The 230,686-nt window shown below is 52.2% G+C and carries 208 protein-coding genes, 1 tRNA gene, 9 pseudogenes and 1 other annotated feature (2 of these 219 cut by a window edge); of the genes and pseudogenes, 102 read left to right on the forward strand and 116 right to left on the reverse strand.

Annotation, left to right across the window (positions count from 1 at the left end):
* Positions 1-290: the 3' portion of a recombinase family protein gene (locus GF617_RS00550; RefSeq protein ID WP_064164826.1), read on the forward strand. The gene continues 283 nt to the left of window position 1, outside the view; only the last 290 of its 573 coding nucleotides appear in the window; its start codon lies beyond the left edge, outside the window; the stop codon is at positions 288-290.
* A 304-nt stretch (positions 291-594) separates the two neighbouring features.
* Here GF617_RS00550 and GF617_RS00555 read toward each other — a convergent pair whose 3' ends face one another.
* The 3 genes from GF617_RS00555 to GF617_RS00565 all read right to left on the reverse strand — a co-directional run bounded on the left by GF617_RS00555 (position 595) and on the right by GF617_RS00565 (position 3,901).
* Positions 595-852, reverse strand: coding sequence for a hypothetical protein (locus GF617_RS00555; RefSeq protein ID WP_074183016.1), 258 nt, complete (start codon positions 850-852; stop codon positions 595-597).
* A gap of 913 nt (positions 853-1,765) precedes the next feature.
* The gene (locus tag GF617_RS00560; RefSeq protein ID WP_064164827.1) at positions 1,766-3,184 is read right to left on the reverse strand and encodes a DEAD/DEAH box helicase family protein; all 1,419 of its coding nucleotides are present in this window, start codon (positions 3,182-3,184) and stop codon (positions 1,766-1,768) included.
* A gap of 543 nt (positions 3,185-3,727) precedes the next feature.
* Entirely contained in the window at positions 3,728-3,901 is a 174-nt protein-coding gene (locus GF617_RS00565; RefSeq protein ID WP_177943479.1) for a hypothetical protein, read from the reverse strand.
* A gap of 877 nt (positions 3,902-4,778) precedes the next feature.
* On the opposite strand from GF617_RS00565, the gene GF617_RS00570 reads away from it, so the two are divergent.
* Positions 4,779-5,030 (forward strand): hypothetical protein, encoded by a 252-nt coding sequence (locus GF617_RS00570; RefSeq protein ID WP_181622478.1) that lies wholly within the window; start codon positions 4,779-4,781, stop codon positions 5,028-5,030.
* The gene (locus tag GF617_RS00575; protein ID WP_014069144.1) at positions 5,027-5,242 is read left to right on the forward strand and encodes a hypothetical protein; all 216 of its coding nucleotides are present in this window, start codon (positions 5,027-5,029) and stop codon (positions 5,240-5,242) included. The genes GF617_RS00570 and GF617_RS00575 overlap by 4 nt, the downstream gene beginning before the upstream one ends.
* A gap of 144 nt (positions 5,243-5,386) precedes the next feature.
* Here GF617_RS00575 and GF617_RS00580 read toward each other — a convergent pair whose 3' ends face one another.
* Positions 5,387-6,808, reverse strand: a complete 1,422-nt coding sequence (locus GF617_RS00580) for a PLP-dependent aminotransferase family protein (protein WP_203450835.1) — start codon at positions 6,806-6,808, stop codon at positions 5,387-5,389.
* A gap of 85 nt (positions 6,809-6,893) precedes the next feature.
* Between GF617_RS00580 and GF617_RS00585 the strand changes: the two genes are divergently transcribed.
* The 3 genes from GF617_RS00585 to GF617_RS00595 all read left to right on the forward strand — a co-directional run bounded on the left by GF617_RS00585 (position 6,894) and on the right by GF617_RS00595 (position 11,844).
* Positions 6,894-7,505, forward strand: a complete 612-nt coding sequence (locus GF617_RS00585) for a YitT family protein (protein WP_203450836.1) — start codon at positions 6,894-6,896, stop codon at positions 7,503-7,505.
* Positions 7,506-7,583: 78 nt separating this feature from the next.
* The gene (locus GF617_RS00590; RefSeq protein WP_203450837.1) at positions 7,584-8,654 is read left to right on the forward strand and encodes a LacI family DNA-binding transcriptional regulator; all 1,071 of its coding nucleotides are present in this window, start codon (positions 7,584-7,586) and stop codon (positions 8,652-8,654) included.
* Positions 8,655-8,757: 103 nt separating this feature from the next.
* Positions 8,758-11,844 carry a beta-galactosidase gene (locus GF617_RS00595; protein WP_203450838.1) on the forward strand — a complete coding sequence of 1,029 codons (3,087 nt, stop codon included), beginning with the start codon at positions 8,758-8,760 and terminating at the stop codon, positions 11,842-11,844.
* Between the two features lie 45 nt (positions 11,845-11,889).
* Here the strand turns inward: GF617_RS00595 and GF617_RS00600 are convergent, their stop codons facing one another.
* Positions 11,890-12,693 carry a nickel/cobalt efflux protein RcnA gene (locus GF617_RS00600; RefSeq protein ID WP_203450839.1) on the reverse strand — a complete coding sequence of 268 codons (804 nt, stop codon included), beginning with the start codon at positions 12,691-12,693 and terminating at the stop codon, positions 11,890-11,892.
* A 156-nt stretch (positions 12,694-12,849) separates the two neighbouring features.
* Between GF617_RS00600 and GF617_RS00605 the strand changes: the two genes are divergently transcribed.
* Positions 12,850-13,122, forward strand: a complete 273-nt coding sequence (locus GF617_RS00605; RefSeq protein WP_181622484.1) for a metal/formaldehyde-sensitive transcriptional repressor — start codon at positions 12,850-12,852, stop codon at positions 13,120-13,122.
* Between the two features lie 10 nt (positions 13,123-13,132).
* Here the strand turns inward: GF617_RS00605 and GF617_RS00610 are convergent.
* Positions 13,133-14,692: pseudogene (locus tag GF617_RS00610) on the reverse strand (EAL domain-containing protein).
* A gap of 231 nt (positions 14,693-14,923) precedes the next feature.
* On the opposite strand from GF617_RS00610, the gene GF617_RS00615 reads away from it, so the two are divergent.
* A complete protein-coding gene (locus GF617_RS00615) occupies positions 14,924-15,184 on the forward strand; it encodes a type B 50S ribosomal protein L31 (RefSeq protein WP_181622486.1) in 261 nt (86 codons plus the stop codon).
* Positions 15,185-15,186: 2 nt separating this feature from the next.
* Entirely contained in the window at positions 15,187-15,327 is a 141-nt protein-coding gene (gene ykgO, locus GF617_RS00620) for a type B 50S ribosomal protein L36 (protein ID WP_003859006.1), read from the forward strand.
* Here ykgO and GF617_RS00625 read toward each other — a convergent pair.
* The gene (locus GF617_RS00625; protein WP_203450840.1) at positions 15,324-16,034 is read right to left on the reverse strand and encodes a GNAT family N-acetyltransferase; all 711 of its coding nucleotides are present in this window, start codon (positions 16,032-16,034) and stop codon (positions 15,324-15,326) included. The two genes, ykgO and GF617_RS00625, sit on opposite strands and share 4 nt — an antisense overlap.
* Before the next feature lie 100 nt (positions 16,035-16,134).
* Here GF617_RS00625 and GF617_RS00630 point away from each other — a divergent pair, with 100 nt between their 5' ends.
* Positions 16,135-17,595 carry a PLP-dependent aminotransferase family protein gene (locus GF617_RS00630; RefSeq protein ID WP_203450841.1) on the forward strand — a complete coding sequence of 487 codons (1,461 nt, stop codon included), beginning with the start codon at positions 16,135-16,137 and terminating at the stop codon, positions 17,593-17,595.
* Here GF617_RS00630 and GF617_RS00635 read toward each other — a convergent pair.
* From GF617_RS00635 to acrA, 6 genes are all read right to left on the reverse strand, one after another.
* Positions 17,567-18,034 carry a YlaC family protein gene (locus GF617_RS00635; RefSeq protein ID WP_203450842.1) on the reverse strand — a complete coding sequence of 156 codons (468 nt, stop codon included), beginning with the start codon at positions 18,032-18,034 and terminating at the stop codon, positions 17,567-17,569. The genes GF617_RS00630 and GF617_RS00635 overlap by 29 nt on opposite strands.
* Before the next feature lie 120 nt (positions 18,035-18,154).
* Complete coding sequence (maa, locus tag GF617_RS00640) at positions 18,155-18,706, reverse strand: maltose O-acetyltransferase (RefSeq protein WP_203450843.1); 552 nt, start codon at positions 18,704-18,706, stop codon at positions 18,155-18,157.
* Positions 18,707-18,917: 211 nt separating this feature from the next.
* A complete protein-coding gene (locus GF617_RS00645; protein ID WP_181622491.1) occupies positions 18,918-19,136 on the reverse strand; it encodes an HHA domain-containing protein in 219 nt (72 codons plus the stop codon).
* A gap of 27 nt (positions 19,137-19,163) precedes the next feature.
* The gene (gene tomB / locus GF617_RS00650; protein ID WP_181622492.1) at positions 19,164-19,538 is read right to left on the reverse strand and encodes an Hha toxicity modulator TomB; all 375 of its coding nucleotides are present in this window, start codon (positions 19,536-19,538) and stop codon (positions 19,164-19,166) included.
* A gap of 515 nt (positions 19,539-20,053) precedes the next feature.
* Positions 20,054-23,203: a multidrug efflux RND transporter permease subunit AcrB gene (gene acrB, locus GF617_RS00655; protein WP_203450844.1), complete on the reverse strand. Its 3,150-nt coding sequence runs from the start codon at positions 23,201-23,203 to the stop codon at positions 20,054-20,056.
* Positions 23,204-23,225: 22 nt separating this feature from the next.
* On the reverse strand, positions 23,226-24,419 hold the full coding sequence (acrA, locus tag GF617_RS00660) for a multidrug efflux RND transporter periplasmic adaptor subunit AcrA (RefSeq protein ID WP_181622494.1): 1,194 nt from the start codon (positions 24,417-24,419) through the stop codon (positions 23,226-23,228).
* A 142-nt stretch (positions 24,420-24,561) separates the two neighbouring features.
* On the opposite strand from acrA, the gene acrR reads away from it, so the two are divergent.
* Both acrR and mscK read left to right on the forward strand, forming a co-directional pair.
* On the forward strand, positions 24,562-25,215 hold the full coding sequence (gene acrR / locus GF617_RS00665; RefSeq protein WP_181622495.1) for a multidrug efflux transporter transcriptional repressor AcrR: 654 nt from the start codon (positions 24,562-24,564) through the stop codon (positions 25,213-25,215).
* Positions 25,216-25,329: 114 nt separating this feature from the next.
* Positions 25,330-28,686, forward strand: a complete 3,357-nt coding sequence (gene mscK / locus GF617_RS00670; RefSeq protein WP_181622496.1) for a mechanosensitive channel MscK — start codon at positions 25,330-25,332, stop codon at positions 28,684-28,686.
* A 51-nt stretch (positions 28,687-28,737) separates the two neighbouring features.
* Here mscK and rsmS read toward each other — a convergent pair whose 3' ends face one another.
* Positions 28,738-28,893 carry a pleiotropic regulatory protein RsmS gene (gene rsmS / locus GF617_RS00675; protein WP_181622497.1) on the reverse strand — a complete coding sequence of 52 codons (156 nt, stop codon included), beginning with the start codon at positions 28,891-28,893 and terminating at the stop codon, positions 28,738-28,740.
* Positions 28,894-28,904: 11 nt separating this feature from the next.
* Complete coding sequence (gene priC, locus GF617_RS00680; RefSeq protein ID WP_181622498.1) at positions 28,905-29,432, reverse strand: primosomal replication protein N''; 528 nt, start codon at positions 29,430-29,432, stop codon at positions 28,905-28,907.
* Between the two features lie 50 nt (positions 29,433-29,482).
* On the opposite strand from priC, the gene GF617_RS00685 reads away from it, so the two are divergent.
* From GF617_RS00685 to GF617_RS00725, 9 genes are all read left to right on the forward strand, one after another.
* The gene (locus GF617_RS00685) at positions 29,483-29,860 is read left to right on the forward strand and encodes a DUF454 family protein (RefSeq protein WP_181622499.1); all 378 of its coding nucleotides are present in this window, start codon (positions 29,483-29,485) and stop codon (positions 29,858-29,860) included.
* A gap of 154 nt (positions 29,861-30,014) precedes the next feature.
* On the forward strand, positions 30,015-30,566 hold the full coding sequence (gene apt, locus GF617_RS00690; RefSeq protein ID WP_000127359.1) for an adenine phosphoribosyltransferase: 552 nt from the start codon (positions 30,015-30,017) through the stop codon (positions 30,564-30,566).
* An 88-nt stretch (positions 30,567-30,654) separates the two neighbouring features.
* A complete protein-coding gene (dnaX, locus tag GF617_RS00695; protein WP_203450845.1) occupies positions 30,655-32,586 on the forward strand; it encodes a DNA polymerase III subunit gamma/tau in 1,932 nt (643 codons plus the stop codon).
* Positions 31,916-31,980: a sequence feature (DnaX frameshifting element), on the forward strand. (Overlaps the previous gene by 65 nt.)
* 54 nt (positions 32,587-32,640) lie before the next feature.
* The gene (locus tag GF617_RS00700; protein WP_003858972.1) at positions 32,641-32,973 is read left to right on the forward strand and encodes a YbaB/EbfC family nucleoid-associated protein; all 333 of its coding nucleotides are present in this window, start codon (positions 32,641-32,643) and stop codon (positions 32,971-32,973) included.
* Positions 32,973-33,578: a recombination mediator RecR gene (gene recR / locus GF617_RS00705; protein WP_181622501.1), complete on the forward strand. Its 606-nt coding sequence runs from the start codon at positions 32,973-32,975 to the stop codon at positions 33,576-33,578. The genes GF617_RS00700 and recR overlap by 1 nt, the downstream gene beginning before the upstream one ends.
* A 111-nt stretch (positions 33,579-33,689) precedes the next feature.
* Positions 33,690-35,564 carry a molecular chaperone HtpG gene (htpG, locus tag GF617_RS00710; protein ID WP_181622502.1) on the forward strand — a complete coding sequence of 625 codons (1,875 nt, stop codon included), beginning with the start codon at positions 33,690-33,692 and terminating at the stop codon, positions 35,562-35,564.
* A 228-nt stretch (positions 35,565-35,792) separates the two neighbouring features.
* On the forward strand, positions 35,793-36,437 hold the full coding sequence (adk, locus tag GF617_RS00715; RefSeq protein ID WP_181622503.1) for an adenylate kinase: 645 nt from the start codon (positions 35,793-35,795) through the stop codon (positions 36,435-36,437).
* Positions 36,438-36,562: 125 nt separating this feature from the next.
* Positions 36,563-37,525 (forward strand): ferrochelatase, encoded by a 963-nt coding sequence (gene hemH, locus GF617_RS00720; RefSeq protein WP_203450846.1) that lies wholly within the window; start codon positions 36,563-36,565, stop codon positions 37,523-37,525.
* A gap of 62 nt (positions 37,526-37,587) precedes the next feature.
* A complete protein-coding gene (locus tag GF617_RS00725) occupies positions 37,588-38,892 on the forward strand; it encodes an inosine/guanosine kinase (RefSeq protein ID WP_203450929.1) in 1,305 nt (434 codons plus the stop codon).
* A 60-nt stretch (positions 38,893-38,952) separates the two neighbouring features.
* Here the strand turns inward: GF617_RS00725 and ybaL are convergent, their stop codons facing one another.
* Positions 38,953-40,629, reverse strand: a complete 1,677-nt coding sequence (gene ybaL / locus GF617_RS00730) for a YbaL family putative K(+) efflux transporter (RefSeq protein ID WP_203450847.1) — start codon at positions 40,627-40,629, stop codon at positions 38,953-38,955.
* Between the two features lie 232 nt (positions 40,630-40,861).
* The gene (locus tag GF617_RS00735; RefSeq protein WP_203450848.1) at positions 40,862-42,082 is read right to left on the reverse strand and encodes an MFS transporter; all 1,221 of its coding nucleotides are present in this window, start codon (positions 42,080-42,082) and stop codon (positions 40,862-40,864) included.
* A 164-nt stretch (positions 42,083-42,246) separates the two neighbouring features.
* Here GF617_RS00735 and ushA point away from each other — a divergent pair, with 164 nt between their 5' ends.
* The gene (gene ushA / locus GF617_RS00740; protein ID WP_203450849.1) at positions 42,247-43,899 is read left to right on the forward strand and encodes a bifunctional UDP-sugar hydrolase/5'-nucleotidase UshA; all 1,653 of its coding nucleotides are present in this window, start codon (positions 42,247-42,249) and stop codon (positions 43,897-43,899) included.
* Positions 43,900-44,012: 113 nt separating this feature from the next.
* On the opposite strand, the gene ybaK is transcribed toward ushA, so the two are convergent.
* The 3 genes from ybaK to copA form a co-directional block, all read right to left on the reverse strand.
* Complete coding sequence (gene ybaK, locus GF617_RS00745) at positions 44,013-44,492, reverse strand: Cys-tRNA(Pro)/Cys-tRNA(Cys) deacylase YbaK (protein WP_181622509.1); 480 nt, start codon at positions 44,490-44,492, stop codon at positions 44,013-44,015.
* A 199-nt stretch (positions 44,493-44,691) separates the two neighbouring features.
* Positions 44,692-45,486 carry a TraB/GumN family protein gene (locus GF617_RS00750; protein WP_203450850.1) on the reverse strand — a complete coding sequence of 265 codons (795 nt, stop codon included), beginning with the start codon at positions 45,484-45,486 and terminating at the stop codon, positions 44,692-44,694.
* Positions 45,487-45,536: 50 nt separating this feature from the next.
* Positions 45,537-48,035, reverse strand: a complete 2,499-nt coding sequence (copA, locus tag GF617_RS00755) for a copper-exporting P-type ATPase CopA (protein ID WP_203450851.1) — start codon at positions 48,033-48,035, stop codon at positions 45,537-45,539.
* Between the two features lie 108 nt (positions 48,036-48,143).
* On the opposite strand from copA, the gene cueR reads away from it, so the two are divergent.
* The gene (gene cueR, locus GF617_RS00760; RefSeq protein ID WP_181622512.1) at positions 48,144-48,554 is read left to right on the forward strand and encodes a Cu(I)-responsive transcriptional regulator; all 411 of its coding nucleotides are present in this window, start codon (positions 48,144-48,146) and stop codon (positions 48,552-48,554) included.
* Here the strand turns inward: cueR and GF617_RS00765 are convergent.
* From GF617_RS00765 to GF617_RS00775, 3 genes are all read right to left on the reverse strand, one after another.
* Positions 48,551-49,003, reverse strand: coding sequence for an NfeD family protein (locus tag GF617_RS00765; RefSeq protein ID WP_181622513.1), 453 nt, complete (start codon positions 49,001-49,003; stop codon positions 48,551-48,553). The two genes, cueR and GF617_RS00765, sit on opposite strands and share 4 nt — an antisense overlap.
* The gene (locus tag GF617_RS00770) at positions 49,000-49,914 is read right to left on the reverse strand and encodes an SPFH domain-containing protein (protein WP_181622514.1); all 915 of its coding nucleotides are present in this window, start codon (positions 49,912-49,914) and stop codon (positions 49,000-49,002) included. The genes GF617_RS00765 and GF617_RS00770 overlap by 4 nt, the downstream gene beginning before the upstream one ends.
* Positions 49,915-50,047: 133 nt before the next feature.
* Positions 50,048-50,902 (reverse strand): hypothetical protein, encoded by an 855-nt coding sequence (locus GF617_RS00775; RefSeq protein WP_203450852.1) that lies wholly within the window; start codon positions 50,900-50,902, stop codon positions 50,048-50,050.
* A gap of 307 nt (positions 50,903-51,209) precedes the next feature.
* Here GF617_RS00775 and fetA point away from each other — a divergent pair, with 307 nt between their 5' ends.
* Positions 51,210-51,881, forward strand: a complete 672-nt coding sequence (gene fetA, locus GF617_RS00780; protein ID WP_181622516.1) for an iron efflux ABC transporter ATP-binding subunit FetA — start codon at positions 51,210-51,212, stop codon at positions 51,879-51,881.
* Positions 51,874-52,656: an iron efflux ABC transporter permease subunit FetB gene (gene fetB / locus GF617_RS00785; RefSeq protein ID WP_181622517.1), complete on the forward strand. Its 783-nt coding sequence runs from the start codon at positions 51,874-51,876 to the stop codon at positions 52,654-52,656. Before fetA ends, fetB begins: the two co-directional genes overlap by 8 nt.
* Before the next feature lie 48 nt (positions 52,657-52,704).
* Here the strand turns inward: fetB and GF617_RS00790 are convergent, their stop codons facing one another.
* The 3 genes from GF617_RS00790 to tesA are packed head-to-tail and all read right to left on the reverse strand — an operon-like array spanning position 52,705 to position 55,040.
* On the reverse strand, positions 52,705-53,559 hold the full coding sequence (locus tag GF617_RS00790; protein WP_203450853.1) for a co-chaperone YbbN: 855 nt from the start codon (positions 53,557-53,559) through the stop codon (positions 52,705-52,707).
* 58 nt (positions 53,560-53,617) lie between these two features.
* On the reverse strand, positions 53,618-54,427 hold the full coding sequence (locus GF617_RS00795; RefSeq protein ID WP_375289182.1) for an SDR family oxidoreductase: 810 nt from the start codon (positions 54,425-54,427) through the stop codon (positions 53,618-53,620).
* Positions 54,417-55,040, reverse strand: coding sequence for a multifunctional acyl-CoA thioesterase I/protease I/lysophospholipase L1 (gene tesA / locus GF617_RS00800; RefSeq protein ID WP_181622520.1), 624 nt, complete (start codon positions 55,038-55,040; stop codon positions 54,417-54,419). The genes GF617_RS00795 and tesA overlap by 11 nt, the downstream gene beginning before the upstream one ends.
* Here tesA and ybbA point away from each other — a divergent pair.
* The 6 genes and pseudogenes from ybbA to GF617_RS00830 all read left to right on the forward strand — a co-directional run bounded on the left by ybbA (position 55,011) and on the right by GF617_RS00830 (position 62,270).
* A complete protein-coding gene (gene ybbA, locus GF617_RS00805; protein ID WP_203450855.1) occupies positions 55,011-55,697 on the forward strand; it encodes a putative ABC transporter ATP-binding protein YbbA in 687 nt (228 codons plus the stop codon). The two genes, tesA and ybbA, sit on opposite strands and share 30 nt — an antisense overlap.
* Positions 55,694-58,108 (forward strand): annotated as a pseudogene (gene ybbP, locus GF617_RS00810) (putative ABC transporter permease subunit YbbP). The gene ybbA and the pseudogene ybbP overlap by 4 nt, the downstream one beginning before the upstream one ends.
* A 182-nt stretch (positions 58,109-58,290) precedes the next feature.
* Positions 58,291-59,436, forward strand: coding sequence for a porin (locus GF617_RS00815; protein WP_203450856.1), 1,146 nt, complete (start codon positions 58,291-58,293; stop codon positions 59,434-59,436).
* Between the two features lie 276 nt (positions 59,437-59,712).
* Positions 59,713-60,540, forward strand: coding sequence for a MetQ/NlpA family ABC transporter substrate-binding protein (locus GF617_RS00820; RefSeq protein ID WP_181622524.1), 828 nt, complete (start codon positions 59,713-59,715; stop codon positions 60,538-60,540).
* 61 nt (positions 60,541-60,601) lie between these two features.
* A complete protein-coding gene (gene sfbB / locus GF617_RS00825; protein WP_181622525.1) occupies positions 60,602-61,618 on the forward strand; it encodes a virulence-associated ABC transporter ATP-binding protein SfbB in 1,017 nt (338 codons plus the stop codon).
* Positions 61,611-62,270 (forward strand): methionine ABC transporter permease, encoded by a 660-nt coding sequence (locus tag GF617_RS00830; RefSeq protein ID WP_181622526.1) that lies wholly within the window; start codon positions 61,611-61,613, stop codon positions 62,268-62,270. The genes sfbB and GF617_RS00830 overlap by 8 nt, the downstream gene beginning before the upstream one ends.
* A 3-nt stretch (positions 62,271-62,273) precedes the next feature.
* Here the strand turns inward: GF617_RS00830 and mnmH are convergent, their stop codons facing one another.
* The 7 genes from mnmH to ppiB all read right to left on the reverse strand — a co-directional run bounded on the left by mnmH (position 62,274) and on the right by ppiB (position 67,123).
* Entirely contained in the window at positions 62,274-63,344 is a 1,071-nt protein-coding gene (gene mnmH, locus GF617_RS00835) for a tRNA 2-selenouridine(34) synthase MnmH (protein WP_203450857.1), read from the reverse strand.
* A gap of 195 nt (positions 63,345-63,539) precedes the next feature.
* Positions 63,540-64,607 (reverse strand): 5-(carboxyamino)imidazole ribonucleotide synthase, encoded by a 1,068-nt coding sequence (gene purK / locus GF617_RS00840; protein WP_203450858.1) that lies wholly within the window; start codon positions 64,605-64,607, stop codon positions 63,540-63,542.
* The gene (purE, locus tag GF617_RS00845; RefSeq protein ID WP_181622529.1) at positions 64,604-65,113 is read right to left on the reverse strand and encodes a 5-(carboxyamino)imidazole ribonucleotide mutase; all 510 of its coding nucleotides are present in this window, start codon (positions 65,111-65,113) and stop codon (positions 64,604-64,606) included. The genes purK and purE overlap by 4 nt, the downstream gene beginning before the upstream one ends.
* A 172-nt stretch (positions 65,114-65,285) precedes the next feature.
* Complete coding sequence (locus GF617_RS00850; RefSeq protein WP_181622530.1) at positions 65,286-65,471, reverse strand: hypothetical protein; 186 nt, start codon at positions 65,469-65,471, stop codon at positions 65,286-65,288.
* Positions 65,472-65,541: 70 nt separating this feature from the next.
* Positions 65,542-65,751: a YdgH/BhsA/McbA-like domain containing protein gene (locus GF617_RS00855; RefSeq protein WP_181622531.1), complete on the reverse strand. Its 210-nt coding sequence runs from the start codon at positions 65,749-65,751 to the stop codon at positions 65,542-65,544.
* 151 nt (positions 65,752-65,902) lie between these two features.
* Positions 65,903-66,625 (reverse strand): UDP-2,3-diacylglucosamine diphosphatase, encoded by a 723-nt coding sequence (gene lpxH, locus GF617_RS00860; RefSeq protein ID WP_203450859.1) that lies wholly within the window; start codon positions 66,623-66,625, stop codon positions 65,903-65,905.
* 3 nt (positions 66,626-66,628) lie between these two features.
* Positions 66,629-67,123 carry a peptidylprolyl isomerase B gene (gene ppiB / locus GF617_RS00865; RefSeq protein WP_181622533.1) on the reverse strand — a complete coding sequence of 165 codons (495 nt, stop codon included), beginning with the start codon at positions 67,121-67,123 and terminating at the stop codon, positions 66,629-66,631.
* A 174-nt stretch (positions 67,124-67,297) separates the two neighbouring features.
* Between ppiB and cysS the strand changes: the two genes are divergently transcribed.
* Positions 67,298-68,683 carry a cysteine--tRNA ligase gene (gene cysS / locus GF617_RS00870; RefSeq protein WP_181622534.1) on the forward strand — a complete coding sequence of 462 codons (1,386 nt, stop codon included), beginning with the start codon at positions 67,298-67,300 and terminating at the stop codon, positions 68,681-68,683.
* 79 nt (positions 68,684-68,762) lie between these two features.
* On the opposite strand, the gene GF617_RS00875 is transcribed toward cysS, so the two are convergent.
* The 5 genes from GF617_RS00875 to folD all read right to left on the reverse strand — a co-directional run bounded on the left by GF617_RS00875 (position 68,763) and on the right by folD (position 73,348).
* Positions 68,763-69,284 carry a metal-dependent hydrolase gene (locus GF617_RS00875; protein WP_181622535.1) on the reverse strand — a complete coding sequence of 174 codons (522 nt, stop codon included), beginning with the start codon at positions 69,282-69,284 and terminating at the stop codon, positions 68,763-68,765.
* A 72-nt stretch (positions 69,285-69,356) separates the two neighbouring features.
* Positions 69,357-70,373 (reverse strand): Mal regulon transcriptional regulator MalI, encoded by a 1,017-nt coding sequence (malI, locus tag GF617_RS00880; protein ID WP_203450860.1) that lies wholly within the window; start codon positions 70,371-70,373, stop codon positions 69,357-69,359.
* Positions 70,374-70,457: 84 nt separating this feature from the next.
* Positions 70,458-71,957, reverse strand: coding sequence for a PTS transporter subunit EIIC (locus GF617_RS00885; RefSeq protein ID WP_181622537.1), 1,500 nt, complete (start codon positions 71,955-71,957; stop codon positions 70,458-70,460).
* A gap of 310 nt (positions 71,958-72,267) precedes the next feature.
* Positions 72,268-72,480, reverse strand: a complete 213-nt coding sequence (ybcJ, locus tag GF617_RS00890) for a ribosome-associated protein YbcJ (RefSeq protein ID WP_181622538.1) — start codon at positions 72,478-72,480, stop codon at positions 72,268-72,270.
* Position 72,481: 1 nt separating this feature from the next.
* Positions 72,482-73,348 carry a bifunctional methylenetetrahydrofolate dehydrogenase/methenyltetrahydrofolate cyclohydrolase FolD gene (gene folD / locus GF617_RS00895; protein ID WP_181622539.1) on the reverse strand — a complete coding sequence of 289 codons (867 nt, stop codon included), beginning with the start codon at positions 73,346-73,348 and terminating at the stop codon, positions 72,482-72,484.
* Positions 73,349-73,667: 319 nt separating this feature from the next.
* Between folD and fimA the strand changes: the two genes are divergently transcribed.
* From fimA to sfmF, 6 genes are all read left to right on the forward strand, one after another.
* A complete protein-coding gene (gene fimA / locus GF617_RS00900) occupies positions 73,668-74,231 on the forward strand; it encodes a type 1 fimbrial major subunit FimA (RefSeq protein ID WP_181622540.1) in 564 nt (187 codons plus the stop codon).
* A gap of 69 nt (positions 74,232-74,300) precedes the next feature.
* On the forward strand, positions 74,301-74,840 hold the full coding sequence (gene fimI / locus GF617_RS00905; protein ID WP_181622541.1) for a type 1 fimbrial protein subunit FimI: 540 nt from the start codon (positions 74,301-74,303) through the stop codon (positions 74,838-74,840).
* A 43-nt stretch (positions 74,841-74,883) separates the two neighbouring features.
* The gene (fimC, locus tag GF617_RS00910; protein ID WP_275943327.1) at positions 74,884-75,576 is read left to right on the forward strand and encodes a type 1 fimbria chaperone FimC; all 693 of its coding nucleotides are present in this window, start codon (positions 74,884-74,886) and stop codon (positions 75,574-75,576) included.
* A 13-nt stretch (positions 75,577-75,589) separates the two neighbouring features.
* Complete coding sequence (locus tag GF617_RS00915) at positions 75,590-78,151, forward strand: fimbrial biogenesis usher protein (RefSeq protein WP_203450861.1); 2,562 nt, start codon at positions 75,590-75,592, stop codon at positions 78,149-78,151.
* The gene (gene fimH, locus GF617_RS00920; protein WP_181622543.1) at positions 78,144-79,151 is read left to right on the forward strand and encodes a type 1 fimbria D-mannose specific adhesin FimH; all 1,008 of its coding nucleotides are present in this window, start codon (positions 78,144-78,146) and stop codon (positions 79,149-79,151) included. The genes GF617_RS00915 and fimH overlap by 8 nt, the downstream gene beginning before the upstream one ends.
* A 9-nt stretch (positions 79,152-79,160) precedes the next feature.
* Positions 79,161-79,682, forward strand: a complete 522-nt coding sequence (sfmF, locus tag GF617_RS00925) for a fimbria assembly protein (protein ID WP_203450862.1) — start codon at positions 79,161-79,163, stop codon at positions 79,680-79,682.
* Between the two features lie 51 nt (positions 79,683-79,733).
* On the opposite strand, the gene fimZ is transcribed toward sfmF, so the two are convergent.
* The 3 genes from fimZ to GF617_RS00940 form a co-directional block, all read right to left on the reverse strand.
* The gene (fimZ, locus tag GF617_RS00930) at positions 79,734-80,366 is read right to left on the reverse strand and encodes a fimbria biosynthesis transcriptional regulator FimZ (protein ID WP_203450863.1); all 633 of its coding nucleotides are present in this window, start codon (positions 80,364-80,366) and stop codon (positions 79,734-79,736) included.
* Between the two features lie 811 nt (positions 80,367-81,177).
* Positions 81,178-81,891 (reverse strand): LuxR C-terminal-related transcriptional regulator, encoded by a 714-nt coding sequence (locus GF617_RS00935; RefSeq protein ID WP_203450864.1) that lies wholly within the window; start codon positions 81,889-81,891, stop codon positions 81,178-81,180.
* A gap of 30 nt (positions 81,892-81,921) precedes the next feature.
* Positions 81,922-82,635, reverse strand: a complete 714-nt coding sequence (locus GF617_RS00940) for an EAL domain-containing protein (RefSeq protein WP_203450865.1) — start codon at positions 82,633-82,635, stop codon at positions 81,922-81,924.
* A gap of 298 nt (positions 82,636-82,933) precedes the next feature.
* On the opposite strand from GF617_RS00940, the gene GF617_RS00945 reads away from it, so the two are divergent.
* Positions 82,934-83,010, forward strand: a tRNA-Arg gene (locus GF617_RS00945).
* A gap of 164 nt (positions 83,011-83,174) precedes the next feature.
* On the opposite strand, the pseudogene GF617_RS00950 reads toward GF617_RS00945, so the two are convergent.
* A pseudogene (locus tag GF617_RS00950) lies at positions 83,175-83,456 on the reverse strand (integrase core domain-containing protein); the annotation flags it as partial.
* A gap of 31 nt (positions 83,457-83,487) precedes the next feature.
* A pseudogene (locus tag GF617_RS27005) lies at positions 83,488-84,072 on the reverse strand (POTRA domain-containing protein); the annotation flags it as partial.
* Positions 84,073-84,877: 805 nt separating this feature from the next.
* On the opposite strand from GF617_RS27005, the gene GF617_RS00960 reads away from it, so the two are divergent.
* The 4 genes and pseudogenes from GF617_RS00960 (at position 84,878) to GF617_RS00975 (ending at position 88,915) form a co-directional block, all read left to right on the forward strand.
* Complete coding sequence (locus GF617_RS00960; protein WP_181622550.1) at positions 84,878-85,894, forward strand: iron ABC transporter substrate-binding protein; 1,017 nt, start codon at positions 84,878-84,880, stop codon at positions 85,892-85,894.
* 24 nt (positions 85,895-85,918) lie between these two features.
* Positions 85,919-87,493 (forward strand): annotated as a pseudogene (locus tag GF617_RS00965) (ABC transporter permease).
* A gap of 1 nt (position 87,494) precedes the next feature.
* Positions 87,495-88,517: an ABC transporter ATP-binding protein gene (locus tag GF617_RS00970; protein WP_203450866.1), complete on the forward strand. Its 1,023-nt coding sequence runs from the start codon at positions 87,495-87,497 to the stop codon at positions 88,515-88,517.
* A gap of 167 nt (positions 88,518-88,684) precedes the next feature.
* The gene (locus GF617_RS00975) at positions 88,685-88,915 is read left to right on the forward strand and encodes a DUF1272 domain-containing protein (RefSeq protein WP_181622553.1); all 231 of its coding nucleotides are present in this window, start codon (positions 88,685-88,687) and stop codon (positions 88,913-88,915) included.
* Here GF617_RS00975 and GF617_RS00980 read toward each other — a convergent pair.
* The 3 genes from GF617_RS00980 to GF617_RS00990 all read right to left on the reverse strand — a co-directional run bounded on the left by GF617_RS00980 (position 88,912) and on the right by GF617_RS00990 (position 92,362).
* Positions 88,912-89,778: an EAL domain-containing protein gene (locus GF617_RS00980; RefSeq protein ID WP_181622554.1), complete on the reverse strand. Its 867-nt coding sequence runs from the start codon at positions 89,776-89,778 to the stop codon at positions 88,912-88,914. The genes GF617_RS00975 and GF617_RS00980 overlap by 4 nt on opposite strands.
* Before the next feature lie 61 nt (positions 89,779-89,839).
* Positions 89,840-91,777 carry a methyl-accepting chemotaxis protein gene (locus GF617_RS00985; RefSeq protein WP_203450867.1) on the reverse strand — a complete coding sequence of 646 codons (1,938 nt, stop codon included), beginning with the start codon at positions 91,775-91,777 and terminating at the stop codon, positions 89,840-89,842.
* A gap of 174 nt (positions 91,778-91,951) precedes the next feature.
* On the reverse strand, positions 91,952-92,362 hold the full coding sequence (locus GF617_RS00990) for a winged helix-turn-helix domain-containing protein (protein ID WP_239006273.1): 411 nt from the start codon (positions 92,360-92,362) through the stop codon (positions 91,952-91,954).
* A 573-nt stretch (positions 92,363-92,935) separates the two neighbouring features.
* Between GF617_RS00990 and GF617_RS00995 the strand changes: the two genes are divergently transcribed.
* The 9 genes and pseudogenes from GF617_RS00995 to GF617_RS01035 all read left to right on the forward strand — a co-directional run bounded on the left by GF617_RS00995 (position 92,936) and on the right by GF617_RS01035 (position 103,979).
* Positions 92,936-93,730 carry a winged helix-turn-helix domain-containing protein gene (locus GF617_RS00995; RefSeq protein WP_203450868.1) on the forward strand — a complete coding sequence of 265 codons (795 nt, stop codon included), beginning with the start codon at positions 92,936-92,938 and terminating at the stop codon, positions 93,728-93,730.
* Positions 93,717-94,181, forward strand: coding sequence for a hypothetical protein (locus GF617_RS01000; protein WP_181622557.1), 465 nt, complete (start codon positions 93,717-93,719; stop codon positions 94,179-94,181). The genes GF617_RS00995 and GF617_RS01000 overlap by 14 nt, the downstream gene beginning before the upstream one ends.
* A gap of 286 nt (positions 94,182-94,467) precedes the next feature.
* Positions 94,468-95,553, forward strand: a complete 1,086-nt coding sequence (locus GF617_RS01005) for a hypothetical protein (RefSeq protein WP_181622558.1) — start codon at positions 94,468-94,470, stop codon at positions 95,551-95,553.
* Between the two features lie 53 nt (positions 95,554-95,606).
* Entirely contained in the window at positions 95,607-97,796 is a 2,190-nt protein-coding gene (locus tag GF617_RS01010; RefSeq protein WP_203450869.1) for a TonB-dependent siderophore receptor, read from the forward strand.
* A 117-nt stretch (positions 97,797-97,913) separates the two neighbouring features.
* The gene (pheP, locus tag GF617_RS01015) at positions 97,914-99,299 is read left to right on the forward strand and encodes a phenylalanine transporter (RefSeq protein WP_181622560.1); all 1,386 of its coding nucleotides are present in this window, start codon (positions 97,914-97,916) and stop codon (positions 99,297-99,299) included.
* Positions 99,300-99,528: 229 nt separating this feature from the next.
* Positions 99,529-100,753 (forward strand): annotated as a pseudogene (locus GF617_RS01020) (MFS transporter).
* 15 nt (positions 100,754-100,768) lie between these two features.
* Positions 100,769-101,794, forward strand: coding sequence for a sugar phosphate isomerase/epimerase (locus GF617_RS01025; RefSeq protein ID WP_181622562.1), 1,026 nt, complete (start codon positions 100,769-100,771; stop codon positions 101,792-101,794).
* Positions 101,787-102,929 (forward strand): Gfo/Idh/MocA family protein, encoded by a 1,143-nt coding sequence (locus GF617_RS01030; protein ID WP_203450870.1) that lies wholly within the window; start codon positions 101,787-101,789, stop codon positions 102,927-102,929. The genes GF617_RS01025 and GF617_RS01030 overlap by 8 nt, the downstream gene beginning before the upstream one ends.
* A gap of 75 nt (positions 102,930-103,004) precedes the next feature.
* Positions 103,005-103,979, forward strand: a complete 975-nt coding sequence (locus GF617_RS01035; protein WP_203450871.1) for a LacI family DNA-binding transcriptional regulator — start codon at positions 103,005-103,007, stop codon at positions 103,977-103,979.
* A 1-nt stretch (position 103,980) separates the two neighbouring features.
* On the opposite strand, the gene GF617_RS01040 is transcribed toward GF617_RS01035, so the two are convergent.
* Together GF617_RS01040 and GF617_RS01045 are read right to left on the reverse strand one after the other, a co-directional pair.
* Complete coding sequence (locus GF617_RS01040) at positions 103,981-105,225, reverse strand: mechanosensitive ion channel family protein (RefSeq protein WP_181622565.1); 1,245 nt, start codon at positions 105,223-105,225, stop codon at positions 103,981-103,983.
* Positions 105,226-105,292: 67 nt separating this feature from the next.
* Positions 105,293-106,729 carry an MFS transporter gene (locus tag GF617_RS01045; protein ID WP_203450872.1) on the reverse strand — a complete coding sequence of 479 codons (1,437 nt, stop codon included), beginning with the start codon at positions 106,727-106,729 and terminating at the stop codon, positions 105,293-105,295.
* A 107-nt stretch (positions 106,730-106,836) separates the two neighbouring features.
* Here GF617_RS01045 and GF617_RS01050 point away from each other — a divergent pair, with 107 nt between their 5' ends.
* Together GF617_RS01050 and GF617_RS01055 are read left to right on the forward strand one after the other, a co-directional pair.
* Positions 106,837-107,715, forward strand: coding sequence for a helix-turn-helix transcriptional regulator (locus GF617_RS01050; RefSeq protein ID WP_203450873.1), 879 nt, complete (start codon positions 106,837-106,839; stop codon positions 107,713-107,715).
* A 24-nt stretch (positions 107,716-107,739) separates the two neighbouring features.
* On the forward strand, positions 107,740-108,774 hold the full coding sequence (locus GF617_RS01055; protein ID WP_203450874.1) for a DUF2157 domain-containing protein: 1,035 nt from the start codon (positions 107,740-107,742) through the stop codon (positions 108,772-108,774).
* A 401-nt stretch (positions 108,775-109,175) separates the two neighbouring features.
* Here the strand turns inward: GF617_RS01055 and nfsB are convergent, their stop codons facing one another.
* From nfsB to GF617_RS01070, 3 genes are all read right to left on the reverse strand, one after another.
* Positions 109,176-109,829, reverse strand: coding sequence for an oxygen-insensitive NAD(P)H nitroreductase (gene nfsB, locus GF617_RS01060; protein WP_181622569.1), 654 nt, complete (start codon positions 109,827-109,829; stop codon positions 109,176-109,178).
* A 121-nt stretch (positions 109,830-109,950) separates the two neighbouring features.
* Positions 109,951-110,319 (reverse strand): MmcQ/YjbR family DNA-binding protein, encoded by a 369-nt coding sequence (locus GF617_RS01065; RefSeq protein WP_181622570.1) that lies wholly within the window; start codon positions 110,317-110,319, stop codon positions 109,951-109,953.
* Positions 110,309-110,899 carry a TetR/AcrR family transcriptional regulator gene (locus GF617_RS01070; RefSeq protein ID WP_181622571.1) on the reverse strand — a complete coding sequence of 197 codons (591 nt, stop codon included), beginning with the start codon at positions 110,897-110,899 and terminating at the stop codon, positions 110,309-110,311. Before GF617_RS01070 ends, GF617_RS01065 begins: the two co-directional genes overlap by 11 nt.
* Before the next feature lie 190 nt (positions 110,900-111,089).
* Here GF617_RS01070 and GF617_RS01075 point away from each other — a divergent pair, with 190 nt between their 5' ends.
* Positions 111,090-112,193: an MBL fold metallo-hydrolase gene (locus GF617_RS01075; protein ID WP_203450875.1), complete on the forward strand. Its 1,104-nt coding sequence runs from the start codon at positions 111,090-111,092 to the stop codon at positions 112,191-112,193.
* Between the two features lie 36 nt (positions 112,194-112,229).
* Positions 112,230-112,571: a RamA family antibiotic efflux transcriptional regulator gene (locus GF617_RS01080; RefSeq protein WP_020885132.1), complete on the forward strand. Its 342-nt coding sequence runs from the start codon at positions 112,230-112,232 to the stop codon at positions 112,569-112,571.
* A 50-nt stretch (positions 112,572-112,621) separates the two neighbouring features.
* Here the strand turns inward: GF617_RS01080 and GF617_RS01085 are convergent, their stop codons facing one another.
* Positions 112,622-114,766 (reverse strand): TonB-dependent siderophore receptor, encoded by a 2,145-nt coding sequence (locus tag GF617_RS01085; protein WP_181622573.1) that lies wholly within the window; start codon positions 114,764-114,766, stop codon positions 112,622-112,624.
* Between the two features lie 122 nt (positions 114,767-114,888).
* On the opposite strand from GF617_RS01085, the gene GF617_RS01090 reads away from it, so the two are divergent.
* Positions 114,889-116,457 (forward strand): alpha/beta hydrolase-fold protein, encoded by a 1,569-nt coding sequence (locus tag GF617_RS01090; RefSeq protein WP_203450876.1) that lies wholly within the window; start codon positions 114,889-114,891, stop codon positions 116,455-116,457.
* Here the strand turns inward: GF617_RS01090 and GF617_RS01095 are convergent.
* Positions 116,443-116,691, reverse strand: coding sequence for a DUF1158 domain-containing protein (locus GF617_RS01095; RefSeq protein ID WP_203450877.1), 249 nt, complete (start codon positions 116,689-116,691; stop codon positions 116,443-116,445). The two genes, GF617_RS01090 and GF617_RS01095, sit on opposite strands and share 15 nt — an antisense overlap.
* A gap of 500 nt (positions 116,692-117,191) precedes the next feature.
* Between GF617_RS01095 and GF617_RS01100 the strand changes: the two genes are divergently transcribed.
* The 3 genes from GF617_RS01100 (at position 117,192) to GF617_RS01110 (ending at position 124,212) form a co-directional block, all read left to right on the forward strand.
* Positions 117,192-119,912 (forward strand): cation-transporting P-type ATPase, encoded by a 2,721-nt coding sequence (locus GF617_RS01100; RefSeq protein ID WP_203450878.1) that lies wholly within the window; start codon positions 117,192-117,194, stop codon positions 119,910-119,912.
* Positions 119,913-120,030: 118 nt separating this feature from the next.
* Positions 120,031-121,107 carry an efflux RND transporter periplasmic adaptor subunit gene (locus GF617_RS01105; RefSeq protein WP_181622577.1) on the forward strand — a complete coding sequence of 359 codons (1,077 nt, stop codon included), beginning with the start codon at positions 120,031-120,033 and terminating at the stop codon, positions 121,105-121,107.
* 9 nt (positions 121,108-121,116) lie between these two features.
* A complete protein-coding gene (locus GF617_RS01110; RefSeq protein WP_181622578.1) occupies positions 121,117-124,212 on the forward strand; it encodes an efflux RND transporter permease subunit in 3,096 nt (1,031 codons plus the stop codon).
* Here the strand turns inward: GF617_RS01110 and GF617_RS01115 are convergent.
* The 4 genes from GF617_RS01115 to GF617_RS01130 all read right to left on the reverse strand — a co-directional run bounded on the left by GF617_RS01115 (position 124,202) and on the right by GF617_RS01130 (position 127,469).
* Positions 124,202-125,323, reverse strand: a complete 1,122-nt coding sequence (locus GF617_RS01115) for a YbdK family carboxylate-amine ligase (protein WP_203450879.1) — start codon at positions 125,321-125,323, stop codon at positions 124,202-124,204. The genes GF617_RS01110 and GF617_RS01115 overlap by 11 nt on opposite strands.
* A gap of 262 nt (positions 125,324-125,585) precedes the next feature.
* Positions 125,586-126,221, reverse strand: coding sequence for a DUF421 domain-containing protein (locus GF617_RS01120; RefSeq protein ID WP_203450880.1), 636 nt, complete (start codon positions 126,219-126,221; stop codon positions 125,586-125,588).
* Positions 126,222-126,230: 9 nt separating this feature from the next.
* Positions 126,231-126,677 (reverse strand): DUF3290 domain-containing protein, encoded by a 447-nt coding sequence (locus tag GF617_RS01125; protein WP_203450881.1) that lies wholly within the window; start codon positions 126,675-126,677, stop codon positions 126,231-126,233.
* 303 nt (positions 126,678-126,980) lie between these two features.
* On the reverse strand, positions 126,981-127,469 hold the full coding sequence (locus GF617_RS01130; protein WP_203450931.1) for a DinB family protein: 489 nt from the start codon (positions 127,467-127,469) through the stop codon (positions 126,981-126,983).
* A gap of 486 nt (positions 127,470-127,955) precedes the next feature.
* On the opposite strand from GF617_RS01130, the gene GF617_RS01135 reads away from it, so the two are divergent.
* Positions 127,956-128,429: a cold-shock protein gene (locus GF617_RS01135; RefSeq protein WP_181622582.1), complete on the forward strand. Its 474-nt coding sequence runs from the start codon at positions 127,956-127,958 to the stop codon at positions 128,427-128,429.
* 45 nt (positions 128,430-128,474) lie between these two features.
* Here GF617_RS01135 and GF617_RS01140 read toward each other — a convergent pair whose 3' ends face one another.
* From GF617_RS01140 to GF617_RS01165, 6 genes are all read right to left on the reverse strand, one after another.
* Positions 128,475-128,930: a hypothetical protein gene (locus GF617_RS01140; protein WP_203450882.1), complete on the reverse strand. Its 456-nt coding sequence runs from the start codon at positions 128,928-128,930 to the stop codon at positions 128,475-128,477.
* 409 nt (positions 128,931-129,339) lie between these two features.
* Positions 129,340-130,044, reverse strand: coding sequence for an ABC transporter ATP-binding protein (locus GF617_RS01145; RefSeq protein ID WP_203450883.1), 705 nt, complete (start codon positions 130,042-130,044; stop codon positions 129,340-129,342).
* On the reverse strand, positions 130,031-130,867 hold the full coding sequence (locus GF617_RS01150; RefSeq protein ID WP_203450884.1) for an ABC transporter ATP-binding protein: 837 nt from the start codon (positions 130,865-130,867) through the stop codon (positions 130,031-130,033). The genes GF617_RS01145 and GF617_RS01150 overlap by 14 nt, the downstream gene beginning before the upstream one ends.
* Positions 130,860-131,693, reverse strand: coding sequence for an ABC transporter permease (locus GF617_RS01155; protein WP_203450885.1), 834 nt, complete (start codon positions 131,691-131,693; stop codon positions 130,860-130,862). The genes GF617_RS01150 and GF617_RS01155 overlap by 8 nt, the downstream gene beginning before the upstream one ends.
* Positions 131,693-132,715 carry an ABC transporter permease gene (locus tag GF617_RS01160; RefSeq protein WP_181622587.1) on the reverse strand — a complete coding sequence of 341 codons (1,023 nt, stop codon included), beginning with the start codon at positions 132,713-132,715 and terminating at the stop codon, positions 131,693-131,695. The genes GF617_RS01155 and GF617_RS01160 overlap by 1 nt, the downstream gene beginning before the upstream one ends.
* Positions 132,716-132,783: 68 nt before the next feature.
* The gene (locus GF617_RS01165) at positions 132,784-134,352 is read right to left on the reverse strand and encodes an ABC transporter substrate-binding protein (RefSeq protein ID WP_181622588.1); all 1,569 of its coding nucleotides are present in this window, start codon (positions 134,350-134,352) and stop codon (positions 132,784-132,786) included.
* 199 nt (positions 134,353-134,551) lie between these two features.
* On the opposite strand from GF617_RS01165, the gene GF617_RS01170 reads away from it, so the two are divergent.
* Positions 134,552-135,250 carry a GNAT family N-acetyltransferase gene (locus tag GF617_RS01170; RefSeq protein ID WP_203450886.1) on the forward strand — a complete coding sequence of 233 codons (699 nt, stop codon included), beginning with the start codon at positions 134,552-134,554 and terminating at the stop codon, positions 135,248-135,250.
* Positions 135,251-135,317: 67 nt separating this feature from the next.
* Here the strand turns inward: GF617_RS01170 and GF617_RS01175 are convergent, their stop codons facing one another.
* The 3 genes and pseudogenes from GF617_RS01175 to GF617_RS27425 form a co-directional block, all read right to left on the reverse strand.
* Positions 135,318-135,809: a type VI secretion system tube protein TssD gene (locus GF617_RS01175; RefSeq protein ID WP_181622590.1), complete on the reverse strand. Its 492-nt coding sequence runs from the start codon at positions 135,807-135,809 to the stop codon at positions 135,318-135,320.
* Positions 135,809-136,165 carry a putative T6SS immunity periplasmic lipoprotein gene (locus GF617_RS01180; protein ID WP_203450887.1) on the reverse strand — a complete coding sequence of 119 codons (357 nt, stop codon included), beginning with the start codon at positions 136,163-136,165 and terminating at the stop codon, positions 135,809-135,811. The genes GF617_RS01175 and GF617_RS01180 overlap by 1 nt, the downstream gene beginning before the upstream one ends.
* A pseudogene (locus GF617_RS27425) lies at positions 136,162-136,722 on the reverse strand (type IV secretion protein Rhs). The gene GF617_RS01180 and the pseudogene GF617_RS27425 overlap by 4 nt, the downstream one beginning before the upstream one ends.
* A 262-nt stretch (positions 136,723-136,984) precedes the next feature.
* Between GF617_RS27425 and GF617_RS01190 the strand changes: the two are divergent.
* The 4 genes from GF617_RS01190 to sitD are packed head-to-tail and all read left to right on the forward strand — an operon-like array spanning position 136,985 to position 140,365.
* The gene (locus tag GF617_RS01190) at positions 136,985-137,848 is read left to right on the forward strand and encodes a metal ABC transporter substrate-binding protein (protein WP_375289271.1); all 864 of its coding nucleotides are present in this window, start codon (positions 136,985-136,987) and stop codon (positions 137,846-137,848) included.
* 2 nt (positions 137,849-137,850) lie between these two features.
* Complete coding sequence (locus GF617_RS01195) at positions 137,851-138,672, forward strand: manganese/iron ABC transporter ATP-binding protein (RefSeq protein WP_203450889.1); 822 nt, start codon at positions 137,851-137,853, stop codon at positions 138,670-138,672.
* The gene (gene sitC / locus GF617_RS01200; RefSeq protein ID WP_181622595.1) at positions 138,669-139,526 is read left to right on the forward strand and encodes an iron/manganese ABC transporter permease subunit SitC; all 858 of its coding nucleotides are present in this window, start codon (positions 138,669-138,671) and stop codon (positions 139,524-139,526) included. The genes GF617_RS01195 and sitC overlap by 4 nt, the downstream gene beginning before the upstream one ends.
* Positions 139,523-140,365 (forward strand): iron/manganese ABC transporter permease subunit SitD, encoded by an 843-nt coding sequence (sitD, locus tag GF617_RS01205; protein WP_181622596.1) that lies wholly within the window; start codon positions 139,523-139,525, stop codon positions 140,363-140,365. The genes sitC and sitD overlap by 4 nt, the downstream gene beginning before the upstream one ends.
* A gap of 78 nt (positions 140,366-140,443) precedes the next feature.
* Here sitD and GF617_RS01210 read toward each other — a convergent pair whose 3' ends face one another.
* Genes GF617_RS01210 through GF617_RS01225 form a run of 4 tightly spaced genes read right to left on the reverse strand, consistent with a single transcriptional unit; the run spans position 140,444 to position 145,183 of the window.
* Positions 140,444-141,943 carry an FGGY family carbohydrate kinase gene (locus tag GF617_RS01210; protein WP_181622597.1) on the reverse strand — a complete coding sequence of 500 codons (1,500 nt, stop codon included), beginning with the start codon at positions 141,941-141,943 and terminating at the stop codon, positions 140,444-140,446.
* A gap of 14 nt (positions 141,944-141,957) precedes the next feature.
* The gene (locus GF617_RS01215; RefSeq protein WP_181622598.1) at positions 141,958-143,376 is read right to left on the reverse strand and encodes an L-fucose/L-arabinose isomerase family protein; all 1,419 of its coding nucleotides are present in this window, start codon (positions 143,374-143,376) and stop codon (positions 141,958-141,960) included.
* 33 nt (positions 143,377-143,409) lie between these two features.
* Positions 143,410-144,360: a transketolase family protein gene (locus GF617_RS01220; protein ID WP_181622599.1), complete on the reverse strand. Its 951-nt coding sequence runs from the start codon at positions 144,358-144,360 to the stop codon at positions 143,410-143,412.
* Complete coding sequence (locus GF617_RS01225; RefSeq protein WP_203450890.1) at positions 144,353-145,183, reverse strand: transketolase; 831 nt, start codon at positions 145,181-145,183, stop codon at positions 144,353-144,355. Before GF617_RS01225 ends, GF617_RS01220 begins: the two co-directional genes overlap by 8 nt.
* 285 nt (positions 145,184-145,468) lie before the next feature.
* Between GF617_RS01225 and GF617_RS01230 the strand changes: the two genes are divergently transcribed.
* Positions 145,469-146,419 carry a sugar-binding transcriptional regulator gene (locus tag GF617_RS01230; RefSeq protein WP_203450891.1) on the forward strand — a complete coding sequence of 317 codons (951 nt, stop codon included), beginning with the start codon at positions 145,469-145,471 and terminating at the stop codon, positions 146,417-146,419.
* A gap of 128 nt (positions 146,420-146,547) precedes the next feature.
* Here the strand turns inward: GF617_RS01230 and GF617_RS01235 are convergent, their stop codons facing one another.
* From GF617_RS01235 to GF617_RS01270, 8 genes and pseudogenes are all read right to left on the reverse strand, one after another.
* Complete coding sequence (locus GF617_RS01235) at positions 146,548-148,005, reverse strand: hypothetical protein (protein ID WP_181622602.1); 1,458 nt, start codon at positions 148,003-148,005, stop codon at positions 146,548-146,550.
* 212 nt (positions 148,006-148,217) lie between these two features.
* Positions 148,218-149,519, reverse strand: a complete 1,302-nt coding sequence (locus tag GF617_RS01240; RefSeq protein WP_203450892.1) for a tol-pal system YbgF family protein — start codon at positions 149,517-149,519, stop codon at positions 148,218-148,220.
* 182 nt (positions 149,520-149,701) lie between these two features.
* Positions 149,702-150,790 (reverse strand): ABC transporter permease, encoded by a 1,089-nt coding sequence (locus GF617_RS01245; protein ID WP_181622604.1) that lies wholly within the window; start codon positions 150,788-150,790, stop codon positions 149,702-149,704.
* A gap of 1 nt (position 150,791) precedes the next feature.
* Entirely contained in the window at positions 150,792-152,318 is a 1,527-nt protein-coding gene (locus tag GF617_RS01250; protein WP_181623701.1) for a sugar ABC transporter ATP-binding protein, read from the reverse strand.
* Entirely contained in the window at positions 152,318-152,926 is a 609-nt protein-coding gene (locus tag GF617_RS01255) for a DUF2291 family protein (protein ID WP_203450893.1), read from the reverse strand. The genes GF617_RS01250 and GF617_RS01255 overlap by 1 nt, the downstream gene beginning before the upstream one ends.
* Positions 152,927-152,937: 11 nt before the next feature.
* The gene (locus tag GF617_RS01260; RefSeq protein ID WP_181622606.1) at positions 152,938-153,879 is read right to left on the reverse strand and encodes a D-ribose ABC transporter substrate-binding protein; all 942 of its coding nucleotides are present in this window, start codon (positions 153,877-153,879) and stop codon (positions 152,938-152,940) included.
* 135 nt (positions 153,880-154,014) lie between these two features.
* A complete protein-coding gene (entD, locus tag GF617_RS01265) occupies positions 154,015-154,674 on the reverse strand; it encodes an enterobactin synthase subunit EntD (RefSeq protein WP_203450894.1) in 660 nt (219 codons plus the stop codon).
* Positions 154,675-154,751: 77 nt separating this feature from the next.
* Positions 154,752-157,003: pseudogene (locus tag GF617_RS01270) on the reverse strand (TonB-dependent siderophore receptor).
* Between the two features lie 249 nt (positions 157,004-157,252).
* On the opposite strand from GF617_RS01270, the gene fes reads away from it, so the two are divergent.
* From fes to entF, 3 genes are read left to right on the forward strand one after another with little or no spacing between them, the layout of a single operon-like run.
* Positions 157,253-158,464 (forward strand): enterochelin esterase, encoded by a 1,212-nt coding sequence (fes, locus tag GF617_RS01275; protein WP_309228227.1) that lies wholly within the window; start codon positions 157,253-157,255, stop codon positions 158,462-158,464.
* Between the two features lie 11 nt (positions 158,465-158,475).
* Positions 158,476-158,688, forward strand: coding sequence for an MbtH family NRPS accessory protein (locus GF617_RS01280; RefSeq protein WP_203450896.1), 213 nt, complete (start codon positions 158,476-158,478; stop codon positions 158,686-158,688).
* Positions 158,685-162,545 (forward strand): enterobactin non-ribosomal peptide synthetase EntF, encoded by a 3,861-nt coding sequence (entF, locus tag GF617_RS01285; RefSeq protein WP_203450897.1) that lies wholly within the window; start codon positions 158,685-158,687, stop codon positions 162,543-162,545. The genes GF617_RS01280 and entF overlap by 4 nt, the downstream gene beginning before the upstream one ends.
* 65 nt (positions 162,546-162,610) lie before the next feature.
* Here entF and fepC read toward each other — a convergent pair whose 3' ends face one another.
* Genes fepC through fepD form a run of 3 tightly spaced genes read right to left on the reverse strand, consistent with a single transcriptional unit; the run spans position 162,611 to position 165,401 of the window.
* Positions 162,611-163,411 (reverse strand): iron-enterobactin ABC transporter ATP-binding protein, encoded by an 801-nt coding sequence (fepC, locus tag GF617_RS01290; protein WP_181622612.1) that lies wholly within the window; start codon positions 163,409-163,411, stop codon positions 162,611-162,613.
* Entirely contained in the window at positions 163,408-164,397 is a 990-nt protein-coding gene (fepG, locus tag GF617_RS01295; RefSeq protein WP_203450932.1) for an iron-enterobactin ABC transporter permease, read from the reverse strand. Before fepG ends, fepC begins: the two co-directional genes overlap by 4 nt.
* Positions 164,397-165,401, reverse strand: a complete 1,005-nt coding sequence (gene fepD, locus GF617_RS01300) for a Fe(3+)-siderophore ABC transporter permease (RefSeq protein WP_203450898.1) — start codon at positions 165,399-165,401, stop codon at positions 164,397-164,399. The genes fepG and fepD overlap by 1 nt, the downstream gene beginning before the upstream one ends.
* Positions 165,402-165,513: 112 nt before the next feature.
* Between fepD and entS the strand changes: the two genes are divergently transcribed.
* Entirely contained in the window at positions 165,514-166,761 is a 1,248-nt protein-coding gene (gene entS / locus GF617_RS01305; protein WP_181622614.1) for an enterobactin transporter EntS, read from the forward strand.
* A gap of 47 nt (positions 166,762-166,808) precedes the next feature.
* Here entS and fepB read toward each other — a convergent pair whose 3' ends face one another.
* Positions 166,809-167,768 carry a Fe2+-enterobactin ABC transporter substrate-binding protein gene (fepB, locus tag GF617_RS01310; RefSeq protein ID WP_203450899.1) on the reverse strand — a complete coding sequence of 320 codons (960 nt, stop codon included), beginning with the start codon at positions 167,766-167,768 and terminating at the stop codon, positions 166,809-166,811.
* A gap of 188 nt (positions 167,769-167,956) precedes the next feature.
* Here fepB and entC point away from each other — a divergent pair, with 188 nt between their 5' ends.
* The 7 genes from entC (at position 167,957) to GF617_RS01345 (ending at position 175,297) form a co-directional block, all read left to right on the forward strand.
* On the forward strand, positions 167,957-169,132 hold the full coding sequence (entC, locus tag GF617_RS01315; protein WP_181622616.1) for an isochorismate synthase EntC: 1,176 nt from the start codon (positions 167,957-167,959) through the stop codon (positions 169,130-169,132).
* 9 nt (positions 169,133-169,141) lie between these two features.
* Entirely contained in the window at positions 169,142-170,752 is a 1,611-nt protein-coding gene (entE, locus tag GF617_RS01320; RefSeq protein ID WP_203450900.1) for a (2,3-dihydroxybenzoyl)adenylate synthase EntE, read from the forward strand.
* An 11-nt stretch (positions 170,753-170,763) separates the two neighbouring features.
* A complete protein-coding gene (locus GF617_RS01325) occupies positions 170,764-171,618 on the forward strand; it encodes an isochorismatase (protein WP_181622618.1) in 855 nt (284 codons plus the stop codon).
* A complete protein-coding gene (gene entA, locus GF617_RS01330; RefSeq protein WP_203450901.1) occupies positions 171,618-172,373 on the forward strand; it encodes a 2,3-dihydro-2,3-dihydroxybenzoate dehydrogenase EntA in 756 nt (251 codons plus the stop codon). The genes GF617_RS01325 and entA overlap by 1 nt, the downstream gene beginning before the upstream one ends.
* On the forward strand, positions 172,374-172,787 hold the full coding sequence (entH, locus tag GF617_RS01335; protein WP_181622620.1) for a proofreading thioesterase EntH: 414 nt from the start codon (positions 172,374-172,376) through the stop codon (positions 172,785-172,787). It begins immediately after the preceding gene.
* Between the two features lie 150 nt (positions 172,788-172,937).
* Entirely contained in the window at positions 172,938-175,043 is a 2,106-nt protein-coding gene (gene cstA, locus GF617_RS01340) for a pyruvate/proton symporter CstA (RefSeq protein ID WP_203450902.1), read from the forward strand.
* Between the two features lie 56 nt (positions 175,044-175,099).
* On the forward strand, positions 175,100-175,297 hold the full coding sequence (locus GF617_RS01345) for a YbdD/YjiX family protein (protein ID WP_006809671.1): 198 nt from the start codon (positions 175,100-175,102) through the stop codon (positions 175,295-175,297).
* On the opposite strand, the pseudogene GF617_RS01350 reads toward GF617_RS01345, so the two are convergent.
* The 3 genes and pseudogenes from GF617_RS01350 to GF617_RS01360 all read right to left on the reverse strand — a co-directional run.
* Positions 175,294-175,394, reverse strand: a pseudogene (locus GF617_RS01350) (transcriptional regulator); the annotation flags it as partial. The gene GF617_RS01345 and the pseudogene GF617_RS01350 overlap by 4 nt on opposite strands.
* 128 nt (positions 175,395-175,522) lie before the next feature.
* Entirely contained in the window at positions 175,523-176,266 is a 744-nt protein-coding gene (locus GF617_RS01355) for an SDR family NAD(P)-dependent oxidoreductase (protein WP_181622622.1), read from the reverse strand.
* 57 nt (positions 176,267-176,323) lie between these two features.
* Positions 176,324-177,412, reverse strand: a complete 1,089-nt coding sequence (locus GF617_RS01360) for an oxidoreductase (protein ID WP_181622623.1) — start codon at positions 177,410-177,412, stop codon at positions 176,324-176,326.
* 160 nt (positions 177,413-177,572) lie between these two features.
* Here GF617_RS01360 and GF617_RS01365 point away from each other — a divergent pair, with 160 nt between their 5' ends.
* From GF617_RS01365 to GF617_RS01380, 4 genes are read left to right on the forward strand one after another with little or no spacing between them, the layout of a single operon-like run.
* Positions 177,573-179,075 (forward strand): sugar ABC transporter ATP-binding protein, encoded by a 1,503-nt coding sequence (locus GF617_RS01365; protein WP_181622624.1) that lies wholly within the window; start codon positions 177,573-177,575, stop codon positions 179,073-179,075.
* Positions 179,072-180,067, forward strand: a complete 996-nt coding sequence (locus GF617_RS01370; protein WP_203450903.1) for an ABC transporter permease — start codon at positions 179,072-179,074, stop codon at positions 180,065-180,067. Before GF617_RS01365 ends, GF617_RS01370 begins: the two co-directional genes overlap by 4 nt.
* A 30-nt stretch (positions 180,068-180,097) precedes the next feature.
* Positions 180,098-181,162, forward strand: a complete 1,065-nt coding sequence (locus GF617_RS01375) for a sugar ABC transporter substrate-binding protein (protein WP_181622626.1) — start codon at positions 180,098-180,100, stop codon at positions 181,160-181,162.
* Positions 181,159-182,400, forward strand: a complete 1,242-nt coding sequence (locus GF617_RS01380; protein ID WP_203450904.1) for an LVIVD repeat-containing protein — start codon at positions 181,159-181,161, stop codon at positions 182,398-182,400. The genes GF617_RS01375 and GF617_RS01380 overlap by 4 nt, the downstream gene beginning before the upstream one ends.
* 51 nt (positions 182,401-182,451) lie before the next feature.
* On the opposite strand, the gene mtnK is transcribed toward GF617_RS01380, so the two are convergent.
* On the reverse strand, positions 182,452-183,651 hold the full coding sequence (gene mtnK, locus GF617_RS01385) for an S-methyl-5-thioribose kinase (protein WP_203450933.1): 1,200 nt from the start codon (positions 183,649-183,651) through the stop codon (positions 182,452-182,454).
* A gap of 105 nt (positions 183,652-183,756) precedes the next feature.
* Between mtnK and mtnA the strand changes: the two genes are divergently transcribed.
* Positions 183,757-184,773 carry an S-methyl-5-thioribose-1-phosphate isomerase gene (gene mtnA / locus GF617_RS01390; RefSeq protein WP_203450905.1) on the forward strand — a complete coding sequence of 339 codons (1,017 nt, stop codon included), beginning with the start codon at positions 183,757-183,759 and terminating at the stop codon, positions 184,771-184,773.
* Between the two features lie 42 nt (positions 184,774-184,815).
* Positions 184,816-185,286, forward strand: coding sequence for an SRPBCC family protein (locus GF617_RS01395; RefSeq protein WP_203450906.1), 471 nt, complete (start codon positions 184,816-184,818; stop codon positions 185,284-185,286).
* Positions 185,287-185,338: 52 nt separating this feature from the next.
* On the opposite strand, the gene GF617_RS01400 is transcribed toward GF617_RS01395, so the two are convergent.
* Complete coding sequence (locus GF617_RS01400) at positions 185,339-185,611, reverse strand: helix-turn-helix transcriptional regulator (protein WP_203450907.1); 273 nt, start codon at positions 185,609-185,611, stop codon at positions 185,339-185,341.
* Between the two features lie 105 nt (positions 185,612-185,716).
* Between GF617_RS01400 and GF617_RS01405 the strand changes: the two genes are divergently transcribed.
* The 3 genes from GF617_RS01405 (at position 185,717) to GF617_RS01415 (ending at position 189,040) form a co-directional block, all read left to right on the forward strand.
* The gene (locus GF617_RS01405; protein WP_203450908.1) at positions 185,717-185,944 is read left to right on the forward strand and encodes a helix-turn-helix transcriptional regulator; all 228 of its coding nucleotides are present in this window, start codon (positions 185,717-185,719) and stop codon (positions 185,942-185,944) included.
* Between the two features lie 77 nt (positions 185,945-186,021).
* Positions 186,022-187,653: a VPA1262 family N-terminal domain-containing protein gene (locus GF617_RS01410; protein ID WP_203450909.1), complete on the forward strand. Its 1,632-nt coding sequence runs from the start codon at positions 186,022-186,024 to the stop codon at positions 187,651-187,653.
* On the forward strand, positions 187,640-189,040 hold the full coding sequence (locus GF617_RS01415; RefSeq protein WP_203450910.1) for a hypothetical protein: 1,401 nt from the start codon (positions 187,640-187,642) through the stop codon (positions 189,038-189,040). The genes GF617_RS01410 and GF617_RS01415 overlap by 14 nt, the downstream gene beginning before the upstream one ends.
* A gap of 90 nt (positions 189,041-189,130) precedes the next feature.
* On the opposite strand, the gene GF617_RS01420 is transcribed toward GF617_RS01415, so the two are convergent.
* From GF617_RS01420 to GF617_RS01430, 3 genes are read right to left on the reverse strand one after another with little or no spacing between them, the layout of a single operon-like run.
* A complete protein-coding gene (locus GF617_RS01420; RefSeq protein ID WP_203450911.1) occupies positions 189,131-189,673 on the reverse strand; it encodes an acireductone dioxygenase in 543 nt (180 codons plus the stop codon).
* Complete coding sequence (mtnC, locus tag GF617_RS01425; protein WP_181622630.1) at positions 189,670-190,359, reverse strand: acireductone synthase; 690 nt, start codon at positions 190,357-190,359, stop codon at positions 189,670-189,672. Before mtnC ends, GF617_RS01420 begins: the two co-directional genes overlap by 4 nt.
* Positions 190,356-190,970 carry a methylthioribulose 1-phosphate dehydratase gene (locus tag GF617_RS01430; RefSeq protein WP_181622631.1) on the reverse strand — a complete coding sequence of 205 codons (615 nt, stop codon included), beginning with the start codon at positions 190,968-190,970 and terminating at the stop codon, positions 190,356-190,358. The genes mtnC and GF617_RS01430 overlap by 4 nt, the downstream gene beginning before the upstream one ends.
* A gap of 125 nt (positions 190,971-191,095) precedes the next feature.
* Here GF617_RS01430 and GF617_RS01435 point away from each other — a divergent pair, with 125 nt between their 5' ends.
* A complete protein-coding gene (locus tag GF617_RS01435) occupies positions 191,096-192,256 on the forward strand; it encodes a pyridoxal phosphate-dependent aminotransferase (RefSeq protein ID WP_181622632.1) in 1,161 nt (386 codons plus the stop codon).
* On the opposite strand, the gene GF617_RS01440 is transcribed toward GF617_RS01435, so the two are convergent.
* The 3 genes from GF617_RS01440 to GF617_RS01450 all read right to left on the reverse strand — a co-directional run bounded on the left by GF617_RS01440 (position 192,257) and on the right by GF617_RS01450 (position 195,158).
* Positions 192,257-192,883 carry a ParB/RepB/Spo0J family partition protein gene (locus GF617_RS01440; protein WP_203450912.1) on the reverse strand — a complete coding sequence of 209 codons (627 nt, stop codon included), beginning with the start codon at positions 192,881-192,883 and terminating at the stop codon, positions 192,257-192,259.
* Positions 192,868-194,091 carry a phosphoadenosine phosphosulfate reductase gene (locus GF617_RS01445; RefSeq protein ID WP_181622634.1) on the reverse strand — a complete coding sequence of 408 codons (1,224 nt, stop codon included), beginning with the start codon at positions 194,089-194,091 and terminating at the stop codon, positions 192,868-192,870. Before GF617_RS01445 ends, GF617_RS01440 begins: the two co-directional genes overlap by 16 nt.
* A 167-nt stretch (positions 194,092-194,258) precedes the next feature.
* Positions 194,259-195,158 (reverse strand): LysR family transcriptional regulator, encoded by a 900-nt coding sequence (locus GF617_RS01450; protein WP_181622635.1) that lies wholly within the window; start codon positions 195,156-195,158, stop codon positions 194,259-194,261.
* A gap of 657 nt (positions 195,159-195,815) precedes the next feature.
* Between GF617_RS01450 and ahpC the strand changes: the two genes are divergently transcribed.
* Positions 195,816-196,379 (forward strand): alkyl hydroperoxide reductase subunit C, encoded by a 564-nt coding sequence (ahpC, locus tag GF617_RS01455; RefSeq protein WP_181622636.1) that lies wholly within the window; start codon positions 195,816-195,818, stop codon positions 196,377-196,379.
* A gap of 175 nt (positions 196,380-196,554) precedes the next feature.
* On the forward strand, positions 196,555-198,120 hold the full coding sequence (ahpF, locus tag GF617_RS01460; RefSeq protein WP_181622637.1) for an alkyl hydroperoxide reductase subunit F: 1,566 nt from the start codon (positions 196,555-196,557) through the stop codon (positions 198,118-198,120).
* Positions 198,121-198,181: 61 nt separating this feature from the next.
* On the opposite strand, the gene uspG is transcribed toward ahpF, so the two are convergent.
* The 3 genes from uspG to rnk all read right to left on the reverse strand — a co-directional run bounded on the left by uspG (position 198,182) and on the right by rnk (position 199,376).
* Positions 198,182-198,610 (reverse strand): universal stress protein UspG, encoded by a 429-nt coding sequence (gene uspG, locus GF617_RS01465; RefSeq protein WP_181622638.1) that lies wholly within the window; start codon positions 198,608-198,610, stop codon positions 198,182-198,184.
* Positions 198,611-198,737: 127 nt separating this feature from the next.
* Positions 198,738-198,827 (reverse strand): small membrane protein YldA, encoded by a 90-nt coding sequence (gene yldA / locus GF617_RS27400; RefSeq protein ID WP_275943328.1) that lies wholly within the window; start codon positions 198,825-198,827, stop codon positions 198,738-198,740.
* Between the two features lie 138 nt (positions 198,828-198,965).
* The gene (gene rnk / locus GF617_RS01470) at positions 198,966-199,376 is read right to left on the reverse strand and encodes a nucleoside diphosphate kinase regulator (RefSeq protein ID WP_181622639.1); all 411 of its coding nucleotides are present in this window, start codon (positions 199,374-199,376) and stop codon (positions 198,966-198,968) included.
* Between the two features lie 255 nt (positions 199,377-199,631).
* Here rnk and GF617_RS01475 point away from each other — a divergent pair, with 255 nt between their 5' ends.
* Together GF617_RS01475 and GF617_RS01480 are read left to right on the forward strand one after the other, a co-directional pair.
* On the forward strand, positions 199,632-200,462 hold the full coding sequence (locus GF617_RS01475; RefSeq protein WP_181622640.1) for an alpha/beta fold hydrolase: 831 nt from the start codon (positions 199,632-199,634) through the stop codon (positions 200,460-200,462).
* 89 nt (positions 200,463-200,551) lie between these two features.
* Positions 200,552-201,163 carry a flavin reductase family protein gene (locus GF617_RS01480; protein ID WP_181622641.1) on the forward strand — a complete coding sequence of 204 codons (612 nt, stop codon included), beginning with the start codon at positions 200,552-200,554 and terminating at the stop codon, positions 201,161-201,163.
* Here GF617_RS01480 and rna read toward each other — a convergent pair.
* Both rna and dcuC read right to left on the reverse strand, forming a co-directional pair.
* Positions 201,160-201,969 carry a ribonuclease I gene (rna, locus tag GF617_RS01485; protein WP_203450913.1) on the reverse strand — a complete coding sequence of 270 codons (810 nt, stop codon included), beginning with the start codon at positions 201,967-201,969 and terminating at the stop codon, positions 201,160-201,162. The two genes, GF617_RS01480 and rna, sit on opposite strands and share 4 nt — an antisense overlap.
* A 91-nt stretch (positions 201,970-202,060) precedes the next feature.
* Entirely contained in the window at positions 202,061-203,434 is a 1,374-nt protein-coding gene (gene dcuC / locus GF617_RS01490; RefSeq protein ID WP_181622643.1) for an anaerobic C4-dicarboxylate transporter DcuC, read from the reverse strand.
* 343 nt (positions 203,435-203,777) lie between these two features.
* Here dcuC and GF617_RS01495 point away from each other — a divergent pair, with 343 nt between their 5' ends.
* The 7 genes from GF617_RS01495 to cspE all read left to right on the forward strand — a co-directional run bounded on the left by GF617_RS01495 (position 203,778) and on the right by cspE (position 211,268).
* Entirely contained in the window at positions 203,778-204,179 is a 402-nt protein-coding gene (locus GF617_RS01495; protein WP_181622644.1) for a hypothetical protein, read from the forward strand.
* A 54-nt stretch (positions 204,180-204,233) separates the two neighbouring features.
* The gene (locus tag GF617_RS01500; protein WP_181622645.1) at positions 204,234-204,548 is read left to right on the forward strand and encodes a copper-binding protein; all 315 of its coding nucleotides are present in this window, start codon (positions 204,234-204,236) and stop codon (positions 204,546-204,548) included.
* Between the two features lie 11 nt (positions 204,549-204,559).
* Positions 204,560-205,816: a TolC family protein gene (locus GF617_RS01505; protein WP_203450914.1), complete on the forward strand. Its 1,257-nt coding sequence runs from the start codon at positions 204,560-204,562 to the stop codon at positions 205,814-205,816.
* On the forward strand, positions 205,813-207,018 hold the full coding sequence (locus tag GF617_RS01510) for an efflux RND transporter periplasmic adaptor subunit (RefSeq protein ID WP_203450915.1): 1,206 nt from the start codon (positions 205,813-205,815) through the stop codon (positions 207,016-207,018). The genes GF617_RS01505 and GF617_RS01510 overlap by 4 nt, the downstream gene beginning before the upstream one ends.
* The gene (locus GF617_RS01515; protein ID WP_203450916.1) at positions 207,015-210,131 is read left to right on the forward strand and encodes an efflux RND transporter permease subunit; all 3,117 of its coding nucleotides are present in this window, start codon (positions 207,015-207,017) and stop codon (positions 210,129-210,131) included. The genes GF617_RS01510 and GF617_RS01515 overlap by 4 nt, the downstream gene beginning before the upstream one ends.
* Positions 210,132-210,251: 120 nt before the next feature.
* Positions 210,252-210,869 (forward strand): lipid IV(A) palmitoyltransferase PagP, encoded by a 618-nt coding sequence (gene pagP, locus GF617_RS01520; RefSeq protein ID WP_375289243.1) that lies wholly within the window; start codon positions 210,252-210,254, stop codon positions 210,867-210,869.
* Positions 210,870-211,058: 189 nt separating this feature from the next.
* Positions 211,059-211,268, forward strand: a complete 210-nt coding sequence (gene cspE / locus GF617_RS01525; protein ID WP_000034825.1) for a transcription antiterminator/RNA stability regulator CspE — start codon at positions 211,059-211,061, stop codon at positions 211,266-211,268.
* 219 nt (positions 211,269-211,487) lie between these two features.
* On the opposite strand, the gene crcB is transcribed toward cspE, so the two are convergent.
* Positions 211,488-211,871, reverse strand: coding sequence for a fluoride efflux transporter CrcB (gene crcB / locus GF617_RS01530; protein ID WP_181622649.1), 384 nt, complete (start codon positions 211,869-211,871; stop codon positions 211,488-211,490).
* 67 nt (positions 211,872-211,938) lie between these two features.
* Here crcB and GF617_RS01535 point away from each other — a divergent pair, with 67 nt between their 5' ends.
* Both GF617_RS01535 and tatE read left to right on the forward strand, forming a co-directional pair.
* Positions 211,939-212,727, forward strand: a complete 789-nt coding sequence (locus GF617_RS01535; protein WP_203450917.1) for a deaminated glutathione amidase — start codon at positions 211,939-211,941, stop codon at positions 212,725-212,727.
* A gap of 126 nt (positions 212,728-212,853) precedes the next feature.
* The gene (gene tatE / locus GF617_RS01540; RefSeq protein WP_014069320.1) at positions 212,854-213,057 is read left to right on the forward strand and encodes a twin-arginine translocase subunit TatE; all 204 of its coding nucleotides are present in this window, start codon (positions 212,854-212,856) and stop codon (positions 213,055-213,057) included.
* Positions 213,058-213,141: 84 nt separating this feature from the next.
* Here tatE and lipA read toward each other — a convergent pair whose 3' ends face one another.
* From lipA to leuS, 14 genes are all read right to left on the reverse strand, one after another.
* Positions 213,142-214,107 (reverse strand): lipoyl synthase, encoded by a 966-nt coding sequence (gene lipA, locus GF617_RS01545; protein WP_181622651.1) that lies wholly within the window; start codon positions 214,105-214,107, stop codon positions 213,142-213,144.
* Positions 214,108-214,314: 207 nt separating this feature from the next.
* Entirely contained in the window at positions 214,315-215,268 is a 954-nt protein-coding gene (locus GF617_RS01550; protein WP_181622652.1) for a YbeF family transcriptional regulator, read from the reverse strand.
* A 301-nt stretch (positions 215,269-215,569) separates the two neighbouring features.
* Complete coding sequence (gene lipB, locus GF617_RS01555) at positions 215,570-216,211, reverse strand: lipoyl(octanoyl) transferase LipB (RefSeq protein ID WP_181622653.1); 642 nt, start codon at positions 216,209-216,211, stop codon at positions 215,570-215,572.
* A 94-nt stretch (positions 216,212-216,305) separates the two neighbouring features.
* Positions 216,306-216,569 (reverse strand): DUF493 family protein YbeD, encoded by a 264-nt coding sequence (gene ybeD / locus GF617_RS01560; RefSeq protein ID WP_003022706.1) that lies wholly within the window; start codon positions 216,567-216,569, stop codon positions 216,306-216,308.
* A 106-nt stretch (positions 216,570-216,675) separates the two neighbouring features.
* Entirely contained in the window at positions 216,676-217,887 is a 1,212-nt protein-coding gene (dacA, locus tag GF617_RS01565; protein ID WP_181622654.1) for a D-alanyl-D-alanine carboxypeptidase DacA, read from the reverse strand.
* Between the two features lie 139 nt (positions 217,888-218,026).
* Positions 218,027-219,145 carry an endolytic peptidoglycan transglycosylase RlpA gene (rlpA, locus tag GF617_RS01570; RefSeq protein ID WP_203450918.1) on the reverse strand — a complete coding sequence of 373 codons (1,119 nt, stop codon included), beginning with the start codon at positions 219,143-219,145 and terminating at the stop codon, positions 218,027-218,029.
* A 16-nt stretch (positions 219,146-219,161) separates the two neighbouring features.
* A complete protein-coding gene (gene mrdB / locus GF617_RS01575) occupies positions 219,162-220,274 on the reverse strand; it encodes a peptidoglycan glycosyltransferase MrdB (protein ID WP_014069325.1) in 1,113 nt (370 codons plus the stop codon).
* A gap of 2 nt (positions 220,275-220,276) precedes the next feature.
* A complete protein-coding gene (gene mrdA / locus GF617_RS01580; RefSeq protein WP_181622656.1) occupies positions 220,277-222,178 on the reverse strand; it encodes a peptidoglycan DD-transpeptidase MrdA in 1,902 nt (633 codons plus the stop codon).
* A 28-nt stretch (positions 222,179-222,206) separates the two neighbouring features.
* Positions 222,207-222,674, reverse strand: coding sequence for a 23S rRNA (pseudouridine(1915)-N(3))-methyltransferase RlmH (rlmH, locus tag GF617_RS01585; RefSeq protein ID WP_038159501.1), 468 nt, complete (start codon positions 222,672-222,674; stop codon positions 222,207-222,209).
* A gap of 3 nt (positions 222,675-222,677) precedes the next feature.
* Complete coding sequence (gene rsfS, locus GF617_RS01590; protein ID WP_181622657.1) at positions 222,678-222,995, reverse strand: ribosome silencing factor; 318 nt, start codon at positions 222,993-222,995, stop codon at positions 222,678-222,680.
* 263 nt (positions 222,996-223,258) lie between these two features.
* Positions 223,259-223,930, reverse strand: a complete 672-nt coding sequence (gene nadD, locus GF617_RS01595; RefSeq protein ID WP_181622658.1) for a nicotinate-nucleotide adenylyltransferase — start codon at positions 223,928-223,930, stop codon at positions 223,259-223,261.
* On the reverse strand, positions 223,923-224,954 hold the full coding sequence (gene holA, locus GF617_RS01600) for a DNA polymerase III subunit delta (protein WP_181622659.1): 1,032 nt from the start codon (positions 224,952-224,954) through the stop codon (positions 223,923-223,925). Before holA ends, nadD begins: the two co-directional genes overlap by 8 nt.
* Positions 224,954-225,520, reverse strand: coding sequence for an LPS assembly lipoprotein LptE (gene lptE / locus GF617_RS01605; protein ID WP_181622660.1), 567 nt, complete (start codon positions 225,518-225,520; stop codon positions 224,954-224,956). The genes holA and lptE overlap by 1 nt, the downstream gene beginning before the upstream one ends.
* A gap of 14 nt (positions 225,521-225,534) precedes the next feature.
* Positions 225,535-228,117, reverse strand: coding sequence for a leucine--tRNA ligase (leuS, locus tag GF617_RS01610; protein ID WP_203450919.1), 2,583 nt, complete (start codon positions 228,115-228,117; stop codon positions 225,535-225,537).
* A gap of 214 nt (positions 228,118-228,331) precedes the next feature.
* On the opposite strand from leuS, the gene GF617_RS01615 reads away from it, so the two are divergent.
* A complete protein-coding gene (locus GF617_RS01615; RefSeq protein WP_181622662.1) occupies positions 228,332-228,814 on the forward strand; it encodes a zinc ribbon-containing protein in 483 nt (160 codons plus the stop codon).
* Positions 228,815-228,899: 85 nt separating this feature from the next.
* On the opposite strand, the gene rihA is transcribed toward GF617_RS01615, so the two are convergent.
* The 3 genes from rihA to gltK all read right to left on the reverse strand — a co-directional run.
* Complete coding sequence (gene rihA / locus GF617_RS01620) at positions 228,900-229,835, reverse strand: pyrimidine-specific ribonucleoside hydrolase RihA (protein ID WP_203450920.1); 936 nt, start codon at positions 229,833-229,835, stop codon at positions 228,900-228,902.
* A 120-nt stretch (positions 229,836-229,955) separates the two neighbouring features.
* A complete protein-coding gene (locus GF617_RS01625) occupies positions 229,956-230,681 on the reverse strand; it encodes an amino acid ABC transporter ATP-binding protein (RefSeq protein WP_181622664.1) in 726 nt (241 codons plus the stop codon).
* Positions 230,681-230,686, reverse strand: partial view of a glutamate/aspartate ABC transporter permease GltK gene (gltK, locus tag GF617_RS01630; RefSeq protein ID WP_181622665.1) — the 3' end only. 669 nt of this gene lie beyond the right edge of the window; only the last 6 of its 675 coding nucleotides appear in the window; its start codon lies off the right edge, out of view; the stop codon is at positions 230,681-230,683. The genes GF617_RS01625 and gltK overlap by 1 nt, the downstream gene beginning before the upstream one ends.

Below are 230,686 nucleotides of genomic sequence, written 5' to 3' on the forward strand. Positions count from 1 at the left end.
TCGTTAAGTCCCTGGACCTAGACGGTGTAGATCTCACCAGTTCTGCTGGTCGTTTTCAGATGAGCGTACTTGCGGCCGTCGCGAACTTTGAAAAGGACCGCATCCGTGAACGGACCCAAGAAGGACTTGCAAAAGCAAAGGCTCAAGGGAAGAAGCTAGGCCGTCCTAACGCTACCAGTACTGATCGTATCCTGGCATGTAAAGAAAATGGGCTGTCCCAGTCCATGACGGCAAAAGAACTTGGTGTCTCCATCGCTACCGTAAAGAGGTACTGGAACTTTGCCCAATAACGAATTTTCTGTCCTTCATGAAGGACGAAGCGACTTCTGGCATTTTGTCGAAAAGTACAATCAAGATGAAGACAGCATATTACTGTACGGTGTACTCGTTTGTGAGTTCGATACCGCAGTACTTATGAAAATATCTAGAAGTTTTTTCCCACCAGTTTTTTCATTGAGCCAACACTGATGTCCTGTCAGTTATTGTCGTAAATGTTATTTGCAGATATAGGAGGATAACTCTGCATTTTTATTCATATCAAATTATCCCACCAGGATCAGTACTCTCACTAAGCGTAATGGCGTATCAGGACCTTTATAGTGAAATGACTTCAACACTAATGCCTCCACGCTCATATCTTAATAGAAACTGGTAAACATTATCGCATGTGACTTTTGAGGTTGTTGTGGAGAACCAGTCGGTTTTTGTTTCTATTCTGTCAACCCTCGCACATTCATAGCCCGCACGATGTATTGCTATCTGTAGCAAATCCACGTCTGCTGTTGAAGCATCATCAGCGGCCGAAACAGAGCATGTAGTCAAAGCCACACATAACACTACGATTTTATTCATGAAAAACCACCTTTTTCCTGTAAGCCAGCTATCCATGACCGAATAGTTCACCCCTCAATCAATAGATAAAAACGATCAATTACTTATATATCGATCGATTAAAACAATCAAGTTGATTACTAGTAGTTTCCGATGAAATTCCATCAAATCGACGAGGGAGGGGGCGAATGGTGGTGCTGGCAAGGTTTAGAAGGAAAAGGACTTCAGGCAGGCTTTAGGAAGATGCAGTACTGACATGGGGGATTCGGCTAGTTCAGTTAAAATCCAAACCACTAACATGAGGGGGTAAGGGTAGGTAGGGGAAAAACTCCGAGAAATAGCCATACAGTCTTATTGGGGTTTTTTCGGAGTTTTTTAATAACTAGTGATTACTTGAGTACTTGTCTTTTTTTTTACTGATGGAAGGAAAGAAAGGAATGAATGAAAAGAAGAAGAAAAACGAAACGAAGTGAAGTATTTCTTCTTCGATCATTCATGACAGACCGAACAAGAGCGAAGCGAGTGTTTGTGTCTCAAATCTATAATGAATCTATTATGTATTCAAAGGAATAGGCAGTATCTCCACTTCGTTACGATACTACCTAAAACCTACAAATTGCCCTGTTCGCTCACTCGCGTTCGCTTCACTACGGGGCAATTGGTATATTTTTTTATTGGATCTGGAATTAATTACTTGAGTAATTGTCTTGTTTTTATTGATTGTTTACTGATGAATAACTGTTAAAGTTTATTCCAACTCCGCTTGGCTCCGTCATTCGGGAGTACTGACGCCCTTACACTTCACTCGCTTCGCTCACTACGTCCGGTTGCCCGCTCGTGTTGAACTCGCCCAATTACTACCAGTATTTAAAGTACTACCCCTCCAGGTCCCCTACGAGTACTGCCAGTGCCCTGGACAATAAAAAAGGAAGCATTAAGCTCCCTTTATCAGTCGATCCAGTAGTAGTTTTTTCTGTCCCTCATCGAGAGAATACTTAAACGCCATTTTGTTCACGTAGTTTGTGATATCAATGAGGGTACGCACTTTGTCCCGTATCCATTTACGGGATGCGTCACGTACTCGTTCAGGCAACGCAGAAACAGGCCGCCCGACATGTTTCGGTACTGCATCTACTCCAACATCAATATACTCATAGCTCCCTGCACCCACAATGCTATGAGCCTGATTCTCATCAAACACGTACAACGTCACTTTAGTACTGGATTGGTAATTGCGTAGGTTAGTACGGTACAGGAACTGATTGATAGCCTCATACTCCTGCTGATGAATGATATCCTCATAGGTATGGCCCAGTACTGCCTCTATGTGATGCGAGAGTGCAGAATCAATCTTCAACGAAACCATACAAGCCGCGACTGTATGATGTTGAAGATGGTTCATGCCACGTTGACACGGTGTAAGGTATTCCCCACTAATAGCCCATTGTTTTTTATACGCTTCGTTGCAGGTCCAGAGTACTGGCAAATTCTCATTTGCATTGATGTACTCACCGACACGGGACATCATGTTATTAGTTTTATCTCGCTCTGCTTTAAGGCGAGTACTACTGAGCGAATTATTTTTCGCAAAGTACTTAACGATTAAACGCTGGTTGTTAGTAGAGTTCTGTACCAGGTTATGTTGGTACTCTTCGAACAAATGGCAGTACTTTTTGTAAATGAGCGTATTTTCAAAATCATTCGCAAAGTACACAATTTCCACATCATTTTTCACATAGCGTTCAAGGTCATAGTAGCCAATAATGAATATGCGTTTGCAACATTCATCCGTAAATACAGAACTGTTGACAACGATCTGGTGGTAGTAGTGGAATTGATCGTATTGTTTTTGAATCCCAGTCAATACATCTGAGCGAGCATCTCCATTCAATGTGACATTCACATAATCACCATGATCATCGGCTATACCTGTGATATTGAAAACTTCGCCGTATAGCTCCCCTGGTGACATTTTTTTGAACAATTCATCTTCATGTTCAATATTGTCACTTTTGTGACCAAAATAATCCACACAATCATCTATGAACACGGTCCACTTTTTTAAAAGCGAAGGATCGAGACGGTAGAACATTTTATTGGTAATGAAGAGTATTCGTTCATTCTCTGCAATGAGTTCCTCACTGATGGACTCAAGCAGGCTCGCATGTGTTTCATGGTTTATGATTAACCCGTACCCGAGACTATTATAGTACTGGTACTGTAGCTGTTTTGATGGTACTACCACCAAGTAGTATTTTTTTAGATTAGCATTGATAGTTTTGATTATCAGTTGTGTTTTCCCTCCACCACATTGTACAGAAACGTAGTGAAGTTTGTTTTCATAAATACTCATGGTTAATTCCCTTTATTGATTGATTAAAGCCAGTATCCGACTGGTGGTATAATGGCAGCACTGAATTAATGTTTCAGTACTGTTATATGTAGAGCCTGAGTACTCCATGTACTTCAGGCTTTTTTATTTTCAGCACTTAGTTTAAAATCATGCTCTGATTTATTAAGTACTGTATTGCCGCACCAGGACCAGGTTTCAATTCTTTAGTACTGATAAGTCGTGCAAGTTCTTCAACCTGTGAAGTACTCAGCCTGACAGTTACGACAGTAGTTTTCTTTTGTTTATTTTCTTTCATATTGGATTACTTTTTTGGGTAAATTCGGCATAAAAAAAGATCACATTGCTGTGATGCTTTTATTATACCCTTGGATTCATTTTAGCTTCATTTTTTCACCTTGAACATTATGACAATTGTCTCTTTGCTTTTTTATGAAAATGAAGGGTTGGTGTAAGGCATTGTAATTAAGTTGATTTCTTATGCCAAAGGGAGGGTAATGTACAAAAATATTTGTGCTATAGAGAGAAAAAATACTGAAATGATTTTTAGTTTCTATGTTGATTTGATTTTGTTTTGTGTATGTTTGCCATTGCATGATCATAGGTTGCCTGATCTGCGAATAGTACAGTCCCAAAAACAGGATGGTTTTCTATGTAAATTGCTCCAGCAGCAATTTCTTGTTCGATGATGCGACTTATTAGTTCAGCGATTGACATCATTAAGTTCCTTTTGGTGTTAATATTATGGATTAGGCATAAGAGAATCATTCGTGATAGTTACAGTTAGAAAAAACTTTCACCTTTCTTCCTACCTAATATTTATTGAAAATTACTTATATAAGGATGTTTAAATTGTACCACTCTTTTTAAAAAATTTTCACGAAAGTGCCATTTTTCTTGCTTTTTGCTCTGATACAAGATTACAAGCAAAACTATGCCAATGGTATAAGGATAAATTTTGAGCTTTGTTTGGCATAGACTGCTGAGAGGATTATCATTTGGAGCATTTCTACAAGGCCCCTAACCGCAGTCACAGTACTGCATCCCTTGCCCCCGCGTTGTTCCATTCTGCGTCATGCACAGTGCCCTTCATAATGCAGTACTGAACCCTATTTCATGGCCCTGTAAAGACTCCTGAAGTCTACTGTCCCGATTGAACACAGCAATGCCCTTCAGAAGAGATACGATGCCCTTCACGCTATCAGTACTGATCCAATACTGGACAACATTTTTCAGGGTGCTACATTACGTTTGTTGCACCAAAACGTAATCTCATGATAACCCAACACAATTCAGTACTACTGGCTGATGGCAGGGCCCCCACCCATTTGTGCTCTCCTTGACGTTTCCTACGCTTCGTACGACCTGTACCTCTCTACGCCAACGACCTTATTCCACAGTAATCAAAAGGTAATAAGCGTGATATGTAATATATCATTCATCCAGATGAAATATTTTTGTCATAAACCTGTAATAATAGACTGGCATTTTATTATTGGGCATTTTCTCCTTGTTATAAGTAAAAAATATATATCTGGATTACAATGTTAACTTCGTGTATTAAATAAAGAACTTATTCCGAAGGGATGTGACGATCATGGTTACTGCGGTATTAAACGTTAAAATTGATGAAGCGCTAAAAGAAAGACTTCGCCATTACGCAGAAGTGAATAATGAGAATTTAAGCGTAACCACCGAGAAATTGCTGCTGTTGGCATTTGAAACAGTAGAAGAGGCGGGAGTATCGGAAGAGGATATTGATAATCAGCATACGGAAGAAGAGAGCGTAACTCCTTTTACTCCTAAAGAAATCAAAGCTCTACGTAAACTTCTGAAGAAGAGAAAATGAAACAACAACTGTCGACCGCCAACGACTACAAAGAGGCCTGCGATCTGCTTCGTTCGGGCTATGTGAAACATGTACGTCTTGGCTGGAATGTAGGAAGTGATGAGTTCTTTCGTATTGCGTCTGACTGGTGTGATACCGGTGCAAAAATAAAGAAAGAAGGTGAAAATTTCGTTATTTCACTTAAGGGTTTTCCCATACCTCCTCAGCACTAAGCACTGACCTGTGAAAACTGCTGACTGCATGCATTACAGTCAGCAGTTTTTATTGTTTTTTTTCGCGAAATTATATGTGATTTTTATCACAATCATTATGCAAGTAATTAATATTGCAGCTTCTGATTTTTAATCTCCTGCCCATTACACCAGACTCTTTTTTACTGCCGGTGTGTTTTTATTTAGCGCGGCCCATAAGGGTTTGATTCTCATCAGTGCCCTTTCAAGCTCATCGGGCTCCAGTGAAAAGGGCATGCGTAAATAGCGGTCAAACGCCCCCGACAAACCAAAACGAGTGCCTGTGCCAAGATTGATCCCCAGCGTCTCAGCCCTGGCCGCAAGCTGTGTTGCCACCATTCCGGGCAATTCAACCCAGAACGACAGTCCACCTTCCGGCTCCCTGAACGCCCATTCCGGGAAATGTTCATGCAAAAGCTCACTGCAACGGTGACGGCGTTCACTCAGCATGTTCCGGCGCGCGGGCAGAAAATCGTGGCTATTCTCGATAAGCCAGCGTGTTGCCAGTTGTTCCAGAAGAGGAGAGCCAAGATCGAGGGTGTCGCGCGTTTGAGCCAGCGTGGCAATGGTTCTTGATGAAGCGCGGATCCAGCCAAGACGCAGCCCGCCCCAGAAGCTTTTCCCTGCGGAACCTAACGTGATGACGGTAGCTTCGGGATTGAACGATGCCAGTGGCGGTGGCGGTGGGGAATCAAACCAGAGATCGACCATGGTTTCATCCACCACCAGCGTGGTACGGGTTTGAGCGGCGATGTCGGCTATTGTTTTACGGGTCTCACTCTCCATACAACGTCCCGTGGGGTTATGGAAATCTGGCATCAGATAGGCCAGACGCGGTGCGGTTTGTGCGAGCGTTGCGGCAAAACCATCTGTGTCCCAGCCCGTCTCGGGAAGTGCGACCCCCACTGGGCGACATAGCGCCCCCTGAATGGCGGCAATCGCCAATGGATAGGTTGGATGATCGACGACGACGCGATCGCCGGGGCCGGTCATCATTCGCAAAACCAGTGCAAAACCACTCACTGCGCCATTCACTACCATGACTTCATCTGCCCTGGTGGGAAGCCCGCGTGCGGTATAACGTGCGGCAATCGCTTCACGCAGCGCGAGCAAACCCAGTTGGTCGTACCCGGTCAGGGAAAGATGCGGCGTGATTGCCGTCAGGGCATGAGTATACGCCTGGTGAATTTCAGGCCCGGCGTTGAGCGCGGCAGTAGAGAGATCCAGTGCCGCGCTGGCTGCTGAGAGTGTTGGGACGGCACGGGCATCGGGCAGTATCACGCGTGACCCGCTGCCGTGGCGGCTCTCCAGATACCCTTCTTCACGCAGGTGAGTCAGAGCCGTGCTGATGGTGGTCCGGCTCAGGTCCAGAGCTGAAGCCAGTTCCCGCTCTCCAGGCAAGCGCGTATCAAGTGCCAGTCTGCCGTCAAGAATTAACAGACGTACCGCATCTGCCAGTTGACGCCAGAGTGGCGTTCGGGATGGCGTTTGCTGCCAGTGACCTAATAAACGAACCAATGACTGACTACCAAAACGACGTGATGACATATGCAGTCCACTATTTAGAAACTGGACATTAATCATAAGACCATTTTCACCGAAGATGAAAGCCTGGATAACAGGAGAATAAAAAATGCTACGTCGCTTATTACAGCTTTACATCGGGTTGGTGCTCTATGGCCTTTCGACCGCCATGTTCGTTCGGGCGGATCTGGGGGCCGATCCGTGGAATGTGTTTCATCTGGGGGTAGCGAAACTGCTGGCCATGGATATTGGCACGGTCATGATTTTGACCGGGGCAGTGGTCCTTCTGTTCTGGATCCCGCTGCGTCAGCGTCCAGGGCTTGGGACGATCAGTAACGTGATTGTGCTGGGGTTGGCTGCGGATGCCTCGCTGGCGCTGATCCCTGAACTCACTTCCTTACCGGTACGTATTGCGCTGTTGATATCGGCTGTAATGGTGAATGCTATTGCGACGGGGATGTATATCGGGGCTGGGTTTGGCGCGGGCCCGCGAGATGGCCTGATGACGGGTATTCATGCGCGAATGGGGTGGTCGGTACGAAGTGTACGCACAGCAATTGAGGTCTCTGTGTTGCTGATCGGCTGTGTTCTGGGCGGAACATTCGGAGTAGGGACTGTGTTGTATGCGCTGACTATCGGGCCGCTAATTCAGCTCTGCTTACCGTGGTTTCGTCAAAAACCGCAGGTCATTGACGTTCCAGAGCCTGAGCGTGTTGTTTAATTCCGCGAAGCGCTCACATGTATTCGTATGCTGTCTGTGCCAGAATAAGGGAAATCCCCCTTTGCGATGCCCGAAAGCATGAAAGCTATCACTCTTTATGACGTAGCCCTCCTCGCGGGGGTCTCTTACCAGACCGTTTCGCGCGTGATTAACGATGCGGAGCATGTCTCTGCTCGTACACGGGAAAAGGTGCAGAAAGCGATGGCGGAACTGCACTATGTTCCTAACCGTGGTGCACAACAGCTGGCAGGAAAACGCACCCGAACGCTGGGGTTGATGGCAACCGATCTGGCCTTGCATGCCCCTTCGCAAATCGTCTCTGCGGTTAAATCCCGCGCGGTAGAAAAAGGGGCGAGCGTATTAATCTCCATGGTGGAGAATGCCTGGCAGTGTCAGGCTGCTTTGCAGGAGCTGCTTGCCCAGCGTGTTGAGGCGTTGCTGGTGAATGTTCCACTTGACGATGCGCATGCAGAGCAGTTGCAGGCGCTGGCATCACCTGTTCCGATCTTGTTCCTGGACGTTTCTCCTGGTGCACAGGTGCACAGTCTGGTTTTCAGCGCGGAACAAGGCGCAGCACTGGGGGCGGAGCATTTGCTCTCTCTGGGGCATCAGCGTATTGCGTTACTCTGTGGGCCTGAAAGTTCGGTGTCCGCCCGTGCGCGGTTGGCGGGGTGGCAGGAGACACTCGCCCAGGCTGGACTTGAGCCTGTCGCGGTAGTGAAAGGCGACTGGAGCGCCGCGTCCGGGTATGAAAAAGGTCATCAGATTTTATCGGGTGCAGTGCAGCCAGATGCCATTCTGGTCGCGAACGACCAAATGGCACTGGGTGTGATGCGGGCCTGCGCGGAAAAGGGGATTGCAATACCTGGGCAGATATCAATTGTCGGTTTTGATGACACGGCGGACAGCGCCTGGTTTACGCCCCCTCTCACAACGATTCGGCAGGCATTTCGTGAGGCTGGCGAGCAAAGTGTTGAGTGGCTGTTAGCCCCTGTAAGCGCCGGTGAACTCTGGCAGAAGCAGCTTCCCGTTACCCTGATTACACGACATTCCAGTGCACGCCATATTCCCCGTCAGGCTGACCGTGAGGATCTTGCCCGGCAGTTGAGAGCGCTGGCATTGCTGGCGGAACAGTTGGCGCAAGAATAATACTTTTGTGATCTGACTCGCTTCGCGGTAATCAGACGCTTTACCACAAGGTTTTGCCAGGGCATGTTGATTTAAATTGTGAGCGCTTCGCAAAGAGGTTGAAATGTCTGCCACTCCCCCGCTGATCCTCAGCACACTGTTAGCCCGTCGGGACTGGGAAAATCCCGGTGTGACACAATGGAATCGTCTGGCCGCCCATGCACCATTTCACAGCTGGCGCGATGAAGCGTCCGCAAGAGAGGATGTACCTTCGCAAAGCAGGCGGTCGCTTAACGGGGACTGGCTTTTCAGCTTCTTTTCTGCACCAGAGCACGTTCCGCAGGCATGGACTGAAGAGGATTGCTCCGACGCGATCCCTATGCCTGTCCCGTCGAACTGGCAGATGCAGGGTTTTGATACCCCAATCTATACCAACGTCACTTATCCAATTGCTGTGAACCCACCGTATGTTCCGGCAGAAAATCCAACGGGTTGTTACTCGCTCACATTTGAGATGGACGATTCGTGGCTGGAGAGTGGGCAAACCCGTATTGTGTTTGACGGGGTGAACTCTGCTTTTTATCTGTGGTGTAACGGTCAGTGGATGGGATATTCCCAGGACAGTCGCCTGCCTGCCGAGTTTGATCTTAGTGCGGTGCTACGGCCGGGCCAGAACCGCCTGGCCATCATGGTATTGCGCTGGTGTGACGGCAGCTATCTTGAAGATCAGGATATGTGGCGCATGAGCGGTATATTCCGTGATGTGACGCTGCTGCATAAACCTGAGACACAAATTACGGATTATCACGTTGTAACAGAACTGAATGCTGAGCTGGATCGTGCGACGCTGAAGGTTGATGTGGCGCTTGCGGGCTCTGATTATGCCGGATGCGAGGTGGCACTGACTTTGTGGCGTAACGGTGAGAAATGCGCCAGTGCCAGTGAGCGGCCGGGATCGGTCATTATCGATGAGCGTGGTCGCTGGGCCGAGCGCTTAACGGTATCAATGCCGGTTACTGCGCCCGAATTGTGGAGTGCCGAAACGCCCGCTTTGTACCGGCTGACAATCGCGCTAATCAACGAGCAGGGTTGCGTACTGGAATATGAAGCTTGCGATGTGGGATTCCGGCGTGTGGAGATCCGTAATGGCTTGCTGAAGCTCAATGGTAAGCCGTTACTGATCCGGGGAGTGAACCGTCATGAGCATCATCCTGAAAATGGACAGGTGATGGATGAAGTCACAATGCGCCGCGATATTGAACTGATGAAGCAGCATAACTTTAACGCTGTGCGTTGTTCGCATTATCCGAACCATCCTCTGTGGTACACCCTGTGCGATCGCTATGGGGTGTATGTCGTGGATGAGGCCAATATCGAGACTCACGGTATGGTTCCAATGAGCCGTCTGGCGGACGACCCTCGTTGGTTGCCTGCCATGAGTGAGCGCGTTACCCGTATGGTGCAACGCGACCGCAATCATCCCTCCATTATCATCTGGTCACTAGGGAATGAATCTGGCCACGGTGCGAACCACGATGCCCTTTATCGCTGGCTGAAAACGACCGACCCGACCCGGCCTGTACAGTATGAAGGTGGCGGGGCAAATACCGCAGCCACTGATATTGTTTGCCCGATGTACGCCCGTGTCGATCAGGACCAGCCGTTCCCGGCAGTACCAAAATGGTCAATTAAGAAATGGATTGGTTTGCCTGATGAGACGCGACCGCTGATTTTATGTGAATACGCTCATGCTATGGGCAACAGCTTTGGCGGGTTCGCGAAGTACTGGGATGCATTTCGTAGCCATCCCCGTTTGCAGGGTGGGTTTGTCTGGGACTGGGTGGATCAGGCGCTGACGAAGAAAGATGAAAATGGCAATACATTTTGGGCGTATGGCGGTGATTTTGGCGATAAACCGAACGACCGCCAGTTTTGCCTGAATGGGCTGGTTTTCCCCGATCGAACTCCGCATCCGGCTTTATTCGAGGCACAGCGCGCTCAGCAATTCTTTACCTTCGCGCTGGTGAGCACGTCGCCGCTGGTCATTGACGTTCAGAGTGATTTTCTGTTCCGTCATACTGACAATGAGCATCTCAACTGGTCGATTTCGCGGGACGGAACGTTACTGGCAAGCGGAAATGTCGCGCTCTCAATTGCGCCGCAAGACAGGCAACGTCTTGAGATTGCTGCGCCAGAGCTGACAGCAGAACCTGGAGAGATTTGGCTCAATGTGGAGATACTCCAGCCGCAGGCGACACCGTGGTCATCCGTAAACCATCGCTGCGCATGGGATCAATGGCCACTTCCAGCACCGTTATTTGTTGCTCCTGTGGTATCTGCTGGCATCGCGCCGGTGCTGGCCGGGCATGATCATACTCTGGAGATCAGCCATCAGAATCAGCGCTGGCAGTTCGATCGTGCGTCAGGAAACCTGGTGCAATGGTGGAAGGATGGCGCTGAAACGCTACTCTCGCCGCTGACGGATAACCTCACGCGTGCGCCACTGGATAATGATATCGGCGTAAGTGAGTCGACACGCATCGACCCGAATGCGTGGGTTGAACGCTGGAAAGCGGCTGGAATGTATGATGTGTCCTCACGGATGCTGTTGTGCGAAGGGGAGCAACATGCCAGTGAAGTGGTTGTGACGACACTGCATGCCTGGGAACACCAGGGTAGGGTGCTGTTTCTGAGCCGTAAAGCCTGGCGGGTTGACAGCAATGGCGTATTGCATGGAGAGGTACAGGTTGAGATTGCTTCAGATATCCCGGAGCCAGCGCGTATTGGCTTAAGCTGTCAGCTCGCGCAAGTGCCAGATGCTGTGCACTGGCTTGGTTTAGGGCCGCATGAAAACTATCCGGACAGAAAACTTGCAGCCCAGCAGGGGCGATGGACGTTACCGCTGGAGGCGATGCATACTCCGTACATCTTCCCAACGGAAAACGGCCTGCGCTGCGATACCCGGGAGCTTGCGTTTGGTGCTCATCAGTTGCAGGGGCATTTCCATTTCTCCCTGAGCCGCTATAGCCAACAGCAGTTGCGTGATACCACTCACCGCCATTTGCTGCGCGAAGAGCCGGGTTGTTGGCTCAATCTTGATGCGTTCCATATGGGCGTGGGCGGGGATGATTCCTGGAGCCCGAGTGTGTCGCCAGAATTTATCCTGCAGACCCGGCAGCTACGCTATGCATTCAGTTGGTCGCAGAATTAAATTCCTTTCCTGTAACAGAGGCGGCCACGCAGGTGGCCGCACTGATTAACGTGTAATTCCTGTCAAACCGTGCAAGCTCATATAAATTCCTACCAGCGTGATTAACGCAACGGAGATCCACGGTGCTTTTCGCGAAAACTCACTGAACCCTGGCCAGCGTTTCGTTGCATGTTTGAGGCTCAGTGCGGCAATCGCGCCGGAGGCAACCAACGTTAATGCCAGCCCGATACTGAAGCTGAACACCAGTGTTGCGCCGAGTGCGAAGTGTTTCAGTTGCAGGCAGATCAGCAATACCGTGATGGATGCCGGGCAGGGGATAAGTCCTCCGGTCAGGCCGAACATGGCGATCTGCCCGGTTGTTACGTTTTGTCCGCTGAATCGGTGGTTAATGTCCTGAGCATGCGCGCGCTGGTGGGCGTCCTGCCACTCTTCTTCGACGAGTGGGTGTGCATGATCGTGCTGGTGATCATGGTGGTGATCATGGTCATGTTCATGATGATCGTGTGGTTGGCTCTCTTTCCAGGTCCGCCATGCCATCCATAGGGCGATCACAATAATCAACACCCCGGATATAAGCTGGAACCAGGGTTCAGAGGTGTTTGCATCCCATCCCCGACCAAACCACAAACCCGCCATGGCAATGATCCACACCACTGCGGTGTGAGAAAAGGTGGCTGCCAGCCCGAGAAGGATCGCTTGCCTGAGCGTGCCGCGAATAGCCACGATAAACGCTGCCATCATGGTTTTTGAATGGCCAGGCTCAAGGCCATGTAGTGCGCCGAGCAGGATTGCGCTGGGCACAAACAGCCATGCGTTGCCTTGTTGCAGGAGAGAAGTGAAATCGGTCATTGGACGTTCCAGGGAAGGAAAAAGTGCATCGATACTACTCCCCCCCAGTAGTTTAATACTACCCCCCAGTAGTTTAATACTACCCCCCAGTAGAAAAATACTCAGGGGGAGTAGAGCATGGTATGCTTCAGAAGCAAAAATAAGAGGAATACTGAGATGTCACATACGGTTCGCCACAAGAAGATGTTATTGACTCGGCTGAAGAAAATTCAGGGGCAGAGCACTGCGCTTGAAAAAATGCTCAATAGCGATCATGAGTGTGCGGATGTACTGCAGCAACTGGCGGCGATCCGCGGTGCGGTTAACGGGATGATGATGCAGGTGATCGAAGGGCATTTAACCGATCATGTGGTAAAAGAACCCGAAGAAGATCAGCGCGAAGCCGATCTTGGCGTGGTATTGCAGGTGATCAAATCCTATCTCAAGTAAGGCGCAAACCTTACTCTGGATCGAGGTTGTGTTCGGCCCACAGAATGAATTCTACTTTTGGCAGCGCCTTGCTGAAAAACCAGCCTTGTCCGTACTGCACACCATGACGGCGCAGCCAGGTGAGCTGGCCTTCTGTTTCAATCCCCTCAGCAACCATCGCCAGATTCAGTGATTTCGCCATTTCGATAATATGCGGGGTCACATTCTTGTACTCCAGCGCATCTACAAAGGATTTATCAATCTTCAGCGTGTCGACATCTAAATCCTGAAGATAACTCAGGCTGGAATAACCCGTACCGAAATCGTCGATGTAAATGGCGTGGCCTGAACGACGAAACGCGGCAATCGCTGGCGCACTGACTTTGGGATCGGCAAAACCCCGTTCCGTTAATTCCAGCGCGATTTGCTGAGGAGAGATTTGCCAGCGATTCAGCAGTTGGCTCAGTAGTGGGGGAAGCTTGCCGGAAGTCAGATCGTCTGGCGAAAGGTTAATGGAAATATGGTGCTCAGGATGAAGATGCAACCAGTTACCCATATCCTCAAAGACTTTTTCAATCACCAACTGGGTGAGTTGTGACGTTAACCCCGACTGTTCTGCCAGTGGCACAAAAATATCGGGTGACAAGTTACTGCCATCTGGCTGTGGCCAACGCGCCAAAGCTTCTGCCCCTACCACTCTCCCACTGTTCAGGGCCAGGATTGGCTGATAATGCACGACGATATCACGGTTGTTAATCGCATCGAGCAGGCGGTTACGCGGAGACTGTATGTGGCGCAATATCCTCAATACAAAGATCGCAGCAAGCAGGCTGATCAGTGTGCCAAACGGAAGCCAGAAGAGAAGTTGCTGATGCCAGTCTTTATCCAGAGGTTGTAATGTTGCCCAGGCGACTACGGTAAAGCCCAGGTCGGGAACGGACCTTGTAATATACATTGAGCCGTTATATTGCAGACGCGAGACGTCCCTGTTTTTCAGGAGATTGAGGACATTCGGATCAAGCGCTGTACTGCTGGCGAAAACGAGATTATTGGTGTGACCAATCAGGGCTGCATCAACAGGCAGTGCGCCAAATGGTATCACGTCTACCAGAGACGCGGGATCAATCATGACCAGGTAATGCCCCCGGCCCAGTGCGGTCATATAGTGATTAAAGCCGATATCATTTTGCGGGGTAAGCCAGGCGCTGTAGCCATCTTTGGTGATGCGCATTGCTGGCGGAAAAGGGGGGGCATGGCTGGTTTGTTCCAGCGAAGAACAAACAGGTTTCAGGTTGTCGACATAGATAACTTCCTAGACATAACGCCATGAGAACGCTACCCGGCGCATTTCCCGCAAATGATCATGACTACAAGGAATGGCCTTGTAAGCCTGTAATTGCGCCAGTGCCTCTTTTGCCTGCTGAACAACTCTGTCGGTGCGGATCAACACACGAGATGAATAGTTATCTAGCGCATCAATAAATTTTTCTTCCGCCTGGCGATGCGCTAACCACACACTGAGACAAATCGGTATTAGTACTGCAAAGATCAATATTCCGGTAATCAGGCTGACTAAATGTCGGGTTCTCATGCCACTGTTTCCTTTCTCAAATGCCTGCTCCAGGGCACGGAGTCAACTCGCCGGAGTCAAAATATTTAATTGTGGAATGATACAGTTATAGCATGTGGCACGCGTTGATCTGATTCCGGTTACGGTGAATAAGAAAAAACGCCAGCACGCACTCCAGTTAGCGGGGGTTGTTTTTGCCGGATGACTCAGATATTATTTTGTTATGTTATAACAAAACACAAAGAGTCTGCGATGAAACCTGATATCCACCCAGCCTATCGCACGGTTGTCTTCCATGACACCAGTGCAAATGAATACTTTAAAGTCGGCTCAACCATTAAGACCGACCGGGAGATCGAACTCGATGGTGAGACGTATCCGTATATCACCATTGAAGTGTCGTCAAAATCACATCCGTACTATACCGGTAAGCAGAAAACCTTCTCGACAGAAGGCAGTGCTGCACGTTTCCGCCAGCGTTTTGGTGGCTTTATTAACGCGAAACGGAGCTAACCATGCAGGTTCTTAACTCACTGCGCAGTGCAAAACAGCGTCACCCGGATTGCCAGATAGTCAAACGCAAGGGACGCCTGTACGTCATTTGTAAATCTAACCCGCGTTTTAAAGCGGTGCAGGGACGCAAGAAAAGACGTTAATTAATTACTTCACGCCAACTTTCCAGGGATCTTATCTGCTTGCCGTCGGCGGTAAAATTGTCGGGGGCAAGCCAGTTCTGAAAGGCATATTCTAATGTTTGCCACTCGCTATCAATGATTGAAAACCAGTCGGTATCCCGGTTATGCCCTTTAATGACCAGTGCCTGACGAAAACGCCCTTCATACTGAAAGCCCAGACGCAGCGCTGCGCGACGCGAAGGCTCGTTCAGGCTATTGCATTTCCATTCATAGCGACGGTAACCCAATGTTTCGAACACATATCGCATCAGCAGATATTGTGCCTCTGTCGACATTGGCGTCCGGCTCAGTAACGTCGAAAAATGCACATGGCCAACCTCAACAACCCCGTTTTTAGGATCGATACGCATCAATGCGAGTGACCCCACCGGGGAGTCAGTCTGATTGTCGATCACGGCAAAATGAATGGGGTCGGATAAGTGGCAAACGCTTTCGACCCATTTCGTGAATTCACTGACTGTGGTATCGGGTTCACGTAACAACCATGTCCAGCTTCGCGTATCTTCTGCCTGTTGGTAGGCCGAAAACAGCGCTTCAGCATGTTCCACGCGCAATGGCTCAAGGCGACAATAATGACCATCGAGTTCCACACGAGAAGGGTGTGGTCGTGTCTGCCAGTCGTTAAGTGCTTTCCCTACGGGCTGACCAAACTGATTGAATGTGTTCATGTTAATTTCCGTGATGGTGTGAAGAATTTCAGAGTAGGGAAGAAGTGGTTCCTTAAAAAGAACCACTAAGGTATGTTTTTGTAGTACCACGGAGGAAAGCATGAACATACCCGGTGATGCGCTTTTTGCATTGATTGGCAGCGCGCTACAAAACCGCGGCGAAGAGACTCGCCAGCGTGCACTCTATCTTGCTCTGCGAGAAGCCATTCTGCATGGACGGTTGCAGGCAGACTGCCGATTACCGGGATCACGCGTACTTGCACAGCAGTTATCTCTCTCCCGCAACACCGTGAATGCAGCCCTGGAGCAACTCACGCTTGAGGGATATTTATTACGCAGTCGACAGGGCACACGGGTAGCGCAGTTGGCGCATCAAAACATCGCGCAGAATTTACTGGAGCCTGTGGTGACACTGGCAAAACGGGTGGCGACACTGCCAGCACCGACCCCACGTGGAACACCCGTTCCGGCCTTCACGCCAGGCACGCCTGCCATCAACTATTTCCCTTTGCCGCTCTGGCGGCGTTTGTACGATCGCGTTCTGCGGGAGGAGGGAAGCGCATTGTTAGGCTATGGTGACCCCGCAGGGGAATACACATTACGTGAAGCTATTGCTCGTCATCTGGCGCTATCACGCGGCATCGACTGTGATGCCAGCCAGATCGTGATTACGGAAGGTGCGCTGGAGGGGGTGAAACTGTGTACTCAACTGCTGAGTGAGCCAGGGGATGTTGCCTGGATTGAAGACCCAGGTTATGCCGGCGCTAAAAGTGCTTTTTCGCAATCCGGCCTGACGATGCTGGGAATGCCTGTTGATGATGAGGGAATGTGCTGGGACGAGAAAAATGTGGCATCTCCGGCACTTATTTTTACTTCTCCATCCCACCAGTTTCCGTATGGAAGCGTACTCAGCGCTCGCCGGAGGCTGGGATTACTGGAGGTAGCCCAGCAGAATAAAGCCTGGATAATTGAAGATGACTACGACAGTGAATTTCGTTACAGCGGTGAGCCGGTTCCCGCCATGCTGGGGATGATAAAGAATGCGCCGGTGGTTTATCTGGGGACATTCAGCAAAACGTTGTTTCCGTCACTGCGCATCGGTTTCATGGTATTCCCGCCCGCGCTGGCGAAGGCCGTACAGCCGGCCATTGGCTCACTGCTTCGCGGAGGGCACAGGGCTGAACAGCGGACGCTGGCGCTGTTTATTGAAGAGGGGCACTATGCGCGGCATCTTGCTGCTATGCGTCGGTTGTATCGTAAACGCTATCGGCAACTGCGTGAGATTCTCAGCTATGAGCTCAGGATTGCTCATCGTGTTTTGGCGGGAGAAGGCGGGATGCATTTGACAGTTGCCATCGAAGGAATTGATGACAAAGCCGTTGTGCAACATGCAAAGGCATTTCAACTCGCACCCGCTGCACTGAGCAGGTACTACTTTGATGAGAAGCAACGGCAAACCGGCCTGGTATTGGGGTACGGTAATACCTCTGCCTCTCAGTTCGCCCCAGGGATAAGGCGATTGCAAGCCATTATTACGCAGCTACTGGGCGGGAAAGCGTAAAGACATCGTAAAACGATAACTCCCCTTTGGTTGACACCATTTTCTGCAATTTCTCTTTTTGCCCGTCGTCAACCGAGGGTGAATGCATAATGCTGTCGATAAGGTCAGATGGCACATAACGGGTGTTATACCATTCGCCGTTATAGCAAACGCGAAAATCAAGTACGTCGATATCTTCGTAACGGTAGCGCGGATGCACGTCGAAAAAGAAAAAGGCATTAAAGACGACAAACAGCACAACAAGTAGCCAGACGGAGTCGACCAGCGTTTCGGATTGCAGCATCACGACCAGTGTTGCAAGCCAGGCGGCGTACATCGCAACAAACAGCCCAGGATGTTTGCGGATAAAGCTAATGCTAAAGCGCGGGCGATTGTCGCGCTTTTCGCGGGTGTTAAGATCATCGATGGTTGCGGTGAGCAGGCGCTGTATCTCTGTCATTTTATGCCTTCATGAATTTTGCAAAATACAGGGGGGATCTGCCTATTTTAAGAAACTGGGTCGGGTGAAAAAAGTAACAGTTACGCGTGGAAAGATCATAACAGTTACTGATCTCATCTTTTACAGTGTTTTGATGATCTTAGCCGGATTGCCGCCCACCACCACATCCGATGGCACATCTTTGGTGACAACCGCGCCAGAAGCGACAACAACGTTATCTCCGATGGTAACGCCAGGGTTGATCACTGCGCGTCCGCCAATCCAGACATTATTCCCGATGGTGACCGGTTTGCCAAACTCAACGCCGCTATTACGTTCAGCTGCATCCAGGGGATGTGTGGCGGTATAGATATGAACGCCTGGTGCGAGCATACAGTTATCACCAATATGAATAGGACACACATCAAGCATTACGCAGTCAAAGTTAGCGTAGAATTCTTTTCCGAGAAAGATGTTATAGCCGTAATCGCAACGAAAGCTCGGTTCTATATAAGCACCTTCGCTTTGTCCCAGAAGTTCAGCCAGTAATAGCTGGCGTTCTTTTTTACCGTCCGGAGCGGTATGGTTATAGCGGTGAATCAAATGGCGGGCGCGTAAACGCTCTGCCCGTAACGTCTCATCACCGGGGCGGTAATGTTCACCTGCAATCATCTTTTGCTTTTCTTCACTCATGGCAACCTCACTGGTTCGGTTTATGACCTCAGAGTAAAGTGCTCCTGTCAAAAAGGGAACGTTCCCAAATTGCTGATGTGATTACTGTCACAACATTGTTGCTTAAGGGTTCATTTAACTCGGGGACCTGTCTGTCACACAGGGAGTGTAATGCGAAAGGTGAATTCAGCTTAGAAACTGCAGCACAGCCATTACAATCAATCCTCACGGATTAACGAACAAATTTCCACACAGAAGAAGGGATTTTGTCATAAAGCTTATTCATTGTTAACTCGGCAAGACGGTGGTCAGCTGCTGAATAAAATACCGCCAGTTCGTTATCGGACAGCTCGTATTTATTTTTTTCAATAACACGTTCGAGCGTGTCAATTGACTGACAACGTCTTAAGCGCATCAAATAATCGATCTTGGTTAATGGTTTATCAGACATAAATTCACCTTAGTCATTGTAATAATTTTAACAGGAGAGGCTAACAGGGTTAGCTCTACTCACGTTGACGAAACAGCGGAATAGCCGGTTTCCCGATTTACGCCATTTTTGCAAATCCTGCGCGTTAATGCCGTAGCTGCTGAACAACATAAAAGTGTCATCCAGGTATTCGTCAATTTGCTCAATCAGTTTATTATCTTCATTGTACTTAATTTTATAATTAAGTGCGAAGGTTGCTATATGCTCTATCAGCTCATTCAGCTGTAAATTGATGGCAGACGTCGGGTCATTAACCCAGCCATGGTTGCTTTCATCAAGATTGGCAAGGCAGTCATGGTACAAGGTTTCGCAGAGAAATTTCAACTGCGCGATATCATGCCTTTTTGGCGAGTACTCGTCCATAGCGCATCCCCTTTTGAGTGATTTCTTACTCACCGAGCATCAATGTCGGGATGGATACAACATACTTAGCCGCAACGGGTGCTGTTTTCCTGATATCTCTAACTATAAGCCACTCTGATCAAGATTTCACCGCGCTATTACGAAAAATTACAATTAAAAAGCCACGTTGCGAATTGTTACGCAATTATCTGTCAAAAGTATGGCGATGTTATCTTAATCCACCCTTATTTTTTACCGTGTCCTTACGATTCATTGAGTTAGCCATAACCTTCAAATGAAGTGTAGATTCAGGTCTTCAGGTCTCATATCAAAATAACTAGGAATATTCCTAATAACTTATGGGGGGAAATGAAATTAAAAAAACCATAAGTTCGTCGATTGAGTTAACGGATAAATATGGTATGTCTTATTACAATGGCAGAAAATAAATAAACCGACAATAAGCGTATTTTATGATTTTTACAGTGGAATGAAAAAGGCCGCTAATGCGGCCTTTTTATAGGGTGAAACCGGTATCAGTGGTGTTCTACTGAGTGATTATGCTCAACATCTTCACTTTTCCGGCTGAAGCGGCGGCGGACCACCACGAAGAACACCGGAACAAAGAAGATAGCGAGTACAGTCGCGGTAACCATCCCACCCATTACGCCTGTACCAACGGCATTCTGTGCACCGGAGCCTGCGCCAGAGCTGATTACCAGCGGCAGAACCCCAAGGATGAACGCCAGCGACGTCATCAGGATAGGGCGCAGACGCATACGAACAGCTTCCAGCGTCGCTTCAATCAGGCCCTTGCCTTCTTTGTCCATCAGATCTTTGGCGAATTCAACGATAAGTATCGCGTTCTTCGCCGACAAGCCAATGGTTGTCAGCAGGCCCACCTGGAAGTAGACGTCGTTCGTCAGACCACGGAACGTTGCTGCAAGCAGCGCACCGATAACCCCTAACGGAACAACCAGCATAACCGAGAACGGAATTGACCAGCTCTCATACAATGCTGCCAGACACAGGAAGACCACAATCAGCGAGATCGCATACAGGGCTGGGGCCTGGTTACCAGATAAACGTTCCTGGTAAGACATTCCCGTCCAGTCATAGCCGATCCCGGCAGGCAGTTTGCTTGCCAGCTCTTCCATCAGGTTCATGGCTTCACCGGTACTTCTGCCTGGTGCTGCCTGACCGAGGATTTCCATCGATGGCAGGCCGTTATAGCGTTCCAGACGAGGTGAACCGTATTCCCAATGAGAAGTCGAGAAGGCGGCGAACGGAACCATCTGACCATTACTGCCACGCACGTACCAGTTATTGATGTCGTTCGGCAACATACGGTATTGGGCTTCGGACATCACGTATACTTTCTTCACGCGACCGCGGTCGATGAAGTCGTTGACGTAACTACCGCCCCAGGCAGCGCCCAGCGTGGTATTGATATCACTAATGGAAACGCCCAATGCCTGCGCTTTTTCCTGATCGATATCGATCTTGTATTGCGGGGTATCTTCCAGACCGTTTGGACGAACACTGACCAGCAGGTCAGGGTGTTTTGCCACTTCGCCAAATAGTTGGTTACGCGCTTGCGTCAGTTTTTCGTGACCCAGACCCGCCTGGTCGATCAGTTGGAAGTCAAAACCGGTTGCTGTACCCAGTTCAACAATCGCTGGCAGGTTAAAGGCGAACACCATCGCATCTTTAATCTGCGAGAAGGTTCCCATTGCACGACCAGTGATCGCTTCGACTTTGTTCTCTGAGCCTGGGCGTTCGCTCCAGTCTTTCAGGGAGACGAAGGCAATACCGGTGTTCTGACCACGACCTGCAAAACCAAAGCCGTTAACCGCAAACACGGATTCAACGTTAGCTTTTTCTTTCGTCAGGTAGTAATTGGTCACTTCATCCAGCACTTTCTGGGTACGTTCTTGCGATGCACCCGCCGGAAGCTGCGCCATGGTCAGGAATACGCCCTGGTCTTCATCTGGCAGGAATGAACTTGGCAGACGAACGAACAGATAAGCCATGCCGACCACGATGATGATGTAGAGCAGCAGATAACGACCGGTGCTGCGCAGGATATTGCCTACGCTGTCGGTGTAATGGTGCGTGCTCTTATCAAACATGCGGTTAAACCAGCCGAAGAAGCCTTTCTTACCTTCACCATGATCGCCTTTCGCGATCGGTTTCAGCATGGTGGCACACAGCGCTGGGGTCAGAATTAACGCAACCAGTACGGACAGTGCCATTGCCGACACGATGGTAATGGAGAACTGACGGTAAATCGCACCGGTTGACCCCCCAAAGAAGGCCATCGGGATGAATACCGCAGACAGCACCATCGCAATACCCACCAATGCGCCCTGGATCTGGCCCATTGATTTACGCGTGGCTTCTTTCGGCGGTAGCCCTTCTTCTGACATGACACGCTCGACGTTTTCCACCACCACGATGGCGTCATCGACGAGCAAGCCTATCGCCAGGACCATCCCGAACATCGTCAGGGTGTTTATCGAGAAGCCAAAGGCCGCCAGAATGGCAAATGTCCCCAGCAAGACAACCGGAACCGCGATGGTTGGAATCAACGTCGCGCGGAAGTTTTGCAGGAACAGATACATGACCAGGAAGACCAGGATGATCGCTTCTGCCAGCGTTTTCACCACTTCGTGAATAGAGATTTTCACGAACGGTGTGGTGTCGTATGGATAAACGATTTTCAGGCCGGACGGGAAGAAAGGTTCCATTTTCTTCAATTCAGCACGAATAGCGGTCGCCGTATCCAGGGCGTTTGCACCCGTCGCCAGTTTAATACCCAGACCGGATGCTGGTTTACCGTTAAACTTCGCAATGATGTCGTAGTTTTCGCCACCCAGTTCCACTTTCGCGACGTCACGCAGGCGAACCTGTGAACCATCCTGATTCACTTTCAGCAGAATTTTACTGAATTCATCCGCTGAGGTCAGACGCGTTTGCGCGATAATCGAGGCGTTAAGTTGCTGGCCTTTCACCGGCGGCGTACCGCCTAACTGACCGGCTGCAACCTGGGCGTTCTGCGCTTTAATTGCGCTGATCACGTCAACAGGCGTTAACTGGAAGTTATTAAGCTTATTCGGGTCCATCCAGATACGCATAGCGTACTGAGAACCAAACAGCTGAACGTCACCTACACCAGAAGTACGACTAATGGCGTCCTTCATGTTTGCGCCGACGTAGTCAGAAATATCTTCCTGCGTCATTGTGCCGTTGGTGTTGATAACGCCGACAACCATCAGGAAGCTACTGGACGATTTCTCGACGCTCACACCCTGCTGTTGTACTTCCTGCGGCAGCAATGGCATAGCCAGCTGCAGTTTGTTCTGCACCTGTACCTGCGCGATATCCGCATCTGTACCTGACTGGAAGGTCAGGGTGATTTGGACTGTACCGGTTGAGTCACTGTTTGAGGACATGTACATCAGGTTATCGATACCGTTCATGTTCTGTTCGATAACCTGAGTAACGGTATCCTGCACCGTTTTAGCATCCGCCCCAGGGTAGGTTGCGGTGATCGAAACAGCCGGAGGCGCAATCGTCGGATATTGCGCTACGGGCAGTTTCAGGATCGCCAGACCCCCTGCGAGCATGATGATAATGGCAATCACCCACGCAAATATGGGGCGATCGATAAAGAAATTAGGCATGTCTTAACGGCTCCTGTTTAAGTTAAGACTTGGTTTGTTCTGACTGGCCATCAGCTGCGGCTTGTTGTTTATTGTCAGAAGCGACTTCCTGTGCTTTTACCTGCGCGCCAGGACGTACTTTTTGCAAACCAGTAACAATCACGCGATCGCCATCTTTCAGACCTTCCGTCACCAGCCACTTATCGCCAATCGCCTGCGATGCAGTGATATTACGTGTTTCGACTTTGTCATCAGCACCCACAACCAGCGCACTCGCATCGCCACGCGGCGTACGGGTTACACCCTGTTGAGGAACCAAAAGTGCGGTTGGGTTAGTCCCTTCTTCCAGGCGTGCGCGAACAAACATACCTGGCAACAACGTGTGGTCAGGGTTAGGGAAAATCGCACGTAAGGTGATGGAACCCGTGGTCTGATCGACAGTAACGTCAGAAAACTCCAGCGTGCCTGACTGCGGGAACTTGATACCGTCATTGGTAACGAGTTCCACTTTGGCTTTACCGTTTTCTTGTTTCAGCGTGCCATTCGCCAGCTCTTGTTTCAGACGCAGGAAATCGTTGCTGGATTGGGTTACGTCAACGTAGATCGGGTCAAGCTGCTGCACGGTTGCCAGCGCAGTGGCTTGTCCGTTCTGGACTAACGCGCCTTCAGTTACCGCAGATTTACCAATACGGCCGCTGATAGGCGAGGTCACTTTGGTATAAGCCAGGTTAATTCGAGCAGTTTCAACCGCAGCTTTCGCAGCGACGACGGCAGCATTGGCCTGTTGTGCATCAGCCACTGCAGTGTCGTAATCCTGTTGGCTGATATACTGCGTGCCCAGCAGTTTTTTGTAGCGATTGAGCGTCAGTTGCGAAATTTTGGCTGCAGCTTCTGCTTTCGCCAGATCGCCCTTAGCACTCTCATAAGCGGCCTGATAGGTTGCTGGATCAATCTGATACAGAGAAACACCCGCCTGAATATCACCACCCTCGGTGAAGTTACGTTTCAGGATAATGCCACTGACCTGAGGACGAACTTCAGCAACGCGGTAAGCACTTGTACGGCCTGGTAATTCTGTTGTTATCTGGAGAGGTTCGGTTTTGAGCGTCACGACACCAACTTCTGGCATCTGCTGCGCTCCTTGTTGAGCCTGTTTCTCATCACATCCTGTAAGCGCTAAGCCGCCTGAGAGCATCAGAACGATCGCCAGAGGCGTTAACCCTCTGTTTTTGTTCATATGTAAACCTCGAGTGTCCGATTTCAAATTGATCAATGGATCAAATGTCCAAAAACCCATTGCTGCGTTTATATTATCGTCATGCTATGGTACATACATTCATAAATGTATGTAAATCTGACTCCTGTAAAATCACTGACGTATGGCACGAAAAACCAAACAACAAGCGCTTGAAACCCGGCAACACATACTCGATGTGGCTATGCGTTTGTTCTCTCAGCAGGGCGTCTCATCAACCTCGTTGGCACAGATTGCTCAGGCCGCAGGCGTCACGCGGGGAGCGATTTACTGGCATTTCAAAGACAAGTCAGACTTATTTAGTGAAATTTGGGAGCTTTCAGAGTCCAGTATTGGTGATCTAGAGACTGAGTATCGGGCAAAATTCCCCGACGATCCACTCTCAGTTCTAAGAGAAATATTAGTATATATCCTTGAAGCTACAGTTGTTGAAGAGCGTCGCCGCCTGATGATGGAAATCATTTTCCATAAATGCGAGTTTGTCGGAGAAATGGCAGTGGTACAGCAGGCACAACGAAGCCTCTGTCTGGAAAGCTATGACCGTATCGAGTTGACGCTTAACCAGTGTATTCAGGCAAAAATGTTACCGGCAAATCTTCTGACACGGAGAACCGCAATCCTGATGCGTAGCTACATTTCGGGTCTGATGGAGAACTGGCTATTTGCCCCGCAGTCGTTCGACCTGAAGCAGGAAGCACGCAATTATGTCGAGATTTTGCTCGAAATGTGTCAGTTTTGCCCAACTTTGCGCAGTGGGCCGACGCCTCTTCCTGCTTAAACCTGGCCAGGAATTATCCAGGACGTTTCTGTTCACGCTATTCTGCTCAGGGCTGACATGATATTCTTCGCGCACGACTATTCTCGGTCATCTTCTCACATCACATTCATGAATATGCAGCACTACACTCGATCGCAACACATTGTTTTTGCATTTCTTTTCTCCATGCTGTTTTTCTTTGCTACAGCGTCTGTTTCCTATGCTCGCGCGGATAATGCCAATGATATTCCAACGCGGGCTGACGTTCAGTCGCAGCTTGATGCCCTGAATAAACAGAAAAATTTGTCGGCTCAGGAAAAACTGATTCAGCAGGATTTGACAGAAACGCTTGAAACGCTAGATAAAATTGACCGGGTGAAAGCCGAAACGGCTCAGCTTCGTCAGAAAGTCACTCAAGCGCCAGACACTATGCGCAAGGCGATGGATGCGCTCAGTGGGCTGAGCGACGTTGATAATGATGATGAAACCCGCAAAACGCTGGCGACACTCTCGTTGCGCCAACTGGAGTCACGAGTCACCCAATCACTCGACGATTTGCAGACGGCTCAGGCCGATCTGGCAACCTACAACAGCCAGCTCGTGTCACTGCAAACCCAGCCTGAGCGTGTGCAAAACGCGATGTATGCTGCGTCTCAGCAATTACAGCAAATCCGTAATCGTCTGAATGGTACGAGCGTGGGAGAAGGGGCTTTACGTCCCACTCAGCAGACATTGTTGCAGATCCAGCAAACGTTGCTTAACGCACAAATAGAACAGCAACGTAAGAGCCTGGAAGGCAATACGGTGTTGCAGGATACGTTGCAAAAACAGCGTGATTACGTCACGGCTAACATTAATCGCCTTGAGCACCAGCTTCAGCTGTTGCAGGAGGCGGTAAACAGTAAACGTCTTACGCTGACGGAAAAAACGGCTCAGGAAGCCGTGTCGCCGGACGAGACAGCGCGTATTCAGGCTAATCCACTGGTTAAGCAGGAGCTTGATGTTAACCATCAACTCAGCCAGCGCCTGATTCAGGCAACAGAAAGCGGTAACACGCTGGTCCAGCAAAATATCAAAGTGAAAAACTGGCTGGATCGCGCGCTACAGGCTGAACGTAACATTAAAGAGCAGATTGCCGTCCTGAAAGGCAGTCTCCTGCTGTCACGTATTCTCTACCAGCAACAACAGACGCTGCCATCCGCGGATGAGCTGGAAGATATGACCAATCGTATTGCCGATTTACGTCTGGAACAATTTGACGTAAACCAGCAACGTGACACGCTTTTCCAGAGTGATACCTTTGTGGCCAAACTGGAAGAAGGCCACTCCAGCGAAGTGAACAGCGAAGTTCACGATGCATTGTTGCAGGTGGTCGATATGCGCCGTGAGCTGCTCGACCAGCTCAACAAACAGCTTGGCAACCAGCTGATGATGGCGATTAACCTGCAGATCAATCAGCAGCAGTTAGTCAGTGTGTCTAAAAACCTGCAAGAGATCCTGACTCAGCAAATCTTCTGGGTGAACAGTAACAAACCTATGGACTGGGACTGGATTAAATCTTTCCCGGAAACCCTGAAATCCCAGATCAAGAGTATGAAAATTACCGTGAACTGGGAGAAAGCCTGGCCTGCGGTCATGATCGCTTTCCTTGCTGGTTTACCGCTCCTGCTGATTGCCGGGTTAATCCGCTGGCGACTTGGTTGGCTGAAGCAATACCAGGCGAAGCTGGCCCATGACGTGGGACAACTGCGTAACGACAGCCAGCTCCATACGCCGAAAGCGATTTTAATCGACCTGATTCGCGCATTGCCGGTATGTCTGATTATTTTGGCTGTTGGCCTGATTCTGCTGACGATGCAACTCAACATCAGCGATCTGTTATGGGCATTCAGCAAAAAACTGGCGCTGTTCTGGCTGGTGTTCGGCCTGTGCTGGAAGGTACTGGAAAAAGATGGCGTGGCGGTACGGCATTTCAACATGCCAGAACAGCTGACCAGCCACTGGCGTCGCCAGATTGTGCGCATCAGCCTGGCGCTGCTGCCGTTGCATTTCTGGTCTGTGGTGGCAGAACTCTCCCCTCTGCATCTGATGGACGATGTGTTGGGACAACTGGTTATCCTGCTTAACCTGCTGCTTATTGCCGTCCTGATGTGGCCAATGTGCCGCGATAGCTGGCGCGATAAAGAGTCGCACAATATTCGTCTGATCACCGTTACCGTACTGGCGATTATTCCGCTGGCGCTGATGGTGCTTACCGCAACCGGTTATTTCTACACAACGCTGCGCTTGTCCGGTCGCTGGATTGAAACCGTCTATCTGGTGATCATCTGGAATCTGTTGTATCAGACCGTGCTCCGTGGCTTGAGTGTGGCTGCTCGCCGTATTGCCTATCGCCGAGCCCTGGCTCGTCGCCAGAATATGGTGAAAGAGGGGGCTGAAGGCGCAGAACCTCAGGAAGAGCCGACGATCGCGCTTGAGCAGGTTAACCAGCAAACGTTGCGTATTACCATGCTGGTGATGGTGGCGTTGTTCGGTGTGATGTTCTGGGCAATCTGGTCGGATTTAATTACCGTTTTCGCCTATCTTGACAGCATTACTCTGTGGCAATACAGCGGCACTGAAGCGGGGGCGGCTGTGATGAAAAGCGTCACAATGGGCAGTTTGCTCTTTGCGCTTGTTTCATCGATGGTCGCCTGGGCTTTGATTCGCAACTTGCCGGGCTTGCTGGAAGTGCTGGTGCTTTCTCGCCTGAATATGCGCCAGGGCTCGTCTTATGCGATCACGACTATCCTGAACTATGTGATTCTGGTCGCCGGCGCCATGACGGTCTTCGGTTCGCTGGGCGTATCCTGGGACAAACTGCAGTGGCTGGCCGCCGCGCTCTCTGTTGGTCTCGGTTTTGGTTTGCAGGAAATCTTCGGGAACTTCGTCTCCGGCCTGATTATTCTGTTCGAACGCCCGGTGCGTATCGGCGATACGGTCACCATCGGGACATTCTCTGGCACGGTCAGTAAGATCCGTATTCGTGCCACGACTATTACCGATTTTGACCGCAAAGAGGTCATCATTCCGAACAAAGCATTCGTCACCGAACGTCTGATCAACTGGTCGTTGTCTGATACCGTGACCCGCGTGGTGATCCGCCTGGGGGTGGCCTATGGATCGGATCTGGATAAAGTGAAAGAGGTCTTACTGCAGGCGGCGCAAGAGCACCCGAAAGTGATGCACGATCCTGCGCCATCGGTCTTCTTCACCACGTTTGGTGCAAGTACGCTGGATCATGAGTTACGGCTGTACGTGCGTGAACTGCGCGATCGCAGTTATGCGGTGGACGAACTTAACCGGACGATTGATCGCCTGTGTCGCGAAAATAACATCAACATCGCCTTCAACCAGCTCGAAGTACACCTGCGTAATGAGAAGGGTGATGAGCATACAGAAGTGAAACGCGACATTAAGGGTGATGACCCTCAGCCTAACGCTCTCTCATAAAGGGAGATGAGGAGCGTCAGGTGCGGGCTGGAGCGACTTTCTCCCTCTCCCTTAGGGAGAGAGGGGGGGAGGGCGTTTCCCTTCGAAATCCCGCTTCACAATTTCCAGCGCTTTTAGCACCGTTTCAACCGGGATTTCATGCTGCTCCAGCAGCATGATCAAATCAACGGCCAGTTTGACTTCATCTGGGGCATTTTCCAGCGACATCTGTGCTCCTTTTAGCGGGTCAGGCGTTCTATCACGCGTTCTATCTCATCCAGGGCCTGGCGGCAACGGGTGAGGCGTCCTTCCAGCGCGGCAATTTCCCGCATTAATAACTGCTGTTCTTCCAGTGTTTCAGCGGCATTGAGCCGTTTTTCGCGCTCACGTTTCATGTCAAAAAGACGGCGTTCAAACTCCTGGTTTTCAAGACGTTTACGCTGCCATTTTCGCACGCCTGGTGATGCATTATCCCAGGTACGTAGCGGCCAGGCGCTCATTTCGCGATGCAGGGCCGTCATCTGCTGGATAAGATGGTCTGCCAGCCAGGCGACCTGTTCCTGCTGTGCATTGGCGACGGCATGACGCAGCTCTTCAAGATTACCCTGCGTTTCATCAAGATAATCTTTTATCCGCGTACTGCGGGTTCGAAACAACTGGCGGTCAAAGCGCGGTTTCAGCGTCGCATGCGCCATCAGCGGTGTTGCCTGTTCGCGCAGCGCAGTTAGCTGATTTTGCAGGGTCTCTAAAAGCAAGGCTGTTTTCAATGCGCTCTCCAGTGGTAAAGTAGCCGTTCAGTTTGATAACGATTCGCATTATGCAGCGTATTATTTTAATCATCATTGGCTGGCTTGCGGTAGTGCTCGGCACGCTGGGTGTGGTTTTGCCATTACTGCCTACGACGCCCTTTATTTTGCTGGCGGCGTGGTGCTTTGCTCGCTCATCTCCGCGATTTCACCACTGGCTCATGTATCGCTCATGGTTTGGTGGGTATCTGCGCCATTGGCAACAATACCGGGCGATGCCGCCAGGCGCAAAGCCACGCGCTATTGGCGTGATACTGATTACCTTTGCGATCTCGCTCTGGCTGGTGAAAATGATGTGGGTTCGAATCCTGCTGCTGGTCATTTTAACCTGCCTGCTTATCTTTATGTGGCGGATCCCCGTCGTTGATGAAAAGCAACAAAAGCACTGAAGCATCATGAAGGCTGTTGCAATTCTTGCGCGCAGCCAGTAAATTCGACCGTTTTCGAGCACAGGTGCGCCTGGTTAAAGGTTAATCAATTGTTACCTTTGGCCGACTCTATATGCGCGCTGTGAGTCACACTGTTTCATTTAGGCACAAACCGATGACCGCAACTGCACAGCAGCTTGAATATCTTAAAAACAGCATCAAAAGCATCCAGGATTATCCGAAGCCTGGCATTCTTTTCCGTGATGTCACCAGCTTGCTGGAAGACCCAAAAGCGTACGCGCTCAGCATTGAACTGCTGGTTGAGCGTTATAAAAACGCCGGGATCACCAAAGTAGTAGGTACGGAAGCGCGTGGCTTCCTGTTTGGCGCACCGGTGGCGCTGGCGATGGGCGTGGGTTTTGTACCAGTACGTAAACCGCGCAAACTGCCACGTGAAACGATTGCCGAAAGCTACGAGCTGGAATACGGTACCGATCAGCTTGAAATTCACGTTGATGCGATCAAACCAGGCGATAAAGTGCTGGTGGTTGACGATCTGCTGGCAACTGGCGGTACGATTGAAGCGACGGTTAAGCTGATCCGTCGTCTGGGTGGTGAAGTGACCGACGCGGCATTCATCATCAATCTGTTTGATCTGGGTGGCGAGCAGCGCCTGGAAAAACAGGGCATTACCAGCTACAGCCTGGTGCCATTCCCGGGACACTAATCCCGGTTTTCACAACCTCGCTCAATGGGTGAGGTTGTGATAGCATTCCCCTCCATAAATTCACCTTCCAGCGTTGCAGAGCCTGCCCATGAGTTATCAGGTGTTAGCCCGTAAATGGCGACCACAAACCTTTGCTGACGTTGTCGGTCAGGAACATGTGCTGACTGCCCTGGCGAACGGCTTGTCGCTAGGACGCATCCATCACGCCTATCTTTTTTCCGGCACTCGCGGCGTCGGTAAGACCTCTATTGCCCGTTTGCTGGCAAAGGGACTGAATTGCGAAACCGGGATCACGGCCACCCCCTGTGGTGTCTGTGATAACTGCCGTGAAATCGAGCAGGGGCGGTTTGTCGATCTGATTGAAATCGATGCCGCCTCGCGGACAAAAGTCGAAGATACGCGCGATCTGCTGGATAACGTGCAGTACGCGCCAGCGCGTGGTCGCTTTAAGGTCTATCTGATCGATGAAGTGCACATGCTATCGCGTCACAGCTTCAATGCCCTGCTGAAAACGCTGGAAGAGCCGCCTGCGCATGTGAAATTCCTGCTGGCGACAACCGATCCGCAAAAGCTGCCGGTCACTATTCTGTCACGCTGCCTGCAGTTCCATCTCAAGGCGTTAGACGTAGAACAGATCCGCGCGCAGCTGGAACATATTCTGGATGAAGAGAAGATTGTTCATGAGCCGCGTGCGCTGCAGTTACTGGCACGTGCAGCCGATGGCAGTCTTCGTGATGCATTAAGCCTCACCGACCAGGCTATCGCCAGTGGCGACGGTAAGCTCTCAACGGAAGCGGTCAGCACCATGCTGGGCACGCTGGATGATGACCAGGCTCTGTCATTAATCGAAGCGGTCATTGAGGCTAACGGCGAGCGGGTGATGTCGCTGGTCAATGCGGCGGCGGCACGTGGCGTTGAGTGGGAAGCGCTGCTGGTGGAAATGCTCAGTCTGCTGCACCGTGTAGCGATGCTGCAGCTTTCTCCTTCGGCGATTGGCGCTGATATGGTGGCGATTGAGCAACGGATGCGCGAACTTGCCCGCATCGTTCCACCGACTGACGTACAGCTTTACTACCAAACCTTGTTGATTGGCCGCAAAGAACTTCCGTATGCGCCCGATCGCCGGATGGGGGTTGAAATGACCCTGCTGCGCGCCCTGGCGTTCCATCCGCGCATGCCGTTGCCAGAGCCTGAAGCCCCGCAGCACGCGTTTGTCCCCACTGCGCCACAGGCCGTGATGACATCAGCACCGGTTCCGCCGCCACAATCTTCGCCGCCGCCGCGGCAGGACGTACCGCTGTCGGATGCCACCAGTTCGGTGCTTGCCGCACGAAGCCAGTTGCAACGTGCGCAGGGAGCAACCAAACCAAAAAAGAGTGAACCGGCAGCGCCAGGAAGAGCGCGGCCGGTAAATAACGCCGCGCTTGAACGACTGGCATCGGTTACGGAGCGCGTACAGTCGCGTCCTGCACCGTCCGCGCTTGAGCAAAAAGCCCCGGCGAAGAAAGAGGCATATCGCTGGAAAGCAACCACCATTACCGAAGAGGTAAAGGAAGAGGTCGCTACGCCAAAAGCGTTAAAAAAAGCGCTGGAGCATGAAAAAACGCCTGAGCTGGCGGCAAAGCTCGCGGAAGAATCGATTGAGCGTGATGCCTGGGCCGCTGAAGTCAGCAAACTGCAGTTACCGAAGCTGGTGGAGCAAGTTGCGCTCAATGCCTGGAAAGAGCAGGAAGGGGAGCAGATCCGCCTGCATTTGCGATCGAGCCAGCGCCACCTTAATTCCCCTGGTGCGCAAAAAGTCCTCTCTGAGGCGCTCGCCACATTACAGGGTTCACCGGTTGAATTGACTATCATTGAAGATGATAATCCAGCGGTGCGTACGCCACTGGAATGGCGTCAGGCCATTTATGAAGAGAAGCTCGCGCAGGCGCGTGAGTCGATTATCGCGGATAACAACATCCAGACATTACGTCGGTTTTTCGATGCTGATTTGGATGAAGAGAGTATCCGGCCCATTTGACCGTGAGTCTGACTGACGGTTGTAATCATTAAACGTGAAAGAAGAGAGAAGCCTATGTTCGGTGGTAAAGGCGGTCTGGGTGGCCTGATGAAGCAGGCTCAGCAGATGCAAGAAAAAATGCAGAAAATGCAGGAAGAAATCGCTCAGCTGGAAGTGACTGGCGAATCCGGTGCGGGTCTGGTGAAAGTGACCATCAACGGTGCGCATAACTGCCGTCGCGTAGAGATCGATCCAAGCCTGCTCGAAGATGACAAAGAGATGCTGGAAGATCTGGTTGCGGCTGCATTTAACGATGCTGCGCGCCGTATCGACGAAACGCAGAAAGAGAAAATGGCCTCTGTTTCCAGCGGTATGCAACTGCCGCCGGGCTTCAAGATGCCATTCTGATGCAAACCAGTCCGCTGCTCACGCAGTTAATGGAAGCGCTGCGCTGCTTGCCGGGTGTTGGCCCGAAGTCGGCGCAACGCATGGCGTTTACGCTATTGCAGCGCGACCGCAGCGGTGGGATGCGCCTGGCGCAGGCATTGACCCGCGCCATGTCAGAAATTGGCCACTGTGCGGATTGCCGTACGTTTACCGAGCAGGATGTGTGTAACATTTGCTCGAATCCGCGCCGCCAGGAAAACGGTCAGATTTGCGTGGTAGAGAGTCCTGCGGATATCTACGCCATCGAACAGACCGGGCAGTTTTCAGGGCGTTACTTCGTGCTGATGGGCCACCTCTCTCCGCTGGATGGGATTGGTCCCGCTGACATCGGTCTTGATCGCCTTGAACAGCGCCTTGAGTCCGAGTCACTCACGGAAGTGATCCTTGCCACTAACCCAACGGTGGAAGGCGAAGCGACGGCGAACTATATTGCTGAGCTTTGCGGGCAATATGGTGTCGAAGCGAGTCGTATCGCCCACGGCGTGCCAGTCGGTGGTGAGCTGGAGATGGTCGACGGTACTACGCTGTCGCACTCTTTGGCTGGGCGTCACAAGATTATTTTCTGACCAAACGGAGGCTGCATTCGCGGCCTCCGCTTGAAATTCTCAACGTTTATCCCCATCTCTCCCTCAACGTTTTAAAACCCCATTAAATGGCATTGTTGAGGTCGACTTAAGATGAAAGGACAAGAAACCCGTGGTTTCCAGTCAGAAGTAAAACAGCTTCTGCACCTGATGATCCATTCCCTGTATTCCAATAAAGAAATTTTCCTGCGTGAGCTGATTTCCAACGCCTCCGATGCGGCGGACAAGCTGCGTTTCCGCGCGCTGTCCAACCCGGATCTGTACGAAGGTGACGGCGAGTTGCGTGTGCGCGTCTCTTTTAATAAAGAGAACCGTACCCTGACCATCGCCGATAACGGTATCGGTATGAATCGCGATGAAGTGATCGATCACCTCGGTACGATTGCAAAATCGGGAACCAAATCGTTCCTCGAATCCATGGGGTCCGATCAGGCAAAAGACAGCCAGCTTATCGGTCAGTTCGGTGTTGGCTTCTATTCCGCGTTTATCGTGGCAGATAAAGTTACCGTTCGTACCCGTGCGGCAGGCGATAGCGCTGAAAATGGCGTGTTCTGGGAATCTCACGGTGAAGGCGAATATACCGTTGATGATATTACCAAAGCCGATCGCGGAACCGAGATCACCCTGCACCTGCGTGAAGGCGAAGACGATTTCCTGAATGACTGGCGTGTTCGCTCCATCATCAGCAAATATTCTGACCACATTGCGCTGCCGGTTGAGATCGAAAAACAGGAAGAGAAAGACGGCGAAACCGTGGTCTCCTGGGAGAAGATCAATAAGGCTCAGGCCCTGTGGACGCGCAACAAGTCTGAAATCAAAGACGATGAATATAACGAATTCTACAAGCATATTGCTCACGACTTTACCGACCCGCTGACCTGGAGCCACAACCGTGTGGAAGGTAAGCAGGAGTACACCAGCCTGTTGTACATCCCGGCACAAGCGCCATGGGACATGTGGAACCGCGATCATAAACACGGCCTGAAGCTGTATGTGCAACGTGTGTTCATCATGGATGATGCTGAGCAGTTCATGCCGAACTACCTGCGCTTCACCCGCGGTCTGATCGACTCTAACGATCTGCCGCTGAACGTTTCTCGTGAAATTTTGCAGGACAGCTCCGTTACCCGCAATCTGCGAAACGCACTGACCAAACGTACCCTGCAGATGCTGGAAAAACTGGCAAAAGACGATGCGGAAAAATACCAGACCTTCTGGAAACAGTTCGGCCTGGTGCTGAAAGAAGGTCCGGCAGAAGACACTGCGAACGTTGAAGCCATTGCGAAACTGTTGCGCTTTGCCTCTACGCATACGGACTCTTCCGAGCAGACGGTGTCGCTGGAAGAGTATGTCTCCCGCATGAAAGAAGGGCAGGAGAAGATCTACTACATCACTGCAGACAGCTATGCTGCAGCGAAGAGCAGCCCGCATCTGGAACTGTTGCGCAAGAAAGGCATCGAAGTCCTGCTGCTGTCTGACCGCATCGACGAGTGGATGATGAACTACCTGACCGAGTTCGACGGTAAGGCGTTCCAGTCTGTGGCAAAAGCCGACGAATCCATCGACAAGCTGGCCGATGAAGTGGATGAAAGCGCGAAAGAAGCCGAGAAGGCGCTGGAGCCGTTCGTTGAGCGTGTGAAAACCTTGCTGGGCGATCGTGTGAAAGAAGTGCGTTTCACGCACCGTTTGACCGACACGCCGGCTATTGTGACCACTGACGCGGACGAAATGGGTACGCAGATGGCGAAACTGTTTGCCGCTGCAGGCCAGGCAATGCCGGAAGTGAAATACATTTTCGAGCTGAACCCGGATCACCCGCTGGTGAAACGTGCGGCTGATACGCAGGATGAAAGCCGCTTTGCCGAGTGGGTTGAGCTGCTGCTGGATCAGTCTCTGCTGGCCGAGCGTGGCACGCTGGAAGATCCTAACCTGTTTATTAAACGTGTGAATGCGCTGCTGCTGGCGTAATTAAACATCTCCCCCCACCTCAAGCCCTCTCCCTTACAGGGAGAGGGTGTCTGGGTTCCTTCTCTCCACAGGAGAGAAGGGCAGGGTGAGGGGAAAACTCTGCACTATCCCAAATAATCTCCCTCGTTAACCGTTTCAGCCGTCCCGCCTTCCTTGAGCCAGATCCGTTCTGGTGGTATTGTTTAGCGCTTTTGAAAAATTGAACCAACTTTTGAGGGGATTTTCGCAATGCGTATTATTCTGCTTGGCGCTCCGGGCGCGGGTAAAGGAACTCAGGCTCAGTTCATCATGGAGAAATACGGTATTCCGCAAATCTCTACCGGTGACATGCTGCGTGCCGCTGTTAAATCTGGCTCCGAGCTGGGCAAACAAGCAAAAGACATCATGGACGCGGGCAAACTGGTGACTGACGAACTGGTTATCGCACTGGTAAAAGAACGCATCACTCAGGAAGATTGCCGCAACGGTTTCCTGCTGGATGGCTTCCCGCGTACTATTCCGCAGGCTGATGCCATGAAAGAAGCCGGTATCAACGTGGATTACGTACTGGAATTCGATGTACCGGACGAACTGATCGTTGACCGCATCATCGGTCGTCGCGTGCACGCCGCATCTGGCCGCGTTTACCACATCAAATTCAACCCACCTAAGGTTGAAGGCAAAGACGATGTGACCGGCGAAGAGCTGACCACCCGTAAAGACGATCAGGAAGAGACTGTGCGTAAGCGCCTGGTGGAATATCATCAGATGACTGCTCCGCTGATCGGCTATTACTCGAAAGAAGCGCAGGCGGGTAACACCCGTTATGCGAAAGTTGACGGCACTAAACCTGTCGCTGACGTACGTGCAGAGCTGGAAAAAATTCTCGGCTAATTGCACCTCTCTCACCCAGGTCCTCTGGGTGAGAGGAATTCTCATCTCACCTATCACAACAATGGGTTTCGTTTAAACGCATTTCCGCTACAATTGACAACCATTCAAATGGTTAAGAGGCGTGAATGAGTCAGGCGAAAACCGGTATCTTGCTTGCCAATCTGGGTACTCCAGAAGCACCTACTCCTGCGGCAGTAAAACGTTACCTGCGACAATTTTTAAGCGACCCACGCGTCGTGGATACACCAAGAGCGTTATGGTGGCCGTTACTGCGCGGTGTCATTCTGCCTGTTCGTTCCCCGCGAGTTGCTAAGCTGTATCAGTCTGTCTGGATGGAAGAGGGCTCTCCGCTGATGGTTTACAGCCGTCGCCAGGAAAAAGCCCTGGCTGCCCGGCTGCCTGATATGCCGGTTGCATTAGGGATGAGCTACGGTACGCCGTCGCTGGAAAGTGCGGTCGAAGAGTTGCTGGCACAGAACGTCGATCACATTGTGGTGCTGGCGCTTTATCCGCAATACTCTTGCTCCACGGTGGCTGCCGTCTGGGATGAACTGGCGCGCATTCTCGCCACTCGTCGCCGTATTCCGGGCGTGACCTTTATTCGTGACTACGCCGATAACGACATGTACATCAAAGCGCTCGCCAGCAGCGTTCGCGCCTCGTTTGAAAAACATGGTGAGCCGGATCTGCTGCTGCTCTCTTATCACGGTATTCCGCAGCGTTACGCTGATGAAGGTGATGACTATCCGCAGCGCTGCCGTGATACCACCCGTGAGCTTGTCTCCGTGCTGGGGCTACCGCCCGAAAAGGTGATGATGACCTTCCAGTCACGTTTTGGCCGTGAACCCTGGCTGACGCCGTATACTGATGAAACGCTAAAAATGTTGGGCGAGAAGGGCGTTAAGCATGTTCAGGTGATGTCGCCGGGCTTTTCTGCGGACTGTCTGGAAACGCTGGAAGAGATCGCTGTGCAGAACCGGGAGTTCTTCATTGAGGCGGGGGGGGTGAAATACGAATACATTCCGGCGCTTAATGATAATCCTGAACATATCGATATGATGGTGTCGCTGGTCAAAAACAGCCACTGATCGCGCTAAAGGCCGGGTTTGTGCTACCATTTCCGGCCCATCATTCATTCATAGCCCAGACCATGAAATTTCCCGGTAAACGCAAATCTAAACACTACTTTCCCGTCAACGCCCGCGATCCGCTGTTGCAACAAATCCAGCCTGAAAACGAAACCAGTGCTGCATGGGTGGTTGGTATTGATCAGACTCTGGTGGATATTGAAGCCAAAGTGGACGATGCGTTTGTTGCGCGTTACGGTCTGAGCGCCGGGCACTCGCTGGTGATTGAAGACGATGTCGCAGAAGCCTTATATCAGGAACTGGTTCGTGAAAATCTGATCACCCACCAGTTTGCCGGCGGTACTATCGGCAATACCATGCATAACTACTCGGTGCTGGCCGATGACCGTTCCGTACTGCTCGGCGTGATGTGCAGCAATATTGAGATTGGTGGCTATGCTTACCGTTATCTGTGTAACACCTCCAGCCGTACCGATCTGAACTATCTTCAGGGGGTCGACGGGCCGATTGGCCGCTGCTTTACGCTAATCAGTGATTCCGGCGAGCGCACCTTTGCTATCAGCCCTGGGCACATGAATAAGCTGCGCGCGGACAGCATTCCGGAAGAGGTGATCGCAGGTGCTTCTGCGCTGGTACTGACCTCGTATCTGGTGCGTTGTAAACCGGGTGAACCGATGCCTGAAGCCACCATGAAAGCCATTGAGTACGCGAAGAAGTACAATGTGCCGGTGGTGCTGACGCTGGGGACGAAATTCGTGATTGCCGATAACCCTGAGTGGTGGCAGTCCTTCCTGAAAGAACATGTTTCTATTCTGGCGATGAACGAAGAAGAAGCCGAAGCACTTACCGGTGAAAGCGATCCGCTGTTGGCCTCTGACAAAGCGCTTGATTGGGTTGATCTGGTACTGTGCACCGCAGGCCCGGTGGGGCTCTACATGGCGGGCTTTACGGAAGAAGAGAGCAAACGTAAAACGCAGCATCCGCTGCTGCCTGGTGCGATTGCTGAATTCAACCAGTATGAGTTCAGCCGCGCCATGCGTCACAAGGACTGCATCAACCCGCTGCGTATTTTCTCCCACATTGCGCCCTACATGGGAGGGCCGGAGAAGATCATGAATACCAACGGCGCGGGGGACGGAGCGCTGGCGGCGTTACTGCACGATATTACAGCGAATGCCTACCACAAAAGTAATGTTCCGAACTCCAGCAAGCATAAGTTCAGTTGGCTGACTTACTCGTCTCTGGCGCAGGTATGCAAATACGCGAACCGCGTGAGTTACCAGGTGCTGAATCAGCATTCACCGCGTTTGACGCGTGGCTTGCCTGAAAGAGAAGACAGCCTGGAAGAGTCGTACTGGGATCGTTAATCGTTAAAAAAACCTCTCGGCCCCTCCCCATAAGGGGCCGAGAGGCTCAGACCGCTTGTATTAACCTGTCACCACCTCTGCAACTGGCGGCTTCTCCAGCAACGCCAGCATAGTATTTGCAATTTCGCGCTCGCCCATGACCACCTGATTAGCACCACGTTCGGTAATGTACTCCACCTCATCGTCATAGTGCGCGCGTGCGATGATTTCGATATGTGGGTATTTTTCTCGAGCCGTGGCGACAATTTCTCCGGCTTCGTAGCCGTTCGGAATAGTCAGCAGCAGCCAGCGGGCACAGTCCAGGTGAGCCAGATTCATAATTTCTTCGTTTGCAGCATTACCCAGGACTGCACGGATCCCGCGCTCACGCAGTTCATCGACACGGGTACGTGAGGTTTCAATCACCACCAGGGGAATGCCCTGCGCCATTAACTTCTCACCAAGCAAGCTGCCCACGCGACCAAAACCGACCAGCAGTGCGTGGTTGCAAATATCCACCGGGATCTGTTTCTCTTCTTCGATGGCTTCTTCCAGCGTCTGCTCTTCCAGCGTTTCGGTTTTATCGAGGTATTTTTCCAGCAAGGCAAACAGCACCGGGTTCAGCATAATCGAGAGGATCGCCCCTGCCAGCACCAGGTTCTGCCCGGCCTGAGGCAGCAGGTTCAGGGCCATACCCAGGCCTGCCAGGATAAAGGCGAATTCACCAATCTGTGCCAGACTGGCCGCAATGGTAAGCGCGGTACGCGGCGAGTGCCCAAACAGACGGACCAGGAAGAAGGCGGCAACCGACTTACCAAAGATGATAATCGCCAGTGTGCCCAGAACAGCCAGCGGCTGCTCAATCAAAATCAACGGGTCGAACAGCATGCCAACGGAGACAAAGAACAGTACCGCAAATGCATCCCGCAGCGGCAAAGTGTCGTGCGCGGCACGGTGGCTCAGCTCAGACTCGTTAAGCACCATCCCGGCGAAGAATGCGCCAAGGGCGAAGGAGACGTCGAACAGTTCCACTGCACCAAATGCGATACCCAGCGCCAGCGCCAGGACGGAAAGCGTAAACAGCTCGCGTGAACCCGTTGCCGCACTGCGGGACATGATCCACGGAACCAGACGGCGTCCTACCAGCATCATGATGGCGATAAAGGCCACCACTTTACCGATGGTGATACTCATATCCAGCGCCAGAGAGGCAAAACCAACGTTATCTTTTTCAATCATTCCGGCGACGGCAGGAAGCAGTACCAGCGTCAGCACCATCACCAGATCTTCAACAATCAACCAGCCAATCGCGATTTGCCCGCGCTGGCTGTCGATGAGCTGTCTCTCCTCAAGCGCGCGCAGTAGCACCACGGTACTGGCGGTTGAGAGACAGAGACCAAAGACGATACCGGTCATAATTGACCATCCAAGCAGTGCGGAAAGCGCCATCCCCAGTAACGTCGCCACCCCTATCTGGGCGATCGCGCCTGGTATGGCGATAGACTTTACCGCCATCAGATCCTTTAAGGAAAAATGCAGGCCCACGCCAAACATCAGCAGAATCACGCCTAATTCCGCCAGCTCCGGAGCCAGTTTGGTATCCGCCACAAAACCTGGCGTAAAAGGACCCGCCAGCACACCCGCTAATAAATAGCCCACAAGAGGAGAAATACGCAGTTTATTGGCAATCATGCCGAGGATAAAAGCGAGCACAAGTCCACCAACAATGGTGGTGATAAGCGGTGTGGCGTGATGCATTCCGTCTCCTTTCGTAGTGGGGTGTTCCATTTTTGGCGAAAAACCAAAAAGCCGAGTAATAGTTTATGACAATTTTCACCATTATGTTTATGAATAATTGTTGAAGTTTGAATAAAACAGCAATATGCGTGAAAAAAAGCAATTTTTGACAAGTTCATAAGAAAGAGTGAGAGCAAACCCTTATGGCATCAGGGGGGAAGGTCGCCAAAGTTTTACTTTGGCGACCGATAAATCACGCTTTATGACGATTGTCAGGCAGGAATATGGTCAACATACCAAGGAGAGGAAGGAAAGCGCAGATTTTGTAGACCAGGAAGATACTGGTGTGATCCGCAACCATCCCTAACACCGCTGCACCAAGGCCGCCCATGCCGAAGGCAAACCCGAAAAAGAGCCCGGAAACCATACCGATACGCCCAGGGAGTAGCTCCTGGGCATAGACCAGAATGGCGGAAAAGGCCGATGCAAGGATAAAACCAATGATCACGGTTAAAATGCCCGTCCATTCAAGGCTTGCGTACGGCAAAATGAGCGTAAAAGGGGCAACACCGAGGATAGAGCCCCAAATAACATATTTACGCCCTATCTTATCGCCAACAGGCCCACCAATCACAGTACCTGCGGCGACAGCAAACAAGAAAGCAAACAGATGAATTTGAGCATTTTGTACCGATAATCCGAATTTTTGCATCAGATAAAAGGTGTAATAGCTACTGATGCTCGCCATATAGAAGTATTTTGAGAAAATCAGTACCAGCAGCACGGATACCGCCAGGATAACCTTCTTTCGCGGCAGGGGATTGATAATCTTCGCTTTAGGTTTGCCCTTATTCACACGATGTTGAGCAGCATACCAGCGGCTGATTTGCGCCAGTACGACAATCGCCAGCAGCGCAGCGAGCACAAACCACGCGACATTTCCCTTACCATACGGCGCGATGATCACCACAGCCAGCAACGGGCCGAGCGAGCTACCAAAATTGCCCCCAACCTGGAACAAAGATTGCGCCAGTCCGTGGCGTCCACCTGACGCCATTCGCGCCACGCGGGAGGATTCCGGGTGGAACACCGAAGAGCCTGTACCGACCAGCGCAGCGGCGACCAGCACGGCCTCAAAGCTTCCCGCCATTGCCAGCAGTACCAGCCCACTTAAGGTAAAGCACATGCCAATAGGCAGTGACCACGGCATTGGGTATTTGTCTGTCCAGTAGCCGACGACCGGTTGCAGCAGCGAAGAGGCCAGCTGGAAGGTCAGGGTGATCATCCCGATTTGCACGAAGGTTAATGAAAATTCGGACTGCAGCAGCGGATAGATAGCCAGGATTAATGACTGGATCATGTCGTTGAGCAGATGGGAAAGACTGATTGCACCTAACACTTTAAATGAAGTGCGCGGTTTCGGCGGCGACGCCGGAGCGCCCTGAACGGGCTGGGTTGATTCACTGATTGCCATAAATACCACGTCGTTTTGTTATTAGAAATGCAGGGTGTAATTATTATCCAACTAACATACCTGTCCGTGAGATTTGAAGAAAGTCGCGATTCTGAAAACATATTTGTCTATTCTTGTGAGTCACTGTAATTTTTGCGTTTGTCTATGGGTCAGGGAGAGAAGAGATGAAGTTAATGAAGCGTGGCGTCGCGCTGGCGCTAATTGCTGCGTGGGGGCTGACAAGCCTGCCTGCACAGGCGTATGAAAAAGATAAAACCTACGAAATCACCATTCTGCATACTAACGATCATCATGGTCATTTCTGGCGCAGCGAATACGGTGAATACGGTCTTTCAGCACAAAAAACGCTGGTGGATGGTATTCGCAAAGAGGTGGCTGCAGAAGGCGGTAGCGTGCTGCTGTTATCCGGTGGGGATATCAATACGGGTGTACCTGAATCAGATTTGCAGGATGCTGAACCCGACTTTCGTGGCATGAATTTAATTGGCTACGACGCGATGGCCGTCGGTAACCATGAGTTTGATAACCCACTGACCGTTTTGCGTCAGCAGGAAAAATGGGCCAAATTCCCGCTATTGTCCGCCAATATTTACCAAAAAAGCACAGGTGAACGTCTGTTTAAACCCTGGGCATTGTTTAAGCGCCAGGATCTGAAAATCGCCGTGATCGGTTTAACCACGGACGATACGGCAAAAATTGGTAATCCGGAATATTTTACCGATATCGAATTCCGTAAACCGGCAGATGAAGCGAAGCTGGTGATTCAGGAACTGAATCAAAACGAAAAACCGGATGTCATTATCGCCGCTACCCATATGGGCCACTACGATAACGGCGAACATGGCTCCAATGCGCCGGGGGATGTGGAGATGGCTCGCAGCCTGCCTGCGGGCTCTCTGGCAATGATTGTGGGTGGTCACTCACAAGATCCGGTCTGTATGGCATCAGAGAATAAAAAGCAGGTGGATTACGTTCCGGGTACGCCGTGTGCGCCAGACCGTCAGAATGGGATCTGGATTGTCCAGGCCCACGAATGGGGTAAATATGTGGGGCGCGCAGACTTTGAATTTCGCAACGGCGAGATGAAACTGGTGCATTACCAGCTGATCCCGGTCAACCTGAAGAAGAAAGTGACTTACGCAGATGGAAAAAGTGAGCGCGTACTTTATACCCCAGAAATTGCGGAAAACCAGCAGATGCTCTCCTTGCTGACGCCATTCCAGAACAAGGGCAAAGCGCAACTGGATGTGAAAATCGGCACACTGAATGGCCGCCTTGAAGGCGATCGCAGTAAAGTTCGTTTTGTGCAGACCAATATGGGTCACCTGGTGTTGGCGGCACAAATGGCGCGAACCAGTGCGGACTTTGCGGTGATGAGCGGTGGGGGCATTCGTGACTCGATTGAAGGCGGGAATATCACCTATAAAGATGTGCTGAAGGTACAGCCGTTTGGCAACGTGGTGGTCTATGTCGATATGAACGGGAAAGACGTTACCGACTATCTGACCGCTGTGGCACAAATGAAGCCGGACTCCGGGGCCTATCCGCAGTTCGCGAACGTCAGTTTTACGGCGAAGGACGGCAAGCTCAACGACCTGAAAATTAAAGGTGAGCCGGTGGATCCTGCTAAAACCTACCGTATGGCGACGCTGAGCTTTAACGCCACGGGCGGTGATGGATATCCGCACATCGACACCAAACCGGGGTATGTGAATACCGGATTTATTGATGCGGAGGTGCTGAAGCAGTTTATTCAGCAGAATTCACCGATTGACGTGAATGCTTATGAGCCGAAAGGTGAGGTGAGCTGGCAATAACCACGCTATTTTGTTCGCGGACAGTGCCCGGAATTTTCACGTACTCTGTGTACGCTCCGGTTCCTGTCCGCGTCCAGACTGTCTTCACTAATAACGCGCTCTCCGGGAAATAACTAATCCCTACGCGCGATATCGGCAAATTTGGCATCGAGTATTTTGGCGAGATCGCTTGCTGCCAGTTCGATATCCAGCCCACGCTTTCCACCAGAAATATAGATGGTGGCAAATTCCTGAGAAGGCGCGTCAATCAGTGTCGGCAGACGTTTTTTCTGCCCCAGAGGACTGATCCCACCTACCAGGTAGCCTGTCGTGCGTTGCGCAACCATCGGGTCGGCCATATCGACCTTTTTTGCGCCAAGTGCTTTAGCGACTTTCTTCAGATCGAGTTGTCCGGCAACGGGCGTGACGGCAACAGCGAGGTGTTTCATATCCCCGTTTACCGCAACCAGCAGCGTTTTGTAGACCTGATCGGCATTCAGCCCCAGTTTGCGCACCACCTCGTCACCAAAGTTTGTCTCGTTTGGATCGTGATCGTAGGTGTGAATGTGGAAGGAAATGTTGTTTTTTTCGAGTAATTTAACGGCGGGAGTCATAGCTATCCTTCTTACGACAGACAATTAATGTGCAGAGCATACGCCTGACGTTTGTCTAAAAAATAGCACCATCTTGCGCAATAGTATTGGCAGTGATGGTCACTTTGAGCGACAATCGGCTCAACCGAAGGTCTCCTTCGGCATAATAATAACGATGAAATTCCTCTTTGACGGGCCAATAGAAATATTGGCCATTTTTTTACATCAACAGTGACGGCAAATTCCCTTCTCCGTACAAATGCAGTGCGCCAACCGCAACAACATAATTCCCCGCAGGCAGGGCATGAAGCGTGTGTCGCCAGGCCAGGTTGCGTTCGTTCATCAGGACATCATACAACGACTGGCTGAAGGTTGCGGGTAATTCTGGCTTACCGTTTGTTGGGGGCGTATCAAGCCACCAACTCACCATGACCTGCAATAAACGTGCGTTAGTGTGCCAGTGGGTCAGGGTGTCATCCAGCAGCGGCAGGCCGTCTTCCGGCAACTGACGCAATAGCGCGACCTGGCTCTGCGCCCCTTCCAGTTCAATGATTGGCAGGTTGCGCGCCCGGGCGGCATTCAGCAACTGATAATCAACCCCGTATTCGCCCCGCAACCCCAGCCGTTGCGCTTGTGTCGCCTGAAGCACCATAGCGATTTGCCACAAAGGCTGTGTTTCCAGCATGGAGATCGATAGTCCCAGTTCATCAGCGACGCGTTCCAGTTCAACACGCTGTGTATCGTTCAGGCGCTCACTCAGCGGTGGGGGAAGATCCAGGTCCGCAAACGGTGATTCACTGCCGGAGATATCGGCTTCGACAACCAGGGCGTCGGCTTTGCGCAACAATTTGAGCAAGGGAGGCGGCAGCGGCGACATATCACGAGTCCCCATATGAATGCTGCCCACCAGATGCAGATGTTGCCCGCCAGGCAGGTTAATATCCATTCCAGGCCAGGCGTAACGACGCGGGAATCGTGCGCGAAACGATGCTTTTATACGTTGAAACAGACTCATACGCGCTCCATGAATGGAAAAATTCATGCTAGCGCGTAGGAGAAGAAGGTTCAATCTTTCGGTTTAAACCGCAGTAAACGGTTTGCGTTACTGACCACGGTGATAGAGGAGAGCGCCATTGCCGCGCCAGCGACGACCGGATTGAGCAATGTCCCGGTCAGAGGCCACAGGATCCCTGCGGCAATCGGGATGCCAAGCGAGTTATAGACAAAGGCGCCCAACAAGTTTTGCTTCATGTTACGTAACGTTGCTTTGGAAATAGCCAGTGCATCTGCAACCCCCATCAGGCTGTGACGCATCAGAGTAATGGCAGCCGTTTCAATGGCCACATCGCTGCCACCGCCCATGGCGATGCCGACGTCAGCCTGTGCCAGCGCTGGAGCGTCATTGATGCCATCACCGACCATCGCCACCTGGTGACCCTGGCGTTGCAATGACTTAATGGCGTCGGCTTTACCATCGGGCAACACGCCTGCAATCACCTCATCAATGCCCGCTTCTTTGGCAATGGCATTGGCCGTGGTTGGATTATCACCCGTCAGCATCACCAGACGGTAGCCTGCGCGGTGCAAACGCTTCAGAGCTTTCACGCTGTCCTGGCGTAACGGATCGCGAATGGCGAACAGGGCTGCCGCCTTACCATTAACCGCCAGCAAAACGGGAGTCGCACCCTGCGCAGCCTGATTTTTGAGGACATCGTCCAGGGCCGCGGTATCAATGCCATTTTCATTCAGCAACGCCTGATTACCCAGCAGCAGTGTGTATCCTTCGGCTTCCCCACTAACGCCCAATCCGCGCAGGGTACGGAAGTTGCTTACCTGTGGAAGGTTAGACTCGTTCGCTTTATCGAGAATGGCGCGGGCCAGTGGATGGCTGGAACCTTGCTCCAGAGCAGCCGCAAGACGCAATGCCTCTGCTTCAGAAAGATCAATCGTGTTGACGGCCACAACCTGCGGTTTGCCTTCTGTCAGTGTGCCGGTTTTATCAAAAACGACGGTATCAAGCGTACTGGCGCGTTGCAGGGCGTCCGCATCACGAACCAGAACGCCAAACTCGGCGGCACGCCCGACGCCGGAGATAATCGACATTGGCGTGGCCAGCCCTAACGCGCAAGGGCAGGCGATAATCAGTACCGTGGTTGCAATTACCAGCGTGTAGACAATCTGCGGCGCAGGGCCGAAGACATACCAGATGGCCGCACTCAGCAGCGCAATGCCCACCACGACAGGGACAAAAATAGCGGAAATCTTATCGGCAAGCTGGCCGATCTCCGGCTTACTGCTTTGTGCCTGACGAACCATACGAATAATGCGCGACAGCGTGGTGTGGCTGCCCACGGCACTGGCGCGAAACAGCACGCTGCCGTCCTGCATAACCGTACCGGCGTGGACCGCATCCCCTTGTGTTTTTTGCTGTGGGATGGGCTCCCCGGTCAGCATGGCTTCATCAAGCCAGGCTTCGCCCTGGGTGATTTCACCGTCGACGGGGACGCGATCTCCCGTGGTCAGACGCAGCGTCATGCCGGGCTGAACCTCTGCCAGCGGCACGGTTTTCTCACCGTCTTCAGTTACGACACGGGCAGACGGTGGGGTTAAGTCGAGCAGGCGTTCCAGCGCTTTTGATGAGCGCTGGCGTGCGCGGGCTTCAAGCATATGGCCCAGGTTAATCAGGCCGATGATCATCGCGCTGGCTTCATAATAAAGGTGACGTGCTTCCATCGGGAACCACTGCGGCCAGACGTTAACGCTCATCGAGTATAACCATGCAGCACCCGTTCCCAGTGCGACCAGTGTATCCATGGTGGCGGTGCGATTTTTCAGGCTCTTCCAGGCACTGGCATAGAAGTGACCGCCGGCGAAAACCATCACGCCAAGAGTCATCAAACCAATCACCAGCCACAGCGTGCGGTTGTGCTCGGTGACCATCATGTTGTCACCCATCATCCCCCACACCATCACCGGAATACCGACCAGCAGTGCGACAATCGCCTGCCAGCGGAAGCGTTTCATGGTGGCGACGGCTGTTTCCTGCTGACGTTCGCGGCGTTTGAGGTCATCTTCGATAGCCTCTGCGCCATAGCCTGCTTTTTCGACCGCCTGAACTAAATCTGCTGCAGAGGCACTGCCCATCACAAGCGCAGTACGCTCCGCAAGATTGACCCGTGCCTGTGCGACGCCGGGTACGGCCTGCAATGCATTCTGTACCCTGGAGACACAGCTGGCGCAGCTCATGCCGTTGATCAACAACTGTTGGCTGTCATCAATATCATCAGCTACCGGAAGCTCAGAAGGGGCCGCTGTCAGTGCTTCCGACGGGAGTGATGACTCTGCCAGCGGTTTAGCCTTTGGGTGGCTCAGCTCCGCTCCATAACCGGCTTGCTTGATGGTGTCGATAAGTGCATCGGCACTGGCGCTACCGGTAATTGCAGCGTGATCGATAGTGACATCTGCGCTCTCCACATCAGGGCGCTGTTCCAGGCTTTCTTTGACACGTTTGACACAGTGGCCGCAGGAGAGGCCATCCAGTGTCAGATCAATAGTGTGAGACATAACAAAACTCCCGTATAATGCGTTGGTCAGTTATTGACCGACATAATGTTTTTACCTGACAGTTATGAAGGTTAAACCTTCCATCAAGGGGAAGGTCAAGGGGGAAATGTGAATATCAGCGACGTTGCGAAAAAAACAGGGTTAACCAGCAAAGCGATTCGCTTTTATGAAGAAAAAGGGTTGGTGACGCCGCCACTGCGTAGCGAAAATGGCTACCGTAGCTATACGCAACTGCATCTTGATGAACTGACGTTACTCCGTCAGGCAAGGCAGGTGGGGTTCAATCTTGAAGAGTGCGGTGAGCTGGTTCATCTGTTCAACGATCCAAAACGCCATAGCGCTGACGTGAAAAAACGCACGCTGGAGAAGGTGGCAGAGATCGAACGCCATATCACAGAGTTGCAGGCTATGCGTGAACAACTGCTGGGGCTGGCAGATTCATGCCCTGGAGATGACAGCGCCGATTGCCCGATAATCGACAATCTTTCCGGCTGCTGCCATCGTAAGGCAAATGCTTAGCAGGCTTTGACCCGCAGCGTAATGCCTTCTACGGCAATGACCTCGACGTGTGTGCCTGCGCTGAGGTCATCATCGGCCACCACTGGCCATGAACTATCACCTACGCGCATATGCCCACGCCCGTTAACCAGTGCTGTGTCCAGCGTAAAACGTTTGCCGATGATCTGCTGTCCACGCTGGTTGAGTCTGGCGTCTGCGGGTTTTTGCTCTTTCACCTGCCGATTCAGCCAGCGCCACCATAACCAGGCCGCTGCCAGGGTGAGTACGGCGAACAATGCGCCTTGCCATTCCCAGCCAAACGGCAACAGCCAGACTAAAAGCCCGGTGATCACCGCAGCCACACCGCTCCAGAGCAGGTAACCATTCCCCCCCAACATTTCAGCTGCCAGCAGAAGCCCCCCGAGGCTCAGCCAGAATGCATGCGGATGTGCGACAATCAGCTCGATCATTTTTTACGCTCGTTTCCACTGTCTTTGATCAGTTCAGCGATCCCGGCAATAGACCCCATCAGGCTGCTGGCATCCAGCGGCATCATCACCACTTTGCTGTTATTCGCAGAGCCAATCTCTTTCAGGGCATCAGTATATTTTTGCGCGACAAAGTAGTTAACCGCCTGGATATCGCCCGCAGCAATAGCCTCGGAAACCATTTGGGTAGCACGCGCTTCGGCTTCAGCAGAACGTTCACGCGCTTCAGCCTGTAAGAATGCCGACTGACGATCGCCTTCAGCTTTCAGTATCTGCGACTGTTTTTCCCCTTCAGCTTTCAGGATCTCAGCCTGGCGCACCCCTTCGGCTTCAAGGATATAGGCGCGTTTGGTTCGTTCGGCTTTCATCTGCGCGTTCATGGAGGCGATAAGTTCTGCGGGTGGACGCACATCGCGGATCTCAATACGGGTGACTTTAATACCCCACGGATTGGTCGCTTCGTCGACAATATGCAGCAGGCGGGTGTTGATGCTGTCGCGTTGAGAGAGCATTTCGTCCAGCTCCATAGAACCGAGAACGGTACGGATATTCGTCATTGTCAGGTTGACGATAGCCAGTTCCAGATTGCTCACTTCATACGCCGCTTTAGGGGCGTCGATGACCTGGATAAAGCAGACAGCATCAATGGTAACGTTGGCGTTATCCTTGGAGATGATTTCCTGGGATGGAATATCCAGCACCTGTTCCATCATATTGATCTTTCGGCCTATTCTGTCCATGAAGGGGACAATAATACTTAAGCCCGGCTGCAAGGTATTGGTGTAACGGCCAAAGCGTTCAACGGTCCATTGATAACCTTGCGGGACGATTTTGACACCTGCACCAACAATCACCAGCGCAACGAAAATAAGGACGGGAATAACAATGAGCATAAAAACCTCCTGTTTTGCATGCCGTGAGAAGATAAATATTGTGTGTGTTGTATGTCAGTATATCGGCTAATGGCTGGAAATTCGCCCCTGTAAAGAGGGGGGCGATAGGCCATGTTGTCCTTATTCTGATGATTCAGCGTTCAGGAGGAGTATAAGAAAAGTCAGTGATAAACGACTCGTCTGCCTCGGCGATCGCCCGGGATAAACCCTGATAATATTTTTCGAGTCCCAGGGCCTCAATTTGTCGGATCTGCTCGCGAATGGGGGCGCAAAACAGTAGCGCATTTCCCGCTTCCACGCGTTTGTTATTTGGCGGCAAATCGCCTGCGATGGCTTTAAACCAGGTTCTGATCCCTTGTTTTAACGCTTGTGGCGCTTTGGCTAGATTATTGATGCCTGTGAGTACCTGTAAGGTTGGGAACTGGTCGGCAAAAACCGCCTCTTTCATGCGTTCAAAGAATTGACGGAACAGTTCAAATGAACCCAGATCGACAATTTTGGGCTTGGTGGTTTTGCCCTTCTTATTGCCGAGATTGCTGGTCGTTGCAGGGACCGCTGGTACAACCCCCGTTTTATGTAGATCCAGTCCAAACAGTAAGTTGCAATGTGCGCGGCGCTCTTTAAGTGGAAAGGACATTAAGACATCAACAAATTCTGTGGCGTGAACGTCGGCGAGTTTATGGTTAATGAGCCACTGAGAACGTGCAAACTCGGCAGGGGAAACGAACCAATCCGGAACGTCGCTAAAACGCCTTGATTTTCCTTTACTGTCAAATTCAATAAAATGTGCGCCGTTATCAAAGGCAAACCGGCAATTCTTAAAGCTGCTAATGGTGGTATTAACGATCAACGCTTTTTTGACGAAATCGACAACCTCTGCACCTATGACAAAACGCGTGAGTTCCGAAGAATTGATGACTTCCATTAATGTTTCTACAGTAGGAACACCAGGTTTAAGTGAAGAGAACTCATAAAAAATATGTGTCATGCTGGATACTTCCTGTAGGGATAGGAATGACTATTTATCTGCGAAAATACTAACATTACTCATTGTCGGAGGCTATTCGCGCCACACCATATCGCTGTGGTACGATCACAAATAATGAATTTCATGTCAGTATGTTCAGGTGTGATAGATGTTTTACTGGCCGTTTTCCATAAGGGCACTGGGCTATCTCTTTCCTGAATCATTGCATTAACGTTACTTAAGTGAGACTGCCTGATGGATATGAAAAGGAAAATGGCGTTTAAGTCTTGAATAAGTCTTTGTGGCAGGTGTGGGTACTGGAAAAAATATGAACGACAAACAGGTCATTTTGCATATCAAGGATGTTGGATATCGTGTGGGCAAAAACACGATCCTGCAGCACGTCGATTTTTGCCTTTCACCGGGTGAATTTAAACTGATAACCGGCCCTTCGGGGTGCGGAAAAAGCACACTTCTTAAGATCATCGCCTCTTTGCTCAGCCCAACTGAGGGAACAATTCTCTTTGAAGGGAAAGATATTGCCACGCTTTCCCCGGAAAATTACCGCCAGCAGGTCTCCTATTGCGTGCAAACACCTTCTCTGTTTGGTGAGACGGTTTATGACAATCTGATCTTCCCATGGCAACTGCGCGCTAAATCGCCCGAGCCAGAAAGACTGATTGCCGATCTGGAGCGATTTGGCTTGCCGTCGGACACATTGACGAAGTCTGTTACTGAGTTGTCTGGCGGGGAAAAACAGCGCGTCTCATTAATTCGCAACCTGCAGTTTTTACCGAAGGTGCTGCTGCTGGACGAAATCACCAGTGCATTGGATGACAACAATAAGCGCAATGTAAATGACATCATCCACCGCTACGCCCGTGAGCAAAACATCGCTGTGCTCTGGGTGACGCACGATTCAAACGAAATTACCCATGCGGATGATGTAATTACACTTCAGCCGCAGGGCGGGAAAATGCAGGAGGCGAACCGTGGGTGAGCATAATATAACCAACGAATCTCTGGCGCTGTCGATGGTGCTGGTGTTGGTGGCGATTGTGGTGAGTCATCGTGAGAAGCTGGGGCTGGAAAAAGACATTTTGTGGAGTATCTGCCGGGCGGTGATTCAGCTCATCATCGTTGGTTACGTGCTGAAGTACATATTCAACGTCAATCACGCGGTACTGACGCTGCTGATGGTGCTCTTTATTTGCTTTAATGCGGCCTGGAATGCGCAGAAGCGCAGCAAGTATATCGATAAAGCATTTATCTCTTCATTTATCGCCATCACCACAGGAACCGCGCTGACACTGGCCGTGTTGGTACTGTCCGGCTCAATTGAGTTTACCCCCATGCAGGTGATCCCCATCTCCGGGATGATTGCCGGTAACGCGATGGTCGCGGTGGGGTTGTGCTACAACAATCTGGGGCAACGTTTCAGCAGTGAGCAGCAGCAACTCCAGGAGAAGCTAAGCCTGGGGGCGACACCCAAAGTGGCTTCAGCACGGCTTATCCGCGACAGCATTCGTTCCTCGCTGATCCCAACGGTGGATTCGGCGAAAACGGTTGGTCTGGTGAGTTTACCGGGAATGATGTCGGGGCTGATTTTTGCCGGGATCGATCCGGTAAAAGCGATTAAGTATCAGATTATGGTGACGTTTATGCTGCTCTCTACGGCCAGCCTGTCGACCATTATTGCCTGCTACTTAACCTATCGGAAGTTCTATAACTCGCGGCATCAACTGGTGGTGACGCAGTTGAAAAAAACAGACTGATCGTCGGTTTTTAACGCCCGGTAGCGTAGCGCCGCCGGGCTTTTTTTATCAATAGAGCAGGGCGTACAGTTGACGACGGTATGTCGACGCCAGTGCATCGCCTGTACCAAGCGCAGCCAGGATCTCCTGGAACATCTTACGAGCCTGACCATCGGCTGCCGCCAAATCTTTCTTCAGGTGGCTGAACAACAACTCCAGCGCCTCTTCGTTGCGACCAACCTGATGCAGTTGCAGCGCCAGTTGGCTCGCCAGTGCAGCGTCATCCGGCTTGTCAGCAACCTGTTGCTGCAAAAGCTGAATTTCCGGTGTATCCGCGGCCTGTTTCAACAGCTCAATTTGCGCTACCAGTCCCTGATAACGCGTATCCTGATCCTGCATTGGGATCGTCTTCAGCACAGCTTCGGCATCGTCAGAACGGTGCAGCGCAATCTGCGTTTCCGCGAGCAACAGGCCAATCTGGCTATCCTGGTTCGACAACTGCCAGGCGTCTTTCAGCAGCGGCAGCGCTTCGTCGTGTTTGCCTTCCTGCATCAGTGCGAGTGCCTGCTGTGCTTTCAGCTCCTCTTCGCGCGGCAGTACTTTGTCCAGCAGGGCGCGGATCGCTTCTTCAGGTTGTGGGCCCTGGAAGCCATCAACAGGCTGACCATTCTGGAACAAATAAACGGTTGGAATGGCTCGCAGACCAAACTGTGAAGCCACCATCTGCTCGGCATCACAGTCCAGTTTTGCCAGGATGAATTGACCATTGTACTGAGCGGCAAGACGTTCCAGCACGGGTGTCAGCTCCAGACAGTGCTGGCTACGTTCAGACCAGAAATAGAACAGCACGGGTTTTGTCATCGACTGTTCAAGCGTCTGATGCAGGTTCGCTTCGGTAATGTTGACAATATTCTGTACGGACATACGGCATTCTCAGTTATCAGTTTGATAAGTACATGGGGGTAAGGCGTGACGCTTCAACTCACCCGCGTAAAATTTTATCCATCATGCGGCTGGGTAACAGGCGCTTTAACAGGCTGACGGCATGGGTCACCAGTGTGACCGGATAACGCAATTTTGGACGTTCACTCTCAAAAGCATGGCGTACTTTGGCGACAACCGCCTCTGGCCCCAGGGTAAAACGTGCCGCAATGCCGGGATTTTCTACCGGGTTATCGGACTGAGTCTGGTTGACGTTGTCCGTAAAGCGCGTGCGGATAGGGCCTGGCTCTATCAGGCTCACTTTGATACCGCTATGGCGTAACTCCATGCGTAATGCATCAGACCAGGCTTCCAGCGCATATTTACTGGCGGCGTAAGCGCCACGACCCGGCGTTGAAATTAATCCCATCACGGAGGAGGTCATCACGATACGTCCTTCACCGTGCGGCAGCATGGCGGGCAGCAGGCGCATAGTGAGCTGATGCACGCCAAAGAAGTTGGCGGAAAACTGTTGCTCCAGTTGTTCACGGGAGATGGTCTGAAGTGGGCCGTACACGCCGAAACCGGCATTATTGAACAGGCCGAACAAACAGTTGTTGGTCAGCGCTATCACTTCATCGGCGGCACGTTCAATGCTTTCCGGGGAATCCAGATCCAGTAATACGCCCGTAAAACCCATGCCGTTCATGCGGTCGACGTCTTCGGGTTTACGGCAAGCGGCCAGTACCCAAAATCCCTGGCGTTTTAATTCAAGGGCGCTTTCAAGGCCAATTCCGCTGGAACATCCTGTTATTAAGACCGATTTTTGCATAACTTTACCTGTCAGGATCTCCACTGGATTAAGAGTCATGTTTAACTAAGGGAGCCAGTCGTGTCGCCATCCAGTCGGCAATAAACGGCTGAGCATCGCGATTGGGGTGAATACCATCGTCTTGCATCCATTGGGGTTTCAGATAGACCTCTTCCATGAAAAATGGCAGCAGCGGAATATCAAACTCTTTGGCAAGCTTAGGGTAGATCGCGCTAAAGGCTTCATTATACCGACGACCATAGTTGGCGGGCAGACGAATTTGCATGAGCAGCGGTTTTGCATTCGCCGCCTTAATATCCTGCAATATGGTGCGTAGCGTTTGTTCCGTTTGTTGTGGCTGGAAGCCGCGTAGCCCATCGTTACCACCTAACTCGACCAGCACCCAGCGCGGTTGATGTTGTTTGAGTAATGCAGGCAGACGTGACAACCCCTGTTGCGAGGTATCGCCGCTAATACTGCCGTTGACGACCGGTGTTTTTGCCTGCCATTTATCATTCAGCAGTGCAGGCCACGCCGCGTTGGCGGCCATCCGATAGCCCGCACTCAGGCTGTCGCCCAGAACGAGAATTGTGTCCGCAGCCGCCGCGCGGAAAGTCATCAGAATCAAAAACAGGAAGGGCAAATGCCAGCGGAAAACATTGTTGAAGTTCATCGTCTTAAGAAGTCCGTCGGTCAGGGTGAACACCAGCTTTCCATCCTCACCGGAGTTGAACTCGTTGTCAAACGCGCTGAAACCATCGCGCTGATAGGCGAATCCGGTTCCGGGAAATCCACCCTGCTGGCGATTCTGGCCGGTCTGGATGACGGCAGTAGCGGAGAGGTCAACCTGGTCGGCCAGCCGCTGCACTCGCTTGATGAAGAGGCGCGTGCCGCACTGCGTGCCAGACATATTGGGTTTGTCTTTCAGTCATTTATGCTGATCCCTACTCTCAACGCGCTGGAAAACGTAGAGTTGCCGGGCCTGCTACGCGGTGAAAATACCCGCCAGAGCCGCGATCACGCCAAAGCATTGCTGGAACAACTGGGTCTGGGAAAACGTCTTGACCATCTTCCGGCGCAGCTTTCCGGCGGTGAGCAACAGCGCGTCGCGCTGGCGCGGGCCTTCAATGGCCGCCCTGAGGTGCTGTTTGCCGATGAGCCAACCGGCAATCTTGACCGTCAGACGGGAGATAAAATTGCCGATCTGCTCTTTTCACTGAACCGTGAGCACGGCACAACGCTGATTCTGGTGACTCACGATCCACAACTGGCGGCGCGTTGCGATCGCCGTCTGCGGCTGGTGAACGGTCTTTTGCAAGAGGAAGCATGATCGCCCGCTGGTTCTGGCGCGAATGGCGCTCACCCTCGCTGCTGATTGTCTGGCTGGCGTTGAGCCTGGCGGTGGCATGCGTGCTGGCGCTTGGTAGCGTCAGCGATCGCATGGAGAAGGGCTTAAGCCAGCAAAGTCGTGAGTTTATGGCGGGAGATCGGGCGCTGCAAAGCTCGCGGGAAGTGCCGCAAGCTTGGATAACCGAGGCCAGCAAGCAGGGACTGAAAGTGAGCGAGCAGCTCAGTTTCCAGACCATGACATTTGCGGGTGATATGCCACAACTGGCCAGCGTTAAAGCTGTCGATAATATCTACCCGATGTATGGCGAACTGCAAACCAGCCCGCCGGGTCTAAAACCTGAACCCGGCACGGTGCTGCTGGCTCCCCGCTTGATGGCCTTACTGAACCTGAAAACGGGCGATAACATTGACGTCGGCGATGCCACGCTGAAAATTGCCGGTGAAGTGGTTCAGGAGCCCGACTCTGGTTTTAATCCGTTCCAGCTTGCGCCGCGTTTGCTGATGAACACGGCTGACGTTGCGAAAACCAATGCGGTACAGCCAGGAAGCCGCGTGACCTGGCGCTATAAATTTGGCGGTACGCCTGCACAGCTTGAATCTTATGAAAAATGGCTGTTGCCGCAGCTTAAACCGGAACACCGCTGGTACGGGCTGGAACAGGATGAGGGCGCGCTCGGCAAATCGCTTGAACGTTCTCAGCAGTTCCTGCTGCTCTCGGCACTGTTAACACTGCTGCTGGCGGTGGCCGCGGTGGCCGTTGCTATGGGACACTATTGCCGCAGCCGCTATGACCTGGTGGCAATCCTCAAAACGCTCGGTGCGGGCAGGGTGCAGCTACGTAAGCTGATTGTCGGCCAGTGGTTGATGGTGCTGGCGCTCTCGGCGGTTACTGGTGGGGCGATGGGGCTGTTGTTCGAAAATGTGCTAATGGTGTTGCTTAAACCCGTTTTGCCTGCGGCTCTCCCCCCGGCCAGCCTGTGGCCGTGGCTCTGGGCCATTGGAGCAATGGTGGTGATTTCACTGTTGGTGGGGTTGCGTCCTTATCGCCTGCTCCTGGCGACACAACCTCTGCGTGTTCTCCGCCGTGATGTGGTGGCGAACGTCTGGCCGCTGAAGTTTTATCTGCCCATTATTGTGGCTGTTTCGGTAGGGCTTCTGGCCTGGTTGATGGGCGGCAGCACGCTGCTGTGGGCTGTTCTGGCGGGCGCTGTCGTGCTGGCGCTGCTGTGTGGCGTGCTGGGCTGGATGCTGCTTAATGTGCTGAAAGGGCTGACGGTGAAATCGCTGCCTGTGCGTCTGGCAATCAATCGTTTATTGCGTCAGCCCTGGTCAACCCTGAGCCAGCTTTCGGCATTTTCCCTGTAGTTTATGCTGCTGGCACTGTTGCTGGTATTGTGGGGGGATTTGCTGGAGCGCTGGCAACAGCAACTCCCACCGGAGAGCCCGAACTACTTTCTGATCAACATTGCGCCCGAGCAGGTGACACCGCTGAAGGCGTTTCTCTCTGAGCACCAGATTGTGCCGGAGTCGTTCTATCCGATTGTTCGCGCGCGTCTGACGCAAATCAACGGCCAGACAACGAAGGGAAATCAGGATGAATCGCTCAACCGTGAGCTGAACCTGACCTGGCAGAGCCAGCGTCCGGATCATAACCCGATTACCGCCGGAACCTGGCCGCCAAAAGCAGGGGAGGTCTCGATGGAAGAGGGGCTGGCGAAGCGGCTGAATGTCGGGCTGGGCGACAAGGTGACGTTCACCGGAGATACGCAAGACTTTAGCGCCACAGTCACGAGCCTGCGTAAGGTCGACTGGGAAAGTTTACGTCCGAACTTCTTCTTTATTTTCCCGGAAGGGGCGCTGGACGGGCAACCTCAGAGCTGGCTTACCAGTTTCCGTTGGGAGAACGGCAATGGCATGTTGACGCAGCTTAACCGTGAATTCCCGACGGTGAGTTTGCTCGATATTGGGGCGATCCTGAAACAGGTAGGACAGGTGCTGGATCAGGTGAGTCGCGCCCTGGAGGTGATGGTTGTTCTGGTGACGATTTGCGGGGTGCTATTACTGTTGGCGCAGGTTCAGGTCGGGATGCGTCAGCGCCATCAGGAACTGGTGGTGTATCGCACACTGGGTGCGGGTAAACGCCTGCTGCGCGCCACCTTGTGGTGTGAATTCGCCCTGTTGGGACTGGTGGCAGGTCTGGTCGCGGCCATTGGCGCAGAAACGGCGCTGGCAGTACTGCAAACCAGAGTGTTTGACTTCCCGTGGGAGCCTGACTGGCGGCTCTGGTTTACCTTGCCAATCTGTGGTGCGGTGTTGTTGTCGCTGTGCGGCGGCTGGCTTGGCATCCGGCTCTTAAAAGGCAAGGCGCTGTTCCGCCAGTTTGTGAGTTAATTCCCATCCGTGATGATTGCGCGCCGGTTTATATACTGGTGCGTAATCATTTAGTAGCACAAATAGGTAATACCTCTACTTTTAGTAGCACAAATCATTAAAAACCCGCCCACACAGCCATATTATTTCCAGTTAATATTCACCTGCTAAATATTTAGCAGCGTGTCTATCAAGGAAATATAATGACTATAAAAAAAACAGCGCTGGCGACAACGATCGGCGCAGCAGTGGCATTGACGTCTTTCGCATCCCAGGCGGAACTCACTGTTCTTAAACAAGATCCCCAGGCAGGTAACCCGCTGAGCCGTCTGAACTTCACCGTTGGCGGCAGTATTCGTCCTCAGTTCAACATGATGACGGGCGATGGCGACAAAGGCTCCTACAAACGTAACGGTTTCGACGGCGGTACGCGTTTCCGTTTCGCAGCAGATTACTATCTGTTTGATGACATCAGCTGGGTAAGCTACTACGAGCTGGGTGTGAACATTCCTGCGCTGTTCGACTGGGATAACCACTATGCAGAAGGCGCAAACAACACTTCCCGTCGTATGCTGTACACCGGTCTGAAAAGCGATACCTGGGGTATGCTGACCTTCGGTCAACAGAACAGCGTTTACTACGATGTGGTGGGTGCGAAAACTGATATCTGGGACTACGACATGATTGGCCAGGCATCAGCTAACGGTATCAACGGCGACTACGACGGGACTTACCGTTCACGCCAGATGCTGAAATATAAGAAAACGGTAGGCGATGCAGACATCTATGCATCCTATCTGTTTGAAGACAGCGAATACCTGCCAGGCAATGGCCTGCGTTACAAACGTAAAGGCGGTGGTTCACTGGGTCTGGATTATCACCTGACCGATGATCTGACCTGGGGCGCAGCATGGAACTACACCCGCGCAGACATGCGTAATCCTGAAAACGGCGACAGCAAAACCTATGATCAGAACATCGTAGGTACTGCGTTGAGCTGGACACCAGATAACTGGACCTTCTCTGCTGGCGGCGGCTGGTATCAGAACTTCATGACCACCAAAAAAGTCTCAACGAATAACTACTTTGCTGGTGACGCATGGGGTATTGAATACTTCGCAGGTTACAAATTCCCAATCGGTCAGTATGCGGTTAAATCCATCCAGCCTTACTTCATGGGTGACCGTATCGAATATGCGAACGGTCGTAACTACCAGCGCATCGATAACGGCGTAGGTATCAGCTTCCAGCTGGATTACGGTTTCCGTGTGGATTACGAACACGTATTCACCTCCAGCACCGACGATCTGGGCGATATGAACCTGGTCCGTCTGCGTTACGACTTCTGATCCTGACCTTCTCCCTAAAAGGGAGAGGAAAGTCCTGCAGGCCGGATAAGCGTGAGCGCTTTCCGGCCTTTTTTATGTGCGATCGCCTTTCCCGAAGTATTGCTCTCTATTCCTGAAATTCGCATATCCCTTCTTCAGTACATTCAAAGACATATTCAGCAATATCATGAAATAATTTCAAGGACAGAGGTGTGCGATCTGTGTCATGTTAATGAATAACTGCGTCGCATCGTACGGCGCACCGCACACGCAACACAGCTTTGAAAGGGAGATGTTATGGGATTGCGCCACACACTTCGCGCCGCAGCCGCTGCGCTTTTACTGGTCTGCGGTTTGCAGGCTGCCCACGCTAACAGCGATCCACACACCATCGTGTTTGGTGTCGCACCAGGCCCGTATGGAGACATGGTCAAGCAGGCGATTGCGCCGTCTCTCAAAGAGAAAGGGTACAAGGTTGTGGTACGTGAGTTTAGCGACTACGTACAGCCAAATATGGCGCTGTCTAACGGCAGTATTGATGCCAACCTGTTCCAGCATTCACTCTATTTCGATAAATTTACCGCGGATAAAGGGCTGAAGCTGACGAAATTGCTGAGCGTACCGACAGCAGGAATGGGTTTCTACTCTCGCCAGATCAAAAGCCTGGATGAGTTGAAAAAGGGCGACATAATCACACTCTCAAATGATCCGACTAATCTGGCTCGCGGTCTGCGTTTCCTGCAGTCGCTGGGTCTTATCACCATCAAAGACAATATTGACCCAACGAAAGCCTCTGAGCGTGATATTGCCAGCAACCCGAAAGGTCTGGTCTTTAAGCCACTTGAAGCCGCGCAATTACCGCGTACGCTGGATGGCGTAACCGCTTCGCTGGTAAACGGTAACTTTGCGATCGCCGCAGGGCTGAAACTCTCCAGCGCGATTGCACAGGAACATCTCGACGAAAATCTGAAAAATATCATTGCAGTACGCAGCGAAGATGCGGATAAGCCTTTCGCGAAAGATATTGTCGAGGTCGTGAAGTCTCCGGCTTATCGCGCGGTCATCGACGATCCTAATAACGTGTACAACGCATTCCAGAAACCAGACTGGATGACGGCAAAGTAAGTATCACGCCGGTGTATAACAGGGCAGCAACGGCTGCCCTTTTGGCATTTCTGAGGTAGTCATGATTGAGTTAGACAAGGTGTGCGTCGATTTCCAGACAGGACGTGGGCCTTCCACCCGCGCGGTATCAGACGTCAGTCTGCGTATTGCCGCAGGGGAAATTTTCGGTATTGTTGGCACGAGCGGGGCAGGCAAAAGCACATTGCTGAGAACCCTGAATGCGCTTCAGCGTCCATGTTCTGGCAGCGTCAGTATCAACGGTGTGGAAATCTCTGCGCTGGATGGCGCTAACCTGCGCAAAGCGCGCCAGCGTATCGGGATGATTTTCCAGCATTTCAACCTGATGCATACCCGTACCGTGGCGCAGAACGTTGCGTTTAGCCTGAAGGCGGCGGGATGGGAATCCAGCAACATCGCGCCGCGCGTGGCGGAGATCCTGGCTCTTGTGGGGCTAAGCGATAAAGCCAGCCGCTATCCGGCACAACTGAGCGGCGGGCAAAAACAGCGCGTGGGAATTGCGCGCGCGATCGCGAATCATCCGGATGTCTTACTGTGTGACGAACCAACCTCGGCGCTGGATCTCGAAACCTCTGCCACCATTCTGGCGTTGCTGAAGCAGATCAACCAGCAGATGGGGATCACGATCGTACTGATCACCCATGAAATGAATGTGATTAAATCGATTTGCGATCGTGTGGCGGTCATGTCCGGCGGTGAAGTTGTGGAACTGGGAGATGTTTTCGACGTCTTCGCACACCCGCAGCACCCGTTTACACAGCAGCTGGTATCACACACCCTGAACCTGACCTTGCCGGAGCGTTTGCAGCAGCATCTGCCGGGTCAGTTGCTCAAGATTCTGTTTATTGGCGATTCAGCCGAGCAGCCGGTTTTGTCTGAGGTGGCGGTGAAATTTGGTGTGGCGGTGAATATCCTGCACGGCAAAATTGAATATATTGGCGAGCGTGCGCTGGGCATTCTGGTGGTGCAACTGACTGCGCCGCACAATCCGCCAGCCGTGGACGCGGCTGTCGAGCATATCCGCATTCGTACCGCGCAGGTGGAGGTGATCCGTGGATGATTTACTGGCCGATCTGGGTCTGGCGTTTAACGAAACCTTCCAGATGCTGAGCATCTCAACGGTGCTGGCGATTGTTGGCGGGTTGCCACTGGGCTTTCTGATCTTCGTTACCGACAGAAACCTGTTCTGGCAAAACCGGGCGGTCTATCTGGTGAGTTCGGTGCTGGTGAACATCATTCGCTCTGTGCCATTTGTGATTTTACTGGTGCTGTTGCTGCCGTTAACGCAGTTCCTGCTGGGGAATACCATTGGGCCGATTGCGGCATCCGTTCCCCTTTCTGTCGCCGCTATCGCCTTTTATGCCCGGCTGGTGGACAGCGCCTTGCGGGAGGTTGATAAAGGGATTATTGAAGCCGCAGAAGCATTCGGTGCAAGCCCGATGCGAATCATCTGCACGGTACTCTTGCCTGAAGCGAGTGCCGGATTGCTGCGCGGATTAACCATTACGCTGGTGAGCCTGATTGGTTATTCCGCGATGGCAGGGATTGTCGGCGGGGGGGGCGTCGGGGATCTGGCGATCCGCTACGGCTATTACCGGTATGAAACCCAGGTGATGGTGGTGACGGTTATCGCGCTGATTGTGTTGGTACAGATTGTTCAGATGGTTGGCGACTGGCTGGCGAAACGCGCCGACAAGCGCGACAGGCACTGAATATCAGGCCGCCAGCCAGGCGGCCACGTCGTTAAACGATCCCCGAAAAACAATGTTGTTGGTTTTTTTCTCAAGCTGATAACGGTACATCGGGTCGTAATAGTCATTGAGCAGTGGCGCAAGCCAGGCATAGTGCGCCTCGGTACGGCCTGTGCGCTGCTGCTCGATGAGTGCGTCGTCTAGACGTGCGCTCAGGTCAGCAAAACGCTGTAGCCCCAGGCGGCGGCGAATGGCAAACAGGCCGTGATGCAGGTAGTCGCTATACGCTGTCCAGCCTGCCTCTTCGCCATATGCGGAGGAAAATGCCTGCCACATGCGTTCGAAATACTCTTCACGCAGGCGTTCAAGGCGGATGTCGAACGGGTCTTCCACCACGACGATTGATGACTGCACCATGCGATCGCGCAAACACTCTGGCAGATGGTTAGAACCAATCATCCGGCCTTCATCTTCCAGCACCCAGCGTGCAGCATCTTTTTTTAACAGCGCCACTGCCAGCTGGTTTTCAAAACTCGCCTGCGACAGTTGCGGTGTCAGCGTGCGGCCAAACGACGAGCCCCGGTGATGGGCCAGCCCTTCCAGATCGATGCCGTCAACATGTTGCTTCACCAGCAGGGTTTTACCGCTACCGGTACAACCGCCAATCAGCACCATGGGTTTTTGCGCTTGCTCCTGCGTTACCCGAATGGCGGCCTGACGCAGGGCCTTATAACCTCCTGCAATCAGCGGGTAATGCACACCGGCTTCTTTCAGCCATGCCTGGGTAATATGCGAACGCTGACCGCCCCGTGCGCAGCAGAGATATCCGTCAGGATTCGCCAGACAGGCATCGCGCCAGGCGCTGATTCTGCTCTCACGGAGTTCCCCCTGAACCAGACTGTGGCCGAGAGCGAGGGCTGCTTCTGGTCCCTGGCGTTTATAGCATGTACCCACGGCGGCACGCTCGTCGTCGTTCATTAAGGGCAGATTGATTGCAGCGGGCATCGCACCCTGCGTAAATTCGATCGGCGCGCGAACGTCGATTAAAGGGGTATCGGATGCGAGGATCGCGCGATAGTCCGTTCCATCGTTCATGGTTCTTCCAGAAGAAAACTGAGCAACAATGGGCGGGAATTTTACGCCGGGGAAGGGGAAGATCAACTTACCCGTCATAATTCACGTTTCAAATGCGTTGGCTGCGCTCGTTCACCCCAGTCACGTATTTATTACGTTCCTGGGGAGCCACTCGCTTGTCGCCTTACTGAAACGCGAATTATGAGGGTAAGCGAACTATTTAAGCTTTGATTGAGCCCAGACAATACCGCTGGCGTACTCTGGCGGCAGCAGCGGGATAATGGCTTCCAGCGTAGCGCTCAGACGACCCGTGTCGATATCGTTCAGATTAAGGTGACCCACTTTCCGGCCTGGACGTACCTCTTTGTCGTACCAGTGCAGGTGTACCAGCGGTAACTTGAGCCAGTCATAATTCAGATCGGTTCCAATCAGGTTAATCATCACTGAGGGGCTATTCACCACCGGCTGTGGCAGCGGCAGGTCAGTAATGGCGCGCAGATGCAGCTCAAACTGACTGATGGATGCGCCATTTTGCGTCCAGTGGCCGCTGTTGTGTACACGTGGCGCCAGTTCGTTGATCAGCAGACCGGCGGGAGTGATAAAGCACTCCATTGCCATGACACCGACGTAACCCAGCTCATGCATGATGGCAGAGAGCATCTCTTCTGCCTGCGTTTGCTGTGCCGCATTGGCTTGCGGGAAGGCAACGCTGGTGCGCAGAATACCGTCCTGATGCAGGTTATGGGTCAGCGGATAGAACACGGTGCTGCCATCGTGGGCGCGCGCGCCTACCAGAGACACCTCGCCGCTAAAGTTGATGCCTTGCTCAACGATGCACTCGCCGTAGCAGTCGTCCGGGAGTTCGGCGGTTTCGTTCTCGCGTAAACGCCATTGACCGCGACCGTCATAGCCACCGACACGGCGCTTTACGATCGCCAGCTTGCCCAGCATGGCAAAAACGTCATTCCAGTCACTTTTTTCAGCCAGCAATTGCCACGGTGCGGTTGCCAGGCCTAATTTGTCGAACAGCTGCTTTTGCGTCAAACGGTCGGCAATGATTGGGAAGACATCGCGGTTAACGAAGGCATTGTGGCGTGCCAGTTCACGCGTCAGGGCGGTTTCCGGCCAGCGCTCGATCTCGGCGGTGATCACGCTTTGCTGAAAGGGAACGGCTTCGGGTTCGGCATCCAGTCCGACAGGCCAGACGGTAATGCCCAGTGGTTCACCGGCCTGACGTAACATACGGCCGAGCTGGCCGTTACCGAGGACGCAAACCTGTTTCATGCCGCACCTCGTGGATCCGGGTTATCCAGCACGTCATCGGTCTGGGCTTTACGCCAGTCCAGCAGACGCTGATGCAATGCTTTGTCGCGCGTGGCGAGGATTTGGGCCGCCAGTAGGGCGGAGTTTGCCGCACCCGCTTTACCAATGGCCAGCGTACCAACCGGGATCCCGCGTGGCATCTGAACGATGGAGTAAAGGCTATCAACACCGCTTAATGCAGCGCTTTGCACGGGAACACCCAATACCGGAACCAGTGTTTTGGCGGCAATCATGCCTGGCAGGTGTGCTGCACCGCCAGCACCGGCAATGATCACTTCGTAGCCGTTCGCTTCTGCACTTTCGGCAAAGCTGAACAGCTTGTCAGGTGTACGGTGTGCGGAAACCACTTCAACGTGGTGAGGAACATCCAGGATTTCGAAGATTTCGGCGGCGAACTGCATGGTAGCCCAGTCGCTTTTGGACCCCATCACGATGGCGACACGCGCCGGATTATTGCGGGAAGACATGCGTCTTAAAACTCCTGTGGTGCGAAACACACTGCGTTGAGGGCACAGAGAATAGCATGTAATACAGGCAAGGAAAACGGTTGCGCGGTGAATGTTAGGGCGAAGTTGTCTTCTTTCCAATATAAAACTGACCGCAGTTGGGCGGTCAGTTCGGCTTGGGCTTATGCGGTTTTTACAGGAGATTGCCTGCAGTCAGGCTCTCTTTTTCGAAGGCGCGACTGACATCAATATGGTTCTGCACTGTGGTGTCAATATTCGAGCCTGCTTCAGGGGTAGAGAAGCGATGCTCTGCCGCTATCGCGCCAGTGGACAGGACTGCGGTCAGAAGCAGGGTGCTCACGATGCTGATGTTTTTCATTTTCCGTTCCTTACTCATCGTATTGTCGCTGTCGCGGGTCTGTTTACTGGCGGCACGGCAATCAGGCGTCTTATTTAGTCAGTTCTGCAGTCATGTGAACACGGTTGTTGAACTGGGCACTGGTGATTTTGTAAGACGCACCTTGTTCAGCAGCCTGGGCCGCAATTTTCGCTTCTGCACGGTCAAGCGTTGAGCCAGTCGCGCTGACGCTTTGAGCGAAAGAACCGAAAGAGATCAGAGAAAGAGTGGCAACTGCAACGAAAGTTTTGATGGATTTCATGGTCGTATTCCTTAAGTGTTTTGTCTGTGTTAGGGCCGTATTGCCCTGATGTGATAAATAATAAGCCGACCACGGGGTGATTAAAATCGAAACAATTTGCGGATGTTATTCAGAAAAATAGAATGATTATTGACGGGGATGTGAAGCCGGTTTAGAACGGAAAGGCGATCAACTCAACGCCGTCTGGCGAGACTTTTACCATCGAGCCTTCGTTGTGCCAGGCACCTAACACGACACGGTGGGCTGGTTCGCCATTCGTTGTCAGAGTGTGTACATCTGGTCGATGGGTATGGCCGTGGATCAGCCACTGAACATGGTGTTTTTCCATTACGTCGACAACGGCCTGAGCATTCACATCCATTATCGCCATCGATTTGCTGCTGTTGGAGGCTTTGCTGCCTGCGCGCATTTTGGCGGCGATACGGTTACGAATAAACAGCGGCAGGGCCAGGAACAGCGTTTGGATCCACGGGGTATGGACTTTGGCGCGAAACGCCTGGTAGCCGGTATCGTCGGTGCAGAGTGTATCACCATGCATGATCAGTACCTTGCGGCCATAGAGGTCGAGCACCTGCTCTTCCGGCAGTAATGTCATACCGCTTTCACGGGCGTAGCGTGTGCCGATCAGAAAATCACGGTTACCGTGAATGAAGTAGCAAGGGACACCGGAATCGACCAGTGCTTTGATGGCGGCAGCCATTTCACGGTGGAGAGGATTGGGATCATCGTCGCCGATCCAGGCTTCAAACAGGTCGCCCAGAATATAGAGTGCGTCGGCGGTTTGCGCTTTACCGCGCAAAAAACGCAGAAAACCGGCGGTGATCGCCGGTTCTTCTGTTTGCAGATGCAAATCTGCAATAAAGAGTGTCGCCACGAATTACTCGCTGACGGTCACGCTTGTAATCACAACGTCTTCTTTAGGAACGTCCTGGTGCATACCGCTGCGGCCAGTAGAAACGCTTTTGATCTTATCAACAACGTCCATACCTTCAACCACTTCTGCGAATACGCAATAGCCCCAACCCTGCAGGCTTTCGCCAGAGAAGTTCAGGAAGTCGTTGTCAGCCACGTTGATGAAGAACTGTGCGGTTGCAGAGTGCGGCGCCTGAGTACGCGCCATTGCCAGCGTACCACGGGTGTTTTTCAGGCCGTTGTTCGCTTCGTTTTTGATCGCTTCTTTGGTTTCTTTCTGGTTCATGCCCGGTTCGAAACCGCCACCCTGGATCATAAAGCCGTTGATCACACGGTGGAAAATTGTGTTGTTGTAGAAACCTTCGCGGCAGTAGTCCAGGAAGTTTTTAACTGTTTCAGGCGCTTTGTCATCAAAGGTTTTGATTACGATATCGCCATGATTAGTGTGGAAAGTAACCATTTTTGCATCCTGTTCCGTTATTGTGGTGCGTCGACCCGTGTTCGGGTCACATATAGGGGCTTGTTATAGCATAACCACAGGATGCGATCACCTTGCATTGTGTGCTGCTTCAGGTTTGAATTACGGGTAGAATACCCGGTTTTCGTCCACACACGTGTTTACATGGAATCTTCGATGTTAAAAATCTTTAATACAATGACGCGCCAAAAAGAGGAATTTAAACCTATCCATGCCGGGGAAGTTGGCATGTACGTGTGTGGTATTACGGTTTACGATCTCTGTCATATCGGCCATGGCCGTACCTTTGTTGCCTTTGACGTTGTTTCGCGCTACCTGCGTTTCCTGGGCTACAACCTGAAGTACGTCCGCAATATCACCGATATCGACGACAAAATCATTAAGCGTGCTAATGAAAACGGCGAAAGCTTTGTCGCGCTGGTGGATCGTATGATCGTGGAAATGCACAACGATTTTGATGCGTTAAATATTCTGCGCCCGGACAGTGAACCGCGTGCGACCCACCATATTCACGAAATTATCGACATCACCGAAAAGCTGATTGAACGTGGTCATGCCTATGTTGCAGATAACGGCGACGTGATGTTCTCCGTGCCGACCGATCCGGCGTATGGCCAGTTATCCCGTCAGGATCTGGATCAACTGCAGGCCGGTGCGCGTGTCGATGTGGTCGACGTGAAACGTAATCCGATGGACTTTGTCCTGTGGAAGATGTCCAAAGAGGGCGAACCAAGCTGGCCATCCCCGTGGGGTGAAGGGCGTCCAGGCTGGCACATCGAGTGTTCTGCGATGAACTGCAAACAGCTGGGTAAACATTTCGATATTCACGGCGGCGGCTCTGACCTGATGTTCCCGCACCACGAAAACGAAATCGCGCAGTCTACCTGTGCCCACGGTGGCGAGTACGTTAACTACTGGATGCACTCCGGAATGGTGATGGTTGACCGTGAGAAGATGTCCAAATCGCTGGATAACTTCTTTACCGTGCGTGACGTGCTGAAATATTACGATGCGGAAACGGTGCGTTATTTCCTGATGTCTGGTCACTACCGTAGCCAGTTGAACTACAGCGAAGAGAACCTGAAGCAGGCACGCTCCGCTCTGGAGCGCCTCTACACTGCGCTGCGCGGTACGGATAAATCGGCTGCACCGGCGGGTGGCGAGGTCTTCGAAGCGCGCTTTGTGGAGGTGATGAATGATGATTTCAATACCCCGGAAGCCTACTCCGTATTGTTCGACATGGCGCGTGAAGTAAACCGTCTGAAGTCTGAAGATATGGCGGCGGCAAATGCGCTGGCCTCTCATCTGCGTAAGCTTTCTGCCGTTCTGGGTCTACTGGAGCAGGAGCCGGACGTGTTCCTGCAAAGCGGTGCTCAGGCGGATGAGGGTGAAGTCGCGGAGATCGAAGCCCTGATTAAGGCACGTCTGGAAGCGCGTCAGGCGAAAGACTGGGCGGCGGCAGATGCGGCGCGTAACCGTCTGACTGAGATGGGCATTATTCTGGAAGACGGCCCGCAGGGAACCACCTGGCGTCGTAAGTAATTTTCCCCTCATCCTGACCCTCTCCCTTTGGGAGAGGGGGCAAATACGAAAAACGGCAACCTGAGTTGCCGTTTTGCTTTTATCTCCGCTTCCACCATAACAGCCCCATCAACACGCCCCCCGGCAGCCAGACCCACAGTAATTCAGAGATAATCACTTGATGCCCGTACGGCGTGGCATAACGCGACAGGGCAAATGGCGCGACTTTAATCACCTGCCACGGCGCGAAGAACCGTTCATCTGACCACGGCCAAAGCCAGCCGACCCCTTTGCCGCCTGTCGTCACCGAATCGAGTAAGCTGTGAGAGAGCAGTGAGACCGTCAAAAACAGCCAGCAGCGCATTAGCCCGGCTCTGAACCACCGTCGACCGACCAGGACACAGAGAATTGGCACGATGAACGCAAACAACAACGAATGCGTAAACCCGCGATGGCCGAAAATATTGCCGTAGGCCACACCGAATTTAAACGCCAGAACATCGGCATCCGGCAGCATGGCAAGGACAATTCCGGCAAAAAGTAAACGAGGAGGGATCACTTTAGTGCCCAGGCCTAAGCCCAGACAAAGTGGTACAGCGGCGTGGGTGATAATGGTCGGCATCGTAATAATCCATGGTAAATCATGGAAATATAGCAGTTAATCGACCTGGGTAACGCGTAGCTAAATCTGAAATTATGCGGATTCCCGTGCGATAAGCTGCCCGGAAAGCGTAATTCGCTGGGTTTGCAGTTCTGGCTCTTTCAGTTTACGAATCATCAGCCCGGCAGCCTGGCGGCCGGTCTCTTCACTGGCTGAAGAGACGTAGGTGAATGACGGAGAGGTGAGATTAACATGCAGCATATCTTCAAAGCCCACCAGTGCGACCTGCTGGGTTAAAAACACATCTTTCCCGACGGTGCGCCCCACATGATGGATCCCGGAAATGGAGCCGATCATCGCATCTGGTGAATGGCAAAGCAGGGCGGTGATGGTGTTGTTTTTCTCCAGCAACTGACGTGTCGCCAAACCTGCAGCCTGGGTGTCGTCGCTACAGGCCGGGGCTGACTCTTCACGATTAACCAGGCCGTATTGTGCCATTGCGCTACGAAAACCGAGCAGGCGCTGTTCGCGAATAAGGCAGCCTTCACGTCCACCAATGTAGGCAATATTGCGGTGACCGCGTTCAATAAGGTAACGGGTTGCCAGGCTTGCGGCCTGGCGGTTATCACGCATCACCAGATTGCAGGGCTCACTCAGCAGGGACTGTGAGACGGCAACCAGAGGTAACGGGCATTCACGGATTTGTGCGGGTAGAGAGGATGTGCGCGTATCCGAGGCCAGATAAATGACGCCAGCCACCCCTTGCTGTTTAAACGAGAGCAGGCAGCGTTCAAGATGTTCGTGGTCGTTAAGCGGTTGACCGAGAAAAACCATAAACCCTTGTTTTTCTAGCTCCAGCACGATGCTTGCCATCACCTTAATGGAGAAGCTGTCGCTGAAATCACGCAGGATAAGGCCGATAAGATTGGAGGTATTGGCGCGAAGATTCGCGGCGGCGACGTTGTGAACATACCCGAGCGTATTGATGGCAGCATGGACTTTCTCAATGGTCGCTTCTGAGATTTTCCCTTTCTGGCGGAGTACCAGCGATACGGTAGATACCGATACGCCAGCCTGCTTTGCGACATCAATAATGCTGACTTTCTTCAAAACCGCTCCCTGAAATTTACCGATTATCAGCCAGATAAGACAACGTCTCCCAGAGTACAGGAGACGTGTCAGTCCGGCATCTTATTATTTGCCGATCATGGTGGACATGGTTTGGGCGATAAACTGTGCTCTGGCTCCAAATATTACCTGGATGCCGTTGTCCCCGACAAAGACCACGCCGCGTGCGCCAAGACCGTTCAGACCATCCTTATCCACCTCATCGCTTTTTGCCACTTCAAGGCGCAAGCGAGTGATGCACGAGCCCACGGAGTCGATGTTCTTCGCGCCACCCAGCAGAGTGATAATCTCGGTCGCAATTTCGGTGTCGGTTTTATCGTCCGTGGTGGTGGTGACTTCAGTACGGCCCGGCGTTTTAACATCGAAACGGCGAATGACGTAGCGGAAGGTGAAGTAGTAAATCAGCGCCATCGGGATACCGATAATGACCGCGTTCAGGAAGTTGGTTTGATAGCCATTAAATGATGGCAGGATCCCAAACGACAGGTAGTCGATAAACCCGGCAGAGAACGATTTTGCAATGTGCGCATGCAGCAGGTACATCGTCATGTAGGCCAGGCCGGCCATAATGGCGTTAAAGACGTACAGGATTGGCGCAACAAAAATAAAGGTGAACTCGACTGGTTCGGTAATGCCTGTCAGGAAGCAGGTTAATGCTGCGGAGAACAGAATGCCGAAGGCGATCTTTTTGTTTTTGGTGTGAGCTTCGTGATACATCGCAAGGCATGCCGCAGGCAGTGCAAACAGCATCAGCGGGAACTCACCCTGCATGAACTTACCGGCATTCTGGTAGGTATCGCTGCTGAAGGATTTTGTCCCTTCTTCCAGCATTTTGAACCAGATAGTCTGGTCGCCATGGATCACCTGGCCTGCCTGGGTGGTGTAGTCGCCAAACGAGTACCAGAACGAAGGATACCAGATGTGGTGCAGGCCAAGCGGGATGAGTGCGCGTTCAACCAGACCGAAGATAAAGGTCGATGCGGCCTGATTATCTCCGTTAACAATAACGGAAAGCGCATCGATACCCGCCTGGATGTGTTGCCAGACGTAGGGCAGCAGCAGGCCAAGAACGAAGGATAAAAAAGCGGTGGCAATGGCGACAAAACGTTTACCCGAGAAGAAGCCGAGGAATTCCGGCAACTGCATGGTGTGGAAACGGTTGTAGCACCACGCGGCGAGAATACCGCAAATCAGACCGCCGAAAACGCCCATCTGTAAGGTGGGGATCCCCACGACCATCGCGTATTTTCCACCCTGGGAAGCCATCTCTGGCGTGATGCTGAGCACCGTTCCGATGGTGATGTTTGTGACAAAAACCGACACCGCAGCGGAGAGTGCGGCGATACCGGATTCCGATGCCAGACCCACAGCAGAGCCGATAGCGAACAGCATCGGCAGGTTATCAAAAATGACGCCACCCGCGTTCATCATCAGTGGCAGATGGAATTTATCCCCGAAGGCCAACAGCAGACCTGCAGCAGGAAGGAGTGAAATTGGCAGCATTAATGCGCGACCAATCATCGATAACTTTGACAACGATTTAACAAACCCTGATATCAGACTCATGCTGATTTCCCCCGAGTAGCGCCTTTAATTGGCGCTGTTATTGTAAGTATAACGTTTTAGTAGAACGTTCTACTTATCGTGAGGAAAGTGTGAAATTCGTGCAACTAAATTTTCACTTTTCAACAGATGAAATAGTGATTTTTTGAAGTTGATCGATAATTAACCGCGATGGAAATAGGGAGATTTGTCGGGAGTAGGAGGGGGATTCCCCTCTCTCCCCAAAGGGGCGAGAGAAAAAGGGCCTGATGCGAGGGAGAGTAAAAATAGCGCTGAACAGTCCCCTCTCCCTGTGGGAGAGGGAGCAGACGACTTACGCCGTCACCGTCACACTCTGACCTTCAAAACTCACGGTCTGCCCCGCGACGATCTTGCAACGTTTACGGGTTTCAACCGCACCGTCCACTTTAACCAGACCATCAGCAATGGCGATTTTGGCCTGTGCGCCACTCTCGCTCCAGCCTTCCAGTTTTAGCAGATCGCACAACTCAACGTGCGGGTGTTTACCTAATGCAAATGTGGACATCTTACGCTTCCTCTACGTCGTGATACTCTTCGCATGCCTGCAAAGTATTTTGAATCAGGGTTGCCACGGTCATTGGACCTACACCGCCCGGAACCGGAGTGATGTAGGATGCGCGTGCTGCGGCATCTTCAAACACCACGTCGCCAACCACTTTGCCGCTTTCAAGACGGTTAATGCCCACGTCCACAACAATTGCGCCTTCTTTGATCCACTCACCAGGGATAAAGCCGGGTTTACCCACTGCGACGATCAGCAGATCGGCGTTCTCAACATGGTGACGCAGGTTTTTCGTAAAGCGGTGGGTCACGGTCGTGGTGCAACCTGCCAGCAGAAGCTCCATGCTCATGGGACGGCCAACGATATTAGACGCGCCAATCACCACGGCATTCAGGCCATAGGTATCAATGTTGTAGCGCTCCAGCAGGGTAACAATGCCGCGCGGAGTGCATGGGCGCAGACGTGGCGCGCGCTGGCACAGACGGCCAACGTTATACGGATGGAAACCATCCACGTCTTTATCAGGCGCAATACGTTCAAGGACCTTCACGTTGTCGATGCCAGCAGGCAGAGGCAACTGCACCAGAATACCGTCGATTTCTTTATCGGCATTCAGGGTGTCAATCAGCTCAAGCAGTTCTGCTTCGCTGGTGGTTTCTGGCAAATCGTATGAGCGGGAGACGAACCCCACTTCTTCGCACGCTTTGCGTTTGCTGCCGACATAAATCTGCGATGCCGGGTTGCTGCCGACCAGCACAACAGCTAACCCTGGTGCACGAAGTCCAGCCGCTTTTCGCGCCTTCACTTTTTCCGCGACTTCAGAGCGCACCTGCTGCGCAATCGTTTTACCGTCAATAATCTTTGCTGCCATCAGAGAGAGGATTCCGTCTGTAACGTTTGAAAGGGGGATTGCCTATATTTTGTCAGAAGCGAGCGCCGCTGTCAGTCACTCATTGCGAGATTTCCACATTGGCCCCTTTGCTGATGGCATAAACCCTTTTTTATGTGTGGGCGTTTTCTTAGTGGGAATTAGGATGTAACCAGGAGATATCACAGTGTTTGGACATATTTTTATATTTATTGTTGCGCTACTTTATCTCTCCTGAAATAAGCCTTCAATTAATTGATTGAACGTATTTCTTATTCCCGATTATCGCGGGAAGGGCTTTCTACATTTTAAAGGAATAGACATGAAACTCAGCAATATTGCTTCAACCGTTATTGCGGCCCTGGTGCTGGCCGCTGGTGCTGCACACGCAGAAGATCCTGTAACACCGGTTTATGTTAATGGCGGAACGGTACATTTTAAAGGTGAATTGGTTAACGCAGCATGTTCTGTGAATACTGAGTCTTCCGATCAAATTGTTAATCTCGGTCAATACCGTACGGCGAAATTCACCAAAGTTGGTGACACGACCTCGAATATTCCTTTCAACATCGTACTGAATGACTGTGATCCGCTGGTAGCGAAAACTGCAGCCGTAGCCTTTACCGGTCAGATTGATCCAACTGACAAAACGTTGTTGGCAGTAACGTCCGGCAGCAACGACAACACAGCAAAAGGTGTTGGTATCGAGATCCTCGATAACAAATCCAGCACGCTGACCCCGGATGGCGCGTCCTTCTCCGCGGCGCAGAGCCTGATTCAGGGGACGAACACCCTGAGCTTTACCGCACGTTATAAATCCACTGCAGCCACCACTGAACCTGGCATGGCTAACGCGGATGCAACCTTCGTAATGAAATACGAATAAGCCTTTTCCACAGGGATGTTTCCGGCCTCAGGGAGGAGGCCACTTTCACGCTAAAGCTGAGAATGAAAGATGATCAGGAAAAGGATGCTGCTGGCACTCGCGTTTGCACCATCAGTGATGGCACACACTGTCATCGTGGATGGCGGGCAGGTTCATATCAGAGGCGAACTGGTCAATGGCGGTTGCGCTGTGGCGTCTGACAGCCAACATATGCGGGTCGAAATGGGACAGTACCGGACCAATTCGTTTTCTGGCGTGGGGAGTTTTTCTACGGTCAATGTCCCTTTTGCCATACGGTTGGTGGATTGCAGCATGGATGTCTCACGCAGCGTGGGGATCCAGTTTCAGGGCGTAACGCCAGCGGAAGATCCACAGGTCTTTATCGCGACATCGCGGGCGGGAGAGGCCCCGGTAAACAGTGGCGTCGGGCTGGCCCTTTTTGACGAACAGCAACGGCAGATTATCCCAAATACGGCCCCGACGAGCACATTACCGCTAGAAACGAGCGAGCTTGCTTTTCATTTTAGCGCCCGTTATCGGGCGATTTCCGAACATCTTGTACCGGGCAATATTCAGTCTGATGTCTGGTTTACATTGATTTATCCATAACGCCGTACACACCCGCGAACATATTATTAAAGGTATTGTAGTGATGAACGCCATGTTTAAATCAGGCCTGATCTTCTCTCTTATTTTGATGCTTTTTTCTCTGCCGGCCAGTGCGTCCGGTGGTATTGCGCTGGGCGCAACACGCGTTATTTATCCGGCGGAAGCGAAACAAACATCGCTGGCGATTACAAACAGCAATAAGCAGGAACGTTATTTAATTAACGCCTGGATCGAAAACGATCGTGGTGAAAAAGAAAAAAGCTTCGTTGTTACGCCGCCGCTGTTTGTCAGTGAACCTGACAGCGAAAATACGCTGCGTATTATTTATACAGGCGCACCACTGCCCACCGATCGCGAGTCCCTCTTCTGGATGAATGTGAAAGCGATCCCATCAGTGAATAAGGCCACACTGGAAGGAAAAAACGTCCTGCAACTGGCTATTTTGTCGCGCATTAAGCTGTTCGTTCGTCCTAATAACCTGGCGATGCCGCCGGAAGAGGCGCTCTCTCAGTTACGCTTTGAACGAACGGGGGATCACCTGAAGGTGAGTAATGCTTCTCCGTATTATGTGACGCTGGTTAATCTGCAACTGGGTGGGCAGAAGCTGGATAACCTGATGATTGCCCCTAAAAATTCGGCGCAGCAACGCCTCCCGGCGGCTGCGGGCGGCACGCTTTCCTGGCAGAGTGTGAATGACTATGGGGCGATCACCCCGGCGCGCCGCGTCAGCCTGTAAGCAGAGCCTGGTAATGAACACTCAATGGCGTTACTGCCCGGTAGCTCTGGCTTTGATGACAACGCTCTGGCCGTTTAACGGGTGGAGCGAAAGCTACTTTAATCCTGCGTTTTTATCAGACGACACCGCGAGCGTGGCGGATTTGTCACGTTTTGAACAAGGCCATCAGCAGGCTCCGGGCCTCTATCGCGTAGATATCTGGCGTAACGATGAGTTTATCGGCACGCAGGATGTGCGTTTTGAAGCGGCCACCGGGAGCACCTCTCCTGTTGCAGGCGGGTTATCTCCGTGTATCACGCGTGCGATGCTGGATCGTTTTGGTGTCAATATCACCGCTTTTCCTGAGCTGGCCGCTGTTAAAGGGGAGGCATGTGTTCCGTTGACCACGGTACTTCCTGGTAGCGAGGTGGCATTTAACTTTTCAGCTCAGCGCCTTAACGTCAGCTTGCCGCAGGTGGCATTACAGAACAGTGCGCGGGGCTATATTCCGCCTGAACAATGGGATGAAGGAATTCCGGCTGCGTTGCTGAACTACAGCTTTAGCGGCAATCGGGGCAGCGATGACGACAGCTATTATCTCAGCCTGCAAAGTGGTCTTAACTATGGCGCCTGGCGGTTGCGCAACAATGGCGCGTGGCGCTACACGCAAAGCAATGGCCAGCGACACAATGCCTGGCAGAATATCGGCACATGGGCGCAGCGTACGGTTATCCCGCTGAAGAGTGAGCTGGTGCTGGGCGACAGCAATACCGGTAACGACGTCTTTGATAGCGTTGGCTTTCGCGGGGGCCGTCTCTTTTCTTCCGACAGCATGTATCCGGACAGCCTGCAAGGCTACGCGCCAACCGTGCGCGGTATCGCCCGTACCCCGGCAAAAGTGGTGATTCGCCAGAACGGTTACGTGATTTATCAAAGCTATGTGCAGGCAGGGGCGTTTGCCATCAGTGATTTGAACCCTACCTCTTCAAGCGGCGATTTGGACGTCACGGTCGAAGAGAAAGATGGCAGCCAGCAACGGTATATCGTGCCGTACTCTACTGTGCCTTTGCTCCAGCGCGAAGGGCGCTGGAAATATGATCTGGTGGCCGGGGATTACCGCAGCGGCAACAGCGAACAGGATACACCGTTCTTTACACAGGGGACGCTGATTGCCGGTCTGGCGGAGGGCTACACGTTATATGGCGGGACACAGCTGGCCTCACGGTATACCGCTCTGGCGATTGGCGCGGGAAAAAACCTTGGTGACTGGGGGGCGGTCTCGCTCGATTTAACCCATGCCCGAAGCCAACTGGCGGATGACAGCCGCCATGAAGGCCAGTCGTTGCGTTTTCTCTACGCAAAATCGCTTAACGGAATGGGCACTAACTTCCAGTTGCTGGGCTATCGCTACTCCACGAAGGGGTTTTATACCCTGGATGACGTGGCATGGAACGCCATGGAAGGCTATCAGTACGGTGATAGTAAAGATGAAGATGGCGTGCCGGATGTTCAGAGTTATCACAACCTGACGTGGAATAAAAAAGGGCGCTTTCAGCTCAACATTTCACAGTCTCTCGGGGACTATGGTTCCGTGTATGTCTCGGGTAGCGAGCAGACTTATTGGGGAACCAGCGACTCAAATGTCTGGTATCAACTGGGTTACGCCGGGGGATGGCAGGGTATCAGCTATTCCGTGTCGTGGTCGTGGAACCAGGCGGTCGGTATTAGCGGCACTGACAGGCTCGCATCGGTTAACGTTTCCATACCGTTCAGTTTATTTACCCGCCACGGTTACCGCCGCGATAACGCGCTGGACAGAGCTTATGCCACGGCATCGGCCAGCCGAAACAGCGACGGTGATACCAGCTGGCAAACCGGGGTCAGCGGCACGCTGCTGGAAGATCGCAACCTGAATTATAGCGTGACGCAAGGGCATACCAGCACGAACGGGACCAGCGGGAGCGCCAGTGCTAACTGGCAGGCAACCTATGGCACGCTGGGGATGGGGTATAACTATGCCCGCGATCAGCATGACCTGAACTGGCAGCTTTCCGGTGGCGTAGTGGGCCACGCCGACGGTGTCACCTTTAGCCAGCCGTTAGGGGATACCAACGTCCTCATTAAAGCGCCGGGTGCAGCGGGGGTTAGTGTCGAAAACCAGACCGGGGTAAGAACCGACTGGCGGGGTTATGCGGTGATGCCCTATGCCACGGTTTATCGCTATAACCGCGTAGCGCTGGATACCAACACCATGAGCAACAACACCGATATTGAAAATAACGTAAGCAGCGTTGTCCCGACTAAAGGTGCGTTGGTTCGCGCCAGTTTTGATGCGCGTATTGGTGTACGAGCCTTGCTGACGGTGAAACGCGGCAATCAGCCTTTACCTTTTGGCGCAATTGTGCGGGAAACGCAAAGTGGCGTCACCAGCATGGTCGGGGATGATGGACAGATTTACCTGAGTGGGTTGCCGCTGGAAGGTGAACTGCTGATCCAGTGGGGCAATGGGGCGGGTTCGCAATGCCGGGCATCTTACCGACTGCCAGAAAAGAGCCTGCAACAGGCGATCACACTTAAGGAGATCCGCTGTGATTAAGATTCGCTACCTGATGTTGACGCTTCTGGTTGTGTTGCCTGTGACAAAGGCAATGGCCACTGTATGTGTTAATGAAAAAGGCGTCCCAACCGATGTGTATTACGATTTAACGGATACCTTTAACAGTTCGAATAATCAGGTTGGACAAGTTGTCACGCTTAGCGAGAAGTCGCAATGGGTGGGAGTTAATGCCGTTTGTCCAAAGGGGACGTCGGGGAACACCACCAAGCGCAGCTATGTGACGGATTTCCCGGTGACGGGGACCATTGATGGCTATCAGTACCTGAAGCTGAATGAGTATCTGGACGGGGCGATGAAAATCACGGACAGCTATTCTGGCGTGTTTTACCCCCCGAAGAATTACATTCAGATGGGGAGTCACCCCAATGTCTCCAAAAATCTGCCGTTTGGGGTTCAGGATTCAAGCCTGGTGTTCCGTCTTAGGGTAACGCGGCGTTTTATCAATATGGTGGTGATTCCGCGTGAGACGATGTTCCGTGTGTATGTCACAACGACCTCCTCGGATCCGTTGAGCACTCCGGTCTATACCATCAGTTACAGCGGGACAATTCAGGTTCCGCAAAGTTGTACCATCAACGCCGGTAGCATTGTGGAGTTTGATTTTGGAGATATTGGCGCGTCGTTATTCAGTAAAGCCGGGGCCGGCAATCGCCCGGAAGGGATTGCGGCGAAAACAAAATCGATCGCCATTAAATGCACAAACGTGGAAGCGAATGCTTACTTAACCATGCGTATTGAAGCGGAAAAAGTCTCCGGCAGTGCGCTGGTGTCGGATAACCCGGACGTGGGATTTGTGGTGGCAAATGCGTCCGGAACACCGCTCACGCCGAATAATTTGGGCAGTATTATTCCCTTCCGGCTGGACGATAACGCGTCTGCGCAAGTCGGGATTATGGCGTGGCCGGTGAGTATTACAGGCAATAAACCGGCTGAAGGACGATTCACCTCGCGGGGTTACTTGCGTGTGGATTACCAGTAAGGAGGCGTCATGCGTAAAGTGATTGTTGCGGCGGGGATGATGGCCTTCTTATGGCCGCGTCTGGCGCTCGCTGAAACGCCGTTGGGAGAAATCAACATTCAGCTCTATGGCAACATAGTGGATTTCACCTGTGTGGCGGAGGGCAGTGACAGCGATAAGTCTGTTACGTTGGGTACGTGGCCAACGAAACAACTCAGCACCACGGGGAGCCGGACGCAGCCTGTCTCATTTACTCTAAAGCTAAGCGGATGCCCGCCCGGTTCCGCCTCTATTACCTTCTCGGGTAAGGCTGACGGCAGCGACAGTCGTTTGTTGGCGCTGAACGATGGCAGCCAGGCCAGTCACGTGGCGGTGGAGATTCGTGATGGCGATAAAACGCCTCTGGCATTGCAACAAGCCAGCCAGGCGGTAGAGGTTGATGCACAGGGAAATGCGATGCTGTCGTTTTATGCCAATTATATAGCTACTGCAGATAATCCTCAGCCAGGCCGGGCTGATGCCGATGCAACCTTTATGATTAATTATAATTAGGGCTGACCGCACTCCCTGCCACTTGTGTAAGTGGCAGGGAGTGAATTCAGGTTAAAGTAGCTCGTGGGTCTTGGCGTAATCAATTAACTCCACAATGGTTTGCACACCCAATTTAGAATAGATATTGGATTTGTGTGCGCTTATCGTTTTGTTACTTAGCAGTAATTGCTCCGCTATCTCTTTATTTGACAATCCATTTGCCAGATAACGGAGCACCGTCACTTCCCGGTTTGATAATGGCATATCAGTGGATATTCCATCCCGAGATCCAAGATGATTTATAAAGCTCAAGGTTTCTGAAGGGAAAAATGAATAGCCATTCAGCAACATGTCGACCGCACTGTAGATATCGCCCAAATCTTTTCGTTTACTGACAAAACCATTTGCTCCGGCACGAATAGCACGCCCGGCATAAAAGGACTCCGATTTTGATGACAGGAATAGAACTTTGATGTTTTTGTTTAAGTTATTGATTCTCTTAAGTAATGAAAAGCCATCAGTTCCCGAAAGTTCAATGTCAAGGATCACCAGATCAATCGCATGGTTGCGTATGCAGTCAAGCACTTCATGGCTATCACCTGACTTAAGTTTGATCACGATATTTTTATTTTTCTGTAGCAGGACTTCTATCGACATTCTGACGATAGGGTGTTCGTCCATAATGATAACGGATGCCGGTTTCATTTTATATGCCTCAGATTGTTAAAAGCGTTGTGCTGAGCTTTTGCTAAAACTCTCGGAAAGCCGGAAGGATAATTATGTAGATCCTTATACGGTAGTATTTCCCTGGAAAGAACGAAAGCATCCTTGTTAGCGTAGCGATGGAATCAATGCCTCAGCGTGGTTATGTCATTTGGCTGGTAATAGCAAAAAGTTTTTTCTTATTCATGTTTGAAACACGTCTTATTATACCGTGTAAGTTTTCTCCGAAAAGCCTGTAAATTACTATTGGTTTATTGATGGATATTATCTTCTGGATTGGAAGAGCTATTATTTTAAATTTGGATAAATTAACCTGTTATTCCATTTGTATTGGACTTTCATCTTCATGTAATAACAAAAAATAACACATATCGCTGTGTGTTGATCAAATGTTAATAAAATAGCGGTCCGATCCTGAGCCTTTTTCCCGACATAAAGGGATCCAGATCTGGCTACAGGGCGCAATACCTTCATCTGAAAGCAATAGGCGTCAGCGAAAAAAAATTGCTGTCTGAACAGCAGGATATGCTGTCTATTCCACAGTGTCATGCCAGCCATTATCGGTAATATGCTTGTTTTTAAATCGTTATCATCTCTTAACCGAATAGTTATTATCTTAACGTATGGATAAAAATACTGCTTTTTAGGATTTTGTCGGTTTTTCGCTTTGTTTAACCTGGTAAATTAGGAATAGTTGTAATATGGAGTGCTTTGTTAAAAATCAACACAAAATTAACATGTTGTGTAAGTAATTTCTTAAAGGTCTTTAGGAATTAAAGGCTTAATTCATGTGTTAAAAGGTAAAGTCTGAGAGATTATTGAGAAGATGCAGGAGTTGCTGACGGTGGTGTAAACCCAATTTATCCAGAATACAGCCCAGGCGATAAACGACACGGCTATAGGGGCGGTTTTGCGCCAGCGCGATGTCGCGTAACGATTTTCCGCGAGAGAGTTCCTGTAATACAGGCCATTCATCCCGGGAAAACCACTCTTTATTGATCCCCGGAGGTTCGTCTTCAAGAAGCCCCTGCTGAATGGCGGCTGCTGGCAACTGGCGTTCGAGAATCTGAAACGGCCCCGCAGCTTTGCAGAAGAGCCGGGTATCGTAATCATCAGCACGGATCAACAGATGCGGGGTGAGGAAAGGGGGGTAAAGACTGTATCTGCGCAACTGGTCCAGCATCTCGATAAGCGTTGTCGTGTTGCTGTCGGTATCCACAACCAGCCGCGCTGATGGCCATAGCTCAAGTGCATTAAACGCAGGTTCCAGCGTTTCGTAGTCGTAGCAGTTACTCAGGGGATATTGCCCATGCAGAAAACCGGCACGCAGGAAATTATCCTGAGTAACCAGGATAATGAAGGGGGCATCCGTTTTGCGCGTCTGGTTAACTGACTGGCTCAAAAATTCGAGACGATCAAAAAAAGGCAGGCGAAGAGGCGAGTGCGCAAATCCCAGTGAATCACTCCCTGTGCGACGTCGCCTGTATCGGCGTACTGTCATGCGCATCGTTTTCCTCCTGGCGATGACCGTTTAATTCTACGGCCACTGCCTGGATGGCCAGTGATATCCCTGGCCCAGTCCCGCTCCTGCCTGCAGTGCAAATGCATGATCCCTTTTTGTCTCAATTCCTTCGATAAGCACCTGCCCGGCAATCTGCGAACAGAGATTCACCAACTGCGCAAGCGCAGGGGTTGCACGTAATCTCCAGAACGCCATTTTATCGATCTTGATCCCGCTCAACGGTAAACGGCAGGATAAAAATGGATGTATTGATGTTTCATCAACGTCATCCAGCCAGATCCTGTGGCCCTGAAGGCTCAATTGTTGCAAATGCCTGACAACACGTTCTCGTAGCGGCATAGGCAGTGCAAAAAGAGAGGTCGGTTCGACGATTTCAATGTTTAGCCGTGGGCCGCCCCGACGCAGCAATCGCTGGAAAGCGTCCGTCAGGGTGAAGACAGTTATCGGCAGATTGATAAAAAGCGTATGGCCCGGAGGGGAATTTTTAAACGTGGCGAGTTGTGCCTCAAGCAACAAAAGTGATTGCTCAGGAGACTGCTCCTGAAAGAAAGGTTCACTTTTACGGTGAGGGGAGAGCACGCTGAGCACTTCGACACCGACAGTGCGTGAGGATGCGAGGGCGACGATAGGTTCCAGTTTGATACCGGTGATGTCGCGAGAAATTCGGCGTAACCGGCTGATATCGCCATTTGGCGGAGAGGTCTTCCATATCAGGTTTAGCGCTGTCACTCCATTGTCCTGTTGTTTGCCGGCCTCCAGGCGGCCGGGATACCACAGGAGAGTGTGACTGTACGAGAAACGTGAAAACAGCAGGCGTTACTTAATTGTGACCAGGCTTTTTCGCAGTGATACTTGCAATTCGAGGAGAAAAGAAAGGGGGATAAATGTTGAAAAAATCGACGTATATACAGGCGACTAGCGGCGATAAGAGGAGAAGAGTGGTAATCGTGCCAAAAGGCATTGACTCACCTGCTATTGACCGTATAATTCCACGCGTTTCACCGCAACGAAGTTTACTCTTCTCAGTGCGCCCTTAGCTCAGTTGGATAGAGCAACGGCCTTCTAAGCCGTAGGTCGTAGGTTCGAATCCTACAGGGCGTACCATTAAATTCAGTAAGTTACGCAAGTTTCAATCCAGTCTGATTTTCTCTTTGTACCGTATTTGTGTCATGATTATCAAAAATGGCATCTATTTTTTTGCCAGCCTGATTGTAAATAGACCCGTTTTAGTTCCATGCATTTTTTGAGATCCCGGCCAAATAATGGTGTTATCGATATTCCTCCGGCATCATATTGTTCAGTGATTCATGCGGGCGTTCACAGTTATATTCTGACAACCATTTTTCCGTGATTTCCCGTACTTCATTCAGCGTTCTGAACAGATAAAAATCGAGTATTTCCGTACGGTATGTCCGGTTAAAGCGCTCAATGAAAGCGTTCTGCGTCGGCATACCCGGCTGGATAAATTCCAGTTTTACTGCACATTTCTCTGCCCATTCAGCCAGTGCCAGAGAGATAAATTCCGGGCCGTTATCCATGCGAAGCATAGCGATCTCCTTCGTTGGCAGATTGATTATGCCGGATGATCTCTAAAAATGAATGGTCCGTTTTGCCGGGATACTTACATAAATTTTCCAGACCTTGTTCAATATCGCGTAAATCGAGTAGCGCACCCGGTTTAGCCGGGAAGCTATTTAATAGCGAAACATAACGTCCGCTTTGTGGTGTGAATTTCACATGCCGGACAGTGCCTGGTAAAATAATAAGAGTAAGCTTACCTGAATTAAGATTTTGCTTAGGTGCAAGTATTCGCGTTGTGACATAACCGTGATTGATAAGTCGGTTTTGTAATACGCTCATTAGCGCATTAATCCCTTTTCCACCGAGGCAGTGACCTGTTGCCTGATCGGCAAGTTTCTGAAGCGGCAGCCAGTGGGGTAATTTTTCACGTGGCTGTAGCGTTACCTGCCGGATAGCGAAACACGGTATTTCATAAGGGAAATCAATCTGTTCTGAGATGACGTTCTGGGATGAAAGTCGTACATCATGCACGGGCGGCGTCAGTTGCGCTTCGCGGGCCCGCTGGTTTTCCTGCTGGAAAATAAGCTGTTCGTCAGCTAATGGGGCGCTATATCCAGAGGACAGAAAATAAAATGACGCTGCTATAAAGGGCGGGCTGAATCACACGCACGAAAAATTCCTTTTAATTTTTATATAATTATTGGCTAATAATCCATAATTTAGCCGATGGCAAGATAATGAAATTGCTCCACTGGAGTAATGTTCTTGTGCAGGCGTTAATAATAAGACTGGCCGACAGGCTGAGTAGGCTATTAAGAGATTTAATCATTGTCAATTCGTTATTTTTAGGAAGAGAATGCAAAAGGTTTATTTGGGAAGCGAATTAATTATTATGATGAATATGTCCTGTATTAAATTTGGGAATAATGTTTCTCATTGAGTGGGGCTGTTGTTGCCTCTTTTGCCGTCCTGTGACGTGGATGACGACGATGATGTCAAAACAGAGCTTTCACGAAGCGCAGGTAGCCAGTGACTGACAAGCGAATCAGAAGAAATCTGCGAGTCTTAGACAGCTTGCATGCGTAACGGTTTTGTATCAAAACTCACTCGTGAGAAGGTAAAAAAGGGGAGGGCAGTGGAGGTCAAAGGATGTGTATTACGGCCCTGGGCACAGTATTTCAGGGAATACATGCGTTAAATAAGAAGGTCCAAAATAAATAGAGTGCTAATGAATTTAGGTAATGTTTCTTCACCTTAAGGCTTTCCTAATATTTTATTTGAACACTTTTTTTAATTGGATTTTTATCACTTTAAACCCAGCTATTAAAGTATTTTACACTTTTACGATTTATATTGAGTGATAGTAATTATCATTAGCGTTTTTATATGCTTTAATCTTTTTCACTCGACTGTATGTTGTTATTCACCTGGGCTTATTAAGGATATTTCCATGAATTCTCGCTTATTGTCATGCTTTTCTCTCGCCTTATTATCGTCTTCAATTCTCCTTTCAACTCAATCAGTTGCAGCAGAGAATAATGAAGGCATTGTGGTGTACAACGCGCAACATGAAAACCTGGTGAAGTCGTGGGTTGATGATTTTACGAAAGAAACCGGTATTAAGGTGACGCTGCGTAATGGTGGTGATAGTGAGCTGGGGAATCAGCTTGTTCAGGAAGGAAGTGCATCTCCCGCGGATGTCTTTTTGACAGAAAACTCGCCGGCAATGGTGCTGGTCGATAATGCAAAACTGTTCGCACCATTAGATGCGGAAACATTAAAGCAGGTTCCTGCGGAATATCGTCCGGCTCATGGTCGTTGGATTGGTATTGCGGCACGTAGCACCGTATTTGTCTATAACCCTGAAAAACTCAGTGAAAAACAATTGCCTCTTTCTCTGATGGATCTGGCAAAACCTGAGTGGAAAGGGCGTTGGGCTGCGTCTCCGTCAGGGGCTGATTTCCAGGCGATTGTCAGCGCGATGCTGGAGCTGAAAGGTGAAAAGGCCACGCTGGAGTGGCTCAAAGCGATGAAAGCCAACTTTGTTGCCTATAAAGGTAACAGTACCGTGATGAAAGCGGTCAATGCGGGTCAGATTGACGGCGGCGTCATCTATCATTATTACCGTTTTGTGGATCAGTCCAAAACGGGTGAAAACAGCAAAAACACCCAGCTTTACTACTTCAAACATAAAGATCCCGGTGCATTTGTGAGCCTCTCTGGTGGTGGTGTTCTGGCTTCCAGTAAGCACAAAGAGCAGGCGCAGGCATTCATCAAATGGATCACCGGTAAAGAAGGACAGACATTGCTGAAAACCAACGACGCGTTTGAATATGCCGTGGGTGTTAATGCAGCGTCCAACCCGAAACTGGTTCCTCTGAAGGATCTGGATGCGCCGAAAGTTGAACCGTCTTCGCTCAACAGCAAGAAAGTCATCGATCTGATGACGCAAGCTGGTCTGCTGTGATCCAACGGGTAAAGTGAGCGCCTTATGTCTGGTCTGAGTCTCACCCTCGGTAAAAATAGCCTGCGCCAGCCCGCGCGCAGGCGTCCTGCTTTGCCGATGGTCGCGTTAGCGGTGCTGTTTTCATTACTGGCACTTTTGCCTTTGGGTTTTATTATTGCCACAGGCATAGAGACCGGCTGGGAAACCATTAAGGCTCTGGTGTTTCGCCCGCGTGTTGCTGAGTTGCTCAGCAACACGCTGTGGCTGGCCGCGCTGGCGGTTCCCGGTTGTATTATCCTGGGCGTGGCAATTGCCTAGCTGACGGAACGTACCACGCTGGCGGGCCGTCGGGTATGGTCTGCGCTTGCGGTCGCGCCGCTGGCAATCCCGGCGTTTGTCCAGAGTTATGCCTGGGTCAGTGCTGTTCCTTCGATGCATGGCCTCTCTTCTGGCATTTTTCTCTCTGTTTTGGCGTACTACCCGTTTATCTCTATGCCGGTGGCTGCGGTGTTGCGCCGTCTGGATCCTACGCTTGAAGATGTCGCCGCTTCGCTAGGAACACCGCCCTGGCACGTCTTTTTCCGCGTGGTGTTGCCGCAGTTAAAACTCGCGATCTGCGGTGGTGCGCTGTTGGTCGCGCTGCATTTGCTGGCAGAGTATGGCCTGTTTGTCATGATCCGTTTTGACACGTTCACCACTGCTATTTATGACCAGTTTCAGTCCACTTTTAGTGGCCCGGCAGCCAATATGCTGGCAGGGGTTCTGGCGCTGTGTTGCCTGGCAATACTTCTTCTGGAAGGGGCGACACGTGGCAAAGCGCGCTATGCCCGGATTGGTGCGGGAGCCGCGCGTGAGCAAAAGCGCTGGCCGCTGAGTCGCACTATGGCTGTGCTGGGGCAATTGCTGTTTATTGTATTGATCGTTCTTGCGCTGGGCGTTCCGCTGGGTGTGCTCTGCCGATGGATATGGCTTGGGGGCATTCAAAACTGGATGGGCGCCGATCTCTGGTTCTCCCTGCGCCAGACGCTGATGCTGGGGCTGGGGGGCGCGGGGTTGACGACAGTATGCGTTATTCCCATTGCCTGGCTGGGGATACGTTACCCGCACCGCCTTTTCCGAATGCTGGAAGGGTGTATATACATCACCAGTTCACTGCCGGGGATTGTAACTGCTCTGGCACTGGTCACCGTGACCATTCATTATGCGCGCCCCATCTACCAGACAGAGGTAACGCTTTTTCTCGCATACCTGCTGATGTTTATGCCCAGAGCACTCATCAACCTGCGTGCCGGGATTGCACAAGCACCGGTTGAGCTGGAAAACGTTGCGCGCAGTCTGGGCAGTTCACCCGCGAAAGCCTTATGGAGCGTAACGATGCGTCTGGCTGCACCGGGTGCGGCGGCAGGCGCGGCGCTGGTGTTCCTGGGGGTCAGTAATGAACTGACCGCAACGCTGTTGCTCTCCCCACTGGGAACACGCACGCTTTCAACCGGTTTCTGGGCGCTTACCAGTGAGATCGATTATGTCGCCGCAGCGCCTTACGCCATGCTGATGATCCTGATCTCGCTGCCGCTGACCGGTATTCTTTATATGCAATCCAAAAAAATCGCAGGGCTTTGACATGCTTGAATTAACGTCGATCTCGAAATCCTTTGCTGACGTGCAGGTACTTGTGGATCTCAATCTGACTGTTGCCCCTGGCAGCAGAACCGCGATTGTGGGGCCCTCTGGCTCCGGTAAAACCACGCTGCTGCGGATCCTTGCCGGGTTTGAAACGCCGGACACGGGCCGTATTGTCATGCAGGGAAGAATGCTGTTTGACGAAGGGCTGTTTGTCCCTGCGCATCAGCGCGGTATTGGATTTGTTCCGCAGGAAGGTGCGTTGTTTCCCCATCTTAATGTGGTGGACAATATTGCCTGGGGGCTAAGTGGAACCCGTCAGGAGAAAAAACAGCGTGTCATGGCGCTGATGGAGATGGTTTCGCTGGACCGGGAGCTTGCCACACACTGGCCGCATGAAATATCCGGAGGGCAGCAGCAGCGTGTGGCGCTTGCTCGTGCACTGGCACAGCGTCCTTCGCTGATGCTGTTAGATGAGCCGTTTTCTGCCCTTGATACCGGGCTTCGCGCAATGACGCGCAAAGCAACAGCCGATCTGCTTGCCGAAGCTGGCGTTGCGTCTATTCTGGTGACGCACGATCAGAACGAGGCTCTGTCATTTGCCACGCAGGTCGCCGTGATGCGTGCCGGTCGGTTTACCCAGGTGGGTACGCCTTTTGAGGTTTATACGCAACCGGTTGATGAAGAAACCGCACTGTTCCTCGGTGATGCGCTGGTGCTTCCCGCACAGTTTTCCGCTGGACGAGCACGATGCTTACTGGGCGAGGTCCTTACGGACCCTGCGCAGGGAAAGGGGCAAGGGCGGGTGATGCTGAGACCTGAACAACTGGTCATTACGCCATGTTCACCACATGAAAGCGTAATCTCGATTATCGATGTTGATTTTACCGGGCATTTATCAACGCTCACGCTTGCGATACCTGGCGAAGCCGTTCCGCTGACGCTGAAAACAGTGAGTCAAGCGGGCTGGCATCCTGGTGCGTCGGTGCGCATTGATATCACCGGTAAGGCGCAGGTTTTTTGACGCAGACTTCGCCTGAAACATTGCCCACCAGTCGGGTGTGATAAAAGAATAACCTTGATTTATTGGTATATTCTGAGGTTCTCAGCCAGGCTAAGAGAGCCAATATCTGAAGACGAATTGCAGTATGACGCCCCTTTGTCCGAAAGGGGGTATTCCCGGAGACTTCGATGCTTGAATTACGCCCCAACTGTGAGTGCTGTGATTGTGACCTACCGCCAGCATCAAGCGATGCCCGGATCTGTTCGTTTGAATGTACCTTTTGTGTCACCTGCGCGGAGGGAAAACTGGCCGGTATCTGCCCAAACTGCGGTGGAGAATTGGTCCGCCGCCCCATCAGGCCTGCGGAAAAACTGATAAACAACCCGGCCTCCACCCGTCGGGTGTCATCCTCGCATTAACAGGCATACTCACGTTGCTCAGCCACCATCCTGATCAACTCATTTGCCGGAATCGGCCGACAAAAATAATACCCTTGCAGGAAGTCGATATTCTTCGCCCGTAAGTAGTCAGCCTGGGCCTGCGTTTCCACGCCTTCAGCGATGATGGTCAAATGCATTTTTTTCACCAGCTCGATAAGGCTGTCAACCAGGCGAGTATCGCTGTTTTCGCCAATCTGGCTGACGAATAATTTGTCAATTTTGATAAATTCAGGGTTCAGGGCGTAAATGTAAGAGAGATTCGAATACCCTGTTCCAAAATCATCCAGCGCGACAGAAATATCGGATTTTCTTAAAGTCGCAAACCACTCGCTTAGCTGTGGTGTGAAATGCATTGGGTGTCTTTCCGTGATTTCGATAACCAGATGAACGTGACTGGCGGCGAGTCGGTGCAAAAGCTCGACAGTATCTTTCTCGAAATGGGGATCGAAACAATTATGGGCGCTGAGGTTAATGCAGATATACAGCCCGTCAGGGAAAAGCTGAATCTGATGCTGGAGATCTGAAATAACCTGCTGTATCAACTGGTGAGTCAGCGGCGCAATAAGGTTATTCTCCTCCGCCACAGGGATGAAAATATCAGGTGAAATGTAGCCATAAAGAGGGTGTTTCCATCTGGCGAGCACCTCCACGCCGGCGATCTTACCTGTTTTCCCGTCGATAAAGGGCTGATAAAACGGCACGATCTGGTGCGAATGGATCGCGAGGTTCAGAGCTTTTGCTGGCGGAATAAAGGGTGAGAGTCGTCGCCTGCCAAAAAAACGCGCCAGGAAAGCACTGAGACCTGAAAGCGTTGCGGGTGGGTTTTTGGGTAAAGTATTCATGGCTTACCTTCATTTCGCTTCCGCCCGGAAAGCGTACTTTTTCCAGGCGAGAGGTTCATTATCAGAATTTAACCCAGTCAGCCTGGTCGTTGGTTTGGACACGTTTAACGGCGGCAGTGTTGGCGATGTTTCTTCTGCTCATTCTGCGTCGTTCATCGCGCCCCACCGGATCTTTTGATACCTGGAATATAGCGACCACATTCTCAAGCTGTATGGCCTGCTCTTCGAGTGAACCCGCAGCAGCGGAGGACTCTTCCACCAGAGCCGCGTTTTGCTGTGTGGTGGTGTCCATCTCAGCCATGGCCTGTGCAATTTGTGAAATACCCCGGCTTTGTTCGCCGGTGGCAGCGGCTATTTCGTTCATGATGTCGCGTACCTGGGCCACTGACATCTCGATTTTAGACATCGCATCGCCTGCGTTTTCCACCAGGCTAAAGCCGGTATCCACATGGACGACAGACTCCTTAATCAGGCTTTCGATCTCTTTTGCCGACTGAGCGCTACGTTGGGCGAGCGTTCTTACTTCGGCGGCGACCACAGCAAACCCTTTTCCCTGGTCGCCAGCCCGCGCGGCTTCTACGGCGGCATTCAGTGCCAGAATATTGGTCTGGAATGCGATGCTGTTAATCACGGTTGTGATTTCAGAAATCCGGTGCGAACTGCTGCGCACGTTTTTCATGGTGTCGATGACTTTCAGCGAGATCTGGCTTCCTTCGCTGGCCTTCTGCGATGCTTCTTCGGTCAGCAGGCGCGCATGGTTAGCATTTTCCGCATTTAGCGCAACGGTTGAGGTGAGTTCTTCCATGCTGGCAGCGGTTTCCACCACAGCGGCAGACTGTTGTTCCGTTCGTGCGGAGAGATCCATATTGCCTGCGGCGATTTCAGTCGAGGATTGCGAAACGCTGCTCACTCCATTGCGAACGTCGATAATGATCTTCTTGAGATTCTCGTTCATCTCAGAAACCGCCTGTATTAGCAGGCCAGGCTCATCACGGCGGGTGCTGGTTAGCGTGCTGGTCAGATCGCCTTTGGCGATTTGTTCCGCGACACGCAACGTTTCACTGAGTGGCCGGGTGATTGATACGGTAATGCCCATTGCCAGCAAGATGCCTAAAGCAATACCTGCCGCCGCAACAACGCTCATTTGCATCTGGACGCTGTCGACGGTATCAGCAACTTTTTGTTGCTGGCTGGTAAAAAGCGCCTGAATGGCCTGGGTTAATGCCAGTGCTTTGCCGGTTAAGGCTTCAGATAGCGTCGACTGATCGGTCCAGACCTGTTTAAAGTTTCCCAGTTCGGCTGCAATCGACTGCATATCGGTGATGCCGGTCTGTAGCCAGGGTTTTTGATCCTCCGCGACGACTTGTAAAAGTTGCTCTGAATCGGCTTTGGCAGCGGCGATGCGTGTCAGAATTCCTTGCCTGAGCTCATCTGTAGGATGTTGTTTATACAGTGAAACCTGGGAATCGATGTCGCTCATAATAAAAGCAACCTGCGCAGCAACCAGCGTCTGCTGAGGAGGCAGAGAGTTGCCCCGGCTTAATCTGGAGGCTATCTCTGAGTTATCACAGAGATTTTTTGTGTCGAGTTTACGTTCGCTCTCTTTTTTGGCAGACAGCGATTTGGTGAAGGGGGTAAGCGTTTCAATGTAGCTGTTCACGGCATTTACCGTGGCATCAACGGCCGCTTTGCCGCCTGGTTCCCATGTCAGAGAACTTAAGTCTGTCACTAATTGCTGCATATGCTGCGCGGCAGCATTCGTCTGATCCAGGTACTTTTGATCAAGCGTGTATTGAAAATTGGTGCGCGCCAGGCGTACCACCGACAGCGTGTTAAACAGGTCTGCAGTGTGACCATTTTTTACAACCTTGTCCTGAATGTTGAGTAAGCCAACGAGCCCAGAAGCCAGGATAGCAAGGGTAGCCAGTAAGATGGTTGCAAAGCCGAATGATAATTTTCTGCTAACGTTTAAATTTAAAAAACGGTTGAGTATTCTCATATATTATTCCCGCGTCGACGAATGTCGATTAACAATATTATTGTGCTATGTCTCTGAACATTGAGAAATTAATTGGTGGTTTCGGGAAGATGAGAAAAAAAAGCCCCTCGCTTATTCGCTTAGGGCAAAACCCCTGGTTGACATCACTCATTCAGGGTATCTATTTTCTCTTCTTTATCTTTCTGAGTGAGACAGACGCTCACTCATTTTATAATAAATTGGGGTGACATCATGGTAATTCACAATGTAGCCTCGGCCTCTGATGTTTTTGATAAAATCGCCGGGTAACCCCAGTCGATTGAGTTTGTCATTCAAATTGTGGAGAACTTGCCATAATCTCTGTGTAGAAGGGCTTAAGTTATTTTCTTCCCAAATCTTCTCAAATAACTCTTCTTTGGGTACAGGCGTATTTCTGCCATGCTCCAGAAGATATAAAAATAACTTCAGCATTGTCTCATTAAAATAAAGTGATGCAAAAGTGATACTTTTATCCGTATGACAACCTGCCAAGCGGTACAATCTGCGATTAAGAATGTCGAAGTGAATTTCATCACCAATCATAAATCCATATAGAGAATAACTCATCTCATTCCTGCCTGCGTTTATTAAAGTAGCCTTGTACCCCTGCATTCGAATATGGCAATAAACCTTATCTTTTATATGGTGGATTATATGGCTGCTACGAATGCTTTCCAATACACACCCCTATGCACTATGAGAAATGGGCTGTTTAATCTTTGTTTATGGTGCTCTTGTTTGCATAAATGGTATTGGTGGAATTAAATTCTGTACTCGTCGCCTTTGGCGCTGTAATTCACTAATTATGCTTACATAACCTATTGCTCAAGATTAAATTTCAAATTTATAACACAAGTTGGAATTAAATGCTGATTCATGAGGTTGTCCTCATCAGTCTCCCACTTATGCAAGGTGATGCCATGAGAGTAAGGGGATGGCGTCAGTAAGAGGAGTGAACTTATATGATTTATACTGAATTATGACCGGAATACTGACGGTTATACGAGGGTAAGATAAAGAGTGGGAATCTTACAATTTATTGATTAGTAGAGATAAAGTTCTGAATCAGATTTCTTGTCGTCGCGCAGATGGCATGACGATGAAAAGAATATCTCCCGAGGTGCTATCCGTGGTTAAGCCATGACAAAAGTGTATCTGATTAATGACATGCTGCTTTTTGAGCCGGAAATGCGCCGCATCGGGCCTTTGGCAGGCTATCCCGAACGCTCCGTGTCGCTGCACGGCCCGGTAAGTGAGTGCCTGCTACAACTCCTTGAACACAATACACAGGTGCTTACGCAGCGCTTTTTATTTTCGGTTGTTTGGGAGAGGCAGGGCGCGGTCGTCACCACTAATGCGCTTTATCAAACCATTGCGTCTATTCGCAAGGCATTGAAAACCGCCGGACTTGCGGATGATATTATTAAGACCCTTCCTAAGGAGGGATTTGAGTCCGTTGCTTCACTGCGTGTGGGAGATCGCGATGAGTTTCTGATGCCACATGATCCCCCGTCAGTGGCCGTCGTGACAGAAAAAATCGCTGATATCATTGAACCTTGCGCGCAAACACCCGTCGTTAAACAACGTTCATCCATTGCGTATTGGCTGGCGGGGGCGATGTTTATTTTCTGCTGTGGTGTCTTTTTTATGACGCTTAATGATGATGCGTCTGTTTTTACGAATTACCACAAAATGGGAAATATTGGTGGTTGCGAGGTGTATTCTTCATGGCAGGATATTGATAAAAGTCGCAGTACATTTGACGCGCTTTCCTTACGGTATCCTGTGACCTGTAAACCCGGCATGGTGGCCTATTTGACACTCAATCATGCGCAACATGGAATATCGGTGATTACCTGCGATCGTAATCCTAAAGACGGCGAGGCAAATTGCAACTCTATCTTTTACAGGCAGCAATATCATGAAGATAAATAATACCGTATTGTGCTGGTTATTGATTGTGATTGCAATTATAACCCCGTTACTGGGGGCGGCATATATTCACTATCAACGTAATAATTTTAGCTGTGAAATTCACTCAGCAATAGTTGATGATAATTCCGTTGTTGATGTGATTATGAATTACACCCTGAATCAAGGGGTCGGGAATTATGAATCTTCTGGTGAGTATATCGCAAAGGGGAAAGACCCTATCGCCATTAGCAATAAAATAACGTTTCACTACTGGAGAGAGGCGGACAGGGTGATCATGATTTCCGACGAGACAAATTCACTGCCTAAAAGAGTGGAGGCGTACAGAAGCTATATTCCAGACTTCTTCCAGCAACGCGATCGTGGCATTAGTTTGCAAATCACCCGCGCTAATACTTCCAGTTATCTCTTTATTTATGGCGGCGCCCCCATTTTCTACTGTTCAAAAAATTAGCGAACAGCGACCGGAGTAGCAGGTATTCCGGTTGTGTTTTAACACAATGCCTTGATTTACACTTGATTACATAAAGATAATGAGTATAGTTCTCATTCTCTTTAGTGTTTGCGGCATTGATGGATATCTCCCGCATAAGCAGTGAGTACTGCTCTCACAAGGAACACTGAGTATTTACGGTGGACTTTGCACTGGCCTTACAGCACGTAAACACAATCAGATCGCCTGCAGCATGCGACGCAAATCCCCGCCTGAATGACCTCTTGAACGGTAAAGGATGTTCCCGATGACCAAAAAAATGTCTGCGCTGGCTTTGCTTGTTGCAGTTTCTCTCTCTGGTTGTGCAACTCAGCGTACCGCGACCTCTGTGCCTGCGCCTGAAGCAAAAAAAGCGGCAACCGCCCCGGAACAGACGGGCGTCATCAAACGCGATCTGGCTGATGGCTTGTACGAAATGGTTCTGAGCCCGAAAGCGGATGCGCTCTACGTCGCCAGTTCCGAAGGCTTTAAAGATGTGCAGGGCGGGGTGATCTACAAACTCGATCCCGCCACGCTGAAAACGATTGGCCGTAGCCATACCGATATGAAGAACTTTGCGATGGCGATGTCCGCCGACGGTCAAACTGTGTATGTGACCAACTCTCTGGACGGCGGCATTAGCGCAGTCAGTACGGCTGACGGCAAAGTGAAAAAACGTCTGATGTTCACCGAGCGCAACAAAGAAGGTTTCCCGTTTGGCGCACGTGAAATCTTACTGCATGACGGCGTGCTGTACGTCGGCGGCGTGGGCGATCCGGCGGTTATCTGGGTAGTCGATGCTGAAACGCTGAAGCTGAAAAAAACCATCAAAAATGCCGGGCAGTGGGTGACCGGCCTGCTGTGGTCTGAGCAGACAGGTCGTCTTTATGCGGCCAACGGTGGTGGCGAAATTCTGGTTATTAACCCGCGTAACAACCGTATCGAAAAACGCTGGAAGCCGCTCGGCGAAAAACCAGCGCTGTTGCTGAACCTGGCGGAAGATAGCGCCACTGGCCGTCTGTTTGTCACGGATAACTCCAAAGCCAAAACGACTCTGGTGCTGAATATCCACACCGGAGAGGTGATCAAGCCGCTCGATGTGGGCGACTCACTGGCGGTGAAATTCAATGCTAAACGCAATGAGCTTTATATCACCCAGCGTGAAAGCGGCAAACTGCTTAGCCTGGATGCCACCACCTATGCTGTGAAGCAAACCTGGGATCTGCCACCGAATCCGAACAGTCTACTGTTGTCGGCGGATGGCCAAACGCTGTACGTCACCGTTAAGCAGGCTTTCAACAAAGACCACTCCACTAACGGGCCGGACAGCGTTGTTCGAATCGCTCTCAAATAAATAATAAGGCCCGGCGACGGGCCAATTTTGCGCGTGTTTTTAATGAGTTATTTATGAAATATACCGGGAAAATGAACAAAACCTTGCTGGCGCTGGCTATCGGCACGGTGACGCACTCCGCCTTTGCGGCGGATGCCAAAAAAGAAGACACCATTGTCGTCCAGTCGGCTTCAACCGGCGATTTCAAAGCGGGCGGCGATCAGCTTGTCCCGGCCTTCCTTGACGGGCAGGTCGCAAACGGTGGACGGATGGGCATGCTGGGCCAGCAAAATGCGATGGACGTGCCATTCAATATCATCAGTTACACCTCCAAGCTGGTGGAAGATCAGCAGGCTAAAACCATTGCTGACGTGGTGGCGAACGATGCGGGCGTTCAGTATGTGCAGGGCTATGGTAATAGCGCAGAAAGTTTCCGTATCCGCGGTCTGAAGTTTGATGGCGATGACATGACCTTTGGCGGCCTCTCTGGCGTGCTGCCGCGTCAGGTAGTGGATGCGCAAATGGTGGACCGCATTGAGATTTTCAAAGGGGCAAACTCCCTGATGAACGGTGCGGCCAGTTCGGGTGTCGGCGGGATGATCAACCTTGAGCCAAAGCACGCCGGTGAAACACCGCAAGCGAAAGTGGGTGTGGATTACACCTCTGATTCTCAGATCGGAACCACGCTGGATGCGGGCCGTCGTTTTGGTGACAGCGATCAGTTTGGCGCACGCGTTAACCTGGTTCATCGTGAAGGGGAAACCCCGATCGCGAACGATCGCCGTCGTACCACCTTGCTCTCTACGGGCCTGGATTACAAAGTCGACAATTTCCGCACCTCGCTGGACGTTGGCTATCAGAAGAAAACCTTCCACGGCAGCCCAACCAGCGTCAACGTCTCTGCGGTGGATTTCATTCCAACCCCGCCTAAAAACGATCGTAACTTCTCGCAGAAATGGGCCTATAGCAATATCGAAAACGAATTCGGTATGTGGCGTAGCGAATACGATATTACTGATAACTGGACGGCATATACCGGCCTTGGCGCGCAGCATGCGCATGAAGAAGGTCTTTACAATGCACCGAAGCTGCTGGATAAGAGCGGCAAAGCGACAGCCAGCCGTCTGGATACTAACCGTTTAAGTGACACGGTGAGCGGCATGGCGGGTATTCGCGGTAACTTCAATACCGGCTTTGTGTCACACAAGGTCAACGTTGGGTACTCGGCGCAAACCAAAAATGAAAAAATTGCGTGGAAAATGTCGAAGGCGGCGGATAACCCGTATACCAACATTTACCACAATACCGGTGTTGATACTCCGGACAGCACAAACTCGAACGGGAAGGGCGGAAAATACAGCGATCCGTTAACCAGTGGTCGCACCCGTACTCAGGGCTGGTTGTTGAGCGATACGCTGGGTGTGTTTGACGATAAACTGCTGTTTACCGCCGGGGCGCGCCACCAGAAAGTGGTGGTTCGTGGCTATGACAAAATCACGGGTGCGGAAAACGATGCCGATGGTTTTGATGGCAGCCGCTGGATGCCAACTTACGGCGTGGTCTACAAACCGTGGGAAACGTTGTCTCTTTATGCTAACCACACCGAAGCGTTACAACCGGGTAAAACTGCACCAAATACCGCGACGAACTATGGTCAAAGCACCGGTATTGTTCATTCCAGACAGAATGAAGTGGGTGTGAAGGCAGACTTTGGCCGTGTGGGCGGTTCTCTTGCGCTGTTTGAAATCAAAATGCCGTCGGCAATCCTCGACAGTGAGACCAGGCACTATGGTCTGGATGCGGAGCAGCGTAACCGTGGTGTTGAGCTGAATATTTTCGGCGAACCAATGCTCGGGATGCGCCTGAACGCCAGTGCAACCTGGTTGCAGGCAGAGCTGACCAAGACCAACAATGGTTTGAATCAGGGTAACGATGCCATCGGTGTGCCGAATTTTTATGCGGTGCTGGGGGCGGAGTATGACATCAAACCGATTGACGGCCTGACGGCTACTGCGCGCGTTAATCATTCAGGTTCGCAATATGCCGATCTGGCGAATACTAAAAAGCTGGACAGCTACACCACGCTGGATCTGGGGATGCGCTATCACTTTGCGGTCAACCAGAGCCAAAATCAGATGACTGTTCGCGCAGGCATCGACAACGTAACCAATGAAAACTACTGGGCCTCCGTGGATGATTCGGGAACTTACCTGACTCAGGGCGAGCCGCGTACCTTTAAAGTTTCTGTTGGCTACGAATTCTGAGTTCCACCCTCGTTATCAGGGGCAAGGATGCCCCATCCATTCCTGGGCCTTTAACTTGCTACCTCCAGCATGAAGTGTTAAAACGTGCCCCTTCGAAAAAAGAGACAGGGGTAGGGCGTGAAAGACGCGTCATCCGCTTCAGACGGTATTTCTGAAGCCTCGTCGGAACAGACTCCGACGCTGCAACGTGGTTTGCAAAACCGGCATATTCAGTTAATTGCCCTGGGGGGCGCCATCGGCACAGGGCTGTTCCTGGGGATTGGTCCTGCGATTCAGATGGCCGGGCCTGCGGTCCTGCTCGGTTACGGTATTGCCGGGGTTATCGCTTTCCTGATCATGCGCCAATTGGGTGAAATGGTGGTTGAAGAGCCGGTATCAGGTTCATTTGCCCATTTTGCCTATAAATACTGGGGACCGTTTGCGGGCTTCCTTTCCGGCTGGAACTACTGGGTGATGTTCGTGCTGGTGGGCATGGCAGAACTGACCGCCGCCGGGATCTACATGCAGTACTGGTTGCCCGATGTACCAACCTGGATTTGGGCGGCAGCCTTCTTCATCATCATTAACGCCGTTAACCTGGTAAATGTGCGCCTGTATGGCGAAACCGAGTTCTGGTTTGCGCTCATCAAGGTGCTGGCGATTATCGGCATGATTGGTTTTGGTCTGTGGCTGCTCTTCTCCGGCCACGGTGGTGAGCGTGCCAGCATCGATAATCTGTGGAAACACGGCGGATTCCTCGCGACGGGCTGGAAAGGGCTGATTCTCTCCCTTGCGGTGATCATGTTCTCATTTGGTGGTCTTGAGCTGATTGGGATCACCGCTGCGGAAGCGCGCGATCCGCACAAAAGCATTCCAAAAGCCGTGAACCAGGTGGTGTACCGCATTCTGCTGTTTTATATCGGTTCGCTGGTGGTTCTGCTGGCGCTCTACCCGTGGGTCGAAGTGAAATCGAGCAGCAGTCCGTTTGTCATGATTTTCCACGATTTGAACAGCAACGTGGTGGCTTCTGCGCTTAACTTCGTTATCCTGGTGGCCTCGCTTTCCGTGTATAACAGCGGCGTTTATTCCAACAGCCGCATGCTGTTTGGCCTGTCAGTGCAGGGCAATGCGCCGAAGTTCTTAACCCGTGTCAGTCGTCGTGGTGTGCCGGTCAATTCCTTGCTGCTTTCCGGGGCAATCACCTCGCTGGTGGTGCTGATCAACTACCTGCTGCCGAAAGAAGCCTTTGGCCTGTTGATGGCGCTGGTCGTTGCGACGCTACTGTTAAACTGGATCATGATCTGCCTGGCGCACCTGCGCTTTCGTGCTGCGATGCGCCGTAAAGGGCGTGACACGCAGTTTAAGGCTCTGCTCTATCCGGCAGGCAACTACATCTGTATCGCGTTTCTGGCGATGATTCTGGTGCTGATGTGCACTATGGATGACATGCGCCTTTCTGCGATGTTGCTGCCTGTCTGGGTTATCTTCCTGTTCGTGGCGTTTACGCTGTCGCGCAAAAAGTAATGCGCGTAGTACCCTCTCCCAAAGGGGGAGAGGGTCTCAGACCAGCCCTTCCAGCCGTTTACCGACCCTGCAAAACATAACGCCACATACAGCCCATCTAATCGATCTCGACCTTTATCGTGACTCTCCTCCCATTTCTGTTTCGATCCGCAGGATCTTTATTTTGTAATCGATTACTTTTCATGTGAGCTGTTTTGTAATCGATTACTTTTTATGGGCGAGGCTTATCATGGTGTCAACAACTGAAAGTAGTGGAAAGGCGATAGCGCAGCACCGGCTTCTTGTGCCGCGTCTGTCGTTGATGATGTTTTTGCAGTTTTTTATCTGGGGTAGCTGGTCGGTCACGCTTGGCCTGGTGATGACTCAGCACAACATGTCTTTGCTGATTGGCGATGCGTTTTCCGCAGGGCCGATTGCCTCAATTCTTTCACCGTTTGTACTTGGCATGCTGGTGGATCGCTTCTTTGCCTCGCAAAAGGTGATGGCCGTGATGCATCTCGCTGGCGCGGCGGCCTGGGGCGTTGATCGCCGAAAACGGCGCGTTGCTGATTGGCCTGCTGTTTGGCTACACCTTGTGCTATATGCCGACGCTGGCGCTGACCAACAACATCGCGTTCCATAGCCTGGCAAACGTGGATAAAACCTTCCCGGTGGTGCGCGTGTTCGGCACAATCGGCTGGATTGTGGCGGGTATTTTCATCGGCGTAACCGGTGTGGCATCAAGCGTCACCATCTTCCAGGTGGCAGCGGCGAGTTCGGTGTTACTGGCACTGTATAGCCTGACGTTGCCACACACGCCAGCACCCGCAAAAGGTCTGCCTGTACAGGTTCGCGATCTGTTTTGTGCGGATGCCTTCGCCCTGCTCAAAACACGCCACTTCTTTATCTTTTCACTCTGCGCGATGCTGATCTCTGTGCCGTTGGGCACGTATTACGCCTATACCGCGTCGTATCTGGCTGATACGGGCATAACTGACGTCAGTACTGCAATGTCGTTTGGGCAGATGTCAGAGATCTTCTTCATGCTGGTGATCCCACTGCTGTTCCGCCGCCTGGGGGTGAAATACATGCTGCTGATCGGCATGCTGGCGTGGTTTGTGCGGTACGCCTTCTTCGCGCTGGGCGTGAGCGAAGAAGGGCGCTTCCTGCTCTATCTCGGCATTCTGTTACACGGCGTGTGCTACGACTTCTTCTTTGTGGTGGGCTTTATCTATACCGACCGTGTGGCGGGTGAAAAGGTGAAAGGCCAGGCGCAGAGTATGATCGTGATGTTTACGTACGGTATCGGGATGCTGCTTGGCTCTCAGATTTCCGGTGCGCTGTATAACCGCCTGGTGGCAGGCCAGACCGTGCCACAAGCCTGGGTGACATTCTGGTGGATCCCGGCGGTGGCTGCGGCGGTGATTGCACTGATTTTCCTGTTCTCGTTCAGGTATGACGATGACAAGGCGTAATTTTCTGGAGGTGTTATGAGGACGATAAAAGGACCGGGTATTTTTCTGTCGCAGTTTATCGGTGCGCAAGCCCCGTTTAACTCGCTGGACGGGCTGGCGGCCTGGGCTGCAAACAAGGGTTATAAAGCACTGCAAATTCCGTGTAACCATCCGGCAATTTTTGATGTTGCGAAAGCGGCTGCGAGCCAGGGCTACTGTGATGATATTCGCGGTCGACTGGCGGAACACGGGCTGGTGATCAGCGAATTATCGACCCATCTGGAAGGGCAACTGGTCGCAGTGAACCCGATCTATCGCGAGGCATTTGACCACTTTGCGCCCGCCGCCGTGCGCGGGAACGATATCGCTCGTCAGGCGTGGGCAACAGAGAAGGTAAAGCAGGCGGCGGCGGCTTCGGCAAAGCTTGGGTTACGAGCACATGCGACTTTCTCCGGCTCGCTGGCCTGGCCGTTTTTCTATCCGTGGCCGCCACACAATGCGCAGCGTTTTCAGGAGGCGTTTCACGAGCTGGCAAACCGCTGGCGGCCCATTCTGGATACCTTTGATGAACACGGTGTTGATGTCTGCTTTGAGTTGCATCCAGGGGAAGATTTACACGATGGCGTAACGTTTGAGCGCTTTCTTGCGTTGGTTGATAACCACCCGCGCTGCAATATTCTCTACGACCCAAGCCACATGCTATTGCAGCAGATGGATTACCTGGCCTTTATCGACATCTATCATTCACGCATTAAAGCGTTCCACGTTAAGGATGCGGAGTTCCGGGCTAACGGGAGAAGCGGGGTGTACGGCGGCTATCAACCGTGGATCAATCGCGCCGGACGTTTCCGTTCGCTGGGTGACGGGCAGATCGATTTCAACGGCATTTTCAGCAAGCTGACCCAGTATGACTACGACGGCTGGGCGGTGCTGGAGTGGGAGTGTTGTCTCAAAGAGGGAGAAACGGGCGCTCAGGAAGGCAGTGAGTTTATCCGCCGCCATATTATTCCGGTTTCGGATCGCGCATTTGATGATTTTGCCGCAGGAGGTACGAATGATTAATATCGGCATTATTGGCAGCGGGTTTATCGGTCCGGCGCATATTGAGGCGCTGCGCCGTCTTGGTTTTGTCCGGATTGTCGCACTCTGTGACAGCTCGCTTGCCGACGCGCAGGACAAAGCGCAGGCGCTGAACGTGCCGCATGCCTATGGCAGCGTCGAGGCGTTGCTCACCCATCCTGACCTACATGTGGTCCATAACTGCACGCCAAACCACCTGCACGCCAGTATTAACCGACAGGTTTTACTGGCGGGAAAACATCTGTTTTCTGAGAAGCCGCTCTGCATGACGCCGGAAGAGGCTCGTGAGCTGGTTGCTCTGGCTGAACAGGCGGGTGTGGTACACGGGGTGAGTTTTGTCTATCGCCAGTTTGCGATGGTGCGCCAGGCGGCGAGTATGATGCGAGCGGGAGATATCGGACGATTGTTTGCCTCCCACGGGAGCTATCTTCAGGACTGGATGCTGCTGGAAACTGACTACAACTGGCGCGTTGATGCTGCTCTGGGTGGCGCATCTCGCGCGGTGGCGGACATCGGTTCCCACTGGTGTGATACGGTGCAGTTTGTGACCGGGCGACGCATCACCGAAGTGATGGCCGATCTCTCCATCGTCTGGCCGACGCGGAAAGCGAACATGGCGGGTAATCAGACGTTCAGCCACGACGAACACGCGAAGTATGAGGATAAACCCGTTACCACTGAAGACTTCGGTTCCGTGTTGTTCCGCTTTGATGACGGCAGCAAAGGCAGTTTTAGCGTTTCGCAGGTGAGCGCGGGGCGTAAAAATCGCCTGATGTTTGAAATCAACGGCAGCGAGCAGTCAGTGGCGTGGGATCAGGAAGTTCCCCAGCAGTTGTGGATTGGCCATCGCGCACAGGCTAACCAGCTATTGACGGACGATCCTGGCCTGATGAACCCCGATGTGGCCGATAGCGCTCACTTCCCTGGCGGCCATATCGAAGGCTGGCCGGACGCGTTTAAAAACATGATGGCGCAGTTCTACGCTGCGGTACTGGCAGGAAGGATGCCTGAACAACCGCTGTTTGCCACTTTCCATGATGGCGCAGATGTGATGTATATCATTGATGCAATAGTAAAAAGCCATCAACAGCAGCGCTGGGTTCGCGTGGTGCGATGACGCGTTGCCCGGTTCGCCGGGCAACGAATTTATGATAGCCTGCATAAAACGCTAACCGCAGGATGTGTCGTCGTTATGTCAATTCAGAAAATCGCCCAGTTGGCCGGAGTCTCGGTGGCGACAGTGTCGCGGGTGCTCAATAACAGCGATACCGTGAAGGCGAAAAACCGCGAACGCGTTTTGCAGGCGATCAAAGAGAGCAATTACCAGCCCAATCTGCTGGCGCGCCAGCTTCGTACTGCCCGCAGTTACATGATTCTGGTGATGGTGTCTAACATCGCCAACCCGTTCTGTGCCGAAGTGGTAAAAGGGATTGAAGAAGAAGCCGAGAAAAACGGCTATCGCATTCTGTTGTGCAATTCCGGCTCTGATATCGATCGTTCCCGTTCAGGTTTAAGCCTGCTGTCAGGCAAAATCGTCGATGGCATTATTACTATGGACGCTTTCTCTAAACTTCCGGAGCTCTCCACCCTGATTGGCAACGCGCCCTGGGTGCAGTGCGCGGAATACGCCGACGCCGGGGCCGTTTCCTGCGTGGGAATTAATGATGTGGATGCCTCACAGCATGTTGTCAGCCAACTGGCGGAAAATGGCCGTCAACGAATTGCCCTGATCAACCACGATTTAAGCTACAAATATGCCCGTTTGCGTGAGCGCGGTTATAAGAGCGTGCTGCATTTGCGTGGTCTGGATTATCAGGTGGTGGAATACGCCAGCGATCTCAGCTATCACGCCGGGGTGGTGGCGATGCAAAAACTGCTGGCGGATGACAACCCGCCGGATGCGGTTTTTGCCGTGTCGGATACCCTCGCCGCGGGTGCGCTGCGTGCCATTGAGCAGGCAGGGTTGCACGTACCTCAGGATATCGCTGTGGTCGGTTTTGACGGAACGGAACTGGCTGAGATGATCTCATTAACCACCATCGAACAGCCGTCGCGGGATATCGGGCGTAAAGCGGTTAACCTGCTATTAAACAACATCGACAATCCGGATACGCCCACGGAGCGCGTGATGATGGACTGGCGCTATATTTCACGCGCCAGCGCCTGAGTTATTTCACGAATGCATCGGCCAGGGAACGAATATCGTTCCCGGTCGGTGATTGATGAATACGTAAACCAAACTCTTCTACAACGGCATAAATATGGTCGAAAATATCGGCCTGAATATCTTCATATTCTGCCCAGATAACGGTGTTAGTGAATGCATATATTTCTAACGGTAAACCGTTAGCGTCAGGGGCAAGCTGGCGTACCATTAAGGTCATATCTTTGCGGATCCGTGGATGGTTTCGCAGATATTCATTCAGGTAGGCGCGGAAGGTTCCTATATTGGTCATCTTGCGCAGGTTAAGCACCGACTCGCCTTCACCGTTTTTCTGATTCCACAGCGTAATTTCTTCATGACGAGCCGCCATATAGGGCTTAAGCAATTTAGCCTGTATTAACCGTTGCTGCTCCTGCGTATCAAGAAAATGGATGCTGGTGGTGTCAATATTCAAACTGCGTTTAATGCGACGACCACCAGAGGCTGACATTCCGCTCCAGTTAATAAAGGCATCGGATACCAGCGCCCAGGTGGGGATCGTCGTGATTGTATTATCAAAGTTGCGCACCTTGACGGTCGTCAGGCCGATATCCGTTACCGTGCCGTTTGCGCCGTATTTCGGCATCTCCAGCCAGTCACCGAGCTTGAGCATATCGTTGGCTGAGAGCTGAATCCCGGCTACTAAACCCAGGATTGGATCTTTAAACACCAACATCAGCACCGCGGCCATCGCCCCCAGACCGCTAATCAAAATAGCGGGCGACTGGCCAATGAGCAGGGAGATAATCAGAATACCTACCAGGATGGCGCTCACCAATTTAATGCCCTGGAAGATCCCTTTCAGCGGCAACTGCGAGGCCGTTGCCATTTTTTGTGACAGGTTGAAAATGACATCCAGCAGTGAGAAGAAAGAGAGCAGGGCATAGACCATTACCCACAACTTTGCACTGGTGGTGAGTATATCTGCTGCTTCACTGCCTTTTTGCAACCATAATACCGCCTGAACATTGACAATTATCCCTTGCAGGGTAAAAGCCAGGCGGTGAAATAATTTATTCTGGGTAATGATTTGCAGCCACAAATGGCTGCTGGCCTGGGCGCGTTTTTCAAAGGCGCGCAGCACCACTTTGTGCAGAATAAGATGAACAATGATGGCGGTAAGAAAAATAATACCAAAGATAATCACCAGGGATGTGGTGTGGTTAATTTCAATGCCTAACTCTTCTACCTGAGCAATTAATTCCTGCATAACGTCTCCTGTAATGATGCAGCCTCATGATGACGGCTGCCGATCCATTATGCAAATCAGGTCAGGCTTATTTGGTCGCGTGGCAGGGTTTCACCACCGGCAGACACAAACGGTGACGCATACGTAACGTTGCCAGCGCCAGAACCACCATCATCAGGGTTTCCACCACCAGGAAGACGTTAATGGCCTGTGCGAAATCCCCGTGATGGTTTTGTAGCGCGTGCAGCAAAATAGCCCCAAAAATAGCCGGGCCTAATCCTAATGCCGCCTGCTGAAGCGTACTCAGAATGGCGCTGGCTGCGCCGGCATCGTCAGGCTGGATATCGCGCATCCCGATGCGGTAAAAACTGTTCACAATCAGCGCCTGCCCGTAGCCGACCAGCCCGGTGGCCGGAGCCAGCGTCAGTGCCGTGTTGTGCAAACCCCAAAGGCTGAATGTGGCGATCAATGAGACAAGACCCACAATCTGTATTGCCAGGCCCGTCAGCAGAATGGTGCTGGTGCTGTAGCGGGCGATCAGCCGTGGTGCGAACCACGCAGAGACAAAGTACGTCACGCCAAGCGCAATAAAGCTGTTCCCGGATTGCCACGGCGCCATTCCCAGGCCTGTTTGCATGGTCAGCGCCATACAGAACATAAAGCCGGACCAGACGCTGAAAAATAGCATTGCAATCAGCACGCCGAAACGAATGCTATTGAGTTTCAGCAGGCGCGGGGGGATCAGCGGATGATCGTTTTCACGCTCTTTTTTGCGCGCGTTCATCGCCATCAAACAGGCCAGTGGAATAATGGCCAGTAGCGCGGCCTTCAGCGGCCATGACCAGTGCCACTGTGGACCTAACGCCATCGGGAAGAGCAGGAAGCAGAGGATGGCGGCCAGCAGCACCGTTCCTTGCCAGTCGATTCGTGATGGGGTATCGCGGCGTGTTTCAGGGACATAATGACGGCTCAACCCCAGCACTAACAGGCAAATGGGCACATTGATGAAAAAGGCATTCCGCCAGCCAAGCCCGGCGATATCTGCCGATACCAGCCAGCCACCGCCCATCTGTCCGACGATAAAAGCGATGCCGCCAATTCCGCCAAACAGACTGATGGCTTTGGCATGCGCCGTACCTTTTAGGGTGACATGTAACGTTGCCAGGATTTGCGGCATGATCAATGCCGCGCCAGCACCTTGTACAATGCGTGCGGCAAGCAGTTGCTCAATGTTACCCGCCATCCCGCACAGCAAGGAGGCCAGACCAAAACTCGCCACGCCCCACATAAATAAGCGGCGGCGACCCAGGTTATCCCCCAATTTACTGCCCAGAGCCAGGCAGACAGCAAAAGCCACCCCATAGAGGGCAACAATCAGCTCCAGTTCGGTTGCTGTGGCGTGCAATGACTGGGTAATGGAGTCCAGCGCCACGTTGGTGATTGAGGTATCAATCAGCGGCAGCATCTGGCCGGTTAACAGCAATATCAGGCCTGCGCGACCTGGTGAAACAACTGACGTATTCATGGTAACTCCATTGCGTCATTCAACAGATGGTCGTAGCATCGGTGATCTTTAAAACGGGGACCAGTTCTTGCTTATACTGGTATTGGCACTACCATGCAGGAGGTACTATGGCGCTGATGTCTGAACCCGTCACTTCGCTTCAGGGTGACACACGAAAACAGCTTGGCGCGTTTTTACGCGCGCGGCGAGAGAGCCTCGATCCTCAGCGTCTTGGCCTGCCACGAAGCGGCCGCCGTCGAACGCCCGGCCTGCGCCGTGAAGAGGTGGCTGTGCTCGCGGATGTTGGCGTCACCTGGTACACCTGGCTTGAGCAGGGAAGAGACGTTAATCCGTCGGGTATTGTGATGGCCGCAGTGGCGAAAGCGCTCCAGTGTACTCCGACCGAAACCCGTCACTTATTTGTGCTGGCTGGTTTACCGCCCGGCGAAGCGCCGCAGACAACCTGCTGCGAGGGTATAAGCGAGGGCACGCGTCGCCTGCTCGATACTCTGATGCCAAAACCCGCCAGTATTCAGAAACCAAACTTTGATATCGTGGCCTGGAACGACAGTTTCGGTCATCTGATGGGCGTCGATTTCAACACGATCCCTCCGGAAGATCGTAACTGCATTTACCTCTTCCTGACTCACCCGGCGTGGCGAAGCCGGCTGGGTAAACGCGACGATGTGCTGCCCATTTTCGTCTCCTATTTCCGGGCGGCGATGGCGGAACACCGGGGCGATCCGCAGTGGGAAGCACAACTGGCGCGTTTCTTTGCCGTTTCCCCGGAATTTGAATCCCTGTGGCATCAACGTTACGACGTTCGTGGCGTGGAAAATCAACTGAAGCTGTTCACCCATCCTGATTTGGGCGACTTCAACCTCCAGCAGATGTACTGGTACTCCGCACCGCGAAATGGCTCACGGTTGCTGGTCTATCTGCCGGTAGATGACGCAGGGGAAAGGGCGCTGACGTGGCTGGCTGAACAGGCTGTTATACTCAGGTAAATCCGGTTAATTCAGGGAGTGAAGATGAAAGTCACACGTAAGCAGGAGCGGCTTCTTCGCCGCGCACTCACCGACTGGGAACAGGAAGGGGCGTTATCGGCTGAGGAACACCAGCGTCTGGCGGGAACATTAAAACGTGTGACGATGGACTGGCAACGCCTTAGCCGCTATGCCTTCTGGACGTCGCTTGCCTGTATCGTCATCGCCATGGGCAGTCTGTTCTCCGACAGCGAGCTAATGGCGCGAATGATTGAGTTCTTCGCCTTCTCTTCTCTTGCCCGAATTGGGCTGCCTGCACTCCTGGCTGTGCTGTTTTATGTGTGGGGATTCAGTCGGCAGCGACGGGAAACTCAGTGGCATTACAGTACTGAAGCGATGCTTTTCCTCGGCGTAGTCTTTACTGCTATTGCCTTGTGGCAACTCGGTGAACGGCTGGATAACGGTAGCGGACATATTGCGCCGCTGTTCCTGGCGGGGTGTGTCATATACGGACTGGTGGGCTTTTTGGGGCGTTCGGGTCTGGTCTGGCTGTTCTTTTTGCTCTCTCTGGGTAACTGGTTTGGGGCGGAAACCGGCTATATGTCCGGCTGGGGCGCATACTGGCTGGGGATGAACTATCCGGTGCGGTTTATCTTCTTTGGTGGCGTGCTGTTGGCGGTATGCTGGCTGCTTCGGGCAATGTTGCAGACCCGTCATCTCTATACCACCAGTAAAGCGATTGGGCTGACTTACCTGTTTATCGCGCTGTGGATCATGTCGATTTTTGGTAATTACGATATCGATAACTGGTACGGCGTGACGCAAGCGGCGCTACTGCCCTGGGCGCTGCTGTTTGCCGTCGCGGCGGTTCTCTGTATTTATATCAGCCTGAAAACCGACGACGGCATGTTGCGCGGTTTCGGCCTGACCTTCCTCGCCATTAACCTGTATACCCGCTATTTCGAATACTTCTGGGACGGAATGAATAAAGTGGTGTTTTTCCTGATTCTGGCAGCATCGCTGGCGCTATTAGGGCGCTATGCGGAGAAGATCTGGCACGCGGGACGCCTGGCGAAATAACTTTTTTGCGAGCAGCTTTCAGGGACCGTCATCTGAGATCGGTTTACGGTGGTTAATGCGTGTAATGTTAAGAAAATCCACGGCGCTAGCATCATTTCGATGAGTAATAAAGCGGACTATAATTACATGATGAGAAACAACCCGATGCCACCACTACTGATTGATTCTGCAGATTTCAGCCAAAAATGAGGGCTTATCGCCATACCGAGGCCTTTCTTGCGCGTGGCACAGCAGATTTTAAACTGCCGGGATTTGAATTACCTGAAGGTAATCGTCTCTTAACATCATGTTATAGCGACGAATTTTGCATTGTGACGACTGATGACGGAAAACCTTACACGGTTTATGCCGTTAAGCTGCAGTTTCATAGTTTGACGGGCCGCTAAAGCGGCCCGTTTGCATTAGCACTCAGTCACAATCGTGCTTAACGGCAGGCGTGATTTCGGCAGGGAGGCGTTGAAATCCTCCACGCTGTGGTGGCCGACCGGTACAACCACCAGGCTGGTATAGCCTTTCTCTTTCAGACCAAACTCTTCGTCTAAAATCGCGGCATCGAAACCTTCAATTGGTACGGCGTCCAGACCCAGAGCGCCAACGCCCAGCAGGAAGTTGCCCACATTGAGGTAAACCTGTTTGGCCATCCACTGGTCGTCATCTTTCAGGTCGACACGGTGCATATCGGCAAAGTAGCAGCGGCCTTTGTGGTTGGCGGCTTTGGCTTCTGGTGTCGCAAAACGGCCGTCGATCTCTTCCTGATCCACAACGCGTTCAAGCCAGGCATCATCCATTGCGGTTTTTGCGCAGAAGACAACCACGTGTGACGCATCCAGCATTTTACGTTCATTAAACACGTACGTGCCTGCCGCCGATTTTGCGACACGAGCTTTGCCTGCATCGGTGCTGGCGACGATGAAATGCCATGGCTGGGAGTTGGTGCTGGACGGGCTGAACTGCAGCAGGGTTTTGATTTTTTCAGCTTCTTCAGCGGTCAGTTTTTTACTTGCGTCGAACGCCTTCGTGGAGTGGCGTTTTAAGGCGACAGAAATGATATCCATAACAACTCCTGGTGATGTGAATTCGCCCGTATACGGGCGCGAAAGGAAAGCAGATTACAAGGGTAAACGGAAAAAGATAAGGGCGATTCGGGCGGTTAAACTGTTCGTCTGTGGCGAACAATCAGGCCGGACGTAGCCACTTCTGGTCTTTTTTAGGTAATTTGTCGACCACCAGATTCCATGAATCAACGATCAGGTCGCTCACCAGGTCTGGGGTGATGTCGTCTGCCGAGTACAGAGAGATCCAGTGTTTTTTACTGAGGTGATAGCCGGGTTCGATACCGCGATAGATCTGCTGATTCAGCAGGGATTTTTCCGGGTCAGATTTCAGGCTGACATGGGGCCGCCCGTGGGCGACGGCCATGATCATAAAAATTTTGCCGCCTACCTTAAAGACGTCAAATTCCGGGCCAAACGGCCAGCAGTGTTCGGTGAACGGTTGTTCCAGCGCCACGCGTTTTGCGTGTTCCTGCAAGGATTTACTGTCCATTGATATCCTCGATGGCGAGTGCGCGCCACATAGCTTCGAAGCCGAGGGATTTAAAATCAACGGCACGGGATGGGTCGCGGGTGGCAAATGACATGGTGGTTTCTGCCAGCGATAAGAACATCGCATCCCCGAAGGTGCGGAATTCATCGGACATAAATACCGGGCGAACTGAGCGGCGGCACAGTTCATTCAGCTCCGGAAACATATCGTGGACCGCCTGTTCGGTCTCTTTCGAAATTTTCTCGCTTACGCCAAGCTGACGGATCGCGCCGTGCGCAATGGGATTGCGAATGCCCCAGTCCACATAGCTGTTCCAGATATTGCGGGTATGCTCTTTTGGCAGGGTGATGGTGCGATCCAGATTTGCCAGCATGGTCTGGCACAGATCTTGTTTCAGGTGCAAATAGAGGGCATTGAGCAGATCGTCTTTAGTGGCAAAATAGCGAAACAGCGTACCTTCGGCGACGCCTGCGTTACGGGCAATTAATGCCGTTGACGCGGCAATACCCGACTGCGCAAATGCTGCGGTTGCTGCCTCAAGTAACGCCTGTTTTTTGTCTTCACTTTTCGGACGTGCCACTAAATTTTCCCTCCTGTCAATTCTTAAAACCACGATTGAAACATGTGCTTTGCTACGCTGCAACGCCGAATGTCAAATAACGAAAACGTCTTGACGACTTTATCATCACATCTATAATGAGTGCTTATTCACTCATAATCAAGTTTAACCCGCGCAAACCACCGGAAGGGGCGCGTTTTCGGGTCAGGATATGAAAAAGCCTCTTTTTGTCTGCGTGGTGTTTGTCATGATTATTGCGTCTGCTGCGAGTTTACCGTTTGTTCTGAATGCCGGATTTGGCCAGCCACCACAGGGTGCGCAGCTAAGTGAAGTGGAAGCCTCCCCGCAGTATCGCGACGGGCGATTCCACAATACGCTCCCCACGCCGGGCTATAACGGCGACAAGAATATGCTGGTGGCGATGTGGGAATTTCTGACCCAAAAAACAGAAAATGCTCGTCCAGCACAGCCGCTGCCGCTGGTGAAAACTGACCTTGCAAGCTTGCCGCTGGAAGAGGATACGCTGATCTGGCTCGGCCATTCTTCCTGGTATATGCAACTGGCAGGGAAACGTATCCTGATCGATCCAGTTCTCGGCGATTACGCTGCGCCGTTTTCATTCCTGAACAAAGCGTTTGCCGGGGAATACCCGTGGCGCGCAGAGAAAATGCCGGATATCGATCTGCTGATTATCTCCCACGATCACTACGATCATCTGGATTACGCCACTATCAAAGCGTTGATGCCAAAGGTGAAACGGGTTGTTACGCCATTGGGCGTCGGTTCTCATCTGCGCTACTGGGGTATGAAGCCAGAAATTATTGATGAGCGTGACTGGAACCAGTCGGTGCGAATCAGCGATGACCTGACGGTTCATGTGCTGCCCGCTCGACACTTTTCCGGGCGCGGAATTAAGCGTGACCAGACCCTGTGGGGCAGCTTTATGTTTGTGACCCCGCAGCAGAAGGTCTACTACAGCGGTGATTCCGGCTACGGCCCGCACTTTAAAGCCATCGGTGAGCAGTTTGGTGAGGTGGATTTAGCCATCATGGAGAACGGTCAGTACGACCAGGACTGGAAATACATTCATATGTTGCCGGATGAAACCGCGCAGGCCTCCGCCGATATTAACGCGAAAGCGGTCGTGCCAGGGCATAACGGACGCTTTGTGCTGGCAAAACACAGCTGGAATGACCCGGTTATCCAGCTGACACGGGCAAGCAAAGATAAACATTATCGGTTACTGACGCCGGAACTGGGTGAACCCGTTCGGGTGAACGACACCACCCAACAATTCAGCCAGTGGTGGGAATAAAAGATGTTGAACCGAAGCGCAGAAGGGGCGAGCAGTATGACTATTTCCGCTCAGGTTATCGATACTATCGTTGAGTGGATCGACGATAACTTACACCAGCCGTTACGCATTGAAGAGATTGCCCGCCACGCGGGTTATTCGAAATGGCACTTACAGCGGTTGTTTATGCAATACAAAGGGGAAAGTCTGGGTCGTTATATCCGCGAACGCAAGCTGCTGCTGGCCGCACGCGATTTACGTGAATCGGATGAACGTGTGTACGACATTTGTCTGCGTTATGGGTTTGATTCCCAGCAGACGTTCACGCGTATATTTACCCGCACCTTCAACCAGCCACCAGGCGCGTACCGCAAAGAAAATCACAGCCGCACGCATTGATGTATTGCCCCTCTCCTCTGTGGGGAGAGGGGCCCAGACTGCACTCTCAATTACCAGCGATAATTCACGGTTGCCGTTACCGTACGGCCAATCCCGTAGAAACACGCCGTATCACTGGCGCAGGATGCCACGTATTTGGTATCCGCAATGTTATTGACGTTGAACTGGATGCTGGCGCCCTTCAGGCTGCTGTTCATTTCGCCCAATTCGTAGCTCATCATCGCGTCATATAAATCAACCGATGGCACTTTGAAGGTGTTTTTGGCATCGCCATAGCTTGTCCCGATGTAGCGTACTCCCACACCCGCGGTCAGGCTTTTCAGCACGCCGTCAGGAAGGGTATAGCTGGCGAAAGCCGATGCCATATGTGCTGGAATTCGTGACGGGGTTTTGCCTTCCGTTCCGGCGACCGTCGTGCTTTCTGTTTTGGCATCGGTATAGGTGTAGGAGCCAATCAGGTTGATGTTATCCATTAGCGTGGAGTGGATCTCAAATTCAGCCCCTTTCGAGCGCACCTTGCCTGCATTTTCAAACCAGCCTTCGGCGCTGTTGTAAGTGGCGACGTTGTCCTGCGTTAAGTCGTACAAGGCTATTGTCATCAGCGTGGTATCAACAGGCTGATATTTCAGGCCGATTTCGGTTTGCTCGCCAGTTGTCGGTTTAAACGGAGCAACGCCCGGTGCGCGATTGGTTTGCAGGCTCGGTTCAAAGGAGGTGCTGTAGCTGATATACGGCGACAGGCCAAAATCGAACGCGTACAGCAGGCCAGTACGCCAGGTGAACTTACTGTCATTCTGCTGTGTAAGGCTATTGTCGGTAAAATCGTTTGTGCGGACTTCGCTCCAGTCGTAGCGCCCGGACACCAGCCATTCCCAGCGATCCCAACTGACCTGGTCCTGCACATACAACCCCATCTGGTCGAGGTTTTGCTGTTCATCCGTGGCGGTACTGAAGGTGCTTTCATCTATATGAAGGCCATAAACCGGGTGTGTCCAGTCCATGTTATATTGGGAACCCATCCCGCGCTCCAGCAGCTGCTTGTCTTTACTGGTCTTATAATCCAGTCCGCCTAACAGCGTGTGGCTGATCTCTCCGGTGGCAAACTGCGCTTCCAGTTGGTTATCCAGACCGAACTCGTCGGTGGTGCGCTCTTCATGCTGAGCACGGCGCGTGAGCACCGTGCTGTTGGCGGCACTGTTGGCATACACCAGATAACGGTATTTCTGCTTAATGGTGGCGTAACGTGCATTCTGGCGGAAGGTCAGGGCATCATCGAACTGGTGTTCAAATTCGTAGCCAATCATGGTTTGCTCGCGCCATGACTGATCGTAATTCGGGTCGCTGACGTTAAAATCGCGCGGAATATAGCGCCCGTTAGCACTGTTCACCGTCCCGTAGGCGGGCAGGAAGTTACGGTAGCCCGCATCGGGATCTTTCTGATAGCTCGTCAGCAGCGTAAAGCGTGTCTGATCGTTGGGATACCAGGTGATCGCCGGGGCAATCGCCATACGCGTTTCTTTATAATCCTCGACCTGATTATGCTGCGTCCGGGCAATGCCGTTTACGCGATAAAGTACGCTGCCGTCGTCACTGAGCTTGCCGCCAAAATCAAACGCTCCTTCGGCCAGATCATGGTTACCGGTACGGAACTGTACGTTATGGATAGCATCACTGGTCGGGCGTTTGCTGGTCATGCTGATAAGCCCGCCGGGGTTCACCTGCCCAAACAACACGGATGCCGGGCCGCGCACCAGTTCAACCCGCTCAAGCAGCCACGGATCCATCGTGCCGGTTTGTGAGGAGGCGGTTGCACCATAGCTCAGTCCATCGAGGAACTTCGGCACATAGCTAAAGCCGCGCACAAACACTTCATCGTTACGGTTCGATGAGCCGCGGTATTCCGTGAAAACGCCCGCGGAATAGCGCAGTGCCTGTGACACCGAGGTGACATCCAGGGCGTTCATCTGATCGCGGGTGATCACCGACACTGATTGAGGCGTTTTCACGATCTCGGCGCTGGTTTTGGTCGCAGAGAGGGTTTTTGTCGCCACCATTCCTTTAACAGGCGCAGTGGGTTCTTCACTCACGCTCTCTGTTACCAGTAGCGTTTCTTCTTTTGTTTCTGCCTGAGCTGCAACGCTGAACGTTGTCATGCTCAGAAGCCAGAGTTTCATTATCTTATTATTTTTAAACATATTATTTATGCATCCTTGATTGCTATCGCCATAAAAACACCTGAACAACGCGCCAAATGATATTGCAAATTATTACCATTTGCATTAGCGTTGTTAGCAAATTTAGCGGGAGTAAAGTGGTCATGACGAGGGCATGGAGTGGGTTGCTGTTAGGGATCAGTACGTTGCCTGCACTGGCAACAACGTGCGAGCACTCGTCCATTCAGGGTGAGCTTCAGGGGAAGTTTGATGCCAGCGGTGAGGTCTGTTTTGTGCTCCCACCGCTGAGTGAAAATTATGTGTCTGCGACGCTGAGCGGCGTAACGGATGCCCGTTTACTGGACGGGCAAAACCGTCGTATCCGCACCCTGGTTGAAAAGGGGCCAGTGGACGGTGAACACACATTGCTTTTTGCCCTGCCTGTTCAGCAGAGCACCTCACTGGTGCTTCACGGCGAAGAGGGGAAACCGTGGCGCTTTCAGTGGCGGATGAAGGAAACCTCCGCGCTTCCCCGTATTCAGATGCTTGATCCTGAAAGCCCGACGTTGCAGGCGTTGGCTAAGACAGTTTCTGCTGGTGGGAGTACTGATGCGTTCTGGCAGGCGCAGATCCGGCAGGGAACGCCGATGGTGGAGCCGGTTGATGCCAGCCATAAACGCGTGACATTTTTATGGCGTGGCGCACGCGATAACGTCTTTCTTCTTGGCTCGCCAGCAGGCGATCACGATCCCCTGTTTCGTCTTGGAAATACGGATGTCTGGTTTCGCAGCTATGTGGTTCCTGCTGATACCGTTATGCAATATAAACTCGCACCGGATGTGCCGCGCGTGGAAGGCAGTTCGCGGGATCAGCGGCGGGCGATCCTGGTGAGTGCGCAGGCCGATCCGCTCAATCCGCAGACCTTTGGCGATCAAAAGACCGATCGCTGGAATCGCTATTCGTTGCTTGATCTCAGTCCTGCCCGTTATTGCACAGCGCAGGCCGTGGCACAACCGCTGGTATCCGGCACGTTGACCCGCAACAGGTTTGCCAGCCGAATTCTGGATAACTCGCGTGAAGTCATGATTTACAAACCGCGTGGGGCACAGCCTGCACGCTGGACGCTCATACTTTTTGATGGGCAGATTTATCAGGATGAGTACCATTTTGCCAATGTGCTGGACGGACTGATTGCCCGACACCATCTTCCGCCGGTCAACGTGGTCTTTATTGATAGCCTCGATCACGCCCGACGTGGCAAAGAGTTACCGCCAGACCCTGCATTTGCCGACTTTATGGCCCATGAATTACTGCCGTGGCTGCGTGGTCAGGGTATGGCGATGCAGCGCCAAAAAACGGTGCTGGCTGGCTCCAGCTATGGTGGTATTGCTTCGTCCTGGGTCGCGCTGCGCTATCCGCGCCTGTTTGGCAATGTGCTCAGTCTCTCAGGATCTTACTGGTGGGCTCCAGAAGGCGAAACGCCGGGCTGGCTGACACGCCAGTATCAGCAATCGCCACAGTATCCGGTTCGCTTCTGGTTGCAGGCGGGAAGATTTGAAACGGCCGGGCCAAACGGCGGAATTTACCGTAATACGCAGGATTTTGATCAGGTTTTACGGGACAAGGGTTACCGCGTCAGCTTCCATCCCTGGTCCAGCGGCCACGACTATGCGGCCTGGTGTGAAGCCTTGATCCACGGCATGCGAGACTTCGCGGGCTTACGACGCCAGTGAAAACCAGCGGCGCCAGATGAAACGCAGGACGAAAAACTCAATGGCGCCGAGCAATAAAAACCACAGACAAAACAGAATGGTATAGAGCTGGTTAAGGTCAACCAGATGCAATACGGTGATCAGTTTCTGTGCCACAACCAGCCCCAGTGAAGGTGCAGGGAGCAGCAGGCAGGAGAGAAGTGCCATCAGCAAAATTCCGCCTGCTGTTAACAGCGATTCTAATGGGTGTTTCATATTAATGTTAATCGTCAGTTAAAAACGTTATTGTCAGGCATCTCTTCACGTAAAGCAATGTATTCACTGGCCTCGCTTTTGACTAAATGCGAGTGCATTGTCCGGATAATTAATAACAAAAAAAGAATAATATTTCTAATGTCATTAAATTAAATTCTCGTTGTGTAAATTAATGTCATGTTCAGGAAATTAATTTTACAAACATATAAGTGCCATATCCAATTAACGTTGCAATAACAATAGCAGCGACAATATACAACGCCAGGCGGCGTCCGCGATAAATTCCAAACATGCTGTCTCTCCGTTTAGATGTGGTTTAGAAATATTTTGTAAAAATCATTTTATCGAATAAAGTGTAATGAATTTTGAATAACTCGACAGTAATTATATTGCGGCAGATCAATTTACTCCGCAAGAATTAAAAACAGTTGAAATCGAATGAATTAAAGCCCGAAAGGAATTCAGGCTTCCGACCACCGGATATTGAAGGAATTGACCCAATGACCAAGATGATGAACTCGCAGAATGTGCCACCCGCAGGGGGCAATGTGCAGGGGACGCCTTACCAGCAGACCGTTGAGCAAGTGCTTGCTCACAAGAAAAGCCAGGCTAACGGCCTGGATCGCGCAGAGGCTCAGGCGCGTTTGCAGCAATATGGCCCGAATGCATTGCCGGAGAAAAAAGGTAAACCCGCGTGGTTGCGTTTCCTGGCACATTTTAATGATGTACTGATATATGTTCTGCTGGCTGCCGCAGTACTGACGGCGGTAATGGGCCATTGGGTTGACACGCTGGTTATTCTGGGGGTGGCAGTCATTAATTCATTGATTGGCCATATCCAGGAAAGTAACGCTGAAAAATCGCTGAAGAGTATTCGTAATATGCTTTCCAGTGATGCCCGTGTTATTCGCGGTGGTAGCCATGAAACTATTCCAACGACTGAAATAGTCCCGGGCGATATTATTGTATTACGTGCGGGTGATCGTATTCCGGCGGATATGCGCTTGATTGAAGCACATAATTTACGTGTCGAAGAAGCGATTTTGACCGGCGAATCAACGGTGGTGGATAAACATATTAATCCGCTGAGCGGCGAGCTTTCGCTGGGCGATCGTACAAACCTGGTCTTTTCCGGCACGACGGTCAGTGCAGGCGGCGGCGTAGGCGTTGTTATTGCGACTGGACAAGATACGGAGCTGGGTCACATCAATCAGATGATGGCTGGTATCGAAAAGCACCGCACACCACTGCTGGTGCAGATGGACAAACTCGGCAAGGCGATTTTTGCCCTGATTCTGGCGATGATGGTGGCGCTGTTTGTCTTTAGCCTGGTACTGCGCGACATCCCAATGGGCGAATTACTGCTCTCGCTGATTAGCCTCGCGGTTGCTGCCGTTCCGGAAGGGTTGCCAGCGATTATCTCCATCATTCTCTCTCTGGGTGTACAGGCGATGGCGCGCAAGCGGGCCATCATCCGTAAACTGCCCACTGTGGAAACCCTGGGCGCGATGACGGTGGTCTGTTCGGATAAAACCGGCACGCTGACCATGAATGAAATGACCGTGAAAGCGGTAATCACCGCAGACAGTTGCTACCGCGTGGAAGGCAACAGCTACGAGCCGGTGGGCAATATCTATCTGGAAGGCAGCGATGAGCCGGTACAGATCCAGTCAGGAACGGTGCTGGAGCAGTATCTGCGTACCATCGACCTGTGTAACGACAGCCAGCTGATTCAGGACGAGCGGGGGTTATGGGGGATTACGGGTGGGCCGACTGAAGGCGCACTTAAGGTTCTGGCCGCTAAAGCCCACCTTACTCCGGTCATGACCACACTGATCAACAAGATCCCGTTCGATTCGCAGTACAAATACATGAGCACCCACTACCAGATCGGTAGTGAGGAGCAAATCCTGATCACCGGTGCTCCGGACGTTATTTTTGCGCTGTGCGAGCAGGAGCAGACTCGTCACGGGGCGAAAGCATTCAACCGTGCTTACTGGGAAGCCGAAATGGACCGCTATGCCAGCCAGGGGCTGCGTATGGTGGCGGCCGCGTTTAAACCCGCCACAGGTGAGCAGACGCTGACGCACGACGATCTGAGTCACGGTCTTGTATTCCTGGGCATTGCCGGGATGATGGATCCGCCACGCCCGGAAGCCATTGATGCGATTCACGCCTGCCAGCAGGCCGGGATCCGCGTGAAGATGATCACCGGCGATCACCCGCAAACGGCCATGAGCATCGGCCAGATGTTAGGCATCACCAACAGCACTCAGGCTGTTACCGGCTATCAACTGGAAAAAATGGACGACATCGAACTGGCGAATGCGGCAGTGGAATATGACATTTTTGCCCGTACCAGCCCGGAACATAAGCTACGCCTGGTTAAAGCGTTGCAGGATAAAGGCGAAATTGTCGGTATGACCGGCGACGGAGTGAACGATGCCCCTGCGCTGCGTCAGGCGGATGTCGGGATCGCGATGGGGATCAAAGGGACCGAAGTTACCAAAGAGGCGGCTGATATGGTTCTGACGGATGACAACTTTGCCACCATTACCAGTTCGGTGAAAGAGGGTCGTCGCGTTTACGACAACCTGAAGAAAACCATTCTGTTTATCATGCCCACCAACCTGGCACAGGGGCTGCTGATTATCATCGCCCTGCTGGCGGGGAACATTATTCCGCTGACGCCAGTGCTGATCCTGTGGATGAACATGGCGACGTCCGCCACGCTCTCTTTCGGCCTGGCCTTTGAAGCGGCTGAGCGTAACATCATGAAACGTCCGCCACGTCAGACGGGCCAGCATGTGATGGATGCCTTCGCAGTCTGGCGCGTGGCCTTTGTCGGAACCATGATTGCCATTGCCGCCTTTGTGCTGGAAGCCTGGCTTGCGCCGCGCGGCCACAGTGCAGAGTTCACCCGCACCGTGTTGCTGCAGATGCTGGTGTGCGCCCAGTGGGTCTACATGATTAACTGCCGCAACACTGATGGCTTCTCCCTGAACCGCGGTCTGCTGGCGAACAAAGGCATCTGGCTGGTCACAGGCGTGCTGTTGCTGCTGCAACTGGCGATTATCTACCTTCCGTTTATGCAGATGCTGTTCGGCACAGAAGCTCTCCCGCTGCGCTACTGGGCAATCACCCTGGTTATTGCAGGCGCAATGTTCTTCATCGTCGAAATCGAGAAGCGACTGACCCGCAGATTCCGTAAAGCTGCATAATCTGACACCTTACTCCTCACCTATCCCTCTCCCGCCGGGAGAGGGGCTCGCCCGGCTTTCTCCCTTAGCCCTTTGGGGTGCGGAGCGGAGTGAGGGGAAACATCCTGAGGTAATCTCAATGAAACTGACTTCCCTGCGCGCCGCACTGGCCTGCGCACTCCTGGCCTGCACCCTGCAAACCGCATTTGCCGCTGTTCCGGTTCGCGTTGCGACCGTAGAGGAAACCACGCATGCACCAGAGCGCCAGATCCCAGGCCGTATCGAAGCGATTCATACCGTGGAACTGCGTGCGCGTACGGAAGGTGTTATTACCCGGACGCATTTTCGTGACGGACAGTATGTGAAAAAAGGCGACGTGCTGTTTGAACTGGACGATGCTGAACCGCGCGCCGCCGTCAGGCTGGCACAGGCTGAAGTGAAAAGTGCGGAAGCTACACTACGCCAGGCGCAGCAGCAACTGACGCGCTTTGAAAGCCTGAAAAATGGTAATGCCATCAGCCGAAATGACGTGGATAACGCGCGGATGCAACGTGACGTGGCGAGCGCGGCGCTGGAGCAGGCGAAAGCCCGTTTAGAGTCCCGCAATGTCACGCTCTCCTATACCCGCATCACGTCGCCAATTGACGGTCGCGTGGGGCACAGTCAGTTTCATCAGGGAAGCCTTGTCAGTCCTGCCAGCGGTGTGCTGGTGGACGTGGTACAACTCGACCCCATCCGCATTGCCTTCGCGCTGGAGGAAGGGGCATTTGCCACCAAAGCCGGACAACATGCCACTCTCACGGCGTTAAAGCAGGCCTGGCAGGCGCAAATCGATAACGGCAGTGAACGTGTCCGCGGCGAGCTCACGTCGGTTGACAACCGTATTGACCCACGTACTGCCAGCGTCATGTTACGGGCGGAATTTGCAAACCCACGCCACCGTCTTCTGCCGGGAGGCAGCATCACCGTCTGGCTGCGTCCGCAGTCAGAGCAATCTTCGTTGCTTCTGCCCGCCGCCGCGGTTGGACAAAACGGCGCCGGTTTTTTCACCTGGGTGATTGATGCTGAAAATAAAGCTGAAAAACGTGCGCTGACGCTGGGTAGCCAGTCAGGCCAGCAATTCCATGTGCTGTCGGGGGTCAACGTCGATGAACGTGTCGTCACGGATGGTGCGCAACGGTTACAGGATGGCGTTGCCGTTCAGGTATTGCAGTAAGGAGCCGCTATGCTGACCTTTTTTATCAAACGCCCACGTTTCGCGATGGTGATTGCCCTGGTGGTCACGCTGCTGGGGGCGATTGCCCTGAAGCTGATTCCGGTGGAGCAGTACCCGCAGATCACTCCGCCAGTGGTAAACGTCAGTGCCAGCTGGCCTGGTGCAAGCTCTGCCGACGTGGCGGAGGCCATCGCCACGCCACTGGAGACACAGCTTAACGGCGTGGACCACATGCTCTATATGGAGTCGACAAGTTCTGATGAAGGCGCATATAGCCTGAGTATCACGTTTGCTGCCGGAACGGACCCGGACCTTGCCGCGATTGATGTGCAAAACCGTGTGGCGCAGGCCGTCGCGCAACTGCCTGCCGACGCACAGCAAAATGGTGTACAGGTGCGCAAGCGAGCCAGTAATCTGATGATGGGGGTGAGCCTTTACTCACCGGATAGCACCCACTCGCCGCTGTTTGTGAGTAATTACGCCAGCACCCAGGTGCGAGAGGCGCTGGCACGTCTGCCGGGCGTCGGACAAGTTCAGATGTTTGGTGCTCGCGATTACAGTATGCGTATCTGGCTGCGTCCCGATCGCATGAACGCCCTGAATATTACTACCGATGACATCGCCCTGGCGCTGCGTGAGCAAAATGTGCAAGGCGCGGCCGGGCAGATTGGAACGCCACCGGTCTTTAACGGCCAGCAGCAGACCCTGACCATCAACGGGCTGGGCCGACTCAATCAGGTTGCGGATTTCGCCGATATCATCATCCGCGCGGGTGAGCAGGGGCAACTGGTGCGCCTGCACGATGTTGCGACCATTGAGCTGGGCTCACGCAGTTACAGCTCTGGAGCGCAGCTTAATGGCCACGATTCCGCCTATCTTGGGATTTACCCTACGCCAACCGCCAATGCTCTGCGCGTGGCGGAAGCGGTGCGCGGCGAGCTTGAGCATCTGGCGAAACGCTTCCCGAACGATTTAACGTATGAAGTGAAATTTGATACCACGCGTTTTGTGGCCGCGACCATCAAAGAGATTGGTGTTTCGCTGGCACTCACGATGCTCGCCGTGGTGGTGGTGGTTTCCCTGTTCCTGCAAAGCTGGCGTGCGACGTTGATTGTCGCACTGGCGATCCCGGTTTCACTTATCGGCACGTTTGCGGTGCTCTATACGCTGGGGTATTCCGCCAACACGCTTAGCCTGTTTGCGATTATTCTGGCGCTCACCATGGTGGTGGACGATGCGATCGTTGTCGTCGAAAACGTCGAAACATTGATGGCGGAGGGGCAAAGCCGTACAGAGGCCACGGCCAACGCACTGCGCCAGATTGCCGGGCCGGTGATCGCCACCACGCTGGTATTACTGGCGGTATTTGTGCCGGTGGCGTTGCTACCAGGGATTGTCGGGGAGTTGTACCGTCAGTTTGCGGTGACACTCTCTACCGCCGTCACTCTTTCAAGCCTGGTGGCGCTGACGCTGACCCCTGCGCTGTGTGCTTTACTGCTTCGCCCGCGAACCGGATATCCGGCGGCGATATTTCGTGGCTTTAACCGTGGGCTTGATGCGACGCGTGAGGCCTACACCCGGCTGGTGAACCGCTTCAACCTGCGGCCCTTGGTGGCGCTAGCCGCGACGTGCGTTGCGGCTGCCGTTGTTGCCTTCAGCTTCATGTCGATGCCGAAAGGCTTCCTGCCTCAGGAAGATCAGGGTTACTTCTTTGCCAGTGTGCAGTTGCCGGAGGCCGCGTCCCTGGAGCGTACCGAAGCGGTGATGGCTACCGCGCGTGCGCTTATAGCCGCGAACCCGGCAGTTGACGATGTGATTCAGGTTTCCGGTTTTAATCTTCTCAACGGGACGAGTGCGTCGAACGGTGGGTTTATTTCGGTGATGCTGAAAGACTGGAGCGAGCGTCCGCCGCTGGACGAGGTAATGGGCACGTTGCAGCGTCAGCTTTTCGCCTTGCCGGAAGCCACCATTATGACGTTTGCACCACCGACATTGCCCGGTCTGGGGAATGCCTCCGGGTTTGATCTACGTATTCAGGCGCAAGCGGGGCAAAGCCCGGCGGAACTGGAGCAGATTACCCGGACTATTTTGCTTAAAGCCAATCAGCATCCGCAGCTTAACCGCGTCTTTACCACCTGGAGCAGCAACGTGCCGCAGTTGACACTCACCGTGGATCGTGAGCGTGCCGCAAAGCTTGATGTGCCCGTTTCCCGCATCTTCAGCAGCCTGCAAACTGCGTTCGGCGGCACACGTGCAGGGGATTTTAGCGTCAACAACCGTGTTTACCACGTTGTGATGCAAAACGAGATGCAGTGGCGTGAGCGCGCTGAGCAAATCAGCGATTTATACGTGCGGAGCAACAGCGGCGAGCGGGTGCGTCTGAGCAACCTTGTCACCATTACGCCAACCGTAGGTGCGCCGTTCCTGCAACAGTACAACCAGTTCCCGTCCGTGTCGGTCAGTGGATCGGCTGCTGAAGGGGTGAGCAGCAGTACCGCGATGGCGGTGATGGGTGAACTCCTGGCGGAGAACCTGCCTGCGGGTTATGACTACGCCTGGAGCGGTATGTCGTATCAGGAGCAGCAGACCGGCAACCAGGCTGTCTGGATCGTGCTTGCGGCGGTGGTAATGGCGTGGCTGTTCCTTGTGGCGCAGTACGAGAGCTGGACGCTTCCGGCAAGCGTGATGCTGTCAGTCCTGTTTGCCATCGGTGGGGCGCTGGTCTGGTTGTGGATTGCCGGGTACGCTAACGACGTATACGTGCAGATTGGCCTGGTGTTGCTGATAGCCCTCGCGGCCAAGAACGCGATCCTTATTGTCGAGTTTGCCCGTGCGCGGCGCAATGAAGGGATGGCGATTGTTGATGCTGCCCGCGAGGGGGCGTCACGTCGTTTCCGCGCGGTAATGATGACCGCTGTTTCCTTTATCATCGGCGTGTTACCGATGATGCTGGCAACCGGTGCGGGAGCGCAGAGCCGTCGCATTATTGGTACGACGGTGTTCAGCGGCATGCTGGTGGCGACCGTTGTCGGGATTGTGTTTATTCCGGCGCTGTTTGTACTGTTCCAGCGTTTACGTGAGTGGGGACATCGGCTTACGGACTAGTGGCCCACAGTTCACACTGTTTTTGTACCAGCGAGGTCAGCGAACCGCCGTCATTAATGAAATCTCGCATTCGCTGCGACTCACTTTTGCCCTGTTTTAACATCAGGGCAATTTCCGTTATCGCGCTCGTCGCACCTTGTTTTTCGGCTGACGGGGCGACGCGCTCCAGCAACCACGCGATATCTTCTGCGATAGTCTTTTGTTCCCCGGTATTGACGTCCGTCAGAATGCCATCCAGGCCGTAACGACAGGCCTGAAAGCGGTTAAAACGGTAGAGCAGAAAATCTTGCGCCTGATGTTTGTAAGGCCGCTCCGTCAGCAGCCAGTGCGATGTTGCCTGAATCAGTCCGGCGATGTTAATGGCCTGAGCAAGCGTTAGCGGGGTATCCATCACCCGGACTTCTACCGTACCGAAATGCGGGCCAGGACGAATGTCCCAGTGCAGATCCTTAATGCTGTCTATCATACGGGTGGCGCTCAGGTGGCGGAACAACCCTTCAAATTCCTGCCAGTTGCTCACCCACGGCATTTGCCCGTTATCCGGAAATCCCGAGAAAATATTGAGCCGGGATGAGGCAAACCGGGTATCTGTCCCCTGCATATAAGGCGATGTCGCCGCCAGAGCAACAAAGTGTGGCACAAAACGGGAGAGACCGTGTAGCAGGTAGATTGCGTCATCCCCATTTCGGCAGCCAATGTGGACATGCTGGCCGAATACCGTTGCCTGCAAAATCAGATAGCCAAAGCGCTCCAGCGTGATGTTGTAGCGTTCGTCATCACACACCTCCTGGCGCTGCCATTTCTGAAACGGATGCGTCCCGCCACCGCAAATCTGGATATGCTGCGCCGCCGCTGCGCGCAGAATACGTTGCTGTATCACTGAAAACTGTGCGGCAGCCTGGTCGATGTTCTGACAGACGCCTGTCGCGATTTCGAGCATGCTTTGGGTGATGTCATGCTTCACTTCACCGGCTTTGATGTCGCCTTTAACGGCAGCGATGAGGGCGGAAGAGTCCTGGCTTAGATCGTACCCCGGCGGATTAACCACCTGTAGTTCCAGCTCAATGCCAAGGGTGAAAGGTTCAGAAGAATGGAAGTCGGGTAAAGGCATGAGGCGCTCCGTTGACGGGGATGAATTGAGTATAGACAACGGAGGCGTTCTTCTTTTCCCGAGAGGGGAGATGCGTTTTTATACTCCACTTCTGCTCCTTACTCATAGCAGATCGCAGTTGCCTGTTAAGTGCCAGAAGGGGACGTTGATGTTAGTATCCTGGACAGAGGCACACCTGAAATGGCTGCCTCCTGATAATAAAGTGTTTAAAAAATCAATGTTATGAATTGCGCACTAAGGGTGAGGTAATTTATTTTGGATATTATTTTTCATATCCGTATAAATTTATTCTACCCGATAAATACTCACCTAAATATACTTCACTGATTTTATTGAAGCCTTGCTTTGTAACTTCACCTTCTAACCAGTCACTATCCTTGTTAATAATTTCGAGAAGGTCATGGTTGGCTAAACCATCCACGATAATTGGATAGCGTATATTTTCATCACCACTTTGTATTATCGTTAACTGCCCGTTTTGTTCGAGAACTACGCGTTTTAGTTGTTCTACTTCATAAATACCATTTGATCTTAACTTGAACATCAAATCATTTGCAGAAACACCATTTCGTAAGCACTCCTTAACATTAACGCTGCCATTATGTACCAAAGTAATGGGTTTCCCATCAATGATTCTTTTAACTAACCGATTGTTCTCTTTTAAAAACTTAAGAGCAAAGACAAGTAAGGTCCATATAATCAGCACCAGAACAAATTGTAGTACTGTTATCGATTCATTGTAGATTACGCCACCGATAATTCCCCCCAGCACATAGTTTTGAACCTGATCCATTGCGGATGAGGGCGCCAGATTTCCTTTTCCCATGAGATTTATTTGAACAATTAAACACAGTATCCCCAATCCCAACTTTATAATAATAGGCGTGTAAATGATCATTTATATCCCTCAGTTTTTCATGATTTCTATTTCTGGGTTTACTAACGAAACCTCTACCAGGCTGTACGTTTTTTGATCCATGCTTAAGTTGACACGGTAATAAAAGTCATTGATTTTAACGATAATACCATCCGAGAGTTGTACAGAGCTGGAAAAGATAGAGTTTATACTTACTTCTTTTTCTTTTGATAACAACCGTACAAAGTTAACCATTTGTGATGATTGGGAGTGTATATTTTGGCTATCGGTATAATCAGCATACTGAACCCCCGAAATGAAGAGTAAAAATAAGAAGGCGATGATCGTTAAGTCCCGATATTTAGTTTGCAAGCGATGGCGCATATACAGGCTAAAAACAACGATCAGGATAAATAAAGTACTAAATATAATGATGTATTTTAAATAATCATTGATATTAGATTGTGTTTGTAGATAATCAATTCCATAAAATCTCATGCCTATATAACTCCATAATTCTGAAGATCCTAACTTTTATTATAGTAATTCGTTATGACATTACTTAACAACTAATAATTATCAGTTATCAACTGAGATTTGTCATTGTTTTTTAAGGTGAAGAATGGAGTACTGATGGATTAAGTATCTGGCGATGGGAGGACGTTCATTCGAAAAGCCCCCGAATTTGCCACTAACAGCGTAATTAAAGACTCAAGTGCGTAAAGGTGTATAAGGTCTGCCTCTCGCTCATAGCGGCTGTCAAAGCTGCCAGCCATAAGATGAGTCGAAGAACGGTCTCTGTTAGTGATTATGATCCCTCAGGAAGACTGTCAGCACATCTTTCGGAGGAATGCTTCCACACTCAGAAAGTAACCAGCCTACGGCTCCGCGATGATAGGTCCCATGAAAAAGCATATGATTTAGCATATCTATGGCCGTCATTTCTCCTGCCCCTCCATCGACAAAACGGAACGTGATGATTTTTGTTAAATCGTTCGGGCTAATTGATTTAACGTGCTGAATATACCACTCCGTACTGTCGGCCATTTTAACATCAAGCTCGTCTACAGAGGGGGTGTCTGGAGTATTTAATGCTATGTAGCCATGCTGCTGTCCCGACATGTTTGCTCTGAAAATCATGTCGACGACATAAATATGATTCATCAGCCTTAGCATCAGGTGACGTTTTTCAGCAGAAGCGGATTCACTAATACCTTTGATGGCTTTTAGCGTTTCTGAATCAATCCAGCGCTTGTACTTCAACAGTGTAACTATTGTGTTCTTGTCCAAAATTTCCCCCAGATTTTCCTGTCCCGATAACATACCAATAATGCCTGTCTTTAAGCCGCGTTTCATTTTTTCTAAGGCATTCGTTTAACGTCCCGCGTCAGCTTCCTCGCTCAAATCTCATTGGATCGATATGAACGTCCACGGACATTAACGTTCTCGCCAGTCAGCCTCTCAACAACGTCGATTGCGTCTGGATCACCATGCCAGGCCATGCAATTTAAGCAATCACCGCCACAATCTAAATTCAGTGTGCCTGGTATTTTACTCATAGGCTGGTGGCAGGTCTGGCAATGGTTTTCTTTCACTGGAAGTGACATCCTTTTTAAGATTTTCAGTCATGGGGGAGACTTAACATACCACGGTTAAATTCGCTCCTCGATCCCTGTATCCCCTCCAAACCGCTCGCCCCCAACCCCCATTGTGTTTTACACTCCGCCCTGCAAAAATTAAGTCAACAAACGATTGGATACACAGGCGGTAACAGCGATGAACGGTACAATCACAACGTGGTTTAAAGATAAAGGTTTTGGATTTATCAAAGATGAAAACGGTGACAATCGCTATTTTCATGTGATTAAGGTCGCGAACCCTGATCTGATCAAGAAAGATGCAGCGGTGACGTTTGAGCCGACCACGAACAACAAAGGCCTTTCCGCGTATGCGGTGAAGGTGATCCCGGAAAGCAAGCACCTTTATATCGCGGGCGAGCGCGTGAAGCTCACGTCGATCAAATCATTCGTGGTGTTCAGCGAGGAAGTACCTGCGGATTCCGGGATCGATAAAGAGAATGCGGTGCTCTCAGTCGGGCTTCTGATGAACAACATCAAACCGAAATCGGATAAAAAACCGGGTGAAATGCGCACGGTGAAGAAACTGGCGATCACCACGTTCCAGAATACGACGCTGATCTTCTCGGAAGATGAGATCGACATCGATGCCACAGTGAAGCTGTTGAAATAACGCAATGCCGACATTCCCACAGAATGTCGGCTTCTTTTACCCGCTTTAGTGCGCCGTAATGTACGGCTCCTTCACAAACTCCGCCAGCAACCAGACCATATCATGCAGCAGCCCCGTGAGATCTTTCGCCACGTTGGGAGGGAGCGTTCTGCCCTGAATGGCCCGCGTTAACGCCAGCGCGTAATCCACTTGTAATGCCGTTTCCTGCCAGCAATCCGGGACACAGGACGTCACGCGTTCACCTTCAATCAATTGTGCAATTAGATGCGGGGGAAGTTCAGTATCGCAAAGCGTGCGCAGTCGGTTGAGCGCATGCTGCAACCGTTCACACAGGGTGGCGTGTGTTTCGGCATCGTCGGTTTCGACCAGTACGCAGACAAACGCAGCGCAGGCATCGGCCAGTTCGAAAAGATCCGCAGAGTCGGGAAGCGGCAGGGTAATGAGATGGTGGATAGCGCTTTCTTCAGAGAGCGCGTAAGACAATCCAGGCATTGTTGTCATGTGATATTCCTTTTAAATAAAAATCCGACCACCCCATAAGTTCCTACGCTCATGGGTGGTAGCGCTGACGGAGGTAGGAATACCGCACACGACAAAACGGCCAACCTTTCGGTTGCTCCGCCAGCGCGACCATATTTTAACGGGGTGAGCGCTGCCGCGACAAAATAATTCTCGTGTCATAGTGTACGGGTTCCTACGCCCGGTTGCGGATGTGCCGCAACGCAGGAACTTTACGGTGGGGAAATGGGGAAGAAAAGAGACAACCCTGAATTACACTGGGTTACTTGCGGGTTTGCGAGGCGTCTTCCAGAAAGTCTTTGCCGGATGGCGGTGACGCCTAACCCGGCCGACAAAAAATCCTGCGATAAGAACCGTAAGCCCGTGCAAGTGTCGTCCGCCGGGCACAAACTTACCCCATCCGGTGCTCACCCCGGAGCATAGCCTTCCGGTCAAACACCTGCTGGATCGTCCCATGCGCCATAAACGCCGCCCGGTCAGACATATGCGCAATCACATCGGCATCGTGGCTCACCAGAAGATAGGTCATGTCGTGTTGCTGTTTCAGACGGTTCAGCAGGTTGAGGATCTCCGCCTGCACGGACATATCCAGCGCCGACGTTGGTTCATCCAGCAGCAGAAGCTGCGGGCGCAAGAGCAGCGCACGGGCAATGGCCACACGCTGCCGCTGGCCGCCGGAAAGCTGGTGCGGGTAACGCTTCCCCGCGTCGGCCGACAAACCGACCTGCTGCAATGCATCCGCCACTTTTTCTGGGATCTGCGTCTCGCGGTGAATTTTCAATGGTTCCGACAGGGTACGTGAAATGGTGTGGTTCGGGTGCAGCGACGCCCATGGATCCTGAAACACCATCTGCACGTTGCGGCGAAGCGGGCCTGCAAAACGCTGACCTTGTTGCAGGCGCTCGCCCAGCACGGCAATGTTGCCGCGCCACTCACGCTGTAAACCCGCCAGCACGCGCAGAATTGTTGATTTACCACAGCCGGATTCGCCGATAAGGCTAAAGGTTTCCCCTTTCCGGATGGTAAAACTGGCGGCTGAAACCGCGGTTTTCTCTCCGAAACTGACCTGGAGCTGATTGACTTCAACGAGTGCCATTGTTCGCCTCCTGCCACGGCTGAGAGCGGTCGAGGGTCGGCAACATCTGCCCAAAGGTGTTGGCATTTGGGCGGCAAGTCCATAGCGTGCGCGTATACGGATGGGTTGCCTGTGGCAACTGGTTTGCCGCCATTTCATCAACCTTCTCGCCCTGATACATCACCAGTACGCGGTCGCAATGTTCGGCGACCAGCGGCAAGTCATGGCTTATCAGCAGCATCGCCATCTGGCGTTCTTCACACTGTTGTACCAGCAGGTCGAGGATCTGGTTGCGCAGACGTGCGTCCAGCGCAGAAGTGGGCTCATCAGCAATCAGAACCTGTGGGTTATTGATCAGCGCAATGGCAATCATCACACGTTGCCCCATGCCGCCAGAAAGTTCGCTGGGATAACGCGTCAGCACCTGCCCGGCCAGCCCCACGGCGCGGATGATGTCGTGAATGCGTGCAAGACGTTCCGAACGGGGCAGGGACTGATGCAGCGTCAGGGCCTCTTCAAGCTGCGCCGCGACATTTTTCGCCGGATTGAGCGCATAGCGCGGGTCCTGAAGCACCATCGCAATACCGTTGCCGCGAAGTGCCTGCCAGCGGCGGTTGTTGAGGGTCTGCAGGTCATTGCCCAGCACATTAAGCTGGCGGGCAGTGACGATACCCGGTTTACGCACCAGGCCCATCAGCGCACGGGCAGACATGGATTTGCCGGAGCCAGATTCCCCGACCAGTGCCAGACGCTCGTTGCCCAGCGTAAAGCTCAGGTTGCTGACCACGCGGGCGGCGGGGTAGTCGATATTCAGCGCATCGACGATGACGCGGTGTTCAGTCATGTTGCGGCTCCAGTACGTCGCGCAGGCCATCGCCCAGCAGGTTAAATGCCAGGCTGGCAAACAGAATGGCGCCGCCCGGAATGGCGGCAATCCACCACTGGTCGAAAATCACCTGCATGCCGTCGGCAATCATTGCGCCCCATTCAGCCATGGGCGGACGCGCGCCGAGACCGAGGAAGCCCAGCCCGGCAGCAGCCAGAATCATCCCGGCCAGATCGAGCGCCAGGCGCACTATTGCGGACGGCAGGCACAGCGGAAGAATATGGCCGAAAAGCAGCCTGAAACCGCGAATGCCCATCATCCCGGCAGCGGCCAGGTAATCGCTGTGACGCAGACGCTGAATCTCACTGCGAGCCTGACGCGCATAGGCGGGCCAGGTGGTTAAGGCCAGCGCCAGCGCGCCGTTGACCAGGCCCGGCCCGAGCATGGCGACAAACGCAAAGGCGAGGATCAGGCGTGGCATTGACATCACGACGTCAGTAAAGCGCATCAGCACGCGCTCCAGCCACCCGCCGTAATAGCCGGACAAAACCCCGACCAGCAGACCCGCGGGCAAGGTGATCACCGTGACTAAGGCCACCAGCCCCAATGCCGGGCGACTGCCGTAAAGCAGTCGGGAGAGCAGGTCGCGCCCGTAGCTGTCAGTACCCAGCCAGTGCTGGCCGTTGGGGGCTTGCAGACGGGCGGCAGCGTCCTGCCAGTTAGGATCTCGCGGTGCAAGCCAGGGAGCAAACAGGGCAATGAACACCAGAAGTGCGATGGCAATCAACCCGCAACACGCGGCAGGAGAGCGGCGCAGGCGGCGTAAAAAGAGATAAAACGGCATTAGCGCACCCTGGGATCGGTTGCCCGCACGAGCAGGTCAGTAAGGTTATTGATCAGCACAAAACAGACGCCAATGAGTAACGTCCCGCCCATCACCGCCGTTGTGTCGCCAGCAAAAAGTGCGGTCGTGAGATAGCGTCCGATGCCCGGCCAGGAGAAGACGGTTTCTGTTAACACAGCGCCTTCCAGCATGCTGGTGTAGGCCAGGGCGATCACGGTCAGCAAGGTACTGCGAATGTTCGGCAGGACGTGACGCAGCAGGATGGTCATCTCTCCAGCACCCTTGGCACGGGCGAGCAAAATGTACTCTTTGTTCATCTCGCTCAGACAGGCCGAACGGGTAAGGCGGGTGATGCTGGCCAGCGAGTAATAAGCCAGCAGCAATACCGGCAGAACCAGATGACTGATGGCGTTTCTGAATGCGTCGCGGTCGCCGGAAAGCCAGGTATCAATCAGGGCAAAGCCGGTGCGGGGTTCAACGGTAAATTGCCAGACATCATCCAGCCTGCCAGGGCCTGCACTCCACTGGAGTTTCGCGTAGAACAGCGCCAGCATCAGCAGCCCGAGCCAGAAAATCGGGACAGAGTTACCGAGTAACGTCAGGGTGCGAATGGTTAAATCGAGCGGTGAACCGGCAAAACGGGCGCACAGCACGCCAGCGATAACCCCCAGGACGGAGCCAATGATCAGGGCAAGCGTGGCCAGCTCCAGCGTCGCCGGGAACGCATGCAGCAGATCCTGCAATACGGGTTGTCCGGTGGCGCTGGCTGTGCCTAAATCGCCGTGGGCGAGGCTTTGCAGATAGTGCCAGAACTGAACAGGAATCGGCTGATCAAGGCCAAGCTGGTGGCGGACCTGATCGTAAGTCGACTGGCTGGCGTGATCGCCGACGATCTGCAATACGCGATCGACGGGGGAAAATGCAGAAAGTGCGAACGTGACGAGCAACAGCCCGAAGAGCGTGAGCAGCAGGGTCAGCAGCCCCTGAAACACGCGCGTCACGTGGGTGGATAGGTGTGGCATGGATGATTTTTCATTCCTGGATAAAATACACGGACGAGCCCCCTCTCCCTGAAGGAGAGGGGTAAAACCTATTTCGTTACGCGATCGTACCAGACCATGTCTGCATTCAGCCCTTGCTGATATCCCTTCACGTTATCGCGTACCACAATCTGGGTCTTGCCCTGGTCGACGAAGACATACGGAGAATTATGTTGCAGCTCTTCCTGCATCTTCTTGTACAGATCCAGACGTTTCGCCGGATCAGGCTCGGCAACGGCCGCCAGTGTGGCTTTATTCAACTCCGGAATTGTCCAGCCGTTCAGGCCGGCAACCGTGCTGGATTTGCCGTCGTTCCACGCGAAGGCGCTGGCGTTAGAGTGGGCGTCGAAGTAATCCGGGATCCACAGACGAATGGCGGCCTGATGCTGTTTTGCACGCACGCGGGCATACACCTGGCTACCCGCCGCAGGCAGCAGATCAACCTTCACGCCGCCCTGAGCAAAGCTCGCCTGCATCGACTGGGCGATGGTGATGAACGGCGGTTTGTTCTCGACATCCAGCGTGAAGTGCGCATCTTTGATGCCCGCTTTGGCGAGGATCGCTTTCGCTTTGGCCGGGTCAAATTTGAACGGATTGTTCTCCAGCGCGCCCGGCAAACCGACAGGCAGGAAGCTTTGGTGGACAAAATACTGGCCTTTCAGCAGATCTTTGGTGATACCGTCATAATCCACCAGCCAGCGGGACGCTTCCCAGAACGCCGGGTTATTCAGCAGTGGGTTGGCACTGTTGCCGGTATTGAACACCAGATAGTTCTGCTCGGCAGACGGGATGCTCAGCACCTTCACGCCGGGTTTACCGTCGAGAGCGCTGATCTGGTCTGCCCCTAAATCGCGAGCCACATCCGCATCACCCTGCTGGATCAGCAGGCGACGAGACGCCGGATCGGGGACGTTTTTAATAATGATGCTTTTCAGTTTCGGTGCGCCGCCAGGTGCGGTGTCGTTTGCTTCCAGTACGATGGCCTGATGCGGTTGATAGACACGCATTTTGAACGCACCGCTGCCTGCTGAGTGCATTTTCAGCCATGCGTTGCCGAAGTCGTTATCTTTTACATTTGCGGCGACCTGCTTTTCGTCCACGATCGAGGCAATTGGCGTGGAGAGAATGTTCAGCGCCACCGACGGGCTGACATCAGCCGTCCAGTGCAGCGTCAGCGTGTGGTCATCTACTTTTTTCAACTGGCTGGCGATGTTATCCGCGTCCCAACCCAGCACGTTGAGGATAAACGCCGGAGATTTATTCAACGTTACGGCACGGGTATAAGAGAAGATCACATCTTCCGGACGCAGGGGGTTGCCGGAGGCAAATTTTGCATCGGGTTTGAGTTTGATGGTCAGGGTCTTTGCTGCGGCATCGGCTTGCCAGCTTTCCGCCAGAATCGGGGTGATTTTTTCCGGGTTATCGCGATCTGGCTGAACCAGACGCTGATACAGGCTGGGGACGGTCTGGATACTGGAAAGCTCGTTGGCTTCTGCCGGGTCGAGGCTCACGATGTCATCAAGACCTTGTGCGACAACCAGCGTGTTGGGCGGAGTAGCGGCGTGAACAGCGCTTGAGAGCGCAGCCAACACCAGTAACGGCAGCAGTTTCTTAGTCATAGCGATCCCTGAAGAAAAATTATTGTGATGGTTTTATACCCGCTACGTTAGGCTGACAGGCGTATTCCTCAAAGTTTAAATTCTGCTTTGCTTATGCCATGAAGGTATAAAACATGCATATTGGCTATTAGGCCACTCTCTTCTCGTCTGCTTTTTAACCTGCTATAACAAAACTCTTACCTTTCAGGGAGTCACCGTTGTGCCGGAAATCAATCAATATGGTCAAACCGTTAATGACCTCGTCCTCGACTGGAAAGGTGCGCGCGTTTTAACCCGAACGCCACTTGTTGGTCAATATTGTCGCCTTGAGCCGCTGGATGCAGAACGCCATGCCGCCGATCTTTTTGACGCCTATGCACTGGGGGACGATAGCGACTGGACCTGGCTTGCCAGCACCCGCCCTGAGAGTGTGGAAGCGACAGTACACTGGTTGCTTGGCAAAGTAATGGATGATGCGCTTGTGCCTTATGCGGTCATCGACTTACGCACGGAGTGCGCCGTGGGTATCGTGAGTTATATGGCGATTGAACGGTTGATGGGCTCGGTCGAAATCGGCCATGTGACCTGGTCGCGAAAAATGAAAAATACCTGGCTTGGTACGGAAACCGTCTGGCTGTTGCTCAAAAATGGCTTTGCGCATGACTACCGTCGGCTGGAGTGGAAATGCGACTCGATGAATATCGCCTCGCGGAATGCCGCAGAGCGGCTGGGGTTTGTTTGGGAAGGGCGTCTGCGCCAGAAGCTGGTGCGTAAAGGCCGTAACCGCGATAGCGATATGCTTTCTATTATTGACGAGGAGTGGCCAGAGCGTGATGCAGAGTTGCGTGCCTGGCTGGCAGCGGAGAATTTTGACGGGAACGGACGACAGCTTAAGAAGCTGGAGGCGTTTCGGGAGTAGAACACTCTGGCATTTAGCCCTCATTCCTCGTCCCAAAGGGGCGAGGGCCGCAGTGAGGGAGTTCTGTTTATGCGTTATTTCGTACGGGTTTCATCCACGCATCGCCATAGCTGATATTGCCCTTCACATAGTTCCACTGAATGCCTCGAAATCTCAGTCCAACGACCTCATGCATATTGGGTGCAGAACTGCCCGGATAATAAACATGAGTAAAATCCACAGACGAGACCACCACACTATCAAGCGTAATGTTGTAGACCTCGGTTTCGAGACCTTCTTCCACAATTTCATAATATTTGATAATGGCTTTTTGCAGACGTTTACTCTCGCAAACGGCAATTGCAAGATAGGGGCTGACTTTGTCTACTTGTTTGTGCAGAGTAACGGGTCCATGTTGTCGAGTCCCGGTCATATTTCCAGTATGACTGTCTACAGGTTGCCTCACACCATAGCTGCTGTTCATTATCTCGATAGCACCTTCCCGACCGGGAATCATACAATTGCCCTGAATAAGCATTCCATTCTCGTCGTAGAGAAATAAGTAAGCGGGTAATGACATTATAAGCCTCCTAAATTGATTCGTTTTCCATTTTTATCAATATCGAATTGATGAACATATTTATGGCCATTTAAACCGTAGTGAATAACGTAAGTATACCCATCTTTCCATTTTATATCTAAACAGGTGTCAGGATAGGATTCTTTTAATTCTTCATATCCAGAACCCGTTACTATGTTAATCTCATGTGCTTCACTCGAGTAAATAGTGTAATAGTTCAAAATATCATTTTTATTGATGCTAAAACAAATGTGATTGCCATTAATAAAAGTCAACCTTGTTTTGGGGGCTTGACTTCCCCCCGGGCAACCAGTTATTAGAATGCTCAGGGTAAGAATAATAAATATCTTTTTCATCCTGGAAATCCTTTAAAGATGTTTTTATATTTTTTAAGAAGATAATATAGTGTTTCTTTAAGATATAAATCACGGTACTTCAATAAAATTTGATTGTTTTCTAAACCATTATATTTCAATAACCAATAGTCACTCACAATCGATGCCTGCTGCTCTAAGCTATAATGAAAAATATCTGCTTTATCTAAGTTATAAGAGTAATCAGCAATACCCGAGAATAATCCCCTTGTTCTGACAAACATCCCTTTTTGTGTTTGTCAGACATGCATCATCTCATGCATAAATATGTGTTTCTTTGCCAGATCTTCCTCTAACGAAAAATCAGGCGAATATGTGTCTTCTCGAAACCACATTTCCCCATTCGGACTCATTGCCACATTCACAGGCTGGAGATTAAAGGGGAGATAACTTTCCCTGTGCACCCACACCCGGTGATAACGGATGCTGTAACCGTAAAGCGTCTTTGCGAGAGCTATTTCTCCGATGGTGAGTTGTCGGATCCCACCAGGATTAATCGGTGTTCCCGATGTGGGCTGAATACGTTCATTAACGGGCATTCCAATTTCCTTTTATTTGATAAGGATATTGGTCGGAAATCATACTCGTGCCCGAAAGAGAAAGAAGAAAGCACTTTTCCGAAAAATCGCGCCCTCGTGATCGCTGCTGACATAACTTTAATGATAACTATTTTCATTTGGATATAGCCTGTGCTATACAATATAGCACAGGCTAATTTTGCTTTTAATTTAACCATATCAGGAGACTTCTGCGATGCACCCACTGCAAGGATTGAAGCGTCTTTTGCTCAGCGCGTTGTTAATGACCATGACCACCACGGGCGCGCTGGCGGCCGAAAAGTTCCAGGTCATCACAACTTTTACCGTCATTGCGGATATGGCGAAAAACGTGGCGGGAGAGGCCGCGGATGTCACCTCTATTACCAGGGCAGGCGCGGAAATTCATGAGTATCAGCCAACTCCGGGCGATATCAAACGCGCGCAGAAAGCGCAGTTGATTCTGGCCAACGGTATGAATCTGGAGCTGTGGTTCCAGCGCTTTTATCAGCATCTCAACGGCGTGCCGGAAGTGATTGTCACGCAAGGCATCAGCCCGATGGGGATCAGCGAAGGGCCGTATAACGGCAAGCCTAACCCGCATGCGTGGATGTCTCCGGACAACGCGCTGATTTATGTCGATAACATCCGCGATGCGCTGGTGAAGTATGACCCGACAAATGCGCAGACTTACCAGCGCAACGCCGAAATCTACAAGCAGAAAATTACCGCGACCCTCGACCCCCTGCGTAAACAGGTGGCAGAGATCCCGGCAGACAAGCGCTGGATGGTGACCAGTGAAGGCGCATTCTCCTACCTGGCGCGGGATTTAGGGCTGAAAGAGCTTTATCTGTGGCCGATAAATGCCGATCAGCAGGGTACACCGCAGCAGGTACGCAAGGTTATTGACCTGGTGAAAAAACATCAGATACCGGCCGTGTTCAGTGAAAGTACCGTGTCCGATAAACCTGCTCGTCAGGTGGCACGCGAGACGGATACGCACTACGGTGGCGTGCTATACGTGGACTCCCTGAGTGCAGAAAACGGACCCGTGCCAACCTATATCGATCTGCTTAACGTCACGACCCGCACGCTGGTGCAGGGGATCCGTGACGGAATGAAGGAGTAACCATGCACAAGGGGATTGTGGTAACCGATGTGACCGTGACCTATCGCAACGGTCACACGGCGTTGCGCGATGCTTCGTTCAGCGTGCCGGGTGGCTCGATTGCCGCCCTGGTGGGAGTAAACGGTTCCGGCAAGTCCACGCTGTTTAAAGCGGTGATGGGGTTTGTGCGAGCGGCAAGTGGTCGTATCACCATTCTGGGGATGCCTCCCCAACGCGCGCTGCGCCAGAACCTGGTCGCCTACGTGCCGCAATCGGAAGAGGTTGACTGGTCGTTTCCGGTGCTGGTTGAAGATGTGGTGATGATGGGGCGCTACGGACATATGGGTTTTTTGCGTCGACCTAAAGAGAACGATCGCCGTATCGTGACCGAGGCTCTGAGGCGTGTGGATATGCTCGAGTTGCGCCACCGGCAGATAGGCGAACTGTCTGGCGGGCAGAAGAAGCGTATTTTTCTGGCGCGGGCGATTGCCCAGCAGGGCGAGGTGATCCTGCTCGATGAGCCGTTTACCGGTGTGGATGTTAAAACCGAAGCCAGAATTATCAGCCTGTTACGCGAGCTGCGTGACGAGGGTAAAACCATGCTGGTCTCGACCCACAACCTGGGCTCGGTCAAGGAGTTTTGCGATTACACGGTCATGGTCAAAGGTACTGTTCTGGCGAGCGGCCCAACGGAGAGCACCTTTACGGCCGAAAACCTGGAGCGCGCCTTCAGCGGCGTGCTGCGCCACGTGGTGCTCAGTGGCTCTGAAGACCGCATCATTACCGACGACGAGCGACCTTTCGTGATGCACCGTCAGCCGGACGCCGGGCGGGGGGCAAAATGAACGCACTTCTCGAACCCTTCAGCTATGAGTACATGCTCAACGCGATGTGGGTCTCGGCGATGGTGGGGGGACTGTGCGCCTTTCTCTCATGCTATTTGATGCTTAAAGGCTGGTCGCTGATTGGCGATGCGCTCTCGCACTCGATCGTACCTGGTGTGGCGGGGGCCTATATGCTCGGTCTGCCGTTCTCGCTCGGGGCGTTTTTATCGGGCGGGCTGGCAGCAGGCAGTATGCTGTTTCTTAATCAGCGTAGTCGCCTGAAAGAAGACGCCATTATCGGACTGATCTTCTCCTCCTTTTTTGGCCTGGGGCTGTTTATGGTCTCGCTTAACCCGACATCGGTGAATATTCAGACCATCGTGCTGGGTAATATTCTGGCGATTGCCCCGGAAGATATTGTCCAGCTAACGATTATCGGCGTGGTTTCTATCCTTATCCTGCTGGTTAAATGGAAGGATCTGATGGTGACCTTTTTTGACGAGAACCATGCCCGTGCCATCGGCTTACGCCCTGAGCGTCTGAAGATCCTCTTCTTCACGCTGTTGGCGGTCTCCACGGTGGCGGCGCTGCAAACCGTCGGTGCTTTTCTGGTTATCTGTCTGGTCGTGACGCCCGGCGCGACCGCATGGCTGCTCACCGATCGCTTCCCGCGGCTATTGATGATTGCGGTGGCGATTGGCAGTATCACCAGCTTCCTCGGGGCGTGGGCCAGCTATTATCTGGACGGTGCAACCGGGGGCATTATCGTGGTTGCGCAGACGTTGCTGTTCTTACTGGCGTTTGTGTTTGCGCCGACGCACGGCCTGCTGGCCAGCCGCCGCCGGGCGCGTCATGCGCGGGAGGTGCAGGAATGATGACGTTGCTCCTTGAACCCTTCCAGTTTGCGTTTATGAACAACGCGCTGCTGATTGCGTTGCTGGTGGCTGTACCTTGTGCGTTGTTGTCCGTTTTTCTGGTGCTGAAAGGGTGGGCATTGATGGGCGACGCGATGAGCCACGCAGTTTTTCCCGGTGTTGTACTTGCCTGGATGCTGAACCTGCCGCTGGCGCTGGGCGCCTTTGTCGCCGGTCTGTTTTGTGCCGTCGCCACCGGATACCTGAAAGACAACAGCCGGATCAAGCAAGATACCGTCATGGGGATCGTCTTTTCCGGCATGTTCGCAGCCGGGCTGATCCTCTATATTGCCGTCAAACCCGAGGTGCATCTTGACCACATTCTGTTCGGCGACATGCTGGGCATTAACGGGAGCGATATTCTGCAAAGCGGTATCGTCGCCGGGGGAATTGCGCTGATGATTGCTGTGAAGTGGCGTGATTTTTTGCTGTTCTGTTTTGACTATCAGCAGGCACAGGCGAGCGGCTTGCGCACCCGCTGGTTGCATTACGGTTTGTTGTGCATGGTCTCGCTGACCATTGTGGCGACGCTAAAGGCGGTGGGGATTATTCTGTCCATTTCACTGCTGATTGCTCCCGGCGCCATCGCGGTGCTGATGACCCGACGTTTCCACATGGCGTTGCTGGTCGCGGTGGCCATCTCGGTACTGGTCTCGGTGAGCGGCGTCTATCTGTCGTTTTATCTCGACAGCGCACCCGCACCGACCATTGTGGTGCTGTTTGCCCTGATGTTCATTATCACCTTCGCGGTGACCAGCGTGAATGCGAGGCGAAGAGAGAGGGTTAGCGTGGCGAGCTGATGCCTTTACCCCGAACCCTGTATCCAACGTAAGCGAGAACAAACGTTAAAAATGGCAACGCCCGTTGCCATTTCGCGTTTACCTCCGCGCCAGCTCCACCGCGTGCTGCCACTCCAGCCATCGCTTCTGCAACCGTTTATGCCGCGCCATATCCGGCATGAACGTGACATGTTCCGGCAGATATGGGCGAAGCTGTGCAACGGTGAGATTCGACAATGCCTTACGCGCCAGCAAAGCAGCGCCGCTGGCGGAAAGCTCTGCCACGTCGCTGCGCATCACCGGACAACCCAGCAGATCGGCCTGATACTGCATCAGCCAGTCATTTTGGGTTGGCCCGCCGTCGACCATCAGCGCATTGAGTGTAAAGCCCTGGTGGGCGCGCATGGCGGTGACCACATCGGCAATCTGATAGGTGATGGACTCCAGCGCGGCGCGGATCAGGTGTGCGCGTTTCACGCCACGGCTTAACCCGTGGATCAACCCACGCGCATTTTCATCCCACCAGGGGGCGCCCATGCCGGTTAATGCCGGAACGAAAAAGACGCCCAGCGTGGACTCTACCGAACGCGGCAGGGTATTCAGTGCCTGCGCCAGTTCGTCCGGGGGAAGCTCGCTCAGACCGGTGCTGTCCGCCATCCAGGCGACTGCATCCCCGGTATGGGGAATATTGCCTTCCAGACCATAGACCAGCGTGTCGCCATCGTGCCAGGCTACGGTGGTCGCCAGTGCGCTAACGTTACACTCTGCTGAACTCACGGGGGCCATCACTGATGAACCCGTTCCGTAGGTCGCCTTTACGCAGCCTTCAGCCCCCAGCCCGTGTGCGAACAACGCGGCGTGAGAATCGCCGATCATGGCCATTACGGGGATCCCCGCCGGGATCGACGTCAGCCCCCGCGTTGAGCCAAACAGGCCACTCGACGGTTTGATGGCTGGCAGGGCTTCCCGCGGAATGCCGAACAGCGCGAGCATATCGTTATCCCAGTCGGCGGTTTGCAGGTTCAGCAACTGGGTGCGTGCCGCGTTGGTGTCGTCGCAGGAAAAGCTTTCCCCTTGCGTTAACTGCCAAAGAAGCCAGCTATCCACTGTGCCGAGACAGATTTCACCGCGTCCGGCGAGGGCAAAACCATCCGGTGTGTTCTCCAGTAGCCAGCGCATTTTTGAGGCGGAAAAAAGCGGCGCGACCGGCAACCCGGTAATCGCTTTGATCTGCGGTTCATGACCGTTTTCGCGCAGCGCGTGGCAAAACGATGCCGTGCGGGAACATTGCCAGCTCAGGGCCGGAGCAATGGGTTTTCCCGTTGTCCGATACCATCCCACCACAGTTTCACGCTGATTGCTGATCGCCAGTGCCGCCACGCGTTGCGCTCCAACGGCGGCAATGACACGGGCGATAACGTCCAGCGAGGCGGCCAGCAACAGTTCTGCCGACTGTTCCACCCAGCCTTCGCGTGGCGTCTCGATATTCAACGCGCGTGAGACGCTGGCAACCACCTGTCCGTTGCCATCAAAAGCAACGGCTTTGGCGTTAGTTGTGCCCTCGTCGAGGGCAATAATAATATCCTTGTTCACCGACATAGCGGCCTCCGGCCTTACTGGTGGAGATAGGTCGACACGCCAAGATAGCGGGTGAACGCTTCGTTGAGGATCGCCGCACTGGATGAGTGATTCATCGCCACGTGATGCTCAAACCCGTTGCGGCAGATCCACGACAGCAGGTTCTCCAGATGTGGAACCTGGATCACCGCGCGACAGCCCACTGTATCCAGTGCATCGTTAACCGATTGCCCTTCGCCCACATACGCTTTGATTTCTCCCGTAAGGTCATCCGTACTCAGGCGGAAGTAGGTCAGTGGGCCGCTTTTCAGTCGGCCATGGACCGCGCCGCAGGTGTTCTCTTTGCCAACGGTTGTACCGATGATGTCGGCCGTGCCCATGTGCGGGGTTTCAAGGCTGGCGGCGGCAAAGTTACCGCAGTGGAACAGCACACACTTGTCACGGTCATCGCCAAAGTTGTTATTCCAGTCAGCAATGGAGGCGGGGTTAAGGTTGCTGCTGGCAAGGGCGTACATGGAAAGCGCACCCATCACGTCCACTTCACAGGCGCTTGGCATCAGCTGACCGGACATTACGCTCATAATCGAACAGACGTTTATGCCTAAATTCTCCTGCAACGATGTCCAGCACTGAATGGCTGTGGTATCGATGTCGTTAGCGACGATCCATTCGCTCAGCACCACAAAGAGTTTTGCCATTGTCACCAGCTTGTCTGCCGGAATACCGCTGGCATCGGCATTGTCGAGCAGCAGGCGGCGCTTTTCATCGACACGGATATCGTCGTCCCGCAGCAGTTTAATGCGGGTAAAGACTTCAGAAAGATCCAGCGTTTCAACGGCAATGCCCAGTCGTTCCAGCAGTTTTTCGCTGTAACGGACCGTGTTAAAGCCCGCCGGACGTGCGCCAATCGCGCCGACGCGTACACCACGCATGCTACTTACCACGCGACAGATTTGCTCGAAGCGACGCAGATCCTGTTCAAACACCTCGCCGCTAAGGGCGCACACATGCTGGGTAGTGAGCGTAAAGGGAATGCCATACTGACGCAGGTTGTTACACAGTGAGATCTTGCCGCAGAAGCTGTCGCGGCGGGTGGCGAGCCCCATTTTGTCAAGGTTATCTTCTTCGGCCTGTACCAGCACCGGCACGTTCAGGCCAGAAAGGCGCAGGGTTTCGGCGATCGCTTTTTCGTCGCCAAAGTTAGGCAGCAAAACCACAACGCCGTGGATCGTATCGCGATGGGCGCGGAACAGATCGGCACAGGTTTTGGCATCCTGACGAGTTTCGACGCCGCCCAGTTCAGTCTGGCCCGGGTCGAGCATCAGAGTGTTGATACCCAGACGGTCGAACAATGCGATTGCCTGTTCACGTGCTTCTGCAACCAGGTAGCTGGGGAAAAATCCCCGGTTGCCAATGATCACGCCCATGGTGAGTTGTTGAGGAATTCGGGACATTGCGTACTCTCCAGTAAGATGTTCTTTTTATTTTCAGGAAGCCTGTTTTACGTGCAGTTCTCTGGCGTGTTTGATCACGCCCGCTGCATCTATTTCGTGGCACGCGCGCGTGGAGGCGCGGTCGGCCGCAATGGCGTATTGTCCGTCAGGGATGCCCAGGCGACGTAACGGGATCGCACACCCGGCTTCGGCCAGTACTTCAGCCACCAGGCTGCCCACACCGCCGTTGACGTTGTGCTCTTCGACGGTGACGACTGCTTCGCACGGTTTGATGGCCGCCAGCAGCGCTTTGGTATCACAAGGACGAATAGATGGAACACTGATAACAGTGGCGTCAATACCTTCCTCAGCGAGTTGTGCGGCGGCTTCCACTATTTCATGTACGGTCGAACCCATTGCAACCAGGGCTACGTCCTGCCCCGCACGCAGCACATCAATGTTGCCAGGTGCAAAACGATAGGTTTCGTCATGCAGTTCCGGCAGGGCTTTGCCGTCAAGACGAATATAAACAGGGCCGATATGGGCAAGGGCGTAGTCGATGATCTGGCGGCATTCTGCCGGGCTGGACGGTGCATAAATTTCGATGTTGCCAAAGCCGCGCATGATGGCGATATCGTCAATACTGTGGTGTGTACTGGCGAGCGGGCCGTAGCTCGCTCCGGCGTTCAGGCCAAAGAGCTTGACGTTGGTGTTGTTGTAGCAGATATCGACTTTAATCTGCTCATTGGCGCGTGAAATCAAAAAGGGGGCGGCATTACAGGTGACAGCCACTTTGCCGCCGATTGCCAGCCCGGCGGCCGCGCCAACCAGCGTTTGCTCGGCGATCCCAACGTTTACCAGTCTGCCTGGGAAGCGCGTAATAAACGGCGAGATTTTGGCTGTGGAGGTGGAGTCTGCTACCACCGGAACCAGATCCACGCCTCTGTCGACTGCATCAATAAAGGCATCCACCATCACGGTAGCGAGATGTTCACTATTATTCATCTTTCAGTTCCTCCAGTGCCAGTTCAACTTCTTCGCCTTTAGGCACGCGGTGATGCCACTCCGGGCGACCCTGAATAAAGGAGATCCCCGCGCCTTTGGTGGTGTGGGCAATCACCACATGCGGTTTGCCGTTTGGCTGTAAGCCTTCCAGCATGGCGACCACATCAGCCATGTCATTGCCCCGGCATTCAGTGACATCCATACCAAATGCACACCATTTCTCATCCAGCGGATCGGTATTGAGGATCTCTTTTGTGGAGCCCGCGAGCTGTAGGTTGTTTTTGTCGTTGATGATGACCAGGTTATCCAACTGATAGTGGGCGGCAACCAGCGCGGCCTCCCAGTTACTGCCTTCTGCCAGCTCACCATCGCCAGTGACTACAAAGACGCGGCGTTTGCTGTTATTGCGTTTCGCCGCCAGCGCAATTCCGACCGCCACCGGCAGGCCGTGACCAAGCGCACCGGTATTCAGTTCAATACCCGGTGTTTTGTGTTTCACCGGATGTCCCGGCAGGTGAGAATCGGCGTGTTGATAGGTGGCAAGCCAGTCCAGTGGGATAAAACCGGCTTCTGCGAGGACGCAGTAATAGCCGCCAACGGCATGACCTTTGGACTGGATATAGATATCGCGTTCCTCGCTGTCTTTCAGCTGTGGCGAGCAGTGGAGAATGCGGAAGTAAAGTGCCGTGAGCAGTTCGACCTGAGAGAGATCGGCCCCTGTATGGCCGCCTGCGGGGCTTTCAGCATTCAGCACGATGATCCGACGGCGAATCGAGCGGGCTTTCTTTTCGAGCTCTGCGATGGAGAGCGAAAATGGATTCATAAAACACCTCCTGAATTTATAGTCTGTAATGAATAATTATTCCAGCAAGGCAGTAAATGACCCATCATGAATGGTTTCTTTTACGTGATTGAATATATATTCAATGCTGATTTATTATTCATAATGATAAGATATGCCCGGATTCAGGGTTTGTCTATGGCCGGATCGGGCTGTTTGCAAAAAAAGCGAAAACGATCACATTCGGATCTGTTTGCGGGGATAACGGCAGCTTGTTATCTATTCATCAATGAATAAAAATACAGGGACGAAATCAGGGGGAATGCCATGTCGAAGCAGGATGAACAACGGTTGCTGGTGAAGATTGCCACGCTTTACTACAGCGAGAATAAAAAACAGTCCGAGATTGCCTCACTGCTGCATCTCTCGCAATCGTTCGTTTCGCGTGCGTTGACGCGTTGCCAGAAAGAGGGGCTGGTTAAAATCACCGTTGTCCAGCCGACCAATATTTTTGTGTCGCTGGAAAAAGCGCTGGAAGAGCAGTACGGGATCCGCCAGGCGATTGTGGTGGATGTCGGGGATAACCCGACCAATGCTCAGGTGAAACATGCCATCGGCAGCGCGGCGGCACATTATGTTGAAACGCGTCTGCGGCCAGAAGACCTGGTGGGGATCTCCTCCTGGAGTAGCACCATTCGTTGCATGGTGGATGAGATGCATCCGCAGAACATTCGCGCGGCCGGGGTGATCCAGTTGCTGGGCGGGGTAGGGCCAAATGGCAACGTCCAGGCGACCATCCTGACCCAACAGTTGGCTGCGCATCTTGATTGCCCGGCGTGGCTGTTGCCGTCACAAAGTATTGAACACTCGGTGGAAGAACGCGCCAGGCTGGTGGGCAGCCCGGACGTCGCGGCAGTGGTCAGCAAGTTTGCTGAAGTCAATGTCGCCATTGTCGGGATTGGCGAACTTGAACCGTCGCAACTGCTGAAAAACTCCGGCAACTATTACAACGAAAACATGCTGAAACTGCTGTCTGAGCGCGGGGCGGTAGGCGATATCTGCCTGCATTACTACGATGCGCAGGGCAAGCAGGTGCTGAGTTATGACGAGGACCCGGTTATTGGCATGGAACTGTCTCAAATCCGCGCCTGCCCGCAAGTGATTGCGCTCGCAGGGGGGCCTGAGAAGTGCAATGCCATTCGCGGCGCGCTGGAAGGGGATTACATCGACGTGTTGATCACCGATTACCCGACAGCGCGGAGTTTGCTGAAAGCGTAGCAAACGTAAAGGGCCGGACATGCCGGGGGCGACCAGGCTTAACCCGGCTGTTCGGGGGCGCGCGCGAAAAAGCAGAGCCCTCCCGGTAACTCCACAAACTTCTCCACGATAATATAAAGCACAACGTTTTATGCTTTACGGACCGTTTCTCTAATTAGCATGCCGCTGGACATCATTACATTCGTACCTTCGTCCTGAATATCATTAGGTTGTGAAAAAGTTGATGACAGTTGGCACTCCTGTAATACAGCATCAAACTCACGCAGTACTCTATCAAGATCAAGATATTGCCTGCTTTGGACAATAAATACATCTTCTTCCTCAGCATCGTTTAAATTTTTAATAAATACGATAAATGCATCGCTGATGGTTTTATACTCACCATCAAAATGATATGAATTGATGTTGTTTTCGAGTCGTTCAATCATGAATTTTGCTGACCATTGCGTTCTTTCTTTATATTTTTCAATAATCTCATTCACGAGTAAGAACAACCCAAGGCTGGCCCTAAGTCGTACTTCCAGGTTGAAGTATTTTGATGGCAAAGCAATTTCCAGGTTCTCTGTCTGCGATACAGATTTCCATTCCCATTTTTCCTCAGTATATGTCTCTGTATTAATGGCATGGAACTGGTCCAGGCTTTCAGCAATTTTAAGTAGCTTGCAAACGGCTTCATCAATGATGATTTCCTGAAATCCTTCGTCATTTTCACCTGGTGGATCATATGCTACTACTTTCAATCGACTGCCGGCATCGATACTGGTGTGTGTACATACCTGTGTTATGACAGATTGTGGCTGTTTAGGATCAGATGACCATCCGAGATGAGTGATTAGCCCCAGTTGTAGTAATCCTTCCTGAATTCTTTTGTTACGTCCTCTATCCGTTCCACCTTTACTTTCGAAAACATGCCATTTTCCGCTATCCGATTCAACGAGATAGTCTGGTGATTTTTTGCTGGTTAAGAGGTTTGTTTTTATTGAGGATGATATTCCTTTCGTATAAATACTGGTGTGCAACATCACCTTTACCTTTTCCCCTGCGGCGTCTAACCAATATTTTGCGGCTATAAAACTACCTATACCGCCGGCGATAAATGAAATTGCCACTTTCTCGGAAGGCTCGATTTTTGAATAGAAATCGCAGGTTACATAGGCATCATTTTTATCAACACGGATACATGATACCGCCATCAATAATCGCTTAATCAAGTAAGCGGAAAGTTCTTTTGACTCAGTAGAGCTTAAAAGAAGATGAGAGGACCACATTTTTCTACGACCGTAACCACATTCAAGTGCGGCACGTACGATTTGAGGAAGAGGTAACGCAGGATAGCGTGTCAAAAGGTTTTTATTAGGACCTTTGCCAAAATTTACGCTTGTCGTTTTTGTAAATGAGGTTTTTAGAAAATCTGCAGGTTTGGTTTTATCGTAAACTAGTTTTTTGGGATCTTTTTTATCTTTAACCAGTTTAGGCCTTGGTCTTGTCCCAGGTATTTTAGGAACATAAAACTCGAATATATTGCCTTTGCTCGTTTTTGAGACTGGCTTTGACCTGGAACTTCTGCCGGATTGGGTTTTTGTCACAATAACATCCTTTTTAGAAGACGCATGCTGAATTAAAAATGAGTATCAGAAATTGTCGGGCCGGCGAGATATCCCCCGGTTGCTTGACGTCATCACAATGAGAGTAAACTCATTTTCGTTAGCATCCATCATTATAGTACTATGAAATGACTACTGAAATTAGTAGGCGTTTCTCAGACGTTCCAGTAGCCATTCACTATATTGGATTGTGGTTACCCATTAATAACACAGGAATTTATCACCAGCTTATCCCCGTTATATGTACATCCCTCTCGGGTGCGGTATTTATCAGGATGCTCGCAGCCATAAGTGGTTGTGCCATCGCTGTTTTGCGTTGAACTGAAAATACCTTTAATTACATTCTTACAGCACTGTTTAAACCTGGACGGCGTGGCATAGGTGCATTTTTCCTGATTGCTGGAGAACGATTGCATGCCGCTTTTAACGGCTCCCATCATTTCCGGGTTATCCGACATACTGACGGCAGAGTCTGCCAGGCTGTTATTCACCGCCTGCGCAACATTGCCCCCTGATGCGCTTGCGACACCAGCACTGACGACCGCTCCCGTCACCGTGTTCACCAGATCCTGCGTCTGGTCACGCTGTTGTGCTTCAAATTCGGCGTTACTTTTTGCCAGCGTAGCATCTGCCTGGGCGCTTTCAGCATCGGATTTTAAGAAGCCCTGATACTGTTTTTTGACGCCTTCGTAGTAGGCAGCCAACACAGGTTCACCGGCTTTCCGGTAAGCCTCTGAAAGGAATGCACCGCGTTTATAGCCTGCCAGGTTGGCATCGCCGCCAGCGGAAGACTCAACGCCTGGCCCGGCGATATTTCTTGCCCGCGCTTCTGCTTCAACATGCTCGATAGTGGCCTGACGCGTAGTCAGTGTCTGTGCCAGCTTTTTGTCACCTAATGACTGGGCGAGCTTGATCGGTCTGTCGAAACGGTCGGCGTAGCGTAGTGGAAATTTAGGATTATCAATCAGCGCCATGTAGTTATTCATCAGGCTCTTGTCACGCGTGCCCACATCATAGATGGCATCCAGCACATCGACATTGCTTTTGCTGTCTGAGATCGGTAGCGCCTGGTTGATGTAATCCTGCGCTTTTGCTGGATTCAGGCGTGCCATGCTGATGTTGTAATACATCGTTGCGGGTCTTTGTAAATAAGGGTTGGCATTTTTAAAGGCCATCAGTTTTGCAAAGGCATCCGCCGCTGGCTGGTACTGCTGGAGGGAGTAATAACTCAGCCCGGCATAGTAGTAGGCATCTTTTGCATCCGTGGTCATCATCCCGTCTTTAATCGGACAGGAAGCCAAAACCGTGTTGGAGGTATTAATCGCGCTCTGATACTGCTTGTTATTGATCGCAATGTTGGCGTCATAGAGCAATTGAGAGCAGTGCGACTCTGCGGAGGTGTCGCTACCAGAAGAGAGGTTACTGCAACCGGATAAAAGATGTGTGAGTGCAAATACGGCGATGGCAAAGGGCAGTCGTGTGAGAGAACGCTTCATATAACCTCTCGATTATTCAGTGAGTTATTTTTTGTAACGTGACGATGGCTGTCGTACTACACATGACGGTGAAATTAAATGAAACATTTAATTTACATAATAATACAAATAATCACGGTAACGTATTTTTTCACTGCGTTCTCAGCCGAAGGGTTAGCCATGCTAACCCTTTTGTGGCCGGGCTATTTTCCTTCCATCACCGCCTTTTGCGCCACGACGGCGGCTTTCTGCTGCATGCGGTTTTGCATCTGGTCGATAATCACTGCGACGATAATCACGATGCCTTTAATCACCATTTGCCAGAATTCGCTGACCCCCATCATCACCAGTCCATCGGCCAAAAAACCGATAACAAATGCGCCAATCAGCGTGCCGAGAATGGTTCCGCGCCCGCCTGCCAACGATGTTCCGCCGAGTACCACGGCGGCAATCGCGTTCATCTCAAACGCCGTTCCGTTTGCTGGATGGCTGGCTAACAGTTGAGCGGAAACCACAATCCCGGCGATAGCGGCGCAGAAGCCGGACAAGGTATAGACCAGCACCTTGACCTGTTTGACTTTTACACCCGAAAGTTCTGCTGCGCGTTCGTTATCACCAATGGCGTAGACGTGGCGACCAAAGGGCAGGCGGCGGGCGATATATGCGATGACCACGGCAAGCACAATCATCAGCCAGATGGCCCACGGAATACCGAGCAGCGTGCCAGCTCCAATCTCATCGAAGCCCGTGTTGCCCAGTTGCGGGTTACCGGAAAGGCCGGGGAAGGTTTGTCCATCGGAGGTCAGCATGGCTGTACCACGCAGAACATACATCGTTCCCAGCGTGCAGATGAACGGGGCAACGTTATAGCGGGTTATGATCCAGCCGTTGACCGCACCGATTAACGCGCCGATGAGTAACACGACAGGGACAATTACCCAGACGCTGGGGAAAATGGCGATGCCGAACATTGGCAGCACGATGCCTTTGGTGATAAGCCACCCTGCAACCATGCCGCACAGTCCAAGCGTTGCGCCAATCGACAGGTCAATCCCGGCGGTGATGATCACAAAGGTGATCCCCAGCGCCAGAAAAGCATTAATGGCGATGTGCTTGATCATGATCACCAGACTGCCCGCCGAGAGGAAACCCGGCACGGTGATCGTAAAGAAACCCACAATGATGAACAGCGCAATAAACGTGCGCATTTTCAACAGAAGTAGCAGGATATTTTCCCGGGAAAGCGCCACCCCTTTTTGCGGTGTGAGCGCGACAGACTGTGTCGTTTTCATATCAGAACCCCTGAGCACTTGCCGTTACCAGTGCCGATTCTTCGGCCCGATCGCGAACGATATCCGCGGTCAGTTTGCCGCCAGACATCACCAGAATGCGGTCAGATACCGCCATAATTTCTTTCAAATCGGAGGTGGAAAAAACTATTGCGATGCCCCGGTTTGAAAGTTCCACCATCATGCGAAACACATCCGCTTTCGCCCCCACATCAATGCCGCGCGTGGGTTCATCGAGGAACAGGACTTTAGGATCGGTGAGCAACGAGCGGCCAATCACCACCTTTTGCTGGTTGCCGCCGCTCAGCGCCTGAATTTCGACCTCGGGCGAGGAGACCTTGATCGACAGATTGCCGATGGTAGTGGCGACCACGGCATGCTCCTGTTTTTGCGAGATGGTCAAACCGCGCTGTAACCGTCGCCACAGGCTGGCGATGGTCAGATTGCTGGCGACCGATGAGCCGGGAAAAATCCCGGTTCGTTTCCTGTCTTCCGGAACCAGGCTCATGCCCATGCGGATACGGTCGGCGGTGGCGAGCCGTTGCGGAACGGGTTTGCTGTCCAGCCACAGTTTGCCCAGATAATTACGCTGCGTACCCAACATGCATTCGAAAAGCTCAGTTCGCCCCGCACCCATCAGGCCGTAAATCCCGACAATCTCCCCGGCGCGCACGTTAAAACTGACATCATTGACCACTGAGTTACCCGCAGCATTAACGCAGGTAATGTGTTCAGCTTCGAGCACCGGAGTGCCAAACGTCCGCCCTGGCGAGAGGAAGTTGTTGACCGGGTCGCTGCCGAGCATCTCGCGTACAATCCACGGCACATCGATATCGTTTACCTGCGCCTCAGACTGAAATTTGCCGTCACGTAAAATGGTGATCACATCGCCAATGGCCATTAACTCTTCCAGACGGTGCGAGATATAGATGATGGATACCCCCTGGCGGGTCAGCTCGCGGATCACACGAAACAGAATATCCACCTCCGTTTTGCTCAGGGCCGATGTCGGTTCATCCAGGATCAGGATGTCAGCATCTTCCGCCAGCGCTTTGGCAATCTCGATAAGCTGCTGCTGTCCGACTTTAAGATTGCCGACCAGTTCGCGTGGTGAAATGGGCTGATCGAGCCTTTTCAGCAAGGTGGCGGCGTGTGCTTCCTGCTCACTTTCGTTAATCGGCATCACGCCTTTCTGCCGTTCTCGCCCGAGAAAGATGTTTTCCGCCACGTTCAGATTTTCGAACAGGTTTAGCTCCTGATGCACCATGCCAATACCCTGCGCTGCCGCGTCGCGGGTATTGGTAAAATGGACCTGTTTTCCGTTAAGCCACATTTCGCCCAGGCTGGGTTGCTGAACACCCGCCAGGATTTTCATCAGCGTGGATTTTCCGGCCCCGTTTTCGCCAATGATAACGTTCACTTTGCCGCGCCAGACGCGGTAGTCGACGTTATCCAGTGCCACAGTGCCAGGAAACAGCATCGATATGCCGCGTGTGCGCAGGATGATGTCGTCAGTCGGGATGTCGTTCATCATGGCGTCTCCTGTTTCAGTTCCAGCGCGGTGGCCTCTTCGGTTTTACCGGCGGTGATCGTCGTGGCGAAGACGATACTGGCTGTTTTGCCGTTCCAGCTGTCGTCCACTTTCGGCAGGTGCGTCACTGCTTCGCGGTTAAAGGCGCGAGAGAGCTGGGCAAACTGAACCTGGTTGGTGAACTCCTCGAAGCGGAATCCTGCCGCATCGCGAATGGCATTGCCGCGCATCACCGGGCCACTCTGGATCGACAACGGCTGGCCGTTGACCGTCATTACCACTTTTTGCTCGCGTGCGTTGCTGCTATCTACCCGCTCAATTTTGCCGGTAAGCCGGACAAACACACTTTGCGGTGTGGCGGAGGGGATTTTGAGTTGTGCTGCCAGCGTACTGGCATCCAGTGCGTGCTGACTGGCAGTATTCAGTACCCTTGATTGCCAGGTTTGTTGCGCGATCTGCTGAGGGGTCTGGTTGTCAAAACTGGCTTTTGCGTTCGGATCGGCAGGCATCATCGGCTTGCCGTCCGCGTCCAGATCCACCACTGTGCAGGCCGTCAGCAACAGGGCGGCGCACCCTGTAAGTGCTGCGCCCCATTGTTTTAACCACATAGCGCCTCCGCTTATTTGCTGAGGTTGAACATATTCAGTTTGCTGGCGTTGCTGTCATCAATCAGCACGCAATCCATCAACTGCTTCTCTTCTTTCTGCGCTTTGCCGTTTTTCAGGTAGTAGTCGGCTTGCTCAACCGCCATCTGGGCCTGTTGCCAGCCAGGTTGCAGCACGGTGGCTTTGATATTGCTGTTTTTGATAATGGAGTCGCGGGTGTAGTCGCTGCCGTCAAAACCAACGACGATAACGTTATTTTTCCCGGCGGCTTTCAGTGCGGCTTCAGCACCCAGCGCCATGGTGTCATTGCCGGAAATCACGCCCACGATGTCCGGATTGGTTTGCAGAATAGCTTCCATTCGGGTGAAGGCTTCGGTCTGGCTCCAGTTCGCCGTTTGCTGTGCGACCATTTTCATGTCCGTATAATCGTCCAGAACGTCATGATAACCCTGAGAGCGGACGTGGGCGTTGGTGTCTGACTGGCGTCCCAACAGCTCAACGTATTTCCCTTTCCCGTTCAGCAGTTTGGCGAACTTCTCTGCGCCCAGTTGCGCGCCCTGATAGTTATTGGAAACGATCTGCGCGACAGCCACGCCCGTTTTATTGATTTCACGGTCGATAAGGAAAGCCGGTACGCCAGCTGCTTTGGCTTTTTCCAACGGGCCGACGGTCGCGTCCGCTCCGGCGTTGTCTAGGATAATGGCTTTGGCCTTGCGGGCTATTGCCGTTTCAATCAGTTGGTTTTGCTTGTTCACATCATCATCATGCGACGCCACCAATACGGTGTAGCCCAGCTCTTTGGCTTTGGCCGCCGCGCCGTCGGCTTCTGCCTTGAAGAACGGGTTGTCGTGGGATGGGGTAATTATCGCGATAAGGCCATTGTCAGCAGCAAACAACGAACCGGAAGCGGTAATCATCGAAGCAAGAAGGGCGGATTTTACAAAGGTCATGTTCATTCTTTTTCTCCACATTGAATATTTATTCAATAATGATTTATTATTCAATTTAACGATAAAGCCGCCTTCCCGAACTGTCTACGGTTTAGGCTGCTAATTTCTTAAAAGGAGAAAAGGATCACGATCCTGATGAAGTCAGATGCGGCAAAGAAGTGTCACGATAGTGGCGTCAAAACGACACCATGAGAGAGTAATGTTTTGATTTTTTTTAATATTATTCAATGTATGGTTGAGTGCGAGGGTCAATGTGGTGTCGTTGAGGGAAAGAACCCTGGCGCAATCAAAACCCATCAGCCTCTTCACCTGAGGGAAGAGCGCTTTAAACAGGCTTTCTTTGGCGCTGAAAGTAAGCGTTAACGCTAAAGCAAACGGGAAACCCGAGCGGGAAAGAATGGCGTCTTCCTGGGGATCTATTATGCCGCCTTTGATTTCCTGTGCGTCATTTTCGCTGAGGATCGCTTCGCAATCGATACCAATAAGCGCATTTTGGTGACGAATAGCTATCGCCATTGCCTGAGATCCACTGTGGGTGATACTCCCTGAAATTCCCTTTGACCAGAGCGGTTCCCCATTGGGTCCGATGCCTGGCAGGGCGCGATCGTGCAAGGCGCTAAGCGCATGTGCGGCGGCGATCCGTCCGGCAAGGTGTTCGGCTTTACGTTTACGCCCGGCGGGAGTGATCTGTGCGTGATGAGGGAGCCACAGAAGATCGGCATCGGTAAACGTTGTGAGATCGAAGGTGATACGATGGACGGTTTGGTCGGCAAGAGGGAATGTGGTGTGGGTAGTTTGCATTGCGATGTCCTGACCCCGATCCTCTTCTACAGGGAGAGGGGGAAAACGGCAACCGGAGTTGCCGTTTTGTTTTTACCTTAGAAGTGCGTGTTCACGCTCATGTACCAGGTACGGCCCGGTTCATTGTAGGTGTACGCACCTGCGCCATACATATAAGCGCCGGTCGTGGTGTTCCCGGTGGTCTGGGCATTACCCGCACGCCACTGGCGTTTGTCGAAGACGTTATCCACGCCGCCAGTCAGACTGACGTTTTTGGTCACGTCCCAGGTCGCGCTCAGGCCAACGATGCTGTACGGGCTGACTTCATCTTTCTCAGATCCCGTAACTGGCTTACCTTTGTAGTTGTATTTCTTCGGCTGCTGCTTGCCGTACCAGGTGAAGGTCGACTGCAGTGACACATCCTGTTGTACCTGCCAGCTCAGGGTTGAGTTCAGCGTGTACTCCGGAATGATCGACAGACGGTCACCAGTCTCCTTGTTCTTGCTTTGCAGCATGTAGGTGATGTTGTTAGTCCAGTTAACGGTCTCAGTCACTGGAATGTTCAGTGTACCTTCCAGACCTTCTACAACGGCTTTAGGCACGTTTTCCCACTGGTAAATATCGGTTTTCACTTTACCCAGGGATGTATTGCCAATTGGCGCGTAGCCCGCTTCAATTTTGTCGCGGTAGTCGTTACGGAACCAGGTCACACCGGCCAGCCAGCCGTCACGTTTGAACTCCAGACCAATCTCTTTGTTGATACTGGTTTCGGCTTTCAGGTCATCGTTACCCATCATGTAGCAGCCGGTGTTGTCGGCGCTGGCGTAGCAGCCCTGACCTTTGCTGTACAGCAGGTAGTTCGGGTTAGTCTGGTACAGGCTCGGTGCTTTGTATGCACGCGCAATGCCCATCTTCAGCGTGAAGTCATCCCCCAGACCTTGTGAAAGGTTCAGGGACGGGCTCCAGTTGTTACCCACGATGGTGTGGTGATCGAAGCGCAGTGCCGGCGTCAGCATGGTGCTGTCGGTCAGCTCCATGTTGTTTTCAGCAAACAGAGAGAAGATTTCAGCCTGTGAATACGGGCTGCGATCGTCACTCATGCCAGGAATTGAACCGCCTTGCTGCGTCTGGGTATTGGAGGACATGTCCTTCATACGCTGCTGGTTCCATTCGGTTCCCAGCGTCAGGTTTTGATTAACCAGCAGTTCAAACGGCAGGCTAATTTCACTGTGTAAGGTGACGTCGGACAGATCGGAATCGGTGAACTTGTTGCTGTTGAACAGCCCTTCAAGACCGCCTGCCAGGCCTTCGCCCAGACGTGAGTTGCGGGTGTGTTCGTACTGCGCCCAGGTGCTGGAGGTGATGCCGTTATCCCAGCCGCCATTCCAGGTCAGGGAGTAGTTCTGGCGATAAAGACGGTTGGTCTCTTTGCCGTAGTACTTCTTCACCAGGCCGCTTGAGCTGTTGTCGTTGTTGGTGTTCTGGGTATCGCCTGCGTACAGGTTATTCTGGCGGCTATAACCGGCTTCCAGTTCCAGAGACTGCATGGGCGCAAAGTCCCAACGCACAACGCCGTTAACGTCTTTGTTTTCTACCCCTTCACGGCCCGCAGGCAGCGTGTCGGCGTACATGCCTGTACGTTCAGACTGGTGACCGTCGTTAATGTCACGCGCATCGGCCTGGGTTTTGTCCAGGTTTCCGTACAGACGGAAGCTGAAATCGCCACCCAATGGGCCATTCAGGCTGAAGTTGGTACGTTTGGTGGAGCCTTCGTCTTTATGTTCCGGCGCATTCAGGTAGGTGTTCCAGGAACCATGCCACTCGTTGCTCCCTTTTTTGGTGATGATGTTCACCACACCACCTGCTGCACCGTCACCGTAGCGTGCAGCTGCCGGGCCACGGATGACTTCAATGCGTTCGATCATCTCTGGCGGAACCCAGCCAGTATCGCCACGGGTATCGCGCTCGCCACGCCAGCCCAGACGGACAGAGTTACGGCTGGTTACCGGTTTACCGTCGATCAGAATCAGGGTGTTTTCCGGGCCCATACCGCGAATATCGATCTGGCGGTTGTTGCCGCGCTGGCCGCTGGTGGAGTTACCGGTCAGGTTAACGCCTGGCATCGTGCGGATGATTTCGGCGACGTCACGGGCGGGAGGATTTTTACGGATCTCATCGGCGGTGATGGTGGAAACCCCCGGCGCCTGCAGATTCTGCTCGCCGCGGTGATCACCATAGTGTCTTCATGTGCAGCACTGCTGGCAGTCTTGTCTTCCGCCATGGCTGGCAGCGCAACGCCGTAGATCCCTAAGTTGACCAGCAAGGCCAGGGAGTGAATCTTCTTATTCATTGTACGTCCTGCTTTTCGTTGCCGCATCCTCCTGGCTCCATTCCCGAAGGGGAGAGGAGGCGGCATGTTGTCACCCGCATTTTGCGTAAGCAGCTCTGTCCTCGAGCGCACACAATGCATGGCATGGTTATTTTATGAGCGCGCTTCCCACAGCGCGGGCACTACGCTATTGCAAATGCAAATAGTTATCAATAATATTATCAATAAATTTTGTCTTGTAACAAAAAAAGACGTGTTAAACATGAGGTTATAAGGGTGACGGCGTTAACAACGGGAAGTGATGCCTGGTGGCAGTCGAAAAAGGGTCCCGAATGGGTGCGTGAACAGGATACGTATCGCGTCACCTTCTGGTGGCGTGACCCGGCAGGCACTGCGAAGTCATCCAGCGTGAAACGGGTCTGGCTCTACATTACTGGCGTGACCGATCACCACCAGAATGCCCGCCCGCAGTCCCTTGAGCGTATTCCTGATACCGACGTCTGGCAGTGGCAGGGCGAATTCAGCCCGGAATGGCGCGGTAGCTACTGCTTTATCCCCTCTGAAAACGAACAGGATTTTGCCGAAGTGGTCTTTGAGGGCGAACGGCCAGACCGCGTCGCGCTCCGTGAGGGCTGGCGTAAACTGCTGCCAGATGCGATTGCCGATCCGTTAAATCCACAGCACTGGCGGGGTGGGCGCGGTCATCCTGTCTCCGCACTGGAGATGCCCGAAGCTCCCCTTCAGCCAGGCTGGAACAAACCTGATACCCCGTACTCACCTCCACATTGCCTGACCTGGCACAGCGTACGTCTGGGCAATACCCGACGCGTCTGGATTTTTACCACCGGCGATGACCACCCTGAATCCCGTCCACTGGCGGTGCTGCTCGACGGGCAATTCTGGGCCGAAAGTATGCCCGTGTGGCCGGCGCTGTCGGCGTTAACCGAAGAGGGAAAATTACCGTCTGCGGTGTATGTGCTAATCGATGTGATTGATACGCCGCACCGCAGCCACGAACTGCCCTGTAATCCTGACTTCTGGCTTGCGGTACAGGAAGAGTTGCTCCCGCTCGTGCGCAGCACCACGCTGTTTAGCGACCGTGCCGATCGGACTGTGGTGGCAGGGCAAAGTTTTGGCGGGCTCTCATCGTTGTATGCTGGTCTTAACTGGCCGCAGCGTTTTGGCTGCGTACTTAGCCAGTCAGGATCTTACTGGTGGCCGCATCGCGGTACACAGCAGGACGGTCTGCTTATCGAACAACTTAAAGCGGGTGAAAAAACCGCACACGGACTGCGCATTGTCCTTGAGGCAGGCCGCAATGAGCCGCTGATTTTCCGCGCTAATCAGGCGATTTACGCCCAACTACAACACACACAGCAACCGGTTATCTGGCGTCAGGTTGACGGCGGACACGATGCGCTTTGCTGGCGCGGTGGGCTGACGCAGGGGCTTATGACCCTCTGGCAGCCGCTTATTCAATAACGGAGTCTGGTATGGAATTCAGTAATCCTTTCGATAATCCGCAGGGACAGTTCGCTATTTTGTGCAACGAGCAGGCGCAATACAGCCTGTGGCCGCAGCAGTGTGCATTGCCTGCTGGCTGGCGTGTGGTTTGCGAACCCCAGTCACAGGAAGCCTGCCAGCAGTGGCTGGCCGATAACTGGCGGACACTCGAACCTTCTCATTTTGCGAGGGAACACGCATGAGCCAGCATCTTCCTCTTGTCGCCGCCCAGCCGGGTATCTGGATGGCGGAGCAGCTTTCCACATTGCCGAATGCCTGGAGTGTGGCGCACTACGTTGAACTGAAGGGCGATATTGATGCCCCGTTACTGGCTAAAGCGATTGTCGCGGGCATGATGCAGGCTGACACGCTGCGCACGCGCTTCATGGAAGATAACGGTGAGGTGTGGCAGTGGGTTGATGCAGCCATGACATTGCCGGAACCGTCTGTCGTCGTGGTCGACTCACATGACGCCGCTGTAGCACTGATGGAGGCCGATCTCAGTCAGAATCTGCGGGTGGACGGTGGGCAGCCACTGGCATTTCATCAATTGATTCAGGTCGATAATCAACGCTGGTACTGGTATCAGCGTTATCACCATTTAGTGGTGGATGGCTTCAGTTTTCCGGCAATTACCCGCCAGATCACCACGATTTATACCGCCTGGCGTAACCGGCAGCCAACACCGGATTCCCCGTTTACCCCTTTTTCCGATGTGGTGGAAGAGTATCAGCACTATCGCAACAGCGAAGCGTATCAGCGGGATAGGGCATTCTGGGCGGAGCAGCGTAAGCAACTTCCCCCACCGGTTTCACTTTCAGCCACGCCGTTGCCGGGACGTGCTGCGACAACCGATATCCTGCGCCTGAAAGTCACCGCTGACAGCCGGGCTTTTAGCCAACTTTCGCAGGCGGCCGGACAGGTGCAGCGTACCGATCTGGCGCTCGCGCTGGTGGCTCTGTGGCTGGGACGGTTAACCGGAAGGCTGGACTATGCCGCCGGGTTTATCTTTATGCGCCGGATGGGCTCCGCAGCATTAACCGCAACGGGGCCGGTGCTCAACGTGCTGCCGCTGGCGGTGAACATTGTTCCCCAGGAAAGCCTGCCGGAGCTGGCGCTACGTCTTGCAAATCAGCTTAAAAAAATGCGCCGTCATCAGCGTTATGATGCGGAGCAGATTGTTCGCGACAGCGGACGTGCAGCAGGGGATGAGGCGCTGTTTGGTCCGGTGCTTAACGTCAAAGTATTTGATTATCAGTTGGATATCGACGGTGTTGAGGCGATTACCCATACGCTGGCGACCGGTCCGGTTAACGATCTGGAACTGGCACTGTTCCCGGATGAACAGGGCGGTTTAAGCATTGAAATCCTTGCTAACAAACAGCGTTACGATGAAGTGACGTTGACTCGCCACGTTGCGCGTCTGAACGCCATGCTGGCGCAGTTTGCCGCAGATCCTGGCCTGCGCTGTGGCGAGGTTGAAACGGTTTCTGTGCAAGAGTATCAGCAACTGGAACGCATTAACGATACAGGGATGATGTTACCGTCCACCACGCTTGCCCAACTGGTGGCTGAACAGGCACAGAAAACGCCGGATGCCCCTGCACTTGCTGACGCCCATACTGAACTGACCTACCGCCAGATGCGCGAGCAGGTTATTGCTCTCGCATCGCACCTGCGTGAGCGCGGGGTGAAACCGGGGGATAGCGTTGCGGTTGCACTGCCGCGTTCAGTATTCCTGACGCTGGCGCTGCATGGCATTGTGGAGGCGGGGGCGGCCTGGCTGCCGCTGGATACGGGTTATCCTGACGATCGCCTGCGTATGATGCTGGAGGATGCAAAACCCTCTTTGCTCATCACCACGCCGGATCAACTTCCACGCTTTAGCGATCTGCCGGTTGAAAACCTCTGCTACCACGCACTGCTCCCTGTCGCCGGAAGCGAACCGTTGCATCTGGCGACGCCGGAACAGACGGCCTACATCATCTTTACCTCAGGCTCGACGGGCCGCCCGAAAGGCGTGATGGTGGGGCAAACCGCCATCGTCAACCGTCTGCTGTGGATGCAGGATCACTACCCGCTGGATGCCAGCGATGTTGTTGCGCAGAAAACGCCGTGCAGTTTTGATGTGTCGGTATGGGAGTTTTGGTGGCCATTTATCGCGGGCGCGAAACTGGTGATGGCGGAGCCTGAAGCACACCGCGATCCGCAGGCGATGCAGAGTTTCTTTGCGCAATACGGCGTGACCACGACTCACTTTGTGCCATCGATGCTGGCGGCGTTTGTCACCTCGCTCACGCCGGAAAATACCGACTGCTGTCAGACGCTGAAGCAGGTCTTTTGCAGCGGGGAAGCTTTGCCAACCGGGTTGTGCCGCGAGTGGGAACAGCTTACCCATGCGCCGCTGCACAATCTCTACGGCCCAACGGAAGCCGCCGTCGATGTGAGCTGGTATCCCGCTTTTGGTGCTGAGCTGGCAGCGGTGGAAGGCAATAGCGTGCCGATTGGTTTCCCGGTGTGGAACACCGGTTTGCGTATTCTGGATGCCATGATGCGTCCTGTTCCGTTTGGCGTAGCTGGGGATCTTTACCTCACCGGTATTCAGCTGGCGCAGGGATATCTGGGACGCCCGGATCTGACCGCCAGCCGTTTTATCGCCGATCCGTTTGCACCTGGTGAACGCATGTATCGCACAGGGGATGTCGCCCGCTGGCTGGACAACGGCGCAGTGGAATACCTTGGTCGTAGCGACGATCAACTGAAAATTCGTGGTCAGCGTATTGAGCTTGGTGAAATCGACCGCGCGATGCTCGCGTTGCCGGATGTGGCGCAGGCCGTGGCGCATGCCTGCGTGTTTAACCAGGCGGCGGCAACGGGCGGCGATGCACGTCAGCTGGTCGGGTACGTGGTGTCTGAATCCGGTTTACCGCTGGATCGTGACGCCCTGCTGGAATTACTCAAAGCACAGCTGCCGCCGCATATGGTTCCGGTGGTGTTGTTACAGATTAGCGCCTTACCGCTGAGTGCTAACGGTAAGCTCGACCGCAAAGCGCTGCCGCTCCCCGAACTGACCCGTAAAACCTCTGGTCGCGCGCCAGAGACAGAAACTGAGATGGCCGTAGCGCAGGCATTTTCTGCCCTGCTGGGATGTGACATCAGCGATATCGAGGCCGATTTCTTTGCCCTCGGCGGGCACTCGTTGCTGGCAATGCGCCTGGCCGCTCAGCTTAGCCGCGTATTCTCCCGCAAAGTGACGCCGGGGCAAATTATGGTCGCTTCCACGGTCAGTAAACTGAGTGCGTTGCTGGGGGGGCAAATGAGCGAAGAACAGGCGCAACGTCTGGGGTTCGAAACCCTTCTGCCACTGCGCGAGAGCAATGGTGCGACGCTGTTCTGCTTCCATCCCGCTTCAGGTTTCGCCTGGCAGTTCAGCGTACTGGCGCGGTATCTGAACCCGCGCTGGTCGATCATTGGTGTTCAGTCTCCGCGTCCGGACGGGCCGATGGAGCAGTGTGCAACACTTGATGATGTCATTGAACGTCACCTGGCGACACTGCGTGAACAGCAGCCACGAGGGCCGTATTATCTGTTCGGCTATTCACTTGGCGGCACGCTGGCGCAAGGCATTGCCGCTCGCTTATGTGCGCAGGGTGAACGTGTCGCGTTTCTCGGTTTGCTGGATACCTGGCCGCCGGAAACGCAAAACTGGGCCGAAAAAGAGGCTAATGGTCTTGATCCGGAGGTGCTGGCGGAAATCGAACGTGAACGTCAGGCGTTTATTGCCGCGCAGCAGGGGCAAGGTTCCAGCGAGCTGTTTAACGCCATTGAAGGCAACTATGCTGATGCGGTGCGGCTGCTCACCACGGCGCACAGCGCACGCTTTGATGGCAAAGCGACGCTGTTTGTCGCCGAACGGACACGAACGATGGAGCCGCAGGTAGCCTGGACGCCGTGGGTGGGTGAGTTAGAGGTTTACAGCCAGGATTGTGCCCACGTGGATATCATTTCACCGCAGGCATTTGAATCGATTGGACCGGTGCTACAGGAAATATTGGGGTAGTGTAAATGCCCCTCGCCCTGTGGGTGAGGGGAGGATTTGATGTCTTCTCTCATAGGGAGAGGGCATCAAACCGCACGTCTGCCCAACGGCACAACTAGCGGCGTACCCGCCACCGGATCGTCAATAATCATGCAACGCATACCGTAGATCCGCTCGATTAACTCCGGGGTGACAATCTCTTTTGGTGCACCTTCCGCCACAATGTTTCCGTCGCGCAGGGCGATGAGGTGTGTTGCATAACGGCAGGCCTGGTTTAAATCATGCAGCACTGCGGCCAGCGTATAGCCTCGCGTGCGGTTGAGATCGCTCAGCAGTTCCAGTAAATCAATCTGATGACTGATATCAAGCCAGGTCGTCGGCTCGTCCAGCAGCATGATCGAGGTTTCCTGCGCCAGCACCATCGCGATCCATGCGCGCTGGCGTTGTCCGCCGGAAAGCGTATCCACACTCTGCGCGGCAAGGTCGACAATACCCGTAGCCTGCATTGCCCGGTTGACGGCCTCTTCATCCTCTGTGCGCCAGCGGGTAAACAGCGGCTGATGCGGATAACGCCCTCGCGCGACCAGCTCCTGTACGGTGATATCACCCGGTGTCGTGGCGTTTTGCGCCAGTAGCCCAATACGACGCGCCACCTCTTTGCTGGCGAAGCGCTGGATCTGCTCCCCATCGAGAAAGACGCTGCCGTGTGTCGGGGTCATCAGACGGCTCAGGGTTCGCAGCAGGGTCGATTTACCGCAGCCGTTCGGGCCGATAATCGCCGTAAAATGCCCTTCCGGAATGGCGACGGTTAAATCACGGGCGACGGTTTTTTTGCCGTAGCCGAGGGTCAGTTTTTCGCCGCGCAAGCGGGTTGCGAAATCGGTCATTTCTTGCGTGACTCCTGAACTAACAAGACGATGAGGTAAATGCCACCGAGGCTGACTGTCACAACCCCGACCGGTAGCTGATAAGGCATGAACAACTGCTGGGCACAGAGGTCCGCGGCCAGTAGCAACAGTGCGCCGCACAACGCCGCCTGAGTTAAGCCCCAGCGGGCTGTGCCGCTAATGCGGCGCGCAATATGCGGCGCAACCAGCGCGATAAAGGAGATAGGGCCGGCAATGGCGGTGGAGGCGGCGGTCAGTAATACGGCCACCAGCATGAGCGTCAAACGCGAGCGCTCAACGCCCACACCCAGGGCACAGGCGCTGTCATCACCCATCTCCAGCAGACGCATACGACGTACCAGCAGCAGTGCGCCGATAAACATCAACAAAATTAGCGGTGCGGCGGGCCAGGTTTTACCCCACGTCAGGCCATTGAGTGAACCGGCATACCACAGCCCGGCGGAGAGTGCGGTTTCCAGCGATGCCTGCAACAAAAGCCAGGTGTTAAAGGCCATCAGCATCGCGCGAATACCAATCCCGATAATGATCAGGCGGAAGGTGTCGATGCCGTTGCGCCAGGCAAGCGCCCAGATGACCAGCGATGTTAAAATGCCGCCGGCCATCGCCGTAAAGGTAATGGCCGCCAGGTGTTGACCAAACAGCACCATCGCCACCAGCACGCCGCTCCAGGCTCCCGTATTGAGACCCATCACATCCGGACTGCCGAGCGGGTTGCGCATCAGCGACTGGAATATTGCGCCGCTGACGCCGAGCGCGGCGCCCACCAGAATGGCCATCGTCACGCGCGGCAGTCGCCATTCCGTCACCATCATCGTGATATTGCGCGGTGCACTGCCGATGAGGGCGTTAAAGACCTGGCTGAAATCAAGCATCACTGCGCCGCTGCGCAGGCTCCAGACGGCGACCAGAACAATGGCGATCGCCAGCAGAGATACGCTGGTGACTAAACGACGGGACGGGGCCATCATGCGCCACCTCCGCGTTTACGCCGCACAAGGAAGATCAGAACCGGTGCGCCGATAAAGGCGCTGACCACCGAAACACGTAGTTCGCCGGGAACCAGCAAACGACCCAATACATCGGCAAACAGCAGCAGGGCAGGGGTTGCCAGCAGCGTTACGGGTAAGGACCAGCGGTGATCTGCCCCCACCAGCCAGCGTGACATATGCGGCATCATCAGGCCGATAAAGGCAATCGGGCCGACTACCGCCGTCGCGCTACCGCACAAGACGGTGATTGCAAGAAGGCCCATTAACTGGGTTCGTGCCACGCGGTTGCCAAGCGCGGTGGCGGTGTCGCTGCCAAGGCTCAGACTGTTCAGCGCCCGGCTTAAAAACAGCGCCACGATGGCAGCGATCGTCACCGGGATCACCACCACTTTTAAGGTTTCCAGCGTACGGATATCCAGCGAACCGGCTTGCCAGAAGCGCAGCTGATCGTAAACATCCGGATTAAGCAGAGCGATACCGTTAGACAATCCTTCCAGCACCGCCGCAAGCGCCACGCCAGCCAGTGTTAAACGCACCGGACTGAGCTGACCCCCGCCCTGACTGCCGGTAAAAGCCACTACCACTGAGGCGGCCAGTGCACCGCAAAAGGCCATTACCAGCTGTTCAGATGGCGACGTTAACCCGAATAATGCTGCGCCAAGCACGATGGCAAAACTTGCGCCACTGTTAACGCCCAGAATGCCGGGGTCGGCCAGCGGGTTACGCGTGAGGGTTTGCATCAATGCACCAGCAAGGCCGAGCGCCGCGCCTGCCAGCAACCCGGCGAGCGTGCGGGGGAGCCGGGCGTCGAGCACAATGGTGCAATCGGCACTCTGACATGTACCTGTCAGGGCATCGATAATGACGGAAGAAGGCAATGGCTTCGCACCAACCAGCAGGCTGAGGGCAATCGCCAGGATCAACAATAGCAACAAAACGGGCGCGGCAATGGCGCGCACCGCAGAAGAGGAAAACGGCATAACAACATCCATGATTTGATAATGATAGTAATTATCGTTATCTATCTTATTTGGCTATGTTAGCATGTGCCGCCATGGAATTGGTATAAAAGAAACCGGACAAGGCCTTGTAATGACCCAAAAATCCTGGCTGCTCAACCTCAGCCTGCTCAAAACGCATCCGGCGTTTCGCGCCGTCTTTATCGCCCGTTTTATCTCCATTTTATCGCTTGGCTTGCTGGGCGTTGCCGTACCGGTGCAGATTCAGGCCATGACGCAATCCAGCTGGCTGGTAGGGTTGTCCGTCACCTTAACGGGCGGAGCGATGTTCATCGGTCTGATGGTGGGCGGTGTGCTGGCAGACCGTTATGAGCGTAAGAAATTGATTTTACTGGCACGCGGAACCTGCGGTATCGGATTCGTGGGCCTGTGTCTGAATGCCATGCTGCCAGAACCGTCCCTGATTGCCATTTACGCGCTGGGAGTGTGGGATGGCCTGTTTGCCTCTATTGGCGTGACGGCGTTACTGGCGGCAACGCCTGCGCTGGTCGGGCGTGAAAATCTGATGCAGGCCGGGGCGATCACCATGCTTACGGTGCGCCTGGGATCGGTCATTTCCCCGATGGTAGGCGGCCTTTTGCTGGCGACGGGCGGCGTGGCGTGGAACTACGGTCTGGCGGCGCTGGGGACGTTTATCACCACCTTAACGTTGCTCCGTTTGCCGGTTTTACCCCCTCCGCCGCAAGTGCGTGAACACCCTCTGAAATCGCTGATGGCGGCCATTCGTTTTCTCTTCAGCCATCCGCTGATTGGAGGCATCGCCCTGCTTGGCGGCTTGCTGACAATGGCGAGCGCGGTACGCGTGCTTTACCCTGCACTGGCGGGGGAGTGGCAGATGAGTGCCTCACAAATTGGCTTGCTGTATGCGGCTATCCCGCTCGGTGCGGCCTTTGGTGCATTGACCAGCGGAAACCTGGCGCGGAGCGCGCGGCCAGGTTTGATCATGCTGGCCGCGACGCTTGCCTCATTTATCGCGATTGGCTTTTTCAGCCTGATGCCTTTTTGGGCGCTTGGTGTGGTGTGTCTGGCGCTGTTTGGCTGGCTCAGCGCCATCAGCTCTTTACTGCAATACACGCTGATTCAGACGCAGACGCCAGAGGCGATGTTGGGCAGGATCAATGGTCTGTGGACTGCGCAGAACGTCACGGGGGATGCCATTGGTGCGGCGATATTAGGCGGGCTGGGAGTCATCCTGACGCCGGTGGCATCAGCGAGCAGCAGTGGGTTTGCGCTGGCGATTGTGGGGGCGATTTTGTTCGTCGTCCTGGCAGAGTTACGGCGGTTCAGACAGGACGTGATGTTGAACGACAGTGCGGCTTGATGGCCTGGCCCGAACCCTCTCCCGGCGGGAGAGGGAGGGGTTGTGTCTTATTTGAACAGTGTCTCTAAGCGCTGTAACACCCGCATCGCACTGTAGTAATCCAGACGGAAGGTTTCCGTACCCAGTGCCCAGACGCGTTTGTTTTGCACCGAAGGCAGATGTGCCAGCAGCGGGTTGGCATAAATTGCGTCCACGTCTTTCTGATCCCCGGCGAACAGGAACAACCCTTCACCGTTCAGGCCAGTAGCCAGATTTTCACCGCCTAACTGAATGATATCGTGACGTTTACCCTGGCTTTTCGAGGTATGCAGCCCGGCAGGGAGTTCAGCAAGCTGGAAGCCTAACTGTTGCAGCAGCTTCCCTTGCGCGGACTCAGACGTCCACAGGTTGGCGCTGTGTGCTGCTGCGGTATAGACAATGGCATTGACCGGCTGCGGCGGCAGTTTCATCTGCTGTTTGACCTGCGTGAGCTGTTTATCAAATTCGGCAATACGCGCGGCAGCCTGTTTTTCCTGACCGGTGATTGTGCCCAGTTGTGTCAGCAGTGCCTGCCAGCTTTTGTCGTCGTAGTTGATGATAAGCGTCGGGGCAATGGCTGAAAGCTGGTCGTACAGTGCCAGTGCAGAATCACCGCCCGTGGCGCTGATCAGAATCAAATCCGGCATTTGAGCCGCCACCGCTTCAGCACTGGGTTCGCCAATATAGAGGCGGGCGAGCTTACGTTGTTTAGCGATATCTCCCCACTGGCGTAAAAAGCCTTGTGCATCGGCCACGCGGTTGTTGGGGGTGGTTGCCCCGCTGGCAATGACCGGGGCATCAATCGCCAGCAGCGATCCGGTTAAGGTTACGCTGGTGGATACAATGCGGGTCGGTTTGCTGTCAAGCGTATGCACGCCGTGGCTGTCCGTTATCTGACGTGGCCAGTCGGCAGCGGTAGCTGAGGTTAATCCTAAAACAAAAAGTCCTGCGAAAAGCAGGGCGTTATGGCAAACGGCGGGGAGTTTCACAAAGCGACATCCTGTTTGTATTGGAGTTAATGCTTCTCATTTTCATGAATGGTGAGAAGGGATGCAAGCGATAGTCGCACAAGATGCTCGCTCATCGGTTGACACCAGGGCGCTCTGCGATTAGGTTAGCCATCGAAAATATAAATGATAATCATTATTACTGCCTTTATCATTTTATGGAGGATGATATGGATACGTCATTGGCTGAGGATCTTCAGCACACTGCGACCACGCTGCAATCAGACAGCTTTTTCTTTATGTCGCCTTATCGCAGCTTCACCACGTCTGGTTGTTTTGCCCGTTTTTCCGAGCCTGCTCTGGGCGGCGATGACCCTGCAAGCGCCTTTCAGCAAAAGCTGACCCGAATGTTTGAGAAGGCGAAAGCCAGCGGAATTGCACATCCCGTCATGGTCGGCGCAATCCCGTTTGATACTCGCGAACCGTCTTCACTGTTTATTCCGCAACGCTGGCAAACCTTTTCGCGCCCTGCACGTCAGCAGTCTGCGCGTTATCTTTCCGGGGCGCAGGAACTGACGGTAAAACAACGCACTGAAATCCCACCACAGCCTGTGTTTGAAGAGATGGTTTCCCGGGCTGCTGCGCTTACGGCCACACCGCAGGTGAATAAAGTGGTGCTGTCGCGCCTGATTGATATTGCCACCGATCGCAACATTGAGAGCGGTGCGCTGCTGGAGCGCCTGATTGCGCAAAACCCGGCGAGTTTTAACTTCCATGTGCCGCTGGAAGATGGCGGCGTGCTGTTGGGGGCAAGCCCGGAACTGCTGCTGCGCAAAGAGGGCTCTCACTTTAGCTCGCTGCCGCTGGCAGGCTCTGCGCGACGTCAGCCGGATGATGTGCTGGATCGTGAAGCGGGCAACAAATTACTGGCATCGGAAAAAGACCGCCACGAGCATGAGCTGGTGACGCAGGCGATGAAAACGGTGCTGGAAAATCGCAGTCACTCCCTGAGTATGCCGTCGTCACCTCAGTTGGTGACAACACCGACGCTGTGGCATCTGGCTACGCCGATCGAGGGCGAAGCGCATCAGCATGAAAACGCACTGACGCTGGCCTGTTTGCTGCATCCGACGCCGGCACTGAGCGGCTTCCCGCATCAGGCGGCTAAACAGATTATCGCTGAGCTGGAACCGTTCGACCGCGATCTGTTTGGCGGCATTGTTGGCTGGTGTGATAGCGAAGGCAATGGCGAGTGGGTGGTGACTATCCGCTGTGCGCGTATCCACGATAAAACCGTTCGTCTGTTTGCTGGCGCGGGTATTGTCCCTGCGTCATCTCCGGTTGGCGAATGGCGCGAAACCGGGGTGAAACTCTCCACCATGCTGAACGTTTTTGGCTTGCATTAAGGACAAATAATGACCATCCCCTTTACCCGTTGGCCGGAAGATTTTGCCCGGCGCTATCGTGAAAAAGGCTACTGGCAGGATCTGCCCCTGACCCACATTCTGACACGCCATGTGGATAATGACGCGGTGGCGATCGTCGACGGTGAGCGGCGTTACACCTACCGCCAGTTTAATCAGGCGGTGAATAACCTCGCGAGCGCGTTGCAGGCCCAGGGTCTTCATCGTGGTGAGACGGCGCTGGTGCAGCTGGGTAACGTTGCCGAGTTTTACATCACCTTCTTTGCCCTGCTTCAGGTGGGAGTCGCGCCGGTTAATGCGCTCTTCAGCCACCAGCGTAGTGAACTGAACGCTTATGCGTTGCAGATAAAACCTGCGCTGCTGATTGCCGATCGCGACCATACGCTGTTTGCGGGCGATGATTTCCTCAATACTTTTATCAATGAACACAGCTCAGTGCGCGTGGTTCTGCTGCGTGGCGAGCGCGGTGAACATGCCCTGGAGGCGGCTATTGCCCGTCCGGCGGATAATTTCATCCCTAATCCGACACCTGCCGATGAAGTCGCATTTTTCCAGCTTTCCGGTGGCAGTACCGGTACGCCGAAACTGATCCCGCGTACGCATAACGACTATGACTACAGCATTCGTCGCAGCAATGAGATTTGCGGCATCACCGATGACACCCGTTACCTGAATGCGCTGCCTGCGGCGCATAACTATGCCATGAGTTCTCCGGGCTCGCTCGGGATCTTTACGGCCGGCGGTTGTGTTGTGCTGGCAAACGATCCGAGTGCCACGCTCTGCTTCCCGCTGATTGAACAGCATCAGATTAACGTCACCTCGCTGGTTCCTCCGGCAGTTAGCCTGTGGCTACAGGCGATTGCAGAAGGGGCGGGCAACGCACAGCTTCAGTCGCTCAAACTGCTGCAGGTGGGGGGGGCTCGTTTGTCGGCAACGCTTGCCGCGCGTATTCCGGCGGAGATTGGCTGCCAGTTACAGCAGGTGTTTGGCATGGCCGAAGGGCTGGTCAACTACACGGCACTGGATGATACGCCAGAGCGCATCATGAACACTCAGGGTCGTCCGATGTGCCCGGATGATGAGGTGTGGGTGGCTGATGAGAACGGTAACCCGCTGCCGCGCGGTGAAGTTGGACGGCTGATGACGCGCGGGCCGTATACCTTCCGGGGCTACTTCAACAGCCCGGAACATAACGCCAGCGCCTTTGATGCCGAGGGTTTTTACTGCTCTGGCGATCTGATCGCCATCGACGAGCAGGGCTACATCACCGTACAGGGGCGCGAAAAAGATCAGATCAATCGGGGGGGCGAGAAAATTGCCGCCGAGGAGATCGAAAACCTGCTGCTGCGCCATTCGTCGGTGATCCATGCCGCGCTGGTGAGCATGGAAGATAACCTGCTGGGTGAAAAAAGCTGCGCTTATCTGGTGGTGAAACAGCCGCTGCGTGCCGTTGAGGTTCGCCGGTTCCTGCGTGAACAGGGCGTTGCGGAGTTCAAACTGCCGGACCGCGTAGAGAGCGTGGACGCGCTGCCGTTGACCCCGGTAGGGAAAGTAGACAAGAAACAGTTGCGCCTGTGGCTCGCTGAACGCGCCCAGGGCTGAGGAACAAGACGATGGCAATTCCAAAATTAACCGGTTACGCACTGCCGACGGCTGCCGATCTGCCGGACAATAAAGTGAACTGGGCATTTGAACCAGAGCGCGCGGCGCTGCTGATCCATGATATGCAGGAATACTTCCTGAATTTCTGGGGCGAAAACAGCCCAATGATGGCGCAAGTGGTTGCAAACATCGCGAAAATTCGCGAGTACTGCAAAGAGCACAATATTCCGGTTTATTACACCGCACAGCCAAAAGAGCAGAGCGATGAAGATCGCGCCCTGCTGAACGATATGTGGGGGCCGGGGCTCACCCGCTCGCCAGAGCAGCAACGCATTGTTGCCGAACTGACGCCAGATGAAGCTGACACGGTGCTGGTGAAATGGCGCTATAGCGCGTTCCACCGTTCGCCGCTGGAGCTGATGCTTAAAGAGACAGGCCGCAACCAGTTGTTGATCACTGGCGTGTACGCCCACATTGGTTGTATGACCACGGCAACAGATGCCTTTATGCGCGATATCAAACCGTTCTTTATTGCCGATGCGCTGGCAGATTTCACCCGTGACGAGCACCTGATGTCGCTTAACTACGTGGCGGGACGTTCTGGTCGTGTGGTGATGACAGAGGAGCTGTTACCTTCGGTTCCGGCCTCGAAAGAGGCGCTGCGTGCGGTCGTGCTGCCGCTGCTGGATGAGTCCGATGAGCCTTTGGATGATGAAAACCTGATCGACTATGGTCTGGACTCGGTGCGCATGATGGCTCTGGCTGCCCGCTGGCGAAAAGTGCATGGCGATATTGATTTCGTCATGCTGGCGAAAAACCCAACCCTTGATGCCTGGTGGGCGTTGCTCTCCCGCGAGGTGAAGTGATGGCCGGATTCGATTTTACCGGCAAAACTGTCTGGGTGACGGGGGCGGGCAAAGGGATTGGCTACGCCACCGCGTTGGCCTTTGCCGAGGCCGGGGCACAGGTGACGGGGTTCGATCTGGCGTTTCCGCTGGCGGAGTATCCTTTTACCACCGAAACGATGAACGTCGCGGATCCCACGCAGGTGAGTGACGTCTGCGGGCGCGTGCTTGCCACCGTTGATCGCCTGGACGTGCTGGTGAATGCCGCCGGTATTTTGCGCATGGGGGCAACCGATCAGCTTTCGCAGGATGACTGGCAGCAGACCTTCGCCGTTAATGTGGGGGGGGCGTTTAACCTGTTCCAGCAGACGATGGGCCAGTTCCGTCGTCAGCAGGGTGGGGGGATTGTCACCGTTGCCTCCGACGCCGCTCATACGCCGCGCTTGGGTATGAGCGCCTATGGCGCGTCGAAAGCGGCGCTGAAAAGCCTTGCGTTGACGGTTGGGCTGGAGTTGGCACGCGATGGTGTGCGTTGTAACCTGGTATCCCCGGGATCGACCGATACCGATATGCAGCGCACCCTGTGGGTGAGCGATGATGCTGAACAGCAGCGAATTCTGGGGTTTGGCGAGCAATTTAAACTCGGTATTCCGCTCGGTAAAATTGCCCGTCCGCAGGAGATTGCCAGTACTGTTCTGTTCCTGGCATCTGACCATGCCAGCCATATCACCTTGCAGGATATTGTGGTGGACGGCGGCTCCACGCTGGGGGCGTAGATGATCTGGAAACGTCACTTATCCCTTGATGAGCTGAATGCCACCAGCCTGAACACGATGGTGGCGCATCTGGGGATTATCTATACCCGCCTGGGCGATGACACGCTGGAAGCAGAGATGCCGGTAGATGAGCGTACTCATCAGCCGTTTGGCCTGCTGCACGGTGGGGCTTCGGCAGCGCTGGCAGAAACGCTGGGGTCAATGGCCGGATTTCTGATGACCCGCGACGGGCAAAATGTGGTGGGCACTGAGCTTAATGCCACCCATCATCGTGCCGTGTCCCAGGGCAAGGTGCGCGGTGTATGTCAGCCTCTGCATCTGGGGCGACAGAGCCAGAGCTGGGAAATTGTGGTCTTCGACGAGCAGGGACGCCGCTGCTGTACGTGTCGCCTGAGTACGATGGTACTGGGATAAGTCTTTCACGCTGAAAGTGATCGGCTTAACACTGTGATGTAAATATCTGGTTTGACCACGCATTATTGCGTTTCAAAGTTGTTAAATTTTACGCGTTGATCTAGAAACAAAATGTAACATCTCATTGTTTCACGACAACGGATAACAACTATGAACAACTCAGGGAAATACCTTAAATGGGCAGTGCTCTCCGTTGTGGGGGCATTTGCTCTGGGCTACATCGCCCTCAATCGTGGTGAACAGATCAATGCGCTATGGATCGTCGTCGCCGCCGTCTGCATTTATCTGATCGCGTATCGTTTTTATGGTCTCTATATCGCAAAGAATGTCCTCGCGGTAGACGGGACGCGCATGACACCTGCCGTTCGTCATAACGATGGTCTGGACTACGTACCAACCGACAAAAAAGTGCTGTTTGGCCACCATTTCGCGGCAATCGCAGGGGCAGGCCCGCTGGTAGGCCCCGTACTGGCGGCGCAAATGGGCTATCTGCCAGGGATGATTTGGATCCTTGCTGGCGTGGTGCTGGCAGGAGCGGTACAGGACTTTATGGTGCTGTTCGTCTCCACGCGTCGCGATGGCCGCTCATTGGGTGAGCTGGTAAAAGAAGAGATGGGGCCGACGGCCGGGGTGATTGCCCTGGTCGCGACCTTTATGATCATGGTGATTATTCTGGCGGTACTGGCCATGATCGTAGTGAAAGCGTTGACCCACAGTCCGTGGGGAACCTACACCGTCGCCTTTACCATTCCCCTGGCGTTGTTCATGGGGATCTATATTCGCTATCTGCGCCCTGGGCGTATCGGCGAAGTCTCCGTGATTGGTCTGGTCTTCCTCGTGTTCGCCATTATCTCTGGAGGCTGGGTGGCGGAAAGCCCGACGTGGGCCCCGTACTTTGACTTTACCGGCGTACAACTGACCTGGATGCTGGTGGGTTACGGTTTTGTAGCGTCTGTTCTGCCGGTATGGCTGCTGCTTGCCCCGCGCGATTATCTCTCCACCTTCCTGAAAATCGGCACTATCGTGGGCCTGGCGATTGGCATTCTGATCATGCGTCCGACGCTGACCATGCCTGCGCTAACCAAATTTATTGATGGTACGGGTCCGGTATGGACCGGGAGCCTGTTCCCATTCCTGTTTATCACCATCGCCTGTGGCGCGGTATCAGGCTTCCATGCCCTGATTGCGTCAGGTACGACGCCGAAAATGCTGGCGAATGAGAATCAGGCCTGCTTTATCGGTTACGGCGGGATGCTGATGGAATCCTTCGTGGCGATCATGGCGCTGGTTTCGGCCTGTATTATCGATCCGGGTGTGTATTTTGCGATGAACAGCCCGATGGCGGTGCTCGCACCTGCCGGAACGGTTGACGTGGTGGCATCAGCGGCACAGGTGGTGAGTGGCTGGGGCTTTGCCATCACGCCGGAAACACTGACGCATATCGCCAATGAAGTGGGTGAGCAGTCGATTATCTCTCGTGCAGGCGGTGCGCCGACGCTGGCCGTTGGGATGGCGTACATTCTGCACGGGGCGCTTGGCGGCTTAATGGATGTGTCATTCTGGTATCACTTTGCCATTCTGTTTGAAGCGCTGTTTATTCTGACGGCGGTGGACGCCGGAACCCGCGCGGCACGCTTTATGTTGCAGGATCTGTTGGGGGTTATCTCCCCAGGGCTGAAACGCACCGATTCATTGCCTGCAAACCTGTTGGCGACAGCGTTGTGTGTCCTGGCGTGGGGATATTTCCTGCATCAGGGGGTGGTGGATCCGCTGGGCGGAATTAACACCCTGTGGCCGCTGTTCGGTATTGCTAACCAGATGCTGGCAGGCATGGCGCTGATGCTGTGTGCCGTTGTGCTGTTCAAGATGAAGCGCCAGCGTTATGCGTGGGTCGCACTTGTGCCGACAGCCTGGTTGCTGATTTGTACTCTGACGGCGGGCTGGCAGAAAGCCTTCAGCCCGGATAACAAAGTGGGTTTCCTGGCGATTGCCAATAAGTTCCAGGCAATGATCGACAGTGGGAAAATCCCGGCGCAGTACACCGAGTCACAGTTGACTCAACTGGTGTTTAACAACCGTCTGGATGCCGGTCTGACGATCTTCTTTATGGTGGTGGTTGTGGTGCTGGCGTTGTACTCTGTGAAAACCGCACTGGCGGCGCTGAAAGAAGACAAACCGACAGCGAAAGAGACGCCATATGAGCCGATGCCTGAAAACCTGGAAGAGATTGTGACCCAGGCGAAAGGGGCGCATTAACCCCTTACTTTACCCCTCTCCCCATAGGGGAGAGGGGACAACGACGAGAAAAAACGATGTTCGACACCCTCTCCAAAGCAGGTAAATACTTAGGTCAGGCCGCCAAAATGATGATCGGCGTACCGGATTACGATAACTATGTCGAGCACATGCGCGTTAATCATCCTGACCAGACGCCAATGACCTACGAAGAATTCTTCCGCGATCGCCAGGACGCCCGCTACGGCGGCAAGGGTGGCGCGAAGTGCTGTTAACCCTCTTTCGGTAAATAGAGGCTGATCTGTTCCTGCCTGCAACCGTAGATTGCCGCGAGTTTTTCACGGGGCGTTTTTGTGGACGGGAATCGGCGTCATCCAAACTATCGTGTGCGACGTTAATATCCTCCAGACCATCAGCGGGAGAAAGCAGCAAAACGCGAACCGTCAAGGCGGCTCGAAAAGGCCTCTGCCGGGCGACAGAGGCATACAGCAAAAATGCGTTCAGGCGTTCAGACCGCCATCCACGTCCAGGCCTGTGCCGGAGATCTGCCCGGCGGCGGGGCTTGCCAGAAACGTCACGGCGGCAGCCACATCTTCCGGCTGGCCGTAATGCCCTATGGCAATGAGCTGACGCTGAGAATCTGCCTGTTCGCCGTCCTCCGGGTTCATATCACTGTTGGTTGGGCCGGGATGTACAAGGTTGACGGTAATGCCGCGCGACCCCAGATCGCGAGCCAGACCACGGGTGAGAGAGTTGAGCGCAGATTTGGTCATCGAATAGACCGAGATACCTGGCTGGGCAACGCGGTTCGCCAGGCAACTGCCAATATTGATAATCCGTCCACCATCAGAGAGATGAACCAGTGCTGCCTGGGTTGCAACAACCACGCCGCGAATATTGACGTTGATCAGGGCATCAATGTCGGCCAGAGTCATGGACTCCAGCGGGCCACCACGGGCTATTCCGGCGTTATTGACCAAAATATCTAACCCGCCAAGGGATCTTGCTGCATGCGTGACGGCATCCTGTATGGCCTGCGCATTGGCGCTGTCCGCCTGAATCGCTTCGCTGTGCCGCCCCAGTGCGGAGATTTCATCGGCGACGGCCTGGGCTTTTTCGGCCGATTTTTCATACGTAATCACGACATCGGCTCCGGCTTGTGCCAGAGAGAGCGCAATCGCGCGACCCAACCCACGGCTGGCGCCGGTGACCAGCGCCTTTTTACCTGTTAAATCGATCTGCATGATGACCTCGTTGCGAGAGTGGTGAGAATCATCATTAGGTATAGACCGTCAACGTCATTAGCGGCTGAAGGCTTCCACCTTTTCAAACGCGGCGCGCAGAACATCGGGGGTCAGAGCAACCGGTAAATAGTGGATAGACTCCACCGGACGCAGCGTGTGGGTAATCACCTTGTCCAGTTCATCGCGATTGTTGATATCGATATCCAGCTCATGCAGCGTGGTCGGCAGGTTAAAGCGCTGATAAGCCGCAACCAACTGGGCCAGCACGTCATCCTGACCAAGCAGGGCACTTTGTACCAGAATGCCGTAAGCCACTTTCGTACCGTGCAGGTATTTTTCGGTCTGTGGCAGGACGGTTAAGCCGTTATGTACCGCATGGGCGGCTGCCACGCGCGTATAGCGTTCTCCCAGACCGCCGACCATACCGCCACCGGCAATAATCGCATCTACCACATCACGAAATGCTTGTGTGATTTCACCGCGTTGCTGGTCGGCCAGCGCCTCTTCACTGCGCTCCAGCAGGACATCGCGGATCGCCAGTGCGCCGTTGATCCCGAGGCGTACGGTCAGTGGCAGGTTTTCAGGCTGAGGGGCAAGAACCACTGCTTCGTACCATTTCGCCAGAGTGTCGCCGATGCCTGCCAGCAGGTATTCCGCCGGGGCATTAAGGATGATCTGCGGCTCAACCAGCACCAGGAAATTGGCATCGTCGAAAATTTCGAACTGCAACGCTTGTCCGGCATCGTTATACCAGACGGATAACGGCGTCCAGGCTGCACAGGTGGCGGCAATGGTTGGAATAGCGACAACCGGAACACCCAGACGACGCGCCACCGCTTTGACGGTATCGAGTAGCGCCCCGCCGCCCACGCCGATCACCACGCGAGCGTCGTTGCCGGATGCCTTTACCAGTCCGGTTACGTCACGTTCGCTACAGTGGCCTGTAAACAGTAAATGTTTTGCGCCTGGCGTATGAAAACTGTCCGGCAGGAAAGGGCGCGCGCCTGCAATTGCACGTTCGCCATAAATCCACACCGCGTGCGCCAGCTGTTCCGGCGTGAAGAAGTCATTCAGGCGAGCAAGGCTGCCGGGATGAGAGAAGTAATTCGCCGGGCCGGGTACGACGCGGATGTCGGTGTTGCTCATTGTGTTGTCCTTTTTTAGGAAGCGCTAACCCGATGTTATGTCTAGACATCCGGATGGCTAATAATATTTAGCTTTATCTTATGCCTTTTCCGTCGTTGTCAGTCAACCGGAGCTGTGAAAAATTCCATAAATCAAAAAATTAATGAAGGATTTTACGCGGATGGTTTCCAGTCGCCTTGAGATGCGCGGTATCAGCCTGGCTTTTTCAGGGTTTCAGGCGCTGTCACGTGTGGATTTCACGCTGATGGGCGGTTCCGTGCATGCGTTAACCGGTGCGAATGGTGCGGGGAAATCAACGCTGATGGCGGTGTTGTGCGGTACGCACGATCACTATGAAGGCGAGATCTGTATCAACAACCAGCCGGTTGCCATTCGTGAACCGCTGGATGCGAAGCTGCTGGGGATCCACCTTGTGCAGCAGGAAGTGGACGTGGCGCTGATTCCGGGTTTGAGCATCGCCGAAAATATCATGCTCGATCAACTGGCACAGCCGGGGCATCGCTACAACTGGCGCGCTATTCGCCAGCAGGCGAGGCAGGCACTAGCGCAGCTGGATATCGGGATGGACGTGCGCCGCTCAATCGACAACTGCTCGCTTGCTGAAAAGCAGCAAATTTTGCTGGCGCGGGCGCTGTCACATCACTGCCGTTTTCTGATTCTCGATGAACCCACCGCTCCGCTGGACGCGCATGAAAGCGAACGTCTGTTTGTGGTCGTGAAACGCCTGCAACAGCAGGGTATTGGTGTGGTGTTTATCTCCCACCGTATTCACGAGCTGAAAGCCATTTGCGACACCTTAACGGTGCTGCGCGACGGCAAGCTGATTGAATCTGGCCCGATGGCAGCGCTAAGCGGCGAAGCCATTGTGGAGAAAATGCTCGGCCATGAGCTGAGCGACATCTATCCGCCAGCACGTCCACCACACAGCGAAGAGACGCTGTTGCGGGTGGAAGGCCTGCACGATGAAGCGCTGCTGAAAAATATCTCATTGCATCTGCGTAAAGGGGAAATCCTGGGGATCGCAGGGCTGGCGGGGGCAGGGAAAACGGAACTCTGCAAGGCGCTATTCGGCGCGACTAAAAGCCGCGTTGAACATGGCGAGCTGAATCATCAACCCTGGCAACCGCGCGATCCGGCCGATTCTGTCCTGCGTGGTCTGGCGCTGGTTCCGGAAGAGCGTCGCAAAGAGGGCATTTTTATCGATGAGCCGGTCAGCATGAATCTTTCTGTCAGTGCGGATAACTCATTCTCCCGTTGGAGCCTGTTCGGGCATCGTCAGGCGTGGCGATGGGCAGAAGAGGTCATTGCTCGCGTGGGGGTACGTACGCGTGGGCCAGGACAAGTGCTGCGTCGCCTTTCGGGAGGAAACCAGCAAAAAGTGGCCATCGGTAAATGGCTACGCAATGAGGCCAGTGTGCTCATTTTTGACGAGCCAACCAAAGGTGTGGACGTGAAAGCCAAAACGGACCTGTTCCAGTTGATTGATGGCCTGGCACGGGAAGGGAAAGGGGTGATTTACGCCTCTGGTGAGTTTGCTGAACTGGTGGGATTGTGCGACCGCATCTGCGTGCTGTGGGACGGGCGTATTGTGGCGGAGATCGCCGGGGCCGAGGCCCGTGAAGAGACATTACTTTATTATTCAACCGGAGGAACGGCGTCGTGAGCAAGGCCCTTTCAGTGAATGCGACGGTGTCGGGCCGTCAGCAAATTTTCGATTTTCTCTACAAATGGGGCATGTTGCTGACCGTTGTGGCGCTGATCGCCGTGTTTGGCGCGGCATCAGATAACTTCCTCGATCCGAACAATATTATCAATATTCTGCGCTCGATCGCCATTGTAACGGTGATTGCCATTGGTGTGTCGATTTCCCTGACCATAGGCGGGTTCGACCTTTCTGTTGGATCAACCGCATCGCTTGCCAATGCGCTGGTGATTTCATTATTTGTCTGGCACGGCTTTGGTGCGACGGAGTCGATTCTGATTACGCTCGCACTCTGTACGCTGGTCGGTCTGTTCAATGCGTTTCTGATTGTGATCCTGCGAATTCCGGACATGCTCGCTACCCTGGCCAGCCTGTTTGTGATTCAGGGAGTGGCAATGACCTACAGCTATGGCGGATCGATTACGGAGAACATGGTGCTGCCGAGCGGTGACATGGCCGAAGGGACGATCCCGGCCGCCTTCAGTGCGCTGGGCCAGGTTCCGACCATTGTGATTATCATGCTGGTGGTCACCATTCTGGCGCAACTGGGCTTGTCGCTGACCACTCACGGGCGTCGTATGTACGCGATTGGCGGGAATCCTGAAGCGGCACGTTTATCCGGCATTCGTACCACGCGTTATAAAGTGGCGGCGTATGTGATCGCTTCTCTTCTGGCGGGATTAGGTGGCATTTTGCTGGCCTCGCGTATCGGCTCTTCGCAGGTGAATGCGGGCGGCGGATATCTGATGGATGCGGTCGCGGCGGCGTGGATAGGTTTTTCGCTGGCAGGTTCGGGCAAGCCTAACGCGCTGGGTACGCTGGTAGGGGCGGTGATCCTCGGCGTGCTCTCTAACGGCCTGGTGATGCTTTCCGTACCGTATTACGCCATGGACATTATAAAAGGGCTGGTGCTCGCAGTGGCGCTGGCGATTACTTACATACAAAAACGTTAGCAATACATAACAACACAACGGGATAACAGAATGAAAAAAATCGCACTCTCTTTAGTGGCGCTGGGGTTACTGACTTCTCTGCCAGGTTTTGCGGCGACACCTGCGCCGGTTCCGGCAGCGATTGCTAATCACGACGGTCCGATCCGCATTGCGGTGATCCGTAACCTCGGTTCAGACGACAACACCACCCAGTTTGTCGCAGGCGCGATTCAGGAAGGAAAGAAACTCGGTTTTAAAGTCAGCACCTTTTTAAGCAACGGTGACGATGCCAAATTCCAGGATTTCGTCAACCAGGCGATCAGCCAGAAATACGACGGGATTATCCTCTCTCAGGGGCGTGATCCGTATGCCACCGCACTGGTGAAAAAAGCCGTGGATGCCGGGATCAAAGTGTCGGTGTTTGATACGGCGGTAAACGGTGATATTCCGGGCGTAACCGTTACTCAGCAAGATGATGCGTCTCTCACCAACCTTTCCTTCGGTCAACTGGCGAAAGATTTCAACGGTAAAGCCAATATCGTCAAGCTCTGGGTTGCGGGCTTCCCGCCGATGGAGCGTCGCCAGGCTGCGTACCAGGCGCTGCAAAAACAGTACCCGGACATCAAAGAGCTGGAGTCCATTGGCGCTGTCTCTTCTGACGTGCAGGGCGATACCGCGAACAAAGTGGGCGCTATTCTGGCGAAGTACCCGAAAGGAAAAATCGATGCGATCTGGGGAACCTGGGATGCGTTTAGTCAGGGAGCGTATAAGGCGCTGAAAGAGAACGGTCGTACTGAAATCAAACTCTACAGCATTGATATCTCCAACCAGGATCTGCAACTGATGCGTGAGCAGGGCAGCCCGTGGAAAGTGAGCGTGGCCGTCGATCCAAAACTGATTGGCGCAACTAATGTGCGTCTGATTGCAAACAAGATTGCCGGGGAAGCGACACCTGCGACCTATGATTTCAAAGCTGCGGCTATTCCGCAGGCGCTGCTGACTGCGCAACCGGGCGCGGTGAACGTGGCGTCACTGGGCAAAATTATCCCTGGCTGGGGCCAGACTGAAGACTTTATCGCCCCGTGGTTTGCCACTCTGGAAACGAAAAATAAATGAGTGGATTACCCACGCCTGAATACAGCCGCAATATGCGGCTGATTGGTCATAGCGACCAGGGCGGTCGCCCGGACGGCGTACAGTTGATGGTGCATCGCGGCTTTGCGTATATCGGCCATATGGTGTCGCAGGGTTTTTCGATTGTGGATGTTCGCGACCCGAAAAATCCGAAGGCGGCAGGATATGTTCCTGCCCCACCGGGGACATGGAATGTGCATCTCCAGGCGCATGACGATCTGCTGCTGGTGATTAACGCCCGTGACCTGTTTGCCGATGCCCGCTTTGCCGATGAGAAGGTCTATTACACCCGACAGGTCGGTGAAACGGTCAGCGATGTGCAGGACAAAGGCTGGAGTGCAGGGCTGCGCATTTTCGATATTTCTACCCCGGATAAGCCGCGCGAAATCAGCTTCCTGTCATTGAACGGGATTGGTATCCACCGGATCTGGTATGTGGGTGGGCGTTGGGCATACGTCTCGGCACTGCTCGACGGATTTACGGATTATATCTTCCTGACCATCGATCTTGCCGATCCACATAAACCCGAAGTGGCGGGGCGCTGGTGGCTACCAGGGATGAACCAGGCCGAAGGGGAACAGCCATGCTGGCCGGAAGGTAAACGTTATGCGCTTCACCATGCAATCATCGCGGGTGACACCGCCTATGGAAGCTGGCGTGATGGCGGACTGACGCTGCTGGACGTGAAAGATCGTACACAACCTAAACTGATCAGCCATCGTAACTGGAGCCCGCCATTTGGTGGGGGCACGCATACTGCGTTGCCGCTACCGGACCGCGATCTGCTGGTGGTGCTGGACGAGGCGGTGCTCGATAACCAGGAGGATGGCGAGAAGCTGATCTGGGTGTTTGATATTCGTGAGCCGTCGAATCCGGTGAGCATTTCCACCTTCCCGCAGCCGGATGAAAGGGATTATGTGGCGAAAGGGGCGCACTTTGGTCCGCATAACCTGCATGAAAATCGGCCTGGCAGTTTCATCAGTTCAACGCTGATTTTTGCCACTTACCAGAACGCCGGTGTGCGTGCATACGACATTTCCAATCCGTATCGGCCCGTCGAAACGGGGGCGTTAGTCCCTGCAGCACCGGAAAAAATGATGGATACACGTCCAAATCGCCCTCAGGTGATCCAGTCATGTGATGTGTTTGTGGATGCGCAGGGAATAATCTACAGCACGGATTACAACGGTGGACTGTCGGTGATTGAGTATTTGGGGTGAGTGCGGTTTGACGCCCTCACCCGGCCCTCTCCCACAGGGAGAAGGAGAATATCAACTGTACTGACGTATCCGCGCCACCAGCTCTTCTGCGCTATCGATTCGCTCGGCAATCACAATCAGTGCCTTACCGAGTGTAATCGCGTGGCGCAGGCATTCGTGGCGCATGGCTTCATCCTGAATGGTGTCAATGTCGGCCACGTGAGACAGGCCGACACTGCGTCGAATCAGCTCTGTACCGCAGAAGCCAATCGCATCCTGCCAGACCTTTTTCAGGAACGTGGAGGCATAACCCGGTACGTTCAGGGCGGCATCACGCGTTTTCTCGCTCGCCAGTGTCTGGAAGCGTTCAGCGAAGGTGTTCCACAGTTCCTGAATATCGCTCAGACGCTGTTCGCGGGCAGCCGCGGCATCGCGAATACCCAGATGCCCCGGCAGGCCACAGAAGTTCAGCAGCAGGTTGCCAATTGCTGTACCGATGTCAAAGCCAATCGGGCCGTAATAGCCAAATTCGGCGTCAATCGCTTTCAGGCTACCGTCAGCGACAAAAATCGAACCGCTGTGAATATCGCCGTGAAGCAATGCTTCAGCCTGAGAGAAGAAGCGGTGTTTAAGGGCAGCGACGGCAATTTTCAGTTGAGCGTCGTCGCGCAGGGCGGCAACGTCGTGTTCCAGTGCCGCAGGATAGTTATTACGTTCGTGGATCTGGTAGGGATCGTTGAAGAACAGATCTTCGGTGATCTCACACATTTCGGGGTTAATGAATTTTGCCACCTGCGCTTTTTTATCATGCGGATGCAGATAAAAGTCGCTGGTGTGGAACAGCGTGTGAGCAAGATATTCCCCTAACTGGCGAGCGGCCTGCGGGTAGTAAATGCCTTGAACCAGCTCACCGCGCCAGATTTTATGGCTGGAGAGATCTTCCATCACCATCACCGCCAGCTCCGGGTCGAAATGATGGATTTTAACGGTGTGCTGCGGGCTATGTTGATAGTGTTCCACCAGTGTCTGCGCCTCCAGACGGGCGCGATCCAGCGTGAGTGGCCAGGATTCACCTACGCAGCGAACATAGGGCAGGGCCTGCTTGACGACGATGCGGCTTACTCCCTCGGCGTCGAAAATTTTAAAGACCAGATTGAGGTTGCCGTCGCCAACTTCCTGCGCCTCTACCAGCGATAATGGGTTATCGAGTCCGCCAAACTGCTTTGCATACTCCACTGCATCCTGGGCGGTAAAGGTACGGTATTGCGACATTGCCTGTTCCTCACTGATTTTAGTAATAAAGACATTTAGACGTCTATACATCTGGATTTCATCCTGACACAATGTGATACATCAACGCAACAGAGAATTAACGACATGCAGACATTACAGACGACCAGCCTGCGGGTGGCGGATAATCAGCTCTTTATTCTCGATCAGCAGGCACTTCCGCAGGAGAAACGCTGGCTGGATGCCTCCACGGTCGAGGCGCTGGTGGCACATATTCATGCTCTGCGCGTGCGTGGTGCACCGCTGATTGGGCTTTCCGCCAGCCTGCTTTTGGCGTTGCTGGCAGAAAACGGCAAAAACCGTGACGAACTGGCGCTGGCGCTGGATACCCTGCGGGCCTCTCGCCCGACAGCAGTGAACCTGATGAACAATCTCGACCGCATGAAGCAGGCGCTGTGGCAGGAAGATTTTGTCCCGGCACTGGTGGCGGAGGCGCTGCATCTGATTGATGAAGATAAACAGCTCTGCAATGCGATTGCGCAAGCGGGTAGCGCGCTGGTCAAACCGGGCAGCCGACTGCTCACGCATTGTAATACGGGCGGCCTGGCGACAGCCGGAGTGGGGACGGCGTTGGGTGTCATTGCGCGTGCGCACCAGGAAGGCCACGTCAGCAACGTCTGGGTGGATGAAACGCGTCCATTATTGCAGGGCGGCAGGCTGACCGCATGGGAACTGGGGGAGCTGGGCGTGCCGTATCAGCTGATTACTGATTCGATGGCCGCCAGCCTGATGGCAAAAGGGCAGGTGGATGCCGTGTGGGTCGGGGCAGACCGCATTGCCGCGAACGGGGATGTGGCGAACAAAATCGGGACATATTCTCTGGCGGTACTGGCGAAATTCCACGGCATTCCGTTTTATGTGGCAGCCCCACAAACCACGCTTGATCCAAACTGCCCGAACGGCGATGCGATCCCCATTGAACAACGTGCCGCCAGCGAAGTGACAGGTGTGTCCGGAAGCTTTGGTTCGGTGCAGTGGGCTCCAGAGGATGCGCAGGTCTACAACCCGGCATTTGATGTTACGCCAGCGGCGCTGATCAGCGGCTGGGTGCTGGATACCGGCGTGGTCACGCCGCAAGAGGTGGAAAAAGGGAAATTCTCCTGAGCCTGGCTATCCTATAAGGGGCTCCCCTTAGAGGACAGAATCGTGAAGCTTGATCCCAACACAGACCTAAAACTGGAACGCGTGGTGGATGCACCACGCGACCTGCTGTGGCTCTGCTGGACCACGCCAGAGCACATCAAAAACTTCTTCATTCCTGTTCCCCATAAAGTGACCGAATGTGACCTTGATTTACGCGTGGGCGGGCGCTTTAACACCGTATTTGAGGTGGATGGCCAGCGGATGGACAACAAAGGCGTGTTCCTGGAAATTGATCCGGGCAAAAAGCGGGTGTTTACCGATGGCTACACCGAAGGCTGGAAACCGACTGAGAAGCCGTTTATGACGGCCATTCTGTTGCTGGACGATGCGGGGGAGGGCAAAACCCGTTATACAGCGATAGCGCGCCATCCGACAGCGGAAATCCGTGAGCAGCATGAGAAAATGGGGTTTCATGAAGGCTGGGGAATTGTGCTGAATCAACTGGTGGCGTATGTGAAGGGGCTGAAACGGTAGGGCTTCTTGACCCCCTCTCCCTTGAGGGAGAGGGATGGGGGAAACTCGTTGATCATGTCAAAGATACGTTTCTTTTCCTTGTCGTTCTCATCTGACGAAATATCGGTTCTCCCTTTTCATTAAAATATCTTTCCGGCCATATCACATCCGGTGGAATGTTTAGCGCCTGAGCGATGAGTAATTCACCTTTCGGCCAGGGACGGGAGAGTGCGTTTGCGAGTGTGGATGATGAAAGCCCAGACTTACGAGACAGTGCTGCGAGGCTTGTTCCATGCTTTTTTAGAGCTGCAATAATATCGGCTGAGTGCCAGTTTTGATAATGCATTGTATCCTCCGTATGAGTGGTTGTTACGTGTTTTATTATCCTGTTTTGGGATAAAAAGGCAATGAGAGGATATTCGATTTCAGGATATTTTATGGAATCGGAACAATGGCCTCAGTTTACTCAGATGAATACCAGCGTGTTATCAATGCTTTGAAGAAATCTCGTAAAGAGAAAGGGATTACTCAGGCGCAGCTTGCGGAAGCGTTGGGCAAGCCGCAGTCATTCATCGCTAAAGTGGAAAACGGTGAGCGTAGATTGGATGTGGTAGAGTTTGTGTATCTGGCGAGGTTGGTAGGATTGGAGCCTGAAAAAATACTGGCTACAATTAATTGAATATAATGTGATAATAGATGTACTGATACATACGGTATTTATTACTTCATATGTATTCTAATATTTAAGGTAATAGTATGGATACATTCAATAATTTTCTTGCTGATCTTGAAAAGTTAACTGAAAAAGGGGTGTTAGGGTTTTATAACTGTATTGAAGTAACTGAGATATTCGCCTTAAATAGAGATGATAGAAAGGTTATTAATGTAATAACTCACCTTGTATATGAGAATGTTGCCGGACCTGAATTTGAAAAGGAAAGATACTTAAATAGGAGAAATGATTTAAATATACCTTCGTTAAAAAAATGGTATTTTGGAATAAAAAGATATTATATTTCACTTGAAAGTATAAAAGTTACTTTTGAAAAATTAATTAATAATAGAATATGGAATAGTTGCAAGGAATCCATTTTAACCTGTGATTATAAATTCAATCCTTATAAATTTATTCCATCAGATACTTTTAATAGCAACGTTATTAATAATCTATTAAAAAATAATTTTTTCGGAGGATCTTATTTGATTGAATTTGAGGATAAGAATAAACATGAACTTTCTTTCTTATTAGATAACCCATCGCTTCTACAAGAGTTATCCTCAAAGATATATGCGTTAATACCATTAAAAATTGCTTCAGTTTCAGACAAACTAGGTGGGGTGTTAGTACAGATTCCAGTAAACATTATTAGAACAAATGTGCAGCTTTTATCTAATAATGAGGATTTACATTGTAAGATCATTTGGCATCCAGAATCTTTAAAGAGGGAAATATTTGTTAGCTTTAAAAATATAGATCAAGATTCTAATATTGATTCATATTACTCAACAATGCTTAATTCTCAACAAAATGAGATATTTTATCCAAGTAAGTATGATAGTCCTTATGAAATGACAATATGGGATCCTCTTCATAAAGTTCTTCTTTACGCTACTCATCCTTCATCATTTATTAGAACTATTAGTTTAAGTATGAGAGCAATTAATGATAGATCAAGAATAATTCCTTTAAAAGATGCCAGTTTCGATAAGATACCACTCTATAGTCCACATAATAGTATAATTGGAGGTAGAGAAAATCATGCTAAAAAATGGTCATCAATACGAATATATCGTAGCGAAAGAGAGCAATTACTGCATGAGAAAAAGTTTATCCAATATAATGCTAAAGGTAAGTTTAAAGAGACTGAAAGATCTCGAGCTTTAAATGATATTCGTAGTTTGATAAATAGTTATGGGGAAAATGGAATTTGGTTATGGGATCCATATCTCAATGGGAATGATTTATTGGAAACGCTTTTTTATAACACTTGCATGAATTCTAAAATGAGAGCTATTACATCTTCAAAATATCAATCTGGATTATTTATAGATAATGTTGGAGAGGTTAGCGATGCAAAATATGATAATGATTCTTTTGCACGCTTGTCAACATTACCAGCTCAAACATTATTAGGTTTAAATATTGAAGTAAGGAAACCATTCGCTAACTACGGATGGGGTTTTCATGATCGTTTTTTGATTTTTCCATATACAGACAATGAACCAGTTGCATGGTCTATCGGTACATCGATAAATAGTATTGGTAAGGAGCATCATATACTACAAAAAGTAAGTGATGCTCAATTAATAGCTGATGCATTTGAAGAGTTATGGCGTGCGATTCAGCATCCTGATTGCTTAGTTTGGAGTACTTATGGAAGAAAATGAAAGTTTACTAGAAGACCAATGGGTATCATTTTTTATAGAAGTTGTTCTTGCTGTCAAAAAAGACTATAACTGTATGGATTATATATTCACTAGCGGAGAGAATATTCTCGGGTTGTCAGATTTGATCCGGTTGAATAGAACAGGGCCTACTGTTTATCCGAAAAATGCATTACTTTTTTTAGAATGGATTGAAAATTTCCCATCTAAAAAAAATATAAAAGATAAGTTTGATGTTATTGCTCTGTATTTTATAATTGATATAGGCATAGGTTCAGATTCGTTTTGGAATAATTGTAATATTTATAACATTCCAAAATTATTCTATTCTACAGCAAGAGAAATAATAAACTCATCATCGACTTCTATTGACTATAATTGTGCTACTGATTTTCATAATAAAGAAAAGATGGAATCGGTAAAAAATATTGTTATAGATAATAACTGGTATTCTATTTATAATGAATTTTATCGTAGCTCACATATTTACAAGGCGTTTTTAAGCCCATATATCAAAAATGCAGTCGATTTTCTTTTTTATTATTCTCGTTTGGAGTTGATTGAACTTTTAGATACAAAAAAAGACGTTCCAGTTTTATGGGGTGTTTTTGAGTATTTTGGGGCAGATGTTGCACTAGAGTTGGCGCTTTCAACCAATTCGAATTGTATCAATTTTTATACAATATCCTCTATTTTTCCATTTAATGGAAATAATCAAAAAACTTTTGATGGGAAAAGTATGGTTTATTTGTTGTTGAATATTTTCAATGATTTTGAATTGACAAGACATATCATGAAAATCTTCAATACATATCCATTGAGATACCCATACCTACAACAATTTTTAGGTAAGGCCTTGGCATCTAAAGAGTCTGAGCTTTTGATTAAGTTATATTTTGATTCGATATCCTTATCTTTATCAGATTCTACTGCTGATAATGCTAGCCGTAAGGCAGTTTCAGAGTGTATGAGAGTATTATCCTTGCACGCCACTGATTTATTTAGAAAATCATGCTGGAGAATAGCTCATGAAATATGGGGGGAATGGTTGTTTGTTAATAAAAACAATCAAGATTTTATTCATGGTATAAAGGTTTGTGAGATTGATTTTGCAATCACAATGTATTATATAGAGTGTTGTACAAGCAATGTTAGGGAACTTGAAATAACAAAACTCATAGGTGAAATGAGTGATTTTTCTTCTCAGTGGTTTAAATCATCTTCTGAAATGATATCGTATTGGTATATAAGGCTAAGTATCTTACAGCCGATATTCCATGCTCAAAACTCCTTGAATAACATTGACGATTCAAAGGTAATGATAGGAATAACTTACATGCCTAATTGTTTTCGTGATAATGAGTATATTTATAGTATGCTGAGAGGTTGAGTATTAATTAATTTTGTAGTGAAAAAGATTAAGAGGCTGTTGTTAAGACAGTTTCTTAATCTTTCTATTTAATTACTATAATAGCCTTTATTATAGTAGTGTCGGATATCCTTGGGATATATTGCTTCCGGTAAACTGTGCAATCCACCCTTCTGGGTTATCGAAAATACGGATTGCGGTAAAGTTCGGCTCTGAACCCATATCAAACCAGTGTGGTGTGCCTGCGGGAACTGAGATCAGATCGTTTTTCTCACACAGCACCTGGTAAACCTGGTCACCGATGTGCAGGCAAAACAGCCCGGCGCCTTCGACAAAGAAACGCACTTCATCTTCGCCGTGTGTATGCTCGTTCAAAAACTTGGCACGCAGCGCCTCTTTTTGCGGGTTATCGGCCCGCAGGCTGATGACATCCCAGCTCTGATAGCCCTTCTCGGCGACCAGTTTGTCAATGGCGTGCTGATAGGCGTCGATCACCGTTTCAGGGGCGGGGTCACGGCCTAAATCGCGATCGGCAGCCCAGCGCTCAAAACGCACACCTTTGGCGTTGAGTTGTTGGGCGATGTCGGCGGTGTTGGTGCTGTGCCACTGTGGTTTGCTGGCATCTTTATCGGAATAAATGGTCAATGCGCTCATGAAGGGATCTGCTCCGGATTAATCTCGTCAAACTGGTGCACCTGATGATGCTGACTCGCGCCATCGTCATCACCACGGATCAACTGCAACGTACGGAAACCGGCCTGCGCGGCTGCATCCAGCTCCTGATGAATATCGGACAGGAACAGGATCTGCGCCGGGGACACGCCAATCTGCGTGGCGATGGTGCTGTACGACTGTGTTTCGCGCTTCGCACCCACATGGGTATCAAAATAGCCGCTGAACAGATGAGTAATATCACCTTCGTCGCTGTAGCCAAATAACAGTTTTTGCGCAGCAACGGAGCCAGAGGAATAAACATAGAGATCAATGCCTTGTGCTTTCCATTTTTCCAGCGCAGGCAGGACGTCCGGGTAGAGATGGCCGGTAAAATCGCCGTTCACGTATCCGTCGTGCCAGATAATGCCCTGCAAGGCTTTCAGTGCCGTCGATTTGCGGTCTTCATCCATGAACGTAAACAGAGCGTCGGTAAGTTCGCTGGCGCTGGCATGCGGATTGCTGATTTCATCACGCAGGTTGTCCAGAATCGATTTGACCGGTTCGGCGTACTGCTGAGCGGTCACGAAGGCCGCCAGTCGCTCACGCGCATAAGGGAACAAAACATCATGGACAAAACGGATATCGCTGGTGGTCCCTTCAATATCCGTCACAATCGCGCGAATCATACTCTCTCCAGTTGTCGTAAACGCATTTCGCATTCAAATAGGAATTCTAATCCCTCCAGATGACGTCGGGCTTCTGCCACGTCACGTCCCCAGCAGGTTAAGCCATGACCGCGCAGAAGAAAACCATAATTAAGCGCTTGTTCCTCGGCGTAATGGGCGATTCGCGAAGCGAGGGCGTCAATATCCTGGTCGTTATCGAAAACCGGGATGGTGACGGTGTCCCGGTGCGTCGTCTGCCCGGAGAGGGATTTCTGCATTTCAAAACCGCTGAGCTGGAGTGCAGGGCCTTTGATCAGGCGCGACAACACCGTGGCATTCACCGTGTGCACGTGTAACACCGCGTTGGCCTGTGGGAACAGGCGGTAAATCAGCGTATGTAGACCCGTTTCGGCAGACGGTTTACGACCCGATGGCGCGCGATTCGTGGCGATCTCCACTTGCAGGAAGTCTTCCGTCGTGAGGCTGCCTTTATCTTTGCCTGATTCACTCAGCCAGCAGAGCGTTTCGTCCTGGCGTACCGACATATTGCCGCCTGTTGCAGGGGCCCACCCTTTTGCGCCAATCCAGCGGCAGGCGTCGGCCAGTTGTGTAAGTTGCAGGTTGTCTGTCATTTTCCGTTTACCCTCTGTCGGCCAGGAATATTTATATCGTATAGACGTCTAAGCGTCTTGATTGCCAAAGACTAACATCGTGTTATAGTGGCAGCAACATAAGTATTACATGCAGGCACAACACAATGAGCAATAACGCATTGATTCCTCAGAGCAAACTTCCCAATCTTGGCACAACGATCTTTACGCAAATGAGCGCTCTGGCTCAGCAGCACAACGCTATTAACCTGTCCCAGGGATTCCCGGATTTTGACGGCCCGACCTATTTGCAGGAACGTCTGGCTCACCATGTGACGCAGGGGGCGAACCAGTATGCGCCGATGACGGGGGCTCAGGCGCTCCGGGATGCGATTTCCGATAAAACAGCAGAGTTGTACGGCTACAAGCCGGATGCCAATAGCGAAATCACGGTCACGGCGGGGGCTACCGAGGCGCTCTATGCGGCCATCACCGCACTGGTGCGAACGGGCGATGAAGTGATCTGTTTCGACCCAAGCTACGATAGTTACGCACCGGCAATAGAACTTTCCGGTGGGGTGGTGAAACGTGTGGCGCTTCAGCCACCGCATTTTCGTCCAGACTGGCAGGCATTTTCCGCCTTGCTGAGCGATAAAACCCGTCTGGTGATCCTCAATACGCCACATAACCCGTCAGCCACCGTATGGCGTAAAGATGATTTTTCCGCCCTGTGGCAGGCCATTGCCGAACATGAGATCTATGTACTGAGCGATGAAGTGTACGAGCACATCTGTTTTGCAGAGGAAGGGCACGCCAGCGTGCTGGCGCATCCTCAATTACGTGAGCGATCGATTGCTGTCTCTTCGTTCGGTAAAACCTACCATATGACCGGCTGGAAGGTGGGGTACTGTGTGGCTCCGGCGGCCATCAGCACTGAGTTGCGTAAAGTACACCAGTACCTGACTTTTGCGGTGAACACGCCAGCACAGCTGGCTATTGCCGACATGTTGCGCGCAGAGCCGGAGCATTATCGACAGTTACCTGAATTTTACCGTGCACGTCGCGATCTGTTTGTGAATGCGCTGAGCCAGAGCCGTCTGGAGATTTTACCCTGTGAAGGGACCTATTTCCTGCTGGCGGATTACAGTGCTATTTCCGATCTGGATGATGTGAGTTTTTGTCAGTGGTTGACGAAAGAAGTCGGTGTTGCGGCAATCCCGCTCTCTGTTTTTTGCGCCGATCCATTTCCGCATAAACTGATTCGACTCTGTTTTGCGAAGCAGGAATCGACGCTACTGGCTGCTGCAGAACGTCTTAATACGCTCTGATTACTTCACCGTCCAGGCTTCTGAATATCGACGGTCTGCAAACAGCTCCAGCAGGCCGTTGATTTGTTTCAGGCGCAATACTTCATCGCTGTCCATGCCAAGTTCTTTACCAATTTTCACTTCACTCCAGCCCAGTAATGCCAGTTCGCGCACAATCTCAGACATGGCGTTAATTTGATGGCGTCCTCGGGCACGGTTATGGCGGATCGTGGCGGCCATGCGATCAACCTTCTCCTGCCGTTCTTTGCGCAGGCAGGTAACAGGTAAGTAGCCTTTCAACTGGCGTTTTAACGCGGCCCGGCTTTTACCGATCTCATGGCGGTGAAAACCATCGACGATTTCGTAATGTTGCGGTTCGCTCTCCGTCACCACAATCGGTTGTGTGAAACCATCTATCTCCAGAGATTGGCTGAGCAGCCGTTTTTCCGGTGGGGCAACGTTATTGGGGTTGTAGTCATTGGCATAAATATCATCGTGTTTGATCCATAGCACGCAATCGATAGGCTGTTCCCTGAACGGGCTAAGCCTATGGATCGTGTGACGAAAGGTATTTATCGCATCAATCCGTTCAGCTTCAGAGAGTGACTGAAGATAGCTTTCCATCTCTTTGATCAATCGTTGTTGCATAAAATTCCCCATTCCTTGCGTTTGTTTTTCATCCGTGCATTGTAGCGTTGATAGTGATTTGGCTTATTTGGGCTGAAGGAGAGTGCCCGACACCAGTAATCGTTATTGAGCAGAACCTTACAAATACGTCGCCATGAAGGGATATCTTTTGAACCTATGTCACCTTCCTGGGTATCGGGAATATCATCCATTCCTCTCTTTTGATACCAGTGCAAATAAACGGCAATTTTATTGCGATAATGTTCAGCTGTGGTTTGCGGCATGCTATCGAGCAACAGCATGGCGTATTCGTACCAGCGAAGATGATCCGGTTTGATAATTTTACGGTGGCCATAAAAATGGTTGTCGTGACCCGCGTAGATGCCACCACTTCGCACGCCACTGACACGCTCACACATGGCTGCCCAGCGCTCAGGTTCAAGAACATGATAGAGCCACAACCCCTGACGTTGCTCAGGCCCAAAGGGTTCGCAGATCCGCATATAACGAGGCGGAACGCCGGCCTGAAACATCAGGTTATATAGCGGGTTATAGCAACATCCTGTTTTGGCAAACCAGGTCCAGATGTCGGCTGTTTTCCAGTCGTAAAGAGGGTAGATATACCAGGCGTGCCCACCGGGTGCGACGCTGGTCCAGGGTTTATCATCGGCAAAACGCCGTTTACGCGCGTTGGCGATAGTCAGAAAACGGTTGTAGGACTCGTCAGCGCGAATGCCGATCATGACCGTGGAGGGGCGTTGTTGCGAAAACCAATCGGAAAATGAGCGGACGAAGGCTTCAAAGGTCATGCCCTGCTGATAAAAATCGAAATATTCGGGGTCAGTAATGGCGTCTTCAGGGGGCTGACGTACCCAATGAACACCTGGCTCCCAACATTGCCATTCGGGCTGAAACTGTGAGAGTGCGTTTTGCGTAGTCAGGGGAAGTGCAACCCAGAAAAAACGATCGATAACATCGCGGTATAATGCACGCATATTTTGCACATGCTCAATGGTGCAGGAAAATTGTGCCTCCCAGTCGATAAACAACACGCTAATTTTTTTGTTCTGTTTCCTCGCATGTTGTGCAGTGAGATGCAACATGATGGTTGAGTCTTTTCCTCCGGAAAAAGAGACACAAACGTGAGGAATGTTTTCAAGCGCCCATTCAATTCGTTCTACGGCGGCTTCAAGCACATTCTGTGCAAGCGGATATTTATATATTGACACGATCAATTACTTCCTGGGTAATGAATACCGGACAGGTCTCGTCAATGGAAATGTAGCCGCAGATAGTAAAGGAAATACCGGGTGATTAAAGAATTAAATGGCTAAAAAGGATGACGTAAATCATGTTACTTAAATGTTTTGTTCGGACATTTAAGTAACATAGCCTCTCACTCCAGAGGAATTTGTTCGATGATTTGTGAGAAGACGGCGCTATTAAGCGATGCTCTATTGTAGAGCATATAGACCTCAGCGACAGGGAGTTCGAAAGGTATCTCTACTCGTTTTACATTCATTGATGTTTTATAGCTTTCATAGGCAATTTCAGGAATATAACCAATCAGATCTGATGTGCTGATAATATTGATTATCGAAATGAAAGAGTCGGAGCTGAATACAATGTTTCTGTCCGGAAATATAGATTCAGCCTGAGCCTGAAACTCTTTTACACCATGCTCATTGCTGTGAAAAAGCGTGAAATTCTCGTTCATCAGCTCTTCCCGGGTGGCCTTATCGCCGAGACGCGGGTGATCTTTATTGCAGATAAGTATCATCGGGATGACGCGAAAACGTGAGCAGATAACGGAGCGGTTATTAACAGGTGAAAAAGTGAACACCAAATCGGCTTTGCGGTAGGCGAGTAAATCTTCGGCTGACTCCGGTGAAAGCAGCATATCGCGCAGTTCGATTTTGTAATGGTGCTCTGAAATCAGGAAGTTAACCAGTGAAAGAAGCGCGCCGGGCGCAATAACCTGAGGACAGAAGATAACAAAGTTCTTCTTGAGCTCAGAACTATGCATGATGTTAATGGTTTGCTCAATCTGATTTAAGTTTTGTTCCAGATGATGGTGGAGATTGACCCCTACGGTGGTGGGCGTGATCCCCTTACCCGAACGGATAAACAGCGGGTCGTTAAGTTGATTACGCAGCCGTTGCAGTGACTGGCTGACCGCTGAAGGGGTAATGTAAAGTGTTTCCGCAGCCTTACTAATACTCAGGTGCTGATAAATACACTCAAAGATGACCAGAAGATTAAGGTCGAATTTTTTAAGATCGTAGAGATTGGCCATGGTCCATCCTGAGAGTGCGGTTTACGCCCGTCAATGTATACACATTAACTATAGAAGACGGTTAACTATTCGCAATCTTTTGCGTTAATCGACTTAATTCTTTTTTAATATTTGCTTAATATATCATGATTGCAGATTATTAAAATACGCCTGAATTTATCTTTAAGTTATTTTTATGCTAAAAACTGGATGGTCTCATCTTGAATGACAACTGTTATTTATGTTTAGAGTGATACCTATCATGTTTTTGAATTTATCAGCCGCATGATAACGCGATGCATTCTGTTATTTATATTGGGCTTACTTGCTGCAAACATGATGCTTTCTTTGGCAAAACCTATCGCAGCCATAGATAAGAATGCCTCTGCGGTGCATTGCTCAACGTCCAGACCGATGGTGTAATCACATGGCTGTTACGGCCTTGATATAGGGTATGTAGAGCGCAACGCAACGCCAGCTTTGGCTGGCACTGAAATACCAGTGGGTAATTCAGGTATCAGGGCCGCCCATTGAGGCGGCCTTTTTACTTTCAGCGGATGTTAACGGGGTCAGGCGTGTTGTTAGGTTTGACTGATTGATTTGATAAAGCGTACGCATTAGCCCTGATGAAAAAAGCGGGTTACCTTACATCTCAACGAAAACACGGAGGAAGTACAGATGTCTTTGATTAACACTAAAATTAAACCTTTCAAAAACCAGGCGTTCAAAAACGGTGAATTCGTAGAAGTTACCGAGAAAGATACTGAAGGCCGCTGGAGTGTGTTCTTCTTCTATCCGGCAGATTTCACCTTCGTATGCCCGACTGAACTGGGTGATGTAGCAGACCATTACGACGAACTGCAGAAACTGGGTGTAGACGTTTACTCTGTTTCTACTGATACCCACTTCACCCATAAAGCATGGCACAGCAGCTCTGAAACTATCGCTAAAATCAAATACGCGATGATCGGTGACCCGACTGGCGCCCTGACCCGTAACTTCGACAACATGCGTGAAGATGAAGGTCTGGCCGATCGTGCAACCTTCGTTGTTGACCCGCAGGGTATTATCCAGGCTATCGAAGTTACCGCTGAAGGTATCGGCCGTGATGCATCTGACCTGCTGCGCAAAATCAAAGCGGCTCAGTATGTTGCTTCCCACCCAGGTGAAGTGTGCCCGGCTAAATGGAAAGAAGGTGAGGCCACTCTGGCTCCATCTTTAGACCTGGTAGGCAAAATCTAAATTTAAGTCGCCTTTACGCTACAGGTTGCAACCTTCCTGTAATGCGAAATGCTTGCGAATTAATCCTTAAACGGGTGCGCCGCACCCGTTTATTTCCAGCACCATGATGCAAGTTGCATTCCGGCAGCCTGAATAAGGCAGCTTGCATGATGACGTTTTTAGAGAGGGAAGAATAATGCTCGACACAAATATGAAAACCCAGCTCAAGGCATACCTTGAGAAACTGACCAAACCTGTTGAGCTGATTGCCACGCTGGATGACAGCGCTAAATCGGCAGAAATCAAGGAACTGCTGGCGGAAATCGCAGAACTGTCGCCAAAGGTGACGTTTAAAGAAGATAACAGCCTGGCAGTACGTAAGCCGTCATTCCTGATTACGAACCCTGGTTCTGACCAAGGACCACGCTTTGCCGGTTCTCCGTTAGGACACGAATTTACCTCCCTGGTTCTGGCACTGCTATGGACGGGCGGGCATCCGTCAAAAGAAGCGCAAGCGTTGCTGGAACAGATCCGCAATATTGACGGTGATTTTGAGTTCGAAACCTATTACTCGCTCTCCTGTCACAACTGTCCGGACGTGGTACAGGCATTGAACCTGATGTCGGTTCTGAACCCGCGCATCAAACATACCGCGATCGATGGCGGTGTGTTCCAGAACGAAATTACCGATCGCAACGTGATGGGCGTTCCGGCGGTCTTCATGAACGGTCAGGAGTTTGGTCAGGGCCGTATGACGCTGACAGAGATTGTCGCCAAAGTGGATACCGGTGCGGAAAAACGGGCGGCAGAAGAGCTGAATAAGCGCGATGCCTACGATGTGTTGATTGTCGGCTCCGGCCCTGCGGGTGCGGCGGCAGCCGTTTACTCTGCGCGTAAAGGTATCCGTACCGGCCTGATGGGCGAGCGTTTTGGTGGTCAGGTCCTCGATACCGTTGATATTGAAAACTACATTTCTGTACCAAAAACCGAAGGCCAGAAACTTGCCGGTGCTCTGAAAGCCCACGTGAGCGATTACGACGTCGATGTGATCGACAGCCAGAGTGCCAGCAAACTGGTTCCGGCAGCCGTTGAAGGTGGCTTACACCAGATTGAAACCGCGTCTGGCGCAGTGTTGAAAGCACGCAGCATTATCATTGCAACTGGCGCTAAATGGCGCAACATGAACGTGCCAGGTGAAGATCAGTACCGTACCAAAGGGGTAACGTACTGTCCGCACTGTGATGGCCCATTGTTTAAAGGTAAACGTGTTGCGGTTATCGGTGGCGGGAACTCCGGTGTGGAAGCCGCGATTGATCTGGCGGGGATTGTTGAACACGTTACCCTGCTGGAGTTCGCACCTGAAATGAAAGCAGACCAGGTCCTTCAGGATAAAGTCCGTAGCCTGAAGAACGTCGATATCGTGCTGAATGCACAGACGACGGAAGTGAAGGGCGATGGCAGCAAAGTGACCGGGCTGGAATACCGTGACCGCGTGAGTGGCGATGTTCACAGTGTGCCGTTGTCGGGCATTTTCGTTCAGATTGGTCTGCTGCCGAATACCACATGGCTGGAAGGCGCAATTGAGCGCAACCGCATGGGCGAAATCATGATTGATGCGAAGTGCGAAACCAGCGTAAAAGGCATATTTGCGGCGGGCGACTGTACGACCGTACCGTACAAACAGATTATCATCGCGACAGGCGAAGGCGCGAAAGCCTCTTTAAGCTCGTTTGATTATCTGATTCGTACGAAAACAGCATAAGAAAAGAAAGTAAGGCGACACCTGCAAAATCAGAAGGCCACCGAAAGGTGGCCTTTTTTTGTTATCGGACGACCATCACCGGAATGTGCGTGTGGCGGATCACGCTTGAGGCATTTGACCCCAGCAGATGCGTGGTGATAGACGGATTACGTGAGCCGATAACAACTACGTCAGCTTTTATTTCTTCCGCCAGTTCATTGACGGCATCACGCACGCTGCCAAAGCGAACGTGCGTTTTTATACGTGATGGATCGATGCTGAAATGGCCTACCATCGTTTGCAGACGGGTTTCTGCTTCGTGCTGCAAATGCTCCTCAAAGCGACGCACATCGGCGGCAAAACGGTGCAGGCTCAGGCTGGCCGAACCTGGCAAGACGTGCATGAGGTGAATAATGCCCTCCTGTTGCGCGAGGAATTCTGCGTGACGTACGGCTTTATCGCTTAGTTCCATTTCGAAAACATCAACCGGCATAATGATTCTCTTATACATACCCGTTTCTCCTTGTTTATAAACGCTAAAACCATTCAAGCACAAAATAGTATGCGTTTCTGATATCTGTCTGGCACTTTTTAATGCTGAGGAGGTTTTCTTTGAGTGGGGCTGTAGAGTGGAGGCGTTACCAGTAGCGCTCAAGATAAAGCACTGCCGTGACGATGATCGCCATAAAAATAAGAAATGCAATGGTGATGCCCAGCACTTCACCCATGACCGTCCCCGCGGCACTGAAACGGATTAAGCCTGGATTAAGGTGTTTTTGTGATAAATAGTAAGAATGTGTGAAATTACAGAAAGAGGATGCCTTTGCATCCTCTGTGCAGCGCAGTGAGCGCGTGTTTAGGTGGGGTTAACGCAGGTAATCGCCCGCTGCTTCTGGCTGGTAGAGCAGTTCCAGCACTTCCAGGTGTGTAGAAACGCCGCCAGGCAATTCCCAGTGGATAGTATCGCCGGTACGCAGGCCAATCAGTGCCGCACCAACCGGTGCAAGAACCGAAAGCTGTGTGCTGCTGTCCGTCATTTGCGCGGGATACACCAGCGTGCGGGTACGTTCCTCACCGGTTGTGAGGTCGCGGAATTTGACCTGGCTGTTCATCGTCACCACATCATGCGGCATGGACTCGGGTGTACACATCTGTGCCCGATCCAGTTCGGCATTCAGCGCGTCGGCAATCGGCAGTGAGGCGAATTCTGGTTTTTCCAGGAGCCTGTCAATACGTTCTGCGTCGAGTTCATTAATGATAATTGTGGGTCTGGACATTTATTACTCCATGTCGTTAATGCTGCGTGTACCGCAGAAACCAATCCAAAAGAAAACCCTCGCCGTCTGGCAGCGAGGGTTTTAACTCTTCCGATGATACTGTCTGTGCGCGCAAGTTTGAAGTGATGCACATCACATTCATGGTGCATATGAATTTTTGGCGAAAAACGTGATCCCTCGCAAATTTGCATTATCCTTTTTAAGCGCCCTTTCCGGGGTGACTATCCGCATTCTGTGTTCCGTTGAGGAGATCTCATGAGCGATTACGACAAACTTACCTTGAAAGATGGCAGTTATTTGCACTTTAAGGACTGGGGAAGTGGGCAGCCGATTGTCTTTAGCCATGGCTGGCCACTGACGGCAGATGCTTTTGAAGATCAAATGTTATATCTGGGGTCAAAAGGATTTCGCGTAATTGCGCACGATCGCCGGGGTCATGGCCGTTCGGCACAGCCGTGGGACGGGCATAACATGGATCAGTACGCTGACGATCTTGCTGCGTTGACAGCACATCTGAATCTGAAAGATGCCGTTCACGTCGGCCATTCGACGGGCGGGGGAGAAGTAGCGCGATATATTGGTCGCCACGGTACTGCTCGGGTAGCAAAAGCGGTACTGATAGGTGCGGTGACACCGATTATGATCAAAACCGATTTCAACCCGAACGGGGTTCCTAAAGAGGTGTTTGATGGTATTCGGGATGGGGTGGTTAATGACCGGGCTGCATTCTTCTATGAACTTACCGCTGCATTTTATGGCTATAACCGCCCTGGTGCGAAAGAGTCAAAAGCGGTTCGGGAAAGTTTTGTTGAGCAGGGGCTTCAGGGCTCGATTAAGGCAATGTACGACTGCATAAAAGCCTTCTCAGAAACTGACCTGCGCGAAGATCTGAAAAAGATGACCATTCCGACGCTGGTGATCCATGGCGATGACGATCAAATCGTGCCATTCGAAACCTGCGGGAAAGTGGCGGCGGAGATCCTGCCTGATGCCCAACTGAAAGTGTATCCCGGCGGTTCGCACGGGATCTGCACCACCGAAAAACAGCAGATTAATGACGATTTGCTGAAATTTATTCAGTCTTAATCTGGGGCGGATTGCGTTACGCTGATCGTCCTGAATCAGGGCAATGAGCGAAGCGTATTTCGTGGCTGCCCCACCATTGAGAGAGCAATATGTACTTTTATCAACCTTCTCAGGGACACGGCCTGCCGCATGACCCGTTAAATGCCATTATCGGCCCACGGCCAATTGGCTGGATCTCTTCACGTGATAACGCCGGTCAGGCGAATCTCGCCCCCTATAGCTTTTTTAACTGCTTTAACTACCGCCCGCCAATCATTGGTTTTTCCAGCAACGGCTGGAAGGACAGTGTGCGAAATATTGTCGAGACGGGTGAGTTTGTCTGGAACCTTGCAACACGAGATCTCGCCGAAGCCATGAACCAAACATCAGCGATGTTACCGCATGGGGAGAATGAGTTTGCCTTTGCCGGGCTGACGCCAGCGGCGAGTCATCTGGTGAGCGCGTCCCGAGTGGCAGAAAGCCCGGTGAATTTTGAATGTCGTTTGTCGCAGTGTATTCAGCTAACCGGCGCAGACGGAACGGCGATTGATACCTGGCTGGTGTTAGGGGAAGTTGTCGGCATTCATATTGCCGAGTCGTTACTGGAGGACGGTATCTACCAGACCGCGAAAGCGCGGCCCATCCTGCGCGCAGGTGGACCATCGGCGTATTACGGCATCAGCGATGAGCACCGCTTTGACCTGGTGCGTCCTGGGGCTTAGTAACCCACTTTATCGATCACAAACTGTTTTCCGCAGTTACCCGGGTGTGGCTGTGGGGCGAAGGACGCGGAGGAGAGTGGCGCGTTGATGGTCGCGGCGTTAAGGGAAATTTGCATTTCCGTCAGATAAGCCGGGTTCCCGTCACAACTGAGTTTCACCGCGTTAACGCTGGCTTTGCCCCAGCTTTTGGCTACGGCATCATTGAAATCGCGGCGAGACACCGTTTTACCGTAGTTTTCCGCTAAAAAGTGTCCCAGGGCACTGCTCCTCACATCCTGATTCATGCGCACCATTGTGCCGAAATAGGCGTCAGGATCGAAGCCAAAGCAGACCCCATGCTTGGCATATTCATACCGTTCAAGACAGGCGTTACCGCCCGCGCCGGGCATCACGTTGCTGAGCTTTGCCGCCGTTTCCAGTGACAAACCCGTTTCAGCCGCCGAACATTTCCGGCTACCTTTCACCTCTGGCATGTTGGGGATCGGGCGCGTGGCACAACCAAAACGCATCCAGCGACGTTCATCGACTCCACGAGCGGCAATCGATTTTGGTAGACCAGGCCACAAGCCGTGAACCGTGAGGAAATCCGTTTTGGTCGCACTCTCTTTTTGCAGTCGACACTCGTCAGGCTCATTACGATTGCGATCGTGCATGCTCTGACAGAACCCGGTTTGCCAGGAAAGCGCCAATACATAGCGGTCGAAATCCGCATACTGAGTGGCCTTAAGCGGTTCTGCCTGTGCGGAGAAAACGCAGAGTGCAAGCGCCATCGCGCCAGACGGGATAACGACATCCTTTCTGAACATTTGAATTCCTGATTAATTAAGAGAGAGTGATTTACGGGAACGATTAAAGCACAAAAAGCGCCCGTAGGCGCTTTTTGTGTGCAGAGAACCGTTAGCTGACGGCCGTTCCTGGAACCAGAATTTCAGTCGCGATGATCACGATGATCAGACCAACAAGGACCGGAACCGATGTGCGTTTTACCACTTCAAATGGCGAGATTTTTGCCATCCCGGCAACGGCTACCACTACGCCGGAAACCGGGGAAATGGTGCGTCCCAGGTTTGACGCCTGCAACATCGGGATAGAGAGATAAGCCGGGTTAATGCCGGAAGAGTGCGCCAGTTTAGGGATCATTTCGACAAAGGCGTAGAACGGGGCGTTACCGGAGCCGGTCGTCATTGCCGCTAGCATGGTCAGAATGACCAGCACCAGCATCAGGATGATACTGGCTGAACCAAACGACGTGGCGATGGAGATCAGACTCTGGATAAAGCCAATTGTGCTAAGCCCCTGAGCAAAGACGCCCGCGGCGACCAGCAGCATGACCACGCCCGCAAAGGCGTCCGCCATACCACGATAGGCCACTTCCAGACCCGAGAAAACCTTCTGTGTATTAAAGCCACGCACGAATTCCAGAACCGCAGCCAGCAGCATACAGATGACCAGAATGGTGATGATATGTAGCTGAGGGCCCCATTTCCCGTCAAAAATCAGCACCCCGATGATCGGAGTAAAGGGCAGGATGGCGTAGAACGACGGTGCAGTGGTGGTGATTTCGCTCACATCCAGCATCTCGTGGCTGATGTTCTCTTTTTTGTCGAGATAGCGCTGCCAGAAAAAGTGCGCAACTGCCATGCCGATAATGGCGGCAATGGAAATTGGCAGCGTGGTTTTAAAGGCAAAGTCGATCAGCGACATTTCAGCGGCTTTAGCGGCGAGGACCACGTCGCCTGATGTTGGCGAAAGAATAATGGCTGCCGGAGAGGCACAAATGGCGGCGGCTGCACCACGGCTAATTCCTACGTTGACCATCACCGGGAACAGGGTCGCCATTAACAATACGCCAAGCCCCGTCGCGGAGGAGACGGCTAGTGACATCAGGCAGGCAACGAAATAAGCCGCAATCATCAGCAGGTAAGGAGAGTTAATGTACTGCAGTGGTTTAGAGGCGAGCTTTACGACCATATCATTTGCACCGATATGGGTCATGTAGGCGGCAAAACCACACAGCATCATGATCATCATGCCGAGATCACCGCCGCGGCTCATCAGCAGGATCTTGATGTATTCCACGATGTCGGTTGCGGTGTACCCCGTCGTGGTCTCACTGGCCGGTAAGACCTTATGGCCCATCAATGCGCTGATTATGAGTAGCGTCAGACCGCCAACGAATAAGACGCCGGTTGCTGAGTAGCCTTTGATGATGTAGCGCGCGACACCGACGATGACGACGACTCCGATAAGGAGCTCGATAAACGTAAGCATGGTTTCCCCTGTATCCTTGCTGCCCGAGAGCACAAATAGTCAATAAAAAAAGAAGGAAGAAATGTGCCGAAATAATGGTCTGTCATTGCTGATTAAAATCAATAAACAGACTACTAAAGAAGATATCGACGATATTTTGCCATTGCTGCGTCATTTATGTCATGACGCGATTGACCATCTTAATCATGATTGTATGTCATTAAATTGAAACTGAAATGTTAGATAGTTGGGTGTGTTTCATCAGGCAATTGATTAAGAAAGTAAAACTATTTAAAAGCACTTTTCATTCATTTCACTCCCTGCCTATACTCGAGCCACTTTCGTTCACTCTGATGACGCTGATATGCACGCCAACTGGACCTATCGTCTGCGCTTTCTCAAAAAACATCTGCTGATGTTTTTGATTGCGTTTGGCTGGTTGTTGATCCAGAGCCAGGTTGCTGTCGCTTCTCACGATTGCTCAATGAACCTTCGGGGAGACGTCGCCGCTATCCAGCATATGGATATGGTGGCAAAACCCAGCCCTCATAACGCTGTCGATGCCTCCGCGCTGTGTGAAAAACATTGCGTGCCAGAGCAGGCACAAAAAGATCCGGCACAGCCGCATCTGGTCGCACTTCCTGCGGCGATGAGCCTTTCCCTCAATACGCCAGAATGCACCTCAGTTCGTCATTCAGTATGGTCTGTTACCCCTCCCGCAGCAGGGCCGCCGGCAACGATCCGTTTTTGCCGGTTTAGAGAGTAAAAACCTGTTAATTCGTTGAATTTATTTTAATTTACGTTTAACAGGAGCTTTATCATGCGTGCATTATTCTTTTCCGCGCTGCTTGGCGCATCGCTGTCCTTTTCACCTCTTGCCGCTCAGGCAAACGAGGTATCCGTACCGTCTGTCCAGCGTTGGCAGGGACAAGGCGTTGTTCAGTCTCTTTCCGAACAGTCTGTCATGCTCCAGCACGATGCCATTCCAGAACTGAAATGGCCGGCCATGACGATGCCTTTTACCTTGTCTGCGAATGCGGCGCTGAATGGCGCAAAACCGGGAGACAAGGTGACCTTCACGCTTGAACGGTCGGGTGACGGTTTTCACATCGTCTCGCTGACGCCACTGCGCTAAGCGAGGTTTCCATGAAACAACACACACTGAGCCTGTGGCTCGGTGGGGTGTTGTTCGGGCTGCTGAGCTCTGCCGTACAGGCGGAGCCGTGGACGCTCGAACAAACCCTGACCGAAGCCCAGCGTTATTCTGCTGAACTATCTGCCAGTCGTAACGAAGCACAGGCGCTGGATGCAATGGCCGATTCTGCCACCCAGCTTCCCGATCCCAAACTGAAATTTGGTATTGAAAACGTCCCCGTACAGGGCAGTAACGACCGCAGACTGACGCGTGAAGGCATGACGATGCAAAAAATAGGCATCATGCAAAGCTACGTCAGTTCGGAAAAGCGGGAGCGTAAGGCGCAAACATTTCAGGCGCAGGCCAGGGGCGTCCTGGCAAAATCTGAAGCCATTCGTGCGGCCCTTCAACGTGATACCGCACAGGCATGGCTGGATCTGGCTCTGGCGCAGCAGGGGCTGAAAATGGCTAAAGCGTTGGTGAGCGAGACAGAGCGCCAGGGAGGTGTGCAAAAAGCCAGCGTAGGGGCAGGAAGTTCAACCCCTGATAGTGTTCTGGCATTGCAGATGACACTGAGCGCCATGCGCGATAAAGAGACGCTTGCCCTTCGTGATGTTCAACTGGCGCAAAGTCGTTTGTTGCAACTGACGGGGCAATCAATCTCAGCGGTGAGCGGACCTCTCCCACGCTATCAGCGTTTGCCTGCGGATGAAAAAATGCTTGAGGAGGCCATCATTCAGCATCCGGAAGTCGAAGCTGCCCGGCGCGAGGCGGAAACCGCGAAAGCCCGTTCTGCTCAGTCCGCAGTTGCCGCTATTCCTGATGTCGACGTTGAGGTGTTCTACGCTCACCGGGCTGAAGGATATGACGATATGGCGGGGGTGATGTTCAGCGTTGACCTGCCTATTTTCCAGTCTAAACGCCAGGATAAAGATTATGCCGCAGATGTTTCCCGCTCAATGCAGGCCGTCGACCAGCTCACGCTGATCAAACGTGAGCACGTTGCGCAGGTTCAGTCACTGGTTGCGCAGTACCAGGCGGCGCAAACGCTGTGGCAGAGACAACGCCAGGAGATATTGCCGTTACAGCGCCAGCGTCTGGATGTGATGACGGCGCAGTATCGCTCGGGACAGACCGATCTTCCGGGGCTGCTGGAGGCACGCCGCAGCGTGCTGGATACCGAACTGGCGGCCAATCAGGCTGAGCGCGAAATGGCGCGCACCTGGGCCGCGATCCAATGGCTGATCCCGCAGGAGCTGGCTCGATGAAAAAAACAACCTTAACGGCGATCGCGATCGCTGTCCTGCTGGCGGCCAGTGGCGGTTACTACGCAGGGCAAAAGCAGACTCATCAACCAGCGACGTCTTCTCAATCCGCTGAGCGCAAAGTGCTTTACTGGTACGACCCGATGATGCCTGGCCAGCGTTTTGATAAACCCGGTAAATCACCTTTTATGGATATGGAGCTGGTTCCACGCTATGCCGATGAGGAGAAAGGGGCTGCCCGTGTGGGAATTAGCACGCAGCAGCAACAAAACCTCGGCATGAAAACGGCCAACGCACAAATGCGGCAGTTAGTTTCACCCTTCTCGGCGTTTGCCACAGTAACAACCGATGAACGCAGTGTGACGGTGGTGTCTGCACCAGCAAACGGTGTGGTGTCACGGTTGTTTGTCAGTGCGCCGCAGCAACAGGTGAAAGCGGGTGAACCTTTGGCGCAGCTCTGGCTTCCGCAATGGACGACTGCGCAGCAGGAATATCTGGCCGTGCGCAAGCTTGGTGACCCTGGTCTGACTCGTGCAGCCCGCGAACGACTGGCATTGCAGTTTATGCCTGAAGAGGTGATTCGCGCGCTGGAACGAAGTGGAAAACCCCAGACCACGCTAACCCTTCGGGCAACAAAAGCGGGTTATGTCGTGAAACTCGATGTGCGGGAAGGCGCACAAATTGCCGCCATGACACCGCTTTTTGAGATAGCCCAGCGCGATCCGGTATGGCTGGTGATCGACTACCCGCAAACGCAGGCGCAGTCCCTTACCGTGGGCAGCAAAATGGTGGCGACAACGGAGAGCTGGCCGGGAGAGCAATTCCACGGCACGGTCAGTGAATTGCTGCCGCAGATGGAAACCATCACGCGAACACTGAAAGCCCGTATCGTGCTGGATAATTCCGGGCAGAAGCTCAAACCGGGCATGTATCTCAACGTGTCACGAAGTGAGGTGGTGCAGCACGCTCCGGTGCTGGCTGTGCCGGAAGAGGCGGTCATTAACAGTGGTGAGTCAACCCGGTTGTTGCTTGCCACGGGGGATGGCTACTTCCGACCCATAGAGGTGACTACGGGGATCACGGCTCAGGGATGGACGGAAATTCGCTCGGGGTTAAACGTGGGGGATAGCGTGGTTACCTCTGGGCAGTTCCTGATTGACTCTGAGGCCAGCCTCCGTAGCGTGATACCGGAGGTGGCGCAATGATTGCGGCGATTATTCGGGCCTCATTACGTAACCGGCTGCTGGTGATCCTCGCCGCAGTCGTTATGGCGGGCTGGGGGATGTGGGCAGTACAGCGTGCTCCACTGGACGCACTGCCGGACTTATCGGACGTGCAGGTTATCGTCAAAGCGAGCTACCCAGGCAAAGCGCCACAGGTGATTGAAGATCAAGTAACCTGGCCGCTCACCACCTCGATGCTCTCTGTTCCTGGCGCCAAAACGGTACGTGGCTTTTCGATGTTTGGTGATGCCTATGTCTATGTGCTGTTTGAAGATGGCACAGATCTCTACTGGGCGCGCGCCAGAGTATTGGAGTATTTAAGCCAGGTGCAGTCGCAATTTCCGGCGGGTGTAAAAGTGTCGCTGGGGCCGGACGCCACGGGCGTCGGCTGGATCTACGAATATGCGTTGATCGACCGAAGCGGCAAACATAGCCTGGCAGATTTACGGGCGTTGCAGGACTGGACGCTGAAGTTTGAACTGAAGACGGTTCCCAACGTTTCGGAAGTGGCCAGCGTTGGCGGAATGGTTCGTCAGTACCAGATTGTGGCGGACCCTGCGAAGATGCGCGCACTGAATATAACCCATAGCCAGTTATCCAGTGCCGTTCAGGCGGCCAATAAGGAGAGTGGCGGTGCATTGCTGGAAATGGGCGAAGCGGAGTATATGGTGCGCACCACCGGCTATTTACGTTCACTGGACGATTTCCGCAATGTGGTGATCACCAGCCGTGATGGTGTGCCGATTCTCTTAAAAGATGTGGCGACCATCGGCTTTGGTCCTGAAATCCGTCGCGGTGTGGCTGAGCTGAATGGCGAGGGTGAAGTGGCAGGCGGTGTCGTGGTGATGCGCTACGGGCAGAATGCGCTGGAGACGATCCATGCCGTGAAAGATAAGCTGCGCGAACTGCAAAAAGCCTTGTCGCAAGGGGTGGAGATTGTCCCGGTCTATGATCGCTCAACGCTCATCGAAGAGTCGGTCAAGACGCTGACCCATAAACTCCTGGAGGAGTTTGCTGTCGTCGTCGTGGTTTGTGCGCTTTTCTTGTTCCACTTCCGTTCTGCGCTGGTGGCCATTGTTTCGCTCCCACTCGGGATTTTGGGAGCGTTTGTGGTGATGCATTATCAGGGCATCAACGCCAACATCATGTCGCTTGGCGGAATCGCGATTGCCATTGGGGCAATGGTGGATGCCGCGATTGTGATGATTGAAAATATGCATAAGGTACTGGAGCAGTGGCGGCATGATCATCCCGATAAAACGCCATCGTCAGCGGATTACTGGCATCTGGCTGAACGCGCGGCGGTGGAAGTGGGGCCTGCACTTTTTTGCAGCCTGCTGATTATTACGCTGTCGTTCATTCCTGTGTTTTCCCTTGAGGCGCAGGAAGGGCGCATGTTCTCGCCGCTGGCGTTTACCAAAACCTGGTCAATGGCGGTGGCAGCGGGGCTGGGGATTACTTTGGTTCCGGTTTTGATGGGATATTTTATTCGCGGGAACATTCCGGATGAAAAGGCAAATCCTGTTAATCGGGTGTTGATCCGTCTGTATGAGCCGATTCTGGATCGGGTGCTTTCTTTCCCAAAAACCACGCTGGCGCTTGCATTTGTGTTACTGCTCGTTACGTTCTGGCCATTAAGCCGCCTGGGCAGTGAGTTTATGCCGCCGCTGGATGAGGGCGATTTACTGTATATGCCATCAACGCTGCCGGGGATTTCCGCCCGTGAAGCATCAAGACTACTCCAGCAGACAGATCGGTTGATCAAAAGCGTACCAGAAGTGGCGAGTGTGTTTGGTAAAGTGGGAAGGGCAGACACGGCGACCGATCCTGCGCCGCTCACGATGCTGGAGACGACGATTCACTTTAAACCGCGTGACCAGTGGCGGCCTGGCATGACGACGCAAAAACTGGTGGAAGAGCTGGATAAAACGGTGTCAGTTCCGGGGATTGCCAACGTGTGGGTTCCGCCGATCCGTAACCGGCTGGATATGCTGGCGACGGGGATAAAAAGCCCGGTAGGGATTAAGGTGAACGGCAATAATATTGCTGACATTGAGCGTGTTGCACAGCAAATTGAGCATGTGGTGAAACAGGTCCCAGGGGTAACATCAGCACTTGCAGAGCGGCTGGCGGGTGGCCGCTATGTGGATATTCGTATCGACAGGCAGAAAGCGGCGCGTTATGGCGTTTCGGTCGACGAACTGCAAAGTATGGTCTCTACGCTGGTGGGAGGCGATAACATCGGTGAGGTGATTCAGGGGCGGGAGCGCTACCCTGTCAACCTGCGTTACCCACGTGATTTGCGCGATAATATCGATAAGTTACGGGTACTGCCGGTGGTGACCGCGAATGGTAGCCAGGTGGCGCTGGGCGAGTTGGCGGATATTGTTGTGACCGAGGGGCCGCCGATGCTTAAAAGCGAGAACGCGCGGCTTTCAAACTGGATTTATGTCGACCTGCGTGGGCGAGATTTGAAGTCTGCCGTTGATGAGATGCAGAAGCGAGTGGCGGAGCATGTGGTGTTGCCGCAAGGGGTTTCCCTCTCCTGGTCAGGGCAATTTGAATATCTTGAGCGTGCAACGGCTAAGCTGCAAATAGTCCTGCCGGTAACGCTAATGATTATATTTATACTTCTATGGCTCACCTTTAAACGTATTTCAGATGTCCTGATAATAATGGGGACATTACCCTTCGCGCTCATTGGTGGAGTATGGTTGCTATGGTTGCTTGAATATAACCTTTCCGTGGCGGGGGCGGTTGGCTTTATAGCCCTCTCCGGTGTCGCCGCCGAGTTTGGCGTAATAATGGTTCTCTATTTAAATCATGCCCTGGATAAATATCATAGCCGCGAACCTGAGGGAGGAAATGCGATGCTGATGCGGGCTATCCACGAAGGCGCGGTGCTGAGAGTCAGGCCGAAAGTGATGACCGTTGCGACCATCATGGCAGGATTGCTGCCCATTATGTGGGGAGGCGGCAGTGGATCAGAGGTGATGCAACGCATTGCTGCACCTATGATCGGAGGCATGGTGACTGCGCCGTTGCTGTCCATGCTGGTTATTCCTGCACTCTATAAGTTGTTACATCAGCGTTAAAGGTACATCCTGCATGCTATTATTTTGGCATGCAGGTATTCATTTCTCAGAATATTCCCAGATTTATCGTGGTTAATTAGGAATGACGGCGATGCTGTTAAGTATCCATTCAACTATTCTGTGGTAAACTTTGCCTCGAATACTAAAAATGGTAATTGCATTGTGATCGTACGAAATAAATTTTTCCTGATTTTATTGTTTATTTTTGGGCAGTTAACGTTTTCCTCTGTGGCAACGGCAGGCGAAAACGCGACGGACAAAGGGTGGTTCTCAACCTTTACGGATAACGTTGCGCAAACCTGGAAGGAGCCAGAGCATTACGATCTCTATATTCCGGCAATAACGTGGCACGCACGTTTTGCTTACGACAAAGAAAAAACAGATAAATACAACGAACGTCCATGGGGGGCTGGTTTTGGTCAGTCCCGGTGGGATGAGCAGGGCAACTGGCACGGCTTGTATCTGATGGCGTTTAAAGACTCTTTCAACAAGTGGGAGCCGATCGGCGGTTACGGCTGGGAGAAAACCTGGCGTCCACTGGCTGATGACAACTTCCGCCTGGGCCTGGGGTATACTGCGGGTTTTACCGCTCGAGATAACTGGAAATATATCCCTATTCCGGTCCTGTTGCCGTTGGCTTCTGTTGGTTATGGCCCGGCAACATTCCAGATGACGTACATTCCGGGGACATACAATAACGGAAACGTTTACTTTGCCTGGATGCGGTTCCAGTTTTAACTGAAAAAATGCGGTGTTCTGGCGGAAAAAGAGACTGGCTTTGAATCCAAAAGGATAAAAAGCCAGCAAGAAAAATTAACGCGACTTTTGTCACTTTTTATCAAAGATCCACTGGACAAAACGTCCCACAATTGTTGTACTGATACCGACACAGCATTTGTGTCGTTTTTTCATGTAAAGGTAATTTTGATGTCTAAGATTAAAGGTAACGTTAAGTGGTTTAATGAGTCCAAAGGATTCGGTTTCATTACTCCGGAAGATGGCAGCAAAGACGTGTTCGTACACTTCTCTGCAATCCAGACTAATGGTTTCAAAACCCTGGCTGAAGGTCAGCGTGTTGAGTTTGAAATCACTAACGGTGCCAAAGGCCCTTCTGCTGCTAACGTAATCGCTCTGTAATTCAGACGCGTCAGCAAGAATTTCAAAACCCGCTCATTGAGCGGGTTTTTTTTCGTTATAAATCAGCCAATCAGATACATTTTCAGAAAACTGGCTATGATAAGAACGCTCAGCAACACCATCCCCGCACTCATCAAACTCTCTTTCATACCATCACCCTCATTCAGTCTTGCAGCCAGAGTGACAGAGAAAAATTAAGCCAACATTAACGTTTTGTTGTTATTGTGGGCTGGCAGAAGAAAAAAGCCAAAATGCGATCGCCGTCATCGCAAATGAGCCGAACAGATTGATGGCAATGTTGGTTAGTGCCCATGTCACGCGGCCTTCCTGAAAAAGGAACACCACTTCCGCCGAGAATGTCGAGAAAGTCGTCAGGCCGCCGCAGAAGCCGGTTGTGAGCAGCAACTTCCATACCGGATCGATATTTGTCATCCGGTTAAACCAGGCGAGCCCCATACCAATAATAAATGCACCAATAAGGTTTGCCGCCAGAGTCCCCATTGGAATCGCCTGATGCATGGGATTAAACCGCATGCTTAAGAACCACCGCGCAACGCTACCCGTGCCACCACCAATAAAAACGGCTAAAAGTAGTTGAAACACTGTAAATACCTGCTATTTGATGTGTAAGGACATCGAGTGTAACGCTGTTTTCGCTGAGGGGACAAATATGTATGTTGCGGTAGGGCAGTTTGCGGTGACTCCTGTCTGGGAAGAGAACGCGCAGATATGCATCGATTTGATGGCACAAGCGTGGCGAAAAGGGGCCTCTATGCTGGTGCTGCCCGAAGCTCTGCTGGCACGAGCTGACGATGACCCAGATTTATCAGTAAAGTCGGCTCAGCCTCTGGAAGGGGGGTTTTTACAATCACTGCTGGAGGCCAGTACCGGCAAAACCATGACGACCATCCTGACTATCCATATTCCTTCTGCGCCGGGACGTGCGGTCAATACGCTGGTGGCAATACGTGATGGTGTCGTTATCGCGCAATACGCCAAGTTGCATCTCTATGATGCCTTCAATCTTCAGGAATCAAGATTGGTCGATCCGGGAAAGCGGGTTCCGGAATTGATCGATGTTACAGGTGTCCGTATTGGGTTGATGACTTGCTATGATGTACGTTTCCCTGAGCTGGCACTGAATTTAGCCTTAAAAGGTGCTGATGTGCTGGTTTTACCTGCGGCATGGGTTAAAGGTCCGCTCAAGGAGCATCACTGGGCAACTTTGCTTGCTGCGCGCGCACTTGATACCACGTGTTATGTCGTGGCTGCGGGAGAATGCGGTAATAAAAATATCGGCCAAAGCCGGGTTGTGGATCCATTCGGTGTCACCGTAGCCGCTGCTGCTGAAGGTCCTGCACTGTTGCTCGCTGAGATTGATACGAAGCGGGTTGCACAGGCGCGCCAGCAGTTACCGGTTCTTCGTAATCGCCGGTTTGCGCCACCGCAATTATTGTGATGTTTTTTTCAACAATGCTTGATTCACCTTGTTACAGATTGCTATTGTGTGCGCGCGTCAAATGACCGTTAATAAGATCAGGTTTTGGGTGCTGAATGCAGCCTGTTTTATGTGAAGAAGGTATCTATGGGTGAGATTAGTATTACCAAACTGCTGGTGGTTGCCGCACTGGTTGTCCTGCTGTTTGGTACCAAGAAGTTACGCACATTGGGTGGCGACCTGGGTGCTGCAATTAAAGGCTTCAAAAAAGCGATGAATGACGATGACGCGGCAGCGAAGAAAAGCGCCGAAGATGATGTCCCTGCTGAGAAGCTTTCTCACAAAGAGTAATAGCATTGCCTGTGGGCTTGCGAAAAAAAACCGGCTTAAATGGCCGGTTTTTTTATCTCGGAACTGTAAATAAATATTACTGTGTTATTTTACTTCTTCGCCTTTCGCCTGCATGTCAGCGTGATATGACGAACGAACAAATGGACCGCACGCTGCGTGGGTAAAGCCCATCGCCATTGCTTCGGCTTTCATTTCGTCGAATTCATCCGGGCTGACGTAACGTTGTACAGGCAGGTGATGGCGGCTCGGCTGCAGATACTGACCTAATGTCAGCATCGTTACGCCATGACGACGCAGATCGCGCATGACTTCTACGATCTCGGCATTTGTTTCACCTAACCCAACCATCAAACCTGATTTAGTCGGGATATGCGGATGCGCTTCTTTAAAACGCTCCAGCAGCTTAAGTGACCAGTTATAATCAGCTCCAGGGCGAACCTGACGGTAAATGCGTGGCACGTTCTCCAGGTTGTGGTTAAACACATCTGGCGGCGTGGCAGTCAGAATTTCCAGCGCACGATCCATACGGCCACGGAAGTCAGGAACCAGCGTTTCAATTTTAATGCTCGGGCTCTTTTCTCTAATGGCGGAGATGCAGTCAGCGAAGTGCTGAGCACCGCCATCACGCAGGTCATCACGGTCAACGGATGTAATGACCACATAGCGCAGTGCCATATCGGCAATAGTTTGAGCCAGTTTTTGTGGTTCGTTAGCATCTGGCGCAACAGGGCGGCCATGAGCAACATCACAGAACGGACAGCGACGGGTACAGATTGCACCCAAAATCATAAATGTGGCTGTGCCGTGGTTGAAACATTCAGCAAGATTGGGGCAAGAGGCTTCTTCACAGACAGAATGAAGACCATTTTTGCGCATCGCCGCTTTGATCCCCTGGATACGCGAAGAGTCTGCCGGTAGTTTGATTTTCATCCATTCCGGTTTTCTTAACAGCGCTTCGCGCTCTGTAGCCACGTTTTTAACCGGGATAAGGGCCATTTTATCGGCATCGCGGTATTTAACACCGCGTTCCATCACAATGGGTTTACTCATAGCATGCGTGTTCCAGTTGCGAATATCGAAGGAAAGCGTTTCAATTCAAGGGAATGTTGTATTTATCAACTATTTTTGAACTAACGACAGGCAGTATATCATTGAAACGGTCGATAAAGCAGCCTGTCAGGTCGCCAATTTGTAAAATAGTTGTTGGTTTGTGCCTTTTGCCCTGCATAAGGCAGGGGCTTATGTTGAACACCCAGGTCAGAAGGCCTGGCGAATGATGTTGATGACGTTTTCGAGGACCGGATCGCGCAGGCTGAGTTTGTTGTAATGAAGAGATATTTCAATAGATTCGGTGTTCAGCGGGTCAAAAGGAATGCTTTCAAGTGGCCAGCACTGGCGAAGCAGATTGTACAAGCGCGATGGCATAACACACAGCATGTCACTGCTACCAATCATAGACGCAATAGTAAACATATTGTAACTGCTGAAGCTAACCTGACGCTCAGGGAAGATTTCATCAACTCGCTGTCGAAGAGGGTTCAGGCGTTGCCCTTCGGCCATAAAAGATGAATGTTCATAGCTGCGAAGATTATCCACCGTTAAAGGCTGACTGAGAGCCGGGTGCTGCTTACGACACACCAGCAAAAGGTGGTCTGCATAGAGTACATTTTGCCCTAATGCTCTGGCGCCAAAATGGTTGCTATCGATAATCAGGTCGGTCTGGAATTGTGCAAGTTGCGTTTCGGCATCGCTTACGGGAATGTTGCGAAGCAACAGCTGAGGAGCATGCTGCTTCACAGCCTGGTAAATGGCTGGCAGAACAAGTACACCAACAGAGGGCGATGTTCCTATGGTGATGGTTCTTTGCTTGTCGTAACTCCCGGTTAAGTCCAGAGCCCCCAGAATAGATTCTAGCCCCTGGCTAATGTACTCGTGAAGGTGGGTCGCATAGGCAGTAGGCGTGACGCCCTGGCCTTTACGAATAAATAACGGATCGGGAAATATGGCACGCAATTTTTGAATTGACTGACTAATAGCAGAAGGCGTGAGATTAAGAATTTTCGCAGCGTTAACGATACCCTTATGGACATATACTGCCTCAAAAATAGTCAGCAAATTGAGGTCAATATTACGTAAAGTCCGAAAAATTTGCGGCTTATCTTCGCCGCCAGGTTCATTCAGGCGTTTGGCTGGTAAATTATTATACTCCACGCTTTCACTCCGTATTCATTCACAATATGAATGATAGTTGAATTTATTTATTGTGCTTGTAGATATTCGTAAAGTGTTTTGTAGGTATCACTTGTTTATCAAAAACAGACAGTTGTGTGATAATCACGCAAGTTACACGAGTCCCGCAGGAAGCACGGTCAGGGGGATGAATAATATGTAACGCTAATATGCAGGCGTGTTTAGGCGCTTCGAAAATATAGAATCTGCGGAATATTGTAAAGCGTAAAAACGGTAAATAAGCGGTGGCTCGTCAAATAATCGAGCCATAATGTATAATATATTAAGCAGGGATATATTCGTGGGGAGGATTGTTAAGTAGTGCTAACAAGTTGTTCAAAAGCACAGGACGAATAATATCAGGAGTAGCCGTTTCGACCCACTGGCGCATTTGCGTCATTTCCATTCCTGCATAGCCACATGGATTGATGCGCAAAAAGGGGGCGAGATCCATATTTATATTCAGGGCAAGTCCGTGAAATGAGCAGCCTTTACGGATACGCAGTCCCAGTGAGCAGATCTTCATCTCACCGACGTAGACGCCGGGTGCGTCAGCACGTGGATGGGCATCAATACCATATTCAGCAAGTGTGTTAACAACGGTCTGTTCCAGGACTGTGACCAACTCACGTACGCCCAGTTTTCTGCGCTTAAGGTTAAGCAATACATACATGACCTGCTGACCAGGACCATGATAAGTGACTTGCCCGCCGCGATCGCTTTGTATTACCGGGATATCACCCGTCATCAACAAATGTTCAGCTTTGCCAGCTTGCCCCTGAGTAAACACGGGCAGGTGTTCAACCAGCCAGATCTCATCGGGTGTTGTGTCATCGCGTGAGTCAGTAAAGTCGTGCATCGCCTGGGAGACAGGCTCGTAAGGTTGTAGCCCTAGATGGCGGACAAGAATTTTATCCTGGTACAAAACAACGTCTCCGAAGAGAAGGTATAAAAGGTGACGAGGAGTATATCACAGCGAGGAGATGGGTTACCCGGCAAACCGGGCAACCGCAGAGGGACTACAGTACCATACGAACAATATCTATGTTGCCAAGTTCTTCGTACAGCGTCTCAACCTGCTCAATATGAGTAGCGGTGATAGTGATTGAGACAGAGTGATAGTTGCCTTTGCTGCTTGGTTTCACTGTCGGAGAGTAGTCACCTGGCGCATGGCGCTGTACCACTTCAACCACCTGATCAACCAGCTCAGGCAACGCCTGCCCCATTACTTTGTAAGTAAATGGCGTAGGGAATTCAAGCAGTTCGTTAAGTTTGGTTTTCATGTCAGCTCCGGCATTGCATCTAAAAAGAATAACTCCCACTGCGTGTGGGAGTTATCAGGTTACTTAGTATATGGGGATCAAAATCACACTTTCAAGTGTTCAATTTTTAGCCAAACCAGTGATGGAACATCAATTTAATGTAATCAATGATTTTGCCGAAGAAATTGCCTTCCGGGATTTCTTGCAGGACCACTAATGGGCGTTGATCGATGGTTTTACCATCCAGCTGGAAGTTAATCGTACCCACAACCTGATTTTTCTGCAGTGGTGCATGCAGTTCAGTTGTGTTCAGCACGTAGCTGGCCTTCAAATCTTTCATACGGCCACGTGGGATAGTCAGGTACAGATCCTTGTCCACGCCCAGCGAAGCACGGTCATTATCGCCAAACCACACAGGCTCGGATGCAAACTCTTTACCGGCTTTCAGTGGGTTCACGGTTTCGAAGAAACGGAAGCCCCAGGTCAGCAGTTTTTTACTCTCAGTTTCACGACCTTTAAAGGTGCGACCACCCATAACGGCTGAGATCAGACGCATCTGACCTTCCGTCGCTGACGCAACCAGGTTGTAACCTGCTTTGTCCGTGTGACCCGTCTTAATACCGTCAACATTCAGGCTGTTATCCCACAGCAACCCATTACGGTTGGTTTGGCGGATACCGTTGAAAGTGAACTCTTTTTCTTTGTAGATAGAATATTCGTTAGGCACATCGCGGATCAGCGCTTGACCAATCAGCGCCATATCGCGTGCGGAGCTATACTGCCCATCAGCATCGAGGCCGTGAACGGTCTGGAAGTGACTATTCTTCAGACCGAGGGCGGTAACATAGCTGTTCATCAGGCCTACGAATGCATCCTGGCTGCCCGCTGCGAAATCAGCCATGGCGACGCAAGCGTCGTTACCGGATTGCAGGTTAATGCCACGAATAAGCTGAGAAACGGGAACCTGCATGCCTGGTTTCAGGAACATCAGCGATGAACCCTTAAAGACCGGGTTACCGGTAGCCCATGCATCATTACCGATCGTGACCAGGTCGCTTTCTTTAAATTTACCTGCTTTCATTGCCTGGCCGATAACATAACTGGTCATCATCTTAGTCAGGCTGGCGGGATCACGGCGGGCGTCAGCATTCTGTTCTGCCAACACTTTGCCAGAGTTGTAATCGATCAGGACGTAGGACTCCGCGTCGATTTGCGGAACGCCAGGGATCATGGTCTTGATATTCAGGTCATCGGCGTGAGCAGCAGAGAATGCAACTGCGCAAAGGGCCGTGGTCAGCGCCATGCGCTGCACAAAACGAGCAGAAAAAGTGGTCTTCATGGTCAGAACTACGACATCCGTGATGGAATTAAAAAAAGTGCCTTACTATAGCAAATGCTATACAGGCAGGCATCCGACTTTCGGCATGACTTTGTGAATGTTGGTTACACAAATTGACAATTCGGATACCGCCGATTATTTACTTTGCAACAGCAATAAATGACTGCAGTTGAGCTTCATTTTGCAGGCGTTGTTGTAGCGCTGTGGCTTGAGGTTTGCTGGCGAATGGCCCCATCTGGATACGCCATACCGCACCGTTTTGCTCCACGCGGCCTGGGACCCCAAATCGCTGGCTCAACTGCTGTTGGTACTGCTGCGCACGGGTATGATCGCTAACAGCACCCACCTGAACAACAAAGCCACCATTGACACTACTGGTTGCCGCGGGAGCGGATACTGCTGCGCTTTGCGTGGTTGCTGGTGCAGTCACGGGTGCAGTCTGTGTCGCGGGTGTTGTAACAGCAGGTGCTGGGGGGGGCTCGCTGCCTTCCAGTACGCCCGCCGCTAAGGTGGTTGGCGCACCTAAAAAGCCACTGCTTTTTACCGGCGCACCTGTTGCGTCGTCGCTCTGCAACGTATCGTTACTGATAGCGCGCACCTCACCCTGAGGCTGAACAGCCTCTGCTGGTGAAGAGGCGGCTCCCATCCCGCCACTTAAATCCGGGCGAGAGGGCAGGGCATAGGTCTGTTTTGCCACGGTCGTACAGGCCATACCCGGGCCAGACAGCGAACCATCCTGGGCCACAATGATAGGGTCGATCCGTACTTTGGTATTATTTGAGGTATTCAGGCGGTCAGCGGCTGCACGCGACAACGAGATCACACGGTCATTACCATAAGGGCCGCGATCGTTAATACGCACGACGATCATACGGCCGTTTGCCAGGTTAGTGACACGGGCATAGCTTGGGATCGGCAGCGTAGCGTGTGCGGCGGTGATCTGCATAGGGTCGAACGCCTCGCCAGATGCCGTTAGATTGCTACCGGGTTCCGCATCATAGATGGCGGTAAAACCGGCCTGACTGAAACGGGATGGATCCTGAACGATTTTGTAGCTTTTGCCATCACGCTGATAGTCCTGATTCGCCGTTGCATTCAGCGGTTCAAACGTTGGGTCAGCGCCGCTGATTTCAACGATCGGGCCATTACAGACCGCAGGCTGCGGCGGCGCGATGGTCGCCTGCTGCTGACCATCATCACTTGAACAGGCTGCCAGCAAACTTGCTGCGATGCAGATACCCAGCCACTGCTTACGCATTGCGATCCCCTTATTTTTATACGCTCTTGGACAACATTTTTCTGTGGGTATGGATCGACATCACGATACCAAACCCGGCCATCAACACGATCAGTGCCGAGCCTCCGTAACTGACCAGTGGCAGCGGTACGCCTACAACAGGCAGAATACCACTCACCATACCAATATTTACGAAGACATAAACGAATAAAATCAACATCAATCCACCCGCCATGACGCGGCCAAAGGTGGTTTGCGCACGAGCCGCAATCCATAACCCGCGCATGATGAGCAGCACATAGAGTGCCAGCAGGATTAAAATACCAACCAGTCCCAGTTCTTCCGCCAGTACCGCAAAGATAAAGTCAGTGTGGCGCTCAGGTAAAAATTCCAGCTGCGATTGCGTACCGTGGAGCCAGCCTTTGCCGCGCAAGCCACCAGAGCCAATGGCAATCTTCGACTGAATTATATGATAGCCTGCTCCGAGTGGGTCGGTTTCAGGATCTAACAGCATCATGACGCGCTGACGCTGGTAATCATGCATCAGGAAGAACCAGAGAATTGGAATAAAGGCGGCTATCAATACCACTGCAATCCCAATCAAACGCCAACTCAATCCGGATAAGAACAGAACAAACAGACCGGACAACGCAATAAGGATAGACGTACCGAGGTCAGGCTGTGCCGCGACCAGCAATGTTGGCAGGAAGATCAGTACCAGTGCTATAGCCGTATTTTTGAGCGATGGCGGGCAGACATCACGGTTAATAAAGCGGGCGACCATCAGTGGTACAGCAATTTTGGCGATTTCCGACGGCTGGAAACGCACAATCCCCAGATCCAGCCAACGCTGTGCGCCTTTTGATATTGCACCAAAGGCATCTACGGCCACCAGTAACACAATACAAAAAATGTACAGATATGGTGCCCAGCCTTCATAAACGCGAGGCGGGATTTGTGCCATCACGACCATAATGACCAGGCCCATCGCGATTTGGCCGATTTTGCGTTCCATCATGCCGATATCCTGGCCGCTGGCGCTCCAGATCACTAATGCACTGTATACCAGCAGGGCTAGCAGGATCAGTAGCATCGCTGGATCGATGTGGATTTTATCCCACAACGATTTTTTATTCGGATTATCTGTCATGGTTATTGGTCCTCCGCCGCAGCGGATACCGGATTTTCAGCCGGCAGTTCGGTGTTGTTATCACCCAGCATAATATGGTCCAGGATTTGGCGCATGATCGTACCTACGGCCGGACCTGCGCCGCCATTTTCCAGAATCATCGCCACCGCAACCTGCGGGTTATCGTAAGGGGCAAACGCTGTCATGAGCTTATGGTCGCGCAAACGTTCAGCGATGCGGTGCGCGTTGTAGGTTTCATTCGCTTTAAGACCAAATACCTGCGCAGTACCTGACTTCGCCGCTACTTTATAAGGTGCGCCTGCAAAGTATTTATGGGCAGTGCCGTTCGGGCGATTTGCCACACCGTACATACCGTCTTTGGCGATTTCCCAGTACCCTGAATGAATATCACCTACTGGAGCTTCGTGCGGCTGTGACCAGGGGACTTTTTTACCGTCTTCTACTGTGCTCATCAACAGATGGGGCACTTTCACAACGCCATCGTTGATGAGAATCATCATTGCTTTATTCATTTGCAACGGGGTAGCTGTCCAGTAGCCCTGGCCAATACCGACCGGGATGGTGTCACCCTGATACCATGGTTTTTTAAAGCGTTTTAGTTTCCATTCACGGGTTGGCATGTTACCTGAACGCTCTTCAGACAAATCGACGCCAGTATAATGGCCGTAGCCGAATTTGCTCATCCACTGTGACAGGCGGTCGATTCCCATGTCGTAAGCCACCTGATAGAAGAAGGTATCCGCTGACTCTTCCAGTGACTTCGTGACGTTCAGATGGCCGTGGCCCCATTTTTTCCAGTCGCGATAACGTTTATCTGAGCCTGGTAACTGCCACCAGCCTGGGTCAAACAGGCTGGTATTGCGGTTGATCACGCCCGCGCTAAGTGCGGATACTGCGACATAGGGTTTTACCGTTGATGCTGGAGGATAAACCCCCTGCGTCGCACGGTTTACCAGAGGGGTGTTCGGGTCGTTTAGCAGGCCAGAATAATCTTTGCTGGAGATCCCATCGACGAACAGGTTTGGATCGTAGCTTGGCATTGAGACCAACGCCAAAATACCGCCCGAGCGAGGGTCAGTAACCACAACGGCGGCACGACTGCCTGCCAGTAACGTTTCGATGTACTGCTGAAGTTTAAGGTCAAGTGTCAGATAGACATCATGACCGGCCTGCGGAGGCACTTCTTTTAGCTGACGGATAACACGGCCTCGGTTGTTAACTTCAACCTCTTCATAGCCCGTCTGCCCGTGCAGAACATCTTCGTAAAAGCGTTCAATGCCGAGTTTACCGATATCATGCGTCGCGGCGTAGTTCGCCAGCTTGCCATCTTTATCGAGTCTGTCGACATCTTTATCGTTTATTTTGGATACGTAGCCGATAACGTGCGTCAGTGCTGAACCGTAGGGATAATAGCGACGCTTATAGCCTTTAACTTCTACGCCGGGGAAGCGATATTGGTTCACGGCAAAACGGGCAACCTGAACTTCCGTCAGGTTGGTTTTTACCGGAATGGAGGTGAAGCGGTGCGAACGTGCGCGCTCCTTTTTAAAGGCTGCGATATCGTCGTCATTGAGGTCGACCACGCTTTTGAGTGCATCCAGCGTATCTTGAACGTTATCGACCTTCTCCGGCATCATCTCGATTTGGTAGATGGTGCGGTTTAACGCCAGCGGAGTGCCGTTACGATCGTAAATAATGCCACGGCTGGGTGCAATGGGAACCAGTTTGATACGGTTTTCGTTTGAGCGCGTCTGGTAATCGGTAAAACGGACAATTTGCAGATTATAAAGGTTGGCGATCAGCACGCCAGTAAGCAGCAAAATCCCCGTAAAGGCGACCAGCGCCCGGCGCACAAACAGCGCGGACTCAGCCGTATAGTCGCGAAAAGAATTCTGTAGTTTCATCCGCTGCTTAATCTACCCTGGTCAGTCATTACTCGCGGTGATAAGGGTGGTTGGTAGTAATGCTCCACGCACGATACAGGCTTTCCGCTACCAGAACCCGAACAAGCGGGTGGGGTAGCGTTAGTGCGGAGAGGGACCAACTTTGTTCTGCTGCCGCTTTGCAGGCGGGGGATAACCCTTCTGGCCCGCCAATCAACAGACTGACGTCACGACCATCCTGCTTCCAGCGCTCCAGTTCGAGCGCCAGTTGCGGCGTATCCCAGGGTTTACCTGGAATATCAAGAGTGACGATGCGGTTCTTGCCTGCGGCAGCCAGCATCAGTTCACCCTCTTTATCGAGAATACGTTTGATATCAGCGTTCTTGCCGCGTTTTCCTGCTGGGATCTCCACCAGTTCAAACGGCATGTCTTTTGGGAAACGACGCAGATATTCAGTAAAACCCGTTTGTACCCAGTCCGGCATTTTTGTGCCGACGGCTACTAGCTGCAACTTCACGCATTAACCCCAGAGTTTTTCCAGCTCATACAGGCGACGGCTCTCTTCCTGCATAACGTGGACAATAACATCTCCGAGGTCGACAACTACCCAGTCTGCGGTCGCTTCACCTTCTACGCCAAGTGGCAGCAGGCCTGCTGCACGCGATTCCTGAGCAACGTGATCAGCAATCGAAACAACATGACGAGTAGATGTACCTGTGCAAATAATCATGCAGTCGGTGATACTGGATTTACCGTGAACGTCGATAGCGATAATGTCCTGACCTTTCAGGTCATCAATTTTGTCGATAACAAAATCCTGGAGTGCTTTACCCTGCAAGTTTTCCCCCTGGGTGAATGAGATTGTACAACTATGAATTCGTGGCCAGACAGTATACCTGAACTGACGCCCGTGTCGGGACAAATGTCACCGCCCGGGCTTTTGAAGGCGGGTATCATCCCACCCTCCGCCTGAGATTGCATCGCCATTTTTGTAAAACAATTTCTGTAAAGCAATGAGTGGCGGGAAAGTCTGGCAGCGGAGGATATCAGCATGGCTTGACCTGTCAAGGCAGGATAGTAAATAACACGCGTTTTCGCGGGTTATGCTGATGTTTCTGCGCTTTTCTGATACAGCCCGTGATGGTGGATATACTCCAGAACCGACAGTGGAAGCAGGTCGTCGCAAGGTAAATCGTGTTGCAGACGTTCGCGAATTAGCGTCGCAGAAATATCAAACCACGGTGTTTCTGCCAGATAAATCTTTCCTGCAGGCAGTGCATGCAAATCTTCAATGTCATCCGTGAGATGCGCATCCAGCCATTGCTGATGCTGCGCTTCTTTCATCGTCAGTGGATAGCCAGGACGACGACAAACCAGAAGATGGCTGTTTTCCAGAATCGTTTCATACTGATGCCAACTGGGGAAACTAAGCAGCGAGTCCTGACCAATGATAAACGCCAGCGGCTTTTCCGGCCCTTGTTCTGCGCGCCATTCTTGCAATGTTTGCGACGTCCAGGAGGGCGTGTCCCTGCGCAGTTCCCGCTCATCAAGTGTAAACAGAGGTTTGTCTGCTATGGCCAGTTCCAGCATACATTTACGTTGCTCACTGGTGGCTTCGGGTTGAGGGCGGTGCGGTGGGACATTGTTGGGCATGATAATCACGCGTTGCAGGCCAATAAGATTGGCCAGTATTTCAACCGGTTTCAGATGCCCATAATGCACGGGGTCAAACGTGCCGCCGAAGAGTGCCTGTAAAGAGCTCATATTATCCATCGATAAAAACGTCTGCCAGCGCCTTGTGGCAGAGCAGTAAGGACAGACTTTCCAGTTCGCCCCAGATCGATTGGCCGTAGTCTTGCTTTAGGGTCAACTCGGCACGCATCAATAATTGAACGGCCTGGCGAAGCTGTTCGGTGCTCAGGCGATTTATCGCTTCGGTGGTCATCGCCCGACGATTTTGCCAAACGCGGTGTTTATCAAACAACGTACGCAGAGGCGTCTGTGCAGACTGGCGCTTAAGATTGTTCAGCAGCAACAGTTCACGTTGCAATGTGCGAAGCAAAATAACCGGCTCACTCCCCTCAAGACGCAGTTGCTGCAAAATATGCAGAGCACGTTTGCTCTTCGCTGAAAGTAATGCATCAACCCAGTGGAATGGGGTGAAGTGAGCAGCATCATTAACGGCTTGCTCAACGCGCGGTAATGTCAACTTTCCATCTGGCCACAACAGCGAAAGCCTTTCCAGTGCTTGCGAGAGCGCCAGTAAGTTACCCTCATAGCAGTAGCAAAGCAGCTGATTGGCCGCATCATCCAGTTGCAGTTTTTGTTGTTTTGCTCTTGCCGCGACCCATTTGGGTAAATGCGCCTGCTCAGGTGTTTGGCAGGTAACCAGAACAGAATGAGGAGAGAGCTGGGTAAACCACGCAGCATTTTCTTGCGCTTTTGTGAGCTTATTTCCGCGCACAATAAGCAAAAGGTCACTGTGCAACAGACTGACGAGCGTTGTCAGTTGTTCGTTGATCGCCGCGTTAGGCCCATTATCCGGCAGAAGAATCTGGATAGTTTGCCGCGATGCAAACAGACTCATGGCCTGGCAGAGTGAAAAAAGAGACTGCCAGTCGGTGCTGTTATCAATCTGGAAAGTGTGGTGTTCATCAAAGCCTTGCGTTGCTGCCACATCTCGAATGGCGTCAAGGCTTTCCTGAAGTAATAACGGATCGTTTCCGAGTAACAGATACGCCGCGCGCAGCCCTTCAGTGAGCTGCGCGCGGAGTTGTTCAGGATACAACTTGAGCATCAGTTACCCATAGACGTAGGAACCGGAGAAGAGATCTCCTCAGGTTGCGCTACTGTGGCAGCTTCTTTGGAAGTCGCCTGGATACTTGGCAATTGACGAATCAACTGCTCCGCCGCTTTGTCGTACATTTCGTTGATGATAATGGTCTGCTCAGCATCTTTTGCCAGCGCAGTTTGCGGGTTATCAAAGAACGAACGGTAGACTTTCGTACTGATTGGGTAAATATCTTTACCTGGAATTAATACGGCAGCGCTCACCGACATAACCAGCTGATACTCCGCCGTACGCCCGTCCTGGAAGATGGACGCGGTGTCTCTGTTCAGTGCTGCATTCAGGACGCGGAACGACGGTATGTCCTTACGTAACGATCCTTTTTCCACAAGCTCAACACCATTCAGGCGCAGCTGGTTACGAATCGCCCGACTCAATGGGCCATTCGGATCCCCGGAATCGAAGATCATCGTTTTCATCTGAACAGGCACTGCCGTGGTATTGCGCAAGTGCCAGCCACAACCTGCGGTGACGAGCACCGACAGAGATAAGAGTAATGTTGCCAGTTGTCGCACGTTTCCTCCCGCGCTTAGCCAACGACCAGATTCAGCAATTTACCTGGTACGTAGATCACTTTACGTACGGTAACGCCCTCAAGATATTTCGCAACCAGATGCTCCTGGCCTGCGCGCTCGCGAACCTGTTCTTCAGTAGCATCGACTGCAACGGTGATTTTACCGCGCACTTTGCCGTTTACCTGCACCACAACCAGCGTGGTGTTTTCCACCATCGCAGATTCATCGGCGACTGGCCATGGAGCGTTGTCGATATCGCCTTCGCCTTTCAGCTCTTGCCACAGGGTAAAGCTTGCGTGTGGCGTGAACGGGTTCAGCATACGTACTACGGCCAACAGCGCCTCACGCATTAACGCACGATCCTGTTCGCCTTCTTGTGGTGCTTTCGCCAGTTTGTTCATCAGTTCCATAATAGCCGCAATTGCGGTATTGAAGGTCTGACGACGACCAATATCATCGGTCACTTTTGCAATCGTTTTATGAACATCACGACGCAGAGCTTGTTGATCTTCGCTCAGTGCATCGACATTCAGCGCTGGCGCATCACCCTGAGAGGTGTGTTCGTAAACCAGTTTCCAGACACGCTTCAGGAAGCGGTTAGCCCCTTCAACGCCGGATTCCTGCCACTCCAGCGTCATATCCGCTGGTGACGCGAACATCATGAACAGACGCACGGTATCTGCGCCATAGCGCTCAACCATTTCCTGCGGGTCGATGCCGTTGTTTTTGGACTTGGACATCTTGCTCATGCCGGTATACACCAGCTCGTGACCTGCAGCGTCGCTCGCTTTCACGATGCGACCTTTTTCATCACGCTCAACAATCGCTTCTTTCGGTGAAACCCAATTACGCTCGCCGTTCGCGCCGACATAGTAAAATGCATCCGCCAGAACCATACCCTGACACAGCAACTGTTTTGCAGGTTCGTCAGAGTTCACGAGGCCTGCATCACGCATCAGTTTGTGGAAGAAGCGGAAGTAGAGCAGGTGCATGATGGCGTGTTCGATACCGCCGATGTAGATGTCAACCGGCAACCAGTAGTTCGCGGCATCTGAATCCAGCATACCTTCCTGATATTGCGGGCAAGTATAGCGCGCGTAGTACCAGGAGGATTCCATAAAGGTGTCGAAGGTGTCAGTTTCACGCAGCGCAGGTTGACCGTTAACGGTCGTTTTTGCCCACTCTGGATCGGCTTTAATTGGGCTGGTGATACCGTCCATCACGACGTCTTCCGGCAGGATCACCGGCAGTTGATCTTCTGGCGTAGGCAATACCGTACCGTCTTCCAGCGTAACCATTGGGATTGGTGCACCCCAGTAGCGCTGACGGGAAACCCCCCAGTCGCGCAGACGGTAATTGACTTTACGTTCGCCTACGCCGAGTGAGGCCAGTTTGTCGGCAATAGCGTTGAAGCCATCTTCGAAGCTCAGACCGCTGAATTCACCGGAGTTGAACAGCGTACCTTTTTCGGTCAGCGCTTGCTCGGACAGATCTGGTTCAGAACCATCGGCAGCCAGAATAACCGGTTTGATGTTCAGACCGTATTTTGAGGCAAATTCATAATCACGCTGATCGTGACCCGGAACGGCCATTACCGCACCTGTACCGTATTCCATCAGCACAAAGTTGGCTGCCCAGACGGGAATCGCTTCGCCCGTCAGTGGGTGAATCGCTTTAAATCCGGTATCGACGCCTTTTTTCTCCATGGTCGCCATGTCGGCTTCGGCCACTTTGGTGTTACGGCATTCGTTGATAAAGGTGGCCAGTGCCGGATTGTTCGCAGCCGCTTTTTGCGCCAGCGGGTGACCTGCGGCAACGGCCAGGTAGGTCGCCCCCATGAAGGTGTCCGGACGGGTTGTGTAAACCGTCAGCGTTTGATCGTAGTTCTCAACGTTGAAGGTAATTTCTACACCTTCAGAACGACCAATCCAGTTGCGCTGCATGGTTTTAACGGTATCTGGCCAGTGATCCAGGTTATCCAGATCGTTCAGTAGTTCGTCCGCATAGGCAGTGATTTTGATAAACCACTGAGGGATCTCTTTGCGCTCGACTTTGGTGTCGCATCGCCAGCAACAGCCATCAATGACCTGTTCGTTCGCAAGAACCGTCTGGTCATTTGGACACCAGTTAACCGCAGAGGTCTTTTTGTAGACGAGGCCTTTTTTGTACAGCTCGGTGAAGAACTTCTGTTCCCAGCGGTAGTATTCAGGCGTGCAGGTCGCCAGCTCGCGGCTCCAGTCATAACCAAAGCCCAGCATTTTGAGCTGGTTTTTCATGTACGCGATGTTGTCGTAAGTCCACGGGGCAGGTGCGGTATTGTTTTTTACCGCTGCGCCTTCCGCAGGCAGACCAAATGCGTCCCAGCCGATAGGCTGTAGAACGTTTTTGCCCAGCATGCGCTGGTAGCGCGCAATCACATCGCCGATGGTGTAGTTACGCACGTGGCCCATGTGTAGTCGACCAGAAGGATAGGGAAGCATCGACAGGCAGTAATACTTCTCTTTGCTCTCGTCTTCGGTAACTTCAAAGGTACGCTTCTCGTCCCAGTGTTGCTGGACTTTTGATTCTATCTCTTCCGGGCGGTATTGCTCTTGCATGGCAGCCAGTGGTCCTGTTTTCAATACAGCTACAAATGTAGCCAATGGATGTGGTATCTCAGATCCGCATAGCATAGCCCAAACGCCCGCGCCAAAACAGCCTTTCACACAAATGCGCTTTGCAGGAATTTACAGGGTCTGTGGCTCACCTGACAAAGCGGCGCTGAAATAAGGTCTATCATTAGAAACAGTTACTCACCCTGGAGGCAAAAAGATGAACAAGGTTGCTCAATTTTACCGCGAACTGGTCGCCACGCTCACGGAACGCCTGCGTAACGGCGAACGGGACATCGATGCGCTGGTTGAACAGGCACGATCGAAGGTCATGCAGACGGGGGAGTTAACGCGTACAGAGGTTGAAGAGGTGACGCGCGCCGTGCGCCGAGACCTTGAGGAATTTGCGCGAAGCTACGAAGAGAGCCAGGATGACATTACCGATAGCGTGTTTATGCGAGTGATCAAAGAGAGTCTGTGGCAAGAGCTGGCGGATATCACCGATAAAACACAGCTGGAATGGCGTGAAGTGTTTCAGGATCTCAACCATCATGGGGTTTATCACAGCGGTGAAGTAGTGGGACTGGGTAATCTGGTCTGCGAGAAATGTCATCATCACATTGCAGTTTATACGCCGGATGTCTTACCGCTGTGCCCGAAATGTGGGCACGACCAGTTCCAGCGTCGGCCATTTGAGCCGTAGATAAAAGTAAAACGGCAACCAGGATGCCGTTTTGAGTGTTTGTCCCCTCTCCCATGGGGAGAGGGCATCAGGCCGCACTGATTTTTCAGTGATAAAACGCCAACCGTTCAGCCAGAAGATCCACAAATCCCTGCCGGTCGATATCCACCATCAATGTCGTGTTTGGTTCATTACCGGTCAGGAAGTAATAATCCACCACTGTCATGCCCTGCGTGTATTTCCCTTGTGTCTCCACGCCGACCCATCGGTCCACTGTCGTAAATAATTCCGGTTTCAACAGCCAGGCAATCGTGCAAGGGTCGTGCAGTGGCGCACCGTGGAAGCCCCATTTTTCGGCCTTGTGATACTCCATAAAGAAGTCGAGCAATTCTGCGACGGTAATTGCGATGGGGTTGTCAATCGCGCGAAAGCGCTCAATGTCTGACGCCATAATCTGCGCACGGTGGGTAACGTCTAATCCAGCCATCACAACGGGCAAACCTGACTGGAAGACAATCTCGGCGGCTTCCGGGTCGACAAATATGTTGAATTCAGCAGCTGGCGTCCAGTTTCCCAGATTCATTGCGCCACCCATAATGACGATACGGGCGATTTTGCTGTGCAGTTCCGGGTGGCTGTTAAGCAGCAGTGCCACGTTGGTCTGCGGACCGGTTGCCACCAGTGTGACGGGCTCAGCGCTCTCGCGCAGTACCTTCGCCATCAGTTCAACGGCGGTGCAGCTTTGCGGCGCGAAACCCGGTTCGGGTAGCGCAGGGCCATCCAGCCCGCTCTCACCGTGAACGTTGTCAGCGATGATCAACTCGCGCATGAGCGGCTTCACCGCACCGCCAGCGACGGGAATATCTGTACGTTTTAATAACGTCAGCATTCGCAGAACATTACGCAGGGTTTTTTCTGGTGTCTGGTTTCCGGCCGAAGAGGTGACGGCCTTGAGTTCCAGTTCAGGGGAGGCGAGAGCAAGGACAAGTGCGATCGCGTCATCATGACCCGGATCGCAATCGAGGATGATCGGCTGTGCCATAGAGTTCTCCATTCTTAGCGTTATTTTGTGACAAGGTTAATGCTGCAACGTGGAGGCGACGAGGAAAAGAGATCCAAAGCGTGAAGCAGTGCGCAATCTATTGATTGCGCACTGGAAACATTAATGCAGGATTTTAGCGAGGAAGTCTTTTGCGCGGTCGGATTTAGGGTTGGCAAAGAACTCTTCTTTCGGTGAGTCTTCGACGATTTTACCTTCATCCATAAAGATCACCCGGTTTGCCACTTTACGGGCAAAGCCCATTTCGTGGGTAACAACCATCATGGTCATCCCTTCATGTGCCAGCTCGACCATAACATCCAGAACCTCGTTGATCATTTCTGGATCAAGTGCAGACGTTGGTTCATCGAACAACATCGCAACAGGATCCATGCACAGAGCGCGAGCGATTGCGACACGTTGTTGTTGGCCACCAGAGAGCTGCGCAGGAAACTTATTAGCATGCGCAGAGAGCCCGACTCGATCCAGCAATTTCAGCCCTTTTTCACGTGCAGCTGTTTTGTCGCGTTTGAGCACTTTGACTTGTGCCAGCGTCAGGTTCTCGATGATCGACAAGTGTGGGAACAGCTCAAAATGCTGGAATACCATCCCAACGTGCGAACGTAGTTTGGCAAGATTGGTTTTTTTATCGTTAACTTTGGTGTCGTTAACGAAGATCTCACCTTGTTGCACAGGCTCCAGGCCATTGACCGTTTTGATCAGCGTGGATTTACCGGAGCCTGATGGCCCGCACACCACCACAACCTCACCTTTTTTGACTTCGGTGGAGCAGTCGGTCAGCACCTGAAAGTGCCCATACCATTTAGAAACATTTTTCAGGGAAATCATTACAC

Source organism: Lelliottia sp. RWM.1, from assembly GCF_016859735.1.
Classification (GTDB): domain Bacteria; phylum Pseudomonadota; class Gammaproteobacteria; order Enterobacterales; family Enterobacteriaceae; genus Enterobacter.

Coding starts and splice junctions, on each gene's coding strand:
- GF617_RS01410 (WP_203450909.1), top strand. CDS start 186,022: ATGGATACATTCAATAATTTTCTTGCTGATCTTGAAAAGTTAACTGAA.
- GF617_RS00795 (WP_375289182.1), bottom strand. CDS start 54,427: ATGACTCTTAATCCAGTGGAGATCCTGACAGGTAAAGTTATGCAAAAA.
- GF617_RS01080 (WP_020885132.1), top strand. CDS start 112,230: ATGACTATTTCCGCTCAGGTTATCGATACTATCGTTGAGTGGATCGAC.
- GF617_RS00600 (WP_203450839.1), bottom strand. CDS start 12,693: ATGACCGATTTCACTTCTCTCCTGCAACAAGGCAACGCATGGCTGTTT.
- GF617_RS00765 (WP_181622513.1), bottom strand. CDS start 49,003: ATGATCGAGCTGATTGTCGCACATCCGCATGCATTCTGGCTGAGCCTC.
- sitC (WP_181622595.1), top strand. CDS start 138,669: ATGAACGCACTTCTCGAACCCTTCAGCTATGAGTACATGCTCAACGCG.
- fetA (WP_181622516.1), top strand. CDS start 51,210: ATGAACGACAAACAGGTCATTTTGCATATCAAGGATGTTGGATATCGT.
- GF617_RS01075 (WP_203450875.1), top strand. CDS start 111,090: ATGAAAAAGCCTCTTTTTGTCTGCGTGGTGTTTGTCATGATTATTGCG.
- GF617_RS01345 (WP_006809671.1), top strand. CDS start 175,100: ATGTTCGACACCCTCTCCAAAGCAGGTAAATACTTAGGTCAGGCCGCC.
- entF (WP_203450897.1), top strand. CDS start 158,685: ATGAGCCAGCATCTTCCTCTTGTCGCCGCCCAGCCGGGTATCTGGATG.
- htpG (WP_181622502.1), top strand. CDS start 33,690: ATGAAAGGACAAGAAACCCGTGGTTTCCAGTCAGAAGTAAAACAGCTT.
- GF617_RS00875 (WP_181622535.1), bottom strand. CDS start 69,284: ATGCCGACCATTATCACCCACGCCGCTGTACCACTTTGTCTGGGCTTA.
- entC (WP_181622616.1), top strand. CDS start 167,957: ATGGATACGTCATTGGCTGAGGATCTTCAGCACACTGCGACCACGCTG.
- yldA (WP_275943328.1), bottom strand. CDS start 198,827: ATGGGTGAAGTGCTGGGCATCACCATTGCATTTCTTATTTTTATGGCG.
- GF617_RS00555 (WP_074183016.1), bottom strand. CDS start 852: ATGAATAAAATCGTAGTGTTATGTGTGGCTTTGACTACATGCTCTGTT.
- dacA (WP_181622654.1), bottom strand. CDS start 217,887: ATGAAGACCACTTTTTCTGCTCGTTTTGTGCAGCGCATGGCGCTGACC.
- GF617_RS00585 (WP_203450836.1), top strand. CDS start 6,894: ATGCTACGTCGCTTATTACAGCTTTACATCGGGTTGGTGCTCTATGGC.
- ykgO (WP_003859006.1), top strand. CDS start 15,187: ATGCAGGTTCTTAACTCACTGCGCAGTGCAAAACAGCGTCACCCGGAT.
- GF617_RS01365 (WP_181622624.1), top strand. CDS start 177,573: ATGGTTTCCAGTCGCCTTGAGATGCGCGGTATCAGCCTGGCTTTTTCA.
- GF617_RS01380 (WP_203450904.1), top strand. CDS start 181,159: ATGAGTGGATTACCCACGCCTGAATACAGCCGCAATATGCGGCTGATT.
- mrdA (WP_181622656.1), bottom strand. CDS start 222,178: ATGAAACTACAGAATTCTTTTCGCGACTATACGGCTGAGTCCGCGCTG.
- GF617_RS00625 (WP_203450840.1), bottom strand. CDS start 16,034: ATGAACACATTCAATCAGTTTGGTCAGCCCGTAGGGAAAGCACTTAAC.
- GF617_RS01400 (WP_203450907.1), bottom strand. CDS start 185,611: ATGCATTATCAAAACTGGCACTCAGCCGATATTATTGCAGCTCTAAAA.
- GF617_RS00820 (WP_181622524.1), top strand. CDS start 59,713: ATGGGATTGCGCCACACACTTCGCGCCGCAGCCGCTGCGCTTTTACTG.
- sitD (WP_181622596.1), top strand. CDS start 139,523: ATGATGACGTTGCTCCTTGAACCCTTCCAGTTTGCGTTTATGAACAAC.
- GF617_RS00915 (WP_203450861.1), top strand. CDS start 75,590: ATGAACACTCAATGGCGTTACTGCCCGGTAGCTCTGGCTTTGATGACA.
- leuS (WP_203450919.1), bottom strand. CDS start 228,117: ATGCAAGAGCAATACCGCCCGGAAGAGATAGAATCAAAAGTCCAGCAA.
- GF617_RS01215 (WP_181622598.1), bottom strand. CDS start 143,376: ATGTCCCGAATTCCTCAACAACTCACCATGGGCGTGATCATTGGCAAC.
- ybcJ (WP_181622538.1), bottom strand. CDS start 72,480: ATGTCCACATTTGCATTAGGTAAACACCCGCACGTTGAGTTGTGCGAT.
- GF617_RS01250 (WP_181623701.1), bottom strand. CDS start 152,318: ATGAACGACATCCCGACTGACGACATCATCCTGCGCACACGCGGCATA.
- GF617_RS00725 (WP_203450929.1), top strand. CDS start 37,588: ATGAAATTTCCCGGTAAACGCAAATCTAAACACTACTTTCCCGTCAAC.
- GF617_RS01475 (WP_181622640.1), top strand. CDS start 199,632: ATGAGCGATTACGACAAACTTACCTTGAAAGATGGCAGTTATTTGCAC.
- GF617_RS00995 (WP_203450868.1), top strand. CDS start 92,936: ATGACAAAAGTGTATCTGATTAATGACATGCTGCTTTTTGAGCCGGAA.
- GF617_RS01245 (WP_181622604.1), bottom strand. CDS start 150,790: ATGAAAACGACACAGTCTGTCGCGCTCACACCGCAAAAAGGGGTGGCG.
- mnmH (WP_203450857.1), bottom strand. CDS start 63,344: ATGAACGATGGAACGGACTATCGCGCGATCCTCGCATCCGATACCCCT.
- GF617_RS00970 (WP_203450866.1), top strand. CDS start 87,495: ATGCTTGAATTAACGTCGATCTCGAAATCCTTTGCTGACGTGCAGGTA.
- GF617_RS01615 (WP_181622662.1), top strand. CDS start 228,332: ATGAACAAGGTTGCTCAATTTTACCGCGAACTGGTCGCCACGCTCACG.
- mtnC (WP_181622630.1), bottom strand. CDS start 190,359: ATGATTCGCGCGATTGTGACGGATATTGAAGGGACCACCAGCGATATC.
- GF617_RS01210 (WP_181622597.1), bottom strand. CDS start 141,943: ATGTCGGTGAACAAGGATATTATTATTGCCCTCGACGAGGGCACAACT.
- GF617_RS01035 (WP_203450871.1), top strand. CDS start 103,005: ATGTCAATTCAGAAAATCGCCCAGTTGGCCGGAGTCTCGGTGGCGACA.
- acrB (WP_203450844.1), bottom strand. CDS start 23,203: ATGCCTAATTTCTTTATCGATCGCCCCATATTTGCGTGGGTGATTGCC.
- GF617_RS01495 (WP_181622644.1), top strand. CDS start 203,778: ATGCACGCCAACTGGACCTATCGTCTGCGCTTTCTCAAAAAACATCTG.
- dnaX (WP_203450845.1), top strand. CDS start 30,655: ATGAGTTATCAGGTGTTAGCCCGTAAATGGCGACCACAAACCTTTGCT.
- GF617_RS01325 (WP_181622618.1), top strand. CDS start 170,764: ATGGCAATTCCAAAATTAACCGGTTACGCACTGCCGACGGCTGCCGAT.
- entH (WP_181622620.1), top strand. CDS start 172,374: ATGATCTGGAAACGTCACTTATCCCTTGATGAGCTGAATGCCACCAGC.
- GF617_RS01280 (WP_203450896.1), top strand. CDS start 158,476: ATGGAATTCAGTAATCCTTTCGATAATCCGCAGGGACAGTTCGCTATT.
- GF617_RS01260 (WP_181622606.1), bottom strand. CDS start 153,879: ATGAACATGACCTTTGTAAAATCCGCCCTTCTTGCTTCGATGATTACC.
- GF617_RS01420 (WP_203450911.1), bottom strand. CDS start 189,673: ATGAGCGCATTGACCATTTATTCCGATAAAGATGCCAGCAAACCACAG.
- mscK (WP_181622496.1), top strand. CDS start 25,330: ATGCAGCACTACACTCGATCGCAACACATTGTTTTTGCATTTCTTTTC.
- rnk (WP_181622639.1), bottom strand. CDS start 199,376: ATGTCCAGACCCACAATTATCATTAATGAACTCGACGCAGAACGTATT.
- GF617_RS00645 (WP_181622491.1), bottom strand. CDS start 19,136: ATGTCTGATAAACCATTAACCAAGATCGATTATTTGATGCGCTTAAGA.
- cstA (WP_203450902.1), top strand. CDS start 172,938: ATGAACAACTCAGGGAAATACCTTAAATGGGCAGTGCTCTCCGTTGTG.
- GF617_RS01115 (WP_203450879.1), bottom strand. CDS start 125,323: ATGCCTTTACCCGACTTCCATTCTTCTGAACCTTTCACCCTTGGCATT.
- GF617_RS01165 (WP_181622588.1), bottom strand. CDS start 134,352: ATGACTAAGAAACTGCTGCCGTTACTGGTGTTGGCTGCGCTCTCAAGC.
- GF617_RS01090 (WP_203450876.1), top strand. CDS start 114,889: ATGACGAGGGCATGGAGTGGGTTGCTGTTAGGGATCAGTACGTTGCCT.
- nfsB (WP_181622569.1), bottom strand. CDS start 109,829: ATGGATATCATTTCTGTCGCCTTAAAACGCCACTCCACGAAGGCGTTC.
- GF617_RS01155 (WP_203450885.1), bottom strand. CDS start 131,693: ATGCCGTTTTATCTCTTTTTACGCCGCCTGCGCCGCTCTCCTGCCGCG.
- uspG (WP_181622638.1), bottom strand. CDS start 198,610: ATGTATAAGAGAATCATTATGCCGGTTGATGTTTTCGAAATGGAACTA.
- fimI (WP_181622541.1), top strand. CDS start 74,301: ATGATCAGGAAAAGGATGCTGCTGGCACTCGCGTTTGCACCATCAGTG.
- GF617_RS01055 (WP_203450874.1), top strand. CDS start 107,740: ATGAAAGTCACACGTAAGCAGGAGCGGCTTCTTCGCCGCGCACTCACC.
- nadD (WP_181622658.1), bottom strand. CDS start 223,930: ATGGATAATATGAGCTCTTTACAGGCACTCTTCGGCGGCACGTTTGAC.
- maa (WP_203450843.1), bottom strand. CDS start 18,706: ATGAGTGAAGAAAAGCAAAAGATGATTGCAGGTGAACATTACCGCCCC.
- GF617_RS01480 (WP_181622641.1), top strand. CDS start 200,552: ATGTACTTTTATCAACCTTCTCAGGGACACGGCCTGCCGCATGACCCG.
- lipA (WP_181622651.1), bottom strand. CDS start 214,107: ATGAGTAAACCCATTGTGATGGAACGCGGTGTTAAATACCGCGATGCC.
- dcuC (WP_181622643.1), bottom strand. CDS start 203,434: ATGCTTACGTTTATCGAGCTCCTTATCGGAGTCGTCGTCATCGTCGGT.
- folD (WP_181622539.1), bottom strand. CDS start 73,348: ATGGCAGCAAAGATTATTGACGGTAAAACGATTGCGCAGCAGGTGCGC.
- fimC (WP_275943327.1), top strand. CDS start 74,884: ATGAACGCCATGTTTAAATCAGGCCTGATCTTCTCTCTTATTTTGATG.
- GF617_RS00630 (WP_203450841.1), top strand. CDS start 16,135: ATGAACATACCCGGTGATGCGCTTTTTGCATTGATTGGCAGCGCGCTA.
- GF617_RS00590 (WP_203450837.1), top strand. CDS start 7,584: ATGAAAGCTATCACTCTTTATGACGTAGCCCTCCTCGCGGGGGTCTCT.
- GF617_RS00980 (WP_181622554.1), bottom strand. CDS start 89,778: ATGAATACTTTACCCAAAAACCCACCCGCAACGCTTTCAGGTCTCAGT.
- sfbB (WP_181622525.1), top strand. CDS start 60,602: ATGATTGAGTTAGACAAGGTGTGCGTCGATTTCCAGACAGGACGTGGG.
- entE (WP_203450900.1), top strand. CDS start 169,142: ATGACCATCCCCTTTACCCGTTGGCCGGAAGATTTTGCCCGGCGCTAT.
- sfmF (WP_203450862.1), top strand. CDS start 79,161: ATGCGTAAAGTGATTGTTGCGGCGGGGATGATGGCCTTCTTATGGCCG.
- GF617_RS01120 (WP_203450880.1), bottom strand. CDS start 126,221: ATGATCATTTACACGCCTATTATTATAAAGTTGGGATTGGGGATACTG.
- GF617_RS00575 (WP_014069144.1), top strand. CDS start 5,027: ATGAAACAACAACTGTCGACCGCCAACGACTACAAAGAGGCCTGCGAT.
- rsmS (WP_181622497.1), bottom strand. CDS start 28,893: ATGTCGCTGGAAAATGCCCCAGATGAAGTCAAACTGGCCGTTGATTTG.
- ybaL (WP_203450847.1), bottom strand. CDS start 40,629: ATGCATCACGCCACACCGCTTATCACCACCATTGTTGGTGGACTTGTG.
- GF617_RS00850 (WP_181622530.1), bottom strand. CDS start 65,471: ATGAAAAACATCAGCATCGTGAGCACCCTGCTTCTGACCGCAGTCCTG.
- tomB (WP_181622492.1), bottom strand. CDS start 19,538: ATGGACGAGTACTCGCCAAAAAGGCATGATATCGCGCAGTTGAAATTT.
- GF617_RS00700 (WP_003858972.1), top strand. CDS start 32,641: ATGTTCGGTGGTAAAGGCGGTCTGGGTGGCCTGATGAAGCAGGCTCAG.
- copA (WP_203450851.1), bottom strand. CDS start 48,035: ATGTCTCACACTATTGATCTGACACTGGATGGCCTCTCCTGCGGCCAC.
- GF617_RS01105 (WP_181622577.1), top strand. CDS start 120,031: ATGAAACTGACTTCCCTGCGCGCCGCACTGGCCTGCGCACTCCTGGCC.
- ybeD (WP_003022706.1), bottom strand. CDS start 216,569: ATGAAAACCAAACTTAACGAACTGCTTGAATTCCCTACGCCATTTACT.
- purE (WP_181622529.1), bottom strand. CDS start 65,113: ATGTCTTCCCGCAATAATCCGGCGCGTGTCGCCATCGTGATGGGGTCC.
- GF617_RS00975 (WP_181622553.1), top strand. CDS start 88,685: ATGCTTGAATTACGCCCCAACTGTGAGTGCTGTGATTGTGACCTACCG.
- GF617_RS01430 (WP_181622631.1), bottom strand. CDS start 190,970: ATGACAGACAACCTGCAACTTACACAACTGGCCGACGCCTGCCGCTGG.
- ahpC (WP_181622636.1), top strand. CDS start 195,816: ATGTCTTTGATTAACACTAAAATTAAACCTTTCAAAAACCAGGCGTTC.
- apt (WP_000127359.1), top strand. CDS start 30,015: ATGACCGCAACTGCACAGCAGCTTGAATATCTTAAAAACAGCATCAAA.
- GF617_RS00560 (WP_064164827.1), bottom strand. CDS start 3,184: ATGAGTATTTATGAAAACAAACTTCACTACGTTTCTGTACAATGTGGT.
- GF617_RS00735 (WP_203450848.1), bottom strand. CDS start 42,082: ATGGCAATCAGTGAATCAACCCAGCCCGTTCAGGGCGCTCCGGCGTCG.
- GF617_RS01195 (WP_203450889.1), top strand. CDS start 137,851: ATGCACAAGGGGATTGTGGTAACCGATGTGACCGTGACCTATCGCAAC.
- GF617_RS00685 (WP_181622499.1), top strand. CDS start 29,483: ATGCAGCGTATTATTTTAATCATCATTGGCTGGCTTGCGGTAGTGCTC.
- GF617_RS00605 (WP_181622484.1), top strand. CDS start 12,850: ATGTCACATACGGTTCGCCACAAGAAGATGTTATTGACTCGGCTGAAG.
- ybaK (WP_181622509.1), bottom strand. CDS start 44,492: ATGACTCCCGCCGTTAAATTACTCGAAAAAAACAACATTTCCTTCCAC.
- GF617_RS01100 (WP_203450878.1), top strand. CDS start 117,192: ATGACCAAGATGATGAACTCGCAGAATGTGCCACCCGCAGGGGGCAAT.
- entS (WP_181622614.1), top strand. CDS start 165,514: ATGACCCAAAAATCCTGGCTGCTCAACCTCAGCCTGCTCAAAACGCAT.
- GF617_RS00595 (WP_203450838.1), top strand. CDS start 8,758: ATGTCTGCCACTCCCCCGCTGATCCTCAGCACACTGTTAGCCCGTCGG.
- GF617_RS01355 (WP_181622622.1), bottom strand. CDS start 176,266: ATGCAGATCGATTTAACAGGTAAAAAGGCGCTGGTCACCGGCGCCAGC.
- GF617_RS01175 (WP_181622590.1), bottom strand. CDS start 135,809: ATGTCATTACCCGCTTACTTATTTCTCTACGACGAGAATGGAATGCTT.
- GF617_RS01140 (WP_203450882.1), bottom strand. CDS start 128,930: ATGACAACAATGCCTGGATTGTCTTACGCGCTCTCTGAAGAAAGCGCT.
- ushA (WP_203450849.1), top strand. CDS start 42,247: ATGAAGTTAATGAAGCGTGGCGTCGCGCTGGCGCTAATTGCTGCGTGG.
- GF617_RS00855 (WP_181622531.1), bottom strand. CDS start 65,751: ATGAAATCCATCAAAACTTTCGTTGCAGTTGCCACTCTTTCTCTGATC.
- GF617_RS01500 (WP_181622645.1), top strand. CDS start 204,234: ATGCGTGCATTATTCTTTTCCGCGCTGCTTGGCGCATCGCTGTCCTTT.
- GF617_RS00615 (WP_181622486.1), top strand. CDS start 14,924: ATGAAACCTGATATCCACCCAGCCTATCGCACGGTTGTCTTCCATGAC.
- GF617_RS00580 (WP_203450835.1), bottom strand. CDS start 6,808: ATGTCATCACGTCGTTTTGGTAGTCAGTCATTGGTTCGTTTATTAGGT.
- ahpF (WP_181622637.1), top strand. CDS start 196,555: ATGCTCGACACAAATATGAAAACCCAGCTCAAGGCATACCTTGAGAAA.
- ppiB (WP_181622533.1), bottom strand. CDS start 67,123: ATGGTTACTTTCCACACTAATCATGGCGATATCGTAATCAAAACCTTT.
- GF617_RS01405 (WP_203450908.1), top strand. CDS start 185,717: ATGGCCTCAGTTTACTCAGATGAATACCAGCGTGTTATCAATGCTTTG.
- GF617_RS01220 (WP_181622599.1), bottom strand. CDS start 144,360: ATGAATAATAGTGAACATCTCGCTACCGTGATGGTGGATGCCTTTATT.
- GF617_RS00570 (WP_181622478.1), top strand. CDS start 4,779: ATGGTTACTGCGGTATTAAACGTTAAAATTGATGAAGCGCTAAAAGAA.
- cspE (WP_000034825.1), top strand. CDS start 211,059: ATGTCTAAGATTAAAGGTAACGTTAAGTGGTTTAATGAGTCCAAAGGA.
- acrA (WP_181622494.1), bottom strand. CDS start 24,419: ATGAACAAAAACAGAGGGTTAACGCCTCTGGCGATCGTTCTGATGCTC.
- ybbA (WP_203450855.1), top strand. CDS start 55,011: ATGCCAGCGGAAAACATTGTTGAAGTTCATCGTCTTAAGAAGTCCGTC.
- mrdB (WP_014069325.1), bottom strand. CDS start 220,274: ATGACAGATAATCCGAATAAAAAATCGTTGTGGGATAAAATCCACATC.
- GF617_RS01005 (WP_181622558.1), top strand. CDS start 94,468: ATGACCAAAAAAATGTCTGCGCTGGCTTTGCTTGTTGCAGTTTCTCTC.
- GF617_RS01045 (WP_203450872.1), bottom strand. CDS start 106,729: ATGAATACGTCAGTTGTTTCACCAGGTCGCGCAGGCCTGATATTGCTG.
- GF617_RS01190 (WP_375289271.1), top strand. CDS start 136,985: ATGACCATGACCACCACGGGCGCGCTGGCGGCCGAAAAGTTCCAGGTC.
- GF617_RS01440 (WP_203450912.1), bottom strand. CDS start 192,883: ATGCAACAACGATTGATCAAAGAGATGGAAAGCTATCTTCAGTCACTC.
- fepD (WP_203450898.1), bottom strand. CDS start 165,401: ATGCCGTTTTCCTCTTCTGCGGTGCGCGCCATTGCCGCGCCCGTTTTG.
- GF617_RS01160 (WP_181622587.1), bottom strand. CDS start 132,715: ATGCCACACCTATCCACCCACGTGACGCGCGTGTTTCAGGGGCTGCTG.
- GF617_RS01065 (WP_181622570.1), bottom strand. CDS start 110,319: ATGGACAGTAAATCCTTGCAGGAACACGCAAAACGCGTGGCGCTGGAA.
- GF617_RS00885 (WP_181622537.1), bottom strand. CDS start 71,957: ATGAGTCTGATATCAGGGTTTGTTAAATCGTTGTCAAAGTTATCGATG.
- entA (WP_203450901.1), top strand. CDS start 171,618: ATGGCCGGATTCGATTTTACCGGCAAAACTGTCTGGGTGACGGGGGCG.
- GF617_RS01515 (WP_203450916.1), top strand. CDS start 207,015: ATGATTGCGGCGATTATTCGGGCCTCATTACGTAACCGGCTGCTGGTG.
- GF617_RS01095 (WP_203450877.1), bottom strand. CDS start 116,691: ATGAAACACCCATTAGAATCGCTGTTAACAGCAGGCGGAATTTTGCTG.
- GF617_RS01025 (WP_181622562.1), top strand. CDS start 100,769: ATGAGGACGATAAAAGGACCGGGTATTTTTCTGTCGCAGTTTATCGGT.
- GF617_RS01450 (WP_181622635.1), bottom strand. CDS start 195,158: ATGGCCAATCTCTACGATCTTAAAAAATTCGACCTTAATCTTCTGGTC.
- fepG (WP_203450932.1), bottom strand. CDS start 164,397: ATGGCCCCGTCCCGTCGTTTAGTCACCAGCGTATCTCTGCTGGCGATC.
- GF617_RS01040 (WP_181622565.1), bottom strand. CDS start 105,225: ATGCAGGAATTAATTGCTCAGGTAGAAGAGTTAGGCATTGAAATTAAC.
- mtnA (WP_203450905.1), top strand. CDS start 183,757: ATGCAGACATTACAGACGACCAGCCTGCGGGTGGCGGATAATCAGCTC.
- fepC (WP_181622612.1), bottom strand. CDS start 163,411: ATGACCGATTTCGCAACCCGCTTGCGCGGCGAAAAACTGACCCTCGGC.
- entD (WP_203450894.1), bottom strand. CDS start 154,674: ATGCAAACTACCCACACCACATTCCCTCTTGCCGACCAAACCGTCCAT.
- GF617_RS01625 (WP_181622664.1), bottom strand. CDS start 230,681: ATGATTTCCCTGAAAAATGTTTCTAAATGGTATGGGCACTTTCAGGTG.
- GF617_RS01240 (WP_203450892.1), bottom strand. CDS start 149,519: ATGAAGCGTTCTCTCACACGACTGCCCTTTGCCATCGCCGTATTTGCA.
- GF617_RS00815 (WP_203450856.1), top strand. CDS start 58,291: ATGACTATAAAAAAAACAGCGCTGGCGACAACGATCGGCGCAGCAGTG.
- GF617_RS01135 (WP_181622582.1), top strand. CDS start 127,956: ATGAACGGTACAATCACAACGTGGTTTAAAGATAAAGGTTTTGGATTT.
- GF617_RS00790 (WP_203450853.1), bottom strand. CDS start 53,559: ATGTCCGTACAGAATATTGTCAACATTACCGAAGCGAACCTGCATCAG.
- fimA (WP_181622540.1), top strand. CDS start 73,668: ATGAAACTCAGCAATATTGCTTCAACCGTTATTGCGGCCCTGGTGCTG.
- GF617_RS01125 (WP_203450881.1), bottom strand. CDS start 126,677: ATGAGATTTTATGGAATTGATTATCTACAAACACAATCTAATATCAAT.
- GF617_RS00775 (WP_203450852.1), bottom strand. CDS start 50,902: ATGACACATATTTTTTATGAGTTCTCTTCACTTAAACCTGGTGTTCCT.
- tatE (WP_014069320.1), top strand. CDS start 212,854: ATGGGTGAGATTAGTATTACCAAACTGCTGGTGGTTGCCGCACTGGTT.
- GF617_RS01050 (WP_203450873.1), top strand. CDS start 106,837: ATGGCGCTGATGTCTGAACCCGTCACTTCGCTTCAGGGTGACACACGA.
- cysS (WP_181622534.1), top strand. CDS start 67,298: ATGTTAAAAATCTTTAATACAATGACGCGCCAAAAAGAGGAATTTAAA.
- GF617_RS00565 (WP_177943479.1), bottom strand. CDS start 3,901: ATGATGTCAATCGCTGAACTAATAAGTCGCATCATCGAACAAGAAATT.
- GF617_RS01225 (WP_203450890.1), bottom strand. CDS start 145,183: ATGAATCCATTTTCGCTCTCCATCGCAGAGCTCGAAAAGAAAGCCCGC.
- GF617_RS00635 (WP_203450842.1), bottom strand. CDS start 18,034: ATGACAGAGATACAGCGCCTGCTCACCGCAACCATCGATGATCTTAAC.
- GF617_RS01360 (WP_181622623.1), bottom strand. CDS start 177,412: ATGAGCAACACCGACATCCGCGTCGTACCCGGCCCGGCGAATTACTTC.
- rna (WP_203450913.1), bottom strand. CDS start 201,969: ATGTTCAGAAAGGATGTCGTTATCCCGTCTGGCGCGATGGCGCTTGCA.
- GF617_RS01085 (WP_181622573.1), bottom strand. CDS start 114,766: ATGTTTAAAAATAATAAGATAATGAAACTCTGGCTTCTGAGCATGACA.
- GF617_RS01180 (WP_203450887.1), bottom strand. CDS start 136,165: ATGAAAAAGATATTTATTATTCTTACCCTGAGCATTCTAATAACTGGT.
- fimZ (WP_203450863.1), bottom strand. CDS start 80,366: ATGAAACCGGCATCCGTTATCATTATGGACGAACACCCTATCGTCAGA.
- acrR (WP_181622495.1), top strand. CDS start 24,562: ATGGCACGAAAAACCAAACAACAAGCGCTTGAAACCCGGCAACACATA.
- GF617_RS00750 (WP_203450850.1), bottom strand. CDS start 45,486: ATGAGTCTGTTTCAACGTATAAAAGCATCGTTTCGCGCACGATTCCCG.
- GF617_RS01435 (WP_181622632.1), top strand. CDS start 191,096: ATGAGCAATAACGCATTGATTCCTCAGAGCAAACTTCCCAATCTTGGC.
- GF617_RS01150 (WP_203450884.1), bottom strand. CDS start 130,867: ATGACTGAACACCGCGTCATCGTCGATGCGCTGAATATCGACTACCCC.
- GF617_RS01145 (WP_203450883.1), bottom strand. CDS start 130,044: ATGGCACTCGTTGAAGTCAATCAGCTCCAGGTCAGTTTCGGAGAGAAA.
- GF617_RS00960 (WP_181622550.1), top strand. CDS start 84,878: ATGAATTCTCGCTTATTGTCATGCTTTTCTCTCGCCTTATTATCGTCT.
- GF617_RS00990 (WP_239006273.1), bottom strand. CDS start 92,362: ATGAGTTATTCTCTATATGGATTTATGATTGGTGATGAAATTCACTTC.
- GF617_RS01000 (WP_181622557.1), top strand. CDS start 93,717: ATGAAGATAAATAATACCGTATTGTGCTGGTTATTGATTGTGATTGCA.
- GF617_RS01010 (WP_203450869.1), top strand. CDS start 95,607: ATGAAATATACCGGGAAAATGAACAAAACCTTGCTGGCGCTGGCTATC.
- tesA (WP_181622520.1), bottom strand. CDS start 55,040: ATGAACTTCAACAATGTTTTCCGCTGGCATTTGCCCTTCCTGTTTTTG.
- adk (WP_181622503.1), top strand. CDS start 35,793: ATGCGTATTATTCTGCTTGGCGCTCCGGGCGCGGGTAAAGGAACTCAG.
- GF617_RS00770 (WP_181622514.1), bottom strand. CDS start 49,914: ATGCTCATTGTTATTCCCGTCCTTATTTTCGTTGCGCTGGTGATTGTT.
- GF617_RS01505 (WP_203450914.1), top strand. CDS start 204,560: ATGAAACAACACACACTGAGCCTGTGGCTCGGTGGGGTGTTGTTCGGG.
- GF617_RS01255 (WP_203450893.1), bottom strand. CDS start 152,926: ATGTGGTTAAAACAATGGGGCGCAGCACTTACAGGGTGCGCCGCCCTG.
- purK (WP_203450858.1), bottom strand. CDS start 64,607: ATGAAACAGGTTTGCGTCCTCGGTAACGGCCAGCTCGGCCGTATGTTA.
- GF617_RS01415 (WP_203450910.1), top strand. CDS start 187,640: ATGGAAGAAAATGAAAGTTTACTAGAAGACCAATGGGTATCATTTTTT.
- GF617_RS01535 (WP_203450917.1), top strand. CDS start 211,939: ATGTATGTTGCGGTAGGGCAGTTTGCGGTGACTCCTGTCTGGGAAGAG.
- GF617_RS01030 (WP_203450870.1), top strand. CDS start 101,787: ATGATTAATATCGGCATTATTGGCAGCGGGTTTATCGGTCCGGCGCAT.
- holA (WP_181622659.1), bottom strand. CDS start 224,954: ATGCTCAAGTTGTATCCTGAACAACTCCGCGCGCAGCTCACTGAAGGG.
- mtnK (WP_203450933.1), bottom strand. CDS start 183,651: ATGTCGCAATACCGTACCTTTACCGCCCAGGATGCAGTGGAGTATGCA.
- GF617_RS01230 (WP_203450891.1), top strand. CDS start 145,469: ATGTCGAAGCAGGATGAACAACGGTTGCTGGTGAAGATTGCCACGCTT.
- GF617_RS00935 (WP_203450864.1), bottom strand. CDS start 81,891: ATGCGCATGACAGTACGCCGATACAGGCGACGTCGCACAGGGAGTGAT.
- GF617_RS01375 (WP_181622626.1), top strand. CDS start 180,098: ATGAAAAAAATCGCACTCTCTTTAGTGGCGCTGGGGTTACTGACTTCT.
- GF617_RS01510 (WP_203450915.1), top strand. CDS start 205,813: ATGAAAAAAACAACCTTAACGGCGATCGCGATCGCTGTCCTGCTGGCG.
- rihA (WP_203450920.1), bottom strand. CDS start 229,835: ATGGCACAGCCGATCATCCTCGATTGCGATCCGGGTCATGATGACGCG.
- GF617_RS00985 (WP_203450867.1), bottom strand. CDS start 91,777: ATGAGAATACTCAACCGTTTTTTAAATTTAAACGTTAGCAGAAAATTA.
- rlpA (WP_203450918.1), bottom strand. CDS start 219,145: ATGCGTAAGCAGTGGCTGGGTATCTGCATCGCAGCAAGTTTGCTGGCA.
- recR (WP_181622501.1), top strand. CDS start 32,973: ATGCAAACCAGTCCGCTGCTCACGCAGTTAATGGAAGCGCTGCGCTGC.
- hemH (WP_203450846.1), top strand. CDS start 36,563: ATGAGTCAGGCGAAAACCGGTATCTTGCTTGCCAATCTGGGTACTCCA.
- GF617_RS01110 (WP_181622578.1), top strand. CDS start 121,117: ATGCTGACCTTTTTTATCAAACGCCCACGTTTCGCGATGGTGATTGCC.